Annotated in this window: 228 protein-coding genes, 2 tRNA genes, 1 other RNA gene, 1 pseudogene, 1 riboswitch and 6 other annotated features (2 of these 239 running past the window's edge); of the genes and pseudogenes, 196 read left to right on the top strand and 36 right to left on the bottom strand. The window is 47.0% G+C overall.

From position 1 onward, the window contains the following. The 5 genes from pnpS to coaE all read left to right on the top strand — a co-directional run. Positions 1–1,026, top strand: partial view of a two-component system histidine kinase PnpS gene (gene pnpS, locus HAP68_RS13485; protein WP_015387864.1) — the 3' portion only. The gene continues 714 nt to the left of window position 1, outside the view; only the last 1,026 of its 1,740 coding nucleotides appear in the window; the start codon falls outside the window, past its left edge; the stop codon is at positions 1,024–1,026. A 246-nt stretch (positions 1,027–1,272) separates the two neighbouring features. After that, the gene (gene polA / locus HAP68_RS13480) at positions 1,273–3,912 is read left to right on the top strand and encodes a DNA polymerase I (RefSeq protein WP_014305564.1); all 2,640 of its coding nucleotides are present in this window, start codon (positions 1,273–1,275) and stop codon (positions 3,910–3,912) included. Between the two features lie 24 nt (positions 3,913–3,936). Next, positions 3,937–4,767 carry a DNA-formamidopyrimidine glycosylase gene (gene mutM, locus HAP68_RS13475; RefSeq protein ID WP_015387866.1) on the top strand — a complete coding sequence of 277 codons (831 nt, stop codon included), beginning with the start codon at positions 3,937–3,939 and terminating at the stop codon, positions 4,765–4,767. Positions 4,768–4,901: 134 nt separating this feature from the next. Next, a complete protein-coding gene (gene ytaF, locus HAP68_RS13470) occupies positions 4,902–5,534 on the top strand; it encodes a sporulation membrane protein YtaF (RefSeq protein ID WP_014305562.1) in 633 nt (210 codons plus the stop codon). A 15-nt stretch (positions 5,535–5,549) separates the two neighbouring features. Beyond that, positions 5,550–6,143, top strand: coding sequence for a dephospho-CoA kinase (gene coaE / locus HAP68_RS13465; protein ID WP_024085682.1), 594 nt, complete (start codon positions 5,550–5,552; stop codon positions 6,141–6,143). Between the two features lie 38 nt (positions 6,144–6,181). On the opposite strand, the gene HAP68_RS13460 is transcribed toward coaE, so the two are convergent. After that, positions 6,182–7,024 carry an aldo/keto reductase gene (locus HAP68_RS13460; protein ID WP_003152464.1) on the bottom strand — a complete coding sequence of 281 codons (843 nt, stop codon included), beginning with the start codon at positions 7,022–7,024 and terminating at the stop codon, positions 6,182–6,184. 58 nt (positions 7,025–7,082) lie between these two features. Continuing rightward, on the bottom strand, positions 7,083–8,282 hold the full coding sequence (locus tag HAP68_RS13455) for an MFS transporter (RefSeq protein WP_014305559.1): 1,200 nt from the start codon (positions 8,280–8,282) through the stop codon (positions 7,083–7,085). Positions 8,283–8,465: 183 nt separating this feature from the next. Between HAP68_RS13455 and HAP68_RS13450 the strand changes: the two genes are divergently transcribed. The 9 genes from HAP68_RS13450 to thrS all read left to right on the top strand — a co-directional run bounded on the left by HAP68_RS13450 (position 8,466) and on the right by thrS (position 17,798). Further along, positions 8,466–8,852, top strand: a complete 387-nt coding sequence (locus tag HAP68_RS13450) for a winged helix-turn-helix transcriptional regulator (protein ID WP_003152469.1) — start codon at positions 8,466–8,468, stop codon at positions 8,850–8,852. A 207-nt stretch (positions 8,853–9,059) separates the two neighbouring features. After that, on the top strand, positions 9,060–10,082 hold the full coding sequence (locus HAP68_RS13445; protein WP_024085681.1) for a glyceraldehyde-3-phosphate dehydrogenase: 1,023 nt from the start codon (positions 9,060–9,062) through the stop codon (positions 10,080–10,082). Positions 10,083–10,320: 238 nt separating this feature from the next. Then, positions 10,321–10,701 carry an adenosylmethionine decarboxylase gene (gene speD / locus HAP68_RS13440; RefSeq protein ID WP_003152471.1) on the top strand — a complete coding sequence of 127 codons (381 nt, stop codon included), beginning with the start codon at positions 10,321–10,323 and terminating at the stop codon, positions 10,699–10,701. Between the two features lie 248 nt (positions 10,702–10,949). Further along, a complete protein-coding gene (nrdR, locus tag HAP68_RS13435) occupies positions 10,950–11,408 on the top strand; it encodes a transcriptional regulator NrdR (protein WP_003152473.1) in 459 nt (152 codons plus the stop codon). 111 nt (positions 11,409–11,519) lie between these two features. Continuing rightward, a complete protein-coding gene (dnaB, locus tag HAP68_RS13430; protein ID WP_024085680.1) occupies positions 11,520–12,929 on the top strand; it encodes a replicative helicase loading/DNA remodeling protein DnaB in 1,410 nt (469 codons plus the stop codon). A 24-nt stretch (positions 12,930–12,953) separates the two neighbouring features. Next, positions 12,954–13,889, top strand: a complete 936-nt coding sequence (gene dnaI, locus HAP68_RS13425) for a primosomal protein DnaI (protein ID WP_003152475.1) — start codon at positions 12,954–12,956, stop codon at positions 13,887–13,889. Positions 13,890–13,920: 31 nt separating this feature from the next. Continuing rightward, positions 13,921–14,562 (top strand): TVP38/TMEM64 family protein, encoded by a 642-nt coding sequence (locus HAP68_RS13420; protein ID WP_003152477.1) that lies wholly within the window; start codon positions 13,921–13,923, stop codon positions 14,560–14,562. 65 nt (positions 14,563–14,627) lie between these two features. Next, the gene (gene ytxC / locus HAP68_RS13415; RefSeq protein ID WP_003152478.1) at positions 14,628–15,458 is read left to right on the top strand and encodes a putative sporulation protein YtxC; all 831 of its coding nucleotides are present in this window, start codon (positions 14,628–14,630) and stop codon (positions 15,456–15,458) included. 408 nt (positions 15,459–15,866) lie between these two features. After that, positions 15,867–17,798, top strand: a complete 1,932-nt coding sequence (thrS, locus tag HAP68_RS13410; RefSeq protein ID WP_003152480.1) for a threonine--tRNA ligase — start codon at positions 15,867–15,869, stop codon at positions 17,796–17,798. 54 nt (positions 17,799–17,852) lie between these two features. Here thrS and HAP68_RS13405 read toward each other — a convergent pair whose 3' ends face one another. Next, entirely contained in the window at positions 17,853–18,647 is a 795-nt protein-coding gene (locus HAP68_RS13405) for an HAD family hydrolase (RefSeq protein ID WP_024085679.1), read from the bottom strand. A 186-nt stretch (positions 18,648–18,833) separates the two neighbouring features. On the opposite strand from HAP68_RS13405, the gene HAP68_RS13400 reads away from it, so the two are divergent. The 8 genes from HAP68_RS13400 (at position 18,834) to HAP68_RS13365 (ending at position 24,413) form a co-directional block, all read left to right on the top strand. Continuing rightward, the gene (locus HAP68_RS13400; protein ID WP_024085678.1) at positions 18,834–20,615 is read left to right on the top strand and encodes a sensor histidine kinase; all 1,782 of its coding nucleotides are present in this window, start codon (positions 18,834–18,836) and stop codon (positions 20,613–20,615) included. Further along, positions 20,593–21,327: a LytR/AlgR family response regulator transcription factor gene (locus HAP68_RS13395; RefSeq protein WP_024085677.1), complete on the top strand. Its 735-nt coding sequence runs from the start codon at positions 20,593–20,595 to the stop codon at positions 21,325–21,327. Before HAP68_RS13400 ends, HAP68_RS13395 begins: the two co-directional genes overlap by 23 nt. Positions 21,328–21,456: 129 nt before the next feature. Beyond that, entirely contained in the window at positions 21,457–21,897 is a 441-nt protein-coding gene (lrgA, locus tag HAP68_RS13390; RefSeq protein WP_003152485.1) for an antiholin-like murein hydrolase modulator LrgA, read from the top strand. A gap of 12 nt (positions 21,898–21,909) precedes the next feature. Beyond that, entirely contained in the window at positions 21,910–22,593 is a 684-nt protein-coding gene (gene lrgB, locus HAP68_RS13385; protein ID WP_003152487.1) for an antiholin-like protein LrgB, read from the top strand. Positions 22,594–22,774: 181 nt separating this feature from the next. Next, positions 22,775–22,905: a sequence feature (ribosomal protein L20 leader region), on the top strand. Between the two features lie 58 nt (positions 22,906–22,963). Next, entirely contained in the window at positions 22,964–23,485 is a 522-nt protein-coding gene (infC, locus tag HAP68_RS13380; RefSeq protein WP_071543361.1) for a translation initiation factor IF-3, read from the top strand. Positions 23,486–23,497: 12 nt separating this feature from the next. Continuing rightward, complete coding sequence (gene rpmI, locus HAP68_RS13375; protein WP_003152493.1) at positions 23,498–23,698, top strand: 50S ribosomal protein L35; 201 nt, start codon at positions 23,498–23,500, stop codon at positions 23,696–23,698. A gap of 31 nt (positions 23,699–23,729) precedes the next feature. Beyond that, a complete protein-coding gene (gene rplT / locus HAP68_RS13370; protein WP_003152495.1) occupies positions 23,730–24,089 on the top strand; it encodes a 50S ribosomal protein L20 in 360 nt (119 codons plus the stop codon). 57 nt (positions 24,090–24,146) lie between these two features. Beyond that, on the top strand, positions 24,147–24,413 hold the full coding sequence (locus HAP68_RS13365) for a DUF1294 domain-containing protein (protein WP_003152496.1): 267 nt from the start codon (positions 24,147–24,149) through the stop codon (positions 24,411–24,413). Between the two features lie 13 nt (positions 24,414–24,426). Here HAP68_RS13365 and HAP68_RS13360 read toward each other — a convergent pair whose 3' ends face one another. Further along, entirely contained in the window at positions 24,427–24,819 is a 393-nt protein-coding gene (locus HAP68_RS13360) for a hypothetical protein (protein ID WP_014305553.1), read from the bottom strand. Positions 24,820–25,002: 183 nt separating this feature from the next. Here HAP68_RS13360 and HAP68_RS13355 point away from each other — a divergent pair, with 183 nt between their 5' ends. The 12 genes from HAP68_RS13355 to cstA all read left to right on the top strand — a co-directional run bounded on the left by HAP68_RS13355 (position 25,003) and on the right by cstA (position 39,789). Further along, a complete protein-coding gene (locus HAP68_RS13355; RefSeq protein WP_007408096.1) occupies positions 25,003–26,088 on the top strand; it encodes a M42 family metallopeptidase in 1,086 nt (361 codons plus the stop codon). A gap of 141 nt (positions 26,089–26,229) precedes the next feature. Then, positions 26,230–27,195, top strand: a complete 966-nt coding sequence (gene abnA / locus HAP68_RS13350; RefSeq protein ID WP_024085676.1) for an arabinan endo-1,5-alpha-L-arabinosidase AbnA — start codon at positions 26,230–26,232, stop codon at positions 27,193–27,195. Between the two features lie 184 nt (positions 27,196–27,379). Next, on the top strand, positions 27,380–28,873 hold the full coding sequence (gene araA, locus HAP68_RS13345; RefSeq protein WP_022552845.1) for an L-arabinose isomerase: 1,494 nt from the start codon (positions 27,380–27,382) through the stop codon (positions 28,871–28,873). Position 28,874: 1 nt separating this feature from the next. Continuing rightward, on the top strand, positions 28,875–30,560 hold the full coding sequence (gene araB, locus HAP68_RS13340; RefSeq protein WP_024085675.1) for a ribulokinase: 1,686 nt from the start codon (positions 28,875–28,877) through the stop codon (positions 30,558–30,560). Then, positions 30,553–31,242 carry an L-ribulose-5-phosphate 4-epimerase gene (gene araD / locus HAP68_RS13335; protein ID WP_024085674.1) on the top strand — a complete coding sequence of 230 codons (690 nt, stop codon included), beginning with the start codon at positions 30,553–30,555 and terminating at the stop codon, positions 31,240–31,242. Before araB ends, araD begins: the two co-directional genes overlap by 8 nt. Then, a complete protein-coding gene (locus HAP68_RS13330; RefSeq protein WP_376700363.1) occupies positions 31,220–32,026 on the top strand; it encodes an HAD-IIA family hydrolase in 807 nt (268 codons plus the stop codon). The genes araD and HAP68_RS13330 overlap by 23 nt, the downstream gene beginning before the upstream one ends. Continuing rightward, a complete protein-coding gene (locus HAP68_RS13325) occupies positions 32,023–33,207 on the top strand; it encodes a sn-glycerol-1-phosphate dehydrogenase (protein ID WP_024085672.1) in 1,185 nt (394 codons plus the stop codon). Before HAP68_RS13330 ends, HAP68_RS13325 begins: the two co-directional genes overlap by 4 nt. A 31-nt stretch (positions 33,208–33,238) precedes the next feature. Beyond that, positions 33,239–34,534 (top strand): arabinooligosaccharides ABC transporter substrate-binding protein AraN, encoded by a 1,296-nt coding sequence (gene araN, locus HAP68_RS13320; protein WP_003152512.1) that lies wholly within the window; start codon positions 33,239–33,241, stop codon positions 34,532–34,534. A 41-nt stretch (positions 34,535–34,575) separates the two neighbouring features. Then, the gene (gene araP / locus HAP68_RS13315; protein WP_003152513.1) at positions 34,576–35,517 is read left to right on the top strand and encodes an arabinooligosaccharides ABC transporter permease AraP; all 942 of its coding nucleotides are present in this window, start codon (positions 34,576–34,578) and stop codon (positions 35,515–35,517) included. Positions 35,518–35,535: 18 nt separating this feature from the next. Then, complete coding sequence (gene araQ / locus HAP68_RS13310) at positions 35,536–36,363, top strand: arabinooligosaccharides ABC transporter permease AraQ (RefSeq protein ID WP_007612991.1); 828 nt, start codon at positions 35,536–35,538, stop codon at positions 36,361–36,363. 18 nt (positions 36,364–36,381) lie between these two features. After that, positions 36,382–37,881 (top strand): arabinosylfuranosidase ArfA, encoded by a 1,500-nt coding sequence (gene arfA, locus HAP68_RS13305; RefSeq protein ID WP_015387875.1) that lies wholly within the window; start codon positions 36,382–36,384, stop codon positions 37,879–37,881. A gap of 111 nt (positions 37,882–37,992) precedes the next feature. Next, positions 37,993–39,789, top strand: a complete 1,797-nt coding sequence (gene cstA, locus HAP68_RS13300; protein WP_015387876.1) for a carbon starvation protein CstA — start codon at positions 37,993–37,995, stop codon at positions 39,787–39,789. 68 nt (positions 39,790–39,857) lie between these two features. Here cstA and HAP68_RS13295 read toward each other — a convergent pair whose 3' ends face one another. From HAP68_RS13295 to sspI, 4 genes are all read right to left on the bottom strand, one after another. Next, positions 39,858–41,186 (bottom strand): (Fe-S)-binding protein, encoded by a 1,329-nt coding sequence (locus HAP68_RS13295; protein WP_003152521.1) that lies wholly within the window; start codon positions 41,184–41,186, stop codon positions 39,858–39,860. Beyond that, entirely contained in the window at positions 41,183–42,595 is a 1,413-nt protein-coding gene (glcD, locus tag HAP68_RS13290) for a glycolate oxidase subunit GlcD (RefSeq protein ID WP_015387877.1), read from the bottom strand. The genes HAP68_RS13295 and glcD overlap by 4 nt, the downstream gene beginning before the upstream one ends. A gap of 98 nt (positions 42,596–42,693) precedes the next feature. Beyond that, positions 42,694–43,779 carry a CdaR family transcriptional regulator gene (locus HAP68_RS13285; protein WP_014305544.1) on the bottom strand — a complete coding sequence of 362 codons (1,086 nt, stop codon included), beginning with the start codon at positions 43,777–43,779 and terminating at the stop codon, positions 42,694–42,696. Positions 43,780–43,840: 61 nt separating this feature from the next. Then, positions 43,841–44,056 carry a small acid-soluble spore protein SspI gene (gene sspI, locus HAP68_RS13280; RefSeq protein ID WP_003152527.1) on the bottom strand — a complete coding sequence of 72 codons (216 nt, stop codon included), beginning with the start codon at positions 44,054–44,056 and terminating at the stop codon, positions 43,841–43,843. Between the two features lie 120 nt (positions 44,057–44,176). Between sspI and HAP68_RS13275 the strand changes: the two genes are divergently transcribed. The 3 genes from HAP68_RS13275 to pheT all read left to right on the top strand — a co-directional run bounded on the left by HAP68_RS13275 (position 44,177) and on the right by pheT (position 48,747). Next, positions 44,177–44,923 (top strand): TrmH family RNA methyltransferase, encoded by a 747-nt coding sequence (locus HAP68_RS13275; protein WP_003152529.1) that lies wholly within the window; start codon positions 44,177–44,179, stop codon positions 44,921–44,923. A gap of 361 nt (positions 44,924–45,284) precedes the next feature. Then, entirely contained in the window at positions 45,285–46,319 is a 1,035-nt protein-coding gene (pheS, locus tag HAP68_RS13270) for a phenylalanine--tRNA ligase subunit alpha (RefSeq protein WP_003152530.1), read from the top strand. A 13-nt stretch (positions 46,320–46,332) separates the two neighbouring features. Then, positions 46,333–48,747, top strand: a complete 2,415-nt coding sequence (pheT, locus tag HAP68_RS13265) for a phenylalanine--tRNA ligase subunit beta (RefSeq protein WP_015387878.1) — start codon at positions 46,333–46,335, stop codon at positions 48,745–48,747. A 37-nt stretch (positions 48,748–48,784) separates the two neighbouring features. Here the strand turns inward: pheT and rnhC are convergent, their stop codons facing one another. Then, positions 48,785–49,726 carry a ribonuclease HIII gene (gene rnhC, locus HAP68_RS13260; protein ID WP_003152532.1) on the bottom strand — a complete coding sequence of 314 codons (942 nt, stop codon included), beginning with the start codon at positions 49,724–49,726 and terminating at the stop codon, positions 48,785–48,787. A gap of 133 nt (positions 49,727–49,859) precedes the next feature. On the opposite strand from rnhC, the gene zapA reads away from it, so the two are divergent. The 5 genes from zapA to HAP68_RS13235 all read left to right on the top strand — a co-directional run bounded on the left by zapA (position 49,860) and on the right by HAP68_RS13235 (position 55,275). Then, positions 49,860–50,117, top strand: a complete 258-nt coding sequence (gene zapA / locus HAP68_RS13255; protein WP_003152533.1) for a cell division protein ZapA — start codon at positions 49,860–49,862, stop codon at positions 50,115–50,117. Between the two features lie 7 nt (positions 50,118–50,124). Next, entirely contained in the window at positions 50,125–50,658 is a 534-nt protein-coding gene (locus HAP68_RS13250; RefSeq protein ID WP_003152534.1) for a CvpA family protein, read from the top strand. 105 nt (positions 50,659–50,763) lie between these two features. Then, positions 50,764–52,476, top strand: a complete 1,713-nt coding sequence (gene polX / locus HAP68_RS13245) for a DNA polymerase/3'-5' exonuclease PolX (protein ID WP_015387879.1) — start codon at positions 50,764–50,766, stop codon at positions 52,474–52,476. Between the two features lie 20 nt (positions 52,477–52,496). Further along, a complete protein-coding gene (locus HAP68_RS13240) occupies positions 52,497–54,854 on the top strand; it encodes an endonuclease MutS2 (protein WP_015387880.1) in 2,358 nt (785 codons plus the stop codon). A 16-nt stretch (positions 54,855–54,870) separates the two neighbouring features. Continuing rightward, positions 54,871–55,275 (top strand): DUF350 domain-containing protein, encoded by a 405-nt coding sequence (locus HAP68_RS13235; RefSeq protein WP_003152541.1) that lies wholly within the window; start codon positions 54,871–54,873, stop codon positions 55,273–55,275. A 138-nt stretch (positions 55,276–55,413) separates the two neighbouring features. Here HAP68_RS13235 and HAP68_RS13230 read toward each other — a convergent pair whose 3' ends face one another. Then, positions 55,414–56,091 (bottom strand): DUF2711 family protein, encoded by a 678-nt coding sequence (locus HAP68_RS13230; RefSeq protein ID WP_015387881.1) that lies wholly within the window; start codon positions 56,089–56,091, stop codon positions 55,414–55,416. 105 nt (positions 56,092–56,196) lie between these two features. On the opposite strand from HAP68_RS13230, the gene HAP68_RS13225 reads away from it, so the two are divergent. The 9 genes from HAP68_RS13225 to HAP68_RS13185 all read left to right on the top strand — a co-directional run bounded on the left by HAP68_RS13225 (position 56,197) and on the right by HAP68_RS13185 (position 66,824). Continuing rightward, positions 56,197–57,885: an AMP-binding protein gene (locus tag HAP68_RS13225; RefSeq protein WP_003152545.1), complete on the top strand. Its 1,689-nt coding sequence runs from the start codon at positions 56,197–56,199 to the stop codon at positions 57,883–57,885. 88 nt (positions 57,886–57,973) lie between these two features. Further along, positions 57,974–58,558 (top strand): TetR/AcrR family transcriptional regulator, encoded by a 585-nt coding sequence (locus HAP68_RS13220; protein ID WP_014470798.1) that lies wholly within the window; start codon positions 57,974–57,976, stop codon positions 58,556–58,558. 13 nt (positions 58,559–58,571) lie between these two features. Then, entirely contained in the window at positions 58,572–59,351 is a 780-nt protein-coding gene (locus HAP68_RS13215; protein ID WP_024085671.1) for an enoyl-CoA hydratase, read from the top strand. A 13-nt stretch (positions 59,352–59,364) separates the two neighbouring features. Next, positions 59,365–60,138, top strand: coding sequence for an electron transfer flavoprotein subunit beta/FixA family protein (locus HAP68_RS13210; protein ID WP_003152551.1), 774 nt, complete (start codon positions 59,365–59,367; stop codon positions 60,136–60,138). 31 nt (positions 60,139–60,169) lie between these two features. Further along, positions 60,170–61,147, top strand: coding sequence for an electron transfer flavoprotein subunit alpha/FixB family protein (locus HAP68_RS13205; RefSeq protein ID WP_003152553.1), 978 nt, complete (start codon positions 60,170–60,172; stop codon positions 61,145–61,147). A 208-nt stretch (positions 61,148–61,355) separates the two neighbouring features. Then, on the top strand, positions 61,356–62,846 hold the full coding sequence (locus HAP68_RS13200; RefSeq protein WP_024085670.1) for an alpha-N-arabinofuranosidase: 1,491 nt from the start codon (positions 61,356–61,358) through the stop codon (positions 62,844–62,846). Between the two features lie 152 nt (positions 62,847–62,998). Beyond that, positions 62,999–63,313 (top strand): thioredoxin, encoded by a 315-nt coding sequence (gene trxA, locus HAP68_RS13195; protein ID WP_003152560.1) that lies wholly within the window; start codon positions 62,999–63,001, stop codon positions 63,311–63,313. A 142-nt stretch (positions 63,314–63,455) separates the two neighbouring features. After that, a complete protein-coding gene (gene uvrC / locus HAP68_RS13190) occupies positions 63,456–65,228 on the top strand; it encodes an excinuclease ABC subunit UvrC (protein ID WP_024085669.1) in 1,773 nt (590 codons plus the stop codon). A 61-nt stretch (positions 65,229–65,289) separates the two neighbouring features. Then, a riboswitch (Lysine riboswitch) is annotated at positions 65,290–65,469 on the top strand. A 125-nt stretch (positions 65,470–65,594) separates the two neighbouring features. Beyond that, on the top strand, positions 65,595–66,824 hold the full coding sequence (locus tag HAP68_RS13185; protein WP_014305531.1) for an aspartate kinase: 1,230 nt from the start codon (positions 65,595–65,597) through the stop codon (positions 66,822–66,824). A 46-nt stretch (positions 66,825–66,870) separates the two neighbouring features. Here the strand turns inward: HAP68_RS13185 and HAP68_RS13180 are convergent, their stop codons facing one another. After that, positions 66,871–67,317 carry a YslB family protein gene (locus HAP68_RS13180; protein ID WP_003152568.1) on the bottom strand — a complete coding sequence of 149 codons (447 nt, stop codon included), beginning with the start codon at positions 67,315–67,317 and terminating at the stop codon, positions 66,871–66,873. A 296-nt stretch (positions 67,318–67,613) separates the two neighbouring features. Here HAP68_RS13180 and sdhC point away from each other — a divergent pair, with 296 nt between their 5' ends. The 14 genes from sdhC (at position 67,614) to HAP68_RS13110 (ending at position 77,064) form a co-directional block, all read left to right on the top strand. After that, entirely contained in the window at positions 67,614–68,222 is a 609-nt protein-coding gene (sdhC, locus tag HAP68_RS13175; RefSeq protein ID WP_003152571.1) for a succinate dehydrogenase cytochrome B558, read from the top strand. Between the two features lie 33 nt (positions 68,223–68,255). Then, positions 68,256–70,016 (top strand): succinate dehydrogenase flavoprotein subunit, encoded by a 1,761-nt coding sequence (gene sdhA / locus HAP68_RS13170; protein WP_003152573.1) that lies wholly within the window; start codon positions 68,256–68,258, stop codon positions 70,014–70,016. 2 nt (positions 70,017–70,018) lie between these two features. Then, entirely contained in the window at positions 70,019–70,777 is a 759-nt protein-coding gene (sdhB, locus tag HAP68_RS13165) for a succinate dehydrogenase iron-sulfur subunit (RefSeq protein WP_003152575.1), read from the top strand. Between the two features lie 59 nt (positions 70,778–70,836). After that, positions 70,837–71,274, top strand: a complete 438-nt coding sequence (locus HAP68_RS13160) for an acyl-CoA thioesterase (protein ID WP_024085668.1) — start codon at positions 70,837–70,839, stop codon at positions 71,272–71,274. Positions 71,275–71,394: 120 nt separating this feature from the next. Then, entirely contained in the window at positions 71,395–71,619 is a 225-nt protein-coding gene (gene gerE, locus HAP68_RS13155) for a spore germination transcription factor GerE (protein WP_003152579.1), read from the top strand. Positions 71,620–71,805: 186 nt separating this feature from the next. Further along, the gene (locus tag HAP68_RS13150; RefSeq protein ID WP_003152580.1) at positions 71,806–72,246 is read left to right on the top strand and encodes a MarR family winged helix-turn-helix transcriptional regulator; all 441 of its coding nucleotides are present in this window, start codon (positions 71,806–71,808) and stop codon (positions 72,244–72,246) included. A 7-nt stretch (positions 72,247–72,253) separates the two neighbouring features. Continuing rightward, on the top strand, positions 72,254–73,072 hold the full coding sequence (racE, locus tag HAP68_RS13145) for a glutamate racemase (protein ID WP_012118125.1): 819 nt from the start codon (positions 72,254–72,256) through the stop codon (positions 73,070–73,072). 107 nt (positions 73,073–73,179) lie between these two features. After that, complete coding sequence (locus tag HAP68_RS13140; protein WP_024085667.1) at positions 73,180–74,265, top strand: GerMN domain-containing protein; 1,086 nt, start codon at positions 73,180–73,182, stop codon at positions 74,263–74,265. A gap of 109 nt (positions 74,266–74,374) precedes the next feature. Then, positions 74,375–75,112 (top strand): ribonuclease PH, encoded by a 738-nt coding sequence (rph, locus tag HAP68_RS13135; RefSeq protein ID WP_007612934.1) that lies wholly within the window; start codon positions 74,375–74,377, stop codon positions 75,110–75,112. An 11-nt stretch (positions 75,113–75,123) separates the two neighbouring features. After that, positions 75,124–75,720 (top strand): XTP/dITP diphosphatase, encoded by a 597-nt coding sequence (locus HAP68_RS13130; RefSeq protein ID WP_131242028.1) that lies wholly within the window; start codon positions 75,124–75,126, stop codon positions 75,718–75,720. Between the two features lie 15 nt (positions 75,721–75,735). Then, entirely contained in the window at positions 75,736–76,245 is a 510-nt protein-coding gene (locus tag HAP68_RS13125; RefSeq protein WP_003152586.1) for a YfcE family phosphodiesterase, read from the top strand. A gap of 113 nt (positions 76,246–76,358) precedes the next feature. Then, a tRNA-Arg gene (locus HAP68_RS13120) sits at positions 76,359–76,432 on the top strand. A gap of 122 nt (positions 76,433–76,554) precedes the next feature. Next, a tRNA-Arg gene (locus HAP68_RS13115) sits at positions 76,555–76,628 on the top strand. 250 nt (positions 76,629–76,878) lie between these two features. Beyond that, positions 76,879–77,064: a hypothetical protein gene (locus HAP68_RS13110; protein ID WP_003152588.1), complete on the top strand. Its 186-nt coding sequence runs from the start codon at positions 76,879–76,881 to the stop codon at positions 77,062–77,064. Positions 77,065–77,103: 39 nt separating this feature from the next. Here the strand turns inward: HAP68_RS13110 and HAP68_RS13105 are convergent, their stop codons facing one another. Next, a complete protein-coding gene (locus HAP68_RS13105; protein ID WP_014305527.1) occupies positions 77,104–77,454 on the bottom strand; it encodes a hypothetical protein in 351 nt (116 codons plus the stop codon). Positions 77,455–77,876: 422 nt separating this feature from the next. Continuing rightward, positions 77,877–78,128, top strand: a binding site (T-box leader). 119 nt (positions 78,129–78,247) lie between these two features. Between HAP68_RS13105 and ilvB the strand changes: the two genes are divergently transcribed. The 13 genes from ilvB (at position 78,248) to yihA (ending at position 95,347) form a co-directional block, all read left to right on the top strand. Next, positions 78,248–79,972: an acetolactate synthase large subunit gene (gene ilvB, locus HAP68_RS13100; protein ID WP_024085665.1), complete on the top strand. Its 1,725-nt coding sequence runs from the start codon at positions 78,248–78,250 to the stop codon at positions 79,970–79,972. After that, positions 79,969–80,487: an acetolactate synthase small subunit gene (gene ilvN / locus HAP68_RS13095; protein ID WP_003152598.1), complete on the top strand. Its 519-nt coding sequence runs from the start codon at positions 79,969–79,971 to the stop codon at positions 80,485–80,487. The genes ilvB and ilvN overlap by 4 nt, the downstream gene beginning before the upstream one ends. Before the next feature lie 22 nt (positions 80,488–80,509). Further along, positions 80,510–81,538 carry a ketol-acid reductoisomerase gene (gene ilvC / locus HAP68_RS13090; protein ID WP_003152600.1) on the top strand — a complete coding sequence of 343 codons (1,029 nt, stop codon included), beginning with the start codon at positions 80,510–80,512 and terminating at the stop codon, positions 81,536–81,538. Beyond that, complete coding sequence (locus HAP68_RS13085) at positions 81,525–83,081, top strand: 2-isopropylmalate synthase (protein WP_024085664.1); 1,557 nt, start codon at positions 81,525–81,527, stop codon at positions 83,079–83,081. Before ilvC ends, HAP68_RS13085 begins: the two co-directional genes overlap by 14 nt. A 20-nt stretch (positions 83,082–83,101) precedes the next feature. Then, positions 83,102–84,199, top strand: a complete 1,098-nt coding sequence (leuB, locus tag HAP68_RS13080) for a 3-isopropylmalate dehydrogenase (RefSeq protein WP_024085663.1) — start codon at positions 83,102–83,104, stop codon at positions 84,197–84,199. A 49-nt stretch (positions 84,200–84,248) separates the two neighbouring features. Then, positions 84,249–85,667 carry a 3-isopropylmalate dehydratase large subunit gene (leuC, locus tag HAP68_RS13075; protein WP_003152606.1) on the top strand — a complete coding sequence of 473 codons (1,419 nt, stop codon included), beginning with the start codon at positions 84,249–84,251 and terminating at the stop codon, positions 85,665–85,667. Between the two features lie 15 nt (positions 85,668–85,682). Beyond that, on the top strand, positions 85,683–86,282 hold the full coding sequence (leuD, locus tag HAP68_RS13070; RefSeq protein ID WP_007408146.1) for a 3-isopropylmalate dehydratase small subunit: 600 nt from the start codon (positions 85,683–85,685) through the stop codon (positions 86,280–86,282). A gap of 118 nt (positions 86,283–86,400) precedes the next feature. After that, positions 86,401–87,405, top strand: a complete 1,005-nt coding sequence (ddcA, locus tag HAP68_RS13065) for a DNA damage checkpoint antagonist DdcA (protein ID WP_024085662.1) — start codon at positions 86,401–86,403, stop codon at positions 87,403–87,405. A 216-nt stretch (positions 87,406–87,621) separates the two neighbouring features. Next, the gene (tig, locus tag HAP68_RS13060) at positions 87,622–88,896 is read left to right on the top strand and encodes a trigger factor (protein ID WP_003152618.1); all 1,275 of its coding nucleotides are present in this window, start codon (positions 87,622–87,624) and stop codon (positions 88,894–88,896) included. A 271-nt stretch (positions 88,897–89,167) separates the two neighbouring features. Then, the gene (clpX, locus tag HAP68_RS13055; RefSeq protein ID WP_003152620.1) at positions 89,168–90,430 is read left to right on the top strand and encodes an ATP-dependent protease ATP-binding subunit ClpX; all 1,263 of its coding nucleotides are present in this window, start codon (positions 89,168–89,170) and stop codon (positions 90,428–90,430) included. A gap of 150 nt (positions 90,431–90,580) precedes the next feature. After that, positions 90,581–92,239, top strand: coding sequence for an ATP-dependent protease LonB (gene lonB / locus HAP68_RS13050; protein WP_003152622.1), 1,659 nt, complete (start codon positions 90,581–90,583; stop codon positions 92,237–92,239). Positions 92,240–92,438: 199 nt separating this feature from the next. Next, entirely contained in the window at positions 92,439–94,763 is a 2,325-nt protein-coding gene (lon, locus tag HAP68_RS13045; protein ID WP_003152624.1) for an endopeptidase La, read from the top strand. After that, on the top strand, positions 94,760–95,347 hold the full coding sequence (gene yihA / locus HAP68_RS13040) for a ribosome biogenesis GTP-binding protein YihA/YsxC (RefSeq protein WP_003152626.1): 588 nt from the start codon (positions 94,760–94,762) through the stop codon (positions 95,345–95,347). Before lon ends, yihA begins: the two co-directional genes overlap by 4 nt. Positions 95,348–95,379: 32 nt before the next feature. Here the strand turns inward: yihA and HAP68_RS13035 are convergent, their stop codons facing one another. Next, on the bottom strand, positions 95,380–95,871 hold the full coding sequence (locus HAP68_RS13035; RefSeq protein WP_014305520.1) for a hypothetical protein: 492 nt from the start codon (positions 95,869–95,871) through the stop codon (positions 95,380–95,382). A gap of 194 nt (positions 95,872–96,065) precedes the next feature. Between HAP68_RS13035 and hemA the strand changes: the two genes are divergently transcribed. The 8 genes from hemA (at position 96,066) to ysxE (ending at position 105,419) form a co-directional block, all read left to right on the top strand. Continuing rightward, a complete protein-coding gene (gene hemA, locus HAP68_RS13030) occupies positions 96,066–97,433 on the top strand; it encodes a glutamyl-tRNA reductase (RefSeq protein ID WP_015387890.1) in 1,368 nt (455 codons plus the stop codon). A 7-nt stretch (positions 97,434–97,440) separates the two neighbouring features. Further along, complete coding sequence (locus tag HAP68_RS13025; RefSeq protein ID WP_003152629.1) at positions 97,441–98,271, top strand: cytochrome c biogenesis protein; 831 nt, start codon at positions 97,441–97,443, stop codon at positions 98,269–98,271. A 34-nt stretch (positions 98,272–98,305) separates the two neighbouring features. Next, positions 98,306–99,247, top strand: coding sequence for a hydroxymethylbilane synthase (hemC, locus tag HAP68_RS13020; RefSeq protein WP_003152630.1), 942 nt, complete (start codon positions 98,306–98,308; stop codon positions 99,245–99,247). Next, positions 99,237–100,019, top strand: coding sequence for a uroporphyrinogen-III synthase (locus tag HAP68_RS13015; RefSeq protein WP_024085661.1), 783 nt, complete (start codon positions 99,237–99,239; stop codon positions 100,017–100,019). Before hemC ends, HAP68_RS13015 begins: the two co-directional genes overlap by 11 nt. 2 nt (positions 100,020–100,021) lie before the next feature. Further along, positions 100,022–100,996 (top strand): porphobilinogen synthase, encoded by a 975-nt coding sequence (gene hemB, locus HAP68_RS13010; protein WP_003152632.1) that lies wholly within the window; start codon positions 100,022–100,024, stop codon positions 100,994–100,996. A 28-nt stretch (positions 100,997–101,024) separates the two neighbouring features. Then, positions 101,025–102,314, top strand: a complete 1,290-nt coding sequence (gene hemL / locus HAP68_RS13005; protein ID WP_003152633.1) for a glutamate-1-semialdehyde 2,1-aminomutase — start codon at positions 101,025–101,027, stop codon at positions 102,312–102,314. Between the two features lie 132 nt (positions 102,315–102,446). Beyond that, a complete protein-coding gene (locus HAP68_RS13000) occupies positions 102,447–104,363 on the top strand; it encodes a LysM peptidoglycan-binding domain-containing protein (protein WP_131242026.1) in 1,917 nt (638 codons plus the stop codon). Between the two features lie 33 nt (positions 104,364–104,396). After that, positions 104,397–105,419: a spore coat protein YsxE gene (ysxE, locus tag HAP68_RS12995; RefSeq protein WP_024085659.1), complete on the top strand. Its 1,023-nt coding sequence runs from the start codon at positions 104,397–104,399 to the stop codon at positions 105,417–105,419. 14 nt (positions 105,420–105,433) lie between these two features. On the opposite strand, the gene HAP68_RS12990 is transcribed toward ysxE, so the two are convergent. Further along, positions 105,434–105,625, bottom strand: a complete 192-nt coding sequence (locus HAP68_RS12990) for a hypothetical protein (RefSeq protein WP_003152639.1) — start codon at positions 105,623–105,625, stop codon at positions 105,434–105,436. A 172-nt stretch (positions 105,626–105,797) separates the two neighbouring features. Continuing rightward, positions 105,798–106,019: a binding site (T-box leader), on the top strand. 58 nt (positions 106,020–106,077) lie between these two features. Here HAP68_RS12990 and HAP68_RS12985 point away from each other — a divergent pair. The 20 genes from HAP68_RS12985 to pheA all read left to right on the top strand — a co-directional run bounded on the left by HAP68_RS12985 (position 106,078) and on the right by pheA (position 124,049). After that, a complete protein-coding gene (locus tag HAP68_RS12985; RefSeq protein WP_003152640.1) occupies positions 106,078–108,720 on the top strand; it encodes a valine--tRNA ligase in 2,643 nt (880 codons plus the stop codon). A 58-nt stretch (positions 108,721–108,778) separates the two neighbouring features. Beyond that, complete coding sequence (locus HAP68_RS12980; protein WP_024085658.1) at positions 108,779–110,071, top strand: bifunctional folylpolyglutamate synthase/dihydrofolate synthase; 1,293 nt, start codon at positions 108,779–108,781, stop codon at positions 110,069–110,071. A gap of 139 nt (positions 110,072–110,210) precedes the next feature. Further along, positions 110,211–110,963: a prepilin peptidase gene (locus tag HAP68_RS12975; protein ID WP_003152643.1), complete on the top strand. Its 753-nt coding sequence runs from the start codon at positions 110,211–110,213 to the stop codon at positions 110,961–110,963. Positions 110,964–111,089: 126 nt separating this feature from the next. After that, positions 111,090–112,091, top strand: a complete 1,002-nt coding sequence (locus HAP68_RS12970; RefSeq protein ID WP_024085657.1) for an SPOR domain-containing protein — start codon at positions 111,090–111,092, stop codon at positions 112,089–112,091. Positions 112,092–112,231: 140 nt separating this feature from the next. Further along, positions 112,232–112,801 (top strand): Maf family protein, encoded by a 570-nt coding sequence (locus HAP68_RS12965; RefSeq protein WP_014305513.1) that lies wholly within the window; start codon positions 112,232–112,234, stop codon positions 112,799–112,801. 31 nt (positions 112,802–112,832) lie between these two features. Continuing rightward, positions 112,833–113,528 carry a RadC family protein gene (gene radC, locus HAP68_RS12960; RefSeq protein WP_003152646.1) on the top strand — a complete coding sequence of 232 codons (696 nt, stop codon included), beginning with the start codon at positions 112,833–112,835 and terminating at the stop codon, positions 113,526–113,528. A 91-nt stretch (positions 113,529–113,619) separates the two neighbouring features. Next, a complete protein-coding gene (gene mreB / locus HAP68_RS12955; RefSeq protein WP_003152647.1) occupies positions 113,620–114,633 on the top strand; it encodes a cell shape-determining protein MreB in 1,014 nt (337 codons plus the stop codon). A gap of 30 nt (positions 114,634–114,663) precedes the next feature. After that, the gene (mreC, locus tag HAP68_RS12950; RefSeq protein WP_003152649.1) at positions 114,664–115,527 is read left to right on the top strand and encodes a rod shape-determining protein MreC; all 864 of its coding nucleotides are present in this window, start codon (positions 114,664–114,666) and stop codon (positions 115,525–115,527) included. Then, complete coding sequence (mreD, locus tag HAP68_RS12945; RefSeq protein ID WP_003152650.1) at positions 115,524–116,042, top strand: rod shape-determining protein MreD; 519 nt, start codon at positions 115,524–115,526, stop codon at positions 116,040–116,042. Before mreC ends, mreD begins: the two co-directional genes overlap by 4 nt. 53 nt (positions 116,043–116,095) lie before the next feature. Continuing rightward, complete coding sequence (gene minC, locus HAP68_RS12940; protein ID WP_003152653.1) at positions 116,096–116,776, top strand: septum site-determining protein MinC; 681 nt, start codon at positions 116,096–116,098, stop codon at positions 116,774–116,776. A gap of 2 nt (positions 116,777–116,778) precedes the next feature. Continuing rightward, a complete protein-coding gene (minD, locus tag HAP68_RS12935; RefSeq protein WP_003152655.1) occupies positions 116,779–117,582 on the top strand; it encodes a septum site-determining protein MinD in 804 nt (267 codons plus the stop codon). A gap of 127 nt (positions 117,583–117,709) precedes the next feature. Beyond that, on the top strand, positions 117,710–118,513 hold the full coding sequence (locus HAP68_RS12930; RefSeq protein WP_007408168.1) for a M23 family metallopeptidase: 804 nt from the start codon (positions 117,710–117,712) through the stop codon (positions 118,511–118,513). Next, a complete protein-coding gene (locus HAP68_RS12925; RefSeq protein WP_014305510.1) occupies positions 118,506–119,372 on the top strand; it encodes a M50 family metallopeptidase in 867 nt (288 codons plus the stop codon). Before HAP68_RS12930 ends, HAP68_RS12925 begins: the two co-directional genes overlap by 8 nt. Before the next feature lie 58 nt (positions 119,373–119,430). Then, positions 119,431–119,504 (top strand) — a sequence feature (ribosomal protein L21 leader region). Between the two features lie 13 nt (positions 119,505–119,517). Further along, positions 119,518–119,826, top strand: a complete 309-nt coding sequence (rplU, locus tag HAP68_RS12920) for a 50S ribosomal protein L21 (RefSeq protein ID WP_003152660.1) — start codon at positions 119,518–119,520, stop codon at positions 119,824–119,826. A 2-nt stretch (positions 119,827–119,828) separates the two neighbouring features. Next, on the top strand, positions 119,829–120,170 hold the full coding sequence (locus tag HAP68_RS12915; protein WP_024085656.1) for a ribosomal-processing cysteine protease Prp: 342 nt from the start codon (positions 119,829–119,831) through the stop codon (positions 120,168–120,170). Positions 120,171–120,182: 12 nt separating this feature from the next. Then, the gene (gene rpmA / locus HAP68_RS12910) at positions 120,183–120,467 is read left to right on the top strand and encodes a 50S ribosomal protein L27 (protein ID WP_003152662.1); all 285 of its coding nucleotides are present in this window, start codon (positions 120,183–120,185) and stop codon (positions 120,465–120,467) included. Positions 120,468–120,784: 317 nt separating this feature from the next. Next, positions 120,785–121,363: a sporulation initiation phosphotransferase B gene (locus tag HAP68_RS12905; RefSeq protein ID WP_003152664.1), complete on the top strand. Its 579-nt coding sequence runs from the start codon at positions 120,785–120,787 to the stop codon at positions 121,361–121,363. A gap of 31 nt (positions 121,364–121,394) precedes the next feature. Further along, on the top strand, positions 121,395–122,681 hold the full coding sequence (obgE, locus tag HAP68_RS12900) for a GTPase ObgE (protein ID WP_003152665.1): 1,287 nt from the start codon (positions 121,395–121,397) through the stop codon (positions 122,679–122,681). 53 nt (positions 122,682–122,734) lie between these two features. Beyond that, entirely contained in the window at positions 122,735–123,178 is a 444-nt protein-coding gene (gene thrR / locus HAP68_RS12895; protein WP_003152667.1) for a transcriptional regulator ThrR, read from the top strand. 13 nt (positions 123,179–123,191) lie between these two features. Further along, a complete protein-coding gene (gene pheA, locus HAP68_RS12890; RefSeq protein WP_003152668.1) occupies positions 123,192–124,049 on the top strand; it encodes a prephenate dehydratase in 858 nt (285 codons plus the stop codon). Between the two features lie 28 nt (positions 124,050–124,077). Here pheA and HAP68_RS12885 read toward each other — a convergent pair whose 3' ends face one another. Together HAP68_RS12885 and HAP68_RS12880 are read right to left on the bottom strand one after the other, a co-directional pair. Further along, the gene (locus HAP68_RS12885) at positions 124,078–124,620 is read right to left on the bottom strand and encodes a transcription repressor NadR (RefSeq protein WP_024085655.1); all 543 of its coding nucleotides are present in this window, start codon (positions 124,618–124,620) and stop codon (positions 124,078–124,080) included. Then, positions 124,617–125,768 (bottom strand): IscS subfamily cysteine desulfurase, encoded by a 1,152-nt coding sequence (locus tag HAP68_RS12880; protein ID WP_024085654.1) that lies wholly within the window; start codon positions 125,766–125,768, stop codon positions 124,617–124,619. The genes HAP68_RS12885 and HAP68_RS12880 overlap by 4 nt, the downstream gene beginning before the upstream one ends. Before the next feature lie 105 nt (positions 125,769–125,873). Between HAP68_RS12880 and nadB the strand changes: the two genes are divergently transcribed. The 13 genes from nadB to yajC all read left to right on the top strand — a co-directional run bounded on the left by nadB (position 125,874) and on the right by yajC (position 136,809). Further along, positions 125,874–127,439, top strand: a complete 1,566-nt coding sequence (gene nadB / locus HAP68_RS12875) for an L-aspartate oxidase (protein WP_024085653.1) — start codon at positions 125,874–125,876, stop codon at positions 127,437–127,439. Continuing rightward, positions 127,421–128,269, top strand: coding sequence for a carboxylating nicotinate-nucleotide diphosphorylase (gene nadC, locus HAP68_RS12870; RefSeq protein WP_003152672.1), 849 nt, complete (start codon positions 127,421–127,423; stop codon positions 128,267–128,269). The genes nadB and nadC overlap by 19 nt, the downstream gene beginning before the upstream one ends. 1 nt (position 128,270) lies before the next feature. Next, on the top strand, positions 128,271–129,374 hold the full coding sequence (gene nadA, locus HAP68_RS12865; RefSeq protein ID WP_024085652.1) for a quinolinate synthase NadA: 1,104 nt from the start codon (positions 128,271–128,273) through the stop codon (positions 129,372–129,374). 126 nt (positions 129,375–129,500) lie between these two features. Further along, complete coding sequence (gene safA / locus HAP68_RS12860; RefSeq protein ID WP_014305504.1) at positions 129,501–130,706, top strand: SafA/ExsA family spore coat assembly protein; 1,206 nt, start codon at positions 129,501–129,503, stop codon at positions 130,704–130,706. Positions 130,707–130,853: 147 nt separating this feature from the next. After that, entirely contained in the window at positions 130,854–131,447 is a 594-nt protein-coding gene (locus HAP68_RS12855) for a YhcN/YlaJ family sporulation lipoprotein (protein WP_003152677.1), read from the top strand. Positions 131,448–131,580: 133 nt separating this feature from the next. After that, positions 131,581–131,700 carry a hypothetical protein gene (locus HAP68_RS19810; RefSeq protein WP_024085651.1) on the top strand — a complete coding sequence of 40 codons (120 nt, stop codon included), beginning with the start codon at positions 131,581–131,583 and terminating at the stop codon, positions 131,698–131,700. 132 nt (positions 131,701–131,832) lie between these two features. Beyond that, the gene (locus HAP68_RS12845; protein WP_012118093.1) at positions 131,833–132,342 is read left to right on the top strand and encodes an intercompartmental signaling factor BofC; all 510 of its coding nucleotides are present in this window, start codon (positions 131,833–131,835) and stop codon (positions 132,340–132,342) included. Positions 132,343–132,476: 134 nt separating this feature from the next. Further along, complete coding sequence (gene ruvA / locus HAP68_RS12840) at positions 132,477–133,082, top strand: Holliday junction branch migration protein RuvA (protein ID WP_003152683.1); 606 nt, start codon at positions 132,477–132,479, stop codon at positions 133,080–133,082. A 10-nt stretch (positions 133,083–133,092) separates the two neighbouring features. Beyond that, a complete protein-coding gene (gene ruvB / locus HAP68_RS12835; RefSeq protein WP_003152685.1) occupies positions 133,093–134,097 on the top strand; it encodes a Holliday junction branch migration DNA helicase RuvB in 1,005 nt (334 codons plus the stop codon). Next, positions 134,090–134,290, top strand: a complete 201-nt coding sequence (locus tag HAP68_RS12830) for a DUF2905 domain-containing protein (protein WP_015387898.1) — start codon at positions 134,090–134,092, stop codon at positions 134,288–134,290. Before ruvB ends, HAP68_RS12830 begins: the two co-directional genes overlap by 8 nt. A 25-nt stretch (positions 134,291–134,315) precedes the next feature. Continuing rightward, on the top strand, positions 134,316–135,344 hold the full coding sequence (queA, locus tag HAP68_RS12825) for a tRNA preQ1(34) S-adenosylmethionine ribosyltransferase-isomerase QueA (RefSeq protein WP_003152692.1): 1,029 nt from the start codon (positions 134,316–134,318) through the stop codon (positions 135,342–135,344). 27 nt (positions 135,345–135,371) lie between these two features. After that, complete coding sequence (tgt, locus tag HAP68_RS12820; protein ID WP_014305500.1) at positions 135,372–136,517, top strand: tRNA guanosine(34) transglycosylase Tgt; 1,146 nt, start codon at positions 135,372–135,374, stop codon at positions 136,515–136,517. 31 nt (positions 136,518–136,548) lie between these two features. Then, a complete protein-coding gene (gene yajC, locus HAP68_RS12815; protein WP_003152695.1) occupies positions 136,549–136,809 on the top strand; it encodes a preprotein translocase subunit YajC in 261 nt (86 codons plus the stop codon). 51 nt (positions 136,810–136,860) lie between these two features. On the opposite strand, the gene HAP68_RS12810 is transcribed toward yajC, so the two are convergent. After that, on the bottom strand, positions 136,861–137,247 hold the full coding sequence (locus HAP68_RS12810; protein ID WP_003152697.1) for a TIGR04086 family membrane protein: 387 nt from the start codon (positions 137,245–137,247) through the stop codon (positions 136,861–136,863). Between the two features lie 166 nt (positions 137,248–137,413). Between HAP68_RS12810 and HAP68_RS12805 the strand changes: the two genes are divergently transcribed. Further along, complete coding sequence (locus HAP68_RS12805; RefSeq protein WP_003152699.1) at positions 137,414–138,070, top strand: DUF421 domain-containing protein; 657 nt, start codon at positions 137,414–137,416, stop codon at positions 138,068–138,070. Between the two features lie 7 nt (positions 138,071–138,077). Here HAP68_RS12805 and spoVB read toward each other — a convergent pair whose 3' ends face one another. Next, complete coding sequence (gene spoVB, locus HAP68_RS12800) at positions 138,078–139,634, bottom strand: stage V sporulation protein B (RefSeq protein WP_003152700.1); 1,557 nt, start codon at positions 139,632–139,634, stop codon at positions 138,078–138,080. 115 nt (positions 139,635–139,749) lie between these two features. Here spoVB and HAP68_RS12795 point away from each other — a divergent pair, with 115 nt between their 5' ends. The 8 genes from HAP68_RS12795 to dtd all read left to right on the top strand — a co-directional run bounded on the left by HAP68_RS12795 (position 139,750) and on the right by dtd (position 149,073). Further along, a complete protein-coding gene (locus HAP68_RS12795; protein ID WP_003152702.1) occupies positions 139,750–140,046 on the top strand; it encodes a post-transcriptional regulator in 297 nt (98 codons plus the stop codon). 36 nt (positions 140,047–140,082) lie between these two features. After that, positions 140,083–142,302, top strand: a complete 2,220-nt coding sequence (gene secDF / locus HAP68_RS12790; protein WP_003152704.1) for a protein translocase subunit SecDF — start codon at positions 140,083–140,085, stop codon at positions 142,300–142,302. 131 nt (positions 142,303–142,433) lie between these two features. After that, positions 142,434–142,931 (top strand): cation:proton antiporter regulatory subunit, encoded by a 498-nt coding sequence (locus tag HAP68_RS12785; RefSeq protein ID WP_014305499.1) that lies wholly within the window; start codon positions 142,434–142,436, stop codon positions 142,929–142,931. A gap of 63 nt (positions 142,932–142,994) precedes the next feature. Then, positions 142,995–143,321 (top strand): LapA family protein, encoded by a 327-nt coding sequence (locus HAP68_RS12780; protein ID WP_003152709.1) that lies wholly within the window; start codon positions 142,995–142,997, stop codon positions 143,319–143,321. Between the two features lie 55 nt (positions 143,322–143,376). Beyond that, positions 143,377–145,737, top strand: a complete 2,361-nt coding sequence (gene recJ / locus HAP68_RS12775) for a single-stranded-DNA-specific exonuclease RecJ (RefSeq protein WP_024085650.1) — start codon at positions 143,377–143,379, stop codon at positions 145,735–145,737. A 5-nt stretch (positions 145,738–145,742) separates the two neighbouring features. Further along, entirely contained in the window at positions 145,743–146,255 is a 513-nt protein-coding gene (locus HAP68_RS12770) for an adenine phosphoribosyltransferase (protein WP_003152714.1), read from the top strand. Positions 146,256–146,412: 157 nt separating this feature from the next. After that, complete coding sequence (relA, locus tag HAP68_RS12765) at positions 146,413–148,617, top strand: GTP diphosphokinase (protein WP_003152716.1); 2,205 nt, start codon at positions 146,413–146,415, stop codon at positions 148,615–148,617. A 12-nt stretch (positions 148,618–148,629) separates the two neighbouring features. Then, positions 148,630–149,073, top strand: coding sequence for a D-aminoacyl-tRNA deacylase (dtd, locus tag HAP68_RS12760; protein ID WP_007408194.1), 444 nt, complete (start codon positions 148,630–148,632; stop codon positions 149,071–149,073). Between the two features lie 27 nt (positions 149,074–149,100). Here dtd and HAP68_RS12755 read toward each other — a convergent pair whose 3' ends face one another. After that, positions 149,101–150,663 carry an N-acetylmuramoyl-L-alanine amidase family protein gene (locus HAP68_RS12755; RefSeq protein WP_015387900.1) on the bottom strand — a complete coding sequence of 521 codons (1,563 nt, stop codon included), beginning with the start codon at positions 150,661–150,663 and terminating at the stop codon, positions 149,101–149,103. 130 nt (positions 150,664–150,793) lie between these two features. Between HAP68_RS12755 and HAP68_RS12750 the strand changes: the two genes are divergently transcribed. The 5 genes from HAP68_RS12750 (at position 150,794) to HAP68_RS12730 (ending at position 155,479) form a co-directional block, all read left to right on the top strand. After that, positions 150,794–150,964, top strand: a complete 171-nt coding sequence (locus tag HAP68_RS12750) for a YrzK family protein (RefSeq protein ID WP_003152722.1) — start codon at positions 150,794–150,796, stop codon at positions 150,962–150,964. Positions 150,965–151,024: 60 nt separating this feature from the next. After that, positions 151,025–151,257, top strand: a binding site (T-box leader). A 63-nt stretch (positions 151,258–151,320) separates the two neighbouring features. Further along, complete coding sequence (gene hisS / locus HAP68_RS12745) at positions 151,321–152,595, top strand: histidine--tRNA ligase (protein ID WP_003152726.1); 1,275 nt, start codon at positions 151,321–151,323, stop codon at positions 152,593–152,595. A 14-nt stretch (positions 152,596–152,609) separates the two neighbouring features. Beyond that, complete coding sequence (gene aspS / locus HAP68_RS12740; RefSeq protein ID WP_024085649.1) at positions 152,610–154,388, top strand: aspartate--tRNA ligase; 1,779 nt, start codon at positions 152,610–152,612, stop codon at positions 154,386–154,388. 62 nt (positions 154,389–154,450) lie between these two features. Then, a non-coding RNA gene (gene ssrS / locus HAP68_RS12735) (6S RNA) lies at positions 154,451–154,643 on the top strand. 71 nt (positions 154,644–154,714) lie between these two features. Continuing rightward, positions 154,715–155,479 carry a tRNA threonylcarbamoyladenosine dehydratase gene (locus tag HAP68_RS12730; RefSeq protein ID WP_003152728.1) on the top strand — a complete coding sequence of 255 codons (765 nt, stop codon included), beginning with the start codon at positions 154,715–154,717 and terminating at the stop codon, positions 155,477–155,479. A 75-nt stretch (positions 155,480–155,554) separates the two neighbouring features. Here the strand turns inward: HAP68_RS12730 and HAP68_RS12725 are convergent, their stop codons facing one another. After that, the gene (locus HAP68_RS12725) at positions 155,555–156,823 is read right to left on the bottom strand and encodes a replication-associated recombination protein A (protein WP_024085648.1); all 1,269 of its coding nucleotides are present in this window, start codon (positions 156,821–156,823) and stop codon (positions 155,555–155,557) included. A 194-nt stretch (positions 156,824–157,017) separates the two neighbouring features. Between HAP68_RS12725 and cymR the strand changes: the two genes are divergently transcribed. From cymR to HAP68_RS12685, 8 genes are all read left to right on the top strand, one after another. Beyond that, the gene (cymR, locus tag HAP68_RS12720; protein WP_003152730.1) at positions 157,018–157,434 is read left to right on the top strand and encodes a cysteine metabolism transcriptional regulator CymR; all 417 of its coding nucleotides are present in this window, start codon (positions 157,018–157,020) and stop codon (positions 157,432–157,434) included. 18 nt (positions 157,435–157,452) lie between these two features. Further along, positions 157,453–158,592, top strand: a complete 1,140-nt coding sequence (locus tag HAP68_RS12715) for a cysteine desulfurase family protein (protein WP_003152731.1) — start codon at positions 157,453–157,455, stop codon at positions 158,590–158,592. A 36-nt stretch (positions 158,593–158,628) separates the two neighbouring features. Continuing rightward, a complete protein-coding gene (gene mnmA / locus HAP68_RS12710) occupies positions 158,629–159,744 on the top strand; it encodes a tRNA 2-thiouridine(34) synthase MnmA (RefSeq protein WP_024085647.1) in 1,116 nt (371 codons plus the stop codon). A gap of 87 nt (positions 159,745–159,831) precedes the next feature. Next, on the top strand, positions 159,832–160,452 hold the full coding sequence (locus HAP68_RS12705; protein ID WP_088005508.1) for a tetratricopeptide repeat protein: 621 nt from the start codon (positions 159,832–159,834) through the stop codon (positions 160,450–160,452). 18 nt (positions 160,453–160,470) lie between these two features. Beyond that, on the top strand, positions 160,471–162,849 hold the full coding sequence (recD2, locus tag HAP68_RS12700) for an SF1B family DNA helicase RecD2 (RefSeq protein WP_014305491.1): 2,379 nt from the start codon (positions 160,471–160,473) through the stop codon (positions 162,847–162,849). Between the two features lie 117 nt (positions 162,850–162,966). Continuing rightward, complete coding sequence (locus HAP68_RS12695; RefSeq protein WP_003152735.1) at positions 162,967–163,425, top strand: PRC-barrel domain-containing protein; 459 nt, start codon at positions 162,967–162,969, stop codon at positions 163,423–163,425. A 12-nt stretch (positions 163,426–163,437) separates the two neighbouring features. After that, positions 163,438–163,629, top strand: a complete 192-nt coding sequence (locus HAP68_RS12690) for a hypothetical protein (RefSeq protein WP_003152738.1) — start codon at positions 163,438–163,440, stop codon at positions 163,627–163,629. A gap of 21 nt (positions 163,630–163,650) precedes the next feature. Then, positions 163,651–163,782 (top strand): YrzQ family protein, encoded by a 132-nt coding sequence (locus tag HAP68_RS12685; protein WP_003152741.1) that lies wholly within the window; start codon positions 163,651–163,653, stop codon positions 163,780–163,782. A 35-nt stretch (positions 163,783–163,817) separates the two neighbouring features. On the opposite strand, the gene HAP68_RS12680 is transcribed toward HAP68_RS12685, so the two are convergent. Genes HAP68_RS12680 through HAP68_RS12665 form a run of 4 tightly spaced genes read right to left on the bottom strand, consistent with a single transcriptional unit; the run spans position 163,818 to position 166,776 of the window. After that, a complete protein-coding gene (locus HAP68_RS12680; protein ID WP_024085646.1) occupies positions 163,818–164,474 on the bottom strand; it encodes an amino acid ABC transporter permease in 657 nt (218 codons plus the stop codon). Positions 164,475–164,492: 18 nt separating this feature from the next. Continuing rightward, positions 164,493–165,143: an amino acid ABC transporter permease gene (locus HAP68_RS12675; RefSeq protein WP_003152744.1), complete on the bottom strand. Its 651-nt coding sequence runs from the start codon at positions 165,141–165,143 to the stop codon at positions 164,493–164,495. Positions 165,144–165,199: 56 nt separating this feature from the next. Continuing rightward, entirely contained in the window at positions 165,200–166,027 is an 828-nt protein-coding gene (locus HAP68_RS12670) for a transporter substrate-binding domain-containing protein (RefSeq protein WP_003152745.1), read from the bottom strand. A gap of 20 nt (positions 166,028–166,047) precedes the next feature. Continuing rightward, positions 166,048–166,776 carry an amino acid ABC transporter ATP-binding protein gene (locus tag HAP68_RS12665; RefSeq protein WP_003152746.1) on the bottom strand — a complete coding sequence of 243 codons (729 nt, stop codon included), beginning with the start codon at positions 166,774–166,776 and terminating at the stop codon, positions 166,048–166,050. A 219-nt stretch (positions 166,777–166,995) separates the two neighbouring features. On the opposite strand from HAP68_RS12665, the gene HAP68_RS12660 reads away from it, so the two are divergent. The 13 genes from HAP68_RS12660 to HAP68_RS12600 all read left to right on the top strand — a co-directional run bounded on the left by HAP68_RS12660 (position 166,996) and on the right by HAP68_RS12600 (position 180,280). Continuing rightward, entirely contained in the window at positions 166,996–168,057 is a 1,062-nt protein-coding gene (locus HAP68_RS12660) for an AI-2E family transporter (RefSeq protein WP_003152747.1), read from the top strand. A gap of 43 nt (positions 168,058–168,100) precedes the next feature. Continuing rightward, positions 168,101–168,308: a binding site (T-box leader), on the top strand. A gap of 80 nt (positions 168,309–168,388) precedes the next feature. Further along, positions 168,389–171,025: an alanine--tRNA ligase gene (gene alaS, locus HAP68_RS12655; RefSeq protein ID WP_003152748.1), complete on the top strand. Its 2,637-nt coding sequence runs from the start codon at positions 168,389–168,391 to the stop codon at positions 171,023–171,025. A gap of 84 nt (positions 171,026–171,109) precedes the next feature. After that, entirely contained in the window at positions 171,110–171,376 is a 267-nt protein-coding gene (locus HAP68_RS12650; RefSeq protein ID WP_003152749.1) for an IreB family regulatory phosphoprotein, read from the top strand. An 8-nt stretch (positions 171,377–171,384) separates the two neighbouring features. Further along, positions 171,385–171,801, top strand: coding sequence for a Holliday junction resolvase RuvX (gene ruvX, locus HAP68_RS12645; protein ID WP_003152750.1), 417 nt, complete (start codon positions 171,385–171,387; stop codon positions 171,799–171,801). 12 nt (positions 171,802–171,813) lie between these two features. Next, positions 171,814–172,095 carry a DUF1292 domain-containing protein gene (locus HAP68_RS12640; RefSeq protein ID WP_003152751.1) on the top strand — a complete coding sequence of 94 codons (282 nt, stop codon included), beginning with the start codon at positions 171,814–171,816 and terminating at the stop codon, positions 172,093–172,095. Positions 172,096–172,205: 110 nt separating this feature from the next. After that, positions 172,206–173,297, top strand: a complete 1,092-nt coding sequence (mltG, locus tag HAP68_RS12635) for an endolytic transglycosylase MltG (RefSeq protein ID WP_014305487.1) — start codon at positions 172,206–172,208, stop codon at positions 173,295–173,297. A gap of 151 nt (positions 173,298–173,448) precedes the next feature. Further along, positions 173,449–174,102, top strand: a complete 654-nt coding sequence (locus HAP68_RS12630; protein ID WP_015387906.1) for an O-methyltransferase — start codon at positions 173,449–173,451, stop codon at positions 174,100–174,102. A gap of 6 nt (positions 174,103–174,108) precedes the next feature. Then, the gene (locus tag HAP68_RS12625) at positions 174,109–175,038 is read left to right on the top strand and encodes a peptidase U32 family protein (RefSeq protein WP_007408214.1); all 930 of its coding nucleotides are present in this window, start codon (positions 174,109–174,111) and stop codon (positions 175,036–175,038) included. A gap of 17 nt (positions 175,039–175,055) precedes the next feature. Beyond that, positions 175,056–176,324, top strand: coding sequence for a peptidase U32 family protein (locus HAP68_RS12620; RefSeq protein ID WP_014305485.1), 1,269 nt, complete (start codon positions 175,056–175,058; stop codon positions 176,322–176,324). A gap of 6 nt (positions 176,325–176,330) precedes the next feature. Beyond that, positions 176,331–176,966, top strand: a complete 636-nt coding sequence (gene udk, locus HAP68_RS12615; protein ID WP_003152763.1) for a uridine kinase — start codon at positions 176,331–176,333, stop codon at positions 176,964–176,966. Positions 176,967–177,219: 253 nt separating this feature from the next. Continuing rightward, entirely contained in the window at positions 177,220–177,693 is a 474-nt protein-coding gene (gene greA, locus HAP68_RS12610; protein WP_003152766.1) for a transcription elongation factor GreA, read from the top strand. 52 nt (positions 177,694–177,745) lie between these two features. Continuing rightward, the gene (locus HAP68_RS12605) at positions 177,746–179,500 is read left to right on the top strand and encodes a peptidoglycan D,D-transpeptidase FtsI family protein (RefSeq protein ID WP_015387957.1); all 1,755 of its coding nucleotides are present in this window, start codon (positions 177,746–177,748) and stop codon (positions 179,498–179,500) included. Positions 179,501–179,563: 63 nt separating this feature from the next. Next, positions 179,564–180,280, top strand: a complete 717-nt coding sequence (locus HAP68_RS12600) for a YrrS family protein (protein WP_014305483.1) — start codon at positions 179,564–179,566, stop codon at positions 180,278–180,280. A gap of 39 nt (positions 180,281–180,319) precedes the next feature. On the opposite strand, the gene HAP68_RS12595 is transcribed toward HAP68_RS12600, so the two are convergent. Then, entirely contained in the window at positions 180,320–180,523 is a 204-nt protein-coding gene (locus tag HAP68_RS12595; RefSeq protein ID WP_003152771.1) for a YrzA family protein, read from the bottom strand. A gap of 183 nt (positions 180,524–180,706) precedes the next feature. Between HAP68_RS12595 and HAP68_RS12590 the strand changes: the two genes are divergently transcribed. The 5 genes from HAP68_RS12590 (at position 180,707) to HAP68_RS12570 (ending at position 184,493) form a co-directional block, all read left to right on the top strand. Beyond that, on the top strand, positions 180,707–181,348 hold the full coding sequence (locus HAP68_RS12590; RefSeq protein WP_024085645.1) for a class I SAM-dependent methyltransferase: 642 nt from the start codon (positions 180,707–180,709) through the stop codon (positions 181,346–181,348). Between the two features lie 20 nt (positions 181,349–181,368). Further along, positions 181,369–182,064: a 5'-methylthioadenosine/S-adenosylhomocysteine nucleosidase gene (gene mtnN / locus HAP68_RS12585; protein WP_003152774.1), complete on the top strand. Its 696-nt coding sequence runs from the start codon at positions 181,369–181,371 to the stop codon at positions 182,062–182,064. 47 nt (positions 182,065–182,111) lie between these two features. After that, on the top strand, positions 182,112–183,035 hold the full coding sequence (locus tag HAP68_RS12580; protein ID WP_014305481.1) for an O-acetylserine dependent cystathionine beta-synthase: 924 nt from the start codon (positions 182,112–182,114) through the stop codon (positions 183,033–183,035). Position 183,036: 1 nt separating this feature from the next. Next, positions 183,037–184,179 carry a bifunctional cystathionine gamma-lyase/homocysteine desulfhydrase gene (locus HAP68_RS12575; RefSeq protein WP_003152778.1) on the top strand — a complete coding sequence of 381 codons (1,143 nt, stop codon included), beginning with the start codon at positions 183,037–183,039 and terminating at the stop codon, positions 184,177–184,179. An 83-nt stretch (positions 184,180–184,262) separates the two neighbouring features. Next, positions 184,263–184,493: a YrhC family protein gene (locus HAP68_RS12570; protein ID WP_003152779.1), complete on the top strand. Its 231-nt coding sequence runs from the start codon at positions 184,263–184,265 to the stop codon at positions 184,491–184,493. Between the two features lie 39 nt (positions 184,494–184,532). Here HAP68_RS12570 and HAP68_RS12565 read toward each other — a convergent pair whose 3' ends face one another. Together HAP68_RS12565 and fdhF are read right to left on the bottom strand one after the other, a co-directional pair. Further along, complete coding sequence (locus HAP68_RS12565) at positions 184,533–185,024, bottom strand: helical membrane plugin domain-containing protein (protein ID WP_003152780.1); 492 nt, start codon at positions 185,022–185,024, stop codon at positions 184,533–184,535. Between the two features lie 17 nt (positions 185,025–185,041). After that, positions 185,042–187,984 (bottom strand): formate dehydrogenase subunit alpha, encoded by a 2,943-nt coding sequence (gene fdhF, locus HAP68_RS12560; RefSeq protein WP_024085644.1) that lies wholly within the window; start codon positions 187,982–187,984, stop codon positions 185,042–185,044. Positions 187,985–188,290: 306 nt separating this feature from the next. Here fdhF and HAP68_RS12555 point away from each other — a divergent pair, with 306 nt between their 5' ends. The 7 genes from HAP68_RS12555 (at position 188,291) to HAP68_RS12525 (ending at position 195,258) form a co-directional block, all read left to right on the top strand. Next, positions 188,291–188,659: a Na-translocating system protein MpsC family protein gene (locus tag HAP68_RS12555; RefSeq protein WP_003152783.1), complete on the top strand. Its 369-nt coding sequence runs from the start codon at positions 188,291–188,293 to the stop codon at positions 188,657–188,659. 263 nt (positions 188,660–188,922) lie between these two features. Then, a complete protein-coding gene (locus HAP68_RS12550) occupies positions 188,923–189,723 on the top strand; it encodes a formate/nitrite transporter family protein (protein WP_007408225.1) in 801 nt (266 codons plus the stop codon). A gap of 388 nt (positions 189,724–190,111) precedes the next feature. Further along, complete coding sequence (locus HAP68_RS12545) at positions 190,112–190,252, top strand: YrzI family small protein (protein WP_003152787.1); 141 nt, start codon at positions 190,112–190,114, stop codon at positions 190,250–190,252. 173 nt (positions 190,253–190,425) lie between these two features. Continuing rightward, positions 190,426–190,581, top strand: a complete 156-nt coding sequence (locus tag HAP68_RS12540; RefSeq protein ID WP_007408227.1) for a hypothetical protein — start codon at positions 190,426–190,428, stop codon at positions 190,579–190,581. A gap of 172 nt (positions 190,582–190,753) precedes the next feature. Continuing rightward, complete coding sequence (locus HAP68_RS12535; protein WP_015387964.1) at positions 190,754–191,293, top strand: class I SAM-dependent methyltransferase; 540 nt, start codon at positions 190,754–190,756, stop codon at positions 191,291–191,293. Between the two features lie 209 nt (positions 191,294–191,502). Continuing rightward, positions 191,503–192,069 (top strand): TetR/AcrR family transcriptional regulator, encoded by a 567-nt coding sequence (locus HAP68_RS12530; protein ID WP_003152789.1) that lies wholly within the window; start codon positions 191,503–191,505, stop codon positions 192,067–192,069. Between the two features lie 27 nt (positions 192,070–192,096). Next, entirely contained in the window at positions 192,097–195,258 is a 3,162-nt protein-coding gene (locus tag HAP68_RS12525) for a bifunctional cytochrome P450/NADPH--P450 reductase (protein ID WP_024085643.1), read from the top strand. A 149-nt stretch (positions 195,259–195,407) separates the two neighbouring features. Here HAP68_RS12525 and HAP68_RS12520 read toward each other — a convergent pair whose 3' ends face one another. Next, the gene (locus HAP68_RS12520) at positions 195,408–196,616 is read right to left on the bottom strand and encodes an MFS transporter (protein ID WP_024085642.1); all 1,209 of its coding nucleotides are present in this window, start codon (positions 196,614–196,616) and stop codon (positions 195,408–195,410) included. A gap of 124 nt (positions 196,617–196,740) precedes the next feature. Here HAP68_RS12520 and HAP68_RS12515 point away from each other — a divergent pair, with 124 nt between their 5' ends. The 6 genes from HAP68_RS12515 (at position 196,741) to manA (ending at position 204,394) form a co-directional block, all read left to right on the top strand. Further along, positions 196,741–197,625, top strand: coding sequence for a LysR family transcriptional regulator (locus tag HAP68_RS12515; protein ID WP_024085641.1), 885 nt, complete (start codon positions 196,741–196,743; stop codon positions 197,623–197,625). Between the two features lie 67 nt (positions 197,626–197,692). Beyond that, positions 197,693–198,175 carry a Cys-tRNA(Pro) deacylase gene (gene ybaK, locus HAP68_RS12510; protein ID WP_014305475.1) on the top strand — a complete coding sequence of 161 codons (483 nt, stop codon included), beginning with the start codon at positions 197,693–197,695 and terminating at the stop codon, positions 198,173–198,175. Positions 198,176–198,221: 46 nt separating this feature from the next. Next, positions 198,222–199,139 carry an MBL fold metallo-hydrolase gene (locus HAP68_RS12505; protein WP_024085640.1) on the top strand — a complete coding sequence of 306 codons (918 nt, stop codon included), beginning with the start codon at positions 198,222–198,224 and terminating at the stop codon, positions 199,137–199,139. Positions 199,140–199,368: 229 nt separating this feature from the next. Beyond that, the gene (gene manR, locus HAP68_RS12500) at positions 199,369–201,321 is read left to right on the top strand and encodes a mannose transport/utilization transcriptional regulator ManR (protein WP_024085639.1); all 1,953 of its coding nucleotides are present in this window, start codon (positions 199,369–199,371) and stop codon (positions 201,319–201,321) included. A 152-nt stretch (positions 201,322–201,473) separates the two neighbouring features. Next, positions 201,474–203,432, top strand: a complete 1,959-nt coding sequence (locus HAP68_RS12495) for a fructose-specific PTS transporter subunit EIIC (RefSeq protein WP_024085638.1) — start codon at positions 201,474–201,476, stop codon at positions 203,430–203,432. Between the two features lie 14 nt (positions 203,433–203,446). Next, a complete protein-coding gene (gene manA, locus HAP68_RS12490; RefSeq protein ID WP_024085637.1) occupies positions 203,447–204,394 on the top strand; it encodes a mannose-6-phosphate isomerase, class I in 948 nt (315 codons plus the stop codon). An 85-nt stretch (positions 204,395–204,479) separates the two neighbouring features. Here the strand turns inward: manA and HAP68_RS12485 are convergent, their stop codons facing one another. Beyond that, a complete protein-coding gene (locus tag HAP68_RS12485; RefSeq protein WP_003152806.1) occupies positions 204,480–205,205 on the bottom strand; it encodes a MurR/RpiR family transcriptional regulator in 726 nt (241 codons plus the stop codon). 235 nt (positions 205,206–205,440) lie between these two features. Between HAP68_RS12485 and HAP68_RS12480 the strand changes: the two genes are divergently transcribed. From HAP68_RS12480 to HAP68_RS12445, 9 genes and pseudogenes are all read left to right on the top strand, one after another. Continuing rightward, the gene (locus HAP68_RS12480) at positions 205,441–206,253 is read left to right on the top strand and encodes a Cof-type HAD-IIB family hydrolase (protein ID WP_024085636.1); all 813 of its coding nucleotides are present in this window, start codon (positions 205,441–205,443) and stop codon (positions 206,251–206,253) included. A gap of 33 nt (positions 206,254–206,286) precedes the next feature. Beyond that, the gene (locus tag HAP68_RS12475; RefSeq protein ID WP_015387972.1) at positions 206,287–207,090 is read left to right on the top strand and encodes an HAD-IIB family hydrolase; all 804 of its coding nucleotides are present in this window, start codon (positions 206,287–206,289) and stop codon (positions 207,088–207,090) included. Between the two features lie 246 nt (positions 207,091–207,336). Further along, on the top strand, positions 207,337–207,615 hold the full coding sequence (locus tag HAP68_RS12470; RefSeq protein ID WP_306674666.1) for a DUF2651 family protein: 279 nt from the start codon (positions 207,337–207,339) through the stop codon (positions 207,613–207,615). A 197-nt stretch (positions 207,616–207,812) separates the two neighbouring features. Beyond that, positions 207,813–208,313, top strand: a complete 501-nt coding sequence (locus HAP68_RS12465; protein WP_003152812.1) for a DinB family protein — start codon at positions 207,813–207,815, stop codon at positions 208,311–208,313. Positions 208,314–208,454: 141 nt separating this feature from the next. Further along, positions 208,455–208,976, top strand: coding sequence for a streptothricin N-acetyltransferase SatA (gene satA / locus HAP68_RS12460; protein ID WP_024085635.1), 522 nt, complete (start codon positions 208,455–208,457; stop codon positions 208,974–208,976). A gap of 113 nt (positions 208,977–209,089) precedes the next feature. Beyond that, positions 209,090–209,152, top strand: a complete 63-nt coding sequence (locus tag HAP68_RS19805; RefSeq protein WP_134816631.1) for a tetracycline resistance efflux system leader peptide — start codon at positions 209,090–209,092, stop codon at positions 209,150–209,152. Positions 209,153–209,185: 33 nt separating this feature from the next. Continuing rightward, a complete protein-coding gene (tet, locus tag HAP68_RS12450) occupies positions 209,186–210,562 on the top strand; it encodes a Tet(L)/Tet(K)/Tet(45) family tetracycline efflux MFS transporter (protein ID WP_024085634.1) in 1,377 nt (458 codons plus the stop codon). A gap of 98 nt (positions 210,563–210,660) precedes the next feature. Next, a pseudogene (locus HAP68_RS19710) lies at positions 210,661–210,880 on the top strand (hypothetical protein). Positions 210,881–211,036: 156 nt separating this feature from the next. Further along, complete coding sequence (locus tag HAP68_RS12445) at positions 211,037–211,573, top strand: ATP-binding protein (protein ID WP_003152819.1); 537 nt, start codon at positions 211,037–211,039, stop codon at positions 211,571–211,573. Positions 211,574–212,011: 438 nt separating this feature from the next. Here HAP68_RS12445 and HAP68_RS12440 read toward each other — a convergent pair whose 3' ends face one another. From HAP68_RS12440 to sigK, 4 genes are all read right to left on the bottom strand, one after another. Beyond that, a complete protein-coding gene (locus HAP68_RS12440) occupies positions 212,012–212,893 on the bottom strand; it encodes an AraC family transcriptional regulator (protein WP_024085632.1) in 882 nt (293 codons plus the stop codon). Between the two features lie 657 nt (positions 212,894–213,550). Further along, positions 213,551–214,078 carry a PadR family transcriptional regulator gene (locus HAP68_RS12435; RefSeq protein ID WP_003152833.1) on the bottom strand — a complete coding sequence of 176 codons (528 nt, stop codon included), beginning with the start codon at positions 214,076–214,078 and terminating at the stop codon, positions 213,551–213,553. Continuing rightward, complete coding sequence (locus HAP68_RS12430) at positions 214,075–214,917, bottom strand: sialate O-acetylesterase (protein WP_024085631.1); 843 nt, start codon at positions 214,915–214,917, stop codon at positions 214,075–214,077. Before HAP68_RS12430 ends, HAP68_RS12435 begins: the two co-directional genes overlap by 4 nt. A 369-nt stretch (positions 214,918–215,286) precedes the next feature. Continuing rightward, on the bottom strand, positions 215,287–216,012 hold the full coding sequence (gene sigK, locus HAP68_RS12425) for an RNA polymerase sporulation sigma factor SigK (RefSeq protein ID WP_020956104.1): 726 nt from the start codon (positions 216,010–216,012) through the stop codon (positions 215,287–215,289). A gap of 456 nt (positions 216,013–216,468) precedes the next feature. Between sigK and HAP68_RS12420 the strand changes: the two genes are divergently transcribed. Then, complete coding sequence (locus tag HAP68_RS12420) at positions 216,469–217,725, top strand: MFS transporter (RefSeq protein ID WP_024085630.1); 1,257 nt, start codon at positions 216,469–216,471, stop codon at positions 217,723–217,725. 279 nt (positions 217,726–218,004) lie between these two features. On the opposite strand, the gene HAP68_RS12415 is transcribed toward HAP68_RS12420, so the two are convergent. Next, complete coding sequence (locus HAP68_RS12415) at positions 218,005–218,631, bottom strand: TVP38/TMEM64 family protein (protein WP_003152841.1); 627 nt, start codon at positions 218,629–218,631, stop codon at positions 218,005–218,007. Positions 218,632–218,864: 233 nt separating this feature from the next. Between HAP68_RS12415 and HAP68_RS12410 the strand changes: the two genes are divergently transcribed. The 3 genes from HAP68_RS12410 to HAP68_RS19645 all read left to right on the top strand — a co-directional run bounded on the left by HAP68_RS12410 (position 218,865) and on the right by HAP68_RS19645 (position 220,609). Then, the gene (locus tag HAP68_RS12410) at positions 218,865–219,599 is read left to right on the top strand and encodes a polysaccharide deacetylase family protein (RefSeq protein ID WP_003152843.1); all 735 of its coding nucleotides are present in this window, start codon (positions 218,865–218,867) and stop codon (positions 219,597–219,599) included. 69 nt (positions 219,600–219,668) lie between these two features. After that, entirely contained in the window at positions 219,669–220,400 is a 732-nt protein-coding gene (locus tag HAP68_RS12405) for an SGNH/GDSL hydrolase family protein (protein ID WP_024085628.1), read from the top strand. Between the two features lie 74 nt (positions 220,401–220,474). Beyond that, positions 220,475–220,609 carry a hypothetical protein gene (locus tag HAP68_RS19645; protein ID WP_003152848.1) on the top strand — a complete coding sequence of 45 codons (135 nt, stop codon included), beginning with the start codon at positions 220,475–220,477 and terminating at the stop codon, positions 220,607–220,609. 131 nt (positions 220,610–220,740) lie between these two features. On the opposite strand, the gene sda is transcribed toward HAP68_RS19645, so the two are convergent. Further along, positions 220,741–220,881: a sporulation histidine kinase inhibitor Sda gene (gene sda / locus HAP68_RS12400; RefSeq protein WP_003152850.1), complete on the bottom strand. Its 141-nt coding sequence runs from the start codon at positions 220,879–220,881 to the stop codon at positions 220,741–220,743. 357 nt (positions 220,882–221,238) lie between these two features. Between sda and HAP68_RS12395 the strand changes: the two genes are divergently transcribed. The 8 genes from HAP68_RS12395 to HAP68_RS12360 are packed head-to-tail and all read left to right on the top strand — an operon-like array spanning position 221,239 to position 226,244. Continuing rightward, positions 221,239–221,757 carry a YqeG family HAD IIIA-type phosphatase gene (locus tag HAP68_RS12395; RefSeq protein WP_003152852.1) on the top strand — a complete coding sequence of 173 codons (519 nt, stop codon included), beginning with the start codon at positions 221,239–221,241 and terminating at the stop codon, positions 221,755–221,757. Between the two features lie 2 nt (positions 221,758–221,759). Further along, a complete protein-coding gene (gene yqeH, locus HAP68_RS12390; RefSeq protein WP_014305454.1) occupies positions 221,760–222,860 on the top strand; it encodes a ribosome biogenesis GTPase YqeH in 1,101 nt (366 codons plus the stop codon). A 19-nt stretch (positions 222,861–222,879) separates the two neighbouring features. Further along, positions 222,880–223,722, top strand: coding sequence for a shikimate dehydrogenase (aroE, locus tag HAP68_RS12385; RefSeq protein ID WP_003152856.1), 843 nt, complete (start codon positions 222,880–222,882; stop codon positions 223,720–223,722). Next, positions 223,716–224,006: a ribosome assembly RNA-binding protein YhbY gene (gene yhbY / locus HAP68_RS12380; protein WP_003152858.1), complete on the top strand. Its 291-nt coding sequence runs from the start codon at positions 223,716–223,718 to the stop codon at positions 224,004–224,006. The genes aroE and yhbY overlap by 7 nt, the downstream gene beginning before the upstream one ends. Before the next feature lie 10 nt (positions 224,007–224,016). Then, complete coding sequence (locus HAP68_RS12375; RefSeq protein WP_014305453.1) at positions 224,017–224,586, top strand: nicotinate-nucleotide adenylyltransferase; 570 nt, start codon at positions 224,017–224,019, stop codon at positions 224,584–224,586. Continuing rightward, complete coding sequence (yqeK, locus tag HAP68_RS12370; protein WP_024085627.1) at positions 224,576–225,136, top strand: bis(5'-nucleosyl)-tetraphosphatase (symmetrical) YqeK; 561 nt, start codon at positions 224,576–224,578, stop codon at positions 225,134–225,136. Before HAP68_RS12375 ends, yqeK begins: the two co-directional genes overlap by 11 nt. A 17-nt stretch (positions 225,137–225,153) precedes the next feature. Next, positions 225,154–225,510, top strand: coding sequence for a ribosome silencing factor (gene rsfS, locus HAP68_RS12365; RefSeq protein WP_003152864.1), 357 nt, complete (start codon positions 225,154–225,156; stop codon positions 225,508–225,510). Continuing rightward, positions 225,507–226,244, top strand: coding sequence for a class I SAM-dependent DNA methyltransferase (locus tag HAP68_RS12360; protein ID WP_024085626.1), 738 nt, complete (start codon positions 225,507–225,509; stop codon positions 226,242–226,244). Before rsfS ends, HAP68_RS12360 begins: the two co-directional genes overlap by 4 nt. Before the next feature lie 68 nt (positions 226,245–226,312). Here the strand turns inward: HAP68_RS12360 and comER are convergent, their stop codons facing one another. Then, positions 226,313–227,134, bottom strand: coding sequence for a late competence protein ComER (gene comER, locus HAP68_RS12355; protein ID WP_014305449.1), 822 nt, complete (start codon positions 227,132–227,134; stop codon positions 226,313–226,315). A 58-nt stretch (positions 227,135–227,192) separates the two neighbouring features. Here comER and HAP68_RS12350 point away from each other — a divergent pair, with 58 nt between their 5' ends. The 3 genes from HAP68_RS12350 to HAP68_RS12340 all read left to right on the top strand — a co-directional run. Further along, the gene (locus tag HAP68_RS12350) at positions 227,193–227,807 is read left to right on the top strand and encodes a helix-hairpin-helix domain-containing protein (protein WP_041482377.1); all 615 of its coding nucleotides are present in this window, start codon (positions 227,193–227,195) and stop codon (positions 227,805–227,807) included. Between the two features lie 66 nt (positions 227,808–227,873). After that, positions 227,874–228,443, top strand: coding sequence for a ComE operon protein 2 (locus HAP68_RS12345; protein ID WP_003152868.1), 570 nt, complete (start codon positions 227,874–227,876; stop codon positions 228,441–228,443). Continuing rightward, a protein-coding gene (locus tag HAP68_RS12340) for a DNA internalization-related competence protein ComEC/Rec2 (protein ID WP_024085624.1) crosses the window boundary here: on the top strand, positions 228,444–230,686 show its 5' portion. It continues 109 nt past the right edge of the window; 2,243 of the gene's 2,352 nt are visible here — the first part of the coding sequence; the start codon lies at positions 228,444–228,446; the stop codon falls past the right edge of the window.

The following is a 230,686-nucleotide window of genomic DNA, read 5'->3' as shown; positions in this document are numbered from 1 at the left end:
TTAACCGTCATTGAAAATATCGGATCCGGTTTGATTTTAATAGACGGGAGAGGTTTTATCAATCTCGTGAACCGGTCATACACGAAGCAGTTTCATACAAAGCCTGAACGTCTGCTTCGGCGCCTTTACCACGATGCGTTTGAACATGAGGAGATCATTCGGCTTGTCGAAGACATTTTTATGACGGAGACGAAAAAATGCCAGCTGCTCAGACTTCCCATCAACATTGAGCGGCGCTACTTTGAAGTTGACGGCGTTCCGATCATGGGCCCTGATGATGAATGGAAGGGCATCGTCCTCGTTTTTCACGATATGACGGAAATTAAAAAATTGGAGCAGATGAGAAAGGACTTCGTCGCCAATGTCTCCCATGAACTGAAAACACCGATCACCTCGATTAAAGGATTTACGGAAACACTGTTAGACGGAGCGATGAAAGACGAAAAGGCGCTTTCAGACTTTCTGTCTATCATTCTGAAAGAAAGTGAGCGGCTCCAATCTCTCGTGCAGGATTTATTGGATTTATCCAAGATGGAGCAGCAAAACTTTACGATGCGCGTAGAGTCCTTTGATGCTGCAAAAATTCTGCATGAAATTGAGGCGCTTTTGCAGCATAAGGCTGAGGAAAAAGGCATCAGCTTTCAGCTCGATCTCCCGGAAGAGCCGATTTTTGTGACGGGTGATGCGCACAGGCTGAAGCAGGTATTTTTGAATCTGGCGAACAATGCCCTGACCTACACGCCTGAAAAAGGGACGGTGGGGATTTCGGTACATGTGAAAGAAACCGTTGTCGATATCAAAGTGTCCGATACGGGAATCGGCATTCAGAAAGAAGAGATCCCGCGGATATTTGAGAGATTCTACCGCGTGGATAAAGACAGAAGCCGCAACTCGGGAGGAACCGGCCTCGGCCTCGCCATCGTGAAGCACTTAATAGAAGCCCATGAAGGTAAAATCGAAGTCACAAGCGAGCCTGGACAGGGAACTGTGTTCACTGTGACGCTGAAGCGGCCGCCGGCAGCGTGATCAGCTTTACAAAGGATTAACAATTTCTTCATGACCTGTTAAACCTATCTTGTTAGGATATAACAGAACCCCTTCATCCAAGGAGCCAATTTTGACGGCGGGAACGCGTTTTCTTGTTCCCGTCCTTTTTTGCGTTTTCACGGGGTCCGCTCATTTTCCTTTCAAATTGAACTTTGTTAAAATAAGAGAAGCTGTGAGATTAAAAAACAGAGGAATGACGAGCTTTTGCTCTTAGGAGGATATTGAATGACGGAACGAAAAAAATTAGTGCTTGTCGACGGAAACAGTCTGGCGTACCGGGCGTTTTTTGCATTGCCGCTTTTAAGCAATGAAAAAGGCATTCATACAAATGCCGTATACGGGTTTGCGATGATTTTAATGAAAATGCTGGAGGATGAAAAACCGACCCATATGCTGGTGGCTTTTGATGCGGGAAAAACCACTTTCCGCCACAGCACGTTTAAAGAATATAAAGGCGGAAGACAAAAAACGCCGCCGGAGCTTTCAGAACAGATGCCGTTCATCCGTGAGCTCCTCGATGCCTACAACATCAGCCGCTACGAGCTTCCTGAATATGAAGCGGACGATATTATCGGCACGCTTGCCGTATCTGCTGAAAAAGACGGCTTCGAAGTGAAGGTCGTTTCGGGGGACAAGGACTTAACCCAGCTTGCAACCGGGAAAACGACCGTTGCCATTACGAGAAAAGGCATTACCGACGTAGAAGATTACACGCCGGAGCACGTGCGGGAAAAGTACGGTCTGACTCCTTTGCAAATCATTGATATGAAGGGATTAATGGGAGATTCATCCGATAACATACCGGGCGTCCCCGGCGTCGGAGAAAAAACCGCGATTAAGCTCTTAAAGCAGTTCCATTCGGTTGAGAAACTGCTTGATTCCATTGATGAAGTCAGCGGAAAAAAATTAAAAGAAAAGCTTGAAGAATATAAGGAACAAGCCCTGATGAGCAAAGAGCTGGCGACGATTATGACAAATGCGCCGATTGAAGTCAAGCCCGAAGATTTAGATTACCAAGGGTTTGACCGTGAACAAGTTGTTGCCATTTTTAAAGACCTCGGTTTTAATACGCTTCTTGAGCGGCTCGGTGAAGAAAGCGGGGAAACGGCGGAAGAAAATTTTGAAGACATCAATGTCGAAACGGCAGAAGAAATCACCGAAGATATGCTTGTTTCGCCGTCCGCTTTGGTCGTCGAACAAATCGGTGATAACTATCACGAAGAACCGATCCTCGGCTTTTCCATCGTGAATGAAACAGGTCTTTATTATATTCCGAAAGAAATCGCCATTCAGTCTGAAGCTTTTAAATCTTGGGCTGAAGATGAATCGATGAAAAAGTGGGTGTTCGACAGCAAACGTTCCGTCGTCGCTTTGCGCTGGCAGGGAATTGAGCTGAAGGGAACGGAATTTGACGCGCTTCTTGCTGCCTACATTATAAACCCGGGCAATTCGTACGACGATGTCGCGAGCGTAGCGAAAGAATACGGGCTGAATATCGTTTCAAAAGATGAAGCAGTATACGGAAAAGGCGCAAAACGCGCCGTTCCCGCTGAAAAAGAGCTTGCCGATCATCTCGCGCGGAAAGCGTCTGCCGTTAACAGCCTCCGTGACAAACTGCTTGACGCTTTGGAAGAAAATAATCAGCTTGAGCTTTATGAAGATCTTGAACTCCCGCTTGCGCTAATTCTCGGAGAAATGGAATCAATGGGCGTCAAAGTGGATGTGGAAAGACTGAAGCGAATGGGAGAAGAGCTCAAGGCAAAACTGAAAGAATATGAAGAAAAAATCCATGACATCGCCGGTGAGCCGTTTAACATCAATTCACCAAAACAGCTCGGCGTCATTCTGTTTGAAAAACTCGGTCTGCCGCCAGTAAAGAAAACAAAAACAGGCTATTCCACTTCAGCTGATGTGCTTGAGAAGCTCGCAGACAAACATGATATCGTCGCATACATTCTGCAATACAGACAAATCGGCAAACTCCAATCGACTTATATTGAAGGGCTGCTGAAAGTCACGCGCAAGGATTCTCATAAGGTGCATACACGATTCAATCAGGCATTGACTCAAACCGGACGCCTCAGCTCAACGGATCCGAACCTGCAAAATATTCCGATCCGGCTGGAGGAAGGGCGGAAAATCCGTCAGGCTTTCGTACCGTCCGAACCGGACTGGCTTATTTTCGCCGCCGATTATTCACAAATAGAATTAAGGGTGCTTGCGCATATTTCAAAAGATGAAAATCTGATCGAAGCGTTTACGAATGACATGGACATTCACACAAAAACCGCCATGGACGTGTTTCATGTCAGTGAAGATGAAGTGACACAAGCGATGCGCCGCCAGGCAAAGGCCGTCAATTTCGGGATCGTTTACGGCATCAGTGATTACGGGCTGTCGCAAAACCTCGGCATCACCCGGAAAGAAGCGGGCGCTTTTATTGACCGCTATTTGGAGAGCTTCCCGGGCGTCAAGGCGTATATGGAAGAATCGGTGCAGGAAGCGAAACAAAAAGGATATGTGACGACACTTATGCAGCGCCGCCGCTATATCCCTGAGCTGACCAGCCGCAACTTCAACCTGCGGAGCTTTGCGGAACGGACGGCCATGAATACGCCGATTCAGGGAAGCGCCGCCGATATTATTAAAAAAGCCATGATTGACATGGCAGCTGAGCTGAAAGAAAAAAACCTGAAGGCGCGACTGTTGCTTCAGGTGCACGATGAATTGATTTTTGAAGCGCCTAAGGAAGAAATTGAAATATTAGAGAAGCTGGTTCCTGAAGTGATGGAGCATGCTTTGGCATTAGACGTGCCGCTGAAGGCGGATTATGCTTCAGGGCCGTCTTGGTACGATGCAAAATAAACAGAAAAAAAGGAAGTGATGATTGTGCCGGAATTACCAGAAGTTGAAACGGTCCGGCGCACTCTGACCGGTCTTGTGAAGGGGAAAACGATTGAATCGGCGGATATCAGATGGCCGAATATCATCAAAAAACCCGCCGAGCCGGAGGAATTCGCGCGGCAGATTGCAGGAGAAACGATCCGATCCATCGGAAGAAGGGGAAAGTTTTTGCTTTTCCATTTGGATCATTATGTCATGGTGTCCCACCTGCGGATGGAGGGGAAATACGGTCTTCATCAGGCCGATGAGCCTGACGATAAACATGTGCACGTCGTGTTTCACATGACGGACGGAACACAGCTCCGCTACCGGGATGTCCGGAAATTCGGAACGATGCATTTGTTTGCGCCGGGAGAGGAACGGAATGCATTACCGCTTTCACAGCTCGGGCCCGAACCCGATGATGAAGCATTTACCGCCGCTTATTTAAAAGAGCGGCTTGCAAAAACGAACCGCGCGGTGAAAACCGCCCTGCTCGACCAAAAAGCGGTCGTCGGCCTCGGCAATATTTATGTCGATGAAGCTTTATTCCGGGCGCGTATTCATCCTGAGACAAAAGCGAACAGTCTGTCGGACGGGCAGATAAAAACGCTTCATACAGAAATTAAAGACACCCTTCAGGAAGCGATTGACGCGGGCGGGAGCACCGTCCGGTCTTATATCAATTCTCAAGGGGAGATCGGAATGTTTCAGCTCAAACATTACGTCTACGGCAAAAAGGATGAACCGTGCAAAACGTGCGGCACGATGATTTCTAAAATCGTGGTCGGCGGAAGGGGCACTCATTTTTGCGCCCGCTGTCAAAAAAAATCATAAACTGAAGCTGTTCAAGCAGGCGGCAGCAGAATGACTTTTTTCTAACACAGTTGATGACCTTTCTCCATATATATATTGTGATTCACCCAATAGGCATATGTCACAATTGCCGATCAAGAAAGGGAGAAACGGATATGGAGATTGTTTCTTTGCTGCTTTTGGCTTTTGCTGTCAGCTTGGACAGTTTTTCAGTCGGGTTTACGTACGGTTTGAGAAAAATGAAAATCCCGTTCAAAGCGATTGCCGTGATCGCCTGCTGTTCAGCCTCTGTGATGTTTATATCCATGCTGATCGGCCATTTTCTGACAAAGATTTTTCCCGTATCCGTCACGGAGAAACTGGGCGGGCTGATCTTAATCGGAATAGGGGCATGGGTCATCTGGCAATTTTTTAAACCGGCTAAAGAGCCGGATTACTTATTGCATGAAAAAACGCTGCTTAATCTTGAAGTGAAATCGCTCGGCATCGTCATTCATATTTTGAAAAAACCGACCAGCGCTGATATTGATCAATCCGGAACCATTAACGGAGTCGAGGCGCTTCTGCTCGGTATCGCCTTATCCATTGACGCGTTTGGCGCCGGGCTGGGAGCGGCCATTCTCGGCTTTTCTCCGGTTATGATGAGCGTGACTGTCGGGGTGATGAGCTCGCTGTTTGTTTCACTCGGCATAAACGCGGGGCATTTGCTTTCAAGGTGGAATTGGATAGATAAAATGACATTTTTGCCGGGAGTCCTGCTGATTATCATCGGGATTTGGAAAATGTAAGAAGGAGTGGGCTTTTTGAGCTTGGTCATCGGTTTAACGGGAGGCATCGCAAGCGGCAAAAGCACGGTAGCGCGTATGCTGATCGACAAAAAAATAACAGTCATTGATGCGGATGTCATCGCGAAACAGGCGGTGGAAAAAGGAATGCCGGCTTACGGACAAATTGTGGAAGCATTCGGAAAAGACATCCTGCTGGAAAATGGCGATATTGACAGAAAAAAACTCGGTTCTATCGTTTTCACTGACGAACAGAAGCGTCTGAAGCTGAATCAGATCGTTCATCCGGCAGTGCGTGCGGAAATGCTGAAACAGCGGGATGAAGCCATTGCGAGAAAAGAGCAGTTCGTCGTTTTGGATATACCGCTTTTGTATGAAAGCGGGCTTGATTATCTTGTCGGCAAAGTGCTCGTCGTCACCGTACCGGCAGACATTCAGCTCAAACGGCTGATGGAGCGGAATTCCCTGACAGAAGAAGAAGCGATGAGCCGGATAACGTCGCAAATGCCTTTAGCGGACAAAACAAAAAAAGCTGACGCCGTCATTGATAACAGCGGCAGTCTTGAACATACAAAGCACCAGCTTGAGGAAGTATTGAGCGGCTGGGCATAAACAAACACCGTTCGGAAAGCCGAACGGTGTTTTTCTGGTTAAAAATCAAAATTGTCAGGGTCCGGACCGACACGGAGATTTTCGTTCAGATCATCAATCCGCTTCATATCGTCAGCTGACAGTTCGAAATCAAAGACATTTGCATTTTCTTCAATACGGTGTTTTTTAGTTGATTTCGGAATGGTGATGACACCGTTTTGCAAATCCCAGCGCAAAATCACTTGAGCGGCTGATTTGCCGTATTTCTCAGCAATCTCCTGTAAGACGGGGTGATCAAGCAGCTGCCCTTGCATCAATGGCGACCACGCTTCAAGCTGAATGCCTTGTTCAGTGCAGAAAGCAAGCAGTTCTTTCTGTGTCAGGCGCGGGTGGTACTCCACCTGGTTGATCATCGGCTTGATTTCCGTTTCTTTCATGAGATGTTTCAGGTGGTGAATTTGGAAATTGCTGACCCCGATCGCCTTAATGCGTCCATCCCGGTAGAGGGTTTCGAGCGCCCGCCACGCATCGATGTACTTTCCTTCGACAGGCCAATGGATCAAATATAAATCTAAATAATCTAAACCGAGTTTTTCTAAGCTTGTGTCAAACGCTTTTAACGTTTCTTCATATCCTAAATCGGCATTCCATACTTTTGACGTGACAAAAATGTCTTCACGTTTTAATCCCGCTTCTTGCAGCCCTTGGCGGATCCCTTCGCCGACACCTTCTTCATTTCCGTAAATCGCGGCGGTATCAACGCTGCGATAGCCGTGCACCAATGCCGTTTTCACCGCGTTGACGAGTTCCGCGCCTTCCTCTACTTTGAAAACTCCGATGCCGAACCAAGGCATCTCTACTCCGTTATGCAATGTTGCTTTTGCTTGTAAATGTGTTGTCATGTATATATTCCTCCTATTATTTGTCTGTCGAAAAAATCAAAATGCGCTGAAGAAAAACTCACCTCCTTTCAAGGGCAGTGCGATCCCGCTTTTCCAGCTTCCTGCTCCATCCGGTTAATACGACCGCGCTGAGCACCATCAGCGCCCCGATCCAAGCGGTATGAATGATTCCGATTGAGTCTGTAATGATTCCGCCGGCAAACGAGCCGATCGCGATTCCGGCATTAAATGCCGCGATATTTAAGGCTGATGCTGTATCAACGGCGCTTGGCGCAAAACGTTCACTCAGCATCACGACATATACCTGAAGCCCCGGCACATTCATAAACGCCAACAGCCCCATGAAAATAATGGTGATCAGCCCGGCTGTTTTAAACGGCGCGGTAAAAGTCAGGACAAACAGCACAGCAGCCTGGACAATGAACATATAAAACAAGGCTTTCAGCGGATTACGGTTTGATAAACGGCCGCCAATCATGTTTCCGATGGCAATCGCAATTCCGTAAATGAGCAGGATGGCCGCGACGGTTTCTTTCTGAAAACCCGTTACCTCCTGAAGAAGCGGAGATAAATACGTAAACACGACAAACGTTCCGCCGTAGCCTAACGCTGTAATAATAAATAAAAGCAATAACCGGCCGTTTGTGACGAGTTTGACCTGCTCGGAAAATGCGGTTTTCGTCCCTTTGCGCAAATGAGACGGAACGAGAAGCGCGTTTGTGAGGAATGCGATGATTCCTACCGCCACAATCACGGCAAATGCGATTCTCCATCCGAATTGCTGGCCGAGATAGGTGCCGAACGGAACGCCGGTCACCGTAGCCACCGTCAGCCCCGTGAACATAATGGAAATCGCGCTTGCTCTTTTATGCTCCGGCACGATATTGGCGGCGATCGTTGCCCCGATTGACATGAAAATGCCGTGGGAAAAAGCCGAAATGACCCGTGCCGCCAGTAAGACGCCGATTGAGGAAGCGCTCGCTGCGAGTGTATTTCCGGCGATAAAAATCAACATCACCCAGAGCAGCAGCGTTTTCCGCGACATGCCGGATGTGAGAGACGTTAAAACCGGCGCGCCGAATGTCACGCCCAGAGCATACATGGAAACGGTAAGTCCCGCCGTTGTCACAGGTATATGCAGATCTTGAGATATAAGCGGCAGCAGTCCGACGCTGATAAATTCGGTTGTGCCGATCGCAAAAGCGCTGACGGCTAATGCCAGCAGCGCTGGTAAATAGCTTTGGCGATGTGAAGACATCTGTTTTCCTCCTTGAACGATAATGTATGGTTGAAATGATGCCGGGTAAACGATATAAGTATAAGAGTACATTCCTTTTCAGCCGGCAAATGTCATTATGATTGATAGAAGTGTCATTGAAAAGAACGTACTTTTAAGTGCCATAGGCACTTTTTAGTTCCTATAGATGAGGAGGAATTACCGTTGCTGAAGAAAAAATACAATATATCCGTAGAGGCGGCGCTTGAAGTGATCGGCGGAAAATGGAAGTGTGTGATCCTCTGCCACCTCATGCGCGGGAAAAAACGGACAAGCGAATTGAAGCGGCTTATGCCGGACATCACCCAGAAGATGCTGACACAGCAATTGCGGGAGCTGGAAGCTGACGGCGTCATCAACCGGATCGTGTACAATCAGGTGCCGCCGAAAGTGGAATACGAGCTGAGTGAATACGGGCACAGTCTGGAAAGAATTTTAAATGCGCTGTGTGACTGGGGCGCGATGCATATTGCTAAACGGTACGGCGAGGTGTCTTCCGTTTTAGAGGACAGTATTTTGAATGACAAATTTAAAGAACCGGGACAAATATAAGAAAAAAGCAGGCAGCCTGAGACGCTGATCCTGCTTTTTTTATGGAAGAAAGATCATTTTATATGCAAAAAAACCGATTGAACAACATATTGATCGGTATAAGGGTGGATTTTTATCAAGTTGTACTGGCGGATTTCTTTTAATGTGTTATACTATATATAAATAAAGGTAAATTAGAGTGGCATATTAAAAAGGGGTGACCTGAGCATGAAGGTAAAAGTAGCAATCAACGGGTTTGGAAGAATCGGAAGAATGGTGTTCAGAAAAGCAATGGAAGATGATCAAATTCAAATAACAGCCATTAATGCAAGCTATCCCCCGGAAACGCTTGCTCATTTGATAAAGTATGACACAATTCACGGCAAATACGATCAAGAAGTTGAGACCGCCGACGACGGCCTGATCGTCAACGGAAAACATATTATGCTGTTCAATCGCCGGGACCCGAGAGAGCTTCCGTGGAAAGAATGCGGAATAGACATCGTCGTAGAGGCAACGGGGAAATTTAATTCAAAAGAAAAAGCGATGAGCCATATTGAAGCAGGGGCGAAAAAAGTCATTTTAACGGCTCCGGGCAAAAATGAAGACGTTACCATTGTCATGGGAGTAAATGAAGAGCAGTTCAATCCCGATGAACATGTCATCATATCAAATGCATCCTGCACGACAAACTGTCTTGCGCCGGTCGTCAAAGTGCTTGATCAGGAATTCGGGATTGAAAGCGGGCTGATGACGACTGTTCACGCTTACACGAATGATCAAAAAAATATCGACAATCCGCATAAAGATCTGCGGAGGGCGAGAGCGTGCGGAGAATCCATCATTCCGACTTCTACAGGCGCCGCTAAAGCGCTGTCGCTCGTGCTGCCTCATTTGAAAGGAAAACTTCACGGTCTCGCTTTGCGTGTTCCCGTTCCGAATGTGTCATTAGTGGACCTTGTCTGCGATCTGAAAACAGATGTGTCGGCCGAGCAAGTGAACGCCGCTTTCCAAAGAGCCGCAAAAACGTCGATGTACGGAATTCTTGATTATTCGGATGAGCCGCTCGTTTCTTCGGATTATAATACGAATTCACACTCTGCGATCATCGACGGACTGACAACGATGGTGATGGAAGACCGAAAAGTAAAGGTGCTCGCCTGGTATGACAATGAATGGGGATATTCCTGCCGGGTCGTTGATCTTATCCGTCACGTCGCCGCGCGAATGAAACACCCGTCAGCTGTGTAGACTAAAGTTCATGGACATTTGTTAGAAAAAAACCCTTAACGGCATATTCGCAAAAAACACACCTTGCAAAATAAACTTAAACACAGTATACTATCTTTCGTGAACTTCTTGCTCGTGACTGCTTCGGAATTACTTAAAGGGTTAGGACCTCTCCGGACTAACTTTCCCCCGTGGTAAATGGCCGGGTCAGTTCTCGGAAATTCACTTTTTTAATTCTTGTTAAGGGGGGTCCATGATTATGGAAACAATGGGGCGTCACGTCATCTCCGAGCTGTGGGGATGCGATTTTGATAAGCTCAATGACATGGATTTTATTGAAAAAACGTTTGTAAATGCTGCTTTGAAATCAGGAGCTGAAGTGCGCGAGGTCGCATTTCACAAATTTGCACCGCAAGGCGTAAGCGGAGTCGTTATTATCTCTGAGTCACATTTAACGATTCACAGTTTTCCTGAACACGGATATGCAAGCATTGATGTTTATACTTGTGGAGACCTGGATCCTAATGTGGCTGCGGATTACATTGCGGACGCATTACATGCAGATACAAGAGAAAACATTGAAATACCGAGAGGAATGGGGCCTGTACAAATTAAACAGGCACAAGCGAAAGTACTGTAATTTTCAAAACGCAAACACAAGGGAGCTAAGCTGAAAAAGCCATTACGCGCTTTGAAGCTGATGCTCCTTTTCTAATGTAAAAAAACAGCATTGCTTTTTCTTTAAGCATTTTTTTTGTAAAATAGAAAAGATAAGGCCGGTCTATCGGCTCTCCCAACAAATAGGCTCATCCTAGAAACGTTGGCGGGCATTTACCGGAAGCTTGCGAACCGCATTACAGCAACGAAACAGATGGGAGCTGATCCAATTTGAAATGTCCTTCATGCCAGCATAACGGTTCCCGCGTACTTGATTCACGGCCTGCGGACGAAGGGAAATCAATCCGCAGAAGGCGGGAATGCGAAGCCTGCCATTACCGCTTCACTACATTTGAGAAGTTTGAAGAGATGCCTCTGATCGTCGTGAAAAAAGAAGGCGTCCGGGAAGAATTCAGCCGTGAAAAAATGCTGCGCGGGTTAATTAAAGCTTGTGAAAAAAGGCCCGTTCCTTTGAAAACATTGGAAGACATGTGCTTTGACATTGAAAAAGAGCTGAGAAACCAAGGCGTATCTGAAGTCAAAAGCGAACTTGTCGGTGAAATGGTAATGGACCGCCTGGCGAAAATCGATGAGGTGTCTTATGTCCGCTTTGCCTCCGTCTACCGGCAGTTTAAGGATATAAACGTGTTTATCGATGAATTGAAAGATTTAATAAAGAAAGAACGCTGAGAGAGCTAAGAGATTGTGTCTGGCTCTTTTCTCATGAGCAAAATTGGCATTTGATAGATCGCAGAAACGGTGTAAAATGAGAGTAGAAACATATCGGAAGGTTTGAGAATCATGGCTGACTATTGGAATGACGTATTGCCTGTAGATCCTTATACGGTCAAAAGCCGTTCGCTTCTTCAGGATGTCGACAGACAGGTTTTGACACATCTGTACCAGCCGCTGATCGGTTCTTTTGCATTCTCCCTTTATATGACCTTGTGGGGGGAGCTTGAGCAGAACCGCTTGTGGGGAGCGGAATCCACGCACAGGCAGCTGATGGGCATGATGCAGTCAAATTTAAAAAAGATTCATCATGAACAGGGAAAGCTTGAAGGAATCGGACTGCTGAAAGTGTATATCCGGGAGTCCGAGCAAAAAGAGCGGATGTTTATTTATGAGCTGCTGCCCCCGCTCAGGCCGAATGATTTTTTTGAAGACGGCATGCTGAATGTCTTTCTTTATAACAGAGTCGGTAAAACGAAATACCAGCAGCTGAGACAATTTTACACGCACCCTTCCGTCGGCGCGGGCGCAAGGGAAATTACCCGTCCGTTTAATCACGCTTTTGCCTCTTTTCAGCCGAGTGAATGGAAAATGACGCCTGATATGGAAGAGGCGATGAAGCTCCCCGAGGACTATGAGACGGCGTCTGTCGGACAAGCGCCTTCCTATAGTGTGACGGAGGAAGTGTTTGATTTTGAGCTGTTTTTGGCGGGGTTATCAGAAACGATGATACCGCGCAAATCAATCACACAGGATGTGCGGGAGAGCATTAAAAAGCTTTCATATTTATACGGAATAGATCCTATCTCCATGCAGCACGTCGTCATGACCGCAATTAATGAGCAGGATACGATAACGGCCGAAGCGCTGAGGAAAGCGGCCAGCGACTGGTACCAAATTGAAAGAAGCGGCAAGCTTCCCGAACTGATTGATAAAACACAGCCTGTCACCTTGAGAGAAAATCGGACGGAAAAGGACGATTCATTGAACGGCGAACTCATCGCACAGCTTGAGACCATATCACCGAGAAAGCTTCTCCAGGACATTGCGGACGGGACCGAGCCGTCAAAAGCCGACCTGCAGATTATCGCCGATATTATGTTCGAACAAAAGCTTGAGCCCGGCGTCACCAATGTGCTGATTTATTATGTCATGCTGAAAACGGATATGAAGCTGTCCAAAAACTATATCCAAAAAATCGCCGCCCACTGGGCCAGAAAGAAAGTCAAAACGGTACGGGAAGCAATGAAGCTCGCAATCGAAGAGCACAGGCAATATCTTGATTGGGCGGACGGCAAAACAAACGGCGCGGCGCGCGGCAAAAAAACCGTCCGGGAAGAAAAGCGCCCTGATTGGATGAAAGAAGAAGAAACCGGGAAGAAACAAGAACAGACGGCTCTTTCCGCACAGGATCTTGAAGAACAGAAGAAAAAAATGATGGAAGAAATGAAAAAACTGAAAAAATACTCTGCCTATTGAGACAGAGAAGCGGGGTGATATTGAATGGAACCGATCAGCCGATCCTTAGAAGGCGTGACGAAAAGACCTGACTTTCAAAAACGCCTGGAACGAATGCAGCAGCAAGTTATGGCCGACGAAGACGTCCAGGCTTTTTTGAAGGAACAGAAAGATGTTATCAATCAAAGCATGATTGACAGAGGGTTAAATAAACTGTACGAATTCGTTCAGCAAAGCAAACAGTGCGCCTTCTGTTCGAAAGACAGCCGGACGAACAGCCTGCTTGAAGGCTACCATCCGAAGCTTGTGATCAACGGGCGTTCCATTGATATTGAATATTACGAATGTCCGGAAAAGAGAAAGCTCGACCGCCAGAAAAGGCAAAAGTCCCTGATGAAGAGCATGTATATCCAGCAGGATCTTCTCGGCGCGACGTTTCAGCAGATCGATATTACCGATCCGAGCAGACTCGGCATTTTCCAGCATGTGACGGATTTTCTGAAGAGCTATAATGAAACGGGAAAAGGCAAAGGGCTGTATCTGTACGGAAAATTCGGAATCGGAAAGACATTTATTTTAGCCGCCATTGCCAACGAACTGGCGGAAAAAGAGTATTCATCAATGATCGTATATGTTCCCGAATTTGTCAGAGAGCTGAAAAACTCGCTTCAGGATCAGTCGCTGGAGGCGAAACTGAATATGGTGAAAACGACGCCCGTACTGATGCTTGATGACATCGGAGCGGAGTCAATGACAAGCTGGGTCAGGGATGAAGTCATCGGCACCGTGCTTCAGCACAGAATGAGCCAGCAGCTTCCCACTTTCTTCTCGTCTAATTTTTCACCAGACGAGCTGAAGCATCATTTTACGTATTCACAGCGGGGAGAAAAGGAAGAAGTAAAAGCGGCAAGACTGATGGAGCGGATTTTATATTTGGCTTCGCCCATCCGTCTTGACGGGGAAAACCGCCGCCGTTCATGATGCCGGCGTCCAATGGGAAGGATTTGAGGGAATGAGGAATAAGAAGGCTGTCACTTGGGCTGCGGCTGCGGCGGGAGCGGGTCTTTTGCTGTGGGCAAACCGCAAATATCTGAATCTGTCGCCTAAGGAGATCCGGCTGTGGGTGTTATCGTTCGGTGTTTTTGCGCCGCTTGTGTTTATCGGAATTTCCATCGTCAGGCCTTTTGTGCTGTTTCCCGTATCAATCGTTTCCGTCGCCGGAGGATTGGCGTTCGGCCCGTTTTTCGGCACCATGTATACGCTGGCGGGCTCAATGGGCGCTGCCGCCGCGTCTTTTTTTGCGGCGGGGCTGTTTGCCTTTAATGAGAAAAGCCGTCATGGAAAAATGGAAGCCATTCAAAAGCAGATGAAAACCAATGGCTTCTTTTATATTTTTATCCTGCGCATTCTGCCTGTTAACTTTGATGTGATCAGCTATGCCGCGGGCCTATCGAAAGTCAGGCCGGTAACGTATTTTTTGGCGACCGCAGCGGGCATCATTCCGGGGACGATCGTCCTGAATGTGCTCGGCGCGAGCTTTATGTCCGGCAATGTGCTGACCGTACTCTGCGTGATCTGTCTTTACATCGTATTTTTATCGCTTCCCGTTATATTTAAAAAGAAGGTGCGTCATTTGTTCGGCGGTGAAAGCTAACCTTTACGTCTATTTTAAAAACATCCCCCATATACTTGTAACAGATGCCGTAAGGGGGGACAAATATGCTTGAAGTGATCTTTGAAGATGACCACGATACCGCCGCTTTTTTACATCTCATTCAGCAATCGGACGACCGGAGACATTTTATTGTCCGTGAAGGCATAAAAAAAGTCGGAATCGCAAGGTCTGAAACGGCTTTTTGCGTTCAGCGCTTTATTGAGCCGATACTTGTCAGGTTTTTTTTGGAATGCAAAGAAGACGAGCATATGCTTTCGCTTATTGAGGACGCATACTGCTTCACCGATCAGGATGAACAGCAGCAAATCCTTCAGCTTGCACACAGCATTATGGAAGGAGAGCTTGAGGATCATCCGTTTGAGCCGAAGAAAGAGCCGCGCACACAGTTTATTTCAGATGCGCTCCGGACGATTTCACTTGATGCGGGTGTTTTTTCCGTGCGTTCGTTTCAGACGTTCCGGCTCGGCAGGTATTATGAGAGGCTCAGAGAATATGCGGAGGCCGCGATAGATGAATACCGGATGGAACAGGAATATCAAAACTTTATCCAGTCTCTGAGAGATTATGTGACATCCAATCCGCCGCGGATGAAGAAAGTCCGCATCGTACATGACCGGGCTTTTACGCTGTGGGAGCTGCGCTATGTGTCAGAACGGGAACAGAAAAAATACATAGACAGACGGTTTGTACGGGAGCACCCGATGTATATAGATTCCCATCTCCTTGCGCCGCTGATCTCCATTGCGCCTGAGACGGTCGAACTGTATACGGACAAACCGGAACATATGATGTCAAGAACCATTCAAAACGTGTTTCAGGAGAGGGTGCGCCTTTTTCCGCTGGGCGCGTTTGCAGCCGAGAAGACGGAAGGATAGCCGCACGGACGGCCTTGTGTAAGCGGCAGGGCTGTCTGTGCGAAATCAGACGGAAAACCGAGTTGCATTTTTCTCACAGACATTTTATAATACATAAAAGATTAATGATTGCTACACGTATTGATAAGGACATGAAGCATTGATACCGGCTTTATAAGAGAGGAGAGCCCAGGCTGAAAGCTTTCCAGCTATGGATCATTGTCTTTACCGCCTTTGAACTTCAGCTGTGAACGCCGGAATAAGCGCCAGTAATAGCTGACGGGAACTCCCGTTACAGAGCTTAGAGCCGCAGTGCCGAAGCAATCGGCCGCGCGGAAAAAAGGGTGGAACCACGATTCCGTTTATTTAACCTCGTCCCTTTCATAGGGGGCGGGGTTTTTGATTTGCATAAAAAAAGGAGTGACGAAGATGTCAGATATGATCAACATCACATTTCCGGACGGAGCGGTAAAGGAATTTCCGAAAGGAACAACAACAGAAGATATCGCGGCATCCATCAGTCCGGGATTAAAGAAAAAGTCTTTAGCCGGAAAACTGAACGGACAGGAAATTGATTTAAGAACGCCGATTCAAGAGGACGGTGCCGTAGAAATCATTACAGAAGGCACAGAAGAAGGTTTGAACATCATGCGGCACAGCACGGCGCATTTATTGGCCCAGGCGATTAAACGCATTTATAAAGATGTGAAATTCGGAGTCGGCCCCGTCATTGAAAACGGGTTCTATTATGACGTTGAAATGGAGCAGGCGCTGACGCCGGATGACCTTCCGAAGATTGAAAAAGAAATGAAACGCATCATCGGTGAAAATCTGCCGATCATCCGAAAAGAAGTGAGCCGTGATGAAGCAAAAGCCATGTTTGCGGAAATCGGCGATAATCTGAAGCTTGAACTGCTGGATGCGATTCCAGAAGACGAAACGGTCTCTATTTATGAGCAGGGCGAATTTTTTGACCTGTGCCGCGGCGTGCACGTGCCGTCTACAGGCAAAATTAAAGAATTTAAGCTGCTGAGCCTTGCGGGCGCATACTGGCGCGGCGACAGCAAAAACCAAATGCTTCAGCGGATTTACGGCACGGCTTTCTTTAAAAAGGATGACTTGAAAGAGCATTTGCGCATGCTTGAAGAAGCGAAAGAGCGTGACCACCGAAAACTGGGCAAAGAATTAAAATTGTTTGCCAACTCTCAAAAAGTCGGACAAGGTCTGCCGCTCTGGCTGCCGAAAGGCGCGACCATCCGCCGCGTGATCGAGCGCTACATTGTGGATAAAGAGCTGAGCCTCGGTTATGAGCACGTGTATACGCCTGTCCTCGGAAGCAAAGACCTGTACGAAACATCAGGGCACTGGGATCATTATCAGGATACAATGTTCCCTCCGATGGAAATGGACAATGAAACACTCGTGCTCCGTCCGATGAACTGTCCTCACCATATGATGATTTACAAACAGGACATTCACAGCTACCGCGAGCTTCCGATCCGCATCGCCGAGCTCGGAACGATGCATCGTTATGAAATGTCCGGGGCGCTTTCAGGTCTTCAGCGCGTACGCGGCATGACGTTAAATGACGCGCACATTTTCGTCCGCCCTGATCAGATTAAAGAAGAATTCATCCGCACCGTCCGTTTGATTCAAGACGTATACGAAGACTTCGGACTGAGTGATTACACATTCCGCCTGTCTTACCGCGATCCTGAAGATACGGAAAAATATTTTGATGATGATGAGATGTGGAACAAAGCGCAATCCATGCTGAAGGCGGCAATGGATGAGATGGGGCACGACTATTATGAAGCGGAAGGCGAAGCGGCGTTTTACGGCCCTAAACTTGACGTGCAGGTGAAAACGGCGATCGGCAAAGAAGAGACATTGTCAACTGTACAGCTTGACTTCCTTCTTCCGGAACGCTTTGATCTCACTTACGTCGGAGAAGACGGCAAACAGCACCGCCCTGTCGTTATTCACCGCGGCGTCGTATCAACGATGGAGCGTTTCGTTGCTTTCTTAATCGAAGAGCACAAAGGCGCCCTTCCGACATGGCTTGCGCCGGTGCAATTCCAAGTCATTCCTGTATCACCGTCCGTGCATCTTGACTACGCGAAAAAAGTGCAGGAGCGCCTGCAGCGCGAAGGCCTGCGTGTCGAGCTTGACAGCCGGGACGAAAAAATCGGCTATAAAATCCGTGAAGCGCAAATGCAAAAAATCCCGTACATGCTTGTGGTCGGTGACCAAGAAGCGGAAAACGGCGCGGTAAACGTCCGGAAATACGGCGAGCAGAAATCAGAAACCGTCTCATTGGACGATTTTGTGAAAAAGGCTGTAGCCGAAGCGAAAAAATAACCGGAAATACAAAAAACCCCGTTCATTCAGAATGGGGTTTTTTAGCGTATAAAATTATCTTTCTTTTTGTTTCTCTATAATCGCAAACAGCTCGTGAAGATCGCTGATCACGTAATCAGGCGCAATATCCGTATCATTTTTCTTTTGCGTCCGGTTTATCCAGACTGTCGTAATGCCTGCCCGTTTCGCTCCCAATATATCAGTATTGAGGTTATCTCCGACCATAATGGCGTCTTCTTTTTTCAGGTTCAGGAGGCCGAGGCAATGTTCGAATATGGAGGCATCGGGTTTCCCTTTTCCGAAAGCGCCTGAGATGACGATTTCATTAAAATAAGGCGCGAGCTCAGGAACGCCGGCTAGTTTTTCTTTCTGCAGGCTGGGATCGCCGTTTGTCAGCAGAAGCAATTCATAAACACCTTTCAGCTTATCAAGCACCGCAAACGTTTCATCATACACATACGGGCGCTGTCTGCGTTCCGCCGCGAAAAACTCCGCCAAATATTCGCCGTAAGCCGCATCGTCTATACCGACGCTTTTTAAGCCGTTCGTCCAGGCGTTTCGTCTGTATTCCGGCGCAATCCGATTCAGCTGTTTAAATCCTTCGCTGACCGGCTCGGAAAAATTCGCCCATAATCCTTCAAACGGATTAATGCCGATCATGACCGTATAAGGATAGGTTTCGTATGACATATACAATTCCCGTGCCGCTTTCCGTACCGCCTCTTCAAATGTTTGCGGGTCAAGGCCATATTTTTTTTCCGCTTGTAAACATGTTTCCCTGAATGTTGTTCTGACGCTTTTTTCATCCCATAACAGTGTATCGTCCAAATCAAAAAATACGGCTTTCATGATCTTCTCCTCTTTGTTATATTCTGAAACTCTCTGCCGCAAGGCTCCCGTTTATTCTACAATAGATACATAGACTGTGAAAGATTTGTTTTCAGATGATTTGAAAAAAACAGGCAGGTTTGTGTCAGATTCTGTCTCAGGCTCTAAAACGTGATAAAATAAAATTTGAAAGAACAGGTGAAAAGTATGCTGCATTTGATCATCATGATGCTGGAAAGAGTCGGAATTATCGTCATATTGGGATTTGTTCTGGCTCATACCAGATTGTTCAGACAGGCGCTCCAGCAGCCTGAGAGCTATAAAGGCAAAGCGGTGCTGATTTCAATTTTCTCGCTGTTCAGTATCATCAGCAACTATACGGGAATAGAAATTCAGCGGAATACAATCATGAATAATGACTGGGTGTTTCAAATTAATCCGTCCGGTTCAATTGCCAATACAAGAATTATGGGCGTTGAAATCGGCGGACTCTTAGGCGGCCCGTATGTGGGGATCGGCGTCGGCATACTGGCCGGCCTGCATCGTTTATCACTCGGCGGCGCGACCGCAGTCAGCTGTGCCGTCTCATCCGTTTTAGCGGGCATTTTGTCCGGCTGGATCGGACGGTATTTCAGAAAACGCTACAGGATGCCGACACCGCGTGTGGCCGCGCTTGTCGGACTCGGAATGGAATCGCTGCAAATGCTGCTCATCCTCTTGATGGCCAAGCCGTTTTCTGATGCTTGGACGCTTGTGAGCATCATCGGCATCCCGATGATATTGGTAAACGGGTCAGGGACTTTTATTTTTCTTTCGATCATTCAGTCGATTATCCGGAAGGAAGAACGGGCGAGAGCCCTTGAAACCCACAGGGTGCTGATGATTGCCGATCAGACGCTTCCGTATTTCCGCCAGGGGCTGAATGAAAGCTCATGCAAAAGCGTCGCTGCCATCATCCACAGGCAAACAGGAACGGACGCGGTATCGCTTACGGATAACGAAAAGATTTTGGCGCACGTCGGCGCGGGTGCCGACCATCATATTCCGTCTGAAAGCCTGATTACCGGATTGTCAAAACGCGTCATTAAAACGGGTCATATTATGAAAGCGACATCAAAGGAAGAAATTGAATGCACGCACGATCCCTGTCCGCTGCATGCGGCGATTGTATTGCCGCTGACGTCAAACGGCAAAACGATCGGGACGCTGAAAATGTACTTTAAAAGCCCGTCAGGTTTAAGCCGGGTTGAAGAAGAGCTTGCAGAAGGACTCGCCATGCTGTTTTCCACACAGCTTGAACTCGGCGAGGCGGAACTGCAGAGCAAATTGCTGAAAGACGCAGAAATAAAAGCGCTTCAAGCACAGGTCAATCCGCATTTTCTGTTTAATGCGATCAATACGATTTCTGCTCTTTGCCGTACGGATGTAGAAAAAACCCGAAAGCTTCTGCTGCAGCTCAGCGTCTATTTCCGTTCCAATCTCCAGGGGGCAAGGCAGCTGCTCATCCCGCTTTCTAAAGAACTGAACCATCTGCAGGCGTATTTATCATTGGAGCAGGCCCGTTTTCCCGGGAAATATAAAATCAGTCTTGAAATCGAACGCGGTTTGGAGGACATCGAAATTCCTCCTTTTGTGCTGCAGATTCTCGTCGAAAATGCGCTTCGCCATGCATTTTCAAGAAAGCAGGACAGCTGTGCCGTCAGTGTGAGCGTGGTATCCGCCGGTCAGTCGGTTTTAATGCGGGTTGGAGATAACGGGCGGGGAATTGATCCGGAATTGCTGTCCGTGCTCGGAAACCGTCCGCTCCCGTCTAAAGAAGGGACGGGAACTGCGCTTTACAATTTAAATCAGCGGCTGATCGGGCTGTTCGGCCCCAAGGCAGCCCTGCGATTGGAAAGTGAGACCGGCAAAGGTACGGACGTATCATTTGAGCTGCCTTTGAAACTGATGACTAAAGGAGAAGAACATGCTGAAGGTGTTAATCGTTGATGATGAAATGCTGGCAAGAGATGAATTAGCTTATTTGCTGAAACGGACGAATGAAGTAAGTGACATAAACGAAGCTGAAAATATTGAATCCGCTTTTGACAGTATGATGGATCAAAAACCGGATCTGCTGTTTTTGGACGTTGATTTGTCAGGAGAAAACGGATTTGATATTGCCAAACGGCTGAAAAACATGAAAAATCCGCCGGCCGTCGTTTTTGCGACGGCGTATGACCAATTTGCTTTAAAAGCTTTTGAAGTCGACGCACTCGATTATTTAACGAAGCCTTTTGATGAAGAAAGAGTGCGCCAGACGATCAGAAAGTTTAAAAGAGTGAAGCAGGACAGGGCAGGAGCCGTCTCGGAGCAGCCGTCCTCAGCCGGAGCGCATAAACTGGCTGTATCAGCCGGTGAATCTATTGTCATTTTAGATACGAAGGACATTATTTACGCCGGCATGGAGGACGGACACGTTTCCGTCAAAACGTTTGCCGCGTCTTATTCCGTTCATGAAACTTTGGCGGTCATTGAGAAAAAACTGCCTGATACGGGTTTCTTGAGAGTGCACCGCGCGTTCATCGTGAATACGGAGCATATTACGGAAATTCATCCGTGGTTTAATTCGACTTACAATCTGATCTTAAAAGACGGCTCTAAAATTCCCGTCAGCCGTACATACGCAAAGGACTTAAAAAAGCTGCTTCATATTATATGAGGCGGCTTTTGCATTTCAGCAGCCGTTTTTTGCATTTCAGAATGAATATTCAGCCGTTTGTTATGAAAGCGCTTTAAAAATCGATTTCTCTTTTATAATGGACCTAACAAAGAGAAAGAGGTGAAGAAAATGAGTGCGAAAAAAGTGTACGGATTTCTGACACAAGCATTTATTTTTGCCGTAATTATGCTCATATCTAATGGGATTGCAGCGATTGTCCCCATTCCTATACCCGCTTCCGTAGTAGGTTTGGTGTTATTATTTGTCCTCTTATGCCTGAAAGTGATTAAGCTTGAACAAGTAGAAACGCTGGGAACATCATTAACGTCACTGATCGGATTTTTATTTGTCCCGTCGGGCATCTCCGTGATGAATTCACTTGGCGTCATGCAGCAGTACGGCGTGCAGATCGCACTCGTCATCTTACTCGCCACCATCATTCTGTTAGGGGCGACGGGCCTTTTTTCTCAGCTGATCTTGTCTGTCAGCCAAAAACGTCAGAAGGCTGCTCCGGCTGATAAACAAACGGTGCGCCGTTCCAATCAGGAAAACGAACTTGTGCAGCATTAGGAGGGAAAACGGATGAGTCCATATTTCGGTATTGTTGTTTCGCTTGCGGCCTTTGGCATCGGCACGTATTTATTTAAAAAAACGAGAGGCTTTTTCCTCTTCACCCCGCTGTTTGTTGCGATGGTGCTTGGAATTCTTTTTCTGAAGCTCGGCGGTTTTTCGTATGAAGATTATAAAAGCGGAGGAGACATTATTAAATTCTTCCTGGAGCCCGCGACGATCGCTTTTGCCATCCCTTTATACAAACAGCGTGCCAAGCTGAAAAAATACTGGTGGCAGATCATGTCTTCCATCATTGTCGGCTCTATCTGCTCAGTCACGATTGTCTATTTGATCGCAAAAGGCATTCATCTCGACGCGGCCGTTATGAAAAGCATGCTTCCGCAGGCGGCGACAACGGCAATTGCCCTTCCGCTGTCAAAAGGGATCGGCGGCATCACCGACATCACCGCTTTCGCCGTTATTTTCAACGCCGTTATCGTCTATGCTCTTGGCGCTTTATTCTTAAAACTGTTTAAAGTAAAGCACCCAATCTCTAAGGGACTGGCTCTCGGCACATCAGGACACGCACTCGGTGTTGCGGTCGGCATTGAGATGGGGGAAGTAGAAGCGGCAATGGCAAGTATCGCGGTTGTCGTCGTAGGAGTGGTGACGGTGCTGGTCATTCCGGTATTCGTTCAGCTCATCGGAGGATAAATCCGGGTCATAGACCCGGGTTTTTTATTGTGTTGGCACGTCCGCGGGCGGCAAAGAACGAAATTTCACATTTTTCCTTGCGCTCACCCCGGCATCGTGTTAAAATGAAAAAGTTGATCCGGAGAAGTCATTCTTGACTAATGATCCGGTATTGTGTAGAATAGTTATTGAATTGAATATAAATCACAAGCAGAGGCACCCGCTTCTCACCTGATTGACACATTCATGTAGTTGGCAGGTTGACCGTACATTTTTATTTATGCAGATGTTCGTAGTGTGGGTGTGTTGTCATGCCCGCACTTTTTGTTTGCCTGCAGAATGCAGTCAAAAAGCGTTGTGAATCAATTCGAAGAAACTATGGAGGTGGCTCATTATTAGCAAAGATCAATTGGTTAATGAGGGTATCCGTGCACGTGAAGTTCGTCTGATCGGACAAAATGGCGATCAGCTCGGCATCAAGTCCCGTCAGGAAGCACTTGAAATCGCCGGCCGCGCAAATCTTGACCTTGTGTTAGTTGCAGCAAATGCAAAACCGCCTGTCTGCCGCATCATGGACTACGGTAAGTTCCGATTCGAGCAGCAGAAAAAGGACAAAGAAGCACGCAAAAATCAAAAAATCATTAACTTAAAAGAAGTTAGATTAAGTCCGACGATCGATGAGCATGACTTTAACACGAAATTGCGCAATGCGATTAAATTCCTTGAAAAAGGCGATAAAGTGAAAGCTTCTATCCGCTTTAAAGGGCGCGCAATCACTCATAAAGAAATCGGCCAGCGCGTATTGGACCGTTTCTCTGAAGCATGTGCGGAAGTTGCGACAGTCGAAACAAAACCAAAAATGGACGGCCGCAGCATGTTCTTAATGCTCGCGCCGAAAAACGAAAAGCAATAAGGAGGAAATCCCATGCCAAAAATGAAAACTCACCGCGGATCTGCTAAACGTTTTAAAAAGACAGGTTCTGGGAAGTTAAAACGTTCTCATGCATACACAAGTCACTTATTCGCCAACAAATCCCAAAAGCAAAAGCGTAAGCTTCGCAAGGGTGCTATTGTGAGCGCAGGAGACTTCAAACGCATCAAACAACAGCTTGCCAACATCAAGTAATCGGACAAGGAACAATTAGGAGGGAAATCTAATGCCAAGAGTAAAAGGCGGAACTGTTACACGTAAGCGTCGTAAAAAGGTTCTTAAATTAGCAAAAGGTTATTTCGGTTCAAAACATACATTATACAAAGTAGCAAACCAGCAGGTCATGAAATCAGGAAACTATGCATTCCGTGACCGCCGTCAGAAAAAACGTGATTTCCGTAAGCTTTGGATCACTCGTATCAACGCTGCTGCACGTATGAACGGTCTTTCTTACAGCCGTTTAATGCACGGTCTTAAGCTTTCAGGCATCGAAGTAAACCGCAAAATGCTTGCTGATCTTGCTGTAAACGATCTTACTGCTTTCAATCAGCTTGCTGATGCTGCTAAAGCTCAGTTAGACAAGTAAGTTGAAAAAGCCGCTCTCTTTCCGGGAGCGGTTTTTTTACGTAAAGGGTGACAATCAATGGCTCTCTTCATTTACGCCGTATTGATAAACGGATACGGCTTTTGGATCATGGGCGCTGATAAAAGAAGAGCAAAGGCGCACAGGTGGAGAATATCAGAGAAACGAATATGGCTCACAGCCGCCATGTTCGGCTCACTCGGCGTATGGATCGGCATGCGCACCTTCAGGCATAAGACGAAACACAAATCCTTTTTATACGGGGTGCCGCTGCTTTTTCTCACTGAAGCCGCCCTTGTGCTCATGTATTTGATGTATAAAAAATAAAAAGCAGGAGAGCTTATCGCTCGCCTGCTTTTTTCGCTTTTTTGATGGGCTGGTCCCAATCAATCTTGCAATTCGGGTACCGCTCCAATACCTTTTTTTCGACTTCTTCAAAATCATCTGCAGAAAAGCGGTTCAGCTTTTCCGGATTTTCGGTCCATACAAATATTGTATGGATAAACAGCGGATGATCTTTGGAAGGGATATGCTTTTCTCCTTCAAAGAGCACTCCTTTATAAGTAAGCTGGAGATTTTTTCGCGTGTTTTTCTGTTCGTCAATAAAATAAAAATTCTCTTTTGATTGCGCCAGTCTGAGCCTTCTTTTCGGGTTTGCGTAAAATTTGACGCACATGTAAATAAAATAAATAAGAAGTGCAAGCAAGACAATCCTCAATACTGTAATGGCCATATGTGTGAAGGCACCTCCTCACCTTTGTCATGATCTGATGTAATACGAAAAACAAAACAAAAAGTTTCATTTTTTTAAAAGAAATAGATAAAAACATTTACCCGTTTTTCAGGCGAATTAATCGTATGCTTCAGCATTGGTTTTGTATAATAAGAAGGGTAGTGAAAAAAAGGAGGTTTATTGATGACAAAATTAGATGAAACGCTCACCATGCTGAAAGCGTTAACGGATGCAAAAGGGATACCGGGAAATGAGAGAGAAGTAAGACAAGTGATGAAATCATACATAGAACCATTTGCCGATGATGTCACAACAGACCGGCTGGGAAGTTTAATCGCCAAAAAAACCGGCAAAGAAAACGGTCCGAAAATCATGATCTCAGGGCATTTAGACGAAGTCGGTTTTATGGTGACGCAAATCACTGATAAAGGCTTTCTCCGCTTTCAAACCGTCGGCGGCTGGTGGTCTCAGGTCATGCTGGCCCAGCGCGTCACCGTCGTGACAAAAAAAGGGGACATCACGGGGATCATCGGTTCGAAACCGCCTCACATTCTGCCTCCTGACGCCAGAAAAAAAGCCGCTGATATTAAAGAGATGTTCATCGATATCGGGGCGTCCAGCCGTGAAGAAGCAATGGAATGGGGCGTTCTTCCGGGTGACCAGATTGTGCCGTATTTTGAATTTACAGTGATGAACAATGAAAAGCATTTATTGGCGAAAGCGTGGGACAACCGTATCGGCTGTGCGATTGCCATCGATGTATTAAAAAATCTGAAAAACAGTGATCACCCGAATGAAGTATACGGGGTCGGAACGGTTCAAGAAGAAGTCGGGCTGCGCGGGGCGAAAACAGCGGCACATACGATCCAGCCTGATATCGCGTTCGGTGTGGATGTCGGAATTGCCGGAGATACACCGGGAATTTCTGAAAAAGAGGCGCAAAGCAAAATCGGCGAAGGGCCGCAAATTATTCTGTATGACGCGTCAATGGTATCTCACAAAGGGCTGCGCGACCTTGTCGTAAACACGGCGGAAGAAGCGGGAATTCCGTATCAATTCGATTCCATTGCCGGAGGGGGCACGGATTCAGGTTCTATTCATTTAACCGCAAACGGAGTGCCGGCGCTGTCCATTACGATCGCGACGCGCTACATTCACACTCATGCCGCTATTTTGCATCGGGATGATTATGAGAATACGGTAAAATTGATCACAGAAGTAATTAAAAAATTAGACCGGGAAACGGTTGACCGTATTACTTATCAATAAAGATACGGAAGAATCTGCTTTTTTAAGCAGATTCTTTTTTTTGTCTGTACAAATATGAGCCTTGCGTCTACAATAAGAAAAGACATAGAAAAATCTGACAACATGTTTTTGAAAGCGCTTTAAAAAAAGGGAGGTTTACAAATGAAAAACAGATTCAGACGCATGATCCGCTTTTCATGCGCAGCCGTTACAGCCGGTCTGCTTCTGATGTCTTCATCTCCGGCATCTGCCGCGTTTTGGGGGGCATCAAATGAATTGCTTCACGATCCGACAATGGCGAAAGAAGGAAACACGTGGTACGCTTTCGGAACCGGTTTGGAAGGGGAGAGGGGGCTTCGCGTCTTAAAGGCGGGCAGCGGCGGCGTATGGACCGTTCAGAAATCAATCTTTACTTCCCCGCTGTCATGGTGGGGCAATTATGTGCCGAATTACGGGCTGAATCAATGGGCCCCCGATGTTCAATATTTTAACGGAAAGTATTGGCTGTATTATGCCGTTTCTTCATTCGGCAAAAATACCTCCGCGATCGGTCTTGCATCATCTACAAGCCTCAGTTCGGGAAACTGGAAGGACGAAGGGCTTGTCATCCGTTCGACAAGCGCCAATAACTACAATGCAATTGATCCGGAGCTGACAATTGATAAAGACGGAAACCCTTGGCTTGCCTTCGGTTCTTTTTGGAGCGGCATTAAGCTGACAAAGCTTGATAAAAATACAATGAAACCGACGGGGTCACTTTATTTCATCGCTGCCAGACCGAATAACGGCGGAGCTTTGGAAGCGCCGGCCATCACCTACCAGAACGGCTACTATTACTTAATGGTGTCGTTTGATAAATGCTGTTCAGGCGTGAATAGTACGTACAAAATCGCTTATGGAAGATCCAAAAGCATCACCGGCCCATATCTCGATAAAAGCGGGAAAAGCATGTCTGAAGGCGGAGGGACGATTCTTGATTCCGGCAATGACCGCTGGAAAGGCCCGGGCGGTCAAGACATTGTGAACGGGAATATTTTAGTGCGTCATGCGTATGATGCCGAAAACAGCGGAATTCCGAAGATGCTCATCAATGATATCGATTGGAGTTCAGGCTGGCCTTCCTATTAATTGATCAGCCGGGCATGTGTGTCCGGCTTTTTTACTTGCAATAAAAGATTGACAGTTTGATTCCTCCTTAACTATAATAAAGTTGTTCGTACAAATAGAAGAATAAAAGTTTTATTATTTATATTCGTACGTATATTTATTTAAAAATGCAAGCGCTTTATTTTGATGGGAAGGGGAAATGAATGTGCTTCAGAACAAAGAATATGAATTTTGGTTTGTAACGGGAAGCCAGCACTTATACGGAGAGGAAACGCTGCAGCTTGTCGATAAACACGCAAAGGGAATATGTGACGGTCTCAGCGGGGTGTCATCAAGATACAAGATCAGGCATAAACCGGTTGTCACGTCATCTGAAACGATCAGAGAGGTTTTGCGGGAAGCGCAGTATCAAGAAAACTGTGCCGGGGTCGTGACATGGATGCATACATTTTCCCCTGCGAAAATGTGGATTGAAGGTCTTTCCGCTTTTCAAAAGCCGATGCTTCATCTGCATACCCAGTATCATCGCGACATCCCGTGGGAAACGATTGATATGGACTTTATGAACAGCAACCAATCCGCTCACGGAGACCGGGAGTACGGATATATCCAGTCAAGAATGGGGCAGACGAGAAAAGTCATCGCAGGCTATTGGGATGATGAGGAAGTCAAACATGACATTTCGCAATGGATGAACACGGCTGCCGCTTGGAATGAAAGCAGGAATATTAAAGTAGCCCGGTTCGGCGACAATATGCGGAATGTGGCGGTTACTGACGGAGACAAAGTCGGCGCCCACATTCAATTCGGCTGGCAGGTTGACGGGTACGGAATCGGCGATCTTACCGAGGTGATGAACAATGTCACCGACGCAGAAATTGAGGCGCTTTATGAGGAATACGACAAATTGTATGTCATCAGCGACGAAACGAAGCGGGATGAAGCAAAAGTTGCTTCCATTAAAGAACAGGCGAAAATTGAACTCGGATTAACGGCCTTTCTCGAACGGGGCGGATATACAGCGTTTTCGACCTCCTTTGAAGTTTTGCACGGAATGAAGCAGCTTCCGGGTCTTGCCGTTCAGCGTCTCATGGAAAAAGGGTACGGATTTGCCGGCGAAGGCGATTGGAAAACGGCTGCCCTTGTGCGAATGATGAAAATAATGGCGGACGGAGAACAAACCTCCTTCATGGAAGATTATACGTACCATTTTGAACCGGGTCGTGCGATGATTCTCGGATCACATATGCTTGAAGTATGTCCGACGATCGCCCTTGATCAGCCGAAAATCGAAGTCCACCCTCTCTCAATCGGAGGGAAGGAAGATCCGGCCCGGCTGGTTTTTAACGGAATCGGCGGTTCAGCCATCATCGCCAGCATCATTGATATCGGCGGGCGGTTCCGTCTCATTCTGAATGAAGCGGAAGGCAGGGAAATTGATCATGATATGCCGAATCTCCCTGTGGCGCGGGTGCTGTGGAAGCCGGAGCCATCGCTGAAAACAGCTGCGGAAGCGTGGATTTTGGCGGGAGGCGCCCACCATACCTGTATGTCCTTCCGGCTTACGGCTGAACAGATGCTCGACTGGGCTGAGATGGCAGGCATTGAAAGCATCTTTATTTCCCGCAATACCGAAATACATGAGCTGAAAAAAGAGCTGAAATGGAATGACGTATTATACCGGCTGGGAGGGAATTGATATGGCGTATACGATTGGTGTTGATTTCGGCACATTGTCCGGCCGGGCGGTGCTTGTCAATGTCCGCACGGGCGAAGAAATCGCGTCTGCGGTAAAAGAATACACTCATGCCGTCATCGACCGCACGCTGCCGAAGACGGGTGAAAAACTCCCTCGGGACTGGGCGCTTCAGCATCCTGCCGATTATATCGAAGTTCTGGAAACGGCGATTCCGAACCTGCTTGAGCAGGCGGGCGCTGATCCAAAAGACGTGATCGGCATAGGAATTGATTTTACCGCCTGCACGATTTTACCGATAGACGGCGCGGGGCAGCCGCTTTGTATGCTGCCGGAATTTGAACGGGAGCCCCACAGTTATGTGAAGCTGTGGAAGCATCATGCGGCTCAAAAACATGCAGACCGTTTGAACACGATTGCCGAAGACACAAAAGAAACATTCCTTAAAAGATACGGCGGTAAAATTTCTTCTGAATGGATGATCCCGAAAATCATGCAAATCGCGGAAGAAGCGCCGCATATATACAAGGCGGCAGATCGGATTGTGGAAGCGGCAGACTGGATCGTCTATCAATTGTGCGGTTCATTGAAGCGAAGCAACTGCACGGCCGGCTACAAAGCAATCTGGAATGAGGAGACGGGGTATCCGCCGGATCATTTTTTCGAAAAGCTCAACCCGTTAATGAAAGCGATTACAAAGGATAAATTAAGCGGTGCGATTTATTCAGTCGGGGAAAAAGCAGGAGGTTTGACCGAAAAAATGGCGGAGCTGACCGGGCTTCTGCCGGGGACGGCCGTTGCCGTCGCCAATGTCGACGCTCATGTGTCAGTGCCCGCGGTCGGTATTACAGAGCCGGGGAAAATGCTGATGATCATGGGAACGTCTACCTGCCATGTGCTGCTCGGCGAGGAAGAACATATCGTCCCCGGTATGTGCGGGGTCGTCAATAACGGCATTTTGCCCGGATATGCGGGATATGAAGCGGGGCAGTCCTGTGTCGGCGACCACTTTGAATGGTTCGTCAAAACGTGCGTTCCGAGAGACTATGAGAAGGAAGCTGAGGATAAACACATAGACATTCACGAGCTGCTCAGCAAAAAAGCAGCAGAACTTGTTCCCGGGGAAAGCGGCATTCTCGCGCTTGACTGGTGGAACGGAAACCGGTCAACCTTGGTGGACGCCGATTTGACGGGCATGATGCTCGGCATGACGCTGCACACGAAGCCCGAAGAAATCTACAGGGCATTGATTGAAGCGACGGCGTTCGGAACAAGGATGATTATCGAAACGTTCCGGGAAAACGGCGTTCCGGTCGAAGAGCTTTACGCAGCCGGAGGAATCGCCGAAAAAAATCCGTTTATCATGCAGATTTACGCAGACGTCACAAATATGGACATTCAATTATCCGGATCTCCGCAGGCACCTGCACTGGGCTCCGCGATTTTCGGAGCGCTCGCCGCGGGACGGGAAAACGGAGGATTCTCCAATATTGCTGAAGCATGCGCGCATATGGGGAAATTAAAAGACGGCTTTTATGCCCCGAACCGGGAAAGAGCTGAGATTTATGACAGCTTATATGCGGAATATAAAGAGCTCGTACACTACTTCGGCAAAGAAAACAATGTCATGAAACGCCTGAAAGCCATTAAAAACCGTGATTTTGCGAAAGGGGGGAGCCGCCATGCTTGAAGCTTTAAAAGAAGAAGTGCTCGCCGCCAATCTGAAGCTTGAGGAACATAACCTTGTCACGTTTACATGGGGGAATGTCAGCGGCATTGACAGAGAGAGCGGGAGAATCGTCATTAAACCGAGCGGTGTCGATTACAGTGAGCTGACCGCTGACAAACTGGTCGTCCTGAATGAGGACGGAGACATTTTGGAAGGCTCGCTGAAACCGTCTTCTGACACGCCGACCCATCTTTATCTGTATAAAGCGTTTCCGGCTATCGGCGGAATCGTTCATACTCACTCCTGCTGGGCGACGAGCTGGGCGCAGTCCGGAAGAGACATACCCGCTCTCGGAACGACTCACGCGGATTACTTTGAAAGCGCTATACCCTGCACGAGGGAAATGTATGAAGAAGAAATTGTGAAAGATTACGAGTATCATACAGGCAAAGTTATAGCCGAAACCTTTCAAAACGAACCGTATGAACAAAATCCGGGTGTCCTCGTCCACAGCCACGGCCCGTTCTGCTGGGGGACGGACGCGCTGAATGCCCTGCATAACGCCGTTGTGCTCGAAACGGTAGCGGAAATGGCCTACCATTCGCTTATGCTGAACAAACAGCTCAGTCCGATCGACAGAGTGCTGCATGATAAGCATTTTTACAGAAAACACGGGGCGAATGCTTATTATGGCCAAACTTGACGCAGCCGGGTTTCTGATTGATTTAGACGGAACCGTATTCAGGGGGCGGGAGCTGATTGACGGCGCAAAAGAAGCCGTTCATACCCTTCAGTCACTGGGCAAAGCCGTTGTCTTTTTAAGCAACCGCGGCAATCTATCAAGAGCAATGTGCCGAAAGAAACTGCTGGGTGCCGGTATCCGCACGGATGAACGGAGCATCGTGCTGTCCTCCAGTGTGACGGCATCATTTTTAAAGAAGCATTATCCTTTGTCAAAGGTCTGGGTGTTAGGAGAGAAAGGGCTGACTGATGAACTCGCTTTAGCGGGTGTCGTCCTGGCGCAAAACCCGCAGGCGGCAGACTGGCTTGTCACCTCCCTGCATGAAACCGTCACCTATAAGGATCTGAATCTCGCTTTTAAGGCGGCTTCCTCCGGCGCGCGCATCATCGCCACGAACAAAGACCGCTCCTTTCCGAATGAAGGCGGTCATGCCATGGATGTCGCGGGAATGATCGGGGCCATTGAAGCATCCGCCGGAGCAAAAACGGAGCTTGTCATCGGCAAACCGTCTTGGCTGATGGCTGAGGCGGCATGTGAAGCGCTCGGACTTCCCCCTGAGGAATGCGCCATAATCGGAGACAGCCTCGAATCTGATATCGCAATGGGCAGGCTGTACGGAATGAAAAGCATATTGGTTCTGACGGGGTCGGCCAAACTTGGGGAGCCCCGTCTATATGAACCTGACATCGTCCTTGATTCTATTAAAGACCTGACAGAATTAGCGAAGGAGGGAATCCTTTTATGAAACGTTCTCTTGAGGACATTCAATCCGAGTTTGACAAGGAAGGGGCCAGCCGCTCACCGATTCAAATAGAAGATATCGTGATCGGGGCGAATGCAAAAGAAGAGCTTCTCAGATTTCTGCAAAAAAAATGCTGGAATCATCCGGTCATCGTCTGTGACCGGAACACGTACGAGGCGGCGGGACGTCTGCTTGCGGACGAATTAAGGGCAGGCGGAATCAAAGCGTCAAAAGTCATCATTCCGGAGCATGAAGCCGGGGCCGCCGCGGCTGATGAGAGGACATTGGTCTATACGCTGATCAATCTCGCGGAAGAGACGGATGTTATCATTGCGGCCGGTTCAGGAACGATTCACGACATTACGCGGTTTGCCGCTTATCAGCGCGGATTGCCGTTTATCTCATTCCCCACCGCTCCGTCAGTCGACGGTTTTACATCGGCGGGAGCGCCGCTCATATTAAACGGAATCAAAACGACGATTCAAACGAAAGCGCCCATCGCCTTATTTGCCGATACGAATGTATTAAAAGAAGCGCCCCGTTCAATGACAGCCGCGGGCTTCGGAGACATGCTCGGGAAAATAACATCGCTGGCTGATTGGGAGATTTCCCGCAGGCTTGCGGGTGAGCCGTACTCAGAAGCCGGGGCGAAGCTTGTGAAAGACGCGCTTTGGCAGTGCATTGATCACCGCGCTGACATTGCCATGGGAACGGAGGCCGGCATTCAGATACTGATGGAAGCGCTGATCGTTTCGGGTCTTGTCATGCTTGCTCTTGACCACTCCCGCCCCGCCTCAGGAGGAGAGCATCACATCTCGCATTGGATTGAGATGGAAATGCTGAAGGCAAAACAGCCTCCGATTCTCCACGGTGCGAAGGTCGGCTGTGCGTGCGCGGTGCTGAGTGATATTTACAAAGAACTGGCTTGTCACGAAAAGCTTGCTGAACTGCCGCCGCACTTTCGCGAGGCGATTCAGTCCGCATATGAAGGGCTTCCCGACGGCAAAACAATTGCCGGGTGGCTCTCATCTGCGGGAGGTCCCGCCTGTTTCGATGAGATCGGTGTAAAAAAGGACCTTGTCAGCGATGCGCTTAAGCATGCGCACACACTGCGAGACCGTTATACCGGTTTAACCATCATAAATGAAAATGCAGCGCTCTTTGCACATCATTTGCATCAATAGCCGCACGGCCTAAAGTGGAAGGGGTAATGACATGAAAAAAACGACCGCTGTATGTTTGGTGCTGATGATGCTCTTCTTGTTTACCGCCGGCTGTTCACAAGAACGGACTGCCGGCCGGCCGGGAGAAACGGAGCTGACGTTTTGGACGTTTAACGGTCTGCACGAACAGTTTTATCAGGAAATGGTCAAAGAATGGAATCAGAAGTATCCGGATCGCAAAATCAAGCTGAATACCGTTGTTTATCCTTATGGACAAATGCATGATAATTTATCGGTTTCGCTGATCGCGGGTGAGGGGCTTCCCGATATAGCCGACGTGGAATTAAGCCGGTTCTCGAACTTTCTGAAGGGGAAGGATATCCCGCTTGCCGATCTGACGCCGCTGATTGAAAAAGACCGCGATAAGTTTGTGGAAGCGCGTCTGGCCTTATACAGCAAAAACGGAAAATTGTACGGCCTTGATACACATGTGGGGACGACCGTCATGTTTTACAACATGGATATCATGAAAAAAGCGGGCGTTGATCCCGCCTCCATTAAGACATGGGAAGATTACCGGCGGGCAGGAAAAAAAGTGCGTGAAGCCGCTGGGAAACCGATGGGAACGGTTGAAACAAACGACTCCGCCACATTCCTATCCATGATTTCGCAGCAAGGGTCAGGCTACTACAGCAAAAACGGAAAATTGATTCTGAACAGCAAGACGAATACAGATACACTGAATGATGTAAAGGACATGGTAAATGATAAAACCCTTCTGCCGGCTCCCGGCGGCGGCCATCACAGCGAAGAATATTACGGTTTTATGAATCAGGGCGGGGCAGCCTCAGTGCTGATGCCCATTTGGTACATGGGACGGTTTATCGATTATATGCCTGATTTAAAAGGGAAAATGGCGATTTACCCTATGCCGGCCTGGAAAGAAGGCGGTGACAGATCAGCGGGTTTAGGCGGAACAGCCACCGTCGTGCCGAAGCAGGCTGAACATCTGGAGCTCGCGAAAGAATTTCTCGGATTTGCGAAAGGTTCAAAGGAAGGGAACATAAAGCTGTGGACGGTGCTCGGCTTTGACCCGCTCCGCTGGGACGTGTGGGATTCAAAAGAATTGAAGGAGAAAAACAAGTACACGGATTTCTTCCGGAACGGTACGTCAATTTTTTCCTCGCTCCTTGAAATAAAAGATGAGATCAATCCGATTTATCTGCATGAAGACTTCTCTAAAGCGGCTGATCTCGTTGTCAGACAGGTGCTGTTCGATGCGCTGAAGACGCAGGAAAAAACACCTGAGGAAGCCTTGGACGAGGCGGCAGAGCAATTAGAAAAATAGGAGAAGCCGCCCTATTTAACAGTGAAAGCGGGGGAGCTTTTATGAGACCTGTAAAGACAGAGACAGCGCAAACCGTTTCTGCAGTCCGGAAGAAGCCGCGCCGGCGCAATGTGCTGTATTCAAAAAAAGCGGCGCCTTATCTTTTTACGGCGCCATTTATCATTTCGTTTCTCGTTTTCTTTTTGTATCCGATCATCAGCGTGTTTATCATGAGCTTTCAGCGGATACTGCCGGGAGAAATTACATTTGTCGGGTTTTCCAATTATACCGCTCTTCTTAATCCAACCTTTTATACGGCATTATTTAACACATTGGAATATACTTTCTGGACGCTGATCGTGCTGATTCCGGTGCCGCTTCTTTTAGCGGTGATTCTGAATTCGAAGCTCGTCAGGTTCAGAAATGTGTTTAAATCGGCTCTGTTTGTACCGGCTTTAACATCGACGATCGTAGCGGGGATTATTTTCCGGCTGATGTTCGGAGAAATGAATACGTCGCTTGCAAACGAGCTGATGATGAAGCTTGGCGCATCACCCCAAAACTGGCTCAACAACAAAGGTACCGGCATGTTTTTAATGGTGCTGCTTGCGTCATGGAGGTGGATGGGGATTAACATTCTTTACTTTCTGGCGGGTTTGCAAAATGTGCCGAAAGAATTGTATGAGGCGGCTGAAATTGACGGGGCGAGTACGTGGAAAAAGTTCCGGCATATCACCCTTCCATTTTTAAAGCCGGTGTCCGTTTATGTGTTAACGATCAGTATGATCGGCGGTTTCAGAATGTTTGAGGAAAGCTATGTGCTTTGGCAGAATAATTCCCCGGGCAATATCGGCCTCACGCTTGTCGGTTATTTATATCAGCAGGGGCTTGCATACAACGAAATGGGGTACGGGGCAGCAATCGGAATTGTCCTTTTGCTTGTCATCTTACTAGTCAGCCTTGTTTCACTGAAACTGTCCGGTTCGTTTAAAGGGGAGGGATAAGCGTTGCGTAACAATCACATGTTTTCCGTGTACAGAGTCGCGTTTACCTTGTTTTTTATCATGCTGAGCCTGTTGTATATCTTTCCGATGATCTGTCTATTGCTCGGTTCATTAAAGCCGTCATCTGAGCTGATGCGCATCGGGCTGAATCTGCGTCTTGATCCGGATGTGATGAGCCTTGATAACTACACCTATTTGTTCAACGGGGGGAGCATTTATTTTAAATGGTTTTTTAACAGCCTGCTGCTCGGCGTCCTCACCACGGTTCTCACGCTGTTTTTTTCCTCTTTGATCGGCTACGGACTCGGTGTCTACGAGTTTAAAGGCAGAAATATTATTTTTGTTCTTGTGCTGATCATTATGATGGTGCCTCTTGAAGTGATGATGCTTCCGTTGTTCAAATTGACGGTGGGTCTTCATTTGATCGATTCTTATACGGGGGTGATTCTGCCGTTTATTGTGTCGCCTGTCGCCGTGTTCTTTTTCCGGCAATATGCGCTCGGACTTCCGAAAGATCTGCTTGATTCAGCGAGAATGGACGGCTGCACCGAATTCGGCATTTTCTTCAGAATTATGGCGCCGCTCATGAAACCGGCATTCGGAGCAATGATCATTCTTCAATCTTTAAACAGCTGGAATAACTTTTTATGGCCGCTGATCGTGCTTCGGTCGAAAGAAATGTTTACGCTTCCAATCGGACTTTCAGGGCTGCTGAGTCCGTACGGCAACAACTATGACATGCTGATTTCCGGGTCCGTTTTTGCGATACTGCCGGTGATCATCATATTCTTGTTTTTTCAAAAATACTTCATTTCCGGCCTCACAGTAGGCGGAGTGAAGGGATAGAGAGAGGGAGGAAATGTAATGAAAAAAGCGGGGATTACAGCAGATAAAGAATATATCATCGGTGAAGTGGACAAACGGATGTACGGATCTTTTATAGAACATATGGGCCGGGCGGTGTATGAAGGCATTTATGAGCCCGGACACCCGAAAGCCGACAAGGACGGTTTCAGAACAGACGTGCAGGAGTTAATCAAGGAATTGCAAGTGCCGTTCATCCGCTATCCGGGAGGGAATTTTCTCTCAGGCTACAATTGGGAGGACGGCGTCGGGCCGGTGAAGAACCGCCCGCGGAGGCTTGATTTGGCATGGCAGACGACAGAAACGAACGAAGTGGGGACGAATGAATTTTTAACGTGGGCGAAAAAAGTGAACGCCGAAGTGAATATGGCGGTCAATCTCGGGACGAGAGGAATCGATGCCGCCCGGAACCTCGTCGAATACTGCAACCATCCTGAAGGGTCATACTGGAGCGACTTACGAAAATCGCACGGATATGAAAAACCTTACGGCATCAAAACATGGTGCTTAGGAAATGAGATGGACGGCCCTTGGCAGATCGGTCATAAAACGGCGCATGAATACGGACGGCTTGCCGCTGAAACAGCAAAGGTGATGAAATGGACGGACCCGACGATCGAATTGGTGGCTTGCGGAAGCTCAAACAGCGGCATGCCGTCCTTCATCGAGTGGGAGGCCGAGGTGCTTGAGCATACGTACGAGCATGTGGATTACATTTCACTGCATACGTATTACGGCAACCATGAAAATGATCTTGAGAACTATTTGGCGAAGTCTATGGATTTAGACCATTTTATTAAATCCGTCACAGCCGTATGTGATTATATGAAAGCGAAAAAACGCAGCAAAAAAACGATTCACCTTTCTTTAGATGAATGGAATGTGTGGTATCACTCAAATGAAGCGGATAAAAAAGTGGAGCCATGGATTACGGCCCGGCCGATTCTCGAAGACATCTACAATTTTGAAGATGCGCTGTTGATCGGTTCACTGCTGATTACGATGCTGCAGCATGCGGACAGACTGAAGATCGCCTGTCTCGCCCAGCTTGTCAACGTGATTGCGCCTATCATGACTGAAAAGGGCGGAGAAGCATGGAGGCAGCCGATCTTTTACCCTTACATGCACGCCTCAGTCTACGGGAGAGGGACTTCGATGAAGCTGCTGATCACCTCCCCGAAATACGACTCGGCGGACTTTACGGATGTGCCGTATGTTGATGCCGCGGCCGTTTACCATGAAGAGGATGAAGCACTGACCATTTTTGCCGTCAACAAAAGCAAGGAACCGATGGAAACGGAGATCAAACTGAGGGGGTTTGAAGATTACCGCATCATTGAGCATATCGTGCTGGAGCATCAGGATATGAAAGCAACCAATCAAAAAAACAGAAAAGAAGTCATTCCTCACTCCAACGGAACGTCTTCGGCAAACGCTGAAGGGATAACGGCACATTTTACTCCGCTGTCCTGGAATGTCATCCGTTTATCAGGAAAATAATGTTCCGAAAAGCCGGGCTGCCGCTGCCGGCTTTTTTTTACGCAAAAATCATCTCCTGTTATCTGATAATTATGATAATATTTAGAAAAAGAGAAAAGGGGCTGGGATTAAATGAATGCGATTACAATCGTCATAGCGTCTATATGTATTTTGGCGATCGCCTATCGGCTTTACGGTACCTTTATGATGGTCAAAGTATTAAAAATCAATGATCAGACACCGACTCCGGCCCATGTGCTTGAGGATGGGAAAGATTATGTGCCCACGAATAAGTGGGTGTCATTCGGCCACCACTTCGCGGCAATCGCCGCTGCCGGCCCGCTTGTCGGACCGATTCTGGCAGCTCAGTTTGGCTATCTGCCCGGGCTTTTATGGCTGTTAATCGGAGCGGTGATCGGGGGAGCCGTGCACGATATTGTCGTATTGTTTGCATCAATGCGGAAAAACGGGAAAACGCTTTCTGAAGTCGCCAAAGAAGAGCTCGGCCCGGTGGCGGGCTTTTGCACCGGTCTTTCCATGCTGTTTATCATTACGATCACGATGGCGGGTCTGTCCATGGTTGTGCTGCACGCGCTTGAGAAAAACCCGTGGGGAACGTTTGCGGTGGGGATTACGATTCCGATCGCGATGGGGGTCGGCCTCTACTATAAAAAAACGGGCAATCTCAAACTCGCATCAACTGTCGGGTTTCTTTTGTTAATGGCCGGTGTTGTAATCGGGCCGCGGCTGCAGACAACGGCTCTCGGGGACATGCTGACACTTGATGCGAAAACGCTTGCAGTGGCGCTTCCCGTCTATGCGTTTTTCGCCGCGGCGCTTCCGGTTTGGCTTTTGCTGGCTCCGCGTGACTATTTAAGCAGTTTTATGAAAATCGGGGTTTTTGCCGCTTTGATCGCAGGCGTCTTTTTCGTCAATCCCGCCATTAAATTCCCGGCCGTAACGGAGTTTATTCACGGCGGAGGGCCGGTGATCGCGGGTCCTGTCTGGCCGTTTATTTCAATAACGATTGCCTGCGGCGCCATTTCGGGCTTTCATGCATTTGTCGGTTCTGGCACAACGCCGAAAATGCTGGATAAATGGAGTGATATAAAACCGGTTGCTTTCGGAGCGATGCTTGTGGAATGTCTCGTCGGAATTATGGCGCTCATTGCAGCTGCCGCTCTTGAGCCCGCCGACTATTTTGCCATTAACAGCACGCCTGAAATATTCCGCGCCCTCGGGATGAATGTCGTCCATCTGCCTGAATTGAGTAAAGAAATCGGGCTCAGTCTGGAAGGAAGAACGGGCGGAGCCGTTACGCTTGCCGTCGGAATGACGTATATCTTTACGGAGATTCCGTTTTTCAGTCATTTGGCTTCGTACTTTTTTCAATTCGTCATTATGTTTGAAGCGGTGTTTATTTTAACGGCGATTGATGCGGGAACCCGTGTCGCCCGGTACTTGATTCAAGAGTTTTTCGGAGAAGTCTATAAGCCGCTGAAAAAAACAGACTGGCTGCCGGGCTCGATTTTCTCAAGCGCGCTCGCCTGCCTGCTGTGGGGCTATCTTCTGTATTCGGGCGACATCAGTTCCATTTGGGCGCTGTTCGGCGTATCCAATCAGCTTATGGCATCTGTCGGCTTAATCATCGGTGCGACCGTCGTATTAAAAATAGCGGATAAGCGGCGCTATATGCTGACATGCCTGATTCCTCTCGCTTATTTGTACGTGACCGTCAACTATGCGGGTTATTGGATGGTGCGGTATGTGTATTTGAACCCCGAAGCGGCGGGATACAGCGTGCTGAATGGCGTTTTATCCATTATCATGCTGATTCTCGGGCTTGTGATTATCATTGCGGCTGTGAAAAAATGGGCGAATGTATGGCGTGATCCGAGTGCCAGACTGGAAGCTTCAATACTCGGATAAATCCGCGGCCGATCCGAACATTGCAGCATCATAAAAGCAGAGAGCCGATCGGTCTCTCTGCTTTCGGCTTATGACAAATCCGCCGCTTCCAAAAGGTAATCCGCCAAATGAACCGCGCGGACACGGCCTGTTAATCCTTCGCGTAAAATGCCGAGCTGCATTTGCAGAAGGCATCCGGGATTGGCTGTTACGATGACGGCCGCCTCCGTTTTTCCGGCGGCTTTCATCTTGCTGTCTAATATTTTCATAGACATCTCTGACTCTGTTATATTATAAATTCCCGCCGACCCGCAGCAGCTGTCGGCCTTTTCCATTTCTCTGTACTCAGCCCCTTTAATGCTTTTCAAAAGCGTGCGCGGTTCCTCTGACGTATGCATCACATTGCGGAGATGGCAGGAGTCCTGATATGTGACGATATGAGGAGACTGCGCCCGCAGGTTTTTTTGATGGAACTTCAGATCAACCAGTACGGATGAAAAGTCTTTGAGCTTCCGGACGAATTGTTCGGCACGTTCCGCCCATCCAGGTTCATCTTTCAGTAAATGCGGATATTCCTGAAGAAAGGCGCCGCATCCGCCGGCGTTTGTAATGATATAATCAGCGTCAAGTGCCTCAAAAGCGGCGATATTCCGCTTGGCCAGTTCTTTTCCCATCTCTTTTTCTCCGCTGTGCCCGTGAAGCGCGCCGCAGCACGCCTGGCCGTCCGGAACCGCGATTTCACACCCGGCCGCCTGTAAAAGCGCCGTTGTCGCATGATTTGTTGCTAAAAACATCGTATCCATTAAGCAGCCCGAGAAAAAAGCGGCCCGTTTTTGGACGGGACCCGCGGCAGGAAGAAAACGCGGCCTTTCCTTCATGTCTTTCCGTTTCGGGGCGGGCGGGAGCACTTGTTCCATTGTGCGCAGATGTTCAGGCAAAACGCGCAGCATACCGGTTTTTCTGATGGCGGTCTGCAGTCCCGATCTTTGGTATATTCCGAGAAGATTCACGGCTGCCTGCATGCGGTTTTGATGAGGGAAAAGCCCGGTGAAGGCGGCTTTCCGCAAGAGGCGCACGCCCGGCTTATGTTTTTTATTTTGATGAATGATATCCCTCGCTTCTTCAAGCAGCTGTCCGTAATTGACCCCTGCCGGACAAACGGGCTCGCATGCCCGGCATCCGAGACACAGCGAAAGTGAGCGCTCGACATCTTCATCCGGTTCGATCAGTCCGTCTGTGACGGCTTTCATCAGGGCGATCCGGCCGCGCGGCGAATGGGATTCTTGAAATCCTGATTCGATATAGGTCGGACAGGAAGGAAGGCAGAAGCCGCAGCGCATACAGTTCAGCAATTCACCTTCATCCATGCGGTTTTTGAATTCTGTTTGAATGTGTTGCTGCTCTTTAGCCGTTGTCATTTCATCATCACCACGCGTTTCCTTGATGAATTGGCGAATATTTTTCCCGGATTCAGCAGATTTTGGGGATCAAGCGCTTGTTTGATCGCTTTCATGGCGGTAATGCCTTCTGTTTTCAGCTTCATTTCTAAATACGGCGCTTTTACGATGCCGACCCCGTGTTCACCCGTTATCGTCCCGCCCAGCTCAATCGCTTTTTCAAAAATGGCGGCAAAAGCTTTTTCGACACGTTCCATCTCCTCTGTATTTCGGATATCGGTGGTGCACGTCGGATGGAGGTTGCCGTCTCCGGCATGGCCGAATGTGCAGATGGACAGGCCGTATGTTTCTGCAATCTCGTTAATGGCTTTGACCATGCCGGCAATTTGTGATCTCGGCACGGTCGCGTCTTCCAGAATCGTCGTCGGTTTCAGCCGGGCAAGGGCTGATAATGCGGACCGTCTGGCCTCTGTAAGCGCGAATGCCTCTTCCTCGGTTTCGGCCGTTTGGACGGATACGGCTGCTCCGTTTTTACAGATGGCTTCGATTTTTTCCATATCTCGTCTGACCGTTTCGATGTCACCGTCCTGTTCGATCAGCAGCACCGCTTTTGCATCGGTCGGAAGCCCGATCTTGGCGTAATCTTCAATGACCTGCAGTGTCGGCTGATCCAGAAATTCGAGTGTCGCCGGAATGATTTTTTCAGCGATGATGGCAGAAACAGATTCCGCAGCCGCTTCAATATGTTCATAGAGTGCAAGCAGCGTTTTTTTCGTTTCCGGCTTCGGAACCAGCTTTAAAGTCGCTTCCGTCACAACGCCGAGCGTACCTTCTGATCCGACGAAAAGCCGGGTCAGATCATAACCGGCGACATCCTTTGTCAGCTTTCCTCCTGTGCGGATGATATCGCCTGAAGCCAGCACCGCTTCAAGACCGAGGACATAATCCCGGGTGACGCCGTACTTCAAACCGCGCAGCCCGCCGGAATTTTCATTAATATTCCCGCCGATCGTCGATATTTTCATGCTGCTCGGATCAGGCGGATAAAATAACCCTTTCCTTTCAACCGCATGAATCATATCTTGCGTGATCACGCCCGGCTGGACGGTTGCCGTCAAATTTTCTTCATCGATTTCAAGAATGCGGTTCATATGTTTGAATAAAAGCACAAGCCCGCCTTCAGACGGACATGTGCCGCCGCATAAGTTTGTGCCTGAACCCCTCGGCACGATCGGAATGTCATGCCTGCTGCAAATCGTTAATATACGGGACACGTCATCCGCGCTGCGGGGAGCGATTACCGCATCCGGCATGGCTTGCAGCTGAGGAGCCGCATCGTAAGAATACACAAGACGGCCCGCCGCCGAATCATCATAATTCTCCTTCCCGACCGTCCGGATGAACGCTTCTTTTGCCTCTCGTGAAATCATGTTCTCCAACCTCCCTGATAAGAAAAGCGTTTTCATTTAATTGTAAAGAAAAACGATTCCGCACACTATGGAGAAAAATATGAAAAATGATGATATGATTACGTGCTTTTTGTATGTTGATCTAAAAAGCGGAGCGCCAAATAAAAAGCCGTTATGTCTTCGGGGCGGTCAAGCTTCATATTTGTCAGTGATTCCAGTTTGGAAAGACGGTAGCGCAATGTATTGATATGAATATGCATGTCGTCGGCGGTGCGCTTTAACGATAATTGCCGGTCGAAAAAGGCGCGCAGCGTATCCAGAAGTTCTTCCCGGCCGAGTACATGCTCGAGAACCCGCCGTGAAAATTCCGACCGCGTGCCGGGTGCGATATCGGCAATACACATATCCAGTTTTAAATCTTCTTCAAAGACGGCCTGCTTGTCACCGATTCCGGCTGAAAGTGCTTTATCCGCCTGTTCGTATGATTCCGCGAGGCGCTCTCCCGGAACGATCCGTCCGATGCCGGCGGTGACAGGCTGCCCAAAAACGGCGCCGATCTTTTTGATGAGCTGTGTTTTGGAAGCCGAATTTGCTTCATGATTAATGAGAATGCGTTCATTTCCCCAGCGGACAAACAGGTCTTCAGGGCATTCGTTCTGCCAGAGCCGCCCGAGCTCCTCCGCTTTATATTGCTCATAACGTCCTTGAATGAGTATGATCCGGCGGTATGCGTGAAGGTCTGCGCCGATGAGCTTTGCTTTTTCTAAAAAGCCCGGAGACCATTCTTTCAGCTGCAGCCAATCAACCATAAAGGATTCAAGCATTCTCGCACGCCACTGCGCTTCTTCCATATGGCGCGTTTCTTTAATAAACAGCTCCGTCATTTTCCTGAGCAATTCTCCGAAAGGCAGGATATCGTCAGGGTCTCCTGTCAGACCGAACACTCCGATCACCTCATGGCCTGAAAAAACGGGGAGGTTCAGTCCTGCTTTTACGCCCTGGAGGCGTTTTTCATCTTCTTTCGTAATGATGACATTCCGTTTTTCGCGGGCGCAGATCAGTGCGCCTTCATGAAACCATCCGGCGCGCGCCTCGTTGGTGCCTGCGATGATCATCCCTTTTGTATCGGCAATAATCACTTCGCGGCTGTACATATGTTTGACTTCGGCAATCAATTTCTTTGCCAGTTCCGGCTGTAACTGCATGGCGATCCCCCTCGCCATTATTATACAAAAAAAACCGGGTGTGCCATCACCCGGTTCATGCTTATTGCGCAGGTTTTAATCCGCCTTCAAGTGTTTTGAGCATTTCATTTTTTTCTGAGTCTGACGCATGCTGCCAAAGAACTTCGAATAAGACGCCGAGGCCCGGAAGCATTTTTTCTTCACCGCTTTGGATGGCGTCAACGATAGTATGCTCCAGCTGATCCTGGTTATTGCCGGTTACATTGGCAATAACGGCGTTGCGTAAATTAAGATCCATTACAACCGCTCCTTTTTCCTGAATGTGATACGCATATTCTTACCGCGCACGCGGTTTATTATGTGCTGTTCTTGAGATATAATAACAACATGCATGAAAAAAGGAGAGCACAGACATAAAGTGAAACGAATCGACTCTGCAAAAAACCAAAAAGTGAAGGACTGGAAAAAACTTCACACAAAAAAAGAGAGACTTAAAACGAATACATTTCTGATAGAAGGAGAGCATCTGGCAGAAGAAGCGCTCAAATCAAAGGGAACGGTAAAAGAAATTCTCGTAAACGATGAGAGCGCCATTCCGGCCGATCTGGATATGAGCATTCCGTGCTACGTGCTGAGCGAAGACGCGTTTTCAGCCGTGACGGAAACGGAAACGCCGCAGCGGATCGCCGCGGTCTGCCATATGCCGGATAAGCGGCCTGATCAGCTGAAGCGGCTGCTTCTGATTGATGCCGTACAGGACCCGGGGAATTTAGGAACAATGATCAGAACGGCAGATGCGGCGGGAATCGACGCCGTTGTCCTTGGTGAGGGAACGGCAGACCCGTACAACGGAAAAACGCTGCGTTCAGCGCAAGGATCTCATTTTCATATTCCCATTTTAAAACGTCCGCTTGATGAGTTTACCGCCGAGCTGAAATCACAAGGCGTCGCGATCTACGGCACGGCGCTTGAAAACGGTGCGGCTTATCAAAGCGTGAAGCCTGAAGAATCGTTCGCGTTAATCGTCGGGAACGAGGGGGCGGGAGTGGACGCCGGCCTTCTGCAAAAAACCGATCTCAATCTGTACGTTCCGCTGTACGGACAGGCGGAATCGCTGAATGTGGCGGTAGCGGCCGCCATCCTCGTTTATCATCTCAGAGGATAGGTTGCGAAAAATCTTGGATTTCACTATAATAGATAGCAATAATGTAAAAACCGTGACAGAGGACGTCAATTTTTGCACACGCTGCCTTCCAGGGAGAAAATGCCGCTGACTGAGAGCATTTTTATCGCAGCACAGAAATTGATTTTCACCTCTCGAGTTGTCACCGGGACCGTGCCAAACGCGCGTAAAGGTGAACCGGAACGATCGTTTCCGTTATGTCAATGAAGCTGTCGGCAGATGAAGTCTGCCTTAAAAAGGGTGGTACCGCGGCCACAACTCGTCCCTTCTCTCAAGGGGCGGGTTTTTTTGTTTTCTGAAAAAGGCATAGAACGGTTTGGTTTACATAAAAGGAGGATGCATGATGGAAGAGAAGCTTAAACAGCTCGAACTGGAAGCTGCAGAAAAAGTAGAAGCGGCGGGTTCATTAAAAGAAGTTAACGACATTCGGGTGCAATATCTCGGAAAAAAAGGGCCGATTACAGAAGTTCTCCGCGGCATGGGCAAACTGTCCGCCGAAGAGCGCCCGAAAATGGGAGCGCTCGCCAATGAAGTGAGAGAGCGCATTGCAGCAGCCATTACGGCGAAAAATGAACAGCTTGAACAAGAAGAGATGAATAAAAAACTCAGCAGCCAGACGATTGACGTCACGTTGCCGGGCAGTCAGGTAAACATCGGGGGACGCCATCCGCTGACGGTCGTTATTGAAGAAATTGAAGATTTATTTATCGGCATGGGATATACCGTCGAAGAAGGCCCTGAAGTGGAAACGGATTATTACAACTTTGAGGCGCTGAACCTGCCGAAGGAACATCCGGCCCGCGACATGCAGGACAGCTTTTACATTACAGAAGAAATGCTGATGAGAACGCAGACGTCACCGGTGCAGACGCGAACGATGGAAAAGCATAAAGGAAAAGGCCCCGTCAAAATCATTTGTCCCGGTAAAGTGTATCGCCGCGACAACGATGACGCGACACATTCCCATCAGTTCATGCAGATCGAGGGTCTCGTCGTGGACCGCAAAATCAGCATGAGCGACCTGAAAGGCACGCTTGAATTGGTCGCCAAAAAAATGTTCGGCCAAGACCGTGAAATCAGGCTCCGTCCGAGCTTTTTCCCGTTCACAGAGCCTTCTGTCGAGGTGGATGTGACCTGCTTTAAGTGCGGCGGACAAGGCTGCTCCGTCTGCAAAAAAACAGGCTGGATCGAAATTCTCGGCGCCGGCATGGTTCACCCGAACGTGCTGAAGATGGCCGGATTCAATCCTGAGGAATACCAGGGTTTTGCTTTCGGAATGGGTGTGGAACGTATCGCGATGCTGAAATACGGCATTGAAGATATCCGCCATTTCTATACCAATGATGTCAGATTCATTTCGCAGTTTAAACAGGCGTAAGAGGAGGATACACATGTTTGTTTCATATAAATGGTTAGAAGATTACGTTGACTTGCAGGGAATCGACCCGGCCGTGCTTGCAGAAAAAATTACGAGAGCCGGTATTGAAGTTGAGGGTATCGAGTATAAAGGGGAGGGCGTAAAAGGCGTTGTCATCGGACACGTGCTTGAGCGTGAACAGCATCCGAATGCCGACAAACTCAACAAATGCCTTGTTGATATCGGTGCGGAGGAACCCGTGCAGATTATCTGCGGCGCCCCGAATGTTGATAAAGGACAGAAGGTTGCCGTTGCAACGGTCGGAGCCGTGCTTCCCGGCAATTTCAAAATTAAAAAAGCCAAGCTGCGCGGCGAAGCGTCTCACGGCATGATCTGTTCCCTTCAGGAGCTTGGCATTGAGAGCAAGCTCGTGGCGAAAGAATATGCGGAAGGCATTTTCGTTTTTCCGAATGATGCTGAAACGGGAGCTGACGCAATGGCGGCCCTTCAGCTTGATGATGCGATTTTAGAATTGGGCTTAACGCCGAACCGCGCCGACGCGATGAACATGCTTGGCGTGGCTTATGAAGTGGCGGCTATCCTCGGCGCAGAGGTAAAGCTTCCGGAGGCTTCATATGAAAAAGCGGCAGAAAAAGCGGCGGATGCTGTTTCCGTCAAGATTGAAGATACGCAGGCCAATCCGCATTATGCCGCAAAAATCATTAAAAACGTCAAAATCGGCCCGTCACCGCTTTGGATGCAGACGAAGCTGATGAATGCAGGCATCCGCCCGCATAATAACGTCGTGGACATTACAAACTTCGTCCTCCTTGAGTACGGACAGCCGCTTCACGCTTTCGATTACGACCGGTTCGGTTCAAAAGAGGTCGTCGTCAGAAAAGCGGCGGAAAACGAAACCATCGTGACGCTGGATGAACAAGAGCGCAAGCTGTCAAGCAGCCATTTGGTCATCACAAACGGAAAAAAAGCGCAAGCCGTTGCGGGAGTCATGGGCGGAGCTGAGTCTGAAGTCCGCGAAGACACCACTGCGATTTTACTGGAAGCCGCTTATTTCGACGGACAGACCGTCCGCAAAGCGTCGAGAGACCTCGGACTGAGAAGCGAAGCGAGCGCCAGATATGAAAAAGGCATTGATCCGGCCCGCGTTTTGCTGGCGGCTGAACGGGCCTGCAGTCTCATTCAGGCATATGCCGGCGGAGAAGTGCTCTCAGGCACGGTTGAAGAAAACCATCTGAAAATCGAAGCAAACAACATTCACGTGTCTGTTGAAAAAGTGAACGCCGTGCTTGGCATGGCAATCGCTAAAGAAGAAATCATCAGCATTTACAAGCGCCTCGGGTTTGCAGTCGGTGAAGCTGAAGACGTTCTCGTCGTAACAGTGCCGTCCCGCCGCGGAGATATTAGAATAGAAGAAGACCTGATTGAAGAAGCGGCGAGATTGTACGGGTATGACAATATTCCGTCCACGCTTCCGGAAACGGCCGGCACGACAGGCGGCTTGACACCGTATCAGGCAAAACGCCGGAAAGTGAGACGTTTCCTTGAAGGAGCGGGTCTTTCACAAGCGACCACTTATTCATTAACGAATGATAAAAAAGCGGCCGCTTTTGCGATCGAAAAATCATTCAACACGATGCTTGCTCTGCCGATGAGCGAAGAAAGAAGCATTCTCAGACACAGTCTCGTACCGAATCTTCTTGAAGCCGTTTCATACAATCTGGCCAGACAGACTGATTCCGTTGCTTTATATGAAACGGGTTCTGTATTTCTGACGAAAGAAGAAAACACAAAACCGGTTGAAAAAGAACGGGTTGCCGGAGCTGTAACCGGATTGTGGCGTAAAAATTTATGGCAGGGTGAGAAAAAGCCGGTTGATTTCTTCGTCGCCAAAGGAATCGTTGAAGGCCTGCTGCATCAATTGAATGTGTCAGACCGGGTTGAATTTGTCCAGTCAGAACGCAAAAACATGCATCCCGGCCGGACGGCAAACATTCTATTGAACGGTTCGCTTGCCGGATTTATCGGCCAGGTGCATCCGGCAATGGAAAAAGAGCTGGATATCAAAGAAACGTATGTGTTCGAGCTAGATCTGCACGCGCTTCTGACCGAGGAAACAGAACCTGTCGTGTATACGCCGATTCCGAAGTACCCGTACGTCACGCGCGACATTGCGCTTGTGGCAGATAAAACCGTTACAAGCGGACAGCTCGAAGCCGTGATCAAAGAAGCCGGCGGCGCGCTGCTGAAAGAAGTCACCGTATTTGATGTGTACGAAGGTGAGCATATGGAAGAGGGCAAAAAATCCGTCGCCTTCTCGCTCCAATATGTTAACCCTGAACAAACATTGACAGAAGAAGAAGTGACAAAAGTACATGAAAACGTGCTGAAAGCGCTGGAAGAAACGTATCAGGCCGTATTAAGAGGATAAAGAAAAAGCTTGCAGATCATTCTGCAAGCTTTTTTTATTATGACCGTTTCCGTTCTACAAGGCGTTTCGCTTTTTGCGTATTGGCAAAATGAAGTTTGGTGAACGTTCTGAGCGCACCTTCTCCCTTATTGATGATCAGCTTGGCGGCAGCTTCATCGACGTGCGGCCCCGCGCCTTTTGGAATCGTCATCCCAGCCTCACGGGAAAGCTTATCCATTTCAATTAAGAAAGAATATCGCGCAATGATAGAGGCTGCGGCGACGGAAAGATGTATGCTTTCCGCTTTCGTGCTGAAAAACGTTTTTTCTTTTACGATATCCCGTCCGGAAAGATGCTTAAAATAAATGCCGGGCTCTGCAAATTGGTCAATCAGAATCGCTTCCGGTTTAACGCCGTTCATTTTTCTCAGCAGATTGGAAATCGCCTGATTATGAAGGAGCGCCTTCATTTTTCCTTGGCTCATGCCTTTTTCCTGCATCTGATTGTATTTTTCGTTTTTCAACACAAGCAGGCTGTAAGGAATGGTTTTAATTAACAGTTTGGCGATTTCAATAATCTGCGGATCTTTTAAATCCTTCGAATCCTTCACACCGAGTTCTTTCATTAAAGAAAGCTTTGTTTTGTCGGCGTAAGCGCAGGCAACCGTTATCGGCCCGAAGTAATCGCCTGTTCCGACTTCATCAGAGCCGATCACTGACATGGAGGCAATGCCCGCCGGGGGAGCGTAAACCGGGTCGGCCGCTTTTTTGACGGTTTTCTTTGCCTTCGGCGCCTCAGCCGTTCCCCAGCGGGCCGCTTCTGTGCCGGCGTTTTTTCCTTGAAAGAGAACCTTGCCCGAGCGGTAGGCTGTAATGGTACAGCCCGGGGGCTTGGCCTGGAAGACGGCGCCCTGCGGAACGGCGGGAGTAAGGGAGCCGGCATAGGATTGTTTCATTTGTTCCATAGCGGAAGCGGATACTTTTATAACAGAATGGGACACGATATAATCTCCTTTTTTGGCACTTTTCACTGTATATACCAGTGTATCATAACAGCCCGAGGCTCGTCTTTCCATTCAAACGATAATCGTGGTATGATAGGAACTAGGATTCTCGCGGAATGGAGGAGAAACGTTGTCTGACGGCAAAAAAACCAAAACGACAGTAAACATTTACGGCCAGCACTTCACCATTATCGGGGAAGAAAGCAAAGCGCACATGCGCCATGTGGCCGGAATGGTTGATGATAAAATGAGAGAAATCAACGAGAAAAATCCATATCTTGATATAAATAAGCTCGCTGTATTGACTGCGGTCAATGTCGTGCATGATTATATGAAACTGCAAGAAAAATATGAAATACTGGAGCGGCAGCTTAAAGAAAAGGAATGAACACCATATGATAGATATCATCATCTTAGTTCTGCTCTTAATGGGCACATTGCTTGGATTAAAAAGAGGATTTATCCTCCAATTTATATACTTGACGAGTTTCATCCTCTCGATTGCGTTTGCGGCGCTTTTTTACAAAAACCTGGCCCCGCATCTGAGCTTTATACCCGCCCCTGATTTTTCCGGCGGGCAGGCGGCTCTGTCTTTTATTAAAGGAAACGTGGAGACGGCTTATTACAACGCGATCGCGTTTGTCATTTTGTTTATCATCGCAAAGATCCTGCTCCGGATTATCGGAGCGGCGCTTAATATCATCGCCGGCATTCCGGTCATTAAACAGATCAACAAACTGCTGGGCGGGGTGCTTGGATTTCTGGAAGTCTATTTATTTGCGTTTATCCTGTTATACGTCGCATCCGTACTGCCGGTAAGCGCGCTTCAGGATATGCTCGCACAATCGACGCTTGCAAATATCATCACACATCATACGCCGTATCTGTCGGGGCTCCTGCAAGAACTGTGGGCCCAGTACGGGGCATAAAAAACTTCTCTTGACCGGAGAAGTTTTTTTCAAGCTCTGCGTCAGTTGTGCCGGAAGAGAAAAATTTGTATGATGAAAAGCAGGAAACGACTGGGGGTTAACAGTATGCATAAAAAAGATATCATCAGGCTGCTTGAAACGATTGCGGTCTATATGGAACTGAAAGGGGACAACCCGTTTAAAATATCAGCCTTCCGAAAAGCGGCGGCGGCGCTTGAGCAGGATGACCGCAGCCTGTCGGAAATCGACGACATGATGTCTTTATCCGGAATCGGAAAAGGCACCTACGGCGTCATTCGTGAATATATGCAGGAAGGTGTGTCCGGCACGCTTCTCCAATTGCAGAAAGAAGTCCCGGAAGGCTTGGTTCCTCTTTTGAAGCTTCCGGGCCTCGGCGGCAAAAAAATCGCCAAGCTGTACCAGGAGCTTGGCGTTCATGACGCGGAATCGCTGAAAGAAGCATGCGAGCAGCAAAAAGTACAGGGGCTCGCCGGTTTCGGCAAAAAAACGGAGGAGAAAATCCTCCAGGCTCTCGGAGAAGCCGGAAAACAGCCGGAACGGTTTCCGATCGGCTATGCGCTCAGCATTGCCTCAGTCATTGAAGAACATTTGGCCCGGCTGACGGATATTCAGAAATATTCTCGGGCCGGCAGTCTCAGAAGAGCGCGGGAAACCGTAAAAGATCTGGATTACATTATCGCTACAGATCATCCGGAGGCTGTCAGAGAACAGCTTCTTTCCCTCCCGAACGTAAAAGACGTGATAGCGGGCGGGGATACAAAAGTATCGGTTATCCTGACCTTTGAATACGAGACGAGTGTGGATTTCCGGCTTGTGACAGAGGAACAGTTTGCCACCACACTGCATCATTTTACCGGTTCTAAAGATCACAACATTAAAATGCGCCAGCTGGCGAAAGAGCGCGGTGAACGGATCAGTGAATACGGAGTAGAAACCATAGAAACGGGAGACGTCAAAACATTCCCGAGCGAAGAAGCGTTTTACGCCCACTTCGGTCTGCCGTTTATTCCTCCTGAGCTCAGAGAAAGCGGGCAGGAGGTCGACACGTACCGGGAAGAAACGGACCTTGTGGAGCATAAAGCGATAAAAGGCGATCTCCACATGCATTCAGCCTGGAGTGACGGCGCTTTTTCCATCAGAGAAATGGCAGAAGCATGTATGGAAAAAGGCTACCAGTACATGGCGATCACCGACCATTCCCAATATTTAAAGGTAGCCAACGGGTTAACGGCCGAACGGCTCAGAAAACAGGCGGAAGAAATTGACGCGTTAAACGCTGAATTTGAAAATTTTCATATTTTTAAAGGCGTAGAAATGGACATTCTCCCCGACGGTTCGCTTGATTATGATGACAGCGTTCTGTCTGAAATGGATCTTGTCATCGCATCTATTCATTCAAGCTTCAGCCAGCCGGAGCATGTCATTATGAAACGGCTTGAACAGGCGCTGACGAATAAGCACGTGGACATTATCGCCCACCCGACGGGACGCCTGATCGGCAGACGGGCCGGCTATGAAGTCGACATCGACATGCTGATTGAGCTCGCAGCCAAAACAAATACGGCGCTTGAACTGAATGCAAACCCCGCGCGCCTCGATTTACGGACTGAGCATCTGATCAAAGCAAATGAAAAAGGTGTGACTTTGGTCATTAATACCGATGCCCATAATATCGAGATGCTCGATGATATGAAAACGGGCGTGACCGCTGCGCGCAAAGGCTGGACAGAGACAAAACATGTGTTAAACGCCCGGCCGTTACATGAGGTCAAAGCATTTCTGACGCGCAATGATTAAGTAAGGAGGACCATAAAACCGTGCAGCAAAAAGTGTTATCATCACTTGAATTTCATAAAGTAAAAGAACAGATTACCGCACATGCCGCCTCATCGCTCGGCAGGGAGAAGCTTCTGCAGCTGAAACCTTTGACGGATCTCGCCGACATCCAAAAACAGCTGGATGAAGTCGAAGAAGCATCCGCGGTCATGCGCTTGCGAGGCCATGCTCCGTTCGGCGGCCTGACCGACATAAGATCCGCTTTACGGCGGGCGGAAATCGGCAGTGTGCTGACGCCGGCGGAATTCACCGAATTGTCCGGGCTGCTGTATGCCGTTAAACAAATGAAGCATTTTATCAGCCAAATGACAGAAGACGGCGTCGGCATACCGCTGATACAGGCCCATGCAGAAGAGCTGATTACATTAGGCGATTTGGAAAGGGAGATTAACTCCTGCATTGATGACCATGGTGAAGTGCTTGATCATGCGTCTCCCGCTTTAAGGGGAATCCGCACGCAGCTCAGGACGCTTGAATCAAGAGTCAGAGACCGGCTTGAATCGATGCTGCGTTCATCTTCCGCTTCTAAAATGCTGTCTGACACCATCGTTACGATTCGGAATGACCGCTTTGTCATCCCGGTCAAACAGGAATACAGATCAAGCTACGGCGGAATTGTCCACGATACATCTTCATCCGGTGCTACACTGTTTATTGAACCGCAGGCGATCGTAGATATGAACAACTCGCTTCAGCAGGCGAAAGTAAAAGAAAAACAGGAAATCGAACGGATTCTCCGGATGCTGACGGAGCATACGGCTGAACACACACAAGAAATCGCTCAAAATGTGGAAGTGCTGCAGACACTGGATTTCATTTTCGCCAAGGCGAGATACGCAAAAGCAATGAAGGCGACAAAACCATTCATGAACGGAGACGGCTTTATCCGTCTGAAAAAAGCGCGCCATCCGCTGCTGCCCCAAGATCAAGTCGTGGCCAACGATATTGAACTGGGCGGAGATTATTCAACGATCGTCATCACGGGACCGAATACGGGCGGTAAAACCGTTACGTTAAAAACACTCGGGCTGCTGACGATAATGGCGCAGGCAGGATTGCACATACCGGCTGACGAGGGCTCGGAAGCAGCCGTATTTGACAATGTGTTTGCCGATATCGGCGATGAACAGTCGATCGAACAAAGTCTGAGTACGTTCTCATCTCACATGGTCAATATCGTCAATATTTTAAAAGACGTGTCTGAAAACAGTCTTGTGCTGTTTGACGAACTCGGTGCCGGAACAGATCCGCAGGAAGGGGCGGCGCTTGCCATGAGCATCCTTGACGAAGTTCACCGGACAAACGCCAGAGTGCTTGCGACAACCCATTATCCGGAACTGAAAGCATACGGATATAACAGACAAGGCGTCATGAATGCCAGCGTTGAATTTGACATTGAAACGCTTTCGCCTACCTATAAACTTCTGATCGGAGTGCCGGGCCGAAGCAACGCATTTGAAATCTCAAGACGCCTTGGGCTTCCGGAGCATATCATCGGCCAGGCGAAGTCAGAAATGACCGCCGAACATAACGAAGTCGATCTGATGATCGCATCGCTTGAAAAAAGCAAAAAAAGAGCGGATGAAGAGCTTTCTGAAACCGAATCACTCAGAAAAGAAGCAGAAAAACTGCACAAAGAGCTTCAGCAGCAAATCATTGAACTGAATGCCCAAAAAGATAAAATGATGGAAGAAGCCGAGCGGAAAGCTGCGGAAAAACTGGAAGCCGCCGCAAATGAAGCCGAACAGATTATCCGCGAGCTCAGGTCCATCAAGCAAGAACACAGATCCTTTAAGGAACACGAGCTGATTGACGCCAAAAAACGTCTCGGAGACGCGATGCCGGCTTTTGAAAAATCAAAGCAGCCGGAAAGAAAAACAGAGAAAAAACGCGAGCTGAAGCCGGGCGACGAAGTAAAGGTGCTCACATTCGGACAAAAAGGGGCGCTGCTTGAAAAAACCGGCGAGAAAGAATGGAACGTCCAAATCGGCATCCTTAAAATGAAGGTGAAGGAAAAAGATCTTGAGTTTCTCAAATCGGCTCCTGAACCGAAAAAAGAAAAAGCAATCACCGCCGTAAAAGGGAAGGATTATCACGTATCCCTTGAACTTGACCTCAGGGGAGAGCGTTACGAAAACGCCCTCAGCCGCGTCGAAAAATATTTAGATGACGCGGTGCTCGCCGGCTATCCGAGAGTGTCCATCATTCACGGAAAAGGCACGGGCGCCCTCCGAAAAGGGGTGCAGGATCTTCTGAAAAACCACCGCAGCGTGAAAAGCTCGCGGTTCGGGGAAGCGGGAGAAGGAGGATCAGGCGTAACGATTGTCGAACTAAAATAAAAAGGGAGAAAACGTCATGAATGCTTTTTGGGAAAATGAGCTTGTTGAAATCGCGGCTTATTACAGTGTTGCCGTCTTGTGTCTCGTCATTTTTCTGACCGTGTTTGAATTGGTAACATCCTATAAAAACTGGGTGGAAATCCAAAAAGGCAATCTTGCGGTGGCAATGGCGACCGGAGGGAAAATTCTCGGTATCGCAAATGTCTTTCAGCACAGCATCGCCCAGCATAATTCGCTTTTGCAAATGATCGGCTGGGGCGTATACGGATTTATTATGCTTTTAATCAGCTATTTTATCTTTGAATTTCTGACGCCCCGGTTTAAAATTGATAAAGAAATTGAAAAAGATAACAGAGCTGTCGGCTTTATTTCATTTGTCATCTCAGTCGGCCTGTCATTTGTGGTGGCCGCCGGGATTTAAGGGGACGGGGAAAAATGGAGAAGCTTGCGAAAGTGCTGCTGTCGGCAGCGGGGATTTTTCTGTTCATCGGACTTATTTATCTGGTCATGACATCTTAATACTGAAAAAAGGCTGCCGAACTCAAATCGGCAGCCTTTTTTATTGAGAATACCAGTTTATGCAGGCCGTATCAGAGCAAATGACGGACTCCCAATTCATGGCGCGGACGACAGACTGAATGTCTTGTTCTTCCATGAGAAAGAGTGTCGTAAAAGAATCATATATGCTCATAAAAGCGGCGCGCCGTTTTTCATCGGCAATGATCATGTCAGCCCGCAGCAGTCCGCATACATCCGAAGCCGCCGTTTGATTGAGTGAAAATAGGCCTTTCTCTTCGACAGGCTCATAATAAGTGCAGCGCTTTATGCCTTTTGAACGGAACACATCCAAAAGTCCCGGAATCAAAAATGGCGAAGTGACATCATCGCTCGGCAAGTACAGATCGGGATGATGGAGCCGATTTAACCGCTCGGCGGATTCAGGATGTGCATATTCCTCCCGCAATGCCGTGACAGCAGTCATAAGCGCAAGCGCCGTTTCTTTTTCAGAACGCGGGCCGCAAATGCTCATGACGGTTTGCCAGGAAACGGGTCTGCCCATCGCGATGATCTCCTCATCACTCGGATACATATGTTCATAAGGCCGTTTGCGCTTTTGCTCTTCCCGACCATCCGGCATCCGGACAAAGGGATGGAGCAAAAAGGCGGCCGACGTAATCGGCTTCGGCAGCTGGCGCAGGATAGGAACTCCCTCTTCAAAATGCAGCGTTTCCAGCAAACTCAACACCTCATGAAACTCGAAATTTCACATGAAACGCTTTCCCATTCCAATCACCCTTCTGCTATAATAATAGCGTATAGGAAAACAGAAGGGAGAGGTATTATGCAGTCTGAAAAGCCATGGCTTTCTCAATATCCCGAAGAGATTCCGCATGAGCTTGAATTTACCGATCAAACCCTGCCATCCAATCTGACAAACTCCGCAGCTCAATTCCCGAACCATACCGCCATTTATTTTCTAGGAAAAAAACTCACATTCCAAGACGTTCTCACAGATTCATTAAAGCTTGCCGCTTTTTTACGCAAAACAGGCCTGAAAAAAGGTGACAGAGCCGCCATTATGCTGCCCAATTGTCCGCAGTCGGTCATCGCTTTTTACGGCGTATTGTTTGCCGGCGGCATTGTCGTTCAGACCAATCCTCTCTACACGGAACACGAGCTTGAGTATCAGCTGAAAGACAGTGCGCCGCGCGTGATCATCACCCTCGATATGCTGTTTCCGAAAGTGATAAAAATGAAAACGTTATCACTCGTCGAACGCATTATTACAACAAGTATAAAAGACTTTTTGCCGTTTCCGAAAAATATGCTTTATACGCTCACGCAAAAACAACAGGTGCATATTGATTATGACGGCTGCGAACAAATTCACAAATTAGCGGATATTTTAAAAAACGAAAAAGCGGAGGAAGCAGAGCCATTTGATATTGACCCTGCGCATGACATCGCCGTGCTTCAATACACGGGCGGAACAACCGGCTATCCGAAAGGCGTCATGCTCACACACCGAAACATTCAGGCCAATACAGAAATGTGCGCCGCCTGGATGTACAAAATGAAAAAGGGAGCCGAAAAGGTGCTCGGCATCGTGCCTTTTTTTCATGTGTACGGATTGACCGCAGTGCTCAATTTTTCCATTATGCAGGGATGTGAAATGATCCTTCTTCCTAAATTCAATCCTCTTGATACCCTGAAAACAATCGACAGGCTGAAGCCGACGGTTTTCCCCGGGGCGCCGACGATTTACATCGGGCTGCTGCATCACCCGGAGCTGAATAAGTATGATCTGTCCTCCATTGAAAGCTGTCCGAGCGGTTCAGCGGCACTGCCGGTTGAGGTCAAACAGAAATTTGAAAAAGTGACCGGAGGAAAGCTTGTGGAAGGCTACGGATTATCCGAAGCATCACCGGTTACCCATTCAAACTTCATCTGGGGAAAAAATAAACCCGGCAGCATCGGCTGTCCCTGGCCCAATACCGATGCGGGAATCTATTCAGAAGAAAAAGGCGGGCTTGCGGAGCCGTATGAACACGGCGAGCTGATCGTAAAAGGCCCTCAGGTCATGAAAGGCTATTGGAATAAGCAGGAGGAGACGGCGCGTGTCATCAGAGACGGCTGGCTGTTTACCGGAGATATGGGATATATGGATGAGGAAGGATTTTTCTACATCGCCGACAGGAAAAAAGACATCATCATTGCCGGCGGATACAACATTTACCCCCGGGAGGTGGAGGAGGCGCTTTATGAGCATGAAGCCGTTCAGGAAATCGTGGTAGCGGGCGTCCCTGATTCCTACAGAGGGGAAACGGTGAAAGCATTTATCGTTTTGAAAAAAGGCGCCGAGGCAGATGCCGATGAGCTTGATGCGTTTGCAAGAGAGCGGCTTGCGCCGTACAAAGTCCCGAAGCTGTACGAATTCAGAAAAGAGCTTCCGAAAACGGCCGTTGGAAAAATATTAAGAAGGCGTTTAGTCGAAGAGGAAGATGCTTCCCATGAAAACAAGGTGCCTTAAAAGAAAAACTTGACAAAATCCGGATTCCTTTTTATCATGAAGTTATGAATGAATAGTCATTCATTTATCGAAGGAAGGAACGATGACATTGAACCAAAAACGGCCAAAGTATATGCAGATTATTGATGCAGCAGTAGAAGTCATAGCGGAAAACGGCTATCACCAATCACAGGTGTCCAAAATCGCCAAGCAGGCCGGCGTTGCGGACGGCACCATCTATTTATATTTCAAAAACAAAGAGGATATACTCATTTCTCTTTTTAAAGAAAAGATGGGCCAGTTCATTGAACGCATGGAAGAAGAAGTGAAAGAAAAAACGACGGCAAAAGAAAAACTCGCTCTCGTTATTAAGCAGCATTTCACACTGCTCGGCAATGACCGCCACCTCGCGATTGTGACCCAGCTTGAGCTCAGACAGTCGAATATCAAGCTGCGCCTGAAAATCAATGATATTTTAAAAGGTTATTTAAACATGCTGGACACCATTTTGACCGAAGGAATCGAGTCGGGCGAATGGAAAGATAATCTCGACGTCCGCCTCGCCCGGCAGATGATATTCGGGACGATAGATGAAACAGTGACAACATGGGTGATGAACGATCAGAAATATGATCTTCCGGATTTGTCAGACAAGGTATTGGAGCTGTTGGTGTCAGGGATTCATCAAAACTAAAGGGGGTTGACGGATGAACAGCCTTTCGATGGCGGTAGAACAATCTGTTGCGGTGATCACCATTAATCATCAGCCGGCAAACGCGCTGTCCGGCGCGGTTTTAGATGAGTTGTCCGGTCTGTTCGACCGCTGTGAAACAGATGACAGTGTCAGAAGCATCATCATTCGCGGAGAGGGGAAATTTTTCTCGGCGGGCGCTGATATAAAGGAATTTACGTCGCTTGAAAATCTTGAGCAATCTTCTGCCATGGCGGATAAAGGCCAGCAGCTGATGGAAAGAATTGAAGGGTTTCCGAAGCCCGTTATCGCAGCGATTCACGGCGCTGCGCTCGGCGGCGGCCTTGAGCTTGCCATGGCCTGCCATATCAGAATCGCTACATTAGATGCAAAGCTCGGCCTGCCCGAGCTGAATCTCGGCATTATTCCGGGCTTTGCCGGGACGCAGCGGCTTCCCCGGTACGTCGGTACGGCGAAAGCGCTTGAAATGATCGGCACTTCAGAACCTGTAACCGGAGAAGAAGCGCTCAGCCTCGGTCTTGTCACGATAGGCGCCGAACATGAGGAAGAGCTGCTGCAAAAAGCGAAAACGCTCGCGGGCAAGTTTGCGGAAAAAAGCCCGCAGTCGATGGCTTTTCTGCTTGAGCTCCTTTATTCAAACAAGGTCTATTCTTATGACGGCGGCTTAAAGCTTGAAGCAAAGCGCTTTGGGGAAGCATTTGCATCAGATGACGCAAAAGAAGGCATTCAGGCATTTCTCGAAAAAAGAAAGCCTCAATTCGGTGGGCGAAGATAAAGGGGATAAGAATATGAATCTATTTGTACTGATGAAACGGACGTTTGACACAGAAGAGAAAATCGTCATTGAAGCAGGAAAGATTCAGGAGGACGGGGCCGAATTTATCATTAATCCGTATGATGAATACGCCATTGAAGAAGCCATTCAGCTGAAGGAAGAGCACGGCGGAACCGTGACCGCCGTAACCGTCGGCGGAGAAGATGCGGAGAAAGAACTGAGAACCGCCCTTGCGATGGGCTGTGACCAGGCGGTGTTAATCAATATTGAAGATGATCTGAGCGATCCTGACCAATACTCCGTTTCAACTATCTTATATCATTATTTCAAGGACCGGGAATATGATCTGATTCTCGGCGGAAATGTCGCGATTGACGGCGGTTCCGGCCAAGTGGCTCCAAGGCTTGCCGAACTGCTGAACATTCCTTGCGTCACAACGATTACAAAACTGACAATCAGCGGCGATGAAGCTGCGGCAGAGAAAGACAACGAAGGGGATACCGAAATCATTAAAACCTCACTTCCTTTAGTCATCACGGCACAGCAAGGCTTAAACGAGCCGCGCTATCCGTCGCTTCCGGGCATTATGAAGGCGAAGAAAAAACCGCTGGAAGAACTTGAGCTCGATGATCTCGGCATTGATGAAGATGATGCCGCACCGAAGCTCAAAACGATCGAACGTTTTCTGCCGCCGCAAAAAGAAGCGGGCAGACTGATCGAAGGAGAAGCCGCTGAGCAGGCGAAGGAGCTTGTATCACTGCTGAGAAAAGAAGCCAAAGTCGTATAAACTGATATTAAAGAAACTGGGGGATGTCAGAATGGGAAAAAAAGTGATCGTACTCGGAGAAATTCGTGACGGCGCCTTACGGAACGTCACCTTTGAAGCCATAGCCGCAGGCAAAACCATTTCCGGCGGAGGAGATGTCATCGGCGTGCTGATGGGAAAGGGCGCGGCTGATGCAGCATCAGAACTCATTCAGTACGGCGCCGACAAAGTATTTACAGCCGATTCGCCGGGGCTTTCTCAGTATACGGCGGACGGATATGCCGCAATTCTCGGGGATTTGATCGAAAATGAAAAGCCTGATGCGGTCATTTTCGGCCACACTTCTATGGGAAAAGATTTGTCACCTAAGCTTGCGGCCCGGTTTGAAACGGGGCTGATTTCAGACAGCACGGATGTAAGCGTTACCGGAGATAACATCGTTTTTACAAGACCGATCTATTCCGGCAAAGCCTTTGAACAGGTGATTTCAACCGATCCTTTCATTCTGGCGACAATTCGTCCGAATAATATTCAGGCATTAGAAAAAGACGCGAACCGGGCGGGTGATATTGAAGAGCTTGCGGCGCCTCCGGCAGATTTGCGGACGGTCATTGAAGAAGTAGTCAAAAAAACGGCGGACGGCGTGGATTTATCAGAAGCGAAAATTATCGTAGCAGGCGGCCGCGGTGTAAAAAGCAAAGATGGATTTGAACCGTTAAAAGAACTTGCCGAGGTGCTCGGAGCAGCGGTGGGCGCTTCGCGCGGCGCATGTGACGCGGACTACTGCGACTATTCTCTTCAAATCGGCCAGACGGGAAAAGTCGTCACGCCGGATTTGTATATCGCCTGCGGAATTTCCGGAGCGATTCAGCATTTGGCGGGCATGTCAAACAGTAAGGTCATCGTTGCCATTAACAAAGACCCGGAAGCGGAAATATTTAAAATAGCGGACTACGGAATTGTCGGCGATTTGTTCGAAGTGGTTCCGCTTCTGACTCAGGAATTTAAAAATGCCAATATTCATTCATAATCAAAACCCTCTGGCTTATTTGTCAGAGGGTTTTGGTTTGTGTTAATTAGTTCGTACAAATTATAGATTAATAAAACAACAGATTGACATGTACGAACCAATGTAATAAGCTTTTGTAAAGCGCTTACAAACTTATCCATACAGCATACATCCCAGATAGATCGGCTGTAGTGCTTTCATTCTTATTAAGGGGAAGGAATGATCAAGTTTGTCTCACAATACGGCAGTCATTCAAACTGATATCACACGGGGAACCATTAATAAAAACATATACGGACATTTCGCGGAACACCTGGGAAGAGGCATATATGAGGGCATCTGGGTCGGAAAAGATTCCGATATTCCGAATACCGGAGGGGTCAGGACGGATGTCGCCGCCGCCCTCAAGCAGCTTCAGATTCCCGTCCTCAGATGGCCGGGCGGCTGTTTTGCTGATGAATACCATTGGGCAAACGGCGTAGGGAAACGCAAAACAATGCTGAATACCCATTGGGGCGGGACGATTGATTCTAATGAATTCGGCACGCACGAGTTTATGATGCTTTGTGAACTGCTCGGATGCGAACCGTACATCGCCGGAAACGTCGGCAGCGGAACGGTTAAAGAAATGGCTGATTGGATTGAATACATGACGTTTGAAGCAGGCACCCCGATGTCCGACTGGAGAAAAGAAAACGGGCGGGAAACACCGTGGAAGCTGAAATATTTCGGAATAGGAAATGAGAACTGGGGCTGCGGAGGAAACATGCATCCTGAGTATTATGCCGACCTTTACAGAAAATTCCAAACCTATGTCCGCAATTACAGCGGTAATGAAATCTATAAAATTGCCGGCGGCGCGAATGTTGATGATTACCGCTGGACTGAAACTTTAATGAAAAAAGCCGCGGATCTCATGGACGGGCTGAGCCTGCATTATTACACAATACCGGGCGACTTCTGGAAGGGGAAAGGATCAGCGACGGAGTTTACGGAAGATGAATGGTTCATCACGATGAAAAAAGCGGCGCATATGGATGAATTGATCACAAGGCACAGCGCCATCATGGATCAGTACGATCCCGAAAAAAGAGTCGGGCTGATCATTGATGAATGGGGCACGTGGCTTGATCCTGAGCCGGGCACAAATCCGGGCTTTCTGTATCAGCAGAATACGATCCGCGACGCCCTTGTCGCCGCCGCGCATTTTCACATTTTTCATCAGCACGCAGACCGCGTACAGATGGCCAATATCGCGCAAACCGTCAACGTGCTTCAGGCAATGATCCTGACAGAAGGGAAAGAAATGCTGTTGACGCCGACGTATCATGTGTTCGATATGTTTAAGGTGCACCAGGACGCATCTCTTTTGGCGGCAGAAACAAATGCAGCCGGGTACGAATGGAATGACGGCCGGCTCCCGCAAGTCAGCATTTCAGCGTCCAAACAGCAGAACGGAGACATACATATCAGCATTTGCAATATCGATCATCTGCACAAAGCTGACGTGAAGATTGAACTGCGGGGCATGAAAAAGACAGGGACGCCTTCGGGAACGATTCTGCACGCGGAAAAAATGAATGCCCACAATACATTCAGCAGTCCGGAAAACGTCAAACCGAAGCCGTTTTCCGGGTTTGCTCAAAAGGGAGGAAAACTTGAGGCGGAGCTTCCTCCGATGGCGATTGTATTAATCACGCTGCCTGCAGGTCCATCTTAAGTTTTGAACGCCCGCCGCCCGGTTATAATACACTGTATAAATAAGATTATTTCCGGCGGGTTCGGGAGAAAATAATATAAGCATTAAATTAGCATGAACGAATGGGAGATGCTATACTAAAAATCATCATTTGACAATTGGAGGAATAACAAATGGCTATCGTAAAAGCAACTGATCAATCGTTCTCAGCTGAAACAAGTGAAGGTGTCGTATTGGCTGATTTCTGGGCTCCTTGGTGCGGACCTTGTAAAATGATCGCGCCCGTTCTTGAAGAGCTTGATCAAGAAATGGGAGACAAACTGAAAATCGTCAAAATCGACGTGGATGAAAACCAAGAAACTGCCGGTAAATACGGCGTCATGAGCATCCCGACACTTCTCGTGCTAAAAGACGGAGAAGTCGTTGAAACATCTGTCGGCTTCAAACCGAAAGAAGCTCTTGAAGAGCTTGTAAACAAACATCTGTAAGCCGAAAGCTTCCGTTACGGCAGGGCGATTCCTTTGAAAGGGAATCGCCTTTTTTGATCTTCCAAAAGCTGAGAATGGAGAAAAACAAATGTTCGTGATACACTGAATGGACACGAGAAATGAATGTAAGGAAGGGTAACGTATGAATAAACAACTGAAAGAAAAGCTGGCCCTCCTTCCCGATCAGCCGGGCTGTTATTTAATGAAAGACCGTCAAAAAACAGTCATCTACGTGGGGAAAGCGAAAGTCTTGAAAAACAGGGTGCGGTCTTATTTCACCGGTTCTCACGACGCGAAAACCCAACGGCTTGTGACGGAGATTGAGGACTTTGAATATATCGTGACTTCCTCCAATCTTGAAGCGCTTATTTTGGAAATGAATCTGATTAAAAAATACGATCCGAAATACAATGTCATGCTGAAAGATGATAAAACCTATCCCTTTATTAAAATCACCCATGAACGTCATCCTCGGCTGATTGTCACCCGGAATGTCAAAAAAGACAAGGGACGCTATTTCGGCCCGTATCCGAATGTGCAGGCGGCGCGGGAAACGAAAAAACTGCTGGACCGCCTTTACCCGCTCAGGAAATGCTCAAAGCTTCCGGACCGCGTCTGTCTTTATTATCATCTCGGCCAATGCCTCGCCCCATGTGTAAAGGATATATCTGAGGAGACAAACCGCGAGATTGTTGAAGACATCACCCGTTTTTTAAAGGGAGGGCATAACGAAATCAAAAAAGAGCTTGAAGCGAAAATGGCAGAAGCGGCCGAAAAGCTTGAATTTGAACGGGCTAAAGAATTCCGCGACCAGCTTGCTCACATCGAATCGACGATGGAGAAGCAGAAAATGACCATGAATGACCTTCTGGACCGCGATGTGTTTGCATATGCCTACGATAAAGGCTGGATGTGCGTCCAAGTCTTTTTTATACGCCAAGGAAAACTGATCGAACGCGATGTCAGCATGTTTCCGATGTATCAGGAAGCGGATGAAGAGTTTCTGACCTTCATCGGCCAGTTCTATTCCAAAAACAATCACTTTCTGCCTAAGGAAATTCTGGTGCCTGACAGCGTTGACAGGGACATGATCGGCGAGCTGTTGGAAACCGCCGTGCATCAGCCGAAAAAAGGTCCGAAAAAAGAGCTGCTTTTGCTTGCGCACAAAAATGCGAAAATCGCCCTGCGGGAAAAATTCTCGTTAATCGAGCGGGATGAGGAACGGTCAATCGGTGCAGCCGAACGGCTCGGCGACGCACTGAATATTTACACCCCGCATCGGATTGAAGCGTTTGACAACTCCAATATTCAAGGCACAAACCCCGTATCGGCCATGATTGTCTTTATAGACGGAAAACCGAATAAAAAGGAATATCGCAAATATAAAATTAAAACCGTAACAGGGCCGGACGATTACGGCTCAATGAGGGAAGTCGTCAGAAGAAGATACACGAGGGTGCTCCGCGAAAATCTTCCGCTGCCGGATTTAATCATCATTGACGGCGGAAAAGGGCAGATTAACGCGGCGCGCGACGTGCTCGAGAATGAGCTCGGCCTTGATGTCCCGGTAGCGGGATTGGCGAAAGATGATAAACACCGGACATCGAACCTTTTGATCGGCGACCCGCTTGAACCGGTGTTTCTGGAGCGGAACAGCCAAGAGTTTTACCTGCTTCAGCGCATTCAGGACGAAGTTCACCGTTTTGCGATCAGCTTTCACAGACAGATCCGGGGAAAAAGCGTCTTTCAATCCGTTCTGGATGATATCCCCGGAATCGGCGAAAAACGAAAAAAAATGCTCTTAAAACATTTCGGATCTGTCAAAAAGATGAAGGAAGCAAGCCTTGACGATATCAAAAAAGCCGGTGTGCCGGCCGCGGCGGCCCAGCTGCTGTTTGAAAAATTAAAAAAATAGTATTGTGCTTTTCTGAAAAATCTGCTAGAATGTGAACTAATTTCATAAGATCGTGTTATATGGTGAAGATAGAGGTGCGAACTTCAATAGTAAGCCTTTGGAGAATGATGGATTCTGCGAAAAAGGCTGAAAGGGGAGCGTCGCCGAAGTGTATCACATCCCATCGGTGTGATTTGCTGGCCTTGCATTAAATAAATGTAAGGCTGTCAAGAATTCATTTTCTTGGAGGGCTATCTCGTTGTTCATAATCAATCGTACTGATATGAAAAAGCAATGAGAGCTATTCCTCTCATTGCTTTTTTTATTGTGGACAAAACGCTCTTTTCTCCTCACCCGCACGAACCAAAATGTAAAGGGTGGTCTAGTATGGGTCTTATCGTACAAAAATTCGGAGGCACTTCCGTCGGCTCTGCCGAAAAAATTCAAAATGCCGCAAATCGCGCCATTGCTGAAAAGCAAAAAGGCCATGATGTCGTAGTCGTCGTTTCGGCAATGGGAAAATCAACCGACGCGCTCGTTAACCTCGCGGCTGAAATCACATCTGAACCAAGCAGACGCGAGATGGATATGCTTTTGTCTACGGGGGAGCAGGTCACGATTTCGCTTTTGGCCATGGCGCTTCAGGAAAAAGGATATGACGCCGTCTCTTATACGGGCTGGCAGGCGGGTGTCCGCACGGAAGCCGTTCACGGCAATGCGAGAATTACGGATATTGATATCACGGCGATTCGTTCGCAGCTTGCAGAAGGCAAAATTACAGTCGTTGCCGGTTTTCAGGGCGTAACGGAAGACGGCGGCATCACGACGCTCGGACGGGGCGGTTCCGATACGACGGCGGTCGCTCTTGCAGCAGCGCTGGAAGCGGATAAATGCGACATTTATACAGATGTTCCGGGCGTATTTACGACAGATCCGCGGTATGTCCGGTCAGCGAGAAAACTGGCGGGGATTTCTTATGATGAAATGCTGGAACTTGCAAATCTCGGAGCGGGTGTTCTTCACCCGCGGGCGGTTGAGTTCGCGAAAAACTACCAAGTGCCTTTAGAAGTGCGGTCAAGCACGGAACATGAAGCCGGAACATTAATTGAGGAGGAATCATCAATGGAGCAGAATTTAATCGTCAGAGGAATTGCATTTGAAGACCAGATCACAAGGGTGTCCGTCACGGGCCTTGCAAGCGGACTGACAACACTTTCAACAATCTTCACCGCGCTGGCAAAACGAAACATCAACGTTGACATCATTATTCAGACACAGTCGGATGATGGGGAAGCGGATATTTCTTTCTCAGTGAAAACGGAAGATGCCGCCCAAACGGTCGCCGTGCTTGAAGAATATAAAAACGCGCTTAACTATGAAAAAATTGAAACCGAAAGAAAACTGGCGAAAGTCTCCATTGTCGGGTCGGGCATGGTTTCAAATCCCGGCGTCGCCGCGGACATGTTTGCCGTACTGGCGGAAAAAAATGTACAAGTCAAAATGGTAAGCACATCCGAAATAAAAGTATCAGCGGTTGTCAGCGAAAATGATATGGTGAAAGCGGTCGAAGCGCTTCATGATGCGTTTGAGCTGTCTAAACAGCCGTCTGCCGTATAAACGGGCAGGCAAAAAGGCGGGACTTTTGAGTCACCGCCTTTTTCAATTATACAGGGTCCTTCATATCCCATTTTACAGTCAGGACGACTTTATCCGCTCTCTTTTTTACCTGTTCATAAGATTCTGCAATCTGATCGTTCATCAATTGAATCTGTTCGGCTATAAAACCGGCTTCAAGCTGGAAACAAGGCTCTTTCTGATGTTTGAGCCTGCTGGATACGAGCGGTCCTTCCAGTTCAAATTCCAGTTCTTGTTTTTTCGATCCTGCGTTTGTCAAAGTTCCCCAGCCGGCTTTTTCAAAAAAGGCGGGGATTTCTTCCCACGATTGAAGAGGAAATTTGCGGGCGAGGCGTTTTCCCGCCCAATACATCATCGATGAATGATCCGGACCGAGGATATCCGGAAGCACGATTTCCCGGATTAATTCGTAGCCGTATGCGCTGACGTCGAGTTCAGTTAAAGGTTCTAAAGCTGCTTCATAATTATTCTTCATATTATGTATTCCCCTCTCTCCTTCGTTTATTATAGCTTAAACAGGGGGGAGGATTACAGGATGATCCTATAAAACACGCGAAAAAATGTGAGAAAGATATCGCAGGAAAATAAAATTTTCCCTCCAGATAATCAATTCCGAAAATTATAATTTATGTACACGTTTTCTTGACGCCCTTTTGAGGGAGGAGTAAAATGAAATTGTCAATAAATTTTAATAAAGTGCTTACAATTGAAACGAAGTGGGGGCAGAGATTTTAGTACATTTCGCACTTAAATCAAACAGGGGGTAAAGTAATGTCTGGGAACAGAGAGTTTTATTTTCGAAGATTGCATTCCTTGCTCGGTGTTATTCCGGTCGGCATCTTTTTGATCCAGCATTTAGTCGTCAACCAATTTGCCGCAAGGGGAGCGGATGCGTTTAACAAGGCGGCCGGCTTTATGGACAGTCTGCCGTTCAGGTATGCGTTAGAAATTTTTATTATTTTCTTACCTTTAATTTATCATGCGGTTTACGGTGTGTACATAGCATTTACTGCGAAAAACAACGCTGGCCACTACAGTTATTTCAGAAACTGGATGTTTGTGCTTCAGCGTGTCACTGGTATTCTCACCCTTATTTTCGTCAGCTGGCATGTGTGGCAGACGCGGATTGCCGCGCAGATGGGCGCTGAAGTCAACTTCGATATGATGGCGAATATTCTGAGCTCGCCGTTTATGCTCGGTTTTTACATTGTAGGCGTTTTATCGGTCATTTTCCACTTTTCAAACGGCTTATGGTCTTTTGCGGTCACATGGGGGATCACGGTCACGCCGCGTTCTCAAAGAATTTCGACTTACGTGACGCTGATTATATTTTTAGCGCTTTCATACGTAGGTTTAAAAGCGATTTTTGCGTTTGTGTAAGAGAACTAGATTACTAGAGGGAGAGGGGCTATCATGAGTCAATCAAGCATTATCGTAGTCGGCGGGGGTCTTGCCGGCCTCATGGCGACAATTAAAGCAGCGGAATCAGGCACGGCCGTTAAATTGTTTTCCATCGTTCCGGTCAAACGCTCTCACTCGGTCTGCGCGCAGGGCGGGATAAACGGAGCTGTCAACACAAAAGGGGAAGGAGACTCTCCGTTTGAGCATTTTGATGACACGGTATACGGAGGCGACTTTTTGGCAAACCAGCCTCCTGTAAAAGCGATGTGTGAAGCGGCGCCGTCCATTATCCACTTATTGGACCGCATGGGGGTTATGTTTAACAGAACGCCGGAAGGGCTCTTGGACTTCCGCCGTTTCGGGGGTACACAGCATCACAGAACCGCTTACGCGGGAGCGACGACGGGTCAGCAGCTTCTTTACGCACTGGACGAGCAGGTGCGCAGATATGAAGTGGCGGGTCTCGTCACAAAATACGAAGGCTGGGAATTCCTCGGCGCCGTTCTTGACGATGAGCGCACGTGCCGCGGTATCGTAGCCCAAAATCTGACCAATATGCAAATCGAGTCATTCCGTTCTGACGCCGTTATTATGGCGACGGGAGGACCCGGAATCGTATTCGGAAAATCAACAAACAGCATGATCAATACGGGATCTGCCGCATCAATCGTCTATCAGCAGGGCGCTTATTATGCAAACGGCGAATTTATCCAAATTCACCCGACAGCAATCCCGGGGGACGATAAACTGCGTCTGATGAGTGAATCGGCGCGCGGCGAGGGCGGAAGAGTCTGGACGTACAAAGACGGAAAACCTTGGTACTTCCTCGAGGAAAAATATCCGGCTTACGGAAACCTCGTGCCGCGGGATATTGCGACACGTGAAATCTTTGACGTGTGCGTGAATCAGAAACTCGGCATCAACGGAGAAAACATGGTGTATCTCGATCTGTCGCACAAAGATCCGAAAGAGCTTGACGTTAAGCTTGGCGGCATTATCGAAATCTATGAAAAATTCATGGGCGATGACCCGCGCAAGCTTCCGATGAAAATTTTCCCTGCCGTTCACTATTCGATGGGCGGACTGTGGGTTGATTATGATCAGATGACAAGCATCCGCGGACTGTTCGCAGCGGGTGAATGTGACTATTCAATGCACGGAGGAAACCGTTTAGGGGCGAACTCTCTGCTTTCCGCCATCTACGGAGGAATGGTGGCCGGACCGAATGCGGTGAAATATGTTTCCGGACTTGAAACATCAGCGGAAGACCTGTCTTCTTCATTATTTGATTCCTATGTGAAAAAAGAAGAAGAAAAATGGGCCGATATCATGAAGATGGACGGCGACGAAAATGCCTACGTGCTTCACCGTGAGCTCGGAGAATGGATGACGGCCAACGTCACGGTGGTCCGCCACAACGACAAGCTTTTGAAAACGGATGACAAAATCCAAGAGCTGATGGAACGCTTTAAGAAAATCAATATCAACGATACGACAAAATGGAGCAACCAAGGGGCGATGTTCACCCGCCAGTTCTCCAATATGCTTCAGCTTGCCAGAGTCATCACGCTCGGCGCATATAACCGAAATGAAAGCCGGGGAGCGCACTATAAACCGGATTTCCCTGAAAGAAATGACGATGAGTGGCTCAAAACGACGATGGCTAAACATGCCGGTCCGTTTGAAGCTCCGGAATTTGAATATCAGGATGTCGATGTATCACTGATTGCGCCCCGTAAACGCGACTACTCGAAGAAGAAGGTGGCGAAATAATCATGAGTGAGAAAAAGATACGGTTTATCATTACACGCCAGGATACGCCCGAAAGCGCGCCATACGATGAAGAATTCGAAATCAATTACCGCCCGAATCTGAACGTGATTTCCGCCCTGATGGAAATCCGCAGAAATCCCGTGAATGCAAAAGGAGAGAAAACCACTCCGGTCGCATGGGACATGAACTGTCTTGAAGAAGTATGCGGCGCCTGCTCCATGGTCATCAACGGAAGACCGCGCCAGTCGTGTACGGCGCTGATTGATAAGCTGGAACAGCCGATCCGTCTGAAGCCGATGAAAACATTCCCGGTTGTCCGTGACCTTCAGGTTGACCGCAGCAGAATGTTTGATTCACTGAAAAAAGTGAAAGCATGGGTGCCGATTGACGGAACTTACGATTTGGGGCCGGGGCCGAGAATGCCGGAAAAACGCCGCCAGTGGGCATATGAATTGTCTAAATGCATGACATGCGGCGTCTGCCTTGAAGCCTGCCCGAACGTCAACAGCAAGTCGAAATTCATGGGGCCTGCCCCGATGTCACAAGTGCGTCTGTTTAATGCCCATCCGACGGGCGCGATGAACAAAGCAGAACGTTTAGAAGCTTTAATGACAGACGGCGGCCTCGGAGATTGCGGGAATTCACAAAACTGTGTTCAATCCTGCCCGAAAGGCATTCCGCTTACGACTTCAATCGCTGCTTTGAACAGAGATACCAATTTACAAGCATTCCGTAATTTCTTCGGAAGCGACAGAGTATAAGAAAGAGAAAAAGAGCCTCTTCCGCACGGGAGAGGTTTTTTTATAAGGAGCTGAAGGTGATGAAACAACCGCAATATATTGATATCCCGTTTGAAGAATGGAGACAGTCGTTTTCTTTCTTTACTGAAGTATCGGTTCGTTTTTCAGAAACGGATATGTTCGGCCATATGAATAATGTAACCCCTTTCATCTATTTTGAAGAAGCACGGATCGCTTATTTTAAACAGCAGGGCATGACGGCGCAAAACTCGGAAACGATGACGGTCGTCGCAAGCCAGCAGTGCGACTATATGCGTCAGGTGATGCCGTATGAAAATCTGCGGATTTATGTGAAAGCAAGCGCTGCCGGAAATGCGTCCGTCACCCTTCATTACCTTGGAGAAAATGAGTCGGGCCTGCCGTGCTTTACAGGTTCCGTCGTTATGGTTCAAGTGTCGAAAAAAAGCGGCAAAGCGGTCAGCTGGACGGAGCGGGAGAAAGGCATTCTGCTCGCCTGAACGGATAACTATTTCTCTAAGAGACGTCACCTCCGAAGCGCCCTTTACATATGATATCTTGACTATATAAACCCATTCGTTTCAGATTCGCTCTCACCTTAGCAAGGAGGGTTACAATACTTGAAGGAGAAAGATTTTCAATCAAAGCCGCTGCTGACCAAAAGAGAAAGAGAAGTATTCGAATTGCTCGTTCAAGACAAGACAACAAAGGAAATTGCAAGCGAGCTATTTATCAGTGAAAAAACTGTACGGAATCACATTTCAAATGCCATGCAGAAGTTAGGTGTGAAAGGGCGTTCGCAAGCTGTTGTCGAGCTTCTTAGAATGGGTGAGCTAGAGCTCTGATTCTTGCCGGTTTTCCTTCTTTACGAGAAGGAGCCGGTTATTTGCGTTGGCGCCCGGGCTGATGGGCATGCGGTGAAAATCCCGGTTTTTCCTTTTTCTCCGTCAGTCTTGCATTTTCTTAAAAAAAGAAGGAAAATAGACACGGAGCGCATAGCCCAGAAAGATCCTTGAGTGAGGGATGGACAAATGACATCAAAATCTGTAGAGCATGTTGCGGATATCGAAAAATCACTCCGCCATATCGCTGCGATCATTAAACAAAAAGGAAGAGAAATCCTTAACCAATATGCAATTACACCGCCGCAATTCGTGGGGCTTCAATGGCTTTATGAATTGGGGGATATGACAATAGGCGAATTATCAGGCAAAATGTATTTGGCTTGCAGCACGACGACGGATCTGATAGACCGCATGGAAAAAAATAAGCTTGTCGAGCGGGTCAAAGACCCGGCTGACAGACGGGTCGTCAGAATTCATCTTCTCGCTGAAGGAGAGCGCATTATCCAAGAAGTGATTTTGAAAAGACAGGCTTATTTGCGGGATATGTTTGCGACATTTTCCGAAGAAGAAACAGCCGCTTTCGAAAAATCATTATTGAAACTGCAGCATGAAATGAAAAGAAAATGAGGCGATTTTGTTGGAACAGCCGATAGGAGTCATTGATTCCGGGGTTGGCGGGTTAACCGTTGCTAAGGAAATCATGAGACAGCTACCGAAGGAAAATATCATCTATGTGGGAGATACAAAACGCTGCCCGTACGGCCCGCGTCCTGAAGAAGAAGTTCTTCAATACACGTGGGAAATGACCGATTACCTGCTGGAAAACCACCATATCAAAATGCTCGTGATCGCCTGTAATACGGCCACGGCCATTGCCTTGGAGGATATTCAGCGCAAAACGGATATTCCGGTTGTCGGCGTCATTCAGCCGGGTGCGAGAACGGCGATAAAGGTCACGAAAAACCAGCATATCGGCGTCATCGGCACGGTCAATACCATTAAAAGCAGAGCGTATGAGCAGGCGCTGCTCGGGTTAAACGCAGAACTTCAAGTTGAGAACACGGCTTGTCCGCTGCTCGTGCCGTTTGTGGAAAGCGGACGGTTTCTTCAGGAATCAGCGGAGGAAGCGGTTGAAGCATCGCTTGAACCTTTAAAAGGTACATCAATTGACACCTTGATTTTAGGATGTACGCATTATCCGATCTTAAAAGACCCGATTCAGAATTATATGGGAGAGCATGTGAAAATCATTTCCTCCGGAGACGAGACGGCGAGAGAAGTGAGCACCATCTTGTCTTATAAAGGTTTGTTAAACCAATCGAAACATGCACCGGAGCATCAATTTCTTACAACGGGAGAGCGGAACGGCTTCGCAAAAATTGCCGAAGACTGGTTCGGTCACGAAATCGGCCATGTCGAGTGCATCTCCCTTCAAGAGCCGGTCAGAAAATAAATCAAAAAAACCCCGCTGTTTACAGCGGGTTTTTTTGCGCTTCCCGGTCTATTTCCCGGACAGGGCTCGTATACATCATAGTACAAACAGCCTTAGGAGGGAAAAGTATGCTGAAAAAAGGACCTGCAGTCATTGCTGCAACATGTCTTACTTCGGCTTTTGTATTATCTGGATGCGGTTTATTTCAATCCGATAAAACAGCCGGGGAAATTGACCCGCCTCAAGACATTTCATATGTAAAGGATGAAGCGGGAATTCAGGCAAAACCAAAGCAGTCAGAGAAAAACGGCATTTCTAAAGCCGACCAGCCGGCCAATACAGTCATGCGAGAACTGTATCTGATTGATAAAAACGGCTATGTCGCAGCACAGACACTGCCTCTTCCAAACAGTGAGGGAACCGCAAAGCAGGCCCTTGAGTACTTGGTTCAGGGAGGGCCTGTATCAGAAATCCTGCCGAACGGCTTCAGAGCGGTGCTCCCTGCGGATACGACGGTAAATGTCGATATTAAAAAAGACGGCACTGCCGTCGCTGATTTTTCGAAGGAATTTAAAAACTATAAAAAAGAAGACGAACAAAAAATCCTGCAATCGATTACATGGACGCTTACCCAATTCAGCTCAATAGATAAAGTCAAAATCAGAATCAACGGGCACGAGCTGAAAGAAATGCCTGTGGGCGGCACGCCGATTACGGGCGACTTAAGCAGAAAAGACGGGATTAATATTGAAACGGCCGGAGTGAATGATCTGACAGACACCCACCCGCTGACTGTATATTATCTGGCGGAAACAGAGACGAGCGAATACTACGTGCCTGTCACAAAGCGGATTGACAATTCGGAAACAAATGACATCACCGCTGCCGTTGAACAGCTCGCCGACGGACCGGGCAAAGCAAGCGGGCTTTTAACGGACTTTAATAACGATGTTAAACTTCTCAGCAAGCCGAAAGTGAAAGACGGCCAGGTTACACTGGACTTTAACAGCTCTATTTACGGAAGCGCCGACGAAAAAACAAAAATGGTGTCATCGGGCGTACTGGACAGCATCGTTCTCACGTTAACCGAACAGCCGTCGATTAAAAGTGTTTCTATAAAAGTAAACGGAAAATCAGAACTGGTGAATGAAAAAGGAGAATCCCTTTCAAAACCTGTTTCGAGGCCGGCACAAGTGAATACGGGTAGTTTTTAATTTGCGATTTTTGATATACTAGTAAAAAAGAGGTTAGCGTTCCGGCTGCCTCTTTCTTTATTCACAATCCGGAACAAAAGGTTTATGTACATATAATCGGAGGTAAAATATGAGACACGACGGAAGACAGCACGATGAGCTGCGCCCTATCACATTTGATTTGGATTTTATCACTCACCCGGAAGGCTCTGTTTTAATTACAGCGGGAAATACAAAGGTCATCTGTAATGCATCTGTGGAAGACCGGGTGCCGCCATTTTTACGCGGCGGAGGAAAAGGCTGGATCACAGCGGAATACAGCATGCTTCCCCGTGCGACGAATCAAAGAACGATAAGAGAATCTTCAAAAGGAAAGGTCTCCGGCAGAACGATGGAAATTCAGCGGCTGATCGGGCGCGCGCTCCGGGCCGTCGTTGATTTGGAGAAGCTCGGCGAACGGACGATCTGGATCGACTGTGACGTCATTCAAGCTGACGGCGGAACAAGAACGGCTTCCATTACGGGCGCCTTCTTGGCAATGGCCATTGCGATCGGCAAACTCGTAAAAAGCGGCGTTATCAAAACCTCTCCTGTGACAGATTATCTCGCGGCCATTTCTGTCGGGATGGATAAAGAAGAAGGCCTTCTTTTGGATCTGAATTATGAAGAGGATTCGGCGGCTGAAGTCGACATGAATATTATCATGACGGGAAGCGGACGTTTTGTAGAGCTTCAAGGGACGGGCGAAGAAGCCACATTCTCCCGTGAAGATTTAAACGGACTGTTAAGTCTTGCCGAAAAAGGAATCCAGACGCTTATTCAAAAGCAAAAAGAAGTGCTGGGAGAAACATTGCCTGAACTGAAATAAGAAAGAGAGGCCTGATCACCGTGAAAGAAGCCATTATTGCGACACATAATCAGGGAAAAGTGAAAGAATTCAAGGAAATACTCGAACCGAAAGGCTACAGCGTCTCTTCTTTGGCGGAAATCGGATTTACGGAAGAAATTGAAGAAACCGGACATACCTTTGAAGAAAACGCCATCTTAAAAGCGGAAGCCGTGGCAAAAGCCGTAAACAAAATGGTCATTGCAGACGACTCCGGTTTATCGGTGGACAACCTTGGAGGCAGACCGGGCGTTTATTCAGCCCGTTATGCCGGAGAAGCAAAAGATGATAAGGCGAATATGGACAAGGTGCTGTCAGAATTAAAAGGCATCGAAAAAGAGCAGCGCACGGCCCGTTTCCGCTGCGCCCTTGCCGTCAGCATGCCGGGGCAGGAAACAAAAACGGTCGAAGGTCATGTTGAAGGGTATATCGCGGAAGAACCCGAGGGGGATAACGGATTCGGCTATGACCCCATTTTTATTGTGAAAGATAAAGATAAAACCATGGCCCAGCTGACAAGCGCTGAGAAAAACAAAATCAGCCACAGGGCTGAGGCGCTCAAGAAACTGTCAAAGCTGCTTGATTCATAAGGGGGAGCGTATGCAATGAAAGTGCTGATAATAAGTGACAGTCACGGCCTTGAAGACGAGCTGGAGACGATTGCAAAGCGGCACGAAGACGAAGCGGATCTGATGATTCATTGCGGTGATTCAGAGCTTGACGCCGCACATCCGGCACTCACGCCGTATCACAAGGTGAAAGGCAATTGCGACTTTGGCGGCGGGTTTCAGGATGAACTCCTTCTGGATGCCGGTTCAAAGAAAATTCTCGCCGTTCACGGGCATCTTCACGGCATTAAACAGTCACTTTTAACTGTTTTTTACCGGGCGGAAGAGCTTGGGGCGGATATCGTCTGCTTCGGCCATTCACATATTGCCGGGAGTGAAGTGCTTCGGGGCAAGCTTTTGATTAATCCGGGCAGCATCCGTCTTCCGAGAGTCCGCAATGTGAAAAGCTATGCCATTCTTACTCTTACAGAAAGAGAAGGCGCCGTGACATTTTACGACGAAACGGGTCGGGAATTGAAGGACTTGGGGAATACAATCAGTTTTTAACAAGTGATGGGGGAGATTTCATTCTTCCCCATCAAAAGTTTTTAAAAAAATGTTGACTTATGATTTGAACCTGTATATAATAAATCTTGTCGCTGATACATAAAGCAAAAGCTGTCCCAGTAGCTCAGCTGGATAGAGCAACGGCCTTCTAAGCCGTCGGTCGGGAGTTCGAATCTCTCCTGGGACGTACAAAAAAAGAGCTGGTGACATCAGAGTGAAAACTGATGCCGCTGGCCTTTTTTATCGGATGACTATATTGTCAATTCACTGATATCATGGTAAAATAATCAGCAGATATTTGTTTTTCATGTCCCAGTAGCTCAGCCGGATAGAGCAACGGCCTTCTAAGCCGTCGGTCGGGAGTTCGAATCTCTCCTGGGACGTATAAAAAACCTCAAGCCCTGACAATGGGTTTGAGGTTTTTTTGTATTTTATTTTTAGTTTTACGAAACAAAAGTTCCGTATTTGATGAAAATTGTAAAGAAATTTTAATGTAAATGAAACTTAATGTAATATTTACCGTAATAAATATATGTATAAAGATACTTAAGGCGCCCTTGAGTGATAAATTATCTGATTTCTATCATACGTTTTGTTGATGATTGATAGAAAGACAGCAGGAGGAATTAGCTTTTGAAGTACGCATTTGCATATAAAAATCACAATATAGAAACGATCTTTTGCGGAAAAGACGAGCTGTTTGAGGAACTGAAACAATTTTTAATCACTCAATGCGGTTTAATCATTGTTGAGGTTTCAAGGGCTGATTACTATACGGAGCAGGAAATGAATCAGTGGAATGAACGTTATACTCTGTGAATAAGAAAAGAAACCGGCCGTGTGAGACCGGTTTTTGTATCATCTGAATCCGCTCGGAGCGCTGAAGCCCCCGGCATGGCCGCTGAAACCGCCACCGAGCGCGCCGGGATGTGCCCCGGCGCCGAGGCTTCCGCCGACGTCACTGAAGGTTTGGCCGTAGTACCCGGATGTATAAGGGTACGGAACGAATTGCTGTCCGGCGAATGACAGTGTGCTTTGCGGGGTCTGCTGTCCGTATCCGGATGGCGGAAATCCCTGCTGAAAAGAAGGGCCGCCTTGATATGGTGCTGTATGCATCGGGGCCGGAGGATAGTAAGACTGCGGCGGTAAGACCGGTAAAGGCGGAAATCCAGGAGGCAGGCCCTGCATGCCTGATAACATCTTATTCATGACATCACTCATTTCTTACGAGATAAGAACAGTGTATGCGTATGTCTGTATAAAGAGCCTGTTCAATCGAACGGAATATCTGACAAGCATGCCGGAAGGACAGAGAAAAATCGCGTAATAAAATGTGACATATTCGTATATGAACGGAAAAATTTCATGTAATCTTGAGAGATTAATAAAAAAAATATAAAAACTTTTAACATTTGCCGATCCTTTTATATCAGTAATGAAAGCGTATACAAAATAGATTGATTAATCTAAATTGTCTAATAATTATAAAAATGCTGTTGACACTGTCTGCAAACGGGCGTAATATGAGTTCAAACAAAAATAAATAAATGATTCACGCTAAAAAGAAAAATCATAAAACACTGAAAAAACAAACAAATGAAGGTTCTTTTTTAATAAAAGAGCTGCCATAATAAAAAGCGCAGAAGAGGATAAGTAGCTTTGCTGAAGTTTTTCACAGAGAGCCGGTAACGCTGAGAGCCGGTAAAACAAATCAAAGTGAACTCCCCTCAGAGTGCCGGTCTGAAATGTAAAGAGTAGGACTCGGCCGAGTGAACGCAATGTTTACTCGTTATCAAAACGGATAATCATTATCCATGAGACGGTCTGCATATGACCGTAAACAAGGGTGGTACCGCGGAGAGCAAAGCCTTTTCGCCCCTTTTGGCTATCGCATGAAATGCTTGGCTGAATGTGGGTGGGAAGGCTTTTTTATTTGCGTCAGCCGGCGCTGCGTTTTATGAATTGGATTTTAGAAGGGAACATTGAAAAGGAGGAACTGAAAATGGGCACAAATGTACAGGCGGATTCTTTGTCTGCCGATTGTACAAAAACAATGAACGGGGCTCTGATGCTGATTGAATCATTAAAGAAAGAAAATGTCGAGATGATCTTCGGCTATCCGGGGGGAGCCGTCCTTCCGATTTACGATAAACTGTATCAATCAGGATTGGTTCACATCCTGCCCCGCCACGAGCAAGGCGCGATTCATGCGGCAGAAGGGTATGCGAGAGTCTCCGGAAAGCCGGGGGTTGTGATTGCTACCTCCGGACCCGGAGCGACAAATTTAGTTACCGGTCTTGCGGATGCGATGATTGATTCACTGCCGCTCGTAGTGTTTACCGGTCAGGTCGCCACTTCGGTCATCGGCAGCGACGCTTTCCAGGAAGCCGACATTTTAGGAATTACGATGCCGATTACGAAACACAGCTACCAAGTCCGCCGTCCGGAAGATCTCCCCCGTGTGATTAAAGAGGCGTTCCATATTGCCACGACGGGAAGACCGGGCCCGGTATTAATTGATATACCGAAGGATGTCGCAGCATTTGAAGGAGAATTCAGATATGATCACGAGATCAATCTTCCGGGTTATCAGCCGGTAAAAGAGCCTAACTATCTGCAGATCCGAAAGCTCGTGGAAGCTGTCAGCAGTGCGAAAAAGCCGATTATTTTAGCCGGAGCGGGTGTTTTGCACGGTAAAGCTTCAGAAGATTTAAAAAATTATGCTGAACAGCAGCAAATTCCGGTAGCGCACACGCTTCTCGGTCTGGGCGGTTTCCCGGCAGACCATCCTCTTTTTCTGGGAATGGCGGGGATGCACGGCACATACACAGCGAATATGGCGCTTTACCACTGTGACTTGTTGATCAGCATCGGAGCGCGGTTCGATGATCGCGTGACCGGAAATCTGAAGCATTTTGCAAAATCGGCCAAAGTAGCGCATATCGATATTGATCCTGCTGAAATCGGAAAAATTATCGAAACGCAGATTCCGGTGGTCGGCGACAGTAAAATCGTCCTTCAGGAATTATTGAAGCAAAACGGAAAACAGGGACAGACAGAGGAATGGAAACAGCAGCTTTCAGAATGGAAAGAAGAATATCCGCTTTGGTATACAGACGACAGAGAAGAGGGCTTGAAACCCCAAAAGCTGATTGAGTATATTCACCAATTCACAAACGGTGAGGCGATTGTGGCGACGGATGTCGGCCAGCACCAGATGTGGGCGGCTCAGTTTTATCCTTTCCGAAAGGCTGATAAGTGGGTGACCTCGGGGGGGCTCGGCACAATGGGCTTCGGCCTTCCGGCGGCCATCGGAGCGCAGCTGGCCGATCGTAACGCCACGGTCGTTGCCATCCTCGGAGACGGCGGTTTTCAGATGACCCTTCAGGAATTAGATGTCATCCGGCAGCTGAATCTTCCTGTCAAAGTGGTTATCTTGAACAACGAATGTCTGGGCATGGTCAGACAGTGGCAGGAAATCTTCTATGAAGAACGCTATTCTGAATCCAAATTCTCGGCGCAGCCTGACTTTGTCAAATTGTCAGAAGCCTACGGCATTAAAGGCGTCCGGATTTCATCGGAAGAAGAGGCGGAAGAAGAGCTTAAAAAGGCGCTTTCATCAAAAGAACCGGCCGTTATTGACGTCCGGGTCGCCAAAAGCGAGAAAGTATTCCCGATGATTGCGCCGGGTAAAGGACTTCATGAAATGGTGGGGGTGAAACCTTGAAACGCATTATCACATTAACGGTGGTCAACCGCTCGGGGGTATTAAACCGGATCACCGGCCTGTTTACAAAAAGACACTATAATATCGAAAGCATCACTGTAGGCCACACGGAAACAAGCGGTGTTTCAAGGATTACATTTGTCGTCCATGTGGAAGGCGAAAATGACGTAGAGCAGCTGACAAAGCAGCTTAACAAACAAATTGACGTCCTGAAAGTGACGGATATTACAAATCAATCGATTGTACAGCGTGAGCTGGCATTAATCAAAGTTGTTTCCGCACCGTCGGCCAGAACGGAAATCAATGGAATCATTGAGCCGTTCAGAGCTTCCGTCGTTGATGTCTCAAGAGACAGCATCGTCGTTCAGGTTACCGGCGAATCTAATAAAATCGAAGCGCTCATAGAGCTTCTCAAACCTTACGGAATTAAAGAAATCGCGAGAACGGGCACAACGGCTTTTGCGAGGGGAACCCAGCAGAAGGCGTCATCCAATAAAACAATTTCAATTGTATAACACAAAAAAGGGAGAGATTAAAATGGTAAAAGTATATTATAACGGTGATATCAAAGAGAACGTATTGGCAGGTAAAAAAGTAGCGATTATCGGTTACGGTTCACAAGGTCATGCACACGCGCTGAACTTAAAAGAAAGCGGAATTGATGTCATTGTCGGCGTCAGACAAGGCAAATCATTTACACAGGCCCAAGAAGACGGTCATAAAGTCTTTTCGGTAAGAGAAGCGGCTGCCCAGGCTGATATCATTATGGTTCTTCTTCCGGATGAGCAGCAGCAAAAAGTATATGAAGCTGAAATCAAAGATGAATTGACGGCGGGCAAGTCATTGGTATTCGCACACGGATTTAACGTCCATTTCCATCAGATCGTGCCTCCTGCTGATGTGGATGTATTCCTTGTCGCCCCTAAAGGACCTGGACACCTTGTCAGAAGAACATATGAACAAGGCGCGGGCGTACCGGCATTGTTTGCCATCTACCAGGATGTATCAGGCGAAGCGAAAGATACGGCTCTTGCTTATGCAAAAGGAATCGGCGGAGCGCGTGCGGGGGTTCTTGAAACAACATTTAAGGAAGAAACGGAAACGGATTTGTTCGGTGAGCAGGCTGTTCTGTGCGGAGGTTTAACGGCGCTTGTCAAAGCGGGTTTTGAAACGCTGACAGAAGCCGGCTACCAGCCTGAACTCGCATACTTCGAGTGTCTGCACGAACTGAAGCTGATCGTAGACTTGATGTATGAAGAAGGATTGGCGGGCATGAGATACTCTATTTCCGATACGGCTCAATGGGGAGACTTTGTATCAGGACCGCGCGTAGTCGATGCGAAGGTAAAAGAATCGATGAAACAAGTATTAACGGATATTCAAAACGGTACATTCGCAAAAGAATGGATCGTGGAAAACCAAGTGAACCGTCCTCGTTTCAATGCGATCAATGCAAGCGAAAACGAGCATCAGATTGAAAAGGTCGGCAGACAGCTTCGTGAAATGATGCCGTTTGTCAAACAAGGCAAAAAGAAGGAAGCGGTGGTCTCCGTTGCGCAAAATTAATGTTTTCGACACGACCCTTCGTGACGGTGAACAATCTCCCGGGGTCAACCTCAATTCCCGGGAGAAACTGGCGATAGCCAAGCAGCTTGAAAGACTCGGGGTGGACATTATTGAAGCGGGATTTCCCGCTTCATCCCGAGGTGATTTTTTAGCCGTGCAGGAAATCGCAAGAACGATTAAAAATTGTTCGGTAACAGGGCTTGCCCGATCTGTCAAAGGTGACATTGACGCAGCCTGGGAAGCGCTGAAAGACGGGGTCAGCCCGCGCATTCACATCTTTATCGCCACCTCTGACATTCATCTGAAGCATAAGCTGAAAATGACGCGGGAAGAGGTTAAGGAAAAAGCGGTTGAAATGGTGAAGTATGCAAAAGAACGCTTTCCGATCGTTCAATGGTCGGCAGAAGACGCATGCCGCACCGAACTTCCGTTTCTGGCTGAAATCGTAGAAGAAGTGATTGATGCCGGCGCGAGCGTCATCAACCTGCCGGACACTGTAGGTTACCTGACGCCTGCTGAATACGGAAACATCTTTAAATATATGAAGGAACACGTTCCGAATATCAGCCGGGTAAAGCTCTCAGCCCATTGCCACGATGATCTCGGAATGGCGGTTGCCAACTCACTTTCGGCAATTGAGAACGGCGCTGATCAAATTGAATGCGCCATTAACGGCATAGGAGAAAGAGCCGGGAACGCCGCGCTAGAGGAAATCGCCGTTGCGCTTCATGTCAGAAATGACGCGCATCAAGCCGATTCATCTCTCAATCTTCATGAATTGAAGCGGACGAGTGATCTTGTCAGCAAACTGACGGGCATGGCCGTTCCCCGCAACAAAGCAATCGTCGGAGATAACGCTTTCGCACATGAATCCGGCATTCACCAAGACGGTTTCCTGAAAGAAAAATCAACATATGAAATCATTTCACCGGAACTTGTCGGCGTGACTGCAGATGCGCTCGTACTCGGAAAGCATTCCGGACGCCATGCGTTCAAAGACCGCCTGAATGCGCTTGGATTCCAGTTTGATAGTGAGGAAATCAATAAATTTTTTACGATGTTTAAAGAACTGACCGAAAAGAAAAAAGAAATCACCGATGATGACTTGATTTCTCTTATTTTAGAAGAAAAAGTGACGGACAAAAAAATCGGCTATGAATTTCTGTCTCTGCAAGTGCATTACGGAACGTCTCAGGTGCCGACTGCAACAGTCTCTTTGAAAAATCAGGAAAACGAACAGCTGATTCAAGAGGCGGCAACGGGGGCGGGCAGCGTAGAAGCCGTTTATAATACGCTCGGGCGCTGCATCGATAAAAATATTGAACTGACAGACTACCGCATCCAATCCAACCGGAAAGGCGAAGACGCGCTGGCTCAAGTTTATGTCAGAGTGACCGTGAACGGAAAAGAAACATCAGGACGGGGAATCGCGCAGGATGTTCTGGAAGCTTCTGCAAAAGCTTATCTGAACGCCGTGAACCGGCAGTTGGTGCTGGATTGCAATATAGACGGATTAAAGAGACGGACTGCGGTCGGCTCGTAATAGAAAGGAGAACGTTTGATTTGAAAAAACGCATTGCTTTGCTTCCAGGTGACGGAATCGGACCGGAAGTGGCGGAATCAGCGGCAGATGTATTGAAAAGAGTTGCCGAACAATTCGGACATGAATTTGAATTTGAAAACGGGCTGATCGGGGGAGCGGCGATTGACGCCCATCAAAACCCCCTTCCTGAGGAGACGGTGGCTCTTTGTGAAAGATCCGACGCCATTCTGCTCGGGGCAGTCGGCGGGCCGAAATGGGACCAAAATCCTCCGGAGCTCAGACCGGAAAAAGGCCTGCTCGGCATCAGAAAAAAGCTCGGTCTGTTTGCCAATCTGCGTCCTGTGACCGTATTTGAAAGCTTGTCTGAGGCGTCTCCGCTGAAAAAAGAATATATCAGCGGCGTCGACTTTGTAATCGTCAGGGAACTGACGGGCGGCCTCTACTTCGGAGAGCCGAGCAGACAGTATGTCAATGAAGCGGGAGAAAAGGAAGCGGTCGATACCCTTTTTTATAAGAAAGAAGAAATCGCACGCGTTGTCAGAGAAGCCTTTAAGATGGCTGCCGGCAGAAAAGGAAAAGTGACGTCCGTTGATAAGGCGAATGTGCTTTCTTCAAGCAGACTGTGGCGTGAAACGGCAGATGAAATCGCAAAAGAATTTCCTGATGTGACGCTTGAACATATGCTTGTCGATAATGCCGCGATGCAGCTCATCTACGCTCCGAGCCAGTTTGACGTCATCGTAACTGAGAATATGTTCGGCGATATTTTAAGCGATGAAGCCTCCATGCTGACAGGCTCGCTCGGCATGCTGCCGTCAGCCAGTTTATCAAGTTCAGGTCTTCACTTGTTTGAACCCGTGCATGGATCTGCGCCTGACATCGCCGGTAAAGGGATGGCCAATCCGTTTGCGGCGATTTTATCAGCGGCGATGCTTTTGAGAACATCTTTCGGACTTGAAAACGAAGCGCAGGCGGTGGAAAAGGCGGTCGCAAAGGTGCTTGCAGACGGCAGCCGTACACGTGATATCGCCCGGGACGGCCAATATGCCGGAACGCATGACATTACTGAAAAAGTAAAAGCCGCATTAGCCGGCTCGAATACAAAATCTATAGTATGACGCTTTAAAGAAAGCGGTCTTAGTTCATAGGTAGAGGGAGGAAACAAAGATGATGCCTCGAACAATCATCGAAAAGATTTGGGATCGGCATGTTGTAAAAAGCGGTGAAGGAAAACCCGACCTTCTCTATATTGATCTGCACCTCATTCATGAGGTGACGTCTCCTCAGGCGTTTGAAGGGTTAAGGCAGAAGGGAAGAAAGGTCAGACGGCCGCAGAACACATTCGCGACGATGGACCACAATATTCCGACCGTCAACCGTTTTGACATTAAAGATGAAGTCGCAAAGCGCCAAGTAACCGCGCTTGAACGAAATTGCGAGGAGTTCGGCGTCCGTCTTGCGGATCTTCACAGCGCAGACCAGGGAATCGTTCATGTGGTCGGGCCTGAGCTTGGTCTGACACTTCCGGGAAAAACGATCGTTTGCGGAGACAGCCATACATCGACTCACGGCGCGTTCGGAGCGCTTGCCTTCGGTATCGGCACAAGTGAGGTGGAACATGTTCTTTCCACACAGACATTATGGCAGCAGCGGCCGAAAACGCTTGAAATCCGCGTTGACGGAACGCTCCAAAAAGGAGTGACAGCGAAGGATGTCATCTTGTCGGTCATCGGAAAATACGGGGTGAAATTCGGTACCGGATATGTCATTGAATACACCGGGGAAGTATTCAGAAACATGTCTATGGACGAACGCATGACTGTCTGCAATATGTCAATAGAAGCAGGAGCCCGTGCGGGACTGATCGCTCCTGATGACACGACGATTGAATACTGTAAAAACCGTAAATACGCGCCAAAAGGCGAGGAATTTGAAAAAGCCGCCGCAGAATGGAAAGCGTTAAAAACCGATCCGGGCGCCGTATACGATCATTCCATCGTGTTAGACGGCAGCGAGATTTCTCCAATGGTAACATGGGGTGTCAATCCCGGCATGGTTCTTCCGGTCGATGCCCAAATACCTGCGCCGGAAACGATTGATTCTGAAGACGGTAAAAAAGAAGCCATCCGCGCTTACGAATACATGGGGATCGCGCCGAATCAAAAAATTGAAGATATTAAAGTAGAGCATGTGTTTATCGGCTCCTGTACAAATTCACGGATGACCGATCTTCGCCAGGCTGCGGATATGATCAAAGGCCGAAAAGTCGCCGACAGCGTCAGAGCCATTGTGGTGCCGGGTTCTCAAAGCGTGAAACAGCAGGCCGAGGAAGAAGGGCTGCACCGCGTGTTTCTCGAGGCCGGCTTTGAATGGAGGGAATCAGGCTGCAGCATGTGCCTCAGTATGAACAATGATGTCGTGCCTGAAGGGGAACGATGCGCTTCCACTTCCAACCGCAACTTCGAAGGCAGACAGGGAAAAGGCGCGAGAACACACCTTGTCAGTCCGGCGATGGCGGCAATGGCGGCCATTCACGGGCATTTCGTCGATGTAAGAAAGTTTTATCAAGAAAAAACAGTTGTGTAAGGAGTGCGCAAAAAGATGGAACCTTTAAAAACGCATACGGGAAAAGCGGCCGTCTTAAACCGGATCAACGTCGATACGGACCAGATTATTCCGAAACAGTTTTTGAAAAGAATTGAAAGAACCGGATACGGCAGATTCGCGTTTTTTGATTGGAGATACCTTGAGAACGGTGAGCCTGATCCTGAATTTGAATTAAACCGCAAAGTCTATGAAGGCGCGTCCATATTAATTGCCGGAGAGAATTTCGGCTGCGGATCATCCCGTGAGCACGCTCCTTGGGCGCTGGATGATTACGGCTTCAAAATCATCATTGCTCCGTCATTTGCCGATATTTTTCATCAGAACTGTTTTAAAAACGGTATGCTTCCCATCCGTATGCCGTATGATCAGTGGAAAAAACTCGCCGGTCAATATGAAAATCAGTCTCTAAATATGACGGTTGATTTGGAAAACCAGCTCATTCACGACAGTGAAGGAAAAGAGATTTCATTTGAAGTCGATCCGCACTGGAAGGAAATGCTGATTAACGGTTATGATGAAATTTCATTAACGCTTCTGCTGGAGGACGACATTCAGCAGTTTGAATCGAAAAGAAGTTCATGGCTTCAAGCCTGAAAAAAGCCGCCCGGCATCTGTCCGGCGGCTTTTTTTACCGTGTGCATCATCCTTTCTTGTGTTTCATGACGCGTGTTGATACACTTGAACAAAATAAGCGCCTGAAAGGAAATAAAGTATGACGCATGACAAGAAAAAAGCTGATATCATTCCTTTCCCCCGTCTGAAAGAACGCTTGGTTGATAAAGGGATGGCCGCCATGAAGGATAAACAGTATGAGGAGGCCCTCGAACTGTTTTCAGAGGCGGTAAGCCACGGCGATACCGAGTCCGACGTACATTTAGGCATGGCGATTTGTTTTCTGGAACTCGGGGAATTGGAAGAAGCAAAACAAGTTTGCGAGAAAATGCTGAATGAAGGGTACGGCCATTATTTCACCGTATTGCAAGTGTACATGACCATTTTAATTCAGCTGAAACAATATGAAGAAGTCAAAAGCACAATTGAAGCTGTGCTGGAAGAAAACCAGCTGCCCGCAGAAAGTGCGGAGCAATTCTACCGGCTGCTCGAATTCAGCCGCAAAATGACCGATCCCGATCAGCAGGAGGAGGCGTGGGAGGAGGAATACGAGGACATTCTTGATACGGAAAAAGTGCTGAACAGCCCCGCTGAACAAATGAATCTGATTCATTCTCTTAAAGACCGCAATATTGCAAAATACACGGGTCTCTTAAAAACGATTCTTCAAGATCCGGGCGCGCATCCTCTTATTAAGACAATGATTTTGACGCTGATGGCCGAGCACGACTACAGTAAACCGGTCCATATTACAAAATTCGGCGATTCAATGACCGCGATACCGAGTGAAACGGTCCAGCCTGATGCGGCTCCGATTTTGCATCGCGTTCTCCGGGTGCTTGATGAAACGCTGGGCAATGAAAACCCTACATTATATGTTGCCGTCGAGGAGCTGTGGAGAAGACATCTGTACGTCCTGCACCCTTTTATGCCGAAGTTTTTGAACGCGGATTTATGGGCGGCGGCGCTTCATAAGGTCGGTTACGAGATGCACGGCATTGACATTGAGCCGGAGGAACTTCATATGATGTACGAGTTTGACAGCCGCGAACTCGAAGAAGCCTGCACGATGATTAAGGATATTGAAGAAATTTCTTATTTGTAAATCACACCATATAGTTGAAAGCAGTAGGCGTTATGTTATAATATAGTGGTTGTATTTATGTATAGCGGTTTAACTGAAATGAGAATTACGGTTGGACAGGCTGCCAGTTCATTACATAATGATTCTGATTCAAAGCGGTTTTTTCTTTGACAAAGCCGCGGATTGCTTTAGAATGGAAGACCGACACAACCTGAATAGATTTTTGGAGGGAAACACATGTCTGTAAAATGGGAAAAACAAGAAGGCAACGAAGGCGTATTAACGGTTGAAGTTGATGCGGATACGTTCAAAACAGCTCTTGATGATGCATTTAAAAAAGTAGTAAAACAGGTTTCTATTCCTGGATTCCGCAAAGGGAAAGTTCCCCGCGGTTTATTCGAACAGCGTTTCGGCGTTGAAGCTCTTTACCAGGATGCTTTAGATATTTTACTTCCTGTAGAATACCCTAAAGCGGTTGAAGAAGCCGGCATTGAGCCTGTAGACCGCCCTGAAATCGATGTTGAAAAAATCGAAAAAGGCGAAAGCTTAATTTTCACTGCAAAAGTGACTGTAAAACCGGAAGTGAAACTTGGCGATTACAAAGGCTTAGGAATCGAAAAAGATGACACTGCCGTTACTGACGAAGATGTACAAAACGAACTTAAAGCGCTTCAAGAGCGTCAGGCTGAGCTTGTCGTGAAAGAAGAAGGCGCTGTTGAAAACGGCGATACAGTCGTTCTTGACTTCGAAGGTTTCGTTGACGGCGAAGCGTTTGAAGGCGGAAAAGCTGAGAACTACTCACTTGAAGTAGGATCAGGTTCATTCATCCCGGGCTTCGAAGAGCAGTTAACAGGCCTTGAAGCAGGCGCTGAAAAGGATGTTGAAGTAACATTCCCTGAAGAGTACCACGCTGAAGAGCTTGCCGGAAAACCAGCTGTTTTCAAAGTGAAAATTCATGAAATCAAAGCGAAAGAGCTTCCTGAGCTTAACGACGAATTCGCAAAAGACATTGACGAAGAAGTTGAAACGCTTGCTGAATTAACCGAGAAAACAAAAAAACGCCTTGAAGAAGCAAAAGAAAACGAAGCTGACGCTAAATTGCGTGAAGAGCTTGTTCTGAAAGCATCTGAAAACGCTGAAGCTGATGTTCCTCAAGCGATGATCGACACTGAGCTTGACCGCATGCTGAAAGAATTCGAACAGCGTCTGCAAATGCAAGGCATGAACCTTGAGCTTTACACTCAATTCTCAGGCCAAGACGAAAACGCGTTAAAAGAGCAAATGAAAGAAGATGCCGCAAAACGCGTAAAATCAAACCTGACTCTTGAAGCGATCGCTCAAGCAGAAAACCTTGAAGTAACGGACGAAGAAGTTGAAGCTGAGCTGACTAAAATGGCTGAAGCTTACAACATGCCGGTTGAAAACATCAAGCAGGCAATCGGTTCAACTGACGCGATGAAAGAAGATTTAAAAGTTCGAAAAGCAATTGATTTTCTTGTAGAAAACCGTTAATATGGTTCATAATAATAGACATAATAAAACAGGGCGCGATTAATTCGTGCCTTGTTTTGTACAATTATGATATAACTCTTTTTCTTGGGGCAAGATAGTCATTGCCGGGCTGTTTTTCGTCATACATATAGAATGTGCAAGTGCGAAACACATTGTTACCGTCTTACTGGAAAGTATGGTAAAATGCAATACATACTCGATCGTAGCAAGAACCGTTTTCTTTTGCCCTTCAGGTAAAAGAAAAAGTGAGACAAGATTAAGGGGTGAAAGAATGTTTAAATTCAACGAGGAAAAAGGACAATTGAAATGCTCGTTCTGCGGAAAAACGCAAGATCAGGTTCGTAAGCTGGTTGCAGGACCGGGTGTATATATATGCGACGAATGTATTGAGCTCTGTACAGAAATCGTAGAGGAAGAGCTTGGTACGGAAGAAGAAGTCGAATTTAAAGACGTTCCGAAGCCGCAGGAAATCCGTGAGATTCTGAATGAATATGTCATCGGACAGGATCAGGCGAAGAAATCACTTGCGGTTGCGGTATACAACCATTACAAACGCATCAATTCCAACAGTAAAGTGGATGATGTTGAGCTTTCTAAAAGTAATATTTCTTTAATCGGACCGACTGGAAGCGGGAAAACACTTCTTGCCCAGACGCTTGCGCGTATTCTGAACGTTCCGTTTGCGATCGCGGACGCTACATCTCTGACTGAAGCCGGATATGTCGGTGAGGACGTAGAAAACATCCTCCTAAAGCTGATTCAGGCAGCAGACTATGATGTGGAAAAAGCAGAAAAAGGCATTATCTATATCGATGAAATCGATAAAGTAGCGCGAAAATCTGAAAACCCGTCCATTACACGCGATGTATCAGGCGAAGGCGTTCAGCAGGCGCTGCTGAAAATTCTTGAAGGAACGGTTGCAAGCGTGCCGCCTCAAGGAGGACGCAAACATCCTCATCAGGAATTCATCCAGATCGATACGACGAACATTCTGTTCATTTGCGGCGGTGCATTTGACGGCATCGAACAAATCATCAAACGCCGTCTCGGACAAAAAGTCATCGGCTTCGGCTCTGATAATAAAGCGGCAGACCTGGAAAAAGAAGAACTGCTTTCTAAAGTTCTTCCGGAAGACCTGCTCCGTTTCGGTCTGATTCCTGAATTCATCGGCCGTCTTCCTGTCATTGCAAGCCTTGAGCAGCTTGACGAAACGGCACTGGTTGAAATTCTGACTAAACCGAAAAACGCACTCGTCAAACAATACAAGAAAATGTTAGAACTTGATGATGTCGAGCTTGAATTTGAAGGCGAGGCATTATCTGAAATTGCGAAAAAAGCGATCGAGCGTAAAACAGGCGCACGCGGCCTGCGTTCTATCATTGAAGGCATCATGCTTGACGTCATGTTTGATCTGCCGTCCCGCGATGATATTGAAAAATGTGTCATTACCGGAGCGACAGTCGCAGACGGTGAAGCGCCGCGTCTTGTATTAAAAGACGGCACTGTTGTCGGCCAAGATAAAACATCAGCATAACACGACAAAACCTCCTGACCCGAATTAATCAGGAGGTTTTTTTTCTTGTCCTGACCCTTCTGAAAATGTTTATTCCGGGCTTTGCTGGGAGATACTAGCGGACAGAGGAATGAATTGGATACATAAATCGTTTTTTCAGGAGGGACCAGCATGAGTTGGACAGGGATCGCATTATTTGTACAGCTGTTTTTCGGGATAGTCATCGGACTATATTTTTGGAATCTGCTCAAAAACCAGCGAACACAAAAAGTGACGATAGATAAAGAATCAAAAAAGGAAATGGAACAGCTGCGCAAAATGCGCGCCATCAGTTTATCAGAACCTTTATCAGAAAAGGTGCGGCCGAAAAGCTTTCAGGACATTGTCGGCCAGGAAGACGGAATTAAAGCATTAAAAGCAGCGCTTTGCGGACCGAACCCGCAGCACGTCATTATTTACGGTCCTCCGGGAGTCGGTAAAACGGCTGCGGCGCGGCTGGTATTGGAAGAAGCGAAAAAGCATAAACAGTCACCGTTTCAAAAGCAGGCTGTTTTTGTTGAACTTGATGCGACGACCGCGCGATTTGATGAACGGGGGATTGCCGATCCGCTTATCGGTTCAGTGCATGATCCGATTTATCAGGGAGCGGGTGCGATGGGTCAAGCAGGCATTCCGCAGCCGAAACAGGGGGCTGTGACCCATGCTCACGGCGGGGTATTGTTTATTGATGAAATCGGCGAGCTTCACCCGATTCAGATGAATAAAATGCTGAAGGTGCTTGAAGACCGAAAAGTATTTTTAGACAGTGCGTATTACAGTGAAGAAAATACGCAAATACCGAATCATATCCATGATATTTTTCAAAATGGGCTTCCGGCGGATTTCCGTTTGATCGGTGCGACAACGAGAATGCCGACTGAAATTCCTCCGGCCATCCGTTCGCGCTGTCTTGAAGTATTTTTCCGCGAGCTGGAAAAGGATGAACTTAAAATCGTTGCGAAAAAAGCAGCCGACAAAATTCAGAAAGAGATTTCTGACGAAGCTCTCAGCGTGCTGACCGCATATACGAGAAACGGACGTGAAGCCGTCAATATGATCCAGATCGCCGCCGGCATGGCGGTGACTGAGGACAGAAAAGAAATCACGACAGAAGATATAGAATGGGTTGTTCATTCCAGTCAGCTCACACCTAAAAATGAGCAGAAAATCGCCGATGAACCGCAAGTCGGCATCGTGAACGGACTTGCCGTCTACGGGCCGAACAGCGGCGCATTGCTGGAAATCGAAGTGAATGTCACACCTGCGCAGGACAAAGGAAGCCTGAATATCACGGGAATTGCAGAGGAAGAAAGCATCGGCAGCCAATCGAAGTCGATCCGCCGCAAAAGCATGGCGAAGGGATCTGTGGAAAATGTGCTGACGGTTCTCCGCACAATGGGCATCAAACCTTCAGACTATGACATTCACGTCAATTTTCCGGGCGGAGGCCCGATTGACGGACCTTCAGCAGGTATCGCGATGGCCGCGGGGATTTTTTCCGCGATTCACCGCATCCCGATCGACCATACGGTGGCGATGACGGGAGAAATCAGCCTGACGGGGCTTGTCAAACCGATCGGCGGCGTCATTCCGAAAATTAAAGCCGCAAAACAGGCCGGAGCAAAAACGGTCATTATCCCTTATGAAAATCAGCAGTCCATTCTGAAACGAATAGACGGAATCACCATTAAAGCGGTAAAAACGTTCCAGGAAGTGCTTGACGTCATATTGGTTGACCCTCCTTCAGAACAAAAACCGTTTGATATCCAAATGAATAAAGAATCCGTATAAACCCCATTTTTATAATGGGGTTTTTTTATGGAGGACATCTTTTCCTTTTTCAGAACAGAAAGAAAGGGTATACTACGAAGAGACTGTTTTATATACAGGGCAGGCGGATAAGCCGATTAAAGCCCGATCCCGGAATTGTACAACGATGAAAAAGTTGTATTATAATGGTTCATACTAAAGTCACGGAGGTGTCAGTCACATGGCAGAAGATACAAAACGCAGCATCCCGCTCCTCCCTTTAAGAGGCTTATTGGTATACCCGACAATGGTTTTACATTTAGATGTAGGCCGTGACAAGTCGGTTCAGGCTCTTGAACAGGCAATGATGCATGATCATATGATTTTTTTAGCCACTCAGCAGGATATTTCGATAGACGAACCGGGTGAAGAGGATATTTTCGCCGTCGGCACTTATACAAAAATTAAACAGATGCTGAAGCTGCCCAACGGTACGATCAGAGTGCTTGTAGAAGGAATTCAGCGGGCGCAGATCCTTGAATACACCGAACTCGAAGATTATACTTCGGTCGATATACAGCTGATGCATGAGGATGATTCAAAAGACGTGGAAGACGAAGCGCTTATGCGGACGCTGCTGGACCATTTTGACCAGTACATAAAAATTTCTAAAAAAATTTCCGCAGAAACGTATGCGGCTGTGACTGATATTGAAGAGCCCGGCAGAATGGCGGATATCGTCGCTTCTCATCTCCCGCTGAAATTAAAGGACAAGCAGGACATTCTAGAAACGGCGGATATTAAAGAACGTCTGAATAAGGTCATTCGTTCCATTCATAATGAAAAAGAAGTGCTGGAGATTGAGAAAAAAATCGGTCAGCGCGTCAAACGTTCGATGGAACGCACTCAAAAGGAATATTATTTGCGCGAACAGATGAAAGCCATTCAGAAGGAGCTTGGCGACAAAGAAGGAAAAACCGGCGAAGTTCAGTCGCTCACGGAAAAGATAGAAGAAGCAGGCATGCCTGAGCGTGTCAAAGAAACGGCGCTTAAGGAATTAAGCCGTTACGAAAAAGTGCCGTCAAGCTCAGCGGAAAGCTCTGTTATCCGCAACTATATTGACTGGCTCATTGCCCTTCCGTGGTCGGATGAAACAGAAGATAAACTTGATATTAAAAAAGCCGGGGAAATCTTAGATAAAGAGCATCACGGCTTAGAGAAAGTGAAAGAGCGGATTTTGGAGTATTTGGCCGTGAAACAGCTGACGAAAACGCTGAAAGGGCCGATTCTTTGTCTGGCCGGACCTCCGGGAGTCGGTAAAACATCTCTTGCAAAATCAATCAGTAAGAGCATGGGGCGCACTTTTGTGAGAATTTCACTGGGCGGAGTGCGCGATGAGTCTGAAATCCGCGGGCACCGGCGCACATACGTCGGGGCGATGCCGGGCCGTATTATACAGGGGATGAAAAAAGCCGGCAAACAAAATCCGGTCTTTCTCCTCGACGAGATCGACAAAATGTCGTCTGATTTCAGAGGCGATCCGTCTTCGGCGATGCTTGAGGTGCTGGATCCGGAACAAAACAGCACATTCAGCGACCACTATATTGAAGAGACGTTCGATTTATCGAAAGTACTGTTTATCGCGACTGCGAATAACCTTGCTTCCATCCCTGGCCCTCTCAGAGACAGAATGGAGATTATCAGCCTGTCAGGCTACACTGAAAACGAAAAGCTGGAGATCGTGAAAGATCACCTGCTTCCGAAACAAATCAAAGAGCACGGGCTCACAAAGAGCAACCTGCAGATTCGGGATCAGGCGATTACGGACATCATCCGCTACTACACGAGGGAAGCCGGCGTGAGAACGCTTGAACGCCAGATTGCCGCCATTTGCCGAAAGGCTGCGAAAGCCATTGTGTCTGAGGAGAGAAAACGCATTACCGTTACAGAGAAAAATCTGGCCGACTATCTCGGAAAACGGATATTCAGATACGGACAGGCGGAAACCGAAGATCAAATCGGGGTTGTCACGGGGCTCGCGTATACGACGGTCGGCGGAGATACGCTGTCAATCGAAGTGTCATTGTCACCGGGAAAAGGAAAGCTGGTTCTGACAGGGAAGCTTGGAGATGTCATGCGGGAATCAGCGCAGGCCGCTTTCAGTTATGTCCGTTCGAAAGCAGAACAGTTCGGAATCGACCCGAAATTCCATGAGAAGTATGACATTCATATCCATGTCCCTGAAGGAGCGGTGCCGAAAGACGGCCCTTCTGCCGGAATTACGATGGCCACGGCGCTCGTTTCAGCATTAACGGACCGTGCGGTAAAACGCGAAGTCGGTATGACGGGAGAAATCACGCTGCGGGGGCGCGTGCTTCCGATCGGCGGACTGAAAGAAAAGGCGCTCGGCGCGCACAGAGCGGGCCTGACCACTATTATTGCGCCTAAAGATAACGAAAAAGATATAGAGGATATTCCAGAAAGCGTCAGAGAAGGACTGAAGTTTATATTCGTTTCTCACCTGGATGACGTTTTGGAACATGCCTTAGTAGGAGAGAAGAAATGAAAGTCACAAAGTCAGAAATCGTGATCAGCGCGGTCAAACCCGAACAGTACCCTGATGGGGGGCTTCCGGAAATCGCGCTGGCGGGCAGATCAAATGTAGGAAAGTCATCTTTTATCAATTCATTAATCAATCGGAAAAACTTGGCCAGAACGTCATCAAAACCGGGGAAAACACAGACTTTAAACTTTTACATCATCAATGATGAATTGCATTTTGTCGACGTTCCCGGGTACGGATTTGCGAAAGTTTCCAAAAGCGAGCGGGAAGCATGGGGGAGAATGATTGAAACCTATATGACGACCCGCGAAGAGCTGAAAGCCTGCGTGCAGATTGTCGACCTCAGACACGCGCCGTCTGCTGAAGACGTGAACATGTATGAATTCCTGAAGTATTACGGCATTCCCGTCATCGTCATTGCGACAAAAGCGGATAAGATTCCAAAAGGAAAATGGGACAAGCACTTAAAGGTTGTCAAACAGACGCTTGATATGGATCCTGAAGATGAGCTGATTTTATTTTCCTCTGAAACGAAAAAAGGCAAAGATGAAGCATGGGGAGCCATTAAAAAAATGATCAGCCGGTAATGAAAAACCCAAAACGCAGTGCGTTTTGGGTTTTATCGTATAGTTTTGTTCCGCTTGATAAACAATAATAAAAGGCTGATTCCGATGAAAACATACGGCCAGTATGTTTTGAAGTGTTCCGTCGGAATATGGACGGACTCCAGCCACGCCGTAATTTGTTTAAAGAAGTATAAAAAGAGGGAAAAACCAATCATGGCAGCCGCTTCGTATACATATTCTTTTCTGGCAGCCGCAAATAAGGAGAATCCGAAGACGAAGAGAATCATTTCAAAATCTCCCGGCCACCATGAGAGCTCAGGTTTGGCGAAAAAGTGTAAACCTATGCCGAAAAGAAGCATGCCGATCAGGACGTGAGGCCCGGCCGCTTCCTTTTTGCCCTGATACAAGAGCACGGCCCCCAAGAGCATAAGGAGCACCGGCCATTCCCCCTGATTCGCAAACAGGTGAACCTGTCCGCTCTGAAGCCATGCGAATAATGAAGCGGCAAGCAGAAGTCCCGGTAATAAAATTGATGTTTTTTTCATCCTGTCACCTACCCGCAGTAAAGGATTTTTAGTATGATGATTACAGTGGGAACGAGCTTTTTATACTATAGCATAACATTTTTGAAATCTGTTCACATTTTCCCGAAGAAACTATGTTATAATTATTATAAATAATAAATTCTATGTTAGAATGATTATAAATAAATTGCGATGTACGGGGGTGCATGAAAGCGATGCATATTCTTGTTGTGGGAGTAGATTATAAATCCGCCCCTATTGAAATACGCGAAAAAATAAGTTTTCAGCCGGATGAGCTTGCAGAAGCGATGCTCCGCTTAAAAGAAGAAAAAAGCGTTCTAGAAAACATTATCGTGTCAACCTGCAACCGCACCGAAATATATGCGGTGGTCGACCAGCTTCATACCGGCCGTTATTATATAAAGACATTTTTATCCGAATGGTTCTCGCTGCCGAAAGAAGAGCTGTCTCCGTTTCTGAAATTTTATGAGAGCGACGCGGCGATCGAGCATTTATTCCGTGTGGCGTGCGGTTTGGATTCCATGGTCATCGGAGAGACGCAAATACTCGGCCAGGTACGCTCGAGCTTTAAAACGGCGCAGGCAGAAAAGACGATCGGCACCATTTTCAATGAGCTGTTTAAACAGGCGGTGACCGTCGGCAAACGCACGCATGCCGAAACCGATATCGGCTCCAATGCCGTTTCCGTCAGTTACGCCGCCGTTGAACTCGCGAAAAAAATCTTCGGCTCATTGTCAAATAAGCACATTTTGATTCTCGGTGCGGGAAAAATGGGCGAGCTCGCCGCAGAAAACCTGCACGGTCAGGGTATCGGCAAAGTAACGGTCATCAACAGAACGTTTTTGAAGGCAAAAGCGCTTGCTGACCGTTTCTCCGGAGAAGCGCGCAGCTTAAACCAGCTTGAACATGCACTTGCTGAAGCTGATATTTTAATCAGTTCGACAGGCGCGAGTGATTTCGTCGTGTCTAAAGAAATGATGGAGAGAGCGGGCAGACAGCGGAAAGGCCGTCCGTTATTTATGGTGGATATCGCTGTGCCGAGAGACCTCGATCCGGCGCTTAACGATCTTGAAGGTGTTTTTCTGTACGATATTGATGACCTTGAAGGAATCGTTGAAGCCAACTTACAAGAACGCCGCGAAACCGCTGAAAAAGTCGAGCTGTTTATTGAAGCGGCAATTGTTGAGTTTAAGCAGTGGCTTAATACGCTCGGCGTCGTGCCGGTCATTTCGGCGCTGCGTGAAAAGGCGCTGTCCATCCAGTCCGATACGATGCAGAGCATTGAGCGCAAGCTGCCTCATCTGACGGTAAGAGAGAAAAAACTTCTCAGCAAACATACGAAAAGCATCATTAACCAAATGCTGCGCGACCCGATTCTGAAAGCGAAAGAGCTTGCGGCTGAAGCGGATTCAGATGAAAAGCTGAAGCTGTTTATGCAGATTTTCGATATTGAGGAAGAGGCCGGCCGCCAGCTGGACAAAAGCCTGGATAACCGCCAGACGGTTCATTCGTTTCAAAAGGCAGAAGCAAAAACGGGCTTACGTCCGCTTGTAAGTGAGTGAGGGCTGTATGATTGATACAGCAATGGCAAGACTTAATGAAGCGACAATTGTTATTTATGCAGTAAGCGTCCTTTTTTACTTTATAGATTTTCTTCAACACAACCGGAAGGCTGGAAAAATAGCCTTCTGGTTGCTTTCTATTGTCTGGACTCTGCAAACTGTCTATCTTTCTTATTTCATGTGGCAGACGGGCAGATTTCCGGTCTTGAATATTACAGAGGCCCTTTACTTTTATGCGTGGGTGCTTGTCACGCTTTCACTTGTGGTCACGCAGATTCTGCGGGTTGATTTTATCGTGTTTTTCACGAATGTCATCGGTTTCTCGATGATTGCGATCCATACGTTTTCACCGACGGATCAGCATTCGGCCGCCTTTTCCGGCCAGCTGGTCTCAGAGCTTTTGGTCATTCATATTACAATGGCGATTCTGTCTTACGGCGCTTTTTCCCTTTCTTTTGTCTTTTCGCTTCTTTATCAGTTTCAATATTCTTTATTAAAGAAGAAAAAATGGGGAAAATGGCTGTTGAGAATTGAAGATTTGTCAAAACTTGATTATATGGCTTACGTTTTAAATGTCATCGGGGTTCCGATGCTGCTGTTGAGCCTGATATTAGGCGTGATCTGGGCGTATGTGTCGCTGGAAACGCTGTACTGGTTTGATTCAAAAGTGCTCGGCTCGTTTATTGTGCTGCTTTTATACAGCTACTATTTATATATCAGAATGATTAAGGAACTGCAGGGGAAAGTGGCGGCGTTATGGAATTCAGCATGTTTTCTCGTGCTGATGATTAATTACTTCCTGCTCGGAAGCCTGTCACAATTCCATTGGTTCAGTTAACGCACGCGCCCAAACAGATTCGGGAGGAAAGAAAATGAGAACGATTAAGGTAGGTTCCAGACGGAGCAAACTGGCTATGACCCAGACAAAATGGGTGATTAACAAACTGAAGGAATTGAATCCTTCCTATGACTTTGAAATCCGGGAGATTGTCACAAAAGGCGACCGCATCCTCGATGTTACACTGTCAAAAGTGGGCGGCAAAGGTTTGTTTGTCAAAGAGATTGAACAGGCGCTGCTGCATCAGGAGATTGATATGGCGGTTCACAGCATGAAAGACATGCCCGCCGTTTTGCCTGAGGGTCTTGTCATAGGCTGCATACCGAAACGTGAGGATCCGCGTGATGCGCTCATTTCAAAAGGGCATCAAAAGCTGGACGGCATAAAAGAAGGGGGCATCATCGGCACCAGCAGTTTAAGAAGAAGCGCCCAAATTCTTGCTGAACGCCCTGACCTTACAATTAAGTGGATCAGAGGCAATATCGATACGAGACTTCAAAAGCTTGAAACGGAAGATTACGATGCTATTATTTTAGCGGCTGCGGGGCTTTCGAGAATGGGCTGGAAAGATGATGTCGTATCGGAATTCCTCGAACCGGACCGCTGTCTGCCTGCGGTCGGCCAAGGCGCTCTTGCCATTGAATGCAGAGAGTCGGATGAAGAGCTTTTGAAGCTGTTTGCGCAATTTACCGATGAGTATACGCAGCGCACGGTGGCAGCCGAACGGGCTTTCTTACACGCGATGGAAGGCGGCTGCCAAGTGCCGATAGCCGGGTATGCGTCCGTCAATGACCGGGATGAGGTTGAATTGGTCGGTCTTGTCGCGTCTCCGGACGGAAAGACGATTTATAAAGAAACAGCGGCGGGACATGATCCGGAAGAAATCGGGAAACGCTGTGCGGCGATGATGTCTGAAAAAGGAGCCAAAGCACTAATCGACAGCGTGAAACAGGAGCTCGAACAGGATGGCAAATGACCTTCCTTTACAAGGAAAGACCGTGCTCGTCACCCGGAACAAAAGACAGGCAGCACCGTTTCGAAAAAAAGTGGAGGCGCTCGGCGGAACGGCTGTTTCCGCCTCTCTGATCGCTTTTCAGGAAGCGCTCCCGGATCAATGTGCGGACAGTCTGCGGGAAGACCTTTCTGAACCGGGCTGGCTTGTGTTTACAAGCGTAAACGGTGTCCGGTTCTTTTTTTCCTACCTTGATCAGCATGGCCTTGCGCTTCCGGAACGGAAAAAAATCGCAGCCGTCGGTGAAAAGACAGCGCGCGCCCTGAAAGAGCGGGGAGCCCGGACGGATGCGATGCCTGACGAGTATGTGGCGGAATGTCTGGCTGATACTTTAAAACGGCACGCATCAGCTGCCGAACCCGTTTCATTGATAAAGGGCAATTTATCACGCGATGTCATAAAAGCGGAGCTTGAGCCGCTTGGCTATCAAATAAGGGAATGGGTGTTATACAATACCATTCAGGATGAAAAAGGCATGGACGAGCTGAGACGGGCTGCATCCCGCTCTCATTTTGATTTTATTACGTTTACCAGTTCATCGGCGGTGCATACGTTTATGCACGCGGTCGGAGACGGAGAAAAAGCGTGGGAAAACAGCGGTGCGAGCTATATCAGCATCGGCCCTTTGACAGAGAAAGCGCTCTTGGAATACGGGATATCATCCCATGTGCCTGACACCTATACGATTGAAGGCATGCTGGACGTCATGTGCAGCATGTCGGGAAAGGATAGATAATGATGAATCAAACATTTAACAGACACCGCCGTTTGCGCGCGAACGCTGCGATGAGAGATCTAGTAAAAGAAACACGTCTTCACCCTTCAGATTTTATTTACCCGTTATTTGTCGTTGAAGGACTCGAAGGAAAAAAAGAAGTTCCTTCCATGCCGGGGGTTTATCATGTATCACTCGATTTGTTAAAGGATGAAATGGCTGAGCTGATATCGCTCGGCATTAAGTCGGTCATCGTTTTCGGCGTGCCGGAAGAAAAAGACGCCTGCGGAACCCAGGCTTTTCACGATCATGGCATTGTGCAGAAAGGGATTGCTGAAATTAAAAAGCATTATCCTGAAATGATCGTCATCGCTGATACATGTCTCTGTGAATACACGGATCACGGCCATTGCGGGGTCGTGAAAGACGGAGTAATCCTCAATGACGAGTCGCTTGAGCTGCTGGCGCAGACAGCCGTCAGCCAGGCTAAAGCCGGCGCTGACATCATCGCTCCTTCAAATATGATGGACGGTTTTGTCACAGTGATCAGGGAAGCGCTCGACAAAGAAGGATTCACGAATATTCCGATTATGTCTTATGCCGTGAAATATTCAAGTGAATTCTACGGCCCGTTCCGCGACGCGGCTGACAGCACGCCGCAGTTCGGTGACCGAAAAACATACCAGATGGATCCGGCCAACCGCCTGGAAGCGCTACGTGAGGCTGAATCAGACGCGGCAGAAGGCGCTGACTTTTTAATCGTCAAACCGTCTATGTCATACTTAGATATTATGCGTGATGTGAAAAACCGCCATCACCTGCCGCTGGTCGCATATAATGTGAGCGGGGAGTATTCCATGGTGAAAGCGGCAGCCCAAAACGGCTGGATTAAAGAAAAAGAAATGGTGCTGGAAATTTTAACGGGCATGAAACGTGCAGGAGCCGATCTGATTATGACGTATCATGCAAAAGACGCAGCGAAATGGCTTGCTGAGTAACGATTTCATTTGACGGGAGCTGAGGCAGATGAGAAGCTATGAAAAATCAAAAGCCGCTTTTAAAGAAGCGCAGAAACTGATGCCGGGCGGAGTGAACAGCCCGGTGCGCGCGTTTAAATCAGTTGATATGGACCCGATCTTTATGCAGCGCGGCAAAGGATCGAAAATTTTTGATATTGACGGCAATGAATATATCGACTATGTGCTGAGCTGGGGGCCGCTCATTTTGGGCCACACGAACGACAGGGTCGTTGAAAGCCTGAAAAAAGTAGCCGAGAACGGGACAAGTTTCGGGGCATCTACTGAAGTGGAAAACGAACTGGCCAAATTGGTCATTGACCGTGTGCCGTCTGTTGAAATCGTGCGGATGGTCAGCTCCGGCACAGAGGCGACAATGAGCGCCCTGCGTCTGGCAAGAGGATACACCGGCCGCAACAAAATTTTGAAATTTGAAGGCTGTTACCACGGCCATGGTGATTCGCTGCTGATCAAAGCGGGATCCGGAGTGGCGACACTCGGGCTGCCGGACAGCCCGGGCGTGCCGGAAGGAATAGCAATGAATACGATTACCGTTCCATACAACGACTTGGAAAGCGTTGCACTCGCATTCCGGGAGTACGGTGAAGATATTGCCGGGGTCATTGTTGAACCGGTAGCAGGGAATATGGGCGTTGTTCCGCCGCAGGAAGGCTTTTTACAAGGACTTCGCGACATTACGGAACAGTATGGCGCGCTGCTCATTTTTGATGAGGTCATGACCGGTTTTCGCGTGGATTATAACTGTGCGCAAGGGTATTTCGGCGTGACGCCTGACTTAACGTGTCTCGGCAAAGTCATCGGCGGCGGTCTTCCTGTCGGTGCGTATGGCGGAAAAGCTGACATTATGGAACGAATCGCGCCGAGCGGTCCGATCTACCAGGCGGGAACATTGTCTGGAAATCCGCTTGCCATGACAGCGGGACTTGAGACGTTACAGCAGCTCACACCTGAATCATACCAAGAATTTGTGAAAAAAGGCGATATGCTTGAAGAAGGCATTTCAAAAGCAGCTGCAGCACACGGCATTCCGCACACGTTTAACCGGGCGGGTTCAATGATCGGCTTCTTTTTCACCAATGAGCCTGTCATTAACTATGAAGCAGCCAAATCTTCTGATTTAAAGCTGTTCGCCAAGTATTATAAAGGGATGGCCGACGCAGGCGTATTTCTGCCGCCGTCTCAATTTGAAGGATTGTTTCTCTCCACTGCGCATACAATGGAGGATATTGAAAATACCATTCAAGCCGCTGAGAAAGTGTTCCAGGCGATCAGCCGCTGATACCGAAAAGCCGATGCAAGCAAGACTTGTATCGGCTTTTTTCAATGTCTCCATTATCATATTTTCCCGGATTGCGGCATACACCTTTAGTGACATCTAATTGTATGGATTAGATGAAAGGAGGATATGAACTTGCCGCATAATCACCGATTGCAATTTTCTGTTGAAGAATCAATCTGTTTCCAAAAAGGACAGGAAGTTTCTGAATTACTTTCGATTTCATTAGACCCTGACATCAGGGTGCAGGAAGTAAATGATTATGTCTCAATTAAAGGATCATTAGAACTTACTGGCGAGTACAACATAGATCACAGCAGTCATTTTGAAGAGCTTGATAGGGAGCTGAGGCATGTAGAGGAAGTGAGGGCGAGGGAGGATGGCACGGCCGAGCTCATTCATTGTTTCCCGGTGGACATCACGATTCCGAAAAATAAAGTGAGCCACCTCAATGATGTTTTCGTATTTATTGATGCCTTTGATTATCAGCTGACGGATTCAAGGATCTTAACCATTCAAGCTGATTTGGCAATTGAAGGGCTGCTTGAGGAATCCGAGCCGAAAGAGCCGGAGATCCCTTTGTACGTGGCGCCTGAATTTGCCAGAGAAGAAATGATCAATCTTGCCGGACATCATTCTGAGGACGAAAATGAACCAGAATTAATGATACGCCATGAGCCTGAAATACCTTTGACTGTATCAGAAGAAGCAGCACAAGAAACAGAGAAGAACGAGGAAGAAATCCCGCCTTTACTCAGGCAGGAGGAAGAAGAGCAGGAAGCAGCCCCGATTCTGAGGGAGCGGGAAGAAGAAAAGCAGGAAACAGCCCCGCTTCTGAGGGAGCAGGAAGAAGAGCAGGAAGCAGCTCCGATTTTGAGGGAGCGGGAAGAAGAAGAGCAGGAAGCAGCCCCGATTCTGAGGGAGCAGGAAGAAGAGCAGGAAACAGCCCCGCTTCTGAGGGAGCAGGAAGAAGAGCAGGAAGCAGCTCCGATTTTGAGGGAGCGGGAAGAAGAAGAGCAGGAAGCAGCCCCGATTCTGAGGGAGCGGGAAGAAGAAAAGCAGGAAATAGCCCTGATTCTGAGGGAGCAGGAAGAAGAGCAGGAAGCAGCTCCGATTTTGAGGGAGCGGGAAGAAGAAGAGCAGGAAGCAGCCCCGGTTTTGAGGGAGCAAGAAGAAGAAGAGCAGGAAGCAGCCCCGATTCTGAGGGAGCAAGAAGAGGTGCCTAAACCTGTTTCCTTTACTGAGCCTCCTCCTCCCGTTTCCTTCCAGCACGAAGAAGAGCCGGAAGAAGCTAAGGAGCCTGCAATCATGTCAGCTGTGAGGAATGAACCCGTATTTGAGGATGATTCAGCAGAAGTGCAGGAAGAGCCAAAAGATGATATCGAACCGGTTTTCCCTGCTTTCACTCTGACTCCGCATGCAGAAAAACCAAAAATTGCGGAACAGCCCTTTCTTCAAAAAGAAGAGCAGCCAGAGGCCGAGCCGCTTCTCCGTCAGAGCGATCATAAGGCGGCAGAAGACGAAGATGAGCCTGTGGTTTTTCAAGAAGAGCAGGCGCCCGTTTATCGCGAGTTCGTTCCGGAACGGCAGGAAGAGGAGTTTTACAGCGCTCCTAAGCTGCTTGAAGAAGAGGCTCATGATGAAGAAGGGTTTGAAATTGAGGTAAGGAAGATGGCGCCGCCGGAGGAGGAAACCGGGAAGCCTCTCGATTTGTCTTTTCAGTTTTCCAAACTGCCGCCTGAGGAGCCGGCGAAAGCTGAACAGCCTGAGCCGCTTAAGCCTGAAAGAAAGAATGAAGAAGCGGCACCGGGAACCGAGCAGAAGGAAAATGACAACTCTCATTACTTGACAAAATTATTTACAAGGGAAGAAGAAAAGTTTTCAAGAATGAAAATTTGTATCGTGCAGCAGCAAGATACAATCGACCGGGTGTGTGAACGATATGACATTACATCCCAGCAGCTCATCCGAACGAATGCTTTATCGTTTGATGACGAGCTTGAGGAAGGTCAGCTTCTGTATATACCTGAATATAATAACAGCCATGTGTAAGCACAAAGAGGCCGTAAAAATGTGGTGAATGGAATGGAAGCAGTCCAATCAGTGCTTCAGGAATACGGGCTGACGGCTGAGTATATTGAGCCTGTCAGCCCGCATGTTTGGAAGGTCTACTCAAACTACGGCATTTTTGCTTTGAAACAGCTCAAGCCGGCCCGCAGCAGTGAATTTACGGATCTTATGATTGAGATTGAGGAGAAAGGCTACCGATCATTTGTGCCGATCTGCCGCACGTATGCCGGCGATTTTTTTGCAGGGAGACAGACGGAGAATTCTTATTATTTAATGCCTTGGCTTCAGTACGATCAGGAGGAAGAACAGGACCAAAAACATGTTTACCTTTTTAAAGAGGTCGCGAAGCTCCATTCTGCGACTGTGCGGGACATCCAAATCCGGACTGAAGATATCAGCGGCTTTTATGAAGCAACGAAAAGAGATTGGGAAAATGATAAGCTTGTCTATGAACAATTCGCCGACCGGGCGGAAAAAGAGTGGTACCTTTCACCTTTTGAACTGCAGGCCGTTACGTATCTTACAGAAACGGTTTCCGCCGTCAATTTTGCTCTGGAACGTCTGGAAGAATGGTTTGACGCGGCAAAGGATCATGACAAGACGAGAGCGGTGATCAACCACGGCAGTTTATCGAGCCGCCACTTTCTGTATAATGATGCGGGATCGGGCTTTTTCACGAATTTCGAGAAAGCTGCGCTGGGCCCTCCGCAAAATGACCTGCTCGGCTTTTACTCCAGAATGTTCAGAAGCTATCCGAAAGCATGTCCGGAATGTCTGGACTGGTTTTATACGTATCACAAATCATTCCCGCTCCGTGAAGCGGAAATCAGTCTGTTTCTCAGCTATATGGCTTATCCGTCCGCCATGTACAAAGTGCTGAAACGGTATCAGACCGGCCAAAGGGGCTCTGAAAAAGAAGAGTGCACGCAATTATTAAGAGCGTTTTGGCAGATGAAAAATGTTGAGCCTTTTCTCATGAAGGTTCATCAGATTGAGCGGGAGAAAAAAATAAAAGCGGAAAACGAGTCCTCTTCATAACGGGACTCGTTTTTTTATATCCATTCCAAATGCAGGGCGCACGCTAAAAACAGCAGGATGGCAAGCAGCAGGACATCAAAAGTCGTCGGAAAGAAAATCGTCCTGATCCCCTGAAAGATCGTAATCGGGATAATGACTTGCACGGATACAAGGCGGACCTGTCTGGCCCACTGGGGGAGCGAATAAGAATTGAATTTTTTTCTCACGGGCAATTCCTCCTCACATTCGCCTTTCTATGTATCGTATGTAAGGGGAAGAGCGGGGTGCATGCCCATTTATGTATGACGGCAGCGGTTTTTGGAAAAGATGATTGACGAATCAAAAACACTTTTACTATAATAAAGAACATAATAAATAAGATCATGAGCTGATATAAATACACCTGCTTTGAACGGGAAGAGTACAAGAAAGACGCATGAAGAGAGAGAAGCTACTGTGCTGAAAGGCTTCTTATGCCGTCTCATTGGAAGGTCGCCCGGGAGCATAATTTCTTGAACATACAGTAGAGAAATTCGGGCCGCACCCGTTATCCGTTTAAGTGCATGAACAAATCTGTTCATGAAAAAAGGTGGTACCGCGAAAGAGCTTTTCGTCCTTTATCAGGATGAAGGCTCTTTTTTAGTTGCTCAGCCATTTCTAAACATGCTGGAGGGTTATCATGGATACAAACGAACAAACAATGCCGACAAAATATGATCCGTCTGCGATTGAAAAAGGCCGCTATGATTTTTGGCTGAAAGGAAAATATTTTGAAGCGGGCGGCGATCAAACGAAACAGCCGTATTCTGTCGTCATTCCGCCGCCGAATGTGACGGGCAGGCTGCACCTCGGACATGCGTGGGATACGACGCTGCAAGATATCGTTACGCGTATGAAACGCATGCAGGGCTATGACGTGCTCTGGCTTCCGGGCATGGACCACGCCGGCATCGCCACTCAGGCAAAAGTCGAAGCGAAACTCCGCGAACAGGGCACAAGCCGTTATGACCTCGGCCGTGAAAAGTTTTTAGAAGAAACGTGGAAGTGGAAAGAAGAGTATGCTGATTTCATCCGCAGCCAATGGGCCAAGATGGGACTCGGACTCGATTATTCACGTGAACGTTTTACTCTTGATGAAGGGCTGAACAAAGCCGTGCGTGAAGTCTTCGTCAAGTTGTACGAGAAAGGCTTGATTTACAGAGGCGAATATATCATCAACTGGGACCCTGCCACAAAAACGGCTTTATCCGATATTGAAGTGATTTACAAAGACGTACAGGGCGCGTTTTATCATTTGCGCTACCCGTTAGCAGACGGTTCAGGCTCAATTGAAATCGCGACCACCCGTCCGGAAACGATGCTTGGCGACACGGCTGTCGCGGTTCATCCTGAAGATGAGCGCTACAAGCACTTAATCGGCAAAACGGTGATTCTGCCGATTACAAACCGTGAAATTCCGATTGTCGGCGATGATTATGTTGATATGGAATTCGGATCAGGCGCCGTTAAAATCACGCCTGCCCATGACCCGAATGACTTTGAACTCGGAAACCGCCACAATTTAGAGCGGATTCTCGTCATGAATGAAGACGGAACAATGAATGAAAAAGCGCTGCAATATAACGGCATGGACCGGTTTGAATGCCGTAAAAAACTCGTCAAAGATCTTCAGGAATCCGGCGTTCTCTTTAAAATCGAAGACCATATGCATTCTGTCGGCCACAGTGAGAGAAGCGGCGCCGTTGTTGAGCCGTACCTGTCCACACAATGGTTTGTCAAAATGCAGCCGCTGGCCGATGCTGCGGTTGACCTTCAGGCAAAAGAAGAGAAGGTTCACTTCGTTCCTGACCGTTTCGAGAAAACGTACCTGCACTGGATGGAAAACATCCGTGATTGGTGTATTTCCCGTCAGCTGTGGTGGGGCCACCGCATCCCGGCTTGGTATCATAAAGAAACAAAAGAAGTGTACGTCGGCCTTGAGGCGCCTGAGGACAGCGAAAATTGGGAGCAGGATTCAGACGTGCTTGATACATGGTTCAGCTCCGCGCTTTGGCCGTTTTCTACAATGGGCTGGCCTGATGAAAACGCTGAAGACTTTAAGCGGTATTACTCAACCGATGTACTTGTAACGGGATATGACATCATTTTCTTCTGGGTATCCCGGATGATTTTCCAAGGTCTTGAGTTTACCGGCGAGCGTCCGTTCAAAGACGTGCTGATTCACGGCTTAATCCGTGACGAGCAGGGCAGAAAAATGAGTAAATCCCTTGGGAACGGCGTGGACCCGATGGATGTCATCGACAAGTACGGAGCGGATTCCCTGCGCTACTTCCTGGCAACCGGAAGTTCACCGGGACAGGATCTCCGTTTCAGCTATGAAAAAGTGGAATCCACATGGAACTTCGCAAATAAAATTTGGAACGCCTCCCGTTTTGCATTAATGAACATGGACGGCATGACGTATGACGAGCTTGATCTGTCCGGTGAAAAATCAGTTGCTGATAAGTGGATCCTCACAAGACTGAATGAAACGATAGAAGACGTGACACAGCTTGCGGATCGTTATGAATTCGGTGAAGTCGGACGCCACCTGTACAACTTTATCTGGGACGATGTGTGCGACTGGTATATCGAAATGGCGAAGCTTCCGCTGTACGGGGAAGATGAAGCGGCGAAGAAAACAACCCGGTCTGTTCTGGCATACGTGCTTGACCAGACGATGCGTCTTCTTCACCCGTTTATGCCATTCTTAACGGAAGAAATCTGGCAGCACCTTCCTCATGAAGGCGAGTCAATCACGATCAGCTCTTGGCCGGTTCCGGTGCCGGAACATACGGATAAAGAGGCAGCGGCGGATATGAAACTGCTCGTTGAATTAATCCGTTCTGTCCGCAATATCCGGAGCGAAGTCAACACGCCGATGAGCAAGCAGGTTGAACTTTACATTAAAACATCTACCGAAGACATTGCCGGCCGCCTTGAGAAGAACCGTTCTTACGTTGAACGCTTTACGAATCCGAGCACGCTGAAAATCGGGACGGATATCGCTGCGGCAGACAAAGCGATGACAGCTGTCGTCACCGGAGCGGAAGTCATTCTGCCGCTTGAAGGGCTGATTAACATTGATGAGGAGATCGCCCGTCTGCAAAAAGAATTCGACAAGCTGACAAAAGAAGTCGAACGCGTTCAGAAAAAACTCGGCAACGAAGGATTCATTAAAAAAGCTCCTGAGCATGTCATTGAAGAAGAACGCGGAAAAGAGAAAGACTACACGGCAAAACGCGAAGCTGTCCGGCAGCGGATTGCAGAGCTGAAAGGCTGATAAAACAGCGGGGCGGTTTCCTAAGAAACCGCCTTGTCGTATAAAAGAGGGGATTTCATTGTTTAATACGTACAAAGAAGCGATCAGCTGGATTCACGGCAGACTCAAGTTCGGCGTTAAGCCGGGCCTTCTCCGTATGGAAAAGCTGATGGAAAAACTGGAACACCCGGAAAAGAACATTCGCGCCATTCATGTGGCGGGCACAAACGGCAAAGGATCAACCGTTTCTTTTATCCGTTCCGTCCTTCAAGAAGCCGGTTATACGGTCGGCACGTTCACATCGCCTTACATGATTACGTTTAATGAGCGAATCAGCGTCAACGGCACGCCGATTACCGATGAGGAATGGAGAACGCTCGTTAATGACATAAAACCGATAGTCGATGAGCTTGATAAGACCGATGCCGGAACGGTGACGGAATTTGAAATCATTACAGCGTGTGCATTTTTATATTTTGCGAAGCGGGCTGATATCGATTTTGTCATTTTTGAAGCGGGGCTCGGCGGCACATTTGATTCAACCAATATTGTGAAACCGCTTCTGTCGGTCATTACAAGTATCGGACATGACCATATGGCCATTTTAGGCAATACCATCGAGGAGATCGCCGGGCAGAAAGCCGGTATTATTAAAAATTCCATTCCGGTCATTACGGGCGTCAATCAGCCGGAAGCACTCGGCGTTATTGAAGCGGAAGCCGAAAAAAAGCAGGCTCCGTATCAGTCACTATATAAAACGTGCAGACTGTTTAATGAAGCGGCGCTTCCGTCCGGCGAAAGCTTTTCGCTGGAAACAGAAACGAATTGCTATGAAAACATTCAAACGTCGCTGATCGGCATTCACCAAAGGCAGAATGCGGCATTGGCGATATTGGCCGCTGAATGGCTGAATCGCCTGGAGGCCGCAGTCATTTCAGAAGAAGCGATGCGAAACGGCCTGGGAAAAGCTTCCTGGCCGGGCCGGTTTGAACGTCTTCAAAGCCGCCCTTTAGTGTTTGCGGACGGCGCCCATAACGAAGAGGGTGTTGAAACGCTGACAGAAACGATCCGGCAGCGCTTTGCCGGTAAAAACGTCCATGTCGTATTCAGCGCATTAAAAGACAAACCGTATCAGGAAATGATTAAAAAGCTTGAAACCGAAGCGGATTCCATTCACTTTGTATCATTTGACTTTCCGCGTGCTTCAAGCGCCGAAGCCCTTTACAATGCAAGCAGTCTTGCATCTAAGAGCTTCGATGAGAACCCGGACAGTGTGAAAGAATGGATAGAACAAAAAGACGGGGCGGATGATGTCATCATCATTACCGGCTCCTTATATTTTATTTCAGAGATGAGAAAGCGGCTTATCTGACAGCCTCTCGGATGCCCGGCAGACCATTTTCCGGTTTTGCCGGGTGTTTTTATGCTGAAAATATATTTTCAGCCATTTCAGTCATGGTGTTTTTCTTTGCTATAATCTGAGCCAGATTGATAGTAAAGGTGTGGTCTGAGTGCTTTTAATTCTGTTTTTTCTCGGCTTGATTTTCGGTTCTTTTTTTTATACAGCAGCGTGCCGTATCCCGCTGCGAATCTCGGTTATTTCGCCGCGTTCATCCTGTTCGTTTTGCCGCTTGCCGCTCTCCTGGGGGGAGCTTGTGCCCGTCGTCTCCTATATTCTGCAAAGAGGCAGATGCAGAAACTGCCGTGCGAAGCTGTCGGTTATGTATCCGGCGGCGGAATGCTGGACGGCGTGTTTATTCACGGCTGCAGGCATTCATTTCGGTTTCTCAAAAGAACTGTTAGTCGCGCTGTTATTTCTGTCTCTCCTCATGATTGTTACTATGACGGATCTGCAATATATGCTGATTCCTGACAAAGTTCTGCTGTTTTTTCTTCCGCTTTTCATCGCCGGCCGAATGTTTTCTCCGCTGGATTCATGGTATGCAGGGTTTGCCGGAGCCGTTTGCGGATTTTTTCTGCTTGTTTTTATCATGTTTGTCAGTAAAGGAGGCATCGGCGCAGGTGATGTGAAACTGTTTGGGGTGATCGGCCTGACGCTCGGCGTGAAGCTCGTGCTCATTGCATTCTTTCTTTCCGTTATGATCGGAGCGGTATACGGTATGTGCGCTGCAGCCCGGGGCAGTCTTGGTAAAAAGCAGCCATTTCCGTTTGCGCCGGCCATCTCAGCCGGGAGCGCTTTGAGTTATTTATACGGTGATGAGCTGTTTTCGTTTTACATCAAGCTCGCTTCAGGCGGGGCTTGAAAAATTTGGCGAACGTTTTTTGGACAAGACGACAAAAGTCTTGTTCTTTTTTTTTTCGCCTATGCTAAAGTGTGAACCATGATCAGTTCAAGGTACGGCCAAGACGAATGCAAGGGGGAAGAGACGTTGAAAAAAAGGAAGAGCAAAAAGCACAGCAAAGCTAAAAACAATGCCCTTAAAGTAACCATTAACGGACAAGAAGAAACGATGTATGGACAAGAAGATGTGAATGAAGGCGGGGAGAAGACCGTCACATTTTCCAATTGGGAAGAAACAAAAAAGGCGGAACAGGAGACCGCCGCTTCCCATGAAGATCCGAAAGAAGAAGATTTCAATTGGGATCATGAGAAGAATTCTGAGGTATTTGAAGATGACCCGAAAGTCGTTCCGCCATACCAGAAGAAAAAAACAGGCCCTCATTTTCCGAAAAAAAAGCAGCCGTCTTCTCCAGTTAAAAAAGCGGTCACGACAATTGCCGTTGCGGCTGTTTTAGGCACCGGGCTCGGCCTTGTCGCCTTAAATATGTCGGGAAGTAAAGAAGCCTCCGCTCCGGCATCAGCTGACAAAGGTTCACAAGGGCAGACGGTGAAAGCGGGAGATGTTTCTAACGGCAAATCTGAAACAGCCGGCACAGGAGATGCGGAATCTTCAGCGGGAAACTATAAAACATATGCGGTGCAGGCCGGAAAATTTTCATCAGAAAAAGGAGCGCAAACGCTTGTTGACCAGCTGACTGAAAAAGGATACTCGGCCGTCTCTCTGGCAAAAGAAGACGGATACACATACGTGATCGCCGGGCTTGCAGCGGAAAAAAGCTTATCACAGCAATTGGGTCAGACACTGATAGACCATGATTTTGAGGCTTGGGGCGGAAAAGAGCTCAGCTTTGCGGTCGATTCAGGGCTGGAAGACTCTTTTAAACAGGCATCTGAGCTCTCCGCCAAAGCGATTACCGGCAAAAATCTTTCAAAAACGGAAGTGGCTGAAGCGGCAAAAGCGGCAGACGGCGCAGACGCCGCTGACAAAAAGCAGAAAGAGGCCGTGCTTCAAGCGCTGAAAGAACTGGAAACGTCGGGTTCGGAATCCGGCTGGAAAGCCCAAAAAGAGCTATTAAGTGTTGTAAAATAGTATCTCATTTCCCGTCATCCGGCGGGATTTTTTATTTTGTCATCAAAAAGTTATTTTTCTGAAATTGTGGTTGCCCGTTTGATTTGGTAGGATAGACAAGTATCTTTTTTTCTTAAGCAAACCCTGAAAGGATGACAACCATGACAAAACGCTTAATACTCGCATCACAATCTCCGCGAAGAAAAGAACTCCTTAATCTTCTTCAGATTCCTTACAGCATTATTGCGAGCCGCACAGAAGAAAAATTAAATCGAAACCTTTCGCCGGAAGAAAACGTCCAATGTTTGGCCGAGCAAAAAGCTAGTGCTGTATTGGCCGAAAATCCCGATGCAGTCGTTATCGGGGCTGACACGATGGTGTGCATAGACGGCGAGTGCCTCGGCAAACCGCGTGACAGGGAAGAAGCGGCACAGATGCTGCGGAGGCTTTCCGGCCGAAGCCATCAAGTCATTACGGCGGTCAGCATTCAGACGCGTGACCGGAAAGAAACATTCTGTGACACAACGGAAGTGACGTTTTGGCCGCTCAGTGAAGACGACATACAGCTCTACATTGAAACAAAAGAACCGATGGATAAAGCAGGTGCATACGGCATCCAAGGAAAAGGCGCGCTTTTAGTGAAAAAAATAGACGGTGATTTTTATTCTGTCGTCGGGCTTCCTGTCGCTAAAACAATGAGAGCCTTGAAAGAATTTAATATAAAAGCTTGATGTTCAAACCGGGAAGGGGAACAAGGAGGGGTTGATCATCCGTGATCTGCCGTTAAAATTAAGAGATTTCCCCGAAAAAGAAAAACCGAGAGAGCGGCTTCTGCACTTCGGAGCCGAACATCTCTCTAACAATGAATTGCTCGCCATCCTGCTGCGGACGGGAACGAAACATGAGTCCGTCATGAACCTCGCTCACCGGCTGCTGCGGACGTTTGACGGGCTGCGCCTGTTAAAAGGCGCCTCTGCCCAGGAGCTTTCCAGCATTCCGGGAATCGGAACGGTGAAGGCCGTTCAGATTCTTGCCGCAATTGAGCTGGGGAGCCGCATTCATAAGACATCCGCCGGGGAGCATTGCGTCATCCGCTCTCCGGAAGACGGGGCGAAGTATGTGATGGAGGATATGCGCTTTTTAACCCAGGAGCATTTTGTCTGTTTATATTTAAATACCAAAAATCAAGTCATTCATAAACGCACCGTTTTTATCGGAAGTCTGAATTCATCTATTGTCCACCCGCGGGAGGTGTTTAAAGAAGCTTTCAAACGATCCGCCGCGTCCTTCATTTGCGTTCATAATCATCCTTCAGGAGATCCTACACCGAGCAGGGAAGATATAGAGGTAACCAGGCGGCTTTTTGAGTGCGGAAATTTAATCGGCATCGAGCTGCTGGATCATTTGGTCATTGGTGATAAAAAATTTGTGAGTTTAAAGGAAAAAGGATATTTGTAACACTTTTTTTTTCGTTGATTTAAGATATAATAGATTTTATGAGTTTTTCCCTTTAGGGTATTTTTGCTTTAAGAAAGGAAGATACATACATATGTTCGGAATTGGTACAAGAGACCTTGGTATAGATTTGGGAACCGCGAATACGCTTGTGTTTGTTAAAGGTAAAGGAATCGTAGTGAGAGAGCCGTCTGTCGTTGCTCTGCAAACGGATACGAAGTCAATCGTTGCGGTCGGTAACGATGCGAAAAACATGATCGGAAGAACTCCGGGCAACGTGGTTGCGCTCCGTCCGATGAAAGACGGCGTTATCGCTGACTATGAAACAACTGCGACAATGATGAAATACTACATTAATCAGGCTGTGAAAAATAAAGGATTGTTTGCGAGAAAGCCGTACGTTATGGTGTGTGTGCCGTCAGGTATTACGGCCGTTGAAGAACGGGCGGTCATCGACGCGACAAGACAAGCGGGCGCACGTGACGCTTATCCGATTGAAGAACCGTTTGCGGCAGCAATCGGTGCGAATCTTCCGGTATGGGAGCCGACGGGCAGCATGGTCGTTGATATCGGCGGCGGAACAACTGAAGTGGCGATCATTTCTTTAGGCGGCATTGTCACGTCTCAGTCAATCCGCGTAGCCGGTGACGAAATGGACGACTCAATCATCAGCTATATCAGAAAAACATATAATCTGATGATCGGTGACCGTACGGCGGAAGCCATTAAAATGGAAATCGGTTCAGCAGAAACCGGTGAAGAAAATGCGTCAATGGAAATCCGAGGCCGCGATCTTCTGACAGGTCTGCCGAAAACGATCGAAATCACGGGAACGGAAATTGCAAATGCACTGCGTGATACAGTTCTCTCAATCGTTGATGCGGTGAAGAGCACGCTTGAAAAAACACCGCCTGAGCTGGCCGCTGACATTATGGACAGAGGTATTGTATTAACAGGGGGAGGCGCCCTGCTCCGCAATCTCGACAAAGTCATCAGCGACGAAACGAAAATGCCTGTTCTTATCGCTGAAGATCCGCTGGATTGTGTTGCGATCGGCACTGGAAAAGCACTGGAGCACATCCATCTTTTCAAAGGAAAAACAAGATAATCAGGAGTTAAATAGAAGAGGTGTATCACGATGCCGAACAAACGGTTAATGCTATTACTTCTGTGTATTATCATATTGGTGGCTATGATTGGATTCTCGCTGAAGAACGGCCGTAATACCACCTGGCCTGAAAAGCTGATCGGTGATACGACGGGAGTATTTCAAAACATTTTTCACACGCCTGCCGAATATTTTGCAGGGTTCTTCGGGGACATAAAAGACCTGAAAAACACGTACAAAGAAAACGAACGCTTAAGACAAAAGCTGGACGGACAGACACAATATGAAGCGAAGCTCCAAGAACTCAAAGATGAAAACAAGAAGCTGCGTGATGAACTCGGGCATGTCAAATCAATTTCCGACTATGATCCGATTTTAGCGACCGTTATCGCCAGAAACCCTGATCAATGGTACAAGCAGATCATGATCAATAAGGGAACGAAGCACAAAGTGGCCAAAGACATGGCTGTCACGAACGAAAAGGGTGCGCTGGTCGGGAAGATCAAAAGCAGCGGACTCAACAGTTTCACATCCGCCGTTCAGCTGCTGAGCGATGTTGACCGCAATAACAGAGTGGCCACCAAAATCTCCGGCAAAAAGGGAAGCAAAGGCTACGGTTTAATTGAAGGGTATGATAAAAAGAAACAGACCCTGAAAATGACCATCCTTGAACCGGATGAAAAACGTGAAGTGAAAAAAGGCGACCTCGTGGAGACCTCCGGAACGGGCGGCGTATTTCCTCAAGGGCTGACGGTCGGCGAAGTGACCGATGTAGAATCAGATGCTTACGGCCTGACGAAAATCGCTTATGTGAAACCGGCTGCCGACTTGTACGATCTTGACCATGTCATCGTCGTGAACCGAAGCGTAGCAACAGGGGAGGAAGGATCGTGAAACGTTTCCTTCTCCCTTTGATTATGATTTTGGTCTTTTGTGCGGAAAGTATCTATACCGATCTGGTGCGTTTTCCTTTCGTTTCCGTCGAGCAGCAGGTCGTTCCGCATTTTCTTTTGCTTGCGCTGATTTTTATGTCGGCTTATATCAACCAAAAGCATGCGGTGATCTACGGTTTCATTTTCGGATTTCTTTATGACATCAATTATACGGGTGTTTTAGGCGTTTATATGTTTGGTTTTGCCGGATTATGCTATCTGGCGGCCAAAGCGTTTAAAGTGCTGCAGACAAACGCCCTGATGGTCATTCTGGTCGCGGTGCTGAGCGTATGTGTGCTTGAATTTTACGTCTACGGCATTCAGACGTTAATCCGCAGCGGCACTATGACGTTTAACGATTTTGTCATTCAGCGGTTCTTGCCGACCGCTTTGCTGAATATCGCGGGAGCCGTTATATTAGTCCTGCCCTTCAGGCTGTTTTATATAAGTCTGAAGAAAGAATTAAGAGATGAGTAAAAAGGATTTTATCTTTTTTTGACGAAAAGAGTATGTTGTTGAGGTGAACATTGATGAAGACCAAAAAGCAGCAATATGTAACAATAAAAGGAACAAAGAACGGCTTAACATTGCATCTGGATGATGCGTGTTCTTTTGATGAGCTCCTCGATGGTCTTCAAAACATGCTGTCGATTGAACAATATACTGATGGCAAAGGCCAAAAAATCAGTGTTCATATTAAACTCGGGCATCGGTATCTGTATCAGGAGCAGGCAGAGCAGCTGACTGATCTGATCGCGTCAAAGAAAGATTTAGTCGTGCATTCAATTGACAGTGAAGTCATCGCCAAAGAAGAAGCGCAGCGGATGAAAGAGGAGCAGGAAATTGTTTCGGTTTCCAAAATCGTCCGTTCGGGCCAGGTGCTTCACGTGACGGGAGATTTGCTTTTAATCGGAGATGTGAATCCCGGCGGTACGATCAGAGCCGGAGGAAATATATTTGTTCTCGGTTCATTAAAAGGGATTGCCCACGCGGGTTATAACGGAAATAACCGGGCTGTGATCGCCGCATCCGAAATGATGCCGACACAATTGAGGATCAATCACGTGTTAAATCGCTCCCCAGACCACATTCAAAAAGGGAACGACATGGAATGTGCTTATTTAGATACTGACGGAAATATGGTCATTGAACGCCTTCAGCAATTGGCTCATTTAAGACCTGATCTAACAAGGCTTGAGGGAGGAATGTGAAATTGGGTGAGGCTATCGTAATAACTTCGGGAAAAGGCGGAGTAGGTAAAACAACAACATCTGCAAACCTCGGTACCGCCTTAGCCATTTTAGGGAAGCGCGTCTGTTTGGTAGACACAGATATCGGACTGCGCAACCTTGATGTCGTAATGGGTCTTGAAAACAGAATTATTTACGACTTAGTAGATGTAATTGAAGGCAGATGCAAGACGCATCAGGCGCTTGTCAAAGACAAACGTTTTGATGATCTGCTTCATTTAATGCCGGCTGCCCAGACAAGCGACAAGACGGCTGTTGTCCCTGAGCAGATCAAATCGCTTGTGCAGGAGCTTAAGCAGGAATTTGATTATGTCATTATTGATTGTCCGGCCGGAATTGAACAAGGCTATAAAAATGCCGTCTCCGGAGCTGATAAGGCGATTGTTGTGACGACGCCGGAAATATCAGCGGTGCGGGACGCTGACCGCATTATCGGACTTTTGGAGCAGGAAGATATCGAACCGCCGCGCCTTATCGTGAACCGCATCAGAAATCACCTGGTGAAAAACGGTGACACGATGGATGTGGATGAAGTTGTTCATCATCTGTCTATTGATCTCCTCGGAATCGTTGCTGACGATGATGAAGTGATCAGGGCTTCAAATATCGGCGAACCGATTGCCATGAATTCCAAAAACCGTGCCAGCATTGCGTACCGCAATATCGCCCGGCGCATTTTAGGAGAATCCGTTCCTTTGCAGGTGCTTGAAGAGCAGCAAAAAGGGATGATGGCGAAAATCAAGTCATTTTTCGGCGTGCGTTCATAATATATACCAGAATACAAAGATCTGATGAAGCCCAGCTTATCAGGTCTTTTTTGTTTTTTAAGAGCGCATATTTGCAATGGACAAGACATAGGATGTACAAACCCAACGATTGCAAAGGATGATGGCGATGAGTCACAGAGCTGATGAAATTAGAAAAAGACTGGCCAAAAGAAGAAAACAGCGGCCTGAATCAAAACGGACTTTCGTTCAAAACGCTCAAACGCAGAATTTTCCCGCGTGGCAGACGGTCAAGGAGCAGGAAAAGCACAAGCTTCTTCCGGACTACGAATATCAAACGGAACACCCGCCCGAATTTAACGGGCGGCATCCATTGATCAGCGCTCATTCTATTATTTTAAAATGCCTGCTGGCCGCCTGTCTCGTACTGATCTCCGCTATTGCCTATAAAACTGACAAACAGCCGCTGAGTCAGATCAAACCGGCAATCGCACAAACCTTTCAAAAAGAATTTCAGTTTGCTGCCGTAAGCAATTGGTTCGTATCTTCCTTCGGAAACCCGCTTGCTTTTCTTACGCCGGGAACGAAAAAGAAGGACGGTCAGGTGGCGGTCAGTCAGGATATGGCCGTTCCTGCCGCGGGGAAAATCCAGCAGGACTTTCAAAATAACGGAGAGGGCGTCGTCGTCGAAACCGCCAGTGAAGCCATTGACAGCGTAAAAGAAGGCTACATTATGGAAGTGAGCAAAGATAAAAAAACAGGGCTGACGGTGAAGGTGCAGCACGCCGACAATACAAGCAGCATTTACGGCCGGCTGAAAGATGTTAACGTTTCATTGTACGACTTTGTCGATAAAGGGAAAAAGATCGGTTCGATCAAGCTCAACGATAAAAGTAAAGGCCAGTACTATTTCGCGATCCAGGATGGCGATAAATTCATAGATCCGATCCAGGTGATCACATTTGATGAATAAATGGCTCATCCTCCTTTTTAAAATTCATGTCCATCCTTTTCTTTGGATTATTATGGGGCTCGGTCTTATGACGGGGCACATCAAAGCGCTGCTGTGTCTTTTGCTGGTCGTATCCGTTCATGAGCTGGGGCATGCTGCTCTGGCTGTGTTTTTTTCGTGGCGCATTAAACGAATCTTTCTGCTCCCTTTCGGCGGGACGGTTGAGGTGGAGGAGCACGGAAACCGGCCGCTAAAAGAGGAATTCGCGGTCATTTTGGCGGGCCCGCTTCAGCATGTGTGGCTTCAGGCGGCAGCCTGGCTCTTTTTCACGTCAGGCTTTGCAAGTGGGCAGACATTTGAGATGTTTACCTTTTATAATCTCTCCATTCTTTTCATCAATCTTTTGCCGATCTGGCCGCTTGACGGCGGCAAGTTCGTGTTTTTATACTTCTCTAAACAAATGGCTTTTCAAAAAGCGCATCTCCTCAGCCTGCAGACATCGGCCGTTTCCGCGCTTTTGCTCTGCTGCTGGATTGTGCTGGCCGTCCCCCTTCAGGTCAGCGCATGGGTGCTGTTCGTCTTTCTCGCCGCTTCTTTATGGGATGAATACCGGAAGCGGCATTATATTCAGCTGAGGTTTCTTTTGGAGAGATACTACGGCAAAAACCGCGATGTCGCCATGCTGCATCCTTTGACGGTCGCGGCCGATGCCAAAGTAAAGCATGTCATGGCCGAATTCAAACGGGGATGCAAGCACCCCATTATCATTGAAAAAGCCGGCGAAAAGCTCAGCCAGCTCGATGAAAATGAAGTGCTTCATGCGTATTTTGCCGATAAACGGACAGATTCCTCTATGGAAGACCTGCTGCTGCCATACTAGAAATAGATTGACATATCCTTTTGGTTCTGATATATTTTTTAATGTTATGGATGTAGCACCAATGCTACAACCGCTCGGGACAGGTGATAAGAGCTTTAAAGCCCCCTGTTGCTGGCGAGTCTTAGTCTAATAGGAGGTGCAGAGAATGTACGCAATCATTAAAACAGGCGGAAAACAAATCAAAGTTGAAGAAGGTCAAACTGTTTACATCGAAAAACTTGCTGCTGAAGCAGGTGAAACAGTGACGTTTGAAGACGTATTGTTTGTTGGCGGAGACAGCGTGAAAGTCGGCAACCCAACAGTTGCAGGCGCGACAGTTACAGCTAAAGTTGAAAAACAAGGCCGTGCGAAAAAAATCACTGTTTTCCGTTACAAGCCAAAGAAAAATGTTCATAAAAAACAAGGTCATCGTCAGCCTTATACTAAATTGACAATCGAAAAAATCAACGCGTAAGCATGATTGAGGCAACAATTCGAAGATCCCGGAATGACGGGGGCATTTTCTCCTTTGAAATGACGGGACATGCCGATTTTGCTGAACATGGACGAGATCTCGTTTGCGCCGGGGTCACGGCTGTCGTTTTCGGAGCGGTCAATGCGGTTATCGCGCTGGCTCCTCTCGAACCGATTCTTGATATAGGCGAGGACGGGGGTTATTTCTACTTTGAATTCCCTGAAGCCGCTGATCAGGAAGCTTTGCAAAAAGCGCAGCTGCTGATTGAAGGCATGATTGTTTCTCTTGAAACGATCGAGCGGGATTACAGTGAACACTTACGGTTGACTGCAAACCAAATATAGGAGGTGAGTTACATGCTTAGATTAGATCTTCAGTTTTTCGCTTCTAAAAAAGGTGTAGGTTCTACAAAGAACGGACGTGACTCTGAATCTAAACGTTTAGGCGCTAAACGTGCAGACGGTCAATTCGTAACAGGCGGATCTATCCTTTACCGTCAACGCGGAACGAAAATCTACCCAGGTGAAAACGTGGGCCGCGGAGGAGATGACACTCTTTTTGCTAAAATCGACGGAACTGTTAAATTCGAACGTTTCGGCCGTGACCGCAAAAAAGTGAGCGTATATCCTGTAGCTCAATAATGACACAAAAAACTCCGGTCGTTGACTGGAGTTTTTTTTGCAGTAAGCGGAGTAACATCAAGAATGAAAAGCAGAGGATGCGTGAGTGAACCCCGCCTTGAATGAGGACATCAGCTTCTCATACCCACTGGATATGTTCCCCAAGCAGTGATACCAAAAATGTTTCTGCCTGGCATCCGCATTGTATGCGATCCGAAAAAGGAACATGATGAACCAGGAAAAACAAGTGTTTTTTTAACAAAGCCTTCTCTGTTATAATTCATAGTACACACTTATCAAGACTCCTAAAAAGAAATTAAACGATTGGGAGTGCGAAAATGAAGGATGTATCGAAGAAACAAGAAGAACCTGTAAGCGATGCGGCTCTGATCAATGAACTGATCCAATTAATGGGCCATTTCCGTCATGATTGGATGAATAAGCTGCAGCTGATAAAAGGAAACTTAAGTTTGCAGAAGTATGACAGGGTCGTTGAAATAATCGACGAAATGGTCATAGATGCAAAGCACGAGTCAAAGCTCTCAAACCTGAAAACCCCGCACTTGGCGTTTGACTTTCTGACATTTAATTGGAAGTCCCGTTATATGAGGCTCGAATACGAAGTGCTCGGAGAAATTAAAGATTTATCGGCATATGATCAAAAGCTGTCGAACCTGATGAGAAAACTGTTTCATCTGTTCGGTCTGGCGGTAAGCAATGAAAGTGAAAATCATCTGACCGTATCGCTGCAGACGGATCACCCTGACAGACAGCTTATTGTATATCTCGATTTTCATGGAACGATTGCAAATGCAGATGTGTTTGATGAATTTCGCAAATCCCGGTATGAGGACTTTGATGTCATGCAATTTGAGCTGACCGGCCATGAATGTGTGGCCGAAATTGGAATGAACTAGCGGTTTTTTACGGTTTAGAACGGAGGATATTATGTTTGTAGATCAGGTGAAAGTATATGTAAAAGGCGGCGACGGCGGTAACGGAATGGTTGCGTTCCGCCGTGAAAAATATGTGCCGAAAGGCGGGCCTGCCGGCGGTGACGGAGGTAATGGAGGCGACGTCGTTTTTGAGGTTGATGAAGGACTGCGCACGCTCATGGACTTCCGGTACCAGCGCCATTTCAAAGCGATACGCGGCGAGCACGGCATGTCTAAAAACCAGCACGGCAGAAATGCGGACGATATGGTTGTTAAAGTTCCGCCCGGCACAGTCGTAACGGATGACGATACAAAACAGGTCATTGCCGATCTGACAGAGCACGGGCAGCGCGCCGTCATCGCAAAAGGCGGACGCGGCGGACGCGGAAATACCCGCTTTGCGACCCCGGCCAACCCGGCGCCGCAGCTGTCAGAGCACGGAGAGCCCGGAAAAGAGCGCTATATCGTGCTTGAACTGAAAGTGCTTGCAGACGTAGGTCTCGTCGGCTTCCCGAGCGTCGGAAAATCTACGCTTCTGTCTGTCGTTTCATCAGCAAAGCCGAAAATCGCCGATTATCATTTTACGACGCTTGTTCCGAATCTGGGCATGGTGGAAACGGATGACGGAAGAAGCTTCGTCATGGCGGACCTGCCCGGTTTGATTGAAGGAGCGCACGAAGGAGTCGGCTTAGGCCACCAATTTCTCCGCCATATCGAACGGACGCGCGTCATCGTTCACGTCATTGACATGTCAGCGATGGAAGGCCGTGATCCGTATGAGGATTATGTGACCATTAATCAGGAGCTCAGTGAATATAATCTGCGGCTGACGGAGCGTCCGCAAATTATCGTTGCGAATAAAATGGACATGCCCGAAGCGGCTGAAAATCTAAAAGCGTTTAAAGAAAAGCTTCAGGATGACCATCCTGTCTTCCCGATCAGCGCGGTGACGAGAGAAGGACTCCGCGATCTTCTGTTTGAAGTCGCCAACCAGCTGGAAACAACGCCTGAATTCCCGCTGTATGATGAAGAAGAACTGGCGGAAAACCGCGTAATGTACACGATGGAAGATGAAGAAATTCCATTTGACATTACCCGTGATCCGGACGGCGCGTTTGTGCTTTCAGGTGACAGTCTGGAACGTCTCTTTAAAATGACTGACTTCTCCCGTGACGAATCCGTCAAGCGTTTTGCAAGACAGATGCGCGGTATGGGCGTTGATGAAGCGCTCAGAGAACGCGGTGCTAAAGACGGCGATATCATCCGGCTGCTGGAATTTGAATTTGAATTTATTGATTAAAAAGACGGAGAGCTTGCAATGCAGGCTCTCTGATGTAAAAGGGAGGGGTGCAGGTGAAAGAAGAGACATTTTATTTAGTGCGTGAAGACGTTCTGCCTGATGCGATGCGGAAAACCCTTGAAGTCAAAAAGCTGCTCGACAGAAAAAAGGCTGAATCGGTTGCAGATGCCGTGCAGAAAGTTGATTTAAGCAGAAGCGCTTTTTACAAATACCGAGATGCGGTTTTCCCTTTTTACACGATGGTTAAAGAACAAATAATCACACTTTTCTTTCATTTGGAGGATCGGTCAGGCGCGTTATCCCAGCTTTTGCAGGCGGTGGCTGACTCAGGAAGCAACGTGCTTTCCATTCACCAGACGATTCCGCTTCAGGGCAGGGCGAATGTCACGCTCTCAATCAGTACGTCCGCAATGGAAGAAAACATTCATACGTTAATGAATAAAATGAGAAAATTTGATTTTATAGAAAAAGTTGAGATCTTAGGGTCAGGCGCGTAAGGAGAGAAGAGACATGAAAGTCGGTTATTTAGGGCCAGAAGCCACATTTACACATCTAGCAGTCAGTTCCTGCTTTCAAAACAGCGTGACACAAGCACCTTATCAAACAATACCGGCATGCATGGATGCGGCGGTTGCGGGAGAAGTTGATCTTGCATTTGTTCCTTTGGAAAACGCGCTGGAGGGCTCGGTTAACTTAACGATTGACTACTTGATTCATGAGCAGCCTCTTGCGATCGTGGGGGAAATGACGCTGCCGATTCACCAGCATCTGCTCGTTCACCCTTCGAGAGAAAATGAGTGGAAAAAGCTTGAGAAAATTTATTCTCATTCCCATGCGATTGCGCAATGTCACAAATTTCTTCACCGGCATTTTTCGTCCGTTCCTTATGAGTATGCGAAGTCAACAGGTGCGGCTGCCAAGTATGTCAGTGAGCATTCGGACCTTCCGATCGGCGTGATTGCAAATGAAATGGCGGCCGCTACATACGGATTGAGCATCGTGAAGCGGGATATTCAGGATTATCAGGACAACCACACGAGATTTGTCATTCTTTCGCCTGAAAAAGACGTCTCATTCGAAGTGAATGCGAAACTGTCTTCACGGCCGAAAACGACGATGATGGTAACGCTTCCCCAAGATGACCAATCAGGCGCGCTGCACAGGGTGCTGTCCGCTTTTTCATGGAGAAACCTGAATTTATCAAAGATCGAATCGCGCCCGACCAAAACAGGTCTCGGCAACTATTTCTTTATTATTGATATTGAACAGGCGATGGATCAGGTTCTCATTCCCGGTGCCGTTCAAGAGATGGAAGCCCTCGGCTGCCGGGTCAAGCTTCTGGGAACATATCAATCCTATTCGATATAAAAAAAGCTCCCCTTCAGGGGGCTTTTTTTTAATCTTTTATTAAAATACCCGCGTCGTCCAGCGCTTGGCAGGCTTGGTCAATCCGCTCTTTTGTCGGGGCGCTTAACGTATGGAGATGCACGCCTCCGGTCAGCTGTGAAAGGTAAGCGGCATTTGTCGAGTTAATGTGATCCATGAATTGTTTGACTTCTTTCCGTGTGCTGACTCTTATGGCGGCGGTTAAATCGCCGTATACGGGGTGTTCAATAATGACGTCCTTTATGGTGACGCCTTCATCGACAATGAGTTCAAGCTCTTCTTCCGTCCGCTCCGGGCCGTGCAGACAGGCGACAATCCGTTCGGCGTTTTTTTCGCTGCCGGCATTCATGCTGATGTATAAATAGCCTTGGCTCGTCGCGATAATCGGTTCGCTTTTTGCTTTCAAGAGCGATATGTCCTGCACGATCACCTGTCTTGAAACATTTGCTTTTTTGGCCAATTCGCCTCCTGTTAATGGCGAGCCGGCTTCTTTCAGCCAATGAAGCAGCATGTCGCGTCTTTTCGACCCAGTAAGCTTCGTTCCTTCTGTCAAATTGCTGATTCTCCTTTCTTTTGCTCCCACAGCGCCGTAAATGTATGTATCAGCATATCGAGCTGTTCACATGTTGTTTCGTTTCCGAATGAGATCCGGAAAAACTGCCGTGCTTCCCGTTCGGTTTTTCTCAGCGCCTTCATAGCTGAAGAAGGGCCGTGGCTGCCGGCGGAACATGCACTCCCGGTTGAGATGCAAATATCGTTACGATTACATTCTAACATAATATATTGTCCTTCAAAGGAGTGAAAAAAACACCCGACAATGTGGGGCAGGCATTCACCGTCGGTTTCTTTCTCTGAAAATGAAATGGGGAGGCCTTGACGCCTAATTTGGTCATACAAATAATTCCTCAGCCTGTCAGCATGCTCACGGTGTTCCTCCATATGTTTCACTGCATACTCCGCAGCAGCGGTAAAAGCGCCGATGGCCGGCACATTCACCGTACCGGGCCTGAACCCGTTTTCATGCACGGTATGCGGATAAACCGGATTCCAGCTGACACCGGGCCGAATGTAAACAGCCCCGGTGCCTTTCGGGCCGTATACTTTATGACCGGAGACGGAAAGGGCGTCGATTCCCGCCTGATCCGCATCAATCGGCAGTTTGCCGAAACTTTGAACACAATCGCAATGCAGTAAAATGTTTCTCTGGTGAAGAAAAGCGGCCAGACGATTCACAGGCTGGATGAGGCCGGTTTCTGAATTGGTGTGCTGTATGGAAACGAGCCCCGTGTCAGGACGGATATGAGCCGCCAGTATGTCCTCGGTTATAAGGCCGTTTTCGTCGGGATACATGATGGTGACATCAATTCCCCGGTCAGCCAAAAACGCCGCGGCATTATGGATCGAGTGGTGTTCCATTGCGGTTGTAATAAAATGTTTTTTATGATCGGGCAGACCGTACAGCAATGATTGGACGGCCAAGATGTTCGCTTCCGTTCCGCCGCTTGTAAAGTAAATGCCGTCTGCCGCTCCGCCGATCAATTTTCCTGCAGAATGTCTGCAATATTCCAGCACGTCCGCCGCTCTTCCTCCGGCGTCATGAAGGCTGCTTGCATTGCCGTATACCTCTGTGCTGAGATGCTGAAAGACTTTCGCGGCTTCTTTGCTTAAAGGCGTTCCCGCCGCGTAATCAAGATAAATCATACAGCCCGTCTCCTATCCGTTTATGTTAAAAAAAGCTTGAGTTTATTTTATCGTTGTGTAAATATAGGTGTCAAGACAGGTGTAAATATAATGGGAGGGTGATGTATGTCTGAAAAAACAATTATCGTCATTGGTACGGGGACGGCGGCCCTTGCCTGTGCTTCCTCATTTCCTCCATCATACCAAGTAACCGTCATCACAAAGAGAAACGTAACGAACAGCAATTCGCATTATGCTCAAGGCGGGATTGCTGTTTCATACGCAAAAGATGACTCGATAGAATCCCATGTGAACGATACACTGTATGCGGGATGCGGACACAATGACGTGACAGCCGTGCGGCATTTGCTGCAAAGCGGACAGAGCATGATAAACAGTCTGATAGAAGGCCATTTCCCTTTTGATACGAAGTCGGACGGAACGTTTTGTCTCGGCAGGGAAGGCGCTCATTCCAAAAGGAGGATTCTGCACGCCGGGGGAGATGCGACCGGACGGATGCTGGTTGAGTTTCTGGTTCGGCAGCTGAGGGACGGCATTCGGATCATTGAACACGAGACGGTTGTTGATCTGCTGATTGAACACGGGCGATGCGCAGGCGTTGCCGTAAAGGATGCTTCAGGCGCCGTTTCTTACAGAAGAGCGGATTGTGTAGTGCTTGCTTCAGGCGGCTGCGGCAGTCTGTACCAATATCACACAAATGATTCCGCCATAACGGGAGACGGCATCGCTCTTGCCTTCCGCGCGGGAGCTGAGATCACGGATATGGAGTTCACCCAGTTCCACCCGACCCTCCTTGTGAAAAACGGGACTGTTTACGGTCTGATTTCTGAAGCAGTGAGAGGAGAAGGCGGATATTTAGCGGATCGCTTCGGGCGCAGGATCATGGCTGGCAGACACGCGCTTGAAGATTTGGCGCCCCGGGATGTGGTTTCACGGGCGATTTATGAAGAAATGATGAAAGAAAATCCTGTTTTTATAAATTGCAGCCGAATAGCCGATTTTAACAAACGTTTTCCGACCATAACAGAAATTTGTCAAACAGCCGGCGTTGATCTTGAAAGCGGGATCCCCATAGCACCCGGAATGCATTTTTTAATGGGCGGAGTAAAAGCCGATACATGGGGGAAAACGTCCGTGCCTGATTTGTACGCCATAGGCGAGACCGCCTGCACAGGCTTGCACGGGGCGAACCGCCTTGCGAGCAACTCACTGCTGGAAGCGCTGGCAAGCGGGCAACGATGTGCTGAACATATCATTCAAACACCGTTAAACGGAAGATATAAAAAAAACCCGAAGAAAACTGATGTCATCTTACAAGTGCCGGAGACAACGCTTCATGTGCTTCAAGCCAAAATGACAACCGGAGCGGGTATCGTGAGGGAAAAAGAAAACCTGCAGGCGCTGGCATCCTGGCTTAACAACGTATCTGTGCGTCATATAAATGTGAAGGATATCACAATGGAACAAGCCGAGCTATCCTGCCTATGGAAGACTGCGCAATTTGTTGTCACCTCAGCCCTTATTCGGGAAGAAAGCAGAGGCGCTCATTTTCGCACTGATTTTCCCGGGACGGAGAAAGATTGGCACGGAAAACAAATCATTCATTCAACATCTGGAACGGTTATCAGAAAAAACGAAAGGATTGGGGAACTATGGACATTCTGCAGCTGAAACAAATGCTGACTCATTTTTTTCAGGAAGATATCGGAACGGGTGATGCGACGTCACAAGCGATTTTTTCTGATCAGCAATGTAAAGCGCGGATCATCGCAAAAACAGACGGCGTGTTTGCCGGAGAAGACGTTATCCGTGAAGGATGGAAGCTTTTACACGATGATATCCGCATCCGCCCTCTGAAAAAAGACGGAGAACGGATGAAAAAAGGAGACGTGCTCGCTGAAATGGAAGGCCGGGCGGCAGCTCTTCTTACGGGAGAGCGGGTCATTCTGAATCTCATACAAAGAATGTCAGGCATTGCGACAATGACGGACGAGGCTAAAAGGCGTCTTGATGATCCGTCCATCAAGCTTTGTGATACGAGAAAAACGACACCGGGGCTCAGAATGCTGGAAAAATACGCCGTTCGGGTCGGAGGCGGCTTTAATCATCGCTTCGGCTTATATGACGGCATCATGATTAAAGATAATCATATTGCCGCCTGCGGATCGATAAAGGCGGCCGTGGAGCGGGCAAGAAAAACGGCGGGGCAGATGCTTGCGGTGGAAGTCGAGATCGAATCCGAACAGCAGCTGCTCGAGGCAATTGAAGCGGGCGCAGACATTATTATGTTTGACAACTGTCCGCCTGAGTCCGTCCGGCGTTTTGCAGGCATGACACCGGGCCATATCAAAACGGAAGCATCCGGAGGCATAACGCTCGACACATTGCCCGCTTATAAAGGAACGGGCGTCCAATATATTTCACTCGGATTTCTGACTCATTCAGTAAAAAGCGCCGACATCAGCATGGATGTTGAGGCTGCGGAACAGGGGGATTTTTAAGATGTCTATTTTTGACGTGTTAACTGCATCAGCCGAAATGATGCCGAGCCATTATAAAGACATGAGCACCGGAGAAATGGAAAAGCGTGTCGCCGCCATTAAACGGGATTTCGGAAAGCGCCTGTTCATTCCGGGGCATCACTATCAAAAAGACGAAGTGATACAATTCGCCGATACGGCAGGTGACTCCCTGCAGCTTGCTCAAGTGGCTGAAAAAAATAAAGAGGCGGAATATATTGTGTTTTGCGGCGTGCATTTTATGGCGGAAACCGCTGATATGCTGACTGATGATAACCAAACCGTCATATTGCCCGACATGCGCGCCGGATGCTCGATGGCTGATATGGCAGATATTCAGCAGACGGACAAAGCATGGCAAGAGCTTCAAGAACTGTACGGTAACACCATCATTCCGTTAACATATGTTAACTCGACGGCGGAAATTAAAGCATTCGTCGGTCGGCACGGTGGAGCGACCGTCACCTCTTCGAATGCCCGGAGTGTGCTGAAATGGGCTTTTAAACAAAAAGAAAGAATTTTATTTTTGCCGGATCAGCATTTAGGCAGAAATACAGCCTATGACCTCGGCATTCCGCTGACAGAAATGGCTGTATGGGACCCGGGGCAGAATCGATTGCTTACTGACCATCCGGAAAACATTAAAGTCATCCTTTGGAAAGGACATTGCTCCGTACACGAAAAGTTTACAGCGGAAAATATTTCTCAGCTGCGGCAGCGGGATTCCGGCATCCGCATTATCGTTCATCCGGAATGTTCGCGGGAAGTGGTCTCGCTCAGTGACGACAGCGGGTCTACCAAATATATTATTGATACGATTGAACAGGCTGAACCGGGAAGCAAGTGGGCGATCGGCACGGAAATGAATCTTGTTCAGCGCCTCATTCACTCGCACCCGGATAAACAGATTGAATCATTGAATCCCGATATGTGTCCGTGTCTGACAATGAACAGAATCGACCTGCCGCATTTATTGTGGTCGCTTGAGCAGCTTGAAAAAGGCGAGCCGAAGGGTGTCATTAAAGTTCCGGAAGCGGTTCGGACAGAAGCGCTTCGTGCTTTGAACAGAATGCTGAGTCATACGTAATCATAAAAATTTCCCCTCCTTCCCAAATTTTTTATCATCATGCCCAGTCCACCGGCATATAGTGTGAAGAAACGTATTGTAATGACAAATGTACCGTTCACGTTTTGTGCATAGGAGGGGAAAACGTTGAAAATTCATATCGTTCAAAAAGGCGATTCGCTCTGGAAAATAGCTGAAAAATACGGAGTTGATCTTGAAGAGTTAAAAAAACTGAATCATCAGCTTAGCAATCCAGACTTAATTATGCCTGGAATGAAGATAAAGGTGCCTTCAGAAGCCGTTCCGGTCAGAAAAGAACCCAAGGCCGGCTTCGGAACGTCTGCGCATAAGCATGAGCATCCATATGCCAAAGAAAAACCGAAATCAGTTGTGGACATTGAAGACACCATACCGGAAGAACCGAAGCCGTCAATTCCGTATGTGCCGCCAATCCCTGAAAAGCATGAAAATGTGCTGCCGGAAGCTGATATGAACCAATATTATCCGTCCAATCAGCTGTTTCAGCCGTGGTCGCCTCCTAAGCCGGAGGAACCGGTGACACATTTTGTCGAGCCGAAAGAAAAAGAGCATGACAATAACATTCCACAACAGGAGGAAATGATCAACATGGAAAACGCGAATTACCCGAATATGCCGAAGGCGCCTGAAGCCGGAAAGATGGAAGAAGAAAACGCCGCTTATCATCTGCCGAACATGCCAAACATTCCGAATGTCCCGTTTCCGAATATGCCGGCCGTTGAACCGCCTTTTATGCATTACCCGATGCCGTGCATGCCTTGTCCTTGTCCGGTTCCGGTGACACCGATGCTGCCGGGTTCGGGACTATGCCATCCGTGCTTCCCGGTAGGCGGAGGTTTTGGCGGTTTTGGAGGAGGTTATGGAGGCTTTCCGGTAATGCCGATGCCGTTACCGTACGGATTCCATCATCACGGATTCCATCATCCGGGATTTGGGCCGCAAGCGGGTTACGGTGAATATGAAAACCAGGCCCATGAAAATGCAGAGCATTATGATGGTTCTGGATCCGGTTTCGGCGGTGCTCCGTACGGTCAAATGCCGTATTACGGAGGATATTCGTCACATTACGCAAACGCGCCTCATCATGATGGGAAATTTAAGGATGATGATTGCGGCTGCCATGATTCACATCACCACCACCATCATCACCACGGTTCACATCACCATCACGCAAATATGCCTGTGCAGCCGTATCCGAATGTGGGTGCAAACGCCGGATATTTTATGCCTTACGGCGGAGCAAATCCTAATGCCGCACCGAATCAGCCGAGTCCAAATCAAGTATTCGGACGGCCGGAGGAAGAAGAAGATTAATGTTTCGGGACGATGTATGTCGTTCCTTTTTTTATGTCCAACTGAGGAATGGACATAACTGACAAGCTTAAACCCGCCGTCGGCCGCACATCCTAAACATGAGCGGAAAACGCTCAAACAGCGATGAATCCACGGGGGGTTTTTCCATTGGGTAAAAAACTGATGACGATCGCAGGCGTTTTAGCCGTGACGGCAAGCTTAACGGCATGCGGAGCAAATAATGCCATGAATGACGGACGCTACAATCAGTCAACACGTCCGGTCGGATATTATTCGAATGATAATGATAACGGCAGACGCCAGTACGGAATGGACCATCAAGGACCCGTTTCTGAAATGATGGAAAACCGAAACGGCCGTCATAATACGACAAACGTGTCTGACCAGTATGCGCCTAATGACGGGGTTCCGTTAACGACGGACGGCACATATAACGGCCGAAATGTCAATACGCCGCCGGCAGCTATGTCTTATAATGGGTATGACAACGCCGAAAACATCAGGCTGGCGGCAAAAGTTGCAAACCGCGTGAAAAAAGTAAAAGGCGTACAGGATAGTCAGGTCATCGTGACTGACACGAGAGTCGTCATTGCCGTCAGAACAAATCATCCTTTTACGAAAAATGATGATAAACATGTCAAACATGCGGCCAAAAGATTTGCGGACGGCCGTACAATTCAAGTGTTTACCGACAACGCTACTTTTACAAAGCTGCAAGACATGAACAGAAACAGCCGTTAAACGGGACTGCCGGATGATTTCATCCGGCAGTATTTTTATGGATAAAGCTTCATCATTTCTTTACATATTCTTAAAACGCTCTTTATGTTGCGGTGTTAACATAAAAGTAATAAAACATAACGGAGGGGCCGGAATGAAAAAAACGGAGCATGACAAAAGCCGCGGAGAAAAAACTGTGTATCTGACCGTAAGGGGATACCGGCTCAAACTGACGTCCGGACAAATGAAACTGATTTCAGCCGGCCGGGCATAATCATCGGGGCAGCCTTCATAATAGAGGCTGCTTTTTTTCGGCTGAAACAGACAAATGAAAGAAAACGGTTAAGCACCGGCATCTTTGGTCAAACTAGCATCAAGAGTTTGATTGAATAAAGAGGTGTTATTGGTGAAACGAATTTGCGGTGCTCGTCTATTGTTTATGCTTATCTTATCGGCTGCAGTCCTGATTTGCGGAGGAAAAGGCGCATACGGGGCGGAGGTTGAGCATTACGGGCCGCTTCGGGTGCACGTCCAGCTGGAAAAGGTCTATCTGGACGGTGATGTCGGCATCGAACATACGGATGAAACCGTTTTGGCGATGGAGGATTTTTGGGCCGCATATGCGGGCTGGACGCTCGTTGAGCAGAAAAAAGGCTTCGTTCTTTTCCGTAAGCATGTTGATGACATTTCTCCGCTCAGTAAGGTTAACGGTTATATCGGCGTCACGGACGGAGGCGTCATCTCCACTTTTCACGGCCGTCCCGGATCGCTGGCCGAGCCGATCCAATCTTTCTTCCAGATTGATATAGAAAGGCTGGAAAGCCGATTGCAAAAGCACTTGGAACACGGCATACCGTACAGGACAAAAGCGGAGTTTGAGAGCGTGATCGATCATATTAAGACTTACAGCGGATGACTTTGACGCAAGACATGTGACACATGTCTTTTTTTTCTGAATGGAAGATGTCAAAGCGAACATACGTTAACTTTTCTATAAGACTTTGGCTGTTTTTGTGTTACAATGATAAGCAGTCAAAGAGGTGAATAGGTGTGATTGAATTCGTGAAGGGGACGATTGATTATGTATCTCCCCAATACATCGTGATTGAAAACGGCGGAATCGGCTATCAGGTCTTTACTCCGAATCCGTTTATTTATAAGGTAAGCAATCAAGAAACCATTTTTACGTATCATCATATAAAAGAAGATGCCTTTTCTTTGTACGGTTTTTCAACCCGGGAAGAAAAAGCGCTTTTCACAAAGCTGCTGAACGTCACCGGCATCGGGCCGAAAGGGGCGCTCGCCATCCTCGGTTCCGGTGACCCCGGAGCCGTCATCGAAGCGATCGAACAGGAAGATGAAGCCTTTTTGGTGAAATTTCCGGGTGTGGGCAAAAAAACGGCGCGGCAGATTATTCTTGATTTGAAAGGCAAACTGGCCGACGTCGTGCCTGAAATGATTGACAACCTGTTCAATCATGAAGCGCGCATTGAAAAACAAGAGGCTGAAACGGCGCTTGACGAGGCGCTTGAAGCGCTTAGGGTTCTCGGCTACGCCGAAAAAGAAATTAAAAAAGTGCTTCCTCACTTAAAAGAGGAAACGGCGCTTTCAACAGATCAATATGTGAAAAAAGCATTGCAAAAATTATTAAAGTAAGGTGATGTTCATGGATGAACGGCTCGTTTCAAGTGAAGCAGACAGCCATGAATCAATAATCGAGCAAAGCCTCAGGCCGCAGAATCTCGCCCAGTATATCGGCCAAAAGAAGGTGAAAGAAAATCTGCGCGTGTTTATCGATGCGGCGAAAATGAGGCAGGAAACGCTGGACCACGTTCTTTTATATGGGCCTCCGGGTCTCGGGAAAACAACGCTTGCGTCTATCGTGGCCAATGAGATGGGGGTGGAGATGCGGACGACGTCAGGTCCCGCCATCGAAAGACCGGGAGATTTGGCAGCCATTTTGACGGCGCTCGAACCAGGGGATGTGCTGTTTATTGACGAAATTCACAGGCTGAACCGCTCAATTGAGGAAGTGCTGTACCCGGCGATGGAGGATTTCTGCCTTGATATCGTCATTGGAAAAGGCCCGTCCGCCCGCTCCGTCCGTCTCGATCTTCCCCCTTTTACGCTTGTAGGAGCGACGACAAGGGTCGGATTATTGACCGCACCGCTCAGAGACCGGTTCGGGGTGCTGTCGCGCCTTGAATACTATACGCAGGAAGAGCTGACAGATATCGTGTCAAGAACGGCGGACGTTTTTGAAGTGGATATCGAAGAAGCTCCGGCTCTGGAGATCGCCAGACGGTCAAGGGGAACGCCGCGGGTTGCAAACCGGCTTCTCAGAAGGGTGAGGGATTTTGCCCAGGTGCTCGGCGACAGCCGCATCACGGAAGAAATCGCTCACGACGCGCTCGAACGTCTTCAAGTCGATGCGCTCGGCCTTGACCATATCGACCATAAGCTGCTGATGGGCATGATCGAAAAATTCAGCGGCGGTCCCGTCGGCCTTGATACGATTTCCGCGACAATCGGCGAAGAACCGCATACAATAGAGGATGTGTACGAACCGTATCTGCTGCAGATCGGATTTCTCCAGAGGACGCCGAGGGGACGGGTCGTGACTCCGGCTGTGTATGAACATTTTCGATTGGAGGCGCCCGCCCGTGACTGACTTTCCGAAGGTTCTCATGTTTCTCGGTGCCGTTTTGCTTATTGCCGGCGCAGTCTGGCACTTTGTCGGAAGGCTGCCCGGAGATATTTTCGTTAAGAAGGGAAATGTTACATTTTTCTTTCCCGTTGTCACTTGTATTGTGATCAGTGTGATACTATCCATTCTGCTTAATTTTTTCGGCAGAATGAAATAACAATAGACAGAATAAAGGTGAAATGATGAAAGTCGATTTATTTGATTTTGAACTGCCTGAACGCCTCATTGCCCAAGTGCCGCTGAAAGAACGTGACGCATCGCGGCTGATGGTGCTCGACAAACAGACGGGCGGGCTGACGGACAGTTCATTTAAAGAGATTGTAAGCTTTTTTAATGAAGGGGATTGTCTCGTCTTGAACAATACCCGTGTGCTGCCTGCAAGATTATTCGGCACAAAAGAAGATACGGGAGCGAAAGTGGAGCTTCTGTTATTAAAACAGGAAGAAAATGATACATGGGAAACGCTCGTAAAGCCGGCGAAACGCGTAAAAAAAGGAACGGTCCTGACATTTGGCGACGGCCGGCTGACAGCGGTCTGCACGGAGGAGCTTGATCACGGAGGCAGAAAAATAGAATTCCGGTATGACGGGATTTTTTACGAAGTGCTTGAATCACTCGGTGAAATGCCGCTGCCTCCTTATATTAAAGAGCAGCTTGATGATAAAGAACGGTATCAGACCGTCTTTTCAAAAGAAATCGGATCTGCCGCAGCTCCGACGGCCGGACTTCATTTTACGGAAGAGATTCTGGACGAGCTGAAGCAAAAGGGTGTGCGGATTGAATTTATCACACTTCATGTGGGACTCGGCACATTCCGCCCGGTCAGTGCGGATGATGTGGAAGAGCATAACATGCACGCGGAATTTTATGAAATGACGGAAGAAACCGCCGCCTCTTTAAACGAGGTCAGAAAGGCGGGAGGGCGCATCGTGTCGGTCGGGACGACATCAACGCGCACCCTGGAAACCATTGCCGGCGAGCATGACGGCGTATTTACCGCTTCAAGCGGCTGGACGTCCATCTTCATTTATCCGGGATATGAATTTAAAGCGATTGACGGCATGATCACCAATTTTCATCTGCCGAAATCTTCCCTTATCATGCTCGTTTCTGCGCTTGCCGGCAGAGAGCATGTTCTTTCCGCCTACCGTCATGCGGTAGAGGAGGAATACCGTTTCTTCAGCTTTGGCGACGCCATGCTGATTATCTAATTTGAATGACAGGAGGCCTCATACAAAGTGGCTGAACAACCGATACGTTATGAGTTTATAAAGGAATGCAAACAAACGGGAGCGCGGCTGGGCAGAGTTCATACGCCCCACGGCTCCTTTGAGACGCCTGTATTTATGCCGGTCGGCACGCTTGCTACGGTAAAGACGATGTCTCCGGATGAGCTGAAATCTATGGATGCGGGCATTATTTTAAGCAATACGTACCATTTATGGCTCCGCCCGGGACACGACATTGTAAAAGAAGCGGGCGGGCTTCATAAGTTTATGAACTGGGACCGCGCGATTTTAACAGATTCCGGCGGTTTTCAGGTCTTTTCATTGAGCAAGTTTCGTAATATAGAAGAAGAAGGCGTTCATTTCCGCAATCACTTAAACGGAGACAAGCTGTTTTTATCTCCGGAAAAAGCGATGGAAATTCAAAACGCCCTCGGCTCTGATATCATGATGGCGTTTGATGAGTGTCCGCCGTATCCGGCAGAGTATGATTACATGAAACGCTCTGTGGAACGGACCAGCCGCTGGGCGGAACGCTGCCTGGAGGCGCACGGGCGCTCAGATGAGCAGGGGCTGTTCGGAATCGTACAGGGCGGAGAATACGAAGACCTGCGGACACAAAGTGCAAAAGACTTGGTTTCGCTTGATTTTCCGGGGTATGCCATAGGCGGATTATCTGTCGGCGAGCCGAAGCACGTCATGAACCGAGTGCTTGAGTTTACAACCCCGCTTTTACCGAAGGACAAGCCGAGATATTTAATGGGTGTGGGTTCACCGGATGCCTTAATTGACGGCGCCATCCGCGGCGTGGATATGTTTGACTGCGTACTGCCGACCCGGATTGCCCGAAACGGCACGGTGTTTACGAATGAAGGGCGTCTGAATATGAAAAACGCCAAATATGAGCGTGATTTCCGTCCGATTGACGAAGAGTGCAGCTGCCATACATGCCAAAATTACTCCCGCGCTTACATCAGACATTTGATCCGCTGTAATGAAACGTTTGGAATTCGATTAACAACTTACCATAACCTTCATTTTCTGTTACACTTAATGGAGCAGGTCAGACAAGCCATCCGGGAGGATCGTCTTGGTGATTTCCGAGAAGAGTTCTTTGAGCGTTACGGCTATAATAAGCCAAATGCGAAAAGCTTCTAAAATAAAACCATTCTTGAAAGGAGGGAAACAGATGGGTACTTTAGGCACAATCGTTCCTATTATTTTAATGTTTGCAGTGCTTTATTTCCTGCTCATCCGTCCGCAGCAAAAGCAGCAGAAGGCCGTACGCCAGATGCAGGAAGAGCTGAAAAAAGGGGATTCAGTGGTGACAATCGGAGGATTGCACGGCACTGTTGATTCAATTGATGAAAGCAAGGTCGTCATTAAAACAGGTGATAACACCCGTTTAACATTTGACCGCCGCGCAATCAGAGAAGCTTCCGCTGAATAACAGCGAAGCTCATACATACAAAAAAAGAGCGGAGAATCCGCTCTTTTTTTATTACGCTGATCTGCTTCCTTTCAAATTCACTCCGAAAATGCCGCCCAGCATACTGACTCCCAAAAAGCCGAGATGAAACAAAAGCTGACCGGATGTAAACGTTTTTCCGAACCCTAAATATTGAAACAGCAAGATGATTAATGAAAAACAGACGGCGGTTAACGCTCCGATCATCCAGCCTTTTTCCTTCGCTTTGCCGCCCGATATAAAACCTCCCGCAAATAAAGAAAGAAAAGAAAGCGCGGTGATCAGCCAGCTGAAAGATGATTCTTCCATTGAGGTGACTGTCAGTAAAAGCGAAATCGCCAAACTTGTAAGAAGCATCACCGCAAAAATAGCCACTAAGCCGTACAAGACGCCTCTTCCCACTTGTTTCGTTTCTTCCATTTTTATCTCCTCTCCGCTCTGCGGCCTGATATATGACAAGCCGGAGCCCGTCTTTTTCTAAATGTATTCTCTGAATGTTCGAATTAGACGTAAATGCGTGATGTTCAGCCCGTTTCTTACATAATTCAGAGCCGATGGCAAATGCTATGACCGTTGGAGGTGCGATATGGAAGATATTTTCATTATTACGTTTCGTACGATTGTGCTTTATTTTATCATTCTTGTGATTTTCAGACTGATGGGAAAACGGGAAATCGGAGAACTGAGCATTTTAGACCTTGTCGTCTCCATTATGATTGCCGAGATTGCCGTATTGGCAATTGAAAATGTAAAAGATAAGCTTTTGCATACAATTGTGCCGATTGTCGTTTTAATGATTATTCAAGTAAGCCTTGCTTTTATTTCTCTCAAAAGCCAAAAAATACGGCAGCTGCTTGACGGAAAACCCACCATTATTATAAAACAGGGAAAAATTGATGAACGGGCGATGAGATCGCAGCGCTACAATTTTGACGATCTTCTTATGCAGCTGAGGGAGAATAACATCGATAGAATCTCTGACGTGTCGTACGCCATTTTGGAGTCTTCGGGCAAACTGTCAATCGTCAAAAAGAAAAACAATAAGGATAAGCAGATGGAAACATCGCTTATCGTTGACGGGGTCATTCAGAATGAGCATCTGGACAGAATCGGGAAAGATAAACACTGGCTTGAAAAAAATTTAGCAAAAAGAGGATATCGCGATCTTTCGGTTATATCATTCTGCACGTTTACGGACGGCGCTTTTTTTATTGATCTCAAAGATGAAAAAGGGGAGCCATAAATCGGTTTCACCGCGTCACGAACTTGCCGATGACCGGAATCCGGATCAGCTCTTCCCTTTTAATCAGCCTGAATAACAGAAGAAGCGCAATGTACAAAATCGCGGTCATTGCAATCCAGCCTGTGAGATTAACAGCTTCTGATCCTGAAAAATGAACGGTGTGCTTGATGATGCGGCTGACATAACCGCAAATGAATATGACGGCAAAACAGAGCGCGTATTCTTTTATTTTAATGCTGATCGGAAGCACCTTGCTTACGGTGGCCGCATGCAGCAGGGTGACAAGGACCATCCCCGTTACAATCGCAAGTGCGGCGCCCATGATGCCTAAGGAAGGCCTGGTCGCCAAAACAAAAATTAGGCCGGTTTTGACAGCGGCGCCGATAAAACTGTTCATCATGGCGGCCCCGGCTAAATTGAGAGCCTGCAGCACCGCCTGAAGAGGCCCCTGAAAATAGTAAAGCAGAAAAAACGGCGCCATCACTTTAACAAATACCGCCGCATTAGTTGATCCGTACATGACGGACATCAGTTCATCAGCGAAAGAGAATAAAATAACCACCGAAATGCCTCCGCTTAAAAGACACAGCCTCATCGCCTGTTCCAGACGGTATTCGACAACTTGCAGCTTTTTTTGCTCCATTCCTTCACTGATCGCAGGAACAAGCGCCGTTGACAGAGAATAGGTTATAAAGCTGGGCAGCGTCAAAACCGTCATGGCAAATCCGGTCAGCTCCCCGTACTGGCTGGTGGCGGCAGCGGTGGCCACTCCTGCAATCGCAAGGCTCTGCGCGACGACAATAGGTTCAAAAAACCAAGATAAATTTCCGATGAAGCGGCTTCCGGTTGTCGGGAGCGACACGCTCATCAGCTGGCGGAAGGTTTCTTTTCCATTTGCAATCGACTTGAAAAATTGTTTTCTGATTCTGATTGTTTTATTTGCTTTAAAACAAATGAATAAATAAATAAGAGAGGCAAGCTCCCCGATGACAGACGAAATCATGGCTCCTGCTGCGGCATATTCAATCCCGTACGGCAGAAACACCGTCGTGCAGACTGCGACAAGTGAAATCCGCACGATCTGCTCAAGCACTTGGGAAAACGCCAGCGGGTTCATATTCTGCCTGCCCTGAAAGTAACCGCGCAGCACGCTGGATATCGCGATAATCGGCACGACGGGCGTAATCGCCAGAAGCGGGTAAACCGTGCGCTGATCCGTCAGCATCGTTTCTGACATAATCGGCGCAAAGCATAAAAACAGCGGCGTGAAGATGAGACTTAATATCCCGGTGACGGTAAGCGCCATCACTAAAATGTGTTTCATTTTCTGCCGGTCCCCCCGCGCGCTTGCTTCAGCGACAAGTTTGCTGATGGCAACGGGGAGGCCGAATTGAGTCAAAGTGGTGGCCAAGAAAAATGTCGGGGCAGCCATCATGTATAAACCGACCCCTTCTTCACCGATAAACCGGGCGATAACCACCCGGTTGACAAAGCCGAGCATTCTCGTAATCATCCCGGCTGCAATGAGAATAAGAGTGCCTCTTAAAAAAGTCTGTTTTGCCATTTTATAAACCCCTGCCTTCTCAAACTACCTGGAATCATATACAATAAAGATATGCGCCGATGTCGTCCGAGCATGACAAGTCTTCGAGAAAAATGGAAAAAGGAGCGAGCGCCCAGTGGAGAAACATCCCGCCGAAATGTACAAAGATCATTTGCGGCCTTTCTTGTACAGTAAACTTGAAGAGTTCAAAATCCTCGGATACGATGATGTTGAGCACGAGAGTTTATGGTCATACTTAATACATAAAAAGTGGAAACAGAAAAAGGAATTGCCGCTGCATGAATTGGCCGGTAATATTTTATCAGTTAAAATTGGCGATTTTATGAACTATGCAACCGTTGAAGCTTTTAAGTCGTCTAATTGGCTGGAAAGCGATGAGGGTCAGGAAGCTTTGGATGAACTGCTGAGATAATGATTTGACGGCATAGGTTTAAGGAGGAAATACATAATGAAAAAAGGACGCTTGATTGCGTTTTTCCTGATCGTATTATTGATCGGCACAGGGCTGGGGTATTTTACAAAACCGGCTGCCAATAATATTACGTTAGGATTGGATTTACGCGGCGGGTTTGAAGTTCTGTACGATGTGCAGCCCGTCAAAAAAGGCGATAAAATCACAAAAGACGTGCTCGTCAGCACGGTGCAGGCGCTGAACCGCCGGGCTAACGTTCTCGGCGTAAGCGAGCCGAACATTCAGATTGAAGGAAATAACCGCATACGCGTTCAGCTGGCGGGCGTCACGAATCAGAACAGGGCGCGCGAAATTCTGTCAACGGAAGCGCAGCTCTCGTTCAGGGATACGAATGATAAAGAGCTGTTAAACGGCTCTGATCTCGTGGAAAACGGCGCGAAGCAAACCTTTGATCCGACGACGAACGAACCGATTGTCAGCGTTAAGCTGAAGGATGCGGATAAGTTCGGAGAAGTGACGAAAAAAGTCAAGAAAATGGCCCCTAATAATCAGCTTGTGATCTGGCTTGATTACCAAAAGGGCGATTCATTTAAAAAAGAAGTCGGCAAAAAACATCCGAAATATGTATCCGCTCCGAATGTGAGCCAGGAATTAAACACGAAGGATGTCACGATTGAAGGTCAGTTCACCGTTCAAAAAGCGAAGGACTTGGCCAATATTTTAAACGCGGGTGCGCTGCCTGTGAAACTGACCGAAAAATACTCTACTTCAGTAGGGGCGCAATTCGGACAGCAGGCTTTGCATGATACGGTAGAGGCCGGCATCATCGGTATTGCAATTGTTTTCTTATTTATGCTGCTTTATTACAGACTGCCTGGACTCATAGCGGTAATTACGCTTTCTGTATACGTGTATATTACGCTTCAAGTGTTTGACTGGATGCAGGCGGTGCTGACGCTTCCGGGTATTGCGGCGCTCATTTTGGGTGTCGGGATGGCGGTTGACGCCAACATCATCACCTATGAACGGATAAAAGAAGAACTGAAACTCGGCAAATCCGTCCGCTCAGCTTTCCGTTCAGGGAACAGACGGTCATTTGCGACGATCTTTGATGCGAACATCACAACGATCATCGCAGCGGTCGTGCTCTTTATTTTCGGGACAAGCTCTGTAAAAGGGTTTGCGACGATGCTGATTTTGTCAATACTGACAAGCTTTATTACAGCTGTCTTCCTTTCAAGATTCCTGCTCGCCCTTCTTGTGGAAAGCAGATGGCTTGACCGGAAAAAAAGCTGGTTCGGCGTCAAGAAAAAACATATTATGGACATTCAAAAAACAGATGAAAATACTGAACCGCATACGGCATTCCAGAAATGGGATTTCACGAGCAAACGAAAATATTTCTTTATTTTCTCAAGCGCTGTAACCATTGCGGGAATTATCATCTTACTGGTCTTTAAACTCAACCTGGGAATCGATTTTGCAAGCGGTGCGCGGATTGATGTGCAGAGCAATCATGCATTGACGGCGCAGCAGGTTGAAAAAGACTTTGACTCTCTCGGCATGGATCCGGAAAACATCGTGCTCTCGGGTAAAGAGAACCATGTTGCCGCGGCCCGTTTTGTCGGAGAGCCATCTAAAGAAAAAATCGCTGAAATCAAAACGTACTTTAAGGACAAATACGGATCTGAACCGAACGTCAGCACGGTATCGCCGACAGTCGGAAAAGAACTGGCCCGTAATGCTTTATATGCCGTGGCAATTGCATCAATCGGCATCATTATTTACGTGTCAATCCGTTTCGAGTACAGAATGGCAATCGCCGCGATTGTATCCCTGCTGTATGACGCTTTCTTTATCGTCGCGTTTTTCAGCATTACAAGGCTGGAGGTTGACGTAACCTTTATCGCCGCTATTCTCACCATAATCGGTTACTCGATAAATGATACGATCGTTACATTTGACCGGATACGCGAGCAGATGAAAAAACGCAAGCCGAAGTCATTTGCCGATCTGGAACATATCGTGAATCTGAGCTTGCAGCAAACCTTTACACGTTCGATCAATACGGTCTTGACCGTTGTGATTGTGGTCGTCGTGCTGCTCATTTTGGGCTCATCGTCAATTACAAACTTCTCCGTCGCTTTATTGGTCGGTTTATTGACGGGCGTTTATTCCTCTCTTTACATCGCCGCGCAGCTGTGGCTTGTATGGAAAGGAAAAGAATTTAAAGGGAAAAAATCAATCGAAGAGTAAAAGGAAACAGGCTGTCTTCCGGAAGGCAGCCTGTTTTTTTTAGGCCGCATTGAACTTAAAACCTGCATTTGCTATAATGACATACGCTTACATAATCAATCATCATTGTAAAAACATGTAGGGGGGTTCTTATGAACGTTCGTGAGTCGGAGCTTCCGGGCATCGGCCAGAAAGTAGAAGTCATTACGAAAAATCACGATAAAATCAGTATTATTCTTCATGATGACGGCAGAAAAGAGCTCTATTACTTCGATGAGAATGATTATGACGAATGCTTGGCATCCGTTGAATTTAACGACGAAGAGGCGAGGCAGATTTCCGCTATTTTAGGCGGGATGACGTATAAGCCGAAAGCGCTGGAATCTGTGGAAGTCGCGCTTGATGACCTCGTCATTGAGTGGTTTAAAGCCGAATCTCATGCACCGGCTGTCAGCCGCACAATCGGAGATTTGGAGATGAAGAAACATTACAACGTCCAGATTATTGCGATCGTGAAGAAAAACCGGCAAAAACAGCTGAGCCCCGGTATTGATACCGTAATTGAAGAAGGGGACACCCTCGTTATATCGGGAGAAAGAAGCGGACTGAAAAAGCTGGTCCGCGAGCAATTAACGGCCCGGATTTCCTGAGACCGGGGTTTACTCCCGGGAAAATAGGGGAAAAGATAAGAATCAATAATTGGGGGCAGACGCATGAATAAACAATGGACTATTATATTCGCTTTACTATTTACTCTGATTGTCGCCATCTTTGCTGTCATTAACGTGCGGGCGGTTGAGGTTGATTATCTGTTCGGAACAGCTGAATGGCCGCTGATTTTAGTCATTTTAGGCTCTGTGTTAATGGGAGCGCTGATCGTGTTTTCAGCCGGTATATTTCAAGTGATGAAACTGAAGCGCGAAATTAAAATGCTGCGGAAAGAAAACAGATCCGCAGGTGAATTGACGGCTGATTCGGACGGCAAAAAAACAGCCGCGCCGCCGGAAGAAATGCTTGAAGAGAAAAAAGGATCAGAATAACATTTGAAACCCCTCAGTCCGCTCTAGTATAATAGGGTGGTTGAGGGGTGAATTTATGTTAGCGTCAAAAATGCGCTGGGAAATCCAGCAGCCGGATCAGGAAAAAGTCAAATCACTCACAGAACAATTGGACATAACACCTCTTGTGGCATCACTGCTTGTAAAAAGAGGTTTTGATACTGCCGAAAGCGCAAGGCTGTTTTTACATACAAAGGATGCAGACTTTTATGACCCGTATGAATTAAAGGGAATGCGGGAAGCAGTTGATCGGATAAAACTGGCGGTTTCTCAAGGGGAACCGATTATGATTTACGGAGATTACGATGCAGACGGCGTTACAAGCACGTCAGTGATGCTGACGGCACTCAGACAGCTGTCGGCGGACGTTGACTTTTATATTCCCGACCGTTTTACAGAAGGCTACGGCCCGAATGAACAAGCTTTCCGTTCCATAAAAGAGCGGGGATTTTCGCTGATCATTACAGTGGATACGGGAATCGCCGCCGTCCATGAAGCTGAAGTCGCAAAAGAGCTGGGCTTAGACGTCATTATTACCGACCACCATGAGCCGGGACCCGAGCTTCCTGACGTATTTGCAATCATCCACCCGAAGCAGCCGGGATGCGGCTATCCGTTTAAAGAATTGGCCGGCGTCGGTGTGGCGTTTAAGCTTGCCCACGCGCTTACGGGTTCTTTGCCGGAAGCTATGCTGGACTTGGCGGCAATCGGTACGGTTGCAGATCTGGTGCCCCTTCATGATGAAAACAGATTAATTGCGTCACTCGGAATTGAAAGGCTTCGGACGACAAATCGGCCGGGCCTCAAAGCTCTGATTAAGCTTTCCGGCGGAGATATCGGACAAGCTGATGAGGAAACGATCGGATTTCAGGTCGCACCGAGGCTCAATGCTGTCGGAAGAATAGAACAGGCCGATCCTGCCGTACACCTGCTGATGACTGAAGATCAGTTTGAAGCGGAGGAACTGGCTTCGGAAATTGACCGGCTGAATAAAGAGCGGCAGAAAATGGTGAAAACCATGACCGAAGAGGCTGTTGAAATGGTTCAGCAGCAAGGCGGAAACCCGTCTGCCATTGTAGTGGCAAAAGCCGGCTGGAATCCGGGCGTCGTCGGTATTGTCGCATCGAAGCTGGCTGAACGTTTTTACCGGCCCGCTGTTGTGCTGGGGATAGATGAGGAGCAGGGAATCGCTAAAGGGTCGGCGCGAAGCATCAGAGGCTTCAACCTTTTTACGAGCCTTTCACAGTGCAGAGACATTCTTCCTCATTTCGGCGGGCATCCGATGGCGGCCGGAATGACGCTGAAGGCTGAAGATGTGGCGGAATTAAGGGACAGGCTGAATCAAATGGCTGAAGAAACCCTTACGGAAGAGGATTTTATTCCCGTTCAGGAGGTTGATCTTGTCTGCGGCGTTGAAGACATAACCGTTGAAAGCATTACAGAATTGAATATGCTGTCGCCGTTCGGCATGCTTAACCCTAAACCGCATGTGATGGTGAAAAATGCCGTGCTTGATGATGTGCGCCTGATCGGAGCGAATAAAAACCACGTGAAAATGACGGTGAAAAGTGATTCCGCCGTCCTTGACTGCGTCGGCTTTAACAAAGGAGAGCTGGAAGCCGGTGTTGTTCCCGGATCAACGATTTCCATTGTCGGCGAGATGTCCATTAATGAATGGAACAACAGAAAGAAGCCCCAGCTGATGATTAAAGATGCTGCGGTGCCGGAATGGCAGCTTTTTGATATCCGGGGCAAGCGGACGTGGGAAGATACGGTCACCGCGCTGCCGAAGGAGAAACGGGTGCTCATCAGCTTTAACGAAAAAACCGCTCAGAAGCTCCGTGAAAAAGAGCTGACGGGCGAGCTTGCCGAGATCACTTCGGAATCCGAGGCGGAAGCTCTCCAGCTTGACGGAAAATATGCCGTTTTTCTGGATGTGCCGCCGTCAGCGGATCGCCTGCAGCATTTGCTTGACGGAAAGAAGCCGGAACGGATTTATTTTGTTTTTATCAATCATGAAGAACATTTCCTGTCCTCATTTCCATCGCGGAATGATTTCAAGTGGTTTTACGCATTTCTCTTGAAAAGGGGCGCTTTTGACTTCGGCAAGCATGGTTCAGAGCTTGCGAGACACAGAGGATGGTCAATTGACACAATCAATTTCATGACAAAGGTGTTTTTTGATCTCGGTTTTGTTAAAATAGAAGATGGTGTGCTGTCTGTCGTGAGCGGTGCGAAAAAACGCGACCTGGCAGATTCGCAAACCTATCAGGTAAAACAGCAGCTGATGGAATTAGACCAGAAGCTCAATTATTCCGCAGCCCATGAGCTGAAGGAATGGCTGAATAAGCTGATGAACCAAGGTTCAGAGGCTTATGAAAGTACGAGGAGGACATAGAACAGATGGATCTTAAAAAATACGTAACAATTGTGCCCGATTACCCGAAAGAAGGCGTACAATTTAAAGATATTACGACATTGATGGACAAAGGCGACGTATACCGTTACGCCACTGACCAAATTGTTGAATATGCAAAAGAAAAAGAAATTGATTTAGTTGTCGGGCCTGAAGCGCGCGGCTTTATTATCGGCTGTCCGGTTGCATACGCACTCGGAGTCGGCTTTGCGCCGGTTCGGAAAGAAGGAAAACTTCCGCGTGAGGTCATTAAAGTCGATTACGGTTTGGAGTACGGAAAAGACGTACTGACGATTCATAAAGATGCGATCCTGCCGGGACAGCGTGTGCTGATTACTGATGACTTGCTTGCAACAGGCGGCACGATCGAAGCAACGATTAAGCTGGTCGAAGAACTGGGCGGCGTCGTAGCCGGTATTGCGTTCTTAATCGAGCTTTCTTACCTTGACGGCAGAGACAAGCTTGACGATTATGATATTTTAACATTAATGAAATATTAACCGCATATGGAAAAAAGCACTCGTGTCAGGGTGCTTTTTTCCTATTATTTCATCATCCTGACAGATTCTTTAGGTGTTTTGAACTTCTGCCCTTTACATCTCTCGTTTTTTTCTTGATAATAAACTAATACAGTTTACATTTAAAAAAGGTGATTCCATGGCGAACGAACAAGTATTGACTGCCGAGCAAGTAATAGATAAAGCGCGCACTTATCTGCCGGAGGAGCAGATTGCGTTTGTTGAGAAAGCTTACCTGTATGCGCAAAACGCGCATCGCGAACAGTACCGCAAATCAGGTGAGCCGTACATCATTCATCCGATTCAGGTGGCGGGGATCCTCGTCGATCTGGAAATGGACCCTTCCACAATTGCGGGCGGATTTCTGCATGATGTGGTGGAGGACACGGATGTCACCCTCGACGACCTGAAGGAAGCATTTTCTGAAGAAGTGGCGATGCTTGTCGACGGCGTGACGAAGCTCGGTAAAATTAAGTATAAATCTCAAGAGGAGCAGCAGGCGGAAAACCATCGAAAAATGTTTGTCGCTATGGCTCAGGATATCAGAGTCATATTGATCAAGCTGGCGGATCGCCTTCACAATATGCGGACGTTAAAGCATCTTCCGCAGGAAAAGCAGCGGAGAATTTCAAATGAGACGCTGGAGATTTTCGCTCCGCTGGCCCATCGGCTCGGGATTTCTAAGATCAAATGGGAGCTGGAAGACACCGCTCTCCGTTATTTGAATCCTCAGCAATATTACAGAATCGTCAACCTCATGAAGAAAAAGCGCGCGGAACGCGAACTTTATGTCGAAGAGGTTGTCAATGAAGTGAAAAAACGCGTTGAAGAAGTGAATATTAAAGCGGACTTTTCAGGACGTCCGAAGCACATCTACAGCATTTACCGCAAGATGGCGCTGCAAAATAAACAGTTCAATGAAATATATGATCTGCTCGCCGTCCGTATTCTTGTCGGAAGCATTAAAGACTGCTACGCCGTACTCGGCATTATTCATACGTGCTGGAAGCCGATGCCTGGCAGATTCAAAGATTATATTGCGATGCCTAAGCCGAATATGTATCAGTCTCTGCATACGACCGTAATCGGGCCTAAAGGCGATCCGCTGGAAGTGCAGATCAGAACGTTTGAGATGCATGAGATCGCTGAATACGGGGTGGCCGCACACTGGGCTTATAAAGAAGGCAAGGCTGCAAACGAAGAAGCGACATTTGAGAAAAAACTGTCCTGGTTCCGTGAAATTTTGGAATTCCAAAACGAGTCTACCGATGCGGAAGAATTTATGGAATCGCTGAAAATCGATCTGTTTTCTGACATGGTATACGTATTTACGCCAAAAGGCGATGTCATTGAACTGCCGTCAGGCTCTGTGCCGATTGATTTTTCCTACAGGATCCACTCAGAGATCGGCAACAAAACAATCGGGGCGAAAGTGAACGGAAAAATGGTGACGCTTGACCATAAGCTCCGGACGGGCGACATCGTCGAGATTCTGACGTCCAAGCATTCTTACGGTCCGAGCCAAGACTGGGTCAAACTGGCGCAGACGTCCCAGGCGAAACACAAAATACGCCAATTCTTTAAGAAACAGCGCCGTGAAGAAAATGTCGAAAAAGGCCGTGAGCTTGTCGAGAAAGAAATTAAAAATCTTGATTTTGAAGTGAAAGATGTTTTAACGCTCGAAAATCTTCAAAAAGTTGCCGACAAGTTCAATTTCTCAAATGAAGAGGATATGTACGCGGCGGTCGGATATAACGGCATTACCGCTCTTCAGGTGGCCAACAGGCTCACCGAAAAAGAACGGAAGCTGCGTGACCAGGAAGAGCAGGAAAAAATCGTTCAGGAAGTCACTTCCGAGCCGAAACATTATCCTCAAGGGAGAAAACGGGAAGCGGGTGTGCGCGTAAAAGGCATTGACAACCTTCTCGTCCGCTTGTCGAAATGCTGCAACCCGGTGCCGGGCGACCATATCGTCGGTTTTATTACAAAAGGGCGCGGTGTATCCGTTCACCGGGATGACTGTCCGAACGTCAAAACGAATGAAGCGCAGGAACGTCTGATTCCCGTTGAATGGGAGCATGAATCACAGGTTCAAAGACGCAAAGAATATAACGTTGAGATTGAGATTTTGGGGTATGACCGTCTCGGGCTTTTAAATGAGGTGCTCCAAGCCGTAAATGAAACGAAAACCAACATCTCCTCTGTCTCCGGCAAATCCGACCGCAATAAAGTCGCTACGATTCATATGGCGATTTTTATTCAAAACATTAACCATCTGCACAAAGTGGTCGAGCGGATTAAGCAGATCAGAGACATCTATTCAGTCCGGCGGGTAATGAACTAAAAGGAGCTTGCTATGAAATTAGTTGTTCAGCGTGTAACAGAAGCGAGTGTGACGGTTGACGGCGCTGTCGCCGGCCGGATCGGACCCGGTATTATGGCGCTTGTCGGCATCACTCATGAAGATACAGAAGAAGATGCCGCTTACTTGGCGGATAAAATCGTGAATCTTCGGATATTTGATGATGAAAGCGGCAAGATGAATTTATCGCTTTTGGATACGGGCGGGGAGATTTTATCCGTTTCCCAGTTTACGCTTTACGGCGAAACAAAGAAAGGGAGACGCCCGAATTTTATGAATGCGGCTAAACCGGATCAGGCTGTGCTCCTTTATGAAAAGTGGAACGAACTCCTTCGGGAAAAAGGAGTCAAAGTGGAAACCGGAATATTCGGAGCCATGATGGATGTTCAGCTGACGAATTCCGGGCCGATTACATTGATTATGGATTCTAAACAATAAAAAAGCTGCCGTTCGGCAGCTTTTTTTTTATGATTGAAAATAATGTTCCAATCCGCTTTCAATTCCGTCTGTCACTTTTTCCTGATAAGAGCCGCTATGTATGATTGTTTCTTCTTGCGGTTGACTGAGATAGCCGAGCTCATACAGCATGGCAGGCCGTTTATTTTCCCTCAGGACGTAATAATCGCCAAACAGAACGCCGCGATCAGGAATAGGGGAACGCTTCACTACTTCAGAATGGACGTCTGAGGCAAGCTGGCGGTCCTTAGACGGACTGTAATAATAAGCCGTGCTTCCCCGCGTTGACGTATCGGCATAGCTGTCATAGTGAATGCTGATAAAGGCATCCGCATTCCGGTAATGAGAGGTTGAAACCCTGGCCTGCAGGCTGATAAATGTATCATCCTGTCTGGTGATATACACGTTTGCACCGGCCGCTCTCAATTTTCCGGCTAACAGCTTAGCTGTTTTAATCGTTACGTTTTTTTCAAACTTTCCGGAGTAGCCGATCGTTCCGCTGTCTTTTCCTCCGTGTCCGGGATCAACGACGATCGTTTTGTTTTTAAGTGAGCCGCTGCCGCCTGACGTGTTGGGAGAAGGTGCTTCGCCTGTTTCCTCACCGCTTTTTGACGTTTGTACGACCCAGTCTGCCACATATGCGGTTTGTCCGTTTTCAAGCCGGACTTCATACCATTTGCCGCTTGAGCCGACAATCGGGTAGGCTGCGCCTTTATCTGCTCTTTTTACGATAGAAGCGGAAGTCGAGGCCGAGCTCCTTAAGTTGGTGCCGCCGTAAACAATATACGCTTTTTTCGAGGAGCCTGAGCCCGCAGAACCGTCTCCCGAGCCGGATGCGCTGCCCGATGAGTCAGAATCCTTTATGATGTAGTGGCTTGCTGCCCAGCCTTTTTGACCGTTTGCTTCAATTTTCAGCCAGCCGTGGTCTTCACTTAAGATGGAAACCTTTGTTCCGCGTGATAATTTAGTCATAATCGCTGAATCATGTGACGCTGCACTTCTGACATTCAATGAAGAAACGCCGACCGTTCCGCTTTTTGACCCGCTTCGGGCCGAAGTTGCTTTCGTATCCGATCCGCCGCTGTCCGCGGTGACGTATTCGGAAGAAACCCACCCGGTTGTGCCTTGATAAGAAATGTTCACCCATCCGCTGTTCTTGTCCAGCACGGATGCATGCGCGCCTTGCGGAAGTTTGCCGATGACTTCATACGATGTCCCCGGGCCTTTTCTGATGCGGAGGTCAGGATCGGTGGAAGTGACCGTTCCGCTTGTTGCGGATGAATTGTCTGCTCCCCCGGCTGTTTTTGATATCAGCCAGGAAACGACCCATCCGGTTTTACCGGGGCTCAGCTGAAGCTGTACCCAGTCTCCCTCTTCTTTAACGATCGGGTATCTTTCCCCTTTTTTTACTTCAGCCTTTATTCCGTAGCTCAGGCCGGGACCGCCTCTGACATTGATCTTGTCTGTCGCGATGACCGCTTCTCCCTCTGCGGCGATTGCGGTGTGAAATGACGGAAGAAGCGCTGTGATGATGACGCCGCATAAAATAAGAGCAAGAGTTCTCTTCTTCATGGCTGTCCTCCTTTCTGAACTAACTAAAATACATTCTTGTATAATATCGTATTTTCCTTGCTGAATGTTAAATAAAAATAAAATGGTTTGTTTATACTAGTCATAAATACAGCGAAAAGGTGTGCAAATCATGAAATATCAACCAAAAATGGGGCGCGCGCTGCACGATGCGGAAGGAAATCTGCATTTCAGTGATCAGAGCGATAGAGAAAAGGCGGGTTTTCTTGAAGAGACGGCGACGGAGTTCGGTCTCTTATCGAAAGAAGCGGTCGCAAGGAAAAACAGACGGAATAAAACTTGACAGGGGAGTGCAATCCCATTATTATAATAGAAATTGATGTACATAACTCATGATAACGATTTTGAACCGATAATGGAGAAGAGTAGGTCAGAATGCATGGAAAAGAGAGGAACCGTCCCGGGCTGAAAGCGGATCCGCACTGCATCTTTCTCGAAACAACACTCCGGAGGTTCCCTGCTGAACGCTTTTGCAAGTCATTAGGCAGCGGACGTGAACCTGCGTTAAAGGTCAGAGCGGGGATGCTTCGGCATTCCAACTAGGGTGGCACCACGGGTATAACTCTCGTCCCTACTATACATGTATAGTAGGAGCGGGAGTTTTTTTATTTGAAGAAAGACATTAAGGAGGCCTGTAACATGGCATATCACATTCCAAGAGGCACACAGGACATACTGCCGGGTGAATCAGACAGATGGCAGTTCGTCGAACAAATTATGAGGGAGACGTGCCGCACTTATCAATATAAAGAAATCCGCACGCCGATCTTCGAGCATACGGAATTATTCGCAAGAGGCGTCGGTGAGTCTACAGATATCGTGCAGAAAGAAATGTACACGTTTGAAGACCGTAAAGGGAGAAGCTTGACGCTTCGGCCGGAAGGAACAGCCGCCGCAGTCCGCGCGTTCAATGAAAATAAATTATTTGCGAACCCGGTGCAGCCGACGAAGCTTTATTATGTCGGACCGATGTTCCGTTACGAACGTCCGCAGACAGGGCGTTTCCGCCAATTTTATCAATTCGGAATTGAAGCGATCGGCTCCAAAGATCCGGCCGTGGATGCAGAAGTCATTGCGCTTGCGATGAGTATTTACCGTAAAGCCGGTTTGAAACATGTCAAGCTTGTGCTGAACAGCCTTGGTGACCAGGAGAGCCGCAAATCCTACCGGGAAGCGCTCGTCAAACATTTTGAACCGCGCATCGGAGAATTTTGCTCAGACTGCCAGTCGCGTCTGCACACAAACCCGCTCAGAATTCTTGACTGCAAGAAAGACAGAGAGCATGAACTGATGAAAACGGCTCCGTCCATTCTTGATTACTTAAATGAAGAATCAGCCGCTTATTTTGAGAAAGTAAAACAATACTTAAACGGTCTCGGCATCCCGTTCGAAATAGATCCGAACCTTGTCAGAGGGCTTGATTATTATAACCATACCGCTTTTGAAATTATGAGCAATGCCGAAGGATTCGGAGCGATTACAACCCTTGCCGGCGGGGGCCGCTATGACGGGCTTGTTGAACAGATCGGCGGACCTGAAGCGCCGGGTATCGGATTTGCGATGAGCATCGAACGACTGCTGGCAGCCATTGACGCTGAGAAAACAGACCTTCCCGTCAATCAGGGGATCGACTGCTACATCGTGACGCTCGGAGAAAAAGCGAAGGATTATTCCGTTTCCCTCGTGTACAAACTGAGAGAAGCGGGCATCTCAAGTGAAATCGATTATGAAAATAAAAAGATGAAGGGCCAATTCAAAACGGCTGACCGTCTCGGCGCACGTTTTATTGCGATTTTAGGGGAAGATGAGCTTGCCCAAAATAAAATCAATGTAAAAGATGCGGAAACAGGAGAGCAGCGTGAAGTGGTGTTAGACGAGCTGATACAAGTGTTAAAGGCAGATCAAAAGCAGTGAAGGAGAGGAACGCTATGTTTGGAAGAACATATTATTGTGGCGAGATAACTGAAAAAGCGATTGGCGAAACCGTCAAACTGAAAGGGTGGGTGCAGAAGCGGCGCGATCTCGGCGGCTTGATTTTCATTGATTTGCGTGACCGCTCGGGTATTGTGCAAGTCGTGTTCAACCCTGACGTATCGAAGGAAGCCCTTGCCGCAGCGGAAGCAATCAGAAACGAATATGTGCTTGATATCGAAGGCACGGTTTCTGCCCGTGAAGAAGGCACGGTGAATCCCAACCTGAAAACCGGTAAAATTGAAATCAAAGCTGAAGCGGTGACGGTGCTCAGTACGGCGAAAACGCCTCCGTTTCCGATCAGTGACCAGGCGGCTGAGGTTTCTGAAGACGTCCGGTTAAAACACCGCTATTTGGATTTGCGCCGCCCGGCGATGTTTCAAACATTGCAAATGCGGCATCAAGTCACAAAATCCATCCGCCATTTCTTGGATGAAAACGGATTTCTTGATATTGAAACACCGATTTTAACAAAAAGTTCTCCCGAAGGCGCCCGTGATTACTTAGTGCCGAGCCGGGTGCATGAAGGGGAATTTTACGCCCTTCCGCAATCGCCGCAGATTTTTAAACAGCTTCTGATGGTGTCGGGCTTTGAACGGTATTATCAAGTGGCCCGCTGCTTCCGCGATGAAGACTTGCGTGCCGACCGCCAGCCGGAATTTACGCAGATTGATATTGAAATGTCCTTTATGAGTCAAGAGGACATCATGGCTCTGGCGGAAGAGATGATGGCGAAAGTCATGCTCGAAACAAAAGGCGTTGAAGTATCGCTTCCGCTTCCGCGAATGACATATGAAGAAGCGATGAACAGCTACGGTTCCGACAAACCCGATACCCGCTTCGGCATGCTGCTGACGGACGTGTCAGACATAGTGAGAGATACTGAATTTAAGGTGTTCTCATCAGCTGTGGCAAACGGCGGCGTTGTAAAAGCGATCAATGTCAAAGGCGCTGCCGGCGACTATTCCAGAAAAGATATCGATGCGCTTGGCGTTTTTGCCGGAAATTACGGCGCGAAAGGTCTCGCTTGGGTGAAAATTGAAGCTGACGGCGTAAAAGGCCCGATTGCGAAATTCTTTGATGAAGAGAAGCAGGCAAAACTGGCTGAAGCGCTTGATGCTTCTGAAGGCGATCTGCTCCTGTTCGGCGCTGATAAGTTTGAGGTTGTGGCTCAATCCCTCGGCGCGCTTCGCTTAAAGCTCGGCAAAGAACGCGGCCTGATTGACGAAAGCCTCTTCAACTTCCTGTGGGTTGTGGACTGGCCGTTATTGGAGCATGACGAGGAAGAAGGCCGTTTCTATGCGGCTCACCATCCGTTTACAATGCCTGTCCGTGAAGATCTTGACCTGATTGAAACGGCGCCTGAAGATATGAAAGCGCAGGCTTACGACCTCGTCTTAAACGGCTATGAACTCGGCGGAGGCTCAATCCGTATTTTTGAAAAAGACGTTCAGGAAAAAATGTTCGGGCTTCTCGGCTTTACAAAAGAAGAAGCGGAGGAGGAGTTCGGATACCTTCTTGAAGCCTTTGAATACGGTGCTCCTCCGCACGGCGGAATCGCGCTCGGCTTAGACCGGTTGGTTATGCTTCTTGCAGGCCGCACTAACTTAAGAGATACGATCGCTTTCCCGAAAACGGCAAGCGCAAGCTGCCTTCTTACGGAAGCGCCCGGCGAAGTGAGCGACGCCCAGCTTGAAGAACTTCACCTTTCTGTCAAAAGAAAAGTGAAACAGTAAAGATCGGCAGTTTGTTTCTTGAAAATCAAAATCTGCTGTGATATGATTTTGACAAGTTAAATAAAGTCCTGATGTGTTAGTTGTACACCTAGTTTTGACCGAACATTTTTTTGATTTGGGAGCCCGCATTTTTAAATGGCGTACATGCCTCTTTTCATTCGCTAAAGAGGACTTACAAGATTTAAAAAAGGGCACCCACCTGCTGAGAGCGGGTTCAAAACGAAGGAAAGCTGCAACGGCACAATTGGGACTTTATTTTTTGTGCGCTAAAACCAGCGGCTTTTTGACAAGCCGAGTTTATAAAACCAGAATGTGGAGTGAGGTTCTTGTTACATCAGTTTTCCAGAAATGAGCTAGCGATTGGAAAAGAAGGGCTGGACACGTTAAAAAACAGCACGGTGGCCGTTCTCGGCGTCGGCGGAGTCGGTTCATTCGCAGCCGAAGCATTGGCGAGGTCCGGAGTGGGGCGGATCGTGCTTGTCGATAAAGATGATGTTGATATTACAAATGTAAACCGCCAGCTGCATGCGCTCTTGTCGACGGTGGGACAGCCGAAAACAGAATTGATGAAAGAGCGGATCGCTGATATTAATCCGGATTGTGACGTCGTCGCCTTAAAAATGTTTTATACAGAAGAGACGTATGAGCAGTTCTTTGAGTATCCGCTCGATTACGTCATTGACGCGTCGGATACGATTCATTATAAAATTCATCTGATGAAAGAATGTCTGAAACGGAATGTTCCGCTGATTTCAAGCATGGGAGCTGCGAATAAAACAGACCCGACACGCTTTCAGATTGCTGATATTTCAAAAACCCATACTGATCCGATTGCCAAAGTCGTCCGCACAAGGCTTCGTAAAGAGGGCATTAAAAAAGGCGTACAGGTCATTTTTTCTGATGAAAGCCCGATCGTCATCCGTGAAGACGTCAGAAAAGAAGTCGGGAATGATGAAGCGAAAATCCGCAAAGCGCAAATGCCGCCGTCTTCCAACGCCTGGGTTCCGTCAGTGGCCGGTCTGATTATGGGCGGACATGTTGTCATGGAGCTCTTAAAGGACATCGACATTAAACGGGTTAAAGATAAGTAAAAAGAAAAACAGCCTTCTTCAGGAAAGGCTGTTTTTTTATTTGAATCCGCCGTTTACACGAAAGATCTTGTCCGGTTATTTTTTCTGCTTCATCAGTTTTTCATACACTTGCTTTATGGCGGCTTCAAATTTCCCCGTTTGTTTCGGTTTATAGTATTGCTTGTTTTTTAACGGATCGGGCAAATATTGCTGTTCGACCCATCCGTTCTCGAAATCGTGGGGATATTGATAGCCGATCCCGCGTCCGAGCTCTTGGGCCCCTTTATAGTGGGCGTCTTTTAAATGTTTCGGCACATCGCCGATTTTACCCGTCCTGATGTCTTTGAGCGCCTCATCAACGGCTGAAATGGCGGAGTTTGATTTCGGCGAGAGGCATAATTCGATTACCGCATTGGCCAGCGGAATTCTTGCTTCCGGAAAGCCGATCCGTTCTGCGGTCTGAATCGCGCTCAGCACCCGGGGGCCTGCCTGCGGGCTTGCGAGGCCGATATCTTCATAGGCGATCACGAGAAGCCTTCTTGATATGCTTTCAAGGTCTCCGGCTTCGATCAGACGGGCCAAATAATGAAGGGCGGCGTTTGCGTCCGAGCCCCGGATCGATTTTTGGAACGCGGATAAGACGTCATAATGCGCATCGCCGTTTTTATCATGGGTATAGCTTTTTTTCTGCAGACATTCTTCCGCCGTTTCCCGTATAATTCGGATCGTGCCGTCGCTTGATTCCTTTGTGGAGAGCACGGCAAGCTCCAGTGCGTTCAAAGCGGAGCGGACGTCTCCTCCGCACCCTTGTGCGAAATGATCCATCGCGTCGTCGTCCACCGAAACGCTGTAGGAACCGAGTCCCCGGTGTTCATCTGTGAGCGCTCTTTTCAATGCCTGCCTGATCAGATCGGGTGTTAACGGTTCAAGCTCAAATATCTGGGTCCGGCTTCTGATGGCCGGGTTAATGGCATGATAAGGATTGGCGGTCGTCGCGCCGATTAAAATAATCATGCCGTTTTCTAAATAGGGCAGCAGAAAATCCTGCTTTCCCTTATCAAGTCTGTGCACTTCATCAAGGATTAAAATGACCTGGCCTGACATTTTCGCTTCCTGTACGACAATCTCCATGTCTTTTTTATTATGAATGACGGCATTCAATTTCCTGAATGCGATGCTTGTCGATCCTGCGATCGCTGTGGCGATGGACGTTTTTCCGATGCCCGGCGGTCCGTACAGGATCATGGATGATAAGTGCTTCGCACGCACCATTCTGCCGATGATTTTATCTTCTTTGACCAAATGTTCCTGACCGATAATGTCTTCGATATTGGCAGGCCGCATCCGATACGCCAATGGTTTCATGAACATCTCTCCTTACATATACAGGGTAACGGAAAACGGACGATTAGAAAAGCGAATTGCGGCGGGCCCCGTGTTTCAATGAAAATTAGGATAAGTTATGTTATAATAACAGTTGGTCTATAAGATACTAAACAGATTATTCATATCCATTTACTTGTATAAATTAACAATTAGAATTGACTGGGGTGTTCATATTGAAAATATCGACAAAGGGAAGATACGGGCTCACCATTATGATTGAATTGGCGAAAAAGCACGGAGACGGTCCGACGTCGCTCAAAAGCATCGCCCAAACAAACAGCCTTTCTGAGCATTACTTGGAACAGCTTGTATCACCGCTCAGAAACGCCGGACTCGTAAAAAGCATCAGAGGCGCTTACGGGGGTTACGTGCTCGGGGGTCAGCCTGAAGAGATAACGGCCGGAGATATTATCAGAGTGCTGGAAGGGCCGATCAGCCCGGTAGAAGTGCTTGAGGATGAAGAGCCTGCCAAGCGGGAGTTATGGATCCGCATCCGCGACGCTGTAAAAGACGTGCTGGACAGCACGACGTTAGAAGACCTTGCGAGCTACACGGACGGCGAGCAGGAAGCTTATATGTTCTATATTTAAACCAGAGGTGTACAGACAATGGAACGGATTTATTTAGATCATGCCGCGACTTCCCCCATGGATGAACGTGTGCTCGAAGAAATGAAGCCCCATTTCTTCGGCAGTTTCGGCAACCCGTCAAGCATTCATTCATTCGGGAGAGAATCCCGGAAATGGGTCGATGAAGCGAGAGCGGACATCGCGCGCGAAATCAGTGCGAAAGAACAGGAAATTATTTTCACAAGCGGCGGTACGGAGGCTGATAATTTAGCCATTTTCGGAACGGCTGCCGCCCGGAAGAATGAAGGAAAGCATATCATTACGACCGCTGTTGAGCATCATGCTGTATTGCACGCCTGCGAAAAGCTGGAAGAAGACGGCTTTGAGGTGACATACCTCATGCCCGGCCCTTCAGGACGGATCAGTGCAAATCAGGTGAAAGAAGCGCTCCGTGATGATACAATCCTTGTTACCGTCATGTATGGCAATAACGAAGTCGGAACCATTCAGCCGATTGACGAAATCGGAGAGCTGTTAAGCGGGCATCAGGCCTATTTTCACACAGATGCCGTCCAGGCATTCGGTTATATGCCGATTGATGTGAAAAAAAGCAGAATTGACATGCTGTCTGTTTCCGGTCACAAGCTTAACGGGCCTAAAGGGACAGGCTTTTTATATGTAAATCAAGAGGTGAAGCTGTCACCGATTCTTCTTGGGGGAGAGCAGGAACGAAAGCGCCGCGCGGGGACGGAAAATGTACCGGGCATCGCCGGCTTAAAAGAAGCGGTCGTCCTTTCAAACCGTGAGAGGGAAGAGAAAACAGCGAAGTATAAGGAGTTTAAGAACATCATCATGAGCACGCTGGAAGAAGCCGGCGTTACAGCGGAGGTGAACGGAGATGCCGAGAAATGCCTGCCTCATATTTTAAACCTTTACTTTCCCGGTGTGCCGGTGGAAGCGCTGCTGGTCAATCTTGACATGGAAGGCATTGCCGTCTCCAGCGGATCTGCTTGTACGGCGGGATCCGTTCTTCCGTCCCATGTGCTTACGGCCATGTTCGGAAGTGAGAGCGGCAGGCTGACTTCGTCAATCCGCCTCAGCTTCGGCCTCGGCAATACGGCGGAACAAATCGAAACAGCCGCCGAAAAGCTTGCCGCCGTCGTTAAACGGCTTGCTTAAAACGGCGGACTTATGTTTTTAATGGAGTGAATGCAAATGGAAAAACGGCCGGAGGATACAAGAGTCGTAGTCGGCATGTCCGGCGGCGTGGACTCTTCCGTGGCGGCCCTTCTGCTGAAGGAGCAGGGCTACGATGTAATCGGAATCTTTATGAAAAACTGGGATGATACGGACGAAAACGGTTTTTGCACGGCGACGGAAGATTATGAAGACGTCATCCGGGTCTGCAACCAGATCGGAATTCCGTATTATGCCGTCAATTTTGAGAAGCAATATTGGGAAAAGGTATTTCAATATTTCCTTGATGAATATAAAGCCGGAAGAACCCCCAATCCGGATGTCATGTGCAATAAAGAAATTAAGTTTAAGGCTTTCTTGGATCATGCTCTGTCACTCGGCGCGGATTATCTTGCGACGGGCCATTACGCCCGCGTGGACAGAAGCGCAGGTACAGTGCGCATGCTCCGCGGTCTGGATGAAAACAAGGACCAGACTTATTTTCTGAATCAGCTCAATCAGGAACAGCTCAGTAAAGTCATGTTCCCGATCGGTGATCTGCAAAAAAGCCGCGTGCGGGAAATTGCCAAAGAAGCAGAACTTGCGACAGCTGCGAAAAAAGACAGCACGGGAATCTGTTTTATCGGCGAACGCAACTTCAAAACGTTTCTCAGCCAATATCTCCCCGCTCAGCCGGGCGATATGATGACAATGGACGGAGAAATAAAAGGGCGTCATGACGGTCTGATGTATTATACAATCGGACAGCGCCACGGTCTTGGAATCGGCGGAAGCGGCGAGCCGTGGTTCGCCGTCGGTAAAGATCTTGAAAAAAACATTCTGTATGTTGATCAAGGGTTCCATAATCCGCTTCTGTATTCCGATAAGATCACGGCGACAAATGTCAGCTGGACGCGTCCGGGTCTGATGGACGGCGGCGAAATGACATGCACGGCGAAATTCCGCTACCGTCAGGAAGATCACAAAGTAACGGTGAAAATGACGGGTGATGATGAAGCGGAAATCATTTTTGACGGGCAGGTACGCGCCGTTACGCCGGGACAAGCCGTCGTTTTTTATGACGGAGAAGAGTGCCTCGGCGGCGGAACGATAGATGACGTTTATAAAGACGGAACAAAACTGTGGTACGTATAACACATGTAAAAAACCTCAACTCGCATGTTGGGGTTTTTTAGCGAAAGGAAGTTAAAAATGGATTATAATAAAATCGGGATTGACGCCATGCAGGAGGGCGATTTTGAAAAAGCGGCAGAGGCTTTTACGAAAGCGATTGAGGAAAACGGCCAAGACCCGGTGCCGTACATCAACTTCGCAAATCTGCTTTCTTCTGTGAACGAACTCGAACGGGCGCTTGCATTCTATAACAGAGCGCTTGAATTGGACAATTCGGCGGCAGCCGCTTATTACGGTGCGGGAAACGTATATGTGATGAAAGAATCGTTTTCCGAAGCGAAGGATATGTTTGAAAAAGCGCTTCGCTCCGGAATGGAAAACGGAGATTTGTTTTATATGCTGGGGACCGTTCTCGTTAAATTAGAGCGGCCGAAGCTTGCACTGCCGTATCTGCAGCGTGCCGTTGAATTAAACGAAAATGACACGGAAGCGCGCTTCCAGTTCGGAATGTGTCTTGCAAATGAAGAAATGCTGGATGAAGCGCTTGCGCAGTTTGAGACGGTGATCGAGCAGGATCCAGGCCACGCGGACGCATTTTATAATGCCGGGGTCGCTTACGCGTACAAAGAAAATCGTGAAAAGGCGCTTGAGATGCTGGAAGGCGCAATTGGCATACAGCCTGATCATATGCTTGCGCTTCATGCGAAACAGCTTATCACCCAGTCATAACAAAAGGAGGGAAGGCTCGTGGATCAGCTGAACATCGAAGAACAGCCGTATGTAAAAGGCGTCATTCATACGGTCATTTATCATAATGACACCAACCTGTATACAGTGCTGAAAGTCAAGGTTGCAGAAACGTCTGAGGCGATCGAAGACAAGGTCGTATCCGTAACGGGCTACTTCCCTCTGCTGCAAGAAGATGAGACCTATACATTTTACGGAAAAACTGCCACGCATCCTAAGTTCGGCCTGCAATTTCAGGCTGAACACTTTAAAAAAGAAATTCCGACCACAAAAGAAGGAATCATTCACTATTTATCAAGTGATCTGTTTGAAGGAATCGGAAAAAAAACGGCGGAAGAAATCGTCAAAAAGCTTGGAGACGGCGCGCTCAATAAAATTCTGGCTGATGCGTCGGTGCTTTATGATGTGCCGAAAATGTCAAAAAAGAAAGCGGACAAACTGGCGGGAGAGCTGCAGCGGCATCAGGGGCTTGAACAGATTATGATCTCTCTGAACCAATACGGTTTCGGGCCCCAGCTATCCATGAAAATATATCAGGCCTACGAAACGGAAACCTTGGAGAAAATTCAGGAAAATCCTTATCAGCTTGTAAAAGACGTTGAAGGCATCGGCTTTGTGAAAGCTGACGAGCTGGGCGGAAAAATGGGTCTGTCAGGAAACCACCCGGAGCGGATCAAAGCGGCAATCTTATATACGATTGAATCGACCTGTCTTTCAGAGGGCCATACGTACATAGAGACAAAGCAGCTGATTATCAATACGCAAACGCTCCTGAATCAGTCAGCTGAAGGCGGCCGCGTCACGGAAATGGATGCGGCTGACGGCATCATCGCCCTCGGGGAGAGTAAGGATATCGTCATCGAAGGAGAGCGCTGCTATTTTCCGTCCTTGTTTTACGCGGAACAAAACGTCGCAAAACGCGTGCTCGACATTGCGGCTCAGACGGAGTATGCCGATCAATTTCCTGAATCGGAATTTCTGCTTGCACTCGGTGAACTGGAAGAACGGATGAATGTTCAATACGCACCAAGCCAAAAGGATGCCATTCAAAAAGCGCTGTCTTCACCGATGCTTTTACTGACCGGGGGACCTGGAACGGGGAAAACGACCGTTATTAAAGGAATCGTGGAATTATACAGTGAACTGCACGGCGTATCCCTTGACCCCGGTGATTATAAAAAAGACGAGGCGTTTCCGGTGCTGCTTGCCGCGCCGACCGGAAGAGCCGCAAAACGGATGAGCGAATCTACGGGTCTGCCGGCTGTTACGATTCACAGGCTGCTCGGCTGGAATGGCGCTGAAGGCTTTACCTACAACGAAGATCAGCCGATTGAAGGGAAACTGATCATTATAGACGAAGCGAGTATGCTTGATATCTGGCTCGCCAGCCATTTGTTTAAGGCGCTTCCTAAGCACATTCAGCTCATTGTTGTCGGTGATGAAGACCAGCTTCCTTCAGTAGGACCGGGGCAGGTGCTCAGAGATCTTTTGGCTTCTGAGGTGCTGCCGACCGTGCGCCTGACAGATATTTACCGTCAGGCTGAAGGATCATCCATTGTGGAACTTGCCCATGATATGAAAAAAGGACTGCTTCCAAAGGGGCTGACCGCGCCGACAAAGGACCGCTCATTTATCCGCTGTAATTCTTCACAGATTAAAGAAGTCGTGGATCAGGTCGTCTCGAACGCGTTAAAAAAGGGGTATACCTCCAGAGATATTCAAGTGCTTGCCCCGATGTACAGGGGAAAAGCGGGAATTAACGAGCTGAATATGCTTCTTCAGGACATCATGAATCCGCCGAAAGAAAAAAGGCGGGAGCTGAAATTCGGAGATGTCGTCTACAGGACGGGCGATAAAATATTGCAGCTTGTCAACCAGCCGGAAAACAATGTGTTTAACGGCGATATCGGCGAAATCGTGTCCATTTTTTATGCCAAAGAAAATACAGAAAAAGAAGACATGGTCGTCGTCTCGTTTGACGGCAACGAAATCACCTTTACGAAAAAGGATTTCAGCCAGTTTACCCACGCTTACTGCTGTTCCATTCATAAGTCGCAGGGGAGCGAATTCCCGATTGTCGTCCTGCCTGTCGTCAAAGGCTACTATCGAATGCTCAGGAGAAATCTGCTTTATACCGCCATTACAAGAGCCAAAAAATTCCTGATTCTTTGCGGAGAAGAAGAAGCGCTTGAATGGGGCGTCAAAAACAATGATGCCACCGTCAGACAGACGTCGCTTAAAAACAGGCTCACAGAGCAGACTGAAGAGATGGATGCAGAACTGGCCGCCCTGCAAAAAGAGCTGCCGTTCAGTGTATATGATGCGAACATCGGAATGGAAGGCATCACGCCTTTTGACTTTATGGAAGAAAAAGCGTAAATAAAACCCGCACATGTTTATGCGCCGGGTTTTCGCCTGTGGAAGTCATTTCAAAGTATGCTGCCCGGCTTCTTGGCAAAACCTATACGTGTTCAACAAAAGGTGGTTGATCACACTTTGAGAACATGCCATGCAGCTGAAGGACGAACAGTATATGACGAAAACACCGGGCGCAGTCTCGGGATGATATCGGATGTATGTTTCTCTCTGGACGGCCGGTTTCTCGGTTTCGTGCTGGAGCAGAAACGCCTGTTTCACAACCGTCATCTTTTTTTAGGGGCAAGTGATATAAAAGAGATGGATCAAGAAGCCGTAGCTGCCGGTCATGCTCATTTGCAGCCTTTGCCGAAGAGCTGTTTCACCTTTGAACAGATTAAAATGCAGCCGGTGAAATCGCCTGATGGTGAAATGTTCGGTTTGCTGGAAGATGTATACTTTTGTTTGGACAGGGGCATAATCGTAGCATATGAACTCTCGGACGGCTTCTTTTCAGATCTGGCTGGCAGACGCCAAGTGCGCCGCGCCGCCGATATGCTTATTGAAGCGGGGAAAGAAGGCATCGTCCTGAACGGATAAGAGGTGTAGTCTGTGCTTGTATGTCCGAACTGCAAAAGTAAAGATATCGGCAAAATCGGCGTAAATCAATACTATTGCTGGGGCTGCTTCATTGAGCTGACGGTGGCCAAAGGCAAAATTGCGACACATCAAGTAGAGGAAGACGGCACGTTAAGCAGTCTTGATGATTTGTTTTCTGAAGACGAACGCAGTATCAATTTTTAAAGTTGAAAGGAGATACGCGCGATGGGCAGAACAATGACCTCTCTGTTGGCTTTAGGAGCTGGAGCCGTTATGTATCGTATGGCTTCTCAGTCCGATATGCTGAATAAAAAAGGTATGAAACGGATGAGAAGACGAGTCATGAAAATGTTTTAAGCGGAAAAAAGGATACTTCTCCGGAAGTATCCTTTTTACGTTTGTCTCGCTTCCAGCCGTCTGGCAGCGAGAGACAGACTGTAATTGACCGCGAAATACATCAGGGCCGCCAGCAGAAAGATCGGGAAAAAATACCCCCCGTCAGCGCTTTGTCCGTTTAAAATCTGCGCGTTATGAATCAGTTCGGGCAGAGCGATGACGACCGCAAGTGACGTATCCTTTAATAAGGAGATAAACTGGCTCACAATCGGAGGAACCATACGCCTGAGCGCCTGCGGCATGACGACGAGAAAAAGAGTCTGCGTGTACGTCAGTCCTGAAGAACGCGCCGCTTCAATCTGTCCTTTGTCAACGGATTGCAAACCGCTTCTGATGATTTCTGACAGCATGGCCGATTCAAAAATCGTCAGCGCCGTGATGGCGGCCGCGGTAATTTCCAGTTTGATCCCGATTTCCGGAAGGGCAAAAAACGTAAAGAAAATGATTAATAACAGCGGCAGGTTGCGGATGGTTTCCACAATGGCCGCTATAATGCCCGAGACGATAGGAATGTTCGCATAGCGCAAAGTGCCGGCGGCAAGCCCGAACATAAAACTCAGGACAATGGAGATCAGCGCAACATAAAGTGTGACCAAAAAGCCGTCCCATAAAAACAGCAGATGGTCAGGTGTATAGGCGCCGCTAAAATCCATGTTATTCACTCTCCTTCTCTAATAACTTTTTCCGAGACGTCTTTCCAAATAGTGAACCCCGATGCTGAGCGGGATCGTTAATATCAAATAAAAAAGCGCGACGAAAATATAGACATCAAACACGACAAGAGTGCTCGAGGACACGAGATCCGCCTGATACATCAAATCGAGTCCCGCCACCACTCCGAGTATTGATGAGTTTTTGACAAGGTTGAGAAATTGGTTTCCGAGCGGGGGAATGACGATTTTTACGGCCTGAGGAAGAATGATATATCTCATCGCCTGACTGTAGGTGAAGCCTGACGATCTGGCCGCTTCCATCTGCCCTTTGGGGACAGTCTGAATTCCGGCTCTGATGGCTTCTGCGATAAAGGCGGACGTGTAAATCGTAAGCGCAATCGTTCCCGCCTGAAAGCCGTCCAGTCTCAGCCCGGCGTTCGGAAGTCCGAAATAAAAAACGAATGTGATGAGGAGAAGCGGGATGTTCCGGATAAATTCCACATACGCAGTGCCGATCCATTGAAGGGGTTTGAAAGCCGTGATTCTCATGACTGCGATCAGAACGCCCAGCGCAAAGCTGCCTGCCAGCGCGATGAAGCTCGCAAGCAATGTGTGCAGGAAACCGTCCATATACATATCGAAGTTTTCCGTTAAAATTGAAAAGTTCATCTATGTCACTCCTTATAAAACGGGGATGAGCATGCATGCTCATCCCGCGGTCCGTCCTATTTTGCCGGTTCTTCTTTTATCCATTTTTTATAGATTTTTTCGTACCTGCCGTCGGCTTTCATTTTTTTCAAAGAGGCGTTGATTTCTTTGACAAGGCCGGATTGGCCTTTTTTGACGGCGATTCCGTAAGGTTCATCGGTAAAGGTTTCGCCCGTCAGCTGATATTGTTTATTTTCATCGGCCATGCCGTATAAAATCGCATTATCGGTTGTGAGCGCATCTCCCTGTCCCGCTTTAAGCGCAGTGAACGCTTCGGCGTAATTTTCAAATTCCAGCACTGAGGCGTCAGGCGCTTTTTCTCTGATGTTCTGTGAGGAAGTGGAGCCTTTTACCGCCAATACTTTTGAGCCTTTTCCCAGGTCTTCGGTGCTTTTGATGCTGCTTCCTTTTTTGACGAGCAGGGATTGCCCGGCTTCAAAATAAACATCTGAGAAATCAACTTCTTTTTTCCGCTCATCCGTTATCGTCATCGTGGCGGTGATGGCGTCGATATCGCCGTTTTGCAGCATCGGAATCCTCGTTTTTGACGTCACTTCTTTAAATTCCGCTTTCTTCTCATCCCCCAGAATATCTTTTGCGAGCTGTTTTGATATATCAATATCGAAGCCTTCAATATCACCGGAGCTTGGGTTTTTCAGCCCGAATAACCTCGTATCGGTTTTGACGCCGAAGATGATTTTGTCTCTGTCTTTAATAGAGGCTAACGTGTCTTTTCCCGTTCCTTTTGAATCCCCGGACGTTTCTTTCCCTCCGCAGGCTGCCAGCATAAAGACGGCCAGCAGTGATATCAATCCGAATGACAACCATTTTGTTGCGCGTGACATAAGCGCTCCTCCGTTTCTTTTCAGTGATTTAAAATACGGCTTAAGAATAAACGCGCCCTCTCTTCACGGGGGCTTTCGTAAAATTCAGCCGGTGCAGCTTCTTCTAAGATAGATCCGCCGTCGATAAACACGATGCGGTCCGCCACTTCTTTTGCGAATCCCATTTCATGTGTGACGACTGCCATGGTCATGCCTTCCTTTGCGAGTGTTTTCATGACATCCAGCACTTCCCCGATCATTTCCGGATCAAGCGCGGATGTGGGTTCATCAAACAGCATAATTTCGGGCTTCATCGCAAGCCCCCTGGCGATGGCGACACGCTGCTGCTGGCCGCCGGAAAGCTGTGAAGGATAAGCGTCCGCTTTGTCCGGTATACCGACTTTTTTCAAATAGTATAAGGCCGTTTCCTTTGCTTCTTCTTTTGATTGCTTGAGCACTTTGATCGGTGCGAGCATGATGTTTTGCAGAACGGTTTTGTGCGGGTACAGATGAAAATGCTGAAACACCATGCCGATATTCCGGCGGACCTGATTTATATCCGTTTTCTTGTCACGGATGGAGACGCCGTTTACCGTTAAGGCGCCTCCATCAACTGTTTCCAGCTGATTAATGCAGCGGAGAAGCGTGCTTTTTCCCGATCCTGAAGGTCCGATGATAACGACGACTTCCCCTTTTTTAATGTGCAGATTAATGTTTTTCAGCACGTGGAAATGTCCGTAGTGCTTATTTACATCCTGAAATGAAATCATGGCCATCCTCCTTAAAAAAACATGAGTCATATTGACTGGACAGTTTTGAAATCCTTTAACACATTACGATGGTTATACAGACTTTTATGAATATTATTTAGATTATTTCGTAATTTCTGATAATTATTTCCGTCAAGAGGTCTGCGTCATAAGGCGTAGTTTATGAAACGGGAATAATTCCGGCTTTCTGTCAAAAGATAAAGCAAGAGGTGAAACGTCATGCTTCAAAAACCGCTGCAGCTCTTAATGTGGACAGCTGTATGTCTGCTCGTTTTGTTAACAGTGTATGTCTTTTGCATGCTCGATATGTTATGGTCTCCCATTTGGCTTGTTATAAAATCTCTCTTTATTCCTATATTCATCGCAGTATTTATTGCTTATCTTTTACTTCCGATTACTGAATGGCTTCATAGAAAAGGGATGCCTAGAACTTTAAGCCTGCTTCTGATTTATTGCCTGTTTTTCGGCGGAATCGGCTGGGGGGTTTATAAAGGGGTTCCTGTTTTAATTGAACAGCTGCAGGATCTGTCTGAGAGCATTCCCGGTCTTGCCGAAAACTACAACAGCATGCTGAGGCATCTGCATAATCACACGGATCATTGGCCTGACGGCATGCACCATCGGATGGACAAAATGATTCAGCAGACAGAAACGTTTCTTGCCGGCACGATTGAAAGCACGATCAGAAGCATCCGTTTCGTGCTTGATTATATCCTGATCGCGGCGACGATTCCTTTTCTCGTGTTCTATATGGTGAAGGATATAGGCGTCATGAAAAAGACGGTCTGGTATTTGACGCCGAAGTCCTGGAGAAAAAGGGGGAGTGAATTTCTGCGGGATGTGGACGACTCTCTCGGTGATTACATCCGCGGTCAGCTTCTCGTTTGTTTTTTGCTCGGGTTAATAGCCGGTGTTTCATTTTGGCTGTTCGGGCTTCCTTACCCGCTGATTTTGGGCCTTGCCATCGGGATTACGAATGTTATCCCGTATTTCGGTCCGTTTATCGGCGCTGTGCCGGCGCTGCTCCTTTCGCTGGCGATTTCCTCCAAGGCTGTGATCATCGTAATCGTCACGATTTTTATTCTTCAATTTATAGAAGGAAACATTTTGAGCCCGCTCATTGTCGGGCGAAGTCTCAGAATGCACCCCGTCGTGATCATGCTTGCGCTTCTTGCCGGAGGAGAGCTCGCGGGCATTCCCGGCATGATTCTCGCTGTTCCGGCGGCAGCCGTTTTAAAAGTGACGGCCATTCACTTTTTGCGGATCAGGACGGAACATTGACATTCGGGTTCTGCTTGTCTATAATTTCGAGTAGAATACATACGAATCTCGAGTGACGGATATGAGTACGCCGAAGCCCTGTTTAAGAGAGAAGCTCCGATACGCTGAAAGGAGCTTCAGCAGAAGATCGGCCGAAGCTAATCCTGAGTGCAGTTAAAGGCTGCCGCAATCCTGCGTTACGGGATGAAAGGTGACAGGCCTTTTTCGGCCTGTAATCAGGGTGGTACCGCGAGACAGCTCTCGTCCCTGTGTGAACGCATGGTTTGCATAGGGAGAGAGCTTTTTTGCTGTCGCAAAAGAGAATTTCGGGTAGTGATAAGGAGGAATATAGATGAAACACTTAACTTCTGCTGAAGTGCGTCAAATGTTTTTAGATTTCTTTAAAGAAAAAGGCCATGCCGTTGAACCGAGCGCCTCATTGGTTCCGCATGAAGATCCGTCTTTACTGTGGATCAACAGCGGCGTTGCGACGCTGAAAAAGTACTTTGACGGCCGCGTTGTGCCGGAGAATCCGAGAATTGTAAACGCGCAAAAATCAATCCGCACAAATGATATTGAAAATGTGGGGAAAACGGCGCGCCACCACACGTTCTTTGAGATGCTCGGAAACTTTTCCATCGGTGATTATTTTAAAGAAGAAGCCATCACGTGGGCATGGGAGTTTTTAACGAGCGAAAAGTGGATCGGCTTTGATCCGGAGCTGCTGTCTGTAACAGTTCACCCTGAGGATGAAGAAGCTTATACGCTATGGGCGGAAAAAATCGGCGTTCCGGAAGAAAGAATCATCCGTCTGGAAGGGAACTTCTGGGATATCGGCGAAGGCCCGAGCGGACCGAATACGGAAATTTTCTATGACCGCGGCGAGAAATACGGCAATGACCCGTCAGATTCTGAATTGTATCCGGGCGGCGAAAATGACCGCTATCTTGAAGTATGGAACCTGGTATTCTCAGAGTTCAACCACAACCCGGACGGCACGTACACACCGCTTCCGAAGAAAAACATTGATACGGGCATGGGGCTTGAACGGATGGTCTCCGTGATTCAGGATGTCCCGACAAACTTTGACACTGATTTGTTTATGCCGATTATTGAAGCAACAGAGCGCATTTCCGGAGATGCTTACGGAAAGGACGCAATGAAGGATACGGCCTTTAAAGTGATCGCCGATCATATCAGAACGGTCGCATTTGCGGTAAGCGACGGAGCTCTGCCGTCAAATGAAGGGCGCGGGTATGTACTGAGACGCCTCTTGCGCAGGGCAGTGCGATACGCGAAAACCATCGGTATCAGCCGTCCGTTTATGTACGAGCTGGTACCGACTGTTGCAGGAATTATGGACGCTTTCTATCCGGAGGTGAAAGAAAAGCAAGAGTTTATCGCCAAAGTCATCAAAACGGAGGAAGAGCGCTTCCACGAAACATTAAACGAAGGTCTGGCTATTTTATCTGACGTGATAAAGAAAGAGAAGGAAAAAGGCAGCGGCATCATCTCCGGAAAAGACGTATTCAAACTGTACGATACGTACGGATTCCCGGTTGAATTGACGGAGGAATACGCGGAAGATGAACAAATGAAGGTTGACCATAAAGGCTTTGAAGCCGAAATGGAAAAACAGCGTGAACGGGCGAGAAATGCGCGCCAAGATGTAGGAAGCATGCAGGTGCAGGGCGGCGCATTGCGCGACATTACCGCAGAAAGCACATTTGTCGGCTACAGTGCCGTAAAAGCTGAAGCGAAGGTGATCGAACTTCTTCATGACGGGCAATTAATCAGCGAGGCGCATGAAGGGGATACCGTCCAAATTCTTCTTGACAAAACGCCTTTCTATGCTGAAAGCGGCGGACAGATCGGTGACAGAGGAGTGCTGAGAAGCGAGCAGGCTGTCGTAACCATTAAAGACGTGAAAAAAGCTCCGAACGGCCAGCATGTACACGAAGGCACGGTGGATAGCGGCACGATTCAAAAAGGCGCAAGCGTGACGGCTGAAGTTGAAGATCAAATGAGAAGCGGTGTGGTGAAAAACCATACAGCAACCCACCTTCTGCACCAGGCGCTGAAAGACGTTCTCGGCACACATGTCAACCAAGCGGGTTCACTCGTTACCGAAAATCGTCTGCGTTTTGACTTCTCTCATTTCGGTCAAGTGACGAAAGAAGAACTTGAACGCATTGAAGGAATCGTCAACGAAAAAATCTGGGAGAGCATTCCGGTAGCGATTGATTTGAAACCGATCAATGAAGCGAAAGAAATGGGCGCGATGGCCCTGTTCGGCGAGAAATACGGCGATATCGTCCGCGTCGTACAAGTCGGAGATTACAGCCTGGAGCTTTGCGGCGGATGCCATGTCACGAATACGGCTGAAATCGGCTTGTTTAAAATCGTATCCGAATCAGGGATCGGCGCAGGTACGCGAAGAATCGAAGCCGTAACAGGAAAAGGCGCTTATCAGGAAATGAACAGCCAGCTCAGCCTTCTGCAGCACGCTGCGGATGAGCTGAAATCAAACGTAAAAGACGTACCGAAGCGAATTCAGTCTCTTCAAGCGGAGCTGAAGGAAGCGCAAAGAGAAAACGAATCATTGCTCAGCAAACTTGGCAATGTGGAAGCCGGAGCCATTCTGTCTAAAGTAAAAGACATCGGCGGCGTAAAAGTGCTGGCTGAAAAAGTAAATGCGAAAGACATGAACCACCTTCGCACTATGGTGGATGATCTGAAAGCGAAGCTCGGTTCTGCGGTCATCATTCTCGGCGCCGTGCAAAACGAGAAAGTCAACCTTTCAGCAGGCGTAACAAAAGACCTGATTGAAAAAGGCCTTCACGCCGGCAAAATGGTCAAACAAGCGGCTGAAGTCTGCGGAGGCGGAGGCGGAGGCCGTCCGGACATGGCGCAGGCCGGCGGAAAGCAGCCTGAAAAATTGGAAGAGGCGCTCGCATCTGCGGAAGATTGGATAAAATCCGTTTTATAATCCTTTCAACTAGTGTAGAATGATGATAAGATGAGGACCTCAGGCTGAACTTTGCCTGCGAATTTGGGAAAGAGGTGCAAAACGGTGAGCTCGTTTGATAAAACGATGAAATTTAATTTCTCCGATGATTCTGCTGAAACAAACGTCGAAGAAGTGCTGATTACGGTATATGATGCGCTTCAGGAAAAGGGGTACAATCCTATCAACCAGATTGTCGGATACTTGCTGTCTGGAGATCCTGCATACATTCCTAGGCATCGCGACGCCCGGAACTTAATTCGCAAACTGGAACGTGACGAATTAATCGAGGAATTGGTAAAATCCTATCTAGAACAGCATAAAGAGGCGTAAATACATTCATGAGAATATTGGGACTTGATCTTGGAACGAAAACACTCGGCGTAGCTTTAAGCGATGAAATGGGCTGGACCGCTCAGGGCATTGAGACGATAAAAATAAACGAGGCTGAAGGAGATTACGGTCTGGACCGTTTATCCGAGCTGATGAAAGACTATAATGTAGAGAAGATCGTGCTCGGTTTTCCGAAAAACATGAACGGGACGATCGGTCCGAGAGGCGAAGCCAGCCAAACATTTGCGAAACTGCTTGAAACAGCGTACAATGTCCCTGTTGTGCTGTGGGACGAGCGTCTGACGACGATGGCGGCTGAAAAAATGCTGATCGCGGCTGACGTCAGCAGGCAAAAACGAAAAAAAGTCATTGATAAAATGGCGGCTGTCATGATCCTTCAAGGATATCTGGACAGTTTAAACTAAGAGGTGAAAGAAATGGAACACGGCGAAAAACATATTACAATTGTCGATGATCAAGGCAACGAACAGCTTTGCGAAGTGCTGTTCACATTTGAAAACGACACATTCAACAAATCTTACGTACTTTATTATCCGATTGATGCTCAAGACGATGATGAAATCGAAATTCACGCTTCAAGCTTCGAACCGAACGAAAACGGTGAAGACGGCGAACTGATGCCGATTGAAACCGATGAAGAGTGGGAAATGATCGAAGAAACGCTGAACACGTTTTTAGCGGAAGAAGACGAAGAATAAAATGAACGGAAAAAGCCGGAGCGCATATGCGCTTCGGCTTTTTTTTGTAATAAATTGCCGAATGCACATGAATCATGTAGTATAAGAGCTGTTGGGAGGAAAATACTTGTATGAATATCAATCAGACTAAAAATTCATTTCCGCGTAAAAACAAAAAAACAACGATAATACTGTCCTCCGTGATCGCTCTGCTTATCATCATTTGCGGTGCTTTTTTCTATGGAAAATCTCTGCTGTCCCCGGTTGACAAAGGCAGCAAAACGGCAGTCAATATTAATATTCCGAGCGGTTCTTCCGTTTCGGCAATCGCTGAAATTCTTGAGGATCAGCATGTCATCAAAAGCAAAAAAGCATTTCAGCTGTATGTGAAGTATAAAGGCGCTTCCGGGTTTCAGGCGGGATTTTACCACCTGAATAAAGGAATGGATGCGGATGCGATTATCAAAAAACTGACCGCGGGATCAACGGGATATGCCTTTCAGATCTCCGTTCCTGAAGGAAAACAGCTTACACAGATTGCGGATGCGATCGCAAAAGAAACATCATATTCAAAAGAAGAGATCATGGCAAAACTGGATGACAAAACATTCATCGGCAAACTGAAAAAACAGTTTCCTGATACAATAACGGACGCACTTTCAAACAAGAAGCTCAAGCATCCGCTCGAAGGCTATCTGTATCCGGCCACATATCCGTTTAATGATCCGGATGCATCGCTTGACACGATTTTGACGGCAATGGTTCAGGAAACAAACACCCGTATCGAAACGTATAAATCTGAACTGGAAAAAAAGAAACTTTCCGTCCATAACGCGCTGACGATGGCATCGCTTATTGAAGAAGAAGCCACCGCCAAAGCCGACCGTCACAAAATCGCCAGCGTTTTTTACAACAGGCTTGCAGAAAAAATGCCGCTGCAGACTGACCCGACGGTATTATATGCGGCCGGTAAGCATAAAAGCCGGGTCTACTACAAAGACCTGAAAATTGATTCTCCGTTTAATACGTATAAACATAAGGGGCTGCCGCCGGGACCGATTGCAAATGCCGGTGATTCATCATGGGAAGCGGCTCTCCGCCCTGACAAAACGGATTATCTCTATTTCCTTGCAAAATCAAACGGCGAGGTCGTTTTCACCAAAACATTAAAAGACCATAATAAAGCGAAGGAAAAGTATATTTCCAAAAAAGACAGCGAATAAAAGGAGGGCAAAAGCTCTCCTTTTATTCCATTCTGAAAGGTTTTATGATAAAATATATCGGGTTGTTTACTTATGGATAAAGAAGTGTCTTAAGAGAGTGTCCCCGCGGATTCGTCAGGGGCACTCCTTTTTAGAACGGAGGCTGTTTGCCGTGAATGATCGGTATGAACAAATAAACGAGTATATAAACGCGATGCTGAAGCCTCGGCCTGATAAAGTGAAAAAGCTTGAAGCCTATGCAAAAGAGCACCATGTTCCGATTATGGAAGAAGCGGGTATTGAAGTGCTGCTTCAAATGCTGTCGATTCAACAGGCGAAAAACATTTTGGAAATCGGCGCGGCAATCGGATATTCCGCCATACGGATGGCGCTTGAGCTTCCGGGTGCGAATATTTACACGATTGAACGGGACGACAAACGCTATGAAGAAGCTGTGAACAATATAAAAGACTTTGAAATGGAAAACCGGATTCACGTAATGCACGGGGATGCGCTGGAACTTTCTGAGTCTGTCCGTGTCACGGCTCCTTATGATGCCATTTTTATCGACGCGGCCAAAGGCCAGTACACGAACTTTTTTGAGCTCTATGAACCGATGCTTGCGCCGGATGGAGTCATTTTTACAGACAATGTTCTGTTTAAAGGACTGGTGGCACAAAATCACTCGGACATTGAGCCGAAAAGAAGACGGAAGCTTGTTGAAAAAATTGATCAATATAACCAATGGCTGATGAACCGGCCTGACTATCAAACGGTCATACTGCCGGTCGGAGACGGCATCGCCATCAGTAAAAAGAAGAGGTGAATGATCATGAAAAAACCTGAACTTTTGGTGACTCCGACTTCTGTACAGGATATTCTTCCGCTCATTCAAGCGGGCGCAACGGCCCTGTTAGTCGGAGAACAGAGATACGGCCTGAGACTGGCCGGTGAATTTTCAAGAGAAGATATAAAAGAAGCCGTAAAGACAGCTCATCAGGAAGGCGCGAAGGTGTACGCCGCCGTCAATGCTATTTTTCACAACGAAAAAGTGGACGAGCTGAACGGCTATCTTGCCTTTTTGCAGGAGGCCGGCGTTGATGCGGCTGTTTTCGGTGATCCGGCCGTTTTAATGGCGGCGCGTGAAGCGGCTCCCGAGCTTAAACTGCACTGGAGCACGGAAACAACGGGTACCAACTACTATTCCTGCAATTACTGGGGACGCAAAGGCGCACGGCGGGCAGTGCTGGCTAAGGAATTAAATATGGACAGCATCATTGACATAAAAGAAAACGCCGAAGTGGAAATTGAAATTCAAATCCACGGCATGACGTGCATGTTCCAATCGAAGCGTTCTTTAGTGGGCCATTACTTCGAATACCAGGGAAAAGTCATGGACATCGAACAGAAGAAAAAAGAAGCGGGAATGTTTCTGCATGACAAGGAACGGGGCAATAAATACCCGATTTTTGAAGATGAAAACGGCACGCACATCATGAGCCCGAACGATGTGTGCATGATTGATGAATTAGAGGACCTGATGGATGCCGGCATCGATTCTTTCAAAATCGACGGAGTTTTGAAGTCTCCTGAATACTTAACTGAAGTGACCCGCATGTACAGAGAAGCAATCGATCTGTGCTTCGAAAGCCGAGAGACATACGAAGAGAAAAAAGAGAGCTGGATAGAGCGGATTGAAAGCATTCAGCCTGTGAACAGAAGCATCGACACAGGATTCTTCTTTAAAGAAACGGTCTATTAAAAAGGAGGGTGCAACGGATGACAGCCGTAAATCAAACCATTTCCAAAGTCGTAAACGGAAAACGCGTCATTACGAAAAAACCTGAACTCCTTGCTCCGGCAGGAAACCTTGAAAAATTAAAAATTGCCGTTCATTACGGAGCGGACGCGGTTTTTATCGGAGGACAGGAATACGGACTCCGCTCAAATGCGGATAACTTCTCAATAGAAGAAATCGCAGAGGGCGTAGAATTTGCCAAAAAATACGGGGCAAAAATATATGTGACAACAAACATTTTCGCCCATAATGAAAATATGGACGGTCTGGAAGAATACTTAAAAGCGTTGGGAGACGCAAAAGTTGCCGGAATTATCGTCGCTGATCCGCTGATTATTGAAACATGCCGGAGAGTGGCCCCGGACGTAGAAATTCACCTCAGCACACAGCAGTCCCTTTCCAACTGGAAAGCGGTGCAGTTCTGGAAAGAAGAAGGGCTTGACCGCGTGGTGCTTGCCCGTGAAACGAGCGGACTGGAAATTAAAGAAATGAAGGAAAAGGTGGACATTGAAATCGAAACCTTTATCCACGGCGCCATGTGTATCGCTTATTCAGGACGATGCGTGCTGAGCAATCACATGACAGCCCGGGATTCCAACCGCGGCGGCTGCTGTCAGTCCTGCCGCTGGGATTATGACCTGTATCAGACAGACGGTGCAAACGCGGTCGCGCTTTATGACGAAGAAGACGCTCCGTTTGCGATGAGCCCGAAAGATTTAAAATTGATTGAATCCATTCCGCAAATGATTGAGATGGGTATCGACAGCCTGAAAATTGAAGGCCGGATGAAATCGATTCATTACGTTGCGACGGTTGTCAGCGTGTATCGCAAAGTCATCGACGCATACTGCGCTGATCCTGAAAACTTTGTCATTCAAAAAGAATGGCTGGATGAGCTGGACAAATGTGCAAACCGGGATACCGCGCCTGCTTTCTTTGAAGGCACGCCCGGGTATGAAGAGCAGATGTTCGGCGAACACGGAAAGAAAACAACATTTGATTTTGCCGGTCTCGTGCTCGCGTATGACGAGGAAACTCAAATGGTGACGCTCCAGCAGCGCAATTTCTTTAAACAAGGTGACGAAGTGGAATTTTTCGGTCCTGAAATCGACAATTTCACATTCACAATCGGCACTATTTGGGACGAAGACGGAAACGAGCTTGATGCTGCCCGCCATCCCCTGCAAATCGTTACATTTAAAGTAGACAAAAAGATTTATCCGAGCAACATGATGAGAAAGGGGAAGTAATCACCAATGGGTAAGAGTCCTGTAGTTATAGGCATCGCAGGAGGTTCCGGATCAGGAAAAACAAGCGTCACCCGTTCCATCTATGAACAGTTTAAAGGACACTCGATTTTAATGATCCAGCAAGACCTTTATTATAAAGACCAAAGCCATCTTCCGTTTGAAGAAAGGCTGAACACAAACTATGATCACCCGCTCGCATTTGATAATGACTATTTAATCGAGCATATTCAAGAGCTTTTGAATTACCGGCCGATAGAAAAGCCGATTTATGATTATAAACTGCATACGCGTTCTGAGGAAACCATTCCGGTTGAGCCGAAGGATGTCATTATTCTGGAAGGCATTCTCGTTCTCGAAGATAAAAGACTTCGCGACCTCATGGATATGAAACTTTATGTCGACACGGACGCGGATCTCCGTATCATCAGACGGATTATGAGAGATATTAACGAAAGAGGCCGTTCAATCGATTCTGTCATTGAGCAGTATGTGTCCGTCGTCAGACCGATGCACAATCAGTTTGTTGAACCGACGAAACGCTACGCGGACATCATTATTCCGGAAGGCGGACAAAACCACGTCGCAATTGATCTGATGGTCACGAAGATTCAAACGATCCTTGAACAAAATGCAATTTTGTAATACCATAGCATAGACATAAATAACTCAGACCATATTATGTATAGGCTGGAAGGGAATGAGACAGTTCCCTTCTTTCCCTGTTTATAAACCGAAACATTTGCAGAAAACACACATTCAGTTTAAGATAAACAGTACCTATATGGGAGAGAAGAACGAGGACTGCCCTGTGTTCTCATTCTTGATTTTTTCGTTTATGCTCTCATACATAATCACACGTTATTGTTGAGGGACAACCACCAAGGAGTGAAGGAACATGGCACAAGAAAAAGTTTTTCCGATGACTCACGAAGGAAAACAAAAACTTGAACAAGAATTAGAGCAATTGAAAACGGTTAAACGTAAAGAAGTAGTAGAGCGCATTAAAATCGCAAGAAGCTTCGGAGATCTGTCAGAGAACTCTGAGTATGATTCCGCAAAAGAAGAACAGGCATTTGTGGAAGGGCGCATCACGACGCTTGAAAACATGATCCGCAATGCGAAAATCATCGAGGACGACGGCGGTTCAAATGTAGTCGGTTTGGGAAAAACCGTATCATTCATCGAATTGCCCGACGGTGAAGAAGAATCTTACACGATTGTCGGAAGCGCTGAAGCTGATCCGTTTGAAGGAAAAATCTCAAACGACTCGCCAATCGCAAAAAGCCTGCTCGGCAGAAAAGTGGACGAAGAAGTGACAGTTCAGACGCCGGGCGGAGAAATGCTCGTGAAAATTGTGAAAATTTCATAAGATCCGTTTAACAATGAAACACCTCGTCCAAAATGTGGATGAGGTGTTTTTTATGATCGTATCAAAAAGGCTGAAAACGGCCGTGATTTGTTTTCTGCTCGTGTTTTTCTTTCTGCTTGCAAGGCTGGCTGAAATTCAGCTGTTTTTTACAGAATCTTTTTCAAAATCCAATATTAATCTGATTCAGGAAAGCGTCAAGCAGCGGACGGAAGAAGTCCTTATTTCAGACGGCCGCGGCTCTTTTCTTGATCGGAACGGCAAAGAACTGACCGGAAAAAAGCAGCCTGCCGTCATACTGTTTCCTTTTCTCGTGACGCAGGATTGGCCGGTTGACCGGGTATCAGACATTCTCGGAATGAAACAGGGGGAGCTCAGGCAGCTGCTGACGGAAGCAAAAAAACCGGTGATCCTGAACAGCAGAAAAATAAAACATTTGACGAAACAATCCGTGGCAAATATCAATTCTTTGAAATATCCCGGCATTTACGGCGTATATATGAAAGACAGCAAAGAAACAAACATAGCCGCTCATCTGTTGGGCGCGACAAACCAGGACCCTGAGCTTTTGAAAAAGAAATACCCCGGCAGGAAGGAACTGCCGATCACGGCAAAAATCGGGACAAGCGGGATGGAGCGGACGTTTGATGAGTTTTTACTGGCGGATCAGGACACAAAACTTTTGTATCATGTCGACGGAAGGGGAAACCCTTTATTCGGAATGGACGTCAAATATACGGCTGAAGCAAACGCGTTTTATCCGCTGCAAGTCAAAACCTCCATCGACCGCAATATTCAAAAAGCAATGGAAGATGTATTGAAAGACCGCGGGTTAAAAAAGGGGGGAGCCGTCCTTTTAGACATTGAAAAAAGCAGTGTGCTCGGAATGGTATCAAAGCCTGACGCTGACATGTCAAAGCAGCAGACACTGCAAAATTACATGCTGACGCCGATTTATCCGGGATCAGTGTTTAAAACGGTGATCGCCGCAGCCGCAATAGAACAAAACGAAGTGAAGCCGGGCACATCCTTTAACTGCAATCTCAATCTGTACGGAGAGCCGGGGGATGATAAAGGCACGCTCAGTTTTGGAGAAAGCTTTGCCCAAAGCTGCAATTATACGTTTACAAGTCTTGCGGAAAAATTGATCAAAAAAGATGATTCCGTTATTGAAAACATGGCGGAGAAACTAGGTCTCACACAGCGGGCGGGCTGGGAAGGCAAGCTGTACCGGGAAGACGGATTCAGGCAGCTGTATAATGAAAAAAGCGGGGTCATTTGGGGAGATGACAAAGACAAAACCGTAAAAAAAGCAGTAGCACAGACGGCGATCGGGCAAAAAAACGTGAAAGTCACGCCTCTTGAAGTCGCCAATATGATGGCGGCGATCGCGCGCGGCGGTGAGAAAAAACAAGTCAAAATCGCGGACAAAATTGAATACAAAAACAAAACGACGATGGCGTCATTCAAAGAACAGCCGTTAAAAGGGGAAAACATCGACAAATATACGGCGCAGCAGCTTCAAAAAATTCTCAGAGAAGTCGTCACCTCACCGAAAGGAACCGGCCGAAGGTTTCAGGATCTGCCGTATGAGATAGCAGGCAAATCGGGAACGGCCCAGACGGGAATGTTCACAAAAGAAAAACAGACGCTTTACCACAAATGGTTTGCGGGATACTTTCCCGCGGACAAGCCGAAATACGCTCTCGTGGTGCTGCACATGGACACGCCGGGGGATAAGGCTCTGACAAATACAGTGTTTTATGATATTGTTAAAAAGGTACATGAAAATGAAACAAATCAGACATAGAACAACCGCTCAGCCCATGTTAAAATATATGCTGAGCAAGAGGGATAAAGGAGTGCAGAATGATTGAGCAATAAACAATCTCGTTTTGAAAACCGTGATAAGCGCAGAAAAGCAAATATGGTGCTTAACATTTTAATTGCTATCGTATCTATTCTTATTGTCGTCGTTGCAGTCAGCCTCTTCATCAACAGTCCGTCGAGCGACGTGAGCGAAAAAGCGGACACGAGCCAGAAGCAGGAAACACCTGCATCAGGCAAGACGAAGCAGACATCGGATGAAGACATAAAAGACAGCAAAAAAGATACGGCATCAGACGATGACAAAAAAGATAAACAGGATAAGGACACATCTGATTCATCTTCAGACTCTGACAGCAAAAAAGACGATGATTCATCGAAAAGTGATGACAGCAGCAAAAAAGACTCTGATTCAAGCGATCCTTTTAAAGGCGCAAAAATAACAGAGGGCGGCTCATCAAGCGATGTCGAGAAAACAATTGTTAACCCAAAATGGAAAGCGGTCGGAACAAAGCAGACGGGAGAACATGCGGCGACGTATGACTCAAGCTCTGAAGACTGGTCCGAAATGCTTGACGCCATCTCTTACGCAACAGGCGTGTCAAAAGATCACATGACAGTGCTGTGGCTCGGAAACAATGGAAGCCCGCAAGATGCGAAGGGGAAAGTTTTAGACAAAACGAACGGCAAAAAGTATCAGGTCACCATCACTTGGAAAGACAAAAAAGGCTGGAAGCCGACAAAAGTAGAAACGTTAAAATAACCGCAAAAAAGCAGCTGATTATTCAGCTGCTTTTTTCTGTCATACGTCAGCTGAAAAATGCACCGACGCGCTGTAAAGGATTCTGCCGTCAACGGCCGTCACCTGATGGGATACAGAACGGACGCGAAGCATAATCGCCTGGTTGTTTTCAATCTGAACGTTTATTTTCTTTTCAAGCTCCTGCAAAGATGCCGCTTCGAAAAATTCTACTTTATCTTTGATTAAATCCAATTGAAAATTCATCAGTACAGATCCTCCTGATTTTTCTTCTGAGTCAATGAAAGTATAAGCCTTTCTGCCGTAATTGCGCAATAATCCCAAAGTATTTTAGTACCCTTCCATTCTTTTTTGTGATAGGATAGGAACTGTTCCACGATTAATCCATACTATACTCATAGGAATTATAAATTATGGAGAGTGAAAAATATGGGCCGTGAATTTATTCCATTATTTGAAGATTGGGCAGCGACTTATGATGCCACAGTGCACGGGGCAGACAAACAATACGCTGATGTTTTTAAAGGGTATGACAATATTCTTGACAGCATCGTCGCACTTTCGGGTTCTAACGTTTTAGAGTTCGGACCGGGCACAGGGAATTTAACGGCGAAATTAGCCGCCGCGAACAAAAAGGTGTTTGGTGTAGAACCGTCTCCGTCAATGAGAAAACTGGCGGCTGACAAGCTTTCTGACAAAGCCGTGTTCAGTGACGGAGATTTTCTGGAGTTTCCCGTTCCGCCTTTTCAAATAGATACCATCGTCAGCTCGTACGCCTTTCATCATTTAACCGATGAAGAAAAGCAAGCGGCTGTAAAGCAATATGGCACAATCCTTCAGAAGCATGATAAAATAGTGTTTGCCGATACCGTCTTTAAAGATCATGAAGCTTATGATGAAACAATTAAAAAAGCAATCCGAAACGGCTATCATCAATTAGCGGACGATTTAAAGACGGAACATTATCCGACACTCGGGACAATGAAAAACATCTTTTCAGAAGAGGGATTTGCCGCGCGGTTTACGCAGCAAAATGACTTTGTCTGGATAATGGAGGCGATTAAACGGTAAATCGAAGGGATTGTGTATAAATGAAACTGGCAGTCATCGGAGCAATGGAAGAGGAAGTTACGATTTTAAGAAGCAAACTGAAAGACGCAAAACAAGAGATGATCGCTCACTGTGAGTTTACGACGGGCAGCTATGAAGGCGTCGAAGTTATCTTGCTGAAATCGGGGATCGGAAAAGTCAACGCCGCGATCAGCACGACGCTTCTGCTTGACCGTTTCAAACCTGATTATGTGATTAACACAGGCTCAGCGGGCGGTTTTCATCATACATTGAATGTAGGCGACGTCGTCATCTCAACAGATGTCCGCCATCATGACGTGGATGTGACGGCGTTTGACTATGAATACGGACAGGTGCCGGGTCTTCCGGCAGCATACAAAGCTGATGAAAAGCTGATCAGTATTACTGAGGAAGCGGTTTCTGAACTGAACGGCATTCAAGTCGCCAAAGGCACAATCGCTACGGGAGATTCTTTTATGAATGATCCGAAGCGGGTTGAAGACGTACGCGCCAAATTTGCGGATTTGTACGCGGTTGAAATGGAAGCTGCGGCTGTCGCACAGGTGTGCCACCAGTTCAAAACGCCTTTTGTTGTCATCAGAGCTTTATCTGATATTGCCGGAAAAGAATCTGACGTTTCATTTGATAAATTTTTAGAACAGGCTGCCGTTCATTCAACTGAGCTTGTCCTGAATGTCATCAAACGAATTCACTAAGCGGGGGATTCTCGTTCTCCTCCGCTTTTCCAGGAGGAGGACATATATTGAACGTGATAACAGATATTACAGAACTGATCGGAAATACACCGCTGCTCCGTCTCAAGCATTTTGATATACCGGAGGGAACAGCGGTTTATGCTAAACTTGAGATGATGAATCCGGGCGGAAGCATTAAAGACAGGCTGGGCGGGATGCTCATTGAAGATGCGCTTCGCACGGGAAAGGTGAAACCGGGAGGCGTTATCATCGAAGCGACTGCCGGAAACACCGGGATCGGACTCGCTCTGTGCGCCAGAAAGCATCAGCTTCGCGCCGTTTTTTGCGTCCCGGAGCATTTCAGCAGAGAAAAGCAGCAAATTATGAAAGCTCTCGGAGCGGACATCGTGCATACGCCGAGAGAAGAAGGTATGCAGGGAGCCATTCGAAAAGCGCTTGAACTGGAGAGAGAGATTAATAATTCTTATGCCGTTCTGCAATTTAAAAACCGAGTAAATCCATTGACTTACTATAAAACGATCGGACCTGAAATATGGAACGCGCTCGGCGGGGATATCCACACCTTTGTCGCAGGAGCGGGTTCCGGCGGCACCTTTGCCGGTACGGCAGCTTATTTAAAGGAGAAAAATCCTGCCGTCAAAACGGTGATCGTTGAACCGGAAGGCTCGATCCTGAACGGAGGAGAGCCGCATGCCCATAAAACGGAAGGCATCGGCATGGAGTTTATCCCGGATTATATGGACGAGAACCATTTTGACGCCATTTACACAGTGGAAGACGATACGGCGTTTTCGCTTGTCAGAGAAGCGGCCGAGAAAGAAGGCCTCTTAATCGGAAGCTCTTCAGGGGCGGCTCTTTATGCAGCGCTTGAAGAAGCGAAAAAAGCGCCCGCCGGATCAAATATCGTCACTATTTTCCCTGACGGCAGCGATCGATATATAAGCAAAAACATTTTTCAAGGAGGTCAGTAAGATGAAGAAAAAAACGCTGATGGTGCACGGAGGAATTACGGGAGATGAAAAAACAGGAGCGGTTTCCGTACCGATTTATCAAGTAAGCACGTACCGGCAGCCGAAAGCGGGCGAGCATACGGGTTATGAATATTCAAGAACGGCCAATCCGACGCGGACGGCGCTTGAAAGCTTAATTGCAGAGCTTGAAGGCGGCGCGGCGGGATATGCGTTCGGCTCAGGCATGGCTGCGATTACTGCCGTCATGATGCTGTTTGACAGCGGCGATCATGTTATTTTGACGGATGATGTATACGGCGGCACTTACCGGGTGATGACAGGTGTGCTGAACCGCTTCGGTATTGAAGCGGACTTTGTTGATACGAGCAGTGAAGAAAAAGTCAAAAAGGCCATTCGCCCGAATACGAAAGCCATTTATATCGAAACACCGACAAACCCGCTATTGAAAGTGACTGACCTCAAACTGATGTCTGACATCGCAAAAGAAGCGGGCGTATTGCTTATCGTCGATAATACGTTTTACACGCCGTATTTCCAGCAGCCGCTCAGCTTCGGCGCGGACATCGTGCTTCACAGCGCGACAAAATATCTCGGCGGCCACAGCGATGTCGTCGGCGGCTTAGTCGTGACGGCTGATAAAGAGCTCGGTGAAAAGCTTCATTACGTGCAAAACTCAACGGGCGGCGTTTTAGGACCGCAGGATTCATGGCTTTTAATGAGAGGCATTAAAACACTGGGACTCAGAATGGATGCCATCAATCACAGCGCCGGGAAAATCGCCGAGCTGCTTGAAGCGCATGATGCCGTTCAGACGCTCTACTATCCGGGATCAGCGAAACATCCGGGCCATGAGCTGACAAAAGCGCAAAGCTCCGGTTTCGGCGGAATGATTTCCTTTGATATCGGCAGCAGTGAACGCGTCGACGCGTTTTTAGAAAAATTGAACCTGTTTACAATCGCGGAAAGCTTAGGAGCGGTTGAAAGCTTAATCTCCGTGCCGTCCAGAATGACGCACGCTTCGATCCCGCGCGACCGCCGTCTTGCGCTTGGCATTACCGACGGGCTCGTACGGATCTCAGTCGGTATTGAGGATACTGAGGATTTAACGGCGGATGTGAAACAGGCGCTTGATTCACTTTTATAAAGAATGGATAGATTTACATTCTCTGTCGGCTGTCAGCTTGTATTATAATGTTGGTAGACTATAAAACTGGCAGGTGACCTTATATGGAGAAGAAAAGACTGAAATCATTAATAGAAGATTTTAAGCATTACGCATTTATTCTGCTTGCAGTCAGCACCTTCATTTATATTGGCGCGGTTCTTCCCGGACAAGGGCTGACTGCGGGCCAGAAAATGCTGATGTTTGTAACGGATTGTGCATTTTTAGCGGGCGCTTATTTCTGCGTTGACCGTTCACTTATTTATAAAAAGAGGCTGGAAGAGGCCGAAGAATAAAAAAAAGCCATTGTCTTTTGACAATGGCTTTTTCATTTCTTATTCAGAAGGGGTTTCGCGTAATTCTTTTCCCATTCCTTTTAAAAACTGCAGCCCGAAGCCGAGCGCGCGGTTAATATCAGGATCACCGACGGCTTTCATCAGTTCAAACATACTGACTTTCCTGTCCTCTTTTAAAAATCTTTGCGCCTGATCCGTCCCGGCCATGGCGCTTTCTAAAAGTCTGCCCATAAATTCGGGATCAGCTTTTGACAGCGCGCCTCCCGCGGCCATCATCGTATTCAGGAGATTGGTGACAGGTTCCCGGGAAATCTGTCCGAGTGCGATTTTGGCAATCTCCTCTTTTGCCTGGAGCATATAGCCGGCGGCATCAAAAATGCCCAAGCCATTCAGCTCTGCCATAATGGACATCGTTTTCGCGACGGCTTCTTCATTTTCTGCGAGAAGCGTCTTCAGTTCTTCCAGTTTTTCAGCTTTCAGCTGTTCCTCTGTTTTCGTTTCTTTTTGAATTTCAGTAATTGGGCTTGCCATTATGTTTCCTCCTTTCCTTAATCAGTTAGGTGCACATAGCCCGGACGGTTCCATTTTCGCTGAGCTTCCACACCGTTTTGCGGATGACGTTTTTTGTTCCGCGGATTCGTTTTCGGAAGCGGCGGTGTATCACAGGAACCGAGCACTTCCATGCGGACTTTTGTCTGTTTATAGGCAGGTGTATGTGTCCGTGAATCATACGCAGGCCCGGTCAGGAAATTAATCGCAGAATCTTTATCTGTAGAGTTCATCGGCAGATAAAGCTCATTTGCGCGGACACGGTCTGTCACAAGCGCATTCAATTTAACCGCCCCAAAAGGAGAGACGAGCCGGATCATTGTTCCGTCGCAAATTCCGCGTTCAGCCGCGAGCTCCGGCGATACTTCAACAAATACATCCGGCACTTTAGACTGAATGCCCTTCGATTTGTTTGTCATGTTTCCTTCGTGGAAATGTTCAAGCATCCGTCCGTTGTTAATATGCAGGTCATATTCTTCAGGGAATACGGCAGGCTCCACCCAATCGCTCAGCGCAAAACGGGCTTTTTTGTCCGGGAAGTTAAAGCCGTCTTCATAAAGAAGCGGAGTGCTCTCTCCCGTAAAGCTTCCCCACAGGAAGCTGTTCCAGCCGCTAAGAACGTCGTAGCTTGCTTTTCCGAACAGAGGAGAAAGGCTCGCCATTTCTGAGAAAATGTCGCTTGGATGCGTGTAATTCCAATCAGCGCCTAAACGATTGGCAACCTCCTGAATAATCCACCAGTCGGGTTTGGCATCGCCGAGTGTCGGAAGCGCCTGATACAATCTTTGTACACGACGCTCTGTGTTTGTAAATGTTCCGTCTTTTTCAAGAGATGGAACCGCAGGCAGGATGACATCCGCGTATTGCGCCGTTCTTGAAAGGAAAATATCCTGTACAACAAAGAAATCAAGGCTGGATAAAATGTCATGAACATGGTTGGCGTTTGAATCGACGAGCGCCATATCTTCACCGACGAGATACATGGCTTTCATGTTTCCTTCTTCAATCGCATGGAGCATTTCAATATTATCAAGACCCGGCTTGCCGTCAATTTCAACACCGTAAGCTTTTTCGAATTTAGCGCGTGCCGCATCATCGGTAATATGCTGATACCCCGGAAGCCAGCCTGGAAGAGTTCCCATATCGCAAGCGCCTTGAACGTTGTTATGTCCCCGCAGCGGATAAGCTCCGGCGCCCGGACGGCGGTAGTTTCCTGTGGCAAGCAGCAGGTTGGAAATCGCCGCTGATGTATCAGAGCCGCCTGTATTCTGGGTAACGCCCATGCCCCAAAGAACACAAGTGCCGTCTGCATCACGAATCATTTCGGCAATGCGGATGATCGTATCCTGAGAAAGTCCGGTGATGCGCTCCGCATATTCTAATGTATACTTTTTCAGCGTTTCTTTATAATCTTCAAAGTAGTTGACATTCTCATCAATAAACGCTTGATCGTGCCAGCCTTGGTCAATCATATATTTTGTCACTGCCATGAGCCAGACTTGGTCAGTCCCTTGTTTCGGGCTGATAAAGAGGTCGGACCGTTCAGCCATTTCATTTCTGCGCAGATCGGCAACAATTAATTTTTGTCCGTGCAGCTTATGTGCACGTTTCACGCGTGTGGCCAGAACCGGATGTCCTTCTGCCGGATTGGCGCCGACGATGAGCACGAGGCCCGCTTTTGCGATATCTTTAATTGTGCCGGCGTCACCGCCCATACCGACTGTGCGGAATAAGCCGTCCGTTGCCGGTGACTGGCAGTAGCGTGAACAGTTATCCACGTTGTTGGTTTCAAATACTTGACGCGCTAATTTTTGAATAACGTAGTTGTCTTCATTCGTAATTTTAGAAGAAGAAATAAAACCGACAGAACCATTTCCGTGTTCGGCCTTGATCGAACCGAGTCTTGAAGCGACAAGATCAAGAGCTTCTTCCCATGACGATTCAACAAATGCGCCGTTTTTCCGGATAAGCGGTTTTGTAATCCGTTCTTCCGAATTTACGAAGTCCCAGCCGAATTTCCCTTTCACACAAGTGGAAATCGCATTAACCGGAGCATCGGAAACAGGCTGAATTTTAAGGATGTCACGGCCTTTTGTCCATACTTCAAAAGAGCATCCGACGCCGCAGAACGTGCAGACTGTTTTTGTTTTTTTCGTCCGTTTATCGCGCATAGCCGCTTCCACTTCTGACACGGCGAAGATGCTTGTATAGTCGGGTTCAACATTTTTCACTAAATCAATCATCGGTTCCATGACATCTTCTTTTATTCCTGTCATAAATCCGGCTTGGCCGAGCATTGATTTTTCCATCAGTGCGTTACAAGGGCAGACAGTGACACATTGGCCGCAGCTGACGCAGGATGATTCATTAATGGGGACGCCTTCATCCCAAATGACCCGCGGGCGGTCGCGCTCCCAATCAATTGAAAGGGTCTCATTCACCTGAAGGTTTTGACACACTTCCACACATTGGCCGCAGGCAATGCATTGGTTCGGATCATAGCGGTAAAACGGGTGAGACATATCAACCGCGCACTTTGAATCATCTTTCGGCGTATACGGATATTTCTGATGCTCAATTCCCATCATTTCCGCTGTATTATGCAGTGTGCAGTTGCCGTTGTTGTTATCGCATACCGTACAGTAAAGCAGGTGATTCTCGAGCAGGCGGTCCATGGCCTCTGTCTGAGCCTCTTTTACCCTTCCCGACGTAAGCGAGATGGACATCCCGTTTTCTGCAGCCGTGGAACAAGAGCGCTGCAATTTCCCGTTTACTTCAACAATACAGGTGTCACATGTTTGAATCGGATCTACTTCCGGTACATGGCATATTTGCGGAATCTCAATTCCGTTTTGGTTTAAAATATCTAAAATCTTAGACCCCTCTGGTGCTTCATACTCCGTGCCGTCAATTTTGACACGGATAGACTGAACGTCTGTCACTTCCAATTCCCCTCCATCTTTTAAACTCGAAAAAAAGCCATGCACATAGATACCGGCCTCCTGTCCGGAGAACGGTATAAATACGCATGGCGGAATAGTTCACTAGCAAGTCTTACTAACAGACCAATCCTATTTGTATAAAACGATAGACTCATAACACGTTTCCTATTACAAATCCATCTTCACTGCTTTTATTATAAGGTGATATTTATTATAATACAATACGAAAGGAAAACTTTAACCAGGTGAAATGTCACAAAGGGGAACCGGGAATGTCTTTCATAGGCTAAAATCGGAGGGGACAATATGTCTAAAAAAATTCATGAATTTAACGATATTATCCGGAAATTGCGCAAAGAATTATTTGGAAAGGGGCCGGAACGAATTCACACCGTTTTTGTGGATAACATGGCGGTATCAACGCTTTACGGCAATCTAAGCGCAAGTGAGCAGTTTATCGCACGCACGCCTGAAGGAAGAGAAATGGTTCATGCGGCGCGGACCAGCTTAATTCAGGAACTGTATTCAAAACAAACGCCTGACGGAATGGAAGAGCTCATCGGAGCAAAGCTCGTGCATCTGTTTTCAGACATCAAGATCGAAGAGAATATTGCGGTGTCTGTATTTGTCTTTGACCGAACAATTGAAGAGCGCCGTGAAGAAATCAAAAGCTGAAAAAAATTCAATTGACACGAAATTGTCACATTTGATATGATATGAACTGCCTGCAGTGGCTTAAGGACGAATTTTATGGAATGTGTGCATGATCTGTACATTTTCTATAGCTGATATTTTCATTCTGCTTGATATTGTTGTATGGGTATGCATACAAGTTAGGCAGCATTCAAACCCGTTTTAGACGGGCTGTTTGAATGCTGCCTTTTTTGTTAGGCGTCTTTGGAAACTGCGGGGCTGAAATGATAAATGGAGGGGTTATTATGGCTTTTCGTAAACCGGACGAAATAGCGGAGCTTGCGGTCGAATCAGGGGTAAAAAAGGTGCATTCACCGCTTTCAGCACTGATTGTATTAGGATTTTTGGGAGGAGCGTTTATCGCACTCGGTTATTTGCTTGATATCCGTGTCATCGGCGACCTTCCGAAAGAATGGGGAAGCTTGTCGAGTTTAATCGGGGCGTCCGTGTTTCCCATCGGATTGGTGCTCGTCGTTCTTGCCGGCGCGGAGCTGATTACGGGTAATATGATGTCGGTATCTATGGCGCTTTTTTCCAGAAGAATATCCGCCGGTGCATTAGTGAAAAATTGGGTGATCGTGACGTTGATGAATCTTGTCGGCGCACTGTTTGTCGCTTACTTTTTCGGACATGTTGTCGGATTAACCGAAACAGGACCTTACTTGGAAAAAACGATTGCGGTCGCACAAGGCAAATTGGATATGCCGTTTGGAAAAGTTATTGTTTCGGCGATCGGCTGTAACTGGCTTGTCTGTTTGGCCGTCTGGCTTTCTTTCGGCGCAGAAGACGGAGCCGGAAAAATCGCGGGTATATGGTTTCCGATTATGGCGTTTGTCGCGATTGGTTTTCAGCACGTTGTAGCCAATATGTTTATCATCCCGGCTGCGATTTTTGCAGGTTCTTTTTCGTGGGGTGATCTGATTGGCAATCTCATTCCGGCCTTTATCGGGAATGTAATCGGCGGGGCAGTGTTTGTCGGCCTTATTTATTTTATTGCATATTCAAAAAAAGATCAGAAAAAGCAAGGGATGAAAAGAGTTTCCTGAGGTAAGAAAGATGCCGGAAAACAAGGACAATTGAAGCGGAATGCCAGCACATTTTCCGTCCAAATCTTGAAAAAAATGTTTACAAAATGGAAGCTGATGGATATACTTACAAAGTAAGAAAAAAGCAAAGGGAGGTTGAATCACATGACGACTTTAAACGGCAATCAAAATTTACAATTGAACCGATTCAGCCTGTGGAAGAGTTCGTGTCCTTCCTTAACCTCTGCCCGTCAAGCACGTTAATTTCGGAGTATCAGGACATTCGCAGCTCCCCGCAGGGAAAGAAGCACGTCTTCTTTTGTCTGCGGATTTAGTCTGCCCGCAGCGCATATGAAGTTTGCTGCGGGTTATTTTCGCTTGTGCGGATATTGAAAGGGGGTGAGCGATAATGACCATTAATCTTTTCTTTTTAACACTGACCATTTCAAAGCGTTTTAAAAGTGCGGAAGAGTATGAACGAGAACAGCAGGTCGAAGAGTTTTATAATGAAGCGAAAGAACGCCAGCTGAAACACTTTTATATGAACTGAACGGACACGAAGGGCCAAAACGGAGGAGAAGGAGGAGATCATCATGTTCAGAATTGAACTGCTGAATCATTACACAATGGAGAAGGACCAGGTTTAGCGAGGATGTTGCTGTCACGTCGCAGACGGCCTGCATACCATGGTAAAGAAAGAAAAATTGGTAAGCGGGTGATAGCATGCAAGGCGGTCAGAACAGAATTCCATCCATCGGGCACGGGTATGCGTCAATGCCCCATTCATTTAAACACGGCTACGGCAACCCGTATCGCCGGCAGAGAATGGCGGCGCTTTCCCGGCAGACAAGATATATAGCACCGTATTATTGGTACTAGAGCAGGCGGAAAACCTACGTTTTCCGTCTTTTTTTTATGAAAACAAATATAAATTTCAAATAAATCGAAACGTTCATGAAGAGAAGTGCGTCTAGTTAGTACCTCATACTAATACGAGGTAATATTATTTCTGAATAATAAATCACAGGAATGGAAAAGCGGGTGTTATACAATGTTGCAACATACATCTTCAGCATTAAAACGAATGCGCGCGAAATACTTTGCTGCATCAGAACCGGCAGAGTCAGTCATTCAGCAAATCTTGATGGACATACAGGAATACGACCGCATTTTGGAAATCGGGACCGGAAACGGCTCAATGTTTAAACAAATCATCGGACAGCTTGAAAAGGGCAGTCTTAAAAGCATAGAAACATCGAAACGTAAAATACGGAAAACACAGCGCGCAAACCGTTCGGTTATAAAAGCCGGGCGCGGAAACATTCAGCAGGGGAGGCCTGAAAGCTTACCGTTCCGCGATCGCAGCTTTCATAAAGTTTTCTCATTACATACTGCTGAAACAGTCAGCGATTACAGGACAGCATGTAAAGAAGTGTACCGCGTTCTTCAAATTGACGGGTGTTTCTATATGGTTTTGAAACCTTCGCGGATGAGTGAGAAGGATGTGATTGAGGTGCTCTATGATCAGCATTTCAGAGACATTTCAGTTGTCAGCAGAGATTCGTTCCATTTTATTACTGCCATTAAATAGAATATTTCTTGGGAAATAAAAAGAGCTGCTTAAGTCACTGCAGCTCTTTTTGTGAAATTGGGCATATTTCCTTATTTTTGGTTATTTCACATCTATTTTATATTAAAAAAAGTTTTTTTCTTATACAATGGTAATCAGATGACCGTACATTTTAAATATTTTGAACAAACGGAATGAATATTCATTCCGCATCTGGAAAGGGGGATGAAATGACAGCTTCAAACAAGGTTGAACTCATTATGAAAGCGTCGCTTACTTTGTTTACAGATAGAGGATTTGACGCAACGACGATTCCGATGATTGCCGCTCAGGCCGATGTCGGAACCGGCACAATCTACCGTTACTTTGACAGTAAAGAGACACTTGTGAACGTACTGTATCAGGAAAGTGCGCAGCGTTTTATGAAAAAAGTCAAAACGGACTTTCAGGGTATCTCTGTAAGAGAAGGGTTTCATCACCTGTTTTATTGTCTGATTGATTTTACGAAGGAAAGTGAGTATGCATTGTTTTTTCTTGAAACGAATAAGGACGCCTACTTTCTGAATGAAACGAGCCGTAAGCTTCTTGATGAAATAACACAGATGCTTGACGTCTTTTTTCAGCGCGGCAAGTCTGAAGGTGTGCTCCGCAATCTGCCGTCCAATGTGCTGATGGCGCTGCTGCTCGGGGCATATCTCAAACTCTATCAGCTTATCCGGACGGGAAGCGTCGAAATAACAAAACCGTTTCTGAAAGAATTGGAACAATGTTCTTGGGATGCCATCAGAACTCATTAACTATTCGCCGAAGGAAGGAAGATCGATATGAAACAGCTAAGCGCTATACCGCAGCCGAAAACATACGGACCTCTGAAAAATCTCCCTCACTTGGAAAAAGAAAAACTGTCACAATCGCTCTGGAAAATTGCCGAAGAATACGGCCCGATCTTTCGTTTCGAATTTCCGAGCTCTGTCGGGGTCTTCGTCTCAGGCCGCGAGCTCGCGGCAGAAGTCTGTGATGAAAAGCGATTTGATAAAAACCTCAGCAAAGCCTTGCTGAAAGTCCGTGAGTTTGGCGGTGACGGACTATTTACGAGCTGGACTCACGAAAAGAATTGGCAGAAAGCGCATCGGATTTTATTGCCGAGCTTCAGCCAGAAGGCGATGAAAGGCTATCATTCAATGATGCTTGATATTGCCATGCAGCTCGTGCAGAAGTGGAGCAGATTAAATCCGAATGAAGAAATTGACGTTGCCGAAGATATGACGCGCCTGACGCTGGATACAATCGGCCTGTGCGGATTTCATTACCGCTTTAACAGCTTTTACCGCGACACACAGCATCCTTTTATCACAAGTATGCTTCGCGCGCTGCAGGAGGCAATGCGCCAATCGCAGAGACACAGCCTGCAGGACAAGCTGATGATCAAAACGAGACATCAGTTCCAGCAGGATATTGAAGTGATGAATGAACTCGTAGACCGGATCATAGCTGAGCGGAGGGAAAATCCGGATGAGAATCTGTCTGACCTTTTAGCATTGATGCTTGAAGCGAAAGATCCTGTAACGGGTGAAAGGCTGGATGATGAAAATATCCGTTATCAAATCATTACCTTTTTGATCGCGGGGCATGAAACCACAAGCGGACTGCTTTCATTCGCGATTTACTGCCTGCTGAAAAATAAAGATAAATTGAAAAAAGCCGTTCAGGAAGCCGAGCGGGTGCTGACGGGAGAGACACCTGAATATAAGCAGATTCAGCAGCTGACATATATCCGCATGGTGTTAAACGAGACTTTGCGGCTGTATCCGACTGCCCCGGCATTTTCCCTGTACGCGAAAGAAGATACGGTTCTCGGCGGGAAATATCCGATTGCGAAAGGACAGCCGGTGACGATTCTGACTCCGCAGCTTCACCGGGATAAAAGCGCGTGGGGAGAAGATGCCGAGCTATTCCGTCCGGAAAGGTTCAGCGATCCCGCGGCAATTCCGGCTGATGCGTATAAGCCGTTCGGAAACGGACAGCGCGCATGCATCGGGATGCAGTTTGCCCTGCAGGAAGCGACAATGGTGCTCGGCCTTGTCCTTAAACACTTTGAACTGATTGATCATACTGATTATGAGCTTACGATTAAAGAAGCTTTAACCATTAAGCCCGGTGATTTTAAAATCCGTGTAAAAAACAAGGACGTGTCCAATCATCAGCCCGTACAAAACCATAAAGCTGAAGGCGGCGGTCACAAAGAAGAAACGAAAGAAATCCCGTCCCACGGAACGCCGCTTCTCATTCTTTACGGTTCAAATTTGGGAACTGCGGAAGGAATCGCGGAAGAGCTGGCTGACATCGGCAGAAGCAAAGGATTTTCAACTGAAACCGGCCCGCTTGATGATTATGCCGGGAAACTGCCTGTAAAAGGCGCAGTCGTTATTGTGACGGCTTCTTATAACGGGGCGCCGCCTGATAATGCGGTGGGTTTTGTGAAATGGACGGAAACCCTTGAGGATCAGGAATTAAAGGGTGTTTCTTACGCCGTCTTCGGCTGCGGAGACCGCAACTGGGCCGCCACTTACCAGAGAATCCCCCGCCTGATAGACAAAGTGCTTGAAGAAAAAGGGGCAAAACGGCTGACTTCTATCGGGGAGGGCGACAATGCCGATGATTTTGAGTACAGTCAGGAAGCCTGGGAAGACTCATTCTGGAAGGACATCATGAAGGCTTTTCATATAGAGGCCGCTCCAAAACAGGCAAACAAATCACAGTTATCAATCGAATACGTAAGTGAAGCAGCCGAGACGCCGATTGCCAAAACGTACAAAGCATTTGAGGCGGAAGTCATCACAAACAAAGAGCTTCATACCGAAAGCAGCAAGCGTTCAGTCCGGCATATTGAGCTGCGTCTCCCGAAGACCGAAACGTATCGGGAAGGAGACCATCTCGGGGTGCTTCCGCAAAACAGCGGGGAACTGATCAGCCGTGTCATTCGCCGATTCGGTCTCGACCCAAATCAGCACTTTAAGATCAAGGGCCGGCAGCTGCCTCATCTGCCGATGGACCGGCCGGTTAATGCGCCTGAGCTTTTGGCGTCATATGTAGAGCTGCAGGAACCGGCAACGAGAGCCCAGCTTCGCGAACTTGCCGCCCATACCGTGTGCCCGCCGCACCAAAAAGAATTGGAGCATCTTTATTCTGACGATGCGGCATATAAAGAAAACGTGCTGAAAAAACGAATGACCATGCTGGACCTGCTGGAAGATTATCCGGCTTGTGAACTGCCGTTTGAGCGCTTTTTAGAACTTCTGCCGTCCTTAAAGGCGCGCTATTATTCAATCTCAAGCTCACCGAAGGCAAACAAAAGGGAGCTCAGTATCACGGTCGGCGTTGTGACGGCTCCGGCGTGGAGCGGCCGGGGAGAATACAAGGGCGTGGCTTCGAACTATTTAGCCGGATTACAAAATGGCGATTCTGCCGTCTGTTTCATCCGCTCGCCGCAGTCGGGTTTCGCATTGCCCGAAAATACGAAAACGCCTCTCATTATGATCGGAGCAGGCACCGGAATTGCACCGTTCAGGGGATTTATCCAGGCGCGGGCTGCAGAAAAAATGTCCGGTAACAGCCTGGGCGAAGCTCATTTATACTTCGGCTGCAGACACCCTGAAGAAGACGATCTGTACAAAGATGAATTCGACCATGCGGAGAAAAACGGCCTTGTCACCGTGCATCGGGCGTATTCCAGATTAGATCAGGACTGTAAAGTTTACGTACAGGATGTCCTGCTTCGCGAGGCTGCACAGATTATTGCGCTTCTTGACCAAGGCGGCCATCTCTATATATGCGGAGACGGAAGCAAAATGGCTCCGGCTGTCGAAAATGTACTGCTTCAGGCGTATGAAAAGGTGCATAACACTGATTCAAAGGTTTCCTCGAATTGGCTTGAACAGCTGCAGGCGGAAGGAAGATATGCGAAAGATGTTTGGGCAGGTGTGTAACAGAAGCGTAAGGCAATTGAAGATTGTGTTTTAATTGAAGAAAGCCGGCACGATATTTGAAATCTACTGAATCAAAAGGAATAGTTATAGGGAGTATCGTGCCGGCCTTATCTTTAGTATCGGACAAAAGACACAAATCTTTAATGTTTTTATTGATTTACATGCAGGCGGCTATGTCCCTTTTTTCTGAATTCCGCCAGAAATAAAACCGGATAAGACAGCAATAGCAAAACCGAAATAAATGAAATGATACCGATCCAATGAAAATGCGTCCAAAAGAAACCGCCGCAAGACCCGGCCGCGCTTGACCCGATATAGTATGCAAGCAGATATAATGAAGAAGCTTGCGCGCGCTGATCACCGGCTGCTCGGCCGACCCAGGCGCTTGCAATTGAATGTGCGCCGAAAAAGCCGAAGGTAAACACGGCAATGCCCGCAATTTTAAGGGCAAGCTGGGGCAAAAGTGTCACCGCTGCGCCGGCAAGCATAACAAAAATCGCAATCTTAATCATTTTTGCACTTCCGAAAAGATCTGCTTTTTTCCCCATATAGACAGAGCTGAACGTTCCCGCGAGATAGACAATAAAAATAAAACCGATTACAGTCTGTGACAAATGATAAGGAGCCGCCATTAAATGAAAGCCGATATAATTATATAATGTCACAAAACTCCCCATTAATATAAATCCCAGAGATATTAACAAAAGCAGCCGTTTGCGGTGTAGAACCGCTCCGTATTCCTTACATGCCGCTTTTACGCCCGCATGCCGCTGAGATGAATGGCGCGGAGCCGGAAGAAAACGCCAAAACAAATAGCTTAATATAATAGAAAGAATGCCGATAATGGCAAGCGCCGGCCGCCAGCCGAATACATCAGTCAGAAGCCCCGTTAACAGCCTGCCGCTCATTCCCCCGATGCTTGTGCCGCTGATATACAGGCCCATCATTTTCCCGAGGCCCTTCGGATCAAACTCCTCGCCTACATATGTCATAGCGACAGCAGGAACGCCTGCCAGAAAAATACCGAGCAGCCCCCTCATCGCCAAAAGCGCCGGAAAAGCCGGACTGAACGCTGTTAATAGACCTAAAACAGAAGTGGCTGTTAACGACAGCACCATTAATTTTTTTCTGCCGAATCCGTCAGACAACGAAGCAGCGGCCAATAATGAAAATGCCAAAACGGCTGTTGAGATGGATAAAGTTAAGCTGGCAGCCGCAGCGGAAATATGAAACTCTTCCGAAAACAAAGGCATAAGCGGCTGTGTCGTGTAAAGCGTGGCAAATGTCACAAAGCCGCTGATAAACAGTGCCAAGCTGGCCTTTCTGTAAGCCTTTGTATGAGGCTGAATAAACGTCATGAATGTCCCTCTTTTCTCACTGTTGGTTATATATGTATCGTACGCTTTTCATTTCAATGTGTCTAATTTATAATAACTATAGAATTAATGCGTGTAGGTTATGAAGAAAGGGGAGAAGGAGAAAATGGAGCTTCATCAAATTGACAACTTCATTGCGGCGGCAACTCATCAGCATTTCACAAATGCGGCAAAAGAAAGAATGATTTCTCAGCCGGCATTAAGCCGATCGATTATCAGGCTCGAAGAAGAATTAGGCGCGCCGTTATTTTACAGAGAGACAAAAGCCGTCCGGCTGACAAGGTACGGAGAGCAGTTCTTAATAAAAGCAAAACAAGCGAGACGAGCTTTAAATGAAGGCGTTGAACAAGTGAAAAAAAATATGAGCCTGGAGCACGGCGAAATATCTGTATCTTTTCTTCATACGCTCGGGTTGCGCTTGATGCCTCAGCTGATTGCCGAATTTAAAAAGCTATACCCAAACGTGACCTTCCGGCTGTATCAAGGCGCAAATGAAACGCTTCGCAAAATGGTGGAAACGGGAGATGCGGATATCTGTCTCAGCTCCCCGCCGCTTCCCAGCGAGCTTTTACAATGGACGGTGCTGGAGAAAGAGCCTCTTTATGCGGTGCTTCCTGAGAACCACCCGCTTGCAGGAAATAAAAGCATTCAAATGAAAGAGATGCAGGACGAGGATTTTGTCGGATTTAAACCGGGATACGGGCTGAGATATATGTTTGATCTGATGTGCCGGGATTTGAATATACACCCGCATCTCGCATTTGAAGGAGAGGAAGTGTCAACCATATTAGGGCTGACCGCCGCGGGTCTGGGGGCTGCAGTGCTGCCGAAAACCGCGGAGCATTCATACTTTCCGGTCGTTTTTCTCCCGGTTGCAGATTACCAATGCGAACGCACCATAGCGTTAGCCCAGTTAAAAAACCATGCTCTCTCTCCCGCTGCTGAGCGTTTTAAACAGTTTGCACTTGATTATTACAAAGCACGCAACTGAGCGGTCATTTTATTAAAATCGAAGTTGAAAATAAAGCAGAAAGAAATACAGAAAACGGAGGAAAACCATGGCGAAAAAAACAGTGAAAACAAATGCTGTCCGTATCATTGAGCAGCAAAACATTCCCTATGAGCTATTAGGTTACAAAACAGAAGGGGGACAGCCCGCAGACGGTCTTTCCGTTTCACAAAAAATCGGATACTCTGCCGAATATGTTTATAAAACCTTAGTGGCATCTGCAGGAACTGATCGTTATTACGTCTTTGTCGTTCCCGTTGCAAAAGAACTGAATCTGAAAAAGGCTGCGAAGGCGGCAGGTGAGAAGAAAATAGAAATGATTGCCATGAAGGACCTTTTGGAAGTGACCGGCTATATACGCGGCGGCTGCTCTCCGATCGGAATGAAAAAAAGGTTTCCGACTTTTATTGATAGATCCGCTGAAACACTGGCGTTTATGATTGTCAGTGCGGGGAAAATCGGAATGCAGCTGAAAGTAGCGCCTCGAGATTTAGCCGAAGCAAGCGGGGCGGTATTTACAGACATTGTATAAATGTCCGGTGGATCTAATGGAATACACGTTTCAAGGGAGAATGATAATGAAAAAAAGATATGAAAACTTGAATGGCGTGAAGAATGAACATGGATTCATGGACATGTGGAAATGGATGAAAGAACGAAGAGAAAAAAGTAAAGATTTAAGCGAGAATATTCCGAAAGCGGTCACAAGGGATGTCCGTGATGTTGCCGTCAATCGGACGGAAACCGCCATAACATGGATCGGCCATTCTTCATTTCTGATCCAAATACAGGGGCTTAACATAATGACCGACCCTGTATGGGCGCGGAGGATGGGTTTTCAAAAACGGCTGACAGAGCCGGGATATGAATTGAGCGAACTGCCTGACATTGATGCCGTGCTCATCTCACATGGGCATTATGACCATCTTGATTTTCCGAGTATAAAAAAACTGAGAGGAAACCCGGATTTTTACGTGCCTGCGGGATTGAAAAAGCTGTTCATCAAAAAAGGCCGCAAAAAGGTTCATGAAATGAATTGGTGGGATCGTTTTGAGGTGCGGGGGGTGAGTATATCATTTGTACCGGCCCAGCACTGGACACGGAGAACGCTTTGGGATACCGATACCTCTCATTGGGGAGGCTGGGTCATAGAAAGCGAAAACGGCGAGTCCATCTATTTTGCAGGAGATACAGGCTATTTTGAAGGCTTTAAAGAAATCGGAGAGAGGTTTCGTATTAAGGCGGCCCTGATGCCGATCGGAGCATACGAACCCGAATGGTTTATGAAAGTGTCACATATCAATCCGGAAGACGCCGTGAAAGCTTTTTTAGAGCTGAAGGCTGACAGCTTCATTCCCATGCATTACGGGGCATTCCGGCTTGCTGATGATACAGGCCCGGAAGCATTAAGCAGACTGCACGGTGAGTGGGACCGGCTTGCATTACCTCCTGAAAACCTGAGTGCATTAGCGCTTGGCGAAACATTTTGGCTGTAACAGCAGGTTTTCGCTGCCGACACCAATCGTTTAAAAACGGTTGGTGTTTTGTTGTCAACCAAAGGTGAACAGACTCAGTATAAAACATGATTTTTCCGGAATCTGCGGTAAAAAACAAAACTTTTTACTCTTTTGTTTCACTATACAATGAAAACGGTTTCGTATGCGCAGTATATTTAACCTATCACAATTGCTCCAGCAGAAACGGACAGGAAGGATAGAAAAACAGATGAAATACATGAATTCAAGACAGAAAAAGATTTTGTATCTGTTGTTATCTGAACCTGATGACTACTTAGTTGTGCAAGATTTCGCAGACAGGGTCCGCTGTTCTGAAAAAACGATCAGGAATGATTTGAAAACGATTGAAGATTTCCTGAATGAACATGCTCAAGCTCAGCTGATCCGCAAACCGGGATTAGGCGTCTATTTACATATATCTGAACAGGAAAGGTCACGGTTAAGCCGGCATATTTATAATGAGCACTTTACATGCAGGCACAAGACCGATGAAGAAAGAATACTTCACATCGCTTATGATTTATTAATGAATTCAAAGCCCGTTTCCGCAAAAGAAATTGCCGCACAGCATTTTGTAAACAGAGCTTCCATTAAAAAGGATATCAGTGCGGTTGAAGAGTGGCTGAAGCGATTTGATCTCACACTGGTTTCTAAACAGCGGCTCGGCTTAAAGATTGAAGGGGACGAAAAAAACAAAAGAAAAGCATTGGCGCGAATTTCAGATTTGATTGATAATGCGGAGTTTACAAGCCAATTTATAAAAAGTAAGTTTTTAAGTCATGAAGCGGACTTTGTGAGAAAAGAAATCAAGTTATTACAAAAAAACCATTCTATCTATTTTACGGATGAAACATTTGAAAGTTTGCTGCTGCATACATTGCTGACCATCCGCCGTATCAAAATGAAACAGCCGGTCGCCATCTCTGCAAGGCAGCTGGAGGCGGTAAAAAAGAAGAAAGAATATGAATGGACACTGGCTTGTTTAAAACGGCTTGAGCCGGTATTTGCCATCCGGTTTCCCGAGGAAGAAGCCGTCTATTTAACTTTACATATAATAGGCGGGAAAGTGCGCTATCCATTGCAGCAAGAAAAGAAGCTTGATCTTGAAGATTCTGAGCTTTCCAAAGTCGTCAGGCATTTGATCAATCGCGTTTCAGAACTGAAAATGCTGGATTTTCACAAAGACCAGGAATTGATCAACGGATTGAACATTCATCTCGATCCGGTGTTGAAGCGGCTGAGCTATGATCTCTCTGTTTCAAACCCCATGCTTCACGACATCAAAAAAATGTATCCTTATTTGTTCCATCTTATCATTGACGTTTTAGAAGACATCAATCAAACATTTGATCTTTATATTCCTGAAGAAGAGGCGGCCTATTTGACGCTGCATTTTCAGGCAGCGATCGAACGGCTGCGCCGAAGCAGTCATAACCCTAAAAGGACGATCATCGTCTGCCATATGGGCATTGGCATGTCGCAATTGCTGCGGACTAAAATTGAACGCAAATTTCATCACATTACGATAAAAGACTGTATCGCAAAAGCGGAGCTGACAGAGTATATCAAAAAGCATAAAGATATAGATTTCGTCATTTCTACGATAGGGCTTGGAAATGTAACGATCCCTCATATCGTCGTATCACCGCTTTTGGAGCCTGCTGATGAAAAGAAGCTCAGCGCATTTATGCAACAGCTTGATACATCACACCGCCGGGAGCAAAAAACGTTTAAAATGCTGAATGATACGACTCCGTTTCTCGTTTTTTTACAGCAAGAGACAGAGCACCGTTATCAGGTCATTGAAAAGCTGGCGCAGGCTTTGTATGAAAAAGGCTATGTAGAAAAAGAGTATGGCATTCATGCAGTAATGAGAGAAAAAATGTCGGCGACAAATATCGGGGCGGGTATTGCCATCCCTCACGCGAACTCTAAATATATCAAACAATCAGCCATTGCAATCGCCACCTTAAAAGAGCCCATTGAGTGGGGGACGGAAAAGGTGTCGCTTGTATTTATGCTTGCCGTCAAACACGAAGATCAAAACAAGGTAAAGCAATTATTCAGTGAGCTTTCCTATCTTAGCGAGCAGCCGGCATTTATTCAAAAACTGACGGAAGAAAAAAATGTGATGACGTTTTTATCGTATTTAAACTATTAAAAGCAGGGGATGGCTCCCTGCTTTTTTTCTGTTTATAGGGAAAAATGCCGTTATTTCCGGAACTTATGGTAAAAAAACGCGCTTATCACAGGCTGATTTCAGTATAAAGTTGAGACAAGATCTTGAAATTCAGACTGCAAAGGAGGATTTATATGAAACTGTTAGCGATTACATCATGTCCGAACGGCATTGCCCATACGTATATGGCTGCTGAAAATTTACAAAAAGCAGCCGGCAGATTAGGCGTTGAGATCAAAGTGGAAACCCAGGGCGGAATCGGGGTGGAAAATAGGCTGACCGAAGAGGAAATCCGGGAAGCAGACGCAATCATTATCGCGGCGGACCGTTCGGTGAACAAAGACCGATTCGCGGGAAAAAAGCTGCTGGCCGTCGGGGTTCAGGAAGGCATCCGCAAACCGGAAGAATTAATTCAAAGAGCGCTTAGCGGTGAAGTGCCGGTCTATCAATCTGCTTCAAAAACTGAATCCGCAAGTCAGCAGGGCAAAAAACAAAATCCGATTTACCGTCATTTAATGAACGGCGTTTCTTTTATGGTTCCTTTCATTGTCGTCGGCGGATTATTGATAGCGGTTGCATTGACGCTTGGAGGAGAAAAAACACCAAAGGGCTTAGTCATTCCGGATGCGTCTTTTTGGAAAACGATTGAACAGATCGGCAGCGCTTCTTTTTCATTCATGATCCCGATTTTAGCCGGGTACATCGCGTTCAGCATCGCCGATAAGCCGGGTCTTGTCCCCGGAATGATCGGCGGATATATTGCGGCATCCGGCAGCTTTTACGACAGTGCGAGCGGCGCAGGATTTCTTGGAGGAATCATTGCGGGATTTTTGGCGGGATATGCGGCGCTTGGAATCAAAAAATGTAAAGTTCCTAAAGCAATACAGCCGATTATGCCGATCATTATTATTCCGGTGTTTGCCTCACTGATCGTCGGTTTGGCGTTTGTATTTCTGATCGGCGCCCCCGTCGCTCATATTTTCGCATCATTAACGGTTTGGCTTGCGGGAATGAAAGGCTCGAGCTCAATTCTCCTGGCATTGATTTTAGGAGCGATGATCTCTTTTGATATGGGAGGACCCGTAAACAAGGTGGCCTTTCTATTCGGATCGGCAATGATCGGAGAAGGAAATTATGAAATTATGGGCCCGATTGCCGTTTCCATTTGTATACCGCCGATAGGGCTTGGGATTGCGACGTTTTTAGGAAAAAGAAAATTCGCCGCCGCAGAAAGAGAAATGGGAAAAGCGTCATTTACGATGGGCCTTTTCGGTATCACGGAAGGAGCCATTCCATTTGCGGCCCAAGATCCCCTTCGTGTGATCCCGAGTATTATGGCGGGTTCTATGACCGGCTCGGTGATAGCGATGATCGGCCATGTGGGGGACAGAGTGGCACACGGCGGCCCCATCGTTGCTGTACTTGGAGCAGTAGATCATGTATTGATGTTTTTTATCGCTGTAACAGCAGGCTCTCTTGTCACCGCTCTGTTGGTTAATGTACTGAAGAAAGATATGGCGAAATCCCCCGCGCCCGGTGAGGTGCTGCCGTCTGCCGCACCAAATGAAGCTGCAGCGGCAAAAGAAACAAAGGAACCATCTCAGGCTGACAGCCGAAAAGCCGGGATGACCGAAATCAAAAAACTGACTGACATTATCAGCACGGACTTGATTGAACCGCATTTATCCGGCGAAACGAGGGATGACATTATCGATGAAATGATCGAGAAATTGTCCCGTAAAGGTATGCTTCTGTCTGACAGCGGATTTAAGCAGGCCATTTTGAGCCGTGAACAGCAGGGAACCACGGCGATAGGTATGAATATCGCCATTCCGCACGGAAAGTCTGATGCCGTCAGAACGCCGGGTGTCGCATTCGGAATAAGACGTTCGGGTGTTGACTGGAACAGCCTTGATGGTTCTGATGCAAAACTGATTTTTATGATTGCCGTACCGAAGGAAAGCGGCGGAAATCAGCATCTGAAAATATTGCAGATGTTATCCCGAAAACTGATGGATGACAGCTATAGGGAAAGGCTGCTCTCCGTTCAGACAAAAGAAGAGGCGTATGAGCTTCTGGAAGAAATCGAATAAAGCGGGGGATGATCATGTCTACTGAACCGATATTTTTCAATCCGGTTTTCAAAGAAAGAATTTGGGGAGGCGCCGCCCTGCGTGATTTTCACTATAATATTCCGTCCGAGCGGACAGGGGAGTGCTGGGCCTTTGCCGCTCATCAAAATGGGCAGAGCACAGTTCGAAACGGCATGTATAAAGGATGTACGCTCGGTGAATTGTGGGAGCATCACAGAGATTTATTCGGAAACCTTGAAGGAGACCGTTTTCCTCTTCTTACAAAAATTTTGGATGCGGACCAAGACCTGTCCGTTCAGGTGCATCCGGATGATGACTTTGCCAAAATGCATGAAAACGGGGAACTTGGAAAAACCGAATGCTGGTATATCATTGATTGTGAAAAAGATGCGGAGATCATTTTCGGCCACAGCGCAACAACAAAAGAAGAACTGATATCCATGATTGAGCGCGGAGAATGGGACGGACTTCTGAACAGAGTTAAGGTAAAGCCGGGAGATTTCTTTTTTGTCCCAAGCGGCACCGTTCACGCGATTGGAAAGGGCACACTTATTTTAGAGACGCAGCAAAATTCAGATACGACTTACAGATTGTATGATTACGGAAGAAAAGATGCGGACGGCAGGCTGCGCGAGCTCCATTTGGAAAAAAGTATAGAAGTGACAGACGTTCCATCTGTCCGTGAACGGCCGACCGTTCAATATAAACAAACAGATGATCTGCTGGCAGCTGTTTTAATAGAATGTCCTTATTTTTCAGTCGAAAAGTGGGATGTAAAAGGTGAAGCAAATTTATTCCAGAATCATCCCTTCCTTCTTGTCAGCGTGATCGAAGGAGACGGAATAATAATTGCAGGCGGGCATGAACATCCCTTTAGAAAAGGAGATCACATTCTCCTGCCTTCCGGTTTGGGAGAATATAAACTGGCGGGCCATGCAAAGTGTATTGTGTCTCATCTGTGATCTTCAAAACCCTTCTCTGGCAGCAGAGAAGGGTTTCTCGTTACTTTTACAAAAAGGCCGAAATTTCCGTGGTCCGTTCCTGAATTTAATCTCTCAATTTGTATATCTCCCGAGCCATTGATTCAAGTATGTACATAGCGGGGATTTGGGTGGTGATATTCGCATTTTCAACCCATTCTTCCGTCACGTAATATGAAATATTCACATCGGACATCTTGGCAATGGTTGAATGTTTATGATTTGTAATACTGATGACCCGGCTTCCTTCTTGTTTCAGCTGATTCAGATGAGTCACCGTAGAATCTCCTTCACCTGAAACCGATAATGCGATCGTGATGCTGTTATGGCGGAAATGGGAATGGGCCGGAAAGTAAGGATCTTTAATATACATTGAAAGTTTCCCTAAGCACGAAAAATATCTGGCTCCGTATTCGGCGAGAATTCCTGAACTACCCACTCCGATAAAAATGACGCTTTCTGCATCGGCTGCAAGGGCTGCTGCTTCCTTCAGCTTTTCTTCCATCCCTCCGCTTACTGTTCTTTCAAAAAACTCGGCAACGGAATGATGGGGACTCTTTAAAATCGTTTTTTTATTTGCCTCCGCATACATTTTCAGCTTCACCTTAAACTCCGAAAACCCTTCACAGTTTATTTTTTTGCAGAAACGTAAAATAGAAGCCGTAGATACATGGGTTTCATTTGCCAATTCACGGATTCGCATATAGACGACTTTCTCGCTGTTTTGGGAGATGTAGTTGTATAAAGAAGTTTCAAGCTCGTTAAATGAAGCAATCATTTCGTGTGTGAACATGCAGGGGGATTCTCCTTTTTATGAGAATGGTGAATGTACATCTCATCGTAACATATCATTTTTAAAAGAAACATAGTGTTATTTTTATGTGACAAATCACTTTTTGTGTCATTCAAAACAAGACGTCAGCCAATGATTTACGGTGCAAAACAACTGCGGATATAATTCGTTCATACGCTTTATTATGATCTCTTCAAGGGTTGCTGACAAAAGCGGCCGAAAAAAGGAGGACAATATGAGTATCAAACTGATAGCGGTTGATATGGACGGAACGTTTTTGAATGATGAAATGGCATATAACAAAGAGCGTTTTATGAATCAGTATCGTGAATTAAAAGCGCGGGGAATTAAATTTGCCGTAGCAAGCGGAAACCAATATGCGCAGCTTACATCCTTCTTTCCGGAAATCAAAAGTGAAATCGCTTTCGTTGCCGAGAATGGCGCTTTCGTCGTGAATGCCGGAGAAGAATTATTCACGGGTAACATGTCTGAAGACACTATAAAAGCAGTGATCCGTGCTTTAGAGCAGTATGAGGTGAAAAACGTCATTGTCTGCGGAAAAAAAAGCGCGTATATTCATGAAAATGCCAGTGAAGATGAATATCTGCATGCCAGTAAGTATTATTATGTGTTAAAAAGGGTGCCGCATTTTGAAAACATCGATGATGACATTTTAAAATTTTCCATCAGTTCTCCCGCCGAACATTGTTCCGCACTTCTGAGGCATTTAAAAGACGCCATCGGGTATTTCGTCACGCCTGTATCAAGCGGGCACGGTGACATAGATCTGATCATACCGGGGCTTCATAAAGCAAGCGGGATTAGGCTTCTCCAGAAACAATGGGGGATAAATGATGAAGAATGCGCGGCCTTCGGAGACAGCGGCAATGATTTGGAGATGGTGTCTGCCGTGAAATACGGAGTCGCTATGGATAATGCGCAGGAAAGCATTAAACAGGCCGCGGCGCATATCGCGCAATCAAACAATGAGGAAGGGGTCTTAAACGCGATTGATTCCATTCTCAAATGTGAAAAACCCTTTGTCTGAAAAAAGACATTTTAACTGCGGAGGTGCTGAACGATGATTAAATTAGTGATTACGGATTTAGACGGCACATTTTTAAATAATCAAGGCGATTTTGACAGAACGTTATTTGAAAAGACAAAACGAGTAATGGAGGAACAGCATGTCGCTTTCGCCATCTGCACCGGGAAACAGTGTGAAAGGGTGGAAGCCTTATTCGGAGAAGACGCGAAAGATTTTTGGATTTTAGGAGACAGTGCCGCACGTATGAAAAAGAACGGCAAATTCGTATATGAATCTTTGATCAGCAATAAAGCCGGACTGTCAATTATAGGCGCTTTAGAAAAAATCAGCTGCGGGCACACCATTATCGCGTGCACAAAAAAAGGCGCGATCGTAAAAGAAAATCTGTCTGAAAGTGAAATGAAATATGTAAATGCCTCTTATGCACATGTAACGAAAATAACTGATTTTACTGAGATAAAAGACGATTTTATCAAGATTACGGTTCATGACCCCGACGCCAACTGTCCGGAAACGAGAGAAAAGCTGCATGAATTTTTTCACCAATTATATATCGTAGCATCAGAAGATACCTGGATGGACATATCAAATATCGGAATACATAAAGGATCAACAGTACAAGAACTGCAGCGATTATTAGGGGTTTCGGCTGATGAAACAATGGCATTCGGAGACGGCCGCAATGACAAAGAATTGATGGAAGCGGCTTCCTACAGCTTTGCGGTTAAGAACGCCATTGATGAAATAAAAGATGCGGCGCACTTTGTCATCAAATCAAATGACGAAAGCAGCGTCATGCACACGATTATGAGAATATTAGCGCTGCAAAAACAATGAGAAAGCAGATCGGCTAAAGCCAATGCGGCAGGGCTTACTAGGAAAAGAAAAAGCGGGCTATCCTCCGACTTTAAATCACTCCTGATTTTCCGAAAATATGTTAAAAATGAACAAATATCTATATTTGACCCAATTGTATTGGTATAATATGTATAAAATGAATGAAAAGACGTAATATCAAGATGAAATAAATCACTTCAAATCATTTGATATCAGACAAAAAGTAGGAACTTCCTCGTTTTAAAATTGGGAGGTGTTTGTATTAGCCCGCTGTTGAGTCCCGCGTATATCATTCTCATTTTTCTTCCGGCAGCTTCTTTTCTGTTAGGGATTTTAGGATATTTCATCTTCAAAAAAGTATGGATGATGGTTGTTATTGTATTCATTTTGTCCTTGATATTTATGTTTATTGTAATAGGTGCCGAACCGACATTTTTCATTTGGGTGGCTATGATGACGGGGAGCTGTTTTATCTCCGGTTCAATCACTAAGACGGTATGGACTTTTGTAAAGCGAAAATATTAGACACAGAAGAATCCTGTTTGAACAGCTATCCTTTTTTGCCGATTGAAGAAAAGGAAGTATAGAGTGATCTGTTATGTTCTTATATTTTGTCTGTTATTGTATTGTCTGTGTATCGTTTTGTTCTTTTTTAACTAAACGGAGCACTATAATTGAACTGCAGATACATAGAAACACAAAAAAGGATAAGGAGGATTTTTATGTTTCAAACCTTAGACCATTTTTTGAAATCTTGGGAATTCGAAGCCGATGCGACACAAAAACTGCTGAATCATCTGACTGATGAATCACTTAAACAAGAAATCACTTCACAACATTGGACTTTAGGCCGTATTGCATGGCATACTGTCGCGGCCATTCATATCATTACCTCGAACACAGATTTAACGTTCCACGCTCCGGCTGAAGATTATCCTGTTCCTGCATCGGCGCGGTTTATTGCTGAGAGTTATCATCAAGCCAGTAATGCATTTGTGCAGGCGTTAAAAACGCAATGGACTGACGATACACTTCAAGAATGTGTCAACTTTATTGGTCAGCAATTGCCGAATGGTTCACTTTTGATGTTTTTAATTCAACATCAAAACCATCATCGAGGACAAATGACTGTCCTTATGAGACAAGCAGGTTTACCTGTTCCGGGTATTTATGGTCCGGCAAAAGAGGAATGGACAACATTTGGTTTGGAAGCTCCGAAATAGGATGTTGTTGTAAGGGCTCGAACGAATAGATGATACCAATCAATGTTGGTATCTTTTTTGTTTTAGTCTTCGTGACATGCAGACGAATCAACAGTTCAAAAGGTGTAAAGTGAGTTCAATAACTGCAGAAAGGCGATTATGATGATAACTAAAATGACTCAATTCAATATGAAAGACTTCTATAAACCAAACGAACCTTTCGTTGTTTCAGGGAGAATCATCCCTTCATTTGAAAACAATGTTTGGACATATACAGAGGAGAAATTTGCTGAACCTTATGTCAAAAAATATGACGATGAAGACATTGATGTCAGTTATATTAAAGAAGCGGATAAAGTTGTCTTTTTTTATTACGCAGAGAACGACTGTGTCGGCCGGAGTATGCTTCGTTCTAATTGGAATGGATACGCACTGATTGAAGACATTGCCGTTGCAAAAGATTATAGAAAAAATGGTGTCGGGACGGCTTTATTACATAAAGCGATTGAGTGGGCAAAGGAGAATCATTTATGCGGTCTTATGCTTGAAACACAAGATATTAATGTTTCAGCTTGTCATTTTTATGCCAAATATAACTTTGTCATAGGAGCGGTCGATACAATGCTTTATTCCAATTTTTCAACAGCAAATGAAATTGCGGTTTTTTGGTACTGTAAATTTTAAATATAACAGTATTTGATGTTTCGTCATTTAGCGGGTGTGTGCCGCAAAGTATTCAAAACATCGGCTTGAGGATTTATAATAAGGTATATCAATCAATGCAGGGGGAGTTATGTATGAAGTGCAAAAAAATGAACAGGGTACAATTAAAAGAGGGAAGCGTATCAATGGCCCTATAAACTGCGTCTGCCCTCATTAATGGAGGGAAATTTGTGAATACGCCTTATTCACAGTCAGCTTTACGGCACAACCAAGTGTTCATTTGGCTTTGTGTTTTGTCATTTTTCAGCGTATTAAATGAAATGGTTTTGAACGTCTCGCTACCTGATATCGCTAACGATTTTCATAAACTGCCAGCGAGTGCAAACTGGGTGAACACGGCTTTTATGTTAACCTTTTCTATCGGAACTGCTCTGTATGGGAAGTTATCAGATCAGCTGGGCATCAAAAAACTGCTCCTATTTGGAATTATGGTAAATGGCTTCGGATCGATCATTGGATTTGTCGGACACTCTTTCTTTCCTGTACTCATTCTGGCCCGATTTATTCAAGGGGCTGGTGCAGCCGCATTCCCGGCTCTTGTGATGGTTGCAGTAGTACGCTATATTCCGAAAGAAAACAGGGGTAAAGCATTTGGTCTGATCGGGTCGCTGGTGGCAATGGGGGAAGGTGTCGGACCAGCTATCGGCGGAATGATCGCTCATTATATTCACTGGTCATATTTGCTGCTTATTCCGACAGCAACAGTTATCACCGTTCCATTCCTGATGAAACTGCTGGAAAAGGAAGAAAGAATCAGCGGGCGCTTTGATATGACGGGGATTTTATTAATGTCTGCAGGCATCGTATTTTTTCTGCTGTTTACAACGTCATATAGAATGTCTTTTCTGATCATCAGTATTCTGGCTTTCCTGATATTTGTGAAACATATTAGGAAAACTCAAGATCCCTTTGTTGACCCTGCACTGGGGAAAAATGTTTTGTTTATGACGGGCGTCCTTAGCGGAGGCCTGATATTCGGCACTGCTGCAGGATTTGTGTCTATGGTTCCTTATATGATGAAAGATGTTCACCATTTAAGTACTGCGGCAATTGGAAGCGGGATTATGTTCCCCGGGACGATGAGCGTCATCATCTTCGGTTACATTGGAGGATTGCTTGTTGATCGGAAAGGTTCTTTGTATGTGCTGACCATTGGGATTGTATTGATGTCTTCCAGCTTTTTAATCGCTGCCTTTTTCATAGATGCGGCACCTTGGCTTATGACCGTCATAATCGTTTTTGTTTTTGGGGGGCTCTCCTTCACAAAAACGGTTATATCTACAATTGTGTCTGGCAGTTTGAAACAAAAGGAAGCCGGCGCCGGAATGAGTCTGCTTAATTTTACGAGCTTTTTATCAGAGGGAACGGGTATTTCGATTGCAGGCGGTTTATTATCGATCAGCTTGCTGAATCAAAGGCTGCTGCCTGTTAACGATGATCATTCCGCTTATTTGTACAGTAATATGCTCATTCTTTTTACAGGAATCGTTGTTATGAGCTGGCTGGTAACCATGAATGTCTATAAACGTTCGCGAAGAAATGACTAAAAAGGGAAAAGGATCAAACTTGATAAAAGTTTTGATCCTTTTTTGGAGGAGCTTCCTTATTACGGAACCTTTTGCCGATCAATGAAAGGGGAGTTAAAGTGAATTACATTTATAAGAAAAAGGAAAAGAAAAATGGAAAATTGTATCATTTCAATCAGAGATAAATGGGAGAATGCACTTATTGGGTCTGAACAAAAAAATAATCAAATTGAGATCGTAATCAATTACCGCAACGAGAAAACAACCAAGTTTTCACTGCCAATCGAGACTTTTGAAAAAGTGTATGAGGATATTAAAATAGGCCGGAGAGAAAGTTAATCACTGTTTGAAAATGACTATGAAGTTCGTAAGCGGTATGGTTTTAACCGCATCTGGATTCCCCTGGCAAAGTAAAGGTTTTTGGGGATTTATGTCAAAATAATAGTAAGTATCTTATGCAACAGGGAGTTTGGTTGCTTCATAAGGAGGGGAAGTATGAAAAATAAGATTCACATATTGGGAGCCTCTGGTGTCGGAACGTCAACATTGGGTGTTGCATTATCAAAGCATTTGCCGCATACGCATCTTGATACTGATGATTACTATTGGACAGATAAATTCACTAAAAAAAGAGAAATCCCTGAAAGAAGAAAGTTGCTTGAAAAAGACTTGACAATAAATGAGAAATGGATTCTTTCTGGCGCAGTGTGCCGCTGGGGCGATGATCTAAAAAGTTATTTTGACCTAGTCATCTTCTTATGGATTCCGCAGGACATACGGCTTGAGAGATTAAGGCATAGGGAATTTCAGCGTTATGGAAACGAAGTGTTAGCCGGCGGCAGTAAATATGAACAATCAAAAACATTTTTAGAGTGGGCGTCTTTATATGATCATTCCGGAATGGAAGTTAGAAGCAAAGCTTTACACGAACATTGGATGGCGGATTTATCTTGTCCATTGTTAAAAATTGAAGGAGATTACTCAGTCAATGAAAGAGTTGATCGTGTCTTGGATTATCTGAATTCTAATTAAACTAACGGATGGAGATAACTGCAAATTGAAAGACAGTTCCGGCCATTTTAACGGAGCTGTTTTTTTATACCGCCTTCAGTTTGTCTGTTGTGAAGTGATTTATTTCCGGAAAGAAGCAGCGGAATTAATAGAAAACTCACTTCGGGAAACCGTGAAGGCAGGAATCAAAACGGGAGACTTGGCGGTCAATCATCAACGTCAGACTTTGGGGAAGAATTGCAGAAATGATCGGGCGTTAAGGCGGAAAATAAGAAGTGAGAAGCAGATCATCAAAACGCAATACACCTCAATTTATATTTTCAGTAAGATCGGCTCTGCTCATTAAAAAACTCAATTCGAAGATTAGTGGCATCAATATTGCCGCAGATCGGGTTAGTGACATAAAGAGGAAGGGATAAGACCCCTTCCTTAAAACCTTTAATTCCTCTAATTTCATTGTCAGATATATTCCTTTTTTGAAATGGGTATCCAAATTTCACTTTTAAAAGATGGCGATGTTACATCCTTATGCTCGTTCCACAGGATTTCTGGGCCTTCAATTTGTTCATAATGTGACGATGGAAACCATTCGGAATAAATCCGCCCCCATACTTCCTGCAGTGCATCCGGAAATGATCCGGCTGCTTCGAATACAGCCCATGTTGAGGCAGGGACTTCAAGCTGTGATAGGTGATTTGGGCAATGTTTCGTTGTGGCTGCGCCAATATAGTGATCAAGCTCTCCGTTTTCCTCTGTCCGGCCTTCAGAAAAGTTCGTGGATGCACTGATGAGCCCTGCAGGCGCTGTATTAGAAAGCTCTTTTAGTTGTTTGATTGCTGCTTCATCTAAACTTTCCCACATCGATGCAATGTCAGGATTCACGCCTTTGAACAAAATAGGGACTCTTTTTTTAATGCCGACGATGCGAAATGCCTCTTTTTCTTCAATGCGATAGTTCATTTCATTTCCTCCTTTGATTGATAACTGGAAGGTCATTCGCGGATAAGCTTTAAGTGAATGGCCATTATGTTTAACTTCTGATGGGTTTATGCCATGCAGATTTTGAAATGCTCGTGCAAAAGAATCTGGTGAGTGATAACCGTATTTTATTGCAAGATCAATCACCTTTACGCTTCTGTCTTTAAGTTCAAAAGCTGCAAGAGTAAGACGTCTGCGGCGAATATATTCCGATAATGAAATACCTGTAAGGAAGGAAAACATCCTTTTAAAATGATATTCAGAGCAGAAAGCAAGCCTTGCTGCTTCTTTGAAATCAATAGCGTTCGTGAGGTTTTCTTCAATATACGTTAATGCGCTGTTCATCCTTTTAAGCGAATCCATTTATTTGACCTCCTTTAACAAAAGAATAACAGGAGCGAAATGTATCTGCCCGACATTTCGTGCACAGTTTTGCAGGATAACTTATATGTAATAAATTAAGTTACTCACCTGTATTTGTACAGATAAAGAAAACATCTAATAACTGGTTGGGTTTCATAAGATGAAAGAAAGTTATCATTGTTTTATATTGAAAAGAAAATAGAAAAAGACGGAGTTTTCTTGCGGGAGGGGTTTACTATCAATCAATTGAAAGCTGCATACGCGGAGGCAGTTAAAAAATTTTAGTTGATGTCGAGAACGATGTTCATCTTCACTGCTTGTTCAATTAGAGGAAGTGATTCTTCCTTAAGGGAGATCACTTTTTTTATTCGACTAAAGCAGCAGTTTAGCGGAAGAAGGAGAAAAATCAGTTGACTTACTTGATACTGAATAGGTGGTGAAAAGTGGTTATTCATACGGATTGAAAAAGAAGAACGCGCAGCAGATTCACTTGCTCTTGTTGGGGGGCAAGTGTTGACAACCCTATTAGCTGGTTTAATTAAAGAAGGGGTATAAAACCTGTATCAATAGTGTTACTAGATATCTGCGACACAGGTTTTATATTTAGCTAAAATATTCTTATATATTCCACATTGCATTTTTTTATTATGCAATAGTTCACTCTATTTCTGCTTTCAATTTTTCGAACCACTCTAAATTAACCAAGTGATGTGAACGGGAATTTTCATTCATACGGCGAAAGTAATTGATTGTGCCGGGAATTTCTTGAGTGATGGACAGGTATTCATCAAGGAGCTCGATTCGAGTTTTAGTCTGATCAATTTGTGATTGGATCAGATCCAGTAATTTATTTTTGTCGATTTCATCGGCAAAGAGTAACGCCCCATAAAATTGCAGGTTCACATATTCCGATTTGGTGCCGTATTTGATCATTAATTTTTCAAATTCTGCCCTTCCCGAATCTGTGACTTTAAAGTTACGGATTTCACGCCCGCTGGTTGAGGGTTTCTGCTGAATCTGTTCAATCAAACACTTTTCTTCAAGTTGCTGCAGATTGTAATAAAATGAACCTTTCGTGAAGTTAACAATGTATTTGTAATGACGTTTTTCCATTAAGGCCAGAAGTTCATAGCCGTGAGCTCCGGGGTTTTGGATGAGCAAGCCAAGGATAAGTAAGGGAATCATGGTTTCATCACCTTCGCCATCCGCGCCTCAAATTCCGCGTACGTGATTTTACCCGAAGCCAAATCCATACTATGAAGGTAAATCTGTTCTGTTTTAGAATAGTCACCCTTCACTTTCAGTGATTGCTCCTCTCCCGAAATGGGTTTCAGGATATGGTGCTTTTTCGAAAAAGCCTCGAAATAGCGGTAACCGAATTTGCGTTGTGAAGCTGCGTCTAAATGAATGCCATCAGGATTCGCAGTCAAACCTGCCGCAGTAACAAAATAACAATTCTGTTGTTCATTAGCAAAACGCAGCAATTGTTCATTAACCTGTCGAAATTCAGACGCGTGCTGTCCAAAACCGGTCTTCCCAAGAAAGTCACCAAGCCCTCCAATAATCAACGGTACATCATCAAGTTTCAACTCGTTTCTTAGCGTCTCAATGATAAGAGTTAATTTCTCGTAATAAGTTTCATGCAGCGAACGATAACTGTCACTCTCACCTTGGTGCCAAAGGATTCCGCAAATTTGACTGGAACGGAGGGCGAAGCGGGCTTCGGACAAAGCATGCTGAAAAAGGATGCCTTCCGGATGCCAGTCATTCAATGAACTGCCGCCTTCCGCACAAGGGATCAAGCCAATTTCTTCATCGGGATGAGCTTTCGACCAAGCATCTGCAAAAGATGCCGCCAAGCCAACGCCGGAAACCGGACGGTCGTAATTAATCGGCTCTGTCATCATCTGCCACTGTCCATTACGCAGCATTTTAATTTTTTCATTATAGATAGGGTCTACTTCATTCAAAAATCCACGGCCCGCCATATTCGACTGCCCCAACATTAAAAAAGACTTTATCATCTGATCTTTCACTTCTTTACATTAATATTTTAGTCTAATTAGACTATAGTCAATTCAGCTTGTCTTGTAAAGTTCTAATAAGGTTTTACTTTTATTAGTAGTATGTATGAAAAGCAAACTAACATTGAAAATTTGGTGGATGTATTTGAGAAATAGCAAGTTCTTTTGCTTTAGATCTTGATAAACAATGAAAAACAACAAAAACCCTGTCATGTAAGGGTTCCTATGAGGTTCAAAATCATTAAAAAGGTTAACGATTGTACCAATTCTATTCATTTGTTATGTTTTACTTTTAAATCCTGAAGTTATACTTGAAGAGGAATGTCCTAAAATGCGAAAAAAGCCGGAGTGTCAGATCCGGCTTTTCGCTCACTTTCCCTTCTTCTTCCGCTTCTCCTTTTCCGCCCGGTAAAACTCATGAAACATCTTCATCAATGCGCGTTTTTCAATCCGCGACACATAACTCCTTGAAATGCCGAGCTCCTTTGCGATCTCGCGCTGCGTTTTTTCTTTTTTTAAATCAAGCCCGAAGCGGCCGACGATGACTTCTTTTTCGCGATCGTCTAAAATATCGATATATTTTTTGACCTTTTCAAGTTCCATGTTGAGCTGAATGGTGTCGATCACATCCTCGCTTTCCGACTTGAGGACATCGATCAGGCTTATTTCATTCCCTTCTTTATCCTGGCCGATCGGATCATGAAGGGAGACGTCTTTTTTCGTTTTTTTCAATGCGCGCAGATGCATTAAAATCTCATTTTCAATACATCGTGCGGCATATGTGGCAAGCTTCGTGCCTTTTCCGGCTGAGTAGCTTTCAATTCCTTTGATCAGCCCGATTGTACCGATGGAGATCAGATCTTCTGCGTCCTCTCCCGTATTTTCGAATTTTTTCACAATATGGGCGACTAAACGGAGATTGTGTTCGATCAGCATGTTGCGGGCATGTTCATCGCCTTCAGCCATAAGGTCTAAGTATTTTTTCTCCTCACTATTTGAGAGCGGTTGTGGAAAGGCATTATTTTTCACGTATGATACTAAAAACACGAGTTCTTTCACAATAAACCCGAGCGCTGCAAAAACACCTGTCACCATCCTCACCTCCACAAAGTTATGTAGGCAAAAGCCTATATGTAACTGTATGTGGCAGTCAGGCTGTTTGTGTCTGTACAGGGAAATTAATCAAAGGCAGGTTTTATTTCTTACAGCCTCTTGATTTTTGCTGATTGAGCCTGTATATTGTTAAAAAAAGTAAGGGTGAAAAGAATATAACGAAAAGCGCTGAAGAGACGAGTAGACAGATATCATTCATGACAGAGAGCTCCGGGAGCTGTGAAGGAGTATGAATGGATGTGTTGAAACAAACCTCTTAGCTTCGCATCGGAATCATGAAAAACGAGGATGATGCGGCGGATACTCCTGTTACCGAGTAAGCTTTGTACCCGGCAAGAGGCCGGCACCAAACCGAATTGAGGTGGCATAGCGGGCTGTTTCCCGTCCTCAAGACTTTATTGTCTTGAGGGCGTTTTTTATTTCTAAGGGAGGGATAAGATGAAAAACCTGAAGTCTTGGCGGTACCCGATGCTTCTGTTAACCGGAATCGGGATAGCAAATATTGGTGAATGGATTTATTTTTTGTCTCTTAATCTTATTGTTTTAAAAGAAACGGGGTCTGCTTTTGCGGTTTCCATCCTTTATTTAATCAGGCCTGCGGCTGTTTTGATGACAAATGGGTGGGCGGGCAGCATCATCGACAGGTGTAACAAACGGAATATGATGATGTCGCTTGATTTCATCCGGGCTGCATTCATTGCCGTTCTGCCGCTGATGTTTACTGTAAGGTCTTTGTTTTCCATTTATTGTATCGTGTTTTTGATTCAAATGGCCAATGCGATGTTTCGTCCGTGTTCCATGGCGTATGTGACGATGCTTATTCCGGCTGAAAGGAGAAAACGATTCAATTCACTAAGGGCTTTGTCGGAATCAGGGGCTTTTCTCCTCGGGCCGGCTGCGGCCGGGCTGCTTTTTATCGCCGGCACGCCGATTTTTGCGATTTGGGTGAATGCGGCGGCTTTAGTGCTGTCCGGTTTCATCACGATGATGCTGCCGAGCCTTGAAAATGAGCCCCACGTACATTCTCCCGCACGGAAGCTTTCTTTGGCAGTGTACAAAGAAGATTGGAAGCTCGTCTATCGCTTCAGCCGAACGGCGCGAAATGTCATGATCATTTATTTTTTATTCAGTCTGGTCATGACCGTTATGCTATCCGCGCTTGATTCGCTTGAAGCCGCTTTTTCAAAAGAAGTTCTTCAGCTGACTGATGCCGATTACGGTTTTCTCGTCAGTGTCTCAGGGGCAGGCATTATTGCGGGGGCGCTTGTCAATGTAATCTTTAATAAAAAAATGCCGGCTTCTTTATTGATGGGAATGGGCTCTTTATTCACAGCGGCCGGATATATGATTTATGCGTTTTCTGACGTTTTTTGGACGGCTGCTTTCGGATTTTTCCTTCTCGCTTTTTTTCTGGCGTTTGCCAATACAGGCTTTCTGACGTTTTATCAAAAGAATGTTCCGGTGGACATCATGGGGAGAGTGGGGAGCTTTTATTCATTAGTCGAAGCCGTCTTCATTATATTGGTAACGGCGGTTTTCGGAGCGGCGGCTGTCAGTTCTTCCGTCCGCGTCATCGTCATCGCAGGGGCTGCTGTTATGCTGGCGTTGGCAGCCGTTTTATGCTCGTTCTTATTTGCGGCCTCAAAAAGGAGGACTCCCGATGTGTTTCAAGCGGATCAATTTAAAGAAACATAAAGAGACGGCCGTTTCATTTCGTGAGGATGAGTATCTCAGGTGGCTGTCATCCCAAATCTAATGCTCACCCGACAATTTTAAGCTGCTTCTTCATAACGGGCAGCCGATCGGACAGCTTGAAGCTGCCATCAACTTTTACCGCAGCCAAAAAATCGGTTATGTGCACCTTTACTGAGCAGCAAAGAGAACGCGGAACGAAGCTGCATCAATTTAGAATTAAACGGAAAAGTTCTCAGAATGAGAGGAGCCGTACCGCCGGAATAGGAGGCGGTACGCGCTTCATTTTTTTGTTGTTTTTAAAAGACCGGGAAACTTCTTATAAATGACTGCCATTAAGACGAGCATATACATTCCGTAAATCCCGAAAGACAGCAGTTTGTTGCTTGTAAATGAAGCGCCTGCGACGGTCACGATCACAATGTTCGGAATTTTGCCGAGCACCGACGCAGAAAAAAAGATCGGCCATCGTATATTACTCAGCCCGCAGACGGTATTCATGGCAAGCGACGGTATAATCGGAATCAGCCGCCCGAAAAGCACCGCCGTAAACGCGTGCTGATGAAATGAACCTTCATATTGAGCCGCGGCCGGGTAAGCCACCAGTTTTTTTCTGGCCCAGTCTCTGAATCCGTACCGGACGAGAAAAAACAATGCCATTGTTCCGAGCATCGCGCCTGACAATGTAATCCACACTCCGTTTACAATCCCGAAAACCGCTCCGTTTAAGGCCGCGATAATGGCGAATGGAACGATCGGAAAAAATACGTCAGCTGCGACCAGAAGGATACTCATAAGCACGGCGTACATGCCGCCCGCGCGAATCATGCTGAGCCAGACGTCTTTTTGCATAAAGCCGATCATCACGACAGCAATGATGACGGCAAGACTGAATCCCTTTTTTATCATCTGTACGTTCACCTCTTTTCAATTAGTATACAGCACAAATCTATCTCCTTCTATTAAAATAAGCTGTCCGATAAGCGTACTTGTTTATCAGCATTTGCCGTTTGATGAGAAACGGCTGGCACCGGGTAGGACAAAAACAGGCGGGAAGCGGGTGATGTGCATCATTTGATGCAGAGAATGATTTTATACAAAAGGGGACACGTTAACAGTAGTGTTTACTGGAGGTGTAAACGTTGAGATGCTTTCATCTGATCATCATGATATGCGTCCTCACGAGTCTCACTGCCGTGTCCGCCGATGCGAAATCTTTAAAAAGAAGTGACATGGAGAAGACGGGAAACGTGTACTGGGATATAAGGTCTGAAAAAAAGAAGCTATCTTTAACCTTCGATGACGGCCCCCATCCTGTCTATACGGAGGCTGTGTTAGACGTGCTGAAACAGCACAATGTTAAAGCAACCTTTTTTTGTATCGGGAGCCGTATAGACAAATACCCCGTAACGGCAAAACGCATCGTTGAAGAAGGGCATGAAATCGGCAACCATACGATGAACCATGTTTATTTTCACCGATTAAAACGCAAAGACATTTTACAAGAGCTTCACAGCTCCGCGCATCATATCAGATCGCTGCAGCCGGAAGGGGACAAGTTATTCCGCCCGCCGGGAGGGTCGCTGAATCATACGGCTTTCAAAAGCCTCTTAAAAGAGGGCTATCATATCATCATGTGGTCATGGAACCAAGATCCGAGAGACTGGAAAAGGCCCGGAAAAGGAAAAATCGTCAGGCACGTTGTTTCACATGCCAGAGATGGAGATATCGTTCTTCTGCATGACGGCGGAGGAAACCGGCGCCAGACGGTTGAGGCTTTGAAAGAAATCATTCCCCAGCTGAAAAAGCAGGGCTACACGTTTGTTAAGGTTTCGGATTTGATCGGACAGGATTCCGGTCCTTTTCATATCCAGTAAAGAGAGCGCCGCGTTGAAAGCCGCCAAAGAGATGTGTACCATAGGAGGTAAGGTTTGGGGGGAGAGAAAATGAAGTTTGCTGTTCTTTTTATTACGATAACCTGTCTGTTATCAGGATGCGCTGCGGGCAAAGAGAAAAGTGTTGTCGCGTTCGGCGACAGCAATACGCGCGGTTCCAACTGGGATTATCGTGATTATCCGAAGGCGCAGCAGTGGGTAAACATTTTAAAAACAGCGGAACGCGGCCGTCTTACGGTTATAAATGCGGGAATAGGCGGCCAGACGACTGAGGATGCGCGCCTGCGCTTTCAAAGCGACGTGCTGGAGCGTAAGCCCCAATATTTATTTATCATGTTCGGAACAAATGATGCGGGCATTTTGACGGGAGATCAGCCGCGAGTATCAAAGAAACGGTTTAAAGAAAACCTGACTTATTTCATAAACGAAAGCAGAAATCACGGCATAAAGCCGATTTTAATGACGTGCATCCCGGTTATAGAAGGAAACGGAACGCATCATCTCTATTACTATTCGAGATATAAAGCCTCAGCCTTTAAAGAAAAAGGCGGCGCGAGAACATGGCATAATTCCTATAACGGCGTTACGAGGCAGGTTGCAGCTGAGTTGAAAGTGCCGCTGGTGGATAACTGGAAACACTTTATACGCGCGGACGGAGGCAAAGATACAGAACGGGCGCTGATCCAATCCGGACTGATAGATCCCTCCGGAAATCATATGACGCCAAAAGGCGCAAGAATCTTAATTGAAGGCATAAAAAATGGGCGGGTTTTGGAACGCTGACGCCGTCAGCTGCCTAAACCGTTTTGCTTCTGCTTCATAGGCTGTAGAAAAAACATCTTTTGGAGGCGATTGCTATGAACCGCGGTTTCCCTCCGCAATATCCTGTATGCCCGCCTCCTCGGGTGAATGCGGGGTACTGGTACGCATTTTTTGTTGTGCTGCTCGTCGTCATTCTCGTTCTGGGCGGTCTGTATTGGTTCAATATATAGCAGCCGTCCTCTTAAACACCTCTATTTTAGGGGTGTTTTTTGTTGAAAGTGGTAGTAATGCGCATAACCGAAGTGATATAATATCAGTCATCTGAGTAAAAAAAGGAAATTCGCCCGGGAATTTTTTCTGTTTAAGAAGAAACGGAAATAATGTGTCCGAGCGATCTTCTTTTGATTTCGTTTTCAATTAACTCGATAAATTCACGGCTCAAATTCATTTCATTGGCTTTGAAATAAGATTCTATTAGTAATTCATCAGAAAGCTTTCTCATGCCGGGGACCCAATTAATGGGAGTGGCACCTCCTTACAATTGTAATCAATCATCAGACGCAAGCATATGATGGAAGGTTGCGTTTCAATCATGGTGAGGTTATCTTTAATCTACCATGAAATACAAATAAGAACAATCGTTCTGTTATCCACACTCGTAAGTGGATAACTTGTTAGTATCTTGTTTATAATCTGGATAAATCCGGATGTAATAAGAGTGGATAATGTGTGTAATTTTATCCACAACTGGTGAAGAAACCCAATTTTTGTCGAAATTTTTTTACCGAGTCCGACTTTGTTTTTAAATCTGACAGGTTTCGACATATAGATGATAGAAAGAAAAGGAAGGGTGCGGGTTTTGTTAAAAAAGTTTTTTTTACCTGACGAATTTGTGAAAAATATATTTCATATCACACCGGAAAAGCTCAAGGAACGCAATGTGAAAGGGATTATTACAGACCTTGACAACACGCTTGTGGAGTGGGACAGACCGAGTGCGACACCTCGATTAATCGAGTGGTTTGAAGAAATGAAGGAGCACGGCATTAAAGTCACGATCGTCTCCAATAATAATGAACGAAGAGTGAAATTATTCTCGGAGCCGCTTGGCATACCGTTTATTTATAAGGCAAGAAAACCGATGGGGCGCGCCTTTAAAAGAGCTGTCAGCAGCATGGAGCTGAAAAAAGAAGACTGTGTGGTCATCGGCGATCAGCTGCTTACTGATGTTCTCGGCGGAAACAGAAACGGGTATCATACGATCCTCGTCGTGCCTGTCGCTTCCTCTGACGGAGTCATGACGCGCTTTAACCGCCGGATTGAACGGAGAATATTGAGTTCTTTGAAACGTAAAGGCCATATTCAGTGGGAGGATTAGGAATGGAAAAGGTTGTTTGCATCGGCTGCGGAGTAACGATCCAGACCGAGGATAAACAAGGTCTCGGATACGCGCCAAAGGCATCGCTCACGAAGGAGAATGTCATTTGTCAGCGCTGCTTCAGACTGAAAAATTACAATGAAATTCAAGATGTTTCATTAACGGATGATGACTTTTTAAATATCTTGCACACAATCGGCGATACTGACTCTCTAATTGTCAAAGTCGTTGATATTTTTGATTTTAACGGAAGCTGGATAAACGGGCTGAACCGCTTTGTCGGCGGTAATCCGATCATTCTTGTCGGTAATAAGGCCGATATCCTGCCGAAATCCGTAAAGCGGGAACGGCTCGTCCAATGGATGAAACGCGAAGCGAAAGAATACGGCTTAAAACCCCTTGATGTCTTTTTAATCAGCGCTTCCCGCGGACAAGGGATGAAGGAAGTCATTGACGCCATTGAACATTACCGCGAAGGGCGCGATGTGTATGTGGTGGGCTGTACCAATGTCGGCAAATCCACATTTATCAACCGGATTATTAAAGAGGTCTCAGGGGAAGAGAATATTATTACCACCTCTCAATTTCCGGGCACGACGCTTGATGCGATTGAAATCCCGCTTGATGACGGATCTGCGCTTTATGATACGCCGGGAATCATTAACCATCACCAGATGGCGCATTACGTGGACAAGCGTGACTTAAAGGTGCTGACACCGAAAAAAGAACTGAAGCCGCGCACTTTTCAGCTGAATGAAAAACAAACGCTTTATTTCGGCGGGCTTGCCCGGTTTGACTATGTATCAGGCGATAAAACGGCGTTTGTATGCTATATGCCGAATGAATTGATGATTCACAGAACAAAGCTTGAAAATGCTGATGCCTTATACGAAAAGCATGCGGGAGAACTGCTTACCCCGCCCGGAAAAGATCATTTGGATGAATTTCCGGAGCTTACGGCCCACACGTTTACGATTAAAGAAGGAAAGACGGATATCGTTTTTTCCGGACTCGGCTGGGTCACGGTGCAGCAAGCAGATAAAAAAATAACGGCATACGCTCCGAAAGGCGTACACGTATTTGTCCGCCGTTCATTAATATAGAGAGAAGGGGAGAGGGAGCATGAAACAATTGTACGGAGTAATCGGAAATCCGATCGGGCATTCAATGTCACCCGATATTCATAACGCGGCTTTGCAAGATAAGAACATCAACGGGCAGTATTTTGCGTTTCAGGTGGAACCTCATCATCTCAAGGACGCCGTTAACGGAATCAAGGCGCTTGGCATCTGCGGAGTGAACGTCACAGTCCCGCATAAAGTCGCGATCATGGAGCATCTGGATGAAATACATGAAAGCGCGAAAGTACTCGGGGCCGTAAATACCGTCAAAAGAGAGGGAGACAGGCTCATCGGGTATAATACTGACGGAGATGGGTTTTATAAATCCTTAGTCAAAGTATTGGACAAACCGATATCAGAGCTCTCCATCCTCATGATTGGGGCGGGAGGGGCGGCAAGAGCGATTTTTACGACGATCGTCCGCAGAGAGCCGAAACAATTTGACGTTTGCAACCGCACGCCGGAAAAAGCGGAAAGTCTGATTGCGGCTGCTCCCTCTTTTCAGCAGAAACGCGCCCTTACTTTAAAAGAAGCTGAAAATCAGCTTGAACAATATGACGTCATTATTCATACAACATCTGTCGGCATGTATCCGAAAACGGATGCCGTGCCGCTCTCATTGGAACGGGCCAAAACGGGCGCCATCGTTTGTGATATCGTATACAACCCGATTCAAACGGCGTTCTTAAAAGAAGCTGAAAAAAGAGGTTTAACAACCCTTGACGGTGTCGGCATGTTTGTGGAACAGGCTGCACTGTCTTTCAAGCTGTGGACGGAACAAGAGCCTGACAGCGGCTTAATGAGAGCAATTGTTGAAGGAAAACTAGGAGGAACACAATGTTAACAGGAAAACAAAAACGGTTTTTGCGTTCAAAGGCGCATCATTTAACGCCTATTTTTCAAGTGGGAAAAGGCGGAGTCAACGAAAACATGGTGAAACAGATTGCAGAGGCTTTAGAAGCAAGAGAGCTGATTAAAGTCAGCGTGCTTCAAAACTGCGAAGACGATAAAAACGATGTCGCAGAAGCGCTTGTGAAAGGCAGCCGCTCACAATTGGTGCAGACGATCGGAAATACGATCGTATTGTATAAGGAATCAAAGGAAAATAAACAAATCGAGCTTCCGTAAGGTGGTTGACATGAAGAAAATCGGAATATTCGGGGGCACATTTGACCCTCCGCACAACGGACATCTTCTGATGGCTAATGAAGTCCTTCATCAGGCGGAGCTCGATGAGATTTGGTTTATGCCCAATAAAATCCCGCCGCATAAGCAGAATGAAGACTTTACAGACAGCCGGCACCGGGTGGAGATGCTGAAGCTTGCCATCAGCTCTAATTCCTTCTTTAAGCTTGAGCTTGCGGAAATGGATCGTAAAGGCCCTTCTTATACCTATGATACCGTCCGTTTACTGAAGGAGCGGCACTCGAACGACAAGCTTTTCTTTATTATCGGGGCGGATATGATTGAATATCTGCCGAAATGGTACAAACTGGACGAACTGCTCACGCTCATTCAATTTATCGGAGTGCGGCGCCCGGGGTATCATATCGAGACCCCGTACCCGCTGCTTTTTGCCGACGTTCCGGAATTTGACGTTTCGTCAACGATGCTTAGAGAACGTCTCAAAGCAAAAAAGCCGACGCAATACTTAATGCCGGATAAAGTGAGGCAGTATATAGAGGAGAATGATTTATATGAATCGTGAGGAAGCACTTGCCTGCGTCAAAGAACAGCTGACCGAGCATCGCTACATCCACACAATCGGCGTGACAGATACGGCGGTTATTCTCGCAGGCCGGTTCGGAGCAGATCCGAAAAAAGCGGAAATGGCGGCTATTTTTCATGATTATGCGAAATTCCGGCCGAAAGAAGAAATGAAGCAGATCATCGTGCGGGAAAAAATGCCGGCTGAGCTCTTGGATTACAATGCCGAGCTGTGGCATGCCCCTGTGGGAGCGTATTTGGCTGAGAAAGAAGCGGAGATCACTGATCCCGAGATCTTGGATGCAATCCGCTATCACACGTCAGGGCGTCCCGGAATGACCCTTTTAGACAAAGTCATCTACGTTGCGGATTACATTGAACCCGGCCGCCACTTTCCCGGAGTGGAAGAGGTGCGCCGTCTGGCGGAAACAGATCTGAACGAAGCGCTCATACAAGCGATGAAAAATACAATGATATTTCTGATGAAAAAAAACCAGCCGGTCTTTCCGGAGACGTTTGCAACCTATAACTGGCTGGTGTCTCAAAAATGACAGGAGGAATATGGAAAATGAATCAAGCTTCCGTATTAAAAATCGCGGCAAAAGCATGCGACGATAAACGTGCAGAAGATATTTTAGCGCTGGACATGGAAGGAATCTCACTTGTAGCGGATTACTTTTTAATCTGCCACGGGAATTCTGATAAACAGGTTCAGGCCATTGCGCGTGAAATTAAAGATCAGGCAGAAGAAAACGGCATTGATGTCAAAAAGATGGAAGGGTTTGATGAGGCCCGCTGGGTTTTAGTTGATCTCGGCGACGTCATTGTCCACGTTTTCCATAAAGATGAAAGAAGCTACTATAATCTTGAAAAGCTATGGGGCGACGCGCCGCTCGCAGAGCTTGAACTCGGCTTGAACTCATGATTTACCAAGGCTTCGCCGGTGTATATGACGAGTTAATGTCCCATGCGCCGTATGATGAATGGGCGGGCTGGATCGAAGCGTCTCTTCCGGAAAAGGGAAGGGTGCTTGATCTTGCCTGCGGAACCGGAGAAATATCCATCAGGCTTGCTGAAAAGGGCTGCGAAGTCACGGGGATTGATTTGAGTGAAGATATGCTGAGCTGTGCCCAGCAGAAAAAAACAGGAAAGCTGATTCTTTTTCTCCAGCAGGATATGAGAGAGCTTTCCGGTTTTGAAGAACAGTTTGATGCCGTAGTCATCTGCTGTGATTCCCTAAATTACTTAAAAACGAAAAATGATGTCTTAAGCACCTTCAAAAGTGTTTTTCAAGTTTTGAAGGAGGGCGGCCTGCTTCTGTTTGACGTCCATTCCCCGTATAAAATGACGGAGCTTTTTCCGGACAGCACCCATGCGGATCAGGATGAGCAGATCAGCTATATCTGGCAAAGCTTTGCCGGCGATGAAGAGCTTTCTGTCATCCATGATATGTCCTTTTTCGTATGGAACGGACAATCTTATGACCGCTATGACGAGACGCATGAGCAAAAAACATTTTACATTGAAGAATATAAACAAATGCTTGCAGAGACCGGATTTGAATTGAAGAAAGTGACGGCTGATTTTACAGACCGGCCTCCTTCAACAGAGTCTGAACGTCTTTTCTTTACGGCAGGCAAACCAAAAACCATCGTTTAAACGGAACGATGGTTTTTAAAATGCATTTTTTGCGATTGGCGCGATAAAGCTCTTTATGGCATACTCAGTTACACGTGAAATTGCTTCTTCACTAACGATATATCTTCATCGTATTTGTCATGTGTACGCTGAAAGACACGATTGAACATATCCTGAACACCGCTTTCGAGAGCCTTCAGTCCTTCTCCGGTGACGCCGCCTTTTACGCATACTTTTTCCTGCAAGGCGGGAAGCGTGTAATGCCCCGTTTCAAGAAGCTTTCCGAGACCGACAAGCATTTCTGTCGACATAATCACGGCTTCTTCTTTGGTGATGTCCGTTTCTTCCACTGCCGCGTCAATAAAGCGCTGAACGAGATAACTCATAAAAGCGGGCCCGCAGCTGACAATGTCTGACGCCGCTCTTGTAATGCCGCTGCTGATTTCCACAGGTTTTGAAATATGAGTGAACAGCGTTTGAATATCCGCTTTTGCAGACTCGCTGCAGCTTTTGCCGAACGTAACAAGCGAGACGCCGGCCAAGGCGCGGTTCGTAATGCTCGGAATGACGCGGGCCGTCTGACACGGAACCGTATGTTCAATCTGATCCGTCTGAACGGGGCTGGTAATGGAGATTAAAATGTGATCTTTCCGTAAATGCGGTGTGAGTTTTTTCAGCAAAGGATATATATCCAGCGGTTTTACACAAATGAATATGATTTCATTATCCTGTACGAGCTTTTCCTGATCCTCGGTGACGTGGATGCCGCTGAAACGTTCTTTTAGTTTTAATGCTTTTTCGATTGTTCTGTTTGTGATGGTGATATGTGAGGGATCGGCAGCGTTTGACTCGATAAACGATTCAATCAGGATCGTTCCCATGTTTCCGGTGCCGATAAAGCCTATTTTCAATGAATTCCCCTCCTTTTTCCCTTAATCCTCTAAACCTTATGCGGGGAGGCAATGCAATATGACGAAAGCGATGATGACGGAGCGGATGCGGCGGAACCTGAAAATTCTGGGCGCTTGTCTTGCGGCAGGGGCAGTTTTTATCTGTATTTGGCTGTTTCGTTCTGAAAAGGAAGAGCCGGTCAAACAGCAGTCCGTGCTCGGTCAAACAGCCTCCGCATCCGTCGCGGACAAAAAAGACACCGCAGACGATAAGATTATGATTGATGTGAAAGGAGCGGTCCGAAATCCCGGCGTGTATGAAATGAAAGCGGGAGACAGAGTGACGCAAGCCATTGAAAAAGCCGGCGGCCTGAAGAAAAAGGCGGATGAATTGAATGTTAATTTAGCAGAGCAGCTGCAGGACGGGACGATTGTTTATATTCCGAGTGAAGGCGAAGAAGAGAATCATCCGAAAACAGCAGCGGGTGAAAAGGAAAATGCAGCTGTCAATATCAATACGGCATCTTTGGACGAACTTCAGGCGATTTCCGGGGTGGGGCAGAAAAAAGCGGAAGCCATTATCGCCTACCGAGAAGAAAACGGACGGTTTCAGACTGCTGAAGATTTGATGAAGGTATCAGGCTTTGGAGAAAAGTCATTTGAGCGGATAAAAACTTCCATTACGGTAAAGTGAATTGACGGTTCTGCTTAAATCTATGTAAACTTAGAAAAGCAACAAGACTTTTTGGAGGGAACACTTGTGGAACGAATCTCATGGAATCAATATTTTATGGCGCAAAGCCATTTGCTGGCGCTGAGAAGCACATGTCCGAGACTGTCAGTCGGGGCAACCGTAGTCAGAGATAAGCGGATGATTGCCGGCGGATACAACGGCTCAATCGCCGGCGGCGTCCATTGCGCTGATGAAGGATGCCTTTTAATAGATAATCATTGCCAGAGGACCATACATGCAGAGATGAATGCGATTCTGCAATGTTCTAAGTTCGGTGTTCCGACGGAGGGCGCCGAAATTTATGTGACACATTATCCTTGTATTCAATGCTGCAAATCAATTATCCAGGCAGGCATCAAAACGGTCTATTATGCCGAAGATTACAAAACACAGCCTTATGCAAAAGAGCTGTTCAGCCAAGCCGGAGTCAAGGTGGAGCAGGTCGAACTTGATGAAATGATCATCGATCTGAAAAACCGCGAAAAATTGTCTTTTGTCGCAGGTCTGATTCAGCAATTATCTGATGCGGGAGTTAAGGCAGATGAACTGAAAAAAATTCATGAACAGGCCAATGAGCTGTTTACCAGTTACGTATAAATGAAATATAAATACCTTCTTCTGCCTCTGGCGGCGGTTTCTGCAACTGCGGGAATTGCCGCCGCTCATGTCTTCTGGGTTCTGCTCCTTTTTCTTCTGTATCTTCTCTTTATTATGATAAAAACAAAGCAGCCTGCTCCGGTTGTTGTCTGCCTCGTTTCTTTTTGTGTTTATTTCTTTCTTTATACGGTTTGTGACGCTGCGAATGTAACGCGGTATCAGGCCGGCAGTTATACTGAACAGGCCGTCATCACTAATATTCCGAAGGTTGACGGAGCGAAAATGTCAGCCGTTATCCGTACACATGACAAGGAAAAATGGGCGGCTTCGTACAAAATCCGGTCTCTTGAGGAAAAGAGACTCATTGAACAGCTTGAACCGGGGATGCGCTGCACGTTTACAGGCTCTCTGGAACAGCCTGCACATGCGACGATTCCCGGGGGTTTTGATTATAAGGAATATCTTTACTCTCAGCAGATTCACTGGTTATTTACCGTGACTTCTATTCAGCAGTGTGAAAAATCCAAACAGCCGCTGTTTAAACTGCTGAGCATCAGAAAAAATTTGATTTCGATCATTCGGAATCACGTGCCTGAATCTTCCGCCGGAATTGTTGAAGCGCTGACCTTAGGTGAAAGATTTTCTATAGAAGACGATATACTGAGTGCATATCAAAATTTGGGAGTCGTTCATTTAATGGCGATTTCCGGAATGCATGTCGGTCTTATTACGGCGGGACTATTTTATGCTCTGATCAGAATCGGGCTGACAAGAGAAAAGGCGGGGATGTTGCTGCTGCTGTTTTTGCCGGTCTATACGCTGCTGAGCGGTGCCGCCCCATCCGTATTGCGCGCATCCATCATGCTGGGATTTTATATCGCCGGAACTCTTGTTAAACGCGGCATTCATTCCTCTGCTGCATTGTCTCTGTCTTATCTGCTGCTCCTGCTGTTTAATCCTTACCTCCTTTGGCAGGCGGGCTTCCAGCTTTCCTTTGCGGTAAGCGCCTCTTTAATTCTGTCATCCTCCATTTTAAAGAAAGCAGGGAAAAGCAGACTTGCCGGGCTTGCGATGGCTTCATTCATTGCAGAGCTCAGCTCACTTCCGTTTCTTCTCTATCATTTTCAGCAAATTTCACTTGCCAGTTTTCCGATGAATATGGTGATGGTGCCATTTTATACGTTATTTGTCATTCCGGTTTCTGTCATCGGTTTCCTTCTTCTTTTACTTTCAAGGCAGATGGGAGAATGTTTGTTTAATATGTTTGACCTTGTGATGAAGCCTGTGCATGATTTCATTACATATGCGGCATCCGTTGATTTATTTACTGTGATTGTGTTAAAGCCTGACTTTCTTTCCCTTCTTCTGCTTGCGGTTTCCGTTTTTACGCTTTTTGCGGCTTTAGAAAAGGGAGGTTTTTTAAAACTCAGGAAATCCGCTCTTTTTTTCTGCGCGGTTTTGGCTTATTTAATATGCCGTCCGTATTTCATTCCATGGGGAGAAGCGGATATGCTTGATATCGGGCAGGGAGACTCGCTGTTTATAAGCGCGCCGCACCGCAAAGGGACCGTAATGGTTGATACAGGGGGAGTGATTGCTTATCCCGGAGAATCATGGAAAGAAAAACGCCACCCGTATTCTATCGGCGAGAAGGTTTTGATTCCGTTTTTAAACGGAAAAGGGGTGAAAAAGCTGGATGCGCTGATTTTAACCCATGCGGATCAGGATCACATCGGGGAAGCCGGAGTGTTAATCAAAAATCATAGAGTCAAACGGTTAATTGTCCCCGTGGGATTCGTAAAAGAACCGAAGGATCAGAACATATTAAATATGGCGAAAGAAAACAACATTCCCGTTGCCGAAGCAAAGCGGGGCGACACCATTACAGCCGGTGATCTTCAGTTTCAGGTGCTGTCTCCGGAGTCGTCTGACGGAAAGAGTAAAAATGATTCGTCACTGGTGCTTTGGACGGTTTTAGGCGGAGTGAGCTGGCTTTTGACGGGAGATTTAGAATCGGACGGCGAAACAGAAGTGCTGAAAACGTATCCGAAACTGAAGGCTGATATATTGAAGGCGGGTCATCACGGCAGCAAAAGCTCAACGGGTGAAGCCTTTTTGAAACAGCTTCAGCCGGAAGCAGCGCTGATTTCAGCAGGAAAAGAGAATCGATACCATCATCCGCACGAAGAAGTGCTGGATCGTTTGAAGGCGTACTCTGTCAATGTGCTTCGCACCGATATCAG

It is taken from the genome of Bacillus sp. Bvel1, from assembly GCF_014872755.1.
In the GTDB taxonomy this organism is placed as follows: Bacteria; Bacillota; Bacilli; order Bacillales; family Bacillaceae; genus Bacillus; species Bacillus velezensis.
The sequence above is the reverse complement of the archived record's forward strand: the minus strand, read 5'-3'. Positions and strand labels throughout refer to the sequence as shown.

Coding starts and splice junctions, on each gene's coding strand:
- polA (WP_014305564.1), top strand. CDS start 1,273: ATGACGGAACGAAAAAAATTAGTGCTTGTCGACGGAAACAGTCTGGCG.
- ytaF (WP_014305562.1), top strand. CDS start 4,902: ATGGAGATTGTTTCTTTGCTGCTTTTGGCTTTTGCTGTCAGCTTGGAC.
- HAP68_RS13460 (WP_003152464.1), bottom strand. CDS start 7,024: ATGACAACACATTTACAAGCAAAAGCAACATTGCATAACGGAGTAGAG.
- HAP68_RS13455 (WP_014305559.1), bottom strand. CDS start 8,282: ATGTCTTCACATCGCCAAAGCTATTTACCAGCGCTGCTGGCATTAGCC.
- HAP68_RS13445 (WP_024085681.1), top strand. CDS start 9,060: ATGAAGGTAAAAGTAGCAATCAACGGGTTTGGAAGAATCGGAAGAATG.
- speD (WP_003152471.1), top strand. CDS start 10,321: ATGGAAACAATGGGGCGTCACGTCATCTCCGAGCTGTGGGGATGCGAT.
- dnaB (WP_024085680.1), top strand. CDS start 11,520: ATGGCTGACTATTGGAATGACGTATTGCCTGTAGATCCTTATACGGTC.
- dnaI (WP_003152475.1), top strand. CDS start 12,954: ATGGAACCGATCAGCCGATCCTTAGAAGGCGTGACGAAAAGACCTGAC.
- HAP68_RS13420 (WP_003152477.1), top strand. CDS start 13,921: ATGAGGAATAAGAAGGCTGTCACTTGGGCTGCGGCTGCGGCGGGAGCG.
- ytxC (WP_003152478.1), top strand. CDS start 14,628: ATGCTTGAAGTGATCTTTGAAGATGACCACGATACCGCCGCTTTTTTA.
- thrS (WP_003152480.1), top strand. CDS start 15,867: ATGTCAGATATGATCAACATCACATTTCCGGACGGAGCGGTAAAGGAA.
- HAP68_RS13405 (WP_024085679.1), bottom strand. CDS start 18,647: ATGAAAGCCGTATTTTTTGATTTGGACGATACACTGTTATGGGATGAA.
- HAP68_RS13400 (WP_024085678.1), top strand. CDS start 18,834: ATGCTGCATTTGATCATCATGATGCTGGAAAGAGTCGGAATTATCGTC.
- HAP68_RS13395 (WP_024085677.1), top strand. CDS start 20,593: ATGCTGAAGGTGTTAATCGTTGATGATGAAATGCTGGCAAGAGATGAA.
- lrgA (WP_003152485.1), top strand. CDS start 21,457: ATGAGTGCGAAAAAAGTGTACGGATTTCTGACACAAGCATTTATTTTT.
- lrgB (WP_003152487.1), top strand. CDS start 21,910: ATGAGTCCATATTTCGGTATTGTTGTTTCGCTTGCGGCCTTTGGCATC.
- rpmI (WP_003152493.1), top strand. CDS start 23,498: ATGCCAAAAATGAAAACTCACCGCGGATCTGCTAAACGTTTTAAAAAG.
- rplT (WP_003152495.1), top strand. CDS start 23,730: ATGCCAAGAGTAAAAGGCGGAACTGTTACACGTAAGCGTCGTAAAAAG.
- HAP68_RS13365 (WP_003152496.1), top strand. CDS start 24,147: ATGGCTCTCTTCATTTACGCCGTATTGATAAACGGATACGGCTTTTGG.
- HAP68_RS13360 (WP_014305553.1), bottom strand. CDS start 24,819: ATGGCCATTACAGTATTGAGGATTGTCTTGCTTGCACTTCTTATTTAT.
- HAP68_RS13355 (WP_007408096.1), top strand. CDS start 25,003: ATGACAAAATTAGATGAAACGCTCACCATGCTGAAAGCGTTAACGGAT.
- abnA (WP_024085676.1), top strand. CDS start 26,230: ATGAAAAACAGATTCAGACGCATGATCCGCTTTTCATGCGCAGCCGTT.
- araB (WP_024085675.1), top strand. CDS start 28,875: ATGGCGTATACGATTGGTGTTGATTTCGGCACATTGTCCGGCCGGGCG.
- araD (WP_024085674.1), top strand. CDS start 30,553: ATGCTTGAAGCTTTAAAAGAAGAAGTGCTCGCCGCCAATCTGAAGCTT.
- HAP68_RS13330 (WP_376700363.1), top strand. CDS start 31,220: ATGCTTATTATGGCCAAACTTGACGCAGCCGGGTTTCTGATTGATTTA.
- HAP68_RS13325 (WP_024085672.1), top strand. CDS start 32,023: ATGAAACGTTCTCTTGAGGACATTCAATCCGAGTTTGACAAGGAAGGG.
- araN (WP_003152512.1), top strand. CDS start 33,239: ATGAAAAAAACGACCGCTGTATGTTTGGTGCTGATGATGCTCTTCTTG.
- araP (WP_003152513.1), top strand. CDS start 34,576: ATGAGACCTGTAAAGACAGAGACAGCGCAAACCGTTTCTGCAGTCCGG.
- araQ (WP_007612991.1), top strand. CDS start 35,536: ATGTTTTCCGTGTACAGAGTCGCGTTTACCTTGTTTTTTATCATGCTG.
- arfA (WP_015387875.1), top strand. CDS start 36,382: ATGAAAAAAGCGGGGATTACAGCAGATAAAGAATATATCATCGGTGAA.
- cstA (WP_015387876.1), top strand. CDS start 37,993: ATGAATGCGATTACAATCGTCATAGCGTCTATATGTATTTTGGCGATC.
- HAP68_RS13295 (WP_003152521.1), bottom strand. CDS start 41,186: ATGACAACGGCTAAAGAGCAGCAACACATTCAAACAGAATTCAAAAAC.
- glcD (WP_015387877.1), bottom strand. CDS start 42,595: ATGATTTCACGAGAGGCAAAAGAAGCGTTCATCCGGACGGTCGGGAAG.
- HAP68_RS13285 (WP_014305544.1), bottom strand. CDS start 43,779: ATGCAGTTACAGCCGGAACTGGCAAAGAAATTGATTGCCGAAGTCAAA.
- sspI (WP_003152527.1), bottom strand. CDS start 44,056: ATGGATCTTAATTTACGCAACGCCGTTATTGCCAATGTAACCGGCAAT.
- pheS (WP_003152530.1), top strand. CDS start 45,285: ATGGAAGAGAAGCTTAAACAGCTCGAACTGGAAGCTGCAGAAAAAGTA.
- pheT (WP_015387878.1), top strand. CDS start 46,333: ATGTTTGTTTCATATAAATGGTTAGAAGATTACGTTGACTTGCAGGGA.
- HAP68_RS13250 (WP_003152534.1), top strand. CDS start 50,125: ATGATAGATATCATCATCTTAGTTCTGCTCTTAATGGGCACATTGCTT.
- polX (WP_015387879.1), top strand. CDS start 50,764: ATGCATAAAAAAGATATCATCAGGCTGCTTGAAACGATTGCGGTCTAT.
- HAP68_RS13235 (WP_003152541.1), top strand. CDS start 54,871: ATGAATGCTTTTTGGGAAAATGAGCTTGTTGAAATCGCGGCTTATTAC.
- HAP68_RS13225 (WP_003152545.1), top strand. CDS start 56,197: ATGCAGTCTGAAAAGCCATGGCTTTCTCAATATCCCGAAGAGATTCCG.
- HAP68_RS13215 (WP_024085671.1), top strand. CDS start 58,572: ATGAACAGCCTTTCGATGGCGGTAGAACAATCTGTTGCGGTGATCACC.
- HAP68_RS13210 (WP_003152551.1), top strand. CDS start 59,365: ATGAATCTATTTGTACTGATGAAACGGACGTTTGACACAGAAGAGAAA.
- HAP68_RS13205 (WP_003152553.1), top strand. CDS start 60,170: ATGGGAAAAAAAGTGATCGTACTCGGAGAAATTCGTGACGGCGCCTTA.
- trxA (WP_003152560.1), top strand. CDS start 62,999: ATGGCTATCGTAAAAGCAACTGATCAATCGTTCTCAGCTGAAACAAGT.
- uvrC (WP_024085669.1), top strand. CDS start 63,456: ATGAATAAACAACTGAAAGAAAAGCTGGCCCTCCTTCCCGATCAGCCG.
- HAP68_RS13185 (WP_014305531.1), top strand. CDS start 65,595: ATGGGTCTTATCGTACAAAAATTCGGAGGCACTTCCGTCGGCTCTGCC.
- HAP68_RS13180 (WP_003152568.1), bottom strand. CDS start 67,317: ATGAAGAATAATTATGAAGCAGCTTTAGAACCTTTAACTGAACTCGAC.
- sdhC (WP_003152571.1), top strand. CDS start 67,614: ATGTCTGGGAACAGAGAGTTTTATTTTCGAAGATTGCATTCCTTGCTC.
- sdhA (WP_003152573.1), top strand. CDS start 68,256: ATGAGTCAATCAAGCATTATCGTAGTCGGCGGGGGTCTTGCCGGCCTC.
- sdhB (WP_003152575.1), top strand. CDS start 70,019: ATGAGTGAGAAAAAGATACGGTTTATCATTACACGCCAGGATACGCCC.
- HAP68_RS13160 (WP_024085668.1), top strand. CDS start 70,837: ATGAAACAACCGCAATATATTGATATCCCGTTTGAAGAATGGAGACAG.
- HAP68_RS13150 (WP_003152580.1), top strand. CDS start 71,806: ATGACATCAAAATCTGTAGAGCATGTTGCGGATATCGAAAAATCACTC.
- HAP68_RS13140 (WP_024085667.1), top strand. CDS start 73,180: ATGCTGAAAAAAGGACCTGCAGTCATTGCTGCAACATGTCTTACTTCG.
- rph (WP_007612934.1), top strand. CDS start 74,375: ATGAGACACGACGGAAGACAGCACGATGAGCTGCGCCCTATCACATTT.
- HAP68_RS13125 (WP_003152586.1), top strand. CDS start 75,736: ATGAAAGTGCTGATAATAAGTGACAGTCACGGCCTTGAAGACGAGCTG.
- HAP68_RS13105 (WP_014305527.1), bottom strand. CDS start 77,454: ATGAATAAGATGTTATCAGGCATGCAGGGCCTGCCTCCTGGATTTCCG.
- ilvB (WP_024085665.1), top strand. CDS start 78,248: ATGGGCACAAATGTACAGGCGGATTCTTTGTCTGCCGATTGTACAAAA.
- ilvC (WP_003152600.1), top strand. CDS start 80,510: ATGGTAAAAGTATATTATAACGGTGATATCAAAGAGAACGTATTGGCA.
- leuC (WP_003152606.1), top strand. CDS start 84,249: ATGATGCCTCGAACAATCATCGAAAAGATTTGGGATCGGCATGTTGTA.
- leuD (WP_007408146.1), top strand. CDS start 85,683: ATGGAACCTTTAAAAACGCATACGGGAAAAGCGGCCGTCTTAAACCGG.
- ddcA (WP_024085662.1), top strand. CDS start 86,401: ATGACGCATGACAAGAAAAAAGCTGATATCATTCCTTTCCCCCGTCTG.
- tig (WP_003152618.1), top strand. CDS start 87,622: ATGTCTGTAAAATGGGAAAAACAAGAAGGCAACGAAGGCGTATTAACG.
- clpX (WP_003152620.1), top strand. CDS start 89,168: ATGTTTAAATTCAACGAGGAAAAAGGACAATTGAAATGCTCGTTCTGC.
- lonB (WP_003152622.1), top strand. CDS start 90,581: ATGAGTTGGACAGGGATCGCATTATTTGTACAGCTGTTTTTCGGGATA.
- lon (WP_003152624.1), top strand. CDS start 92,439: ATGGCAGAAGATACAAAACGCAGCATCCCGCTCCTCCCTTTAAGAGGC.
- yihA (WP_003152626.1), top strand. CDS start 94,760: ATGAAAGTCACAAAGTCAGAAATCGTGATCAGCGCGGTCAAACCCGAA.
- HAP68_RS13035 (WP_014305520.1), bottom strand. CDS start 95,871: ATGAAAAAAACATCAATTTTATTACCGGGACTTCTGCTTGCCGCTTCA.
- hemA (WP_015387890.1), top strand. CDS start 96,066: ATGCATATTCTTGTTGTGGGAGTAGATTATAAATCCGCCCCTATTGAA.
- HAP68_RS13025 (WP_003152629.1), top strand. CDS start 97,441: ATGATTGATACAGCAATGGCAAGACTTAATGAAGCGACAATTGTTATT.
- hemC (WP_003152630.1), top strand. CDS start 98,306: ATGAGAACGATTAAGGTAGGTTCCAGACGGAGCAAACTGGCTATGACC.
- HAP68_RS13015 (WP_024085661.1), top strand. CDS start 99,237: ATGGCAAATGACCTTCCTTTACAAGGAAAGACCGTGCTCGTCACCCGG.
- hemB (WP_003152632.1), top strand. CDS start 100,022: ATGAATCAAACATTTAACAGACACCGCCGTTTGCGCGCGAACGCTGCG.
- hemL (WP_003152633.1), top strand. CDS start 101,025: ATGAGAAGCTATGAAAAATCAAAAGCCGCTTTTAAAGAAGCGCAGAAA.
- ysxE (WP_024085659.1), top strand. CDS start 104,397: ATGGAAGCAGTCCAATCAGTGCTTCAGGAATACGGGCTGACGGCTGAG.
- HAP68_RS12985 (WP_003152640.1), top strand. CDS start 106,078: ATGGATACAAACGAACAAACAATGCCGACAAAATATGATCCGTCTGCG.
- HAP68_RS12965 (WP_014305513.1), top strand. CDS start 112,232: ATGACAAAACGCTTAATACTCGCATCACAATCTCCGCGAAGAAAAGAA.
- mreB (WP_003152647.1), top strand. CDS start 113,620: ATGTTCGGAATTGGTACAAGAGACCTTGGTATAGATTTGGGAACCGCG.
- mreC (WP_003152649.1), top strand. CDS start 114,664: ATGCCGAACAAACGGTTAATGCTATTACTTCTGTGTATTATCATATTG.
- minC (WP_003152653.1), top strand. CDS start 116,096: ATGAAGACCAAAAAGCAGCAATATGTAACAATAAAAGGAACAAAGAAC.
- HAP68_RS12930 (WP_007408168.1), top strand. CDS start 117,710: ATGAGTCACAGAGCTGATGAAATTAGAAAAAGACTGGCCAAAAGAAGA.
- HAP68_RS12925 (WP_014305510.1), top strand. CDS start 118,506: ATGAATAAATGGCTCATCCTCCTTTTTAAAATTCATGTCCATCCTTTT.
- rplU (WP_003152660.1), top strand. CDS start 119,518: ATGTACGCAATCATTAAAACAGGCGGAAAACAAATCAAAGTTGAAGAA.
- HAP68_RS12915 (WP_024085656.1), top strand. CDS start 119,829: ATGATTGAGGCAACAATTCGAAGATCCCGGAATGACGGGGGCATTTTC.
- rpmA (WP_003152662.1), top strand. CDS start 120,183: ATGCTTAGATTAGATCTTCAGTTTTTCGCTTCTAAAAAAGGTGTAGGT.
- HAP68_RS12905 (WP_003152664.1), top strand. CDS start 120,785: ATGAAGGATGTATCGAAGAAACAAGAAGAACCTGTAAGCGATGCGGCT.
- obgE (WP_003152665.1), top strand. CDS start 121,395: ATGTTTGTAGATCAGGTGAAAGTATATGTAAAAGGCGGCGACGGCGGT.
- pheA (WP_003152668.1), top strand. CDS start 123,192: ATGAAAGTCGGTTATTTAGGGCCAGAAGCCACATTTACACATCTAGCA.
- HAP68_RS12880 (WP_024085654.1), bottom strand. CDS start 125,768: ATGATTTATCTTGATTACGCGGCGGGAACGCCTTTAAGCAAAGAAGCC.
- nadB (WP_024085653.1), top strand. CDS start 125,874: ATGTCTGAAAAAACAATTATCGTCATTGGTACGGGGACGGCGGCCCTT.
- nadC (WP_003152672.1), top strand. CDS start 127,421: ATGGACATTCTGCAGCTGAAACAAATGCTGACTCATTTTTTTCAGGAA.
- nadA (WP_024085652.1), top strand. CDS start 128,271: ATGTCTATTTTTGACGTGTTAACTGCATCAGCCGAAATGATGCCGAGC.
- HAP68_RS19810 (WP_024085651.1), top strand. CDS start 131,581: ATGAAAAAAACGGAGCATGACAAAAGCCGCGGAGAAAAAACTGTGTAT.
- ruvB (WP_003152685.1), top strand. CDS start 133,093: ATGGATGAACGGCTCGTTTCAAGTGAAGCAGACAGCCATGAATCAATA.
- queA (WP_003152692.1), top strand. CDS start 134,316: ATGAAAGTCGATTTATTTGATTTTGAACTGCCTGAACGCCTCATTGCC.
- yajC (WP_003152695.1), top strand. CDS start 136,549: ATGGGTACTTTAGGCACAATCGTTCCTATTATTTTAATGTTTGCAGTG.
- HAP68_RS12810 (WP_003152697.1), bottom strand. CDS start 137,247: ATGGAAGAAACGAAACAAGTGGGAAGAGGCGTCTTGTACGGCTTAGTG.
- HAP68_RS12805 (WP_003152699.1), top strand. CDS start 137,414: ATGGAAGATATTTTCATTATTACGTTTCGTACGATTGTGCTTTATTTT.
- spoVB (WP_003152700.1), bottom strand. CDS start 139,634: ATGGCAAAACAGACTTTTTTAAGAGGCACTCTTATTCTCATTGCAGCC.
- secDF (WP_003152704.1), top strand. CDS start 140,083: ATGAAAAAAGGACGCTTGATTGCGTTTTTCCTGATCGTATTATTGATC.
- HAP68_RS12785 (WP_014305499.1), top strand. CDS start 142,434: ATGAACGTTCGTGAGTCGGAGCTTCCGGGCATCGGCCAGAAAGTAGAA.
- HAP68_RS12780 (WP_003152709.1), top strand. CDS start 142,995: ATGAATAAACAATGGACTATTATATTCGCTTTACTATTTACTCTGATT.
- recJ (WP_024085650.1), top strand. CDS start 143,377: ATGTTAGCGTCAAAAATGCGCTGGGAAATCCAGCAGCCGGATCAGGAA.
- HAP68_RS12770 (WP_003152714.1), top strand. CDS start 145,743: ATGGATCTTAAAAAATACGTAACAATTGTGCCCGATTACCCGAAAGAA.
- relA (WP_003152716.1), top strand. CDS start 146,413: ATGGCGAACGAACAAGTATTGACTGCCGAGCAAGTAATAGATAAAGCG.
- dtd (WP_007408194.1), top strand. CDS start 148,630: ATGAAATTAGTTGTTCAGCGTGTAACAGAAGCGAGTGTGACGGTTGAC.
- HAP68_RS12755 (WP_015387900.1), bottom strand. CDS start 150,663: ATGAAGAAGAGAACTCTTGCTCTTATTTTATGCGGCGTCATCATCACA.
- HAP68_RS12750 (WP_003152722.1), top strand. CDS start 150,794: ATGAAATATCAACCAAAAATGGGGCGCGCGCTGCACGATGCGGAAGGA.
- hisS (WP_003152726.1), top strand. CDS start 151,321: ATGGCATATCACATTCCAAGAGGCACACAGGACATACTGCCGGGTGAA.
- aspS (WP_024085649.1), top strand. CDS start 152,610: ATGTTTGGAAGAACATATTATTGTGGCGAGATAACTGAAAAAGCGATT.
- HAP68_RS12725 (WP_024085648.1), bottom strand. CDS start 156,823: ATGAAACCATTGGCGTATCGGATGCGGCCTGCCAATATCGAAGACATT.
- HAP68_RS12715 (WP_003152731.1), top strand. CDS start 157,453: ATGGAACGGATTTATTTAGATCATGCCGCGACTTCCCCCATGGATGAA.
- mnmA (WP_024085647.1), top strand. CDS start 158,629: ATGGAAAAACGGCCGGAGGATACAAGAGTCGTAGTCGGCATGTCCGGC.
- HAP68_RS12705 (WP_088005508.1), top strand. CDS start 159,832: ATGCAGGAGGGCGATTTTGAAAAAGCGGCAGAGGCTTTTACGAAAGCG.
- HAP68_RS12685 (WP_003152741.1), top strand. CDS start 163,651: ATGGGCAGAACAATGACCTCTCTGTTGGCTTTAGGAGCTGGAGCCGTT.
- HAP68_RS12680 (WP_024085646.1), bottom strand. CDS start 164,474: ATGGATTTTAGCGGCGCCTATACACCTGACCATCTGCTGTTTTTATGG.
- HAP68_RS12675 (WP_003152744.1), bottom strand. CDS start 165,143: ATGAACTTTTCAATTTTAACGGAAAACTTCGATATGTATATGGACGGT.
- HAP68_RS12670 (WP_003152745.1), bottom strand. CDS start 166,027: ATGTCACGCGCAACAAAATGGTTGTCATTCGGATTGATATCACTGCTG.
- HAP68_RS12665 (WP_003152746.1), bottom strand. CDS start 166,776: ATGATTTCATTTCAGGATGTAAATAAGCACTACGGACATTTCCACGTG.
- HAP68_RS12660 (WP_003152747.1), top strand. CDS start 166,996: ATGCTTCAAAAACCGCTGCAGCTCTTAATGTGGACAGCTGTATGTCTG.
- alaS (WP_003152748.1), top strand. CDS start 168,389: ATGAAACACTTAACTTCTGCTGAAGTGCGTCAAATGTTTTTAGATTTC.
- ruvX (WP_003152750.1), top strand. CDS start 171,385: ATGAGAATATTGGGACTTGATCTTGGAACGAAAACACTCGGCGTAGCT.
- HAP68_RS12640 (WP_003152751.1), top strand. CDS start 171,814: ATGGAACACGGCGAAAAACATATTACAATTGTCGATGATCAAGGCAAC.
- mltG (WP_014305487.1), top strand. CDS start 172,206: ATGAATATCAATCAGACTAAAAATTCATTTCCGCGTAAAAACAAAAAA.
- HAP68_RS12625 (WP_007408214.1), top strand. CDS start 174,109: ATGAAAAAACCTGAACTTTTGGTGACTCCGACTTCTGTACAGGATATT.
- HAP68_RS12620 (WP_014305485.1), top strand. CDS start 175,056: ATGACAGCCGTAAATCAAACCATTTCCAAAGTCGTAAACGGAAAACGC.
- udk (WP_003152763.1), top strand. CDS start 176,331: ATGGGTAAGAGTCCTGTAGTTATAGGCATCGCAGGAGGTTCCGGATCA.
- greA (WP_003152766.1), top strand. CDS start 177,220: ATGGCACAAGAAAAAGTTTTTCCGATGACTCACGAAGGAAAACAAAAA.
- HAP68_RS12605 (WP_015387957.1), top strand. CDS start 177,746: ATGATCGTATCAAAAAGGCTGAAAACGGCCGTGATTTGTTTTCTGCTC.
- HAP68_RS12595 (WP_003152771.1), bottom strand. CDS start 180,523: ATGAATTTTCAATTGGATTTAATCAAAGATAAAGTAGAATTTTTCGAA.
- HAP68_RS12590 (WP_024085645.1), top strand. CDS start 180,707: ATGGGCCGTGAATTTATTCCATTATTTGAAGATTGGGCAGCGACTTAT.
- mtnN (WP_003152774.1), top strand. CDS start 181,369: ATGAAACTGGCAGTCATCGGAGCAATGGAAGAGGAAGTTACGATTTTA.
- HAP68_RS12575 (WP_003152778.1), top strand. CDS start 183,037: ATGAAGAAAAAAACGCTGATGGTGCACGGAGGAATTACGGGAGATGAA.
- HAP68_RS12570 (WP_003152779.1), top strand. CDS start 184,263: ATGGAGAAGAAAAGACTGAAATCATTAATAGAAGATTTTAAGCATTAC.
- HAP68_RS12565 (WP_003152780.1), bottom strand. CDS start 185,024: ATGGCAAGCCCAATTACTGAAATTCAAAAAGAAACGAAAACAGAGGAA.
- HAP68_RS12555 (WP_003152783.1), top strand. CDS start 188,291: ATGTCTAAAAAAATTCATGAATTTAACGATATTATCCGGAAATTGCGC.
- HAP68_RS12550 (WP_007408225.1), top strand. CDS start 188,923: ATGGCTTTTCGTAAACCGGACGAAATAGCGGAGCTTGCGGTCGAATCA.
- HAP68_RS12545 (WP_003152787.1), top strand. CDS start 190,112: ATGACCATTAATCTTTTCTTTTTAACACTGACCATTTCAAAGCGTTTT.
- HAP68_RS12540 (WP_007408227.1), top strand. CDS start 190,426: ATGCAAGGCGGTCAGAACAGAATTCCATCCATCGGGCACGGGTATGCG.
- HAP68_RS12535 (WP_015387964.1), top strand. CDS start 190,754: ATGTTGCAACATACATCTTCAGCATTAAAACGAATGCGCGCGAAATAC.
- HAP68_RS12530 (WP_003152789.1), top strand. CDS start 191,503: ATGACAGCTTCAAACAAGGTTGAACTCATTATGAAAGCGTCGCTTACT.
- HAP68_RS12525 (WP_024085643.1), top strand. CDS start 192,097: ATGAAACAGCTAAGCGCTATACCGCAGCCGAAAACATACGGACCTCTG.
- HAP68_RS12520 (WP_024085642.1), bottom strand. CDS start 196,616: ATGACGTTTATTCAGCCTCATACAAAGGCTTACAGAAAGGCCAGCTTG.
- HAP68_RS12515 (WP_024085641.1), top strand. CDS start 196,741: ATGGAGCTTCATCAAATTGACAACTTCATTGCGGCGGCAACTCATCAG.
- ybaK (WP_014305475.1), top strand. CDS start 197,693: ATGGCGAAAAAAACAGTGAAAACAAATGCTGTCCGTATCATTGAGCAG.
- HAP68_RS12505 (WP_024085640.1), top strand. CDS start 198,222: ATGAAAAAAAGATATGAAAACTTGAATGGCGTGAAGAATGAACATGGA.
- manR (WP_024085639.1), top strand. CDS start 199,369: ATGAAATACATGAATTCAAGACAGAAAAAGATTTTGTATCTGTTGTTA.
- HAP68_RS12495 (WP_024085638.1), top strand. CDS start 201,474: ATGAAACTGTTAGCGATTACATCATGTCCGAACGGCATTGCCCATACG.
- manA (WP_024085637.1), top strand. CDS start 203,447: ATGTCTACTGAACCGATATTTTTCAATCCGGTTTTCAAAGAAAGAATT.
- HAP68_RS12485 (WP_003152806.1), bottom strand. CDS start 205,205: ATGTTCACACACGAAATGATTGCTTCATTTAACGAGCTTGAAACTTCT.
- HAP68_RS12480 (WP_024085636.1), top strand. CDS start 205,441: ATGAGTATCAAACTGATAGCGGTTGATATGGACGGAACGTTTTTGAAT.
- HAP68_RS12475 (WP_015387972.1), top strand. CDS start 206,287: ATGATTAAATTAGTGATTACGGATTTAGACGGCACATTTTTAAATAAT.
- HAP68_RS12465 (WP_003152812.1), top strand. CDS start 207,813: ATGTTTCAAACCTTAGACCATTTTTTGAAATCTTGGGAATTCGAAGCC.
- satA (WP_024085635.1), top strand. CDS start 208,455: ATGATAACTAAAATGACTCAATTCAATATGAAAGACTTCTATAAACCA.
- HAP68_RS12445 (WP_003152819.1), top strand. CDS start 211,037: ATGAAAAATAAGATTCACATATTGGGAGCCTCTGGTGTCGGAACGTCA.
- HAP68_RS12440 (WP_024085632.1), bottom strand. CDS start 212,893: ATGGATTCGCTTAAAAGGATGAACAGCGCATTAACGTATATTGAAGAA.
- HAP68_RS12435 (WP_003152833.1), bottom strand. CDS start 214,078: ATGATTCCCTTACTTATCCTTGGCTTGCTCATCCAAAACCCCGGAGCT.
- HAP68_RS12430 (WP_024085631.1), bottom strand. CDS start 214,917: ATGATAAAGTCTTTTTTAATGTTGGGGCAGTCGAATATGGCGGGCCGT.
- sigK (WP_020956104.1), bottom strand. CDS start 216,012: ATGGTGACAGGTGTTTTTGCAGCGCTCGGGTTTATTGTGAAAGAACTC.
- HAP68_RS12420 (WP_024085630.1), top strand. CDS start 216,469: ATGAAAAACCTGAAGTCTTGGCGGTACCCGATGCTTCTGTTAACCGGA.
- HAP68_RS12415 (WP_003152841.1), bottom strand. CDS start 218,631: ATGATAAAAAAGGGATTCAGTCTTGCCGTCATCATTGCTGTCGTGATG.
- HAP68_RS12405 (WP_024085628.1), top strand. CDS start 219,669: ATGAAGTTTGCTGTTCTTTTTATTACGATAACCTGTCTGTTATCAGGA.
- HAP68_RS19645 (WP_003152848.1), top strand. CDS start 220,475: ATGAACCGCGGTTTCCCTCCGCAATATCCTGTATGCCCGCCTCCTCGG.
- sda (WP_003152850.1), bottom strand. CDS start 220,881: ATGAGAAAGCTTTCTGATGAATTACTAATAGAATCTTATTTCAAAGCC.
- yqeH (WP_014305454.1), top strand. CDS start 221,760: ATGGAAAAGGTTGTTTGCATCGGCTGCGGAGTAACGATCCAGACCGAG.
- aroE (WP_003152856.1), top strand. CDS start 222,880: ATGAAACAATTGTACGGAGTAATCGGAAATCCGATCGGGCATTCAATG.
- yhbY (WP_003152858.1), top strand. CDS start 223,716: ATGTTAACAGGAAAACAAAAACGGTTTTTGCGTTCAAAGGCGCATCAT.
- HAP68_RS12375 (WP_014305453.1), top strand. CDS start 224,017: ATGAAGAAAATCGGAATATTCGGGGGCACATTTGACCCTCCGCACAAC.
- yqeK (WP_024085627.1), top strand. CDS start 224,576: ATGAATCGTGAGGAAGCACTTGCCTGCGTCAAAGAACAGCTGACCGAG.
- rsfS (WP_003152864.1), top strand. CDS start 225,154: ATGAATCAAGCTTCCGTATTAAAAATCGCGGCAAAAGCATGCGACGAT.
- HAP68_RS12360 (WP_024085626.1), top strand. CDS start 225,507: ATGATTTACCAAGGCTTCGCCGGTGTATATGACGAGTTAATGTCCCAT.
- HAP68_RS12350 (WP_041482377.1), top strand. CDS start 227,193: ATGACGAAAGCGATGATGACGGAGCGGATGCGGCGGAACCTGAAAATT.